The organism is Devosia chinhatensis, from assembly GCF_000969445.1.
GTDB classification, from domain to species: domain Bacteria; phylum Pseudomonadota; class Alphaproteobacteria; order Rhizobiales; family Devosiaceae; genus Devosia; species Devosia chinhatensis.
The window spans coordinates 56,097-283,515 of record NZ_JZEY01000054.1 but is presented as its reverse complement, the minus strand read 5'-3'; the positions used below and the strand labels follow the sequence as shown (position 1 = coordinate 283,515).

General features: G+C 63.4%; 205 protein-coding genes, 3 tRNA genes, 1 pseudogene and 1 riboswitch (2 of these 210 only partly in view). Of the genes and pseudogenes, 98 read left to right on the top strand and 111 right to left on the bottom strand.

Annotation, left to right across the window (positions count from 1 at the left end; all coding sequences use genetic code 11):
* The 9 genes from VE26_RS01520 to coxB form a co-directional block, all read right to left on the bottom strand.
* A protein-coding gene (locus VE26_RS01520) for a M16 family metallopeptidase (protein ID WP_046103468.1) crosses the window boundary here: on the bottom strand, positions 1-1,157 show its 5' portion. The gene continues 106 nt to the left of window position 1, outside the view; the window shows 1,157 of its 1,263 coding nt (coding positions 1-1,157); its start codon is at positions 1,155-1,157; its stop codon lies off the left edge, out of view.
* Between the two features lie 50 nt (positions 1,158-1,207).
* A complete protein-coding gene (gene thrC / locus VE26_RS01515) occupies positions 1,208-2,599 on the bottom strand; it encodes a threonine synthase (protein WP_046103467.1) in 1,392 nt (463 codons plus the stop codon).
* A gap of 103 nt (positions 2,600-2,702) precedes the next feature.
* Positions 2,703-3,494: an SURF1 family protein gene (locus tag VE26_RS01510; protein ID WP_046103466.1), complete on the bottom strand. Its 792-nt coding sequence runs from the start codon at positions 3,492-3,494 to the stop codon at positions 2,703-2,705.
* 167 nt (positions 3,495-3,661) lie between these two features.
* The gene (locus VE26_RS01505) at positions 3,662-4,498 is read right to left on the bottom strand and encodes a cytochrome c oxidase subunit 3 (protein ID WP_046103465.1); all 837 of its coding nucleotides are present in this window, start codon (positions 4,496-4,498) and stop codon (positions 3,662-3,664) included.
* Between the two features lie 2 nt (positions 4,499-4,500).
* Positions 4,501-5,067, bottom strand: coding sequence for a cytochrome c oxidase assembly protein (locus VE26_RS01500; RefSeq protein WP_046103464.1), 567 nt, complete (start codon positions 5,065-5,067; stop codon positions 4,501-4,503).
* Positions 5,067-5,252, bottom strand: a complete 186-nt coding sequence (locus tag VE26_RS01495) for a hypothetical protein (protein ID WP_046103463.1) — start codon at positions 5,250-5,252, stop codon at positions 5,067-5,069. Before VE26_RS01495 ends, VE26_RS01500 begins: the two co-directional genes overlap by 1 nt.
* A gap of 1 nt (position 5,253) precedes the next feature.
* The gene (locus VE26_RS01490; protein ID WP_425283807.1) at positions 5,254-6,183 is read right to left on the bottom strand and encodes a heme o synthase; all 930 of its coding nucleotides are present in this window, start codon (positions 6,181-6,183) and stop codon (positions 5,254-5,256) included.
* 64 nt (positions 6,184-6,247) lie between these two features.
* Complete coding sequence (gene ctaD / locus VE26_RS01485; protein WP_046103462.1) at positions 6,248-7,936, bottom strand: cytochrome c oxidase subunit I; 1,689 nt, start codon at positions 7,934-7,936, stop codon at positions 6,248-6,250.
* A gap of 24 nt (positions 7,937-7,960) precedes the next feature.
* Entirely contained in the window at positions 7,961-8,887 is a 927-nt protein-coding gene (gene coxB, locus VE26_RS01480; RefSeq protein ID WP_052715591.1) for a cytochrome c oxidase subunit II, read from the bottom strand.
* 326 nt (positions 8,888-9,213) lie between these two features.
* Here coxB and VE26_RS01475 point away from each other — a divergent pair, with 326 nt between their 5' ends.
* Together VE26_RS01475 and VE26_RS01470 are read left to right on the top strand one after the other, a co-directional pair.
* A complete protein-coding gene (locus VE26_RS01475; protein WP_084619844.1) occupies positions 9,214-9,756 on the top strand; it encodes an invasion associated locus B family protein in 543 nt (180 codons plus the stop codon).
* A 7-nt stretch (positions 9,757-9,763) separates the two neighbouring features.
* Positions 9,764-10,018 (top strand): PilZ domain-containing protein, encoded by a 255-nt coding sequence (locus tag VE26_RS01470; RefSeq protein WP_046104888.1) that lies wholly within the window; start codon positions 9,764-9,766, stop codon positions 10,016-10,018.
* A 119-nt stretch (positions 10,019-10,137) separates the two neighbouring features.
* Here the strand turns inward: VE26_RS01470 and VE26_RS01465 are convergent, their stop codons facing one another.
* The gene (locus VE26_RS01465; RefSeq protein ID WP_152658670.1) at positions 10,138-10,653 is read right to left on the bottom strand and encodes a DUF6101 family protein; all 516 of its coding nucleotides are present in this window, start codon (positions 10,651-10,653) and stop codon (positions 10,138-10,140) included.
* Positions 10,654-10,914: 261 nt separating this feature from the next.
* On the opposite strand from VE26_RS01465, the gene VE26_RS01460 reads away from it, so the two are divergent.
* Both VE26_RS01460 and VE26_RS01455 read left to right on the top strand, forming a co-directional pair.
* Positions 10,915-11,760, top strand: coding sequence for a 3'(2'),5'-bisphosphate nucleotidase CysQ (locus VE26_RS01460; RefSeq protein WP_046103460.1), 846 nt, complete (start codon positions 10,915-10,917; stop codon positions 11,758-11,760).
* 14 nt (positions 11,761-11,774) lie between these two features.
* A complete protein-coding gene (locus VE26_RS01455; protein WP_046103459.1) occupies positions 11,775-12,014 on the top strand; it encodes a DUF4170 domain-containing protein in 240 nt (79 codons plus the stop codon).
* Here VE26_RS01455 and VE26_RS01450 read toward each other — a convergent pair whose 3' ends face one another.
* The 4 genes from VE26_RS01450 to VE26_RS01435 are packed head-to-tail and all read right to left on the bottom strand — an operon-like array spanning position 12,015 to position 15,980.
* On the bottom strand, positions 12,015-13,160 hold the full coding sequence (locus VE26_RS01450) for a glycosyltransferase family protein (protein ID WP_046103458.1): 1,146 nt from the start codon (positions 13,158-13,160) through the stop codon (positions 12,015-12,017).
* A 2-nt stretch (positions 13,161-13,162) separates the two neighbouring features.
* The gene (locus VE26_RS01445; RefSeq protein ID WP_046103457.1) at positions 13,163-13,384 is read right to left on the bottom strand and encodes a DUF2093 domain-containing protein; all 222 of its coding nucleotides are present in this window, start codon (positions 13,382-13,384) and stop codon (positions 13,163-13,165) included.
* A 49-nt stretch (positions 13,385-13,433) separates the two neighbouring features.
* Positions 13,434-15,047: an exodeoxyribonuclease VII large subunit gene (xseA, locus tag VE26_RS01440; RefSeq protein WP_046103456.1), complete on the bottom strand. Its 1,614-nt coding sequence runs from the start codon at positions 15,045-15,047 to the stop codon at positions 13,434-13,436.
* 45 nt (positions 15,048-15,092) lie between these two features.
* Positions 15,093-15,980, bottom strand: a complete 888-nt coding sequence (locus VE26_RS01435; protein WP_046103455.1) for a LysR family transcriptional regulator — start codon at positions 15,978-15,980, stop codon at positions 15,093-15,095.
* Between the two features lie 149 nt (positions 15,981-16,129).
* Here VE26_RS01435 and VE26_RS01430 point away from each other — a divergent pair, with 149 nt between their 5' ends.
* A complete protein-coding gene (locus VE26_RS01430; RefSeq protein WP_046103454.1) occupies positions 16,130-16,393 on the top strand; it encodes a YjiS-like domain-containing protein in 264 nt (87 codons plus the stop codon).
* A 147-nt stretch (positions 16,394-16,540) separates the two neighbouring features.
* Here the strand turns inward: VE26_RS01430 and ubiA are convergent, their stop codons facing one another.
* On the bottom strand, positions 16,541-17,467 hold the full coding sequence (gene ubiA / locus VE26_RS01425) for a 4-hydroxybenzoate octaprenyltransferase (protein WP_046103453.1): 927 nt from the start codon (positions 17,465-17,467) through the stop codon (positions 16,541-16,543).
* Positions 17,468-17,614: 147 nt separating this feature from the next.
* Between ubiA and VE26_RS01420 the strand changes: the two genes are divergently transcribed.
* The 6 genes from VE26_RS01420 (at position 17,615) to VE26_RS01395 (ending at position 25,160) form a co-directional block, all read left to right on the top strand.
* Positions 17,615-18,379 carry a 16S rRNA (uracil(1498)-N(3))-methyltransferase gene (locus VE26_RS01420; protein WP_342018391.1) on the top strand — a complete coding sequence of 255 codons (765 nt, stop codon included), beginning with the start codon at positions 17,615-17,617 and terminating at the stop codon, positions 18,377-18,379.
* Positions 18,380-18,451: 72 nt separating this feature from the next.
* The gene (locus VE26_RS01415; protein ID WP_046103452.1) at positions 18,452-19,822 is read left to right on the top strand and encodes a glutamate--cysteine ligase; all 1,371 of its coding nucleotides are present in this window, start codon (positions 18,452-18,454) and stop codon (positions 19,820-19,822) included.
* Between the two features lie 66 nt (positions 19,823-19,888).
* Positions 19,889-21,163 carry a phosphoribosylamine--glycine ligase gene (gene purD / locus VE26_RS01410; protein ID WP_046103451.1) on the top strand — a complete coding sequence of 425 codons (1,275 nt, stop codon included), beginning with the start codon at positions 19,889-19,891 and terminating at the stop codon, positions 21,161-21,163.
* Between the two features lie 145 nt (positions 21,164-21,308).
* Complete coding sequence (locus tag VE26_RS01405; protein ID WP_160297777.1) at positions 21,309-22,187, top strand: patatin-like phospholipase family protein; 879 nt, start codon at positions 21,309-21,311, stop codon at positions 22,185-22,187.
* A 59-nt stretch (positions 22,188-22,246) separates the two neighbouring features.
* Positions 22,247-24,094 (top strand): DNA helicase RecQ, encoded by a 1,848-nt coding sequence (gene recQ / locus VE26_RS01400; RefSeq protein WP_046103450.1) that lies wholly within the window; start codon positions 22,247-22,249, stop codon positions 24,092-24,094.
* Positions 24,095-24,098: 4 nt separating this feature from the next.
* Positions 24,099-25,160, top strand: a complete 1,062-nt coding sequence (locus VE26_RS01395) for an acetyltransferase domain-containing protein (RefSeq protein WP_052715588.1) — start codon at positions 24,099-24,101, stop codon at positions 25,158-25,160.
* A 193-nt stretch (positions 25,161-25,353) separates the two neighbouring features.
* Here the strand turns inward: VE26_RS01395 and VE26_RS01390 are convergent, their stop codons facing one another.
* The 3 genes from VE26_RS01390 to VE26_RS01380 all read right to left on the bottom strand — a co-directional run bounded on the left by VE26_RS01390 (position 25,354) and on the right by VE26_RS01380 (position 29,746).
* On the bottom strand, positions 25,354-27,252 hold the full coding sequence (locus tag VE26_RS01390) for an ABC transporter ATP-binding protein (RefSeq protein WP_046103449.1): 1,899 nt from the start codon (positions 27,250-27,252) through the stop codon (positions 25,354-25,356).
* A complete protein-coding gene (locus VE26_RS01385; protein ID WP_084620266.1) occupies positions 27,249-29,003 on the bottom strand; it encodes an ABC transporter ATP-binding protein in 1,755 nt (584 codons plus the stop codon). The genes VE26_RS01390 and VE26_RS01385 overlap by 4 nt, the downstream gene beginning before the upstream one ends.
* A gap of 248 nt (positions 29,004-29,251) precedes the next feature.
* Positions 29,252-29,746: a hypothetical protein gene (locus tag VE26_RS01380; protein WP_152658668.1), complete on the bottom strand. Its 495-nt coding sequence runs from the start codon at positions 29,744-29,746 to the stop codon at positions 29,252-29,254.
* Positions 29,747-29,879: 133 nt separating this feature from the next.
* Here VE26_RS01380 and VE26_RS01375 point away from each other — a divergent pair, with 133 nt between their 5' ends.
* Together VE26_RS01375 and VE26_RS01370 are read left to right on the top strand one after the other, a co-directional pair.
* Positions 29,880-30,617, top strand: a complete 738-nt coding sequence (locus VE26_RS01375; protein WP_046103446.1) for a TSUP family transporter — start codon at positions 29,880-29,882, stop codon at positions 30,615-30,617.
* A 78-nt stretch (positions 30,618-30,695) separates the two neighbouring features.
* Complete coding sequence (locus tag VE26_RS01370; protein ID WP_200897201.1) at positions 30,696-31,607, top strand: LysR family transcriptional regulator; 912 nt, start codon at positions 30,696-30,698, stop codon at positions 31,605-31,607.
* Here VE26_RS01370 and VE26_RS01365 read toward each other — a convergent pair.
* From VE26_RS01365 to VE26_RS01340, 6 genes are all read right to left on the bottom strand, one after another.
* Positions 31,589-33,325, bottom strand: coding sequence for a diguanylate cyclase domain-containing protein (locus VE26_RS01365; protein ID WP_160297776.1), 1,737 nt, complete (start codon positions 33,323-33,325; stop codon positions 31,589-31,591). The genes VE26_RS01370 and VE26_RS01365 overlap by 19 nt on opposite strands.
* Before the next feature lie 91 nt (positions 33,326-33,416).
* The gene (locus VE26_RS01360) at positions 33,417-34,247 is read right to left on the bottom strand and encodes a sugar phosphate isomerase/epimerase family protein (RefSeq protein WP_046103445.1); all 831 of its coding nucleotides are present in this window, start codon (positions 34,245-34,247) and stop codon (positions 33,417-33,419) included.
* 56 nt (positions 34,248-34,303) lie between these two features.
* On the bottom strand, positions 34,304-35,134 hold the full coding sequence (locus tag VE26_RS01355) for an amidohydrolase family protein (protein ID WP_046103444.1): 831 nt from the start codon (positions 35,132-35,134) through the stop codon (positions 34,304-34,306).
* Positions 35,135-35,176: 42 nt separating this feature from the next.
* On the bottom strand, positions 35,177-36,241 hold the full coding sequence (locus tag VE26_RS01350; protein WP_046103443.1) for a D-TA family PLP-dependent enzyme: 1,065 nt from the start codon (positions 36,239-36,241) through the stop codon (positions 35,177-35,179).
* Positions 36,238-37,020 carry an SDR family oxidoreductase gene (locus tag VE26_RS01345; protein ID WP_046103442.1) on the bottom strand — a complete coding sequence of 261 codons (783 nt, stop codon included), beginning with the start codon at positions 37,018-37,020 and terminating at the stop codon, positions 36,238-36,240. The genes VE26_RS01350 and VE26_RS01345 overlap by 4 nt, the downstream gene beginning before the upstream one ends.
* 49 nt (positions 37,021-37,069) lie before the next feature.
* A complete protein-coding gene (locus tag VE26_RS01340) occupies positions 37,070-37,453 on the bottom strand; it encodes a RidA family protein (RefSeq protein ID WP_046103441.1) in 384 nt (127 codons plus the stop codon).
* A gap of 167 nt (positions 37,454-37,620) precedes the next feature.
* Between VE26_RS01340 and VE26_RS01335 the strand changes: the two genes are divergently transcribed.
* Positions 37,621-39,078 carry a M81 family metallopeptidase gene (locus VE26_RS01335; protein WP_046103440.1) on the top strand — a complete coding sequence of 486 codons (1,458 nt, stop codon included), beginning with the start codon at positions 37,621-37,623 and terminating at the stop codon, positions 39,076-39,078.
* A 4-nt stretch (positions 39,079-39,082) separates the two neighbouring features.
* Here the strand turns inward: VE26_RS01335 and VE26_RS01330 are convergent, their stop codons facing one another.
* The 5 genes from VE26_RS01330 to VE26_RS01310 all read right to left on the bottom strand — a co-directional run bounded on the left by VE26_RS01330 (position 39,083) and on the right by VE26_RS01310 (position 43,040).
* Positions 39,083-40,054 (bottom strand): NAD(P)-dependent alcohol dehydrogenase, encoded by a 972-nt coding sequence (locus VE26_RS01330; RefSeq protein WP_046103439.1) that lies wholly within the window; start codon positions 40,052-40,054, stop codon positions 39,083-39,085.
* A gap of 21 nt (positions 40,055-40,075) precedes the next feature.
* Positions 40,076-40,309, bottom strand: coding sequence for a helix-turn-helix transcriptional regulator (locus VE26_RS01325; protein ID WP_046103438.1), 234 nt, complete (start codon positions 40,307-40,309; stop codon positions 40,076-40,078).
* Positions 40,309-40,773 carry a hypothetical protein gene (locus tag VE26_RS01320; RefSeq protein ID WP_046103437.1) on the bottom strand — a complete coding sequence of 155 codons (465 nt, stop codon included), beginning with the start codon at positions 40,771-40,773 and terminating at the stop codon, positions 40,309-40,311. Before VE26_RS01320 ends, VE26_RS01325 begins: the two co-directional genes overlap by 1 nt.
* Positions 40,774-40,881: 108 nt before the next feature.
* Positions 40,882-41,334, bottom strand: coding sequence for a nucleoside deaminase (locus tag VE26_RS01315; RefSeq protein WP_046103436.1), 453 nt, complete (start codon positions 41,332-41,334; stop codon positions 40,882-40,884).
* Positions 41,331-43,040, bottom strand: coding sequence for an alpha/beta hydrolase (locus tag VE26_RS01310; RefSeq protein ID WP_084619838.1), 1,710 nt, complete (start codon positions 43,038-43,040; stop codon positions 41,331-41,333). The genes VE26_RS01315 and VE26_RS01310 overlap by 4 nt, the downstream gene beginning before the upstream one ends.
* 158 nt (positions 43,041-43,198) lie before the next feature.
* Here VE26_RS01310 and mutL point away from each other — a divergent pair, with 158 nt between their 5' ends.
* Positions 43,199-45,010: a DNA mismatch repair endonuclease MutL gene (gene mutL, locus VE26_RS01305; RefSeq protein WP_046103435.1), complete on the top strand. Its 1,812-nt coding sequence runs from the start codon at positions 43,199-43,201 to the stop codon at positions 45,008-45,010.
* Positions 45,007-46,542, top strand: a complete 1,536-nt coding sequence (locus VE26_RS01300) for a VOC family protein (RefSeq protein WP_046103434.1) — start codon at positions 45,007-45,009, stop codon at positions 46,540-46,542. Before mutL ends, VE26_RS01300 begins: the two co-directional genes overlap by 4 nt.
* On the opposite strand, the gene VE26_RS01295 is transcribed toward VE26_RS01300, so the two are convergent.
* Positions 46,539-47,612 carry a citrate synthase/methylcitrate synthase gene (locus VE26_RS01295; RefSeq protein WP_046103433.1) on the bottom strand — a complete coding sequence of 358 codons (1,074 nt, stop codon included), beginning with the start codon at positions 47,610-47,612 and terminating at the stop codon, positions 46,539-46,541. The two genes, VE26_RS01300 and VE26_RS01295, sit on opposite strands and share 4 nt — an antisense overlap.
* Positions 47,613-47,696: 84 nt before the next feature.
* Here VE26_RS01295 and VE26_RS01290 point away from each other — a divergent pair, with 84 nt between their 5' ends.
* Positions 47,697-48,818, top strand: coding sequence for a citrate synthase (locus tag VE26_RS01290; RefSeq protein ID WP_046103432.1), 1,122 nt, complete (start codon positions 47,697-47,699; stop codon positions 48,816-48,818).
* Here the strand turns inward: VE26_RS01290 and edd are convergent.
* The 4 genes from edd to VE26_RS01270 form a co-directional block, all read right to left on the bottom strand.
* On the bottom strand, positions 48,811-50,625 hold the full coding sequence (gene edd, locus VE26_RS01285; RefSeq protein ID WP_046103431.1) for a phosphogluconate dehydratase: 1,815 nt from the start codon (positions 50,623-50,625) through the stop codon (positions 48,811-48,813). The two genes, VE26_RS01290 and edd, sit on opposite strands and share 8 nt — an antisense overlap.
* 124 nt (positions 50,626-50,749) lie before the next feature.
* Positions 50,750-51,463 (bottom strand): 6-phosphogluconolactonase, encoded by a 714-nt coding sequence (gene pgl / locus VE26_RS01280; RefSeq protein WP_046103430.1) that lies wholly within the window; start codon positions 51,461-51,463, stop codon positions 50,750-50,752.
* On the bottom strand, positions 51,447-52,928 hold the full coding sequence (gene zwf, locus VE26_RS01275; RefSeq protein WP_046103429.1) for a glucose-6-phosphate dehydrogenase: 1,482 nt from the start codon (positions 52,926-52,928) through the stop codon (positions 51,447-51,449). The genes pgl and zwf overlap by 17 nt, the downstream gene beginning before the upstream one ends.
* 12 nt (positions 52,929-52,940) lie before the next feature.
* The gene (locus tag VE26_RS01270) at positions 52,941-53,876 is read right to left on the bottom strand and encodes a glucosamine kinase nucleotide-binding domain-containing protein (protein ID WP_160297775.1); all 936 of its coding nucleotides are present in this window, start codon (positions 53,874-53,876) and stop codon (positions 52,941-52,943) included.
* 264 nt (positions 53,877-54,140) lie between these two features.
* On the opposite strand from VE26_RS01270, the gene cobU reads away from it, so the two are divergent.
* Complete coding sequence (gene cobU, locus VE26_RS01265) at positions 54,141-54,677, top strand: bifunctional adenosylcobinamide kinase/adenosylcobinamide-phosphate guanylyltransferase (protein ID WP_046103427.1); 537 nt, start codon at positions 54,141-54,143, stop codon at positions 54,675-54,677.
* Here cobU and cbiB read toward each other — a convergent pair.
* Genes cbiB through cobA form a run of 4 tightly spaced genes read right to left on the bottom strand, consistent with a single transcriptional unit; the run spans position 54,670 to position 59,194 of the window.
* Complete coding sequence (cbiB, locus tag VE26_RS01260) at positions 54,670-55,632, bottom strand: adenosylcobinamide-phosphate synthase CbiB (RefSeq protein ID WP_046103426.1); 963 nt, start codon at positions 55,630-55,632, stop codon at positions 54,670-54,672. The genes cobU and cbiB overlap by 8 nt on opposite strands.
* A gap of 3 nt (positions 55,633-55,635) precedes the next feature.
* Complete coding sequence (locus tag VE26_RS01255) at positions 55,636-57,093, bottom strand: cobyric acid synthase (protein ID WP_152658667.1); 1,458 nt, start codon at positions 57,091-57,093, stop codon at positions 55,636-55,638.
* A 6-nt stretch (positions 57,094-57,099) separates the two neighbouring features.
* Complete coding sequence (locus tag VE26_RS01250; protein ID WP_046103425.1) at positions 57,100-58,395, bottom strand: cobyrinic acid a,c-diamide synthase CobB; 1,296 nt, start codon at positions 58,393-58,395, stop codon at positions 57,100-57,102.
* Entirely contained in the window at positions 58,382-59,194 is an 813-nt protein-coding gene (gene cobA / locus VE26_RS01245; protein WP_052715584.1) for a uroporphyrinogen-III C-methyltransferase, read from the bottom strand. Before cobA ends, VE26_RS01250 begins: the two co-directional genes overlap by 14 nt.
* Positions 59,195-59,238: 44 nt before the next feature.
* On the opposite strand from cobA, the gene VE26_RS01240 reads away from it, so the two are divergent.
* Positions 59,239-59,970 carry a cobalt-precorrin-6A reductase gene (locus VE26_RS01240; protein WP_046103424.1) on the top strand — a complete coding sequence of 244 codons (732 nt, stop codon included), beginning with the start codon at positions 59,239-59,241 and terminating at the stop codon, positions 59,968-59,970.
* Here the strand turns inward: VE26_RS01240 and VE26_RS16935 are convergent.
* Positions 59,901-60,383 (bottom strand): cobalamin biosynthesis protein, encoded by a 483-nt coding sequence (locus tag VE26_RS16935; protein WP_084619836.1) that lies wholly within the window; start codon positions 60,381-60,383, stop codon positions 59,901-59,903. The genes VE26_RS01240 and VE26_RS16935 overlap by 70 nt on opposite strands.
* A gap of 280 nt (positions 60,384-60,663) precedes the next feature.
* Here VE26_RS16935 and VE26_RS01235 point away from each other — a divergent pair, with 280 nt between their 5' ends.
* Positions 60,664-61,560 (top strand): cation diffusion facilitator family transporter, encoded by an 897-nt coding sequence (locus VE26_RS01235; protein WP_046103423.1) that lies wholly within the window; start codon positions 60,664-60,666, stop codon positions 61,558-61,560.
* Positions 61,561-61,600: 40 nt separating this feature from the next.
* Complete coding sequence (locus VE26_RS01230) at positions 61,601-62,071, top strand: hypothetical protein (protein WP_210165399.1); 471 nt, start codon at positions 61,601-61,603, stop codon at positions 62,069-62,071.
* Here the strand turns inward: VE26_RS01230 and cobO are convergent.
* The 4 genes from cobO to VE26_RS01210 form a co-directional block, all read right to left on the bottom strand.
* Positions 62,068-62,709, bottom strand: a complete 642-nt coding sequence (cobO, locus tag VE26_RS01225) for a cob(I)yrinic acid a,c-diamide adenosyltransferase (protein ID WP_046103421.1) — start codon at positions 62,707-62,709, stop codon at positions 62,068-62,070. The genes VE26_RS01230 and cobO overlap by 4 nt on opposite strands.
* Positions 62,706-66,548, bottom strand: coding sequence for a cobaltochelatase subunit CobN (gene cobN, locus VE26_RS01220; protein WP_046103420.1), 3,843 nt, complete (start codon positions 66,546-66,548; stop codon positions 62,706-62,708). Before cobN ends, cobO begins: the two co-directional genes overlap by 4 nt.
* 102 nt (positions 66,549-66,650) lie before the next feature.
* A complete protein-coding gene (cobW, locus tag VE26_RS01215) occupies positions 66,651-67,709 on the bottom strand; it encodes a cobalamin biosynthesis protein CobW (protein ID WP_046103419.1) in 1,059 nt (352 codons plus the stop codon).
* Between the two features lie 109 nt (positions 67,710-67,818).
* A riboswitch (cobalamin riboswitch) is annotated at positions 67,819-68,036 on the bottom strand.
* 20 nt (positions 68,037-68,056) lie between these two features.
* Positions 68,057-68,701 (bottom strand): hypothetical protein, encoded by a 645-nt coding sequence (locus tag VE26_RS01210; protein WP_152658666.1) that lies wholly within the window; start codon positions 68,699-68,701, stop codon positions 68,057-68,059.
* Between the two features lie 139 nt (positions 68,702-68,840).
* Between VE26_RS01210 and VE26_RS01205 the strand changes: the two genes are divergently transcribed.
* On the top strand, positions 68,841-69,092 hold the full coding sequence (locus VE26_RS01205) for a DUF2164 domain-containing protein (protein ID WP_046103418.1): 252 nt from the start codon (positions 68,841-68,843) through the stop codon (positions 69,090-69,092).
* 81 nt (positions 69,093-69,173) lie between these two features.
* Positions 69,174-69,530 carry a DMT family protein gene (locus VE26_RS01200; protein ID WP_046103417.1) on the top strand — a complete coding sequence of 119 codons (357 nt, stop codon included), beginning with the start codon at positions 69,174-69,176 and terminating at the stop codon, positions 69,528-69,530.
* Positions 69,531-69,560: 30 nt separating this feature from the next.
* On the opposite strand, the gene VE26_RS01195 is transcribed toward VE26_RS01200, so the two are convergent.
* On the bottom strand, positions 69,561-70,568 hold the full coding sequence (locus VE26_RS01195; RefSeq protein WP_046103416.1) for a zinc ABC transporter substrate-binding protein: 1,008 nt from the start codon (positions 70,566-70,568) through the stop codon (positions 69,561-69,563).
* Between the two features lie 298 nt (positions 70,569-70,866).
* Between VE26_RS01195 and znuC the strand changes: the two are divergent.
* The 3 genes and pseudogenes from znuC to VE26_RS01180 form a co-directional block, all read left to right on the top strand.
* Positions 70,867-71,664, top strand: a pseudogene (gene znuC, locus VE26_RS01190) (zinc ABC transporter ATP-binding protein ZnuC); the annotation flags it as partial.
* A gap of 41 nt (positions 71,665-71,705) precedes the next feature.
* The gene (locus VE26_RS01185) at positions 71,706-72,524 is read left to right on the top strand and encodes a metal ABC transporter permease (protein WP_046103415.1); all 819 of its coding nucleotides are present in this window, start codon (positions 71,706-71,708) and stop codon (positions 72,522-72,524) included.
* Entirely contained in the window at positions 72,514-72,927 is a 414-nt protein-coding gene (locus VE26_RS01180) for a Fur family transcriptional regulator (protein WP_046103414.1), read from the top strand. Before VE26_RS01185 ends, VE26_RS01180 begins: the two co-directional genes overlap by 11 nt.
* Here VE26_RS01180 and VE26_RS01175 read toward each other — a convergent pair whose 3' ends face one another.
* The 8 genes from VE26_RS01175 to VE26_RS17705 form a co-directional block, all read right to left on the bottom strand.
* On the bottom strand, positions 72,928-73,305 hold the full coding sequence (locus VE26_RS01175; RefSeq protein WP_046103413.1) for a GFA family protein: 378 nt from the start codon (positions 73,303-73,305) through the stop codon (positions 72,928-72,930).
* 46 nt (positions 73,306-73,351) lie between these two features.
* On the bottom strand, positions 73,352-73,909 hold the full coding sequence (gene rsmD, locus VE26_RS01170) for a 16S rRNA (guanine(966)-N(2))-methyltransferase RsmD (RefSeq protein ID WP_046103412.1): 558 nt from the start codon (positions 73,907-73,909) through the stop codon (positions 73,352-73,354).
* Positions 73,910-74,015: 106 nt separating this feature from the next.
* Positions 74,016-75,740, bottom strand: coding sequence for a pseudouridine synthase (locus VE26_RS01165; protein WP_046103411.1), 1,725 nt, complete (start codon positions 75,738-75,740; stop codon positions 74,016-74,018).
* Positions 75,741-75,861: 121 nt separating this feature from the next.
* Positions 75,862-76,560: a hypothetical protein gene (locus VE26_RS01160; RefSeq protein WP_046103410.1), complete on the bottom strand. Its 699-nt coding sequence runs from the start codon at positions 76,558-76,560 to the stop codon at positions 75,862-75,864.
* An 81-nt stretch (positions 76,561-76,641) separates the two neighbouring features.
* Positions 76,642-77,214, bottom strand: a complete 573-nt coding sequence (lspA, locus tag VE26_RS01155) for a signal peptidase II (RefSeq protein ID WP_052715581.1) — start codon at positions 77,212-77,214, stop codon at positions 76,642-76,644.
* Positions 77,215-77,277: 63 nt separating this feature from the next.
* Positions 77,278-80,292: an isoleucine--tRNA ligase gene (gene ileS, locus VE26_RS01150; protein WP_046103409.1), complete on the bottom strand. Its 3,015-nt coding sequence runs from the start codon at positions 80,290-80,292 to the stop codon at positions 77,278-77,280.
* A 79-nt stretch (positions 80,293-80,371) separates the two neighbouring features.
* Complete coding sequence (locus tag VE26_RS01145) at positions 80,372-81,562, bottom strand: glycosyltransferase (protein WP_046103408.1); 1,191 nt, start codon at positions 81,560-81,562, stop codon at positions 80,372-80,374.
* Positions 81,552-81,953 (bottom strand): hypothetical protein, encoded by a 402-nt coding sequence (locus VE26_RS17705; protein WP_046103407.1) that lies wholly within the window; start codon positions 81,951-81,953, stop codon positions 81,552-81,554. The genes VE26_RS01145 and VE26_RS17705 overlap by 11 nt, the downstream gene beginning before the upstream one ends.
* A 184-nt stretch (positions 81,954-82,137) precedes the next feature.
* Here VE26_RS17705 and VE26_RS01135 point away from each other — a divergent pair, with 184 nt between their 5' ends.
* A complete protein-coding gene (locus tag VE26_RS01135) occupies positions 82,138-83,205 on the top strand; it encodes a helix-turn-helix transcriptional regulator (RefSeq protein ID WP_046103406.1) in 1,068 nt (355 codons plus the stop codon).
* A 6-nt stretch (positions 83,206-83,211) separates the two neighbouring features.
* On the opposite strand, the gene VE26_RS01130 is transcribed toward VE26_RS01135, so the two are convergent.
* Both VE26_RS01130 and VE26_RS01125 read right to left on the bottom strand, forming a co-directional pair.
* Positions 83,212-84,183: a bifunctional riboflavin kinase/FAD synthetase gene (locus VE26_RS01130; protein WP_046103405.1), complete on the bottom strand. Its 972-nt coding sequence runs from the start codon at positions 84,181-84,183 to the stop codon at positions 83,212-83,214.
* Between the two features lie 6 nt (positions 84,184-84,189).
* The gene (locus VE26_RS01125) at positions 84,190-85,056 is read right to left on the bottom strand and encodes a TIGR01459 family HAD-type hydrolase (RefSeq protein ID WP_046103404.1); all 867 of its coding nucleotides are present in this window, start codon (positions 85,054-85,056) and stop codon (positions 84,190-84,192) included.
* A 213-nt stretch (positions 85,057-85,269) separates the two neighbouring features.
* On the opposite strand from VE26_RS01125, the gene VE26_RS16930 reads away from it, so the two are divergent.
* A complete protein-coding gene (locus VE26_RS16930) occupies positions 85,270-87,717 on the top strand; it encodes a methyl-accepting chemotaxis protein (protein ID WP_052715580.1) in 2,448 nt (815 codons plus the stop codon).
* Positions 87,718-87,747: 30 nt separating this feature from the next.
* On the opposite strand, the gene VE26_RS01115 is transcribed toward VE26_RS16930, so the two are convergent.
* Complete coding sequence (locus VE26_RS01115; protein WP_160297774.1) at positions 87,748-88,986, bottom strand: EAL domain-containing protein; 1,239 nt, start codon at positions 88,984-88,986, stop codon at positions 87,748-87,750.
* 306 nt (positions 88,987-89,292) lie between these two features.
* On the opposite strand from VE26_RS01115, the gene VE26_RS01110 reads away from it, so the two are divergent.
* Both VE26_RS01110 and VE26_RS01105 read left to right on the top strand, forming a co-directional pair.
* Complete coding sequence (locus tag VE26_RS01110) at positions 89,293-90,693, top strand: sigma-54-dependent transcriptional regulator (RefSeq protein WP_244465600.1); 1,401 nt, start codon at positions 89,293-89,295, stop codon at positions 90,691-90,693.
* 64 nt (positions 90,694-90,757) lie between these two features.
* On the top strand, positions 90,758-91,294 hold the full coding sequence (locus tag VE26_RS01105; protein WP_046103402.1) for a dihydrofolate reductase family protein: 537 nt from the start codon (positions 90,758-90,760) through the stop codon (positions 91,292-91,294).
* On the opposite strand, the gene VE26_RS01100 is transcribed toward VE26_RS01105, so the two are convergent.
* The gene (locus VE26_RS01100) at positions 91,291-92,262 is read right to left on the bottom strand and encodes a DMT family transporter (RefSeq protein WP_425283846.1); all 972 of its coding nucleotides are present in this window, start codon (positions 92,260-92,262) and stop codon (positions 91,291-91,293) included. The genes VE26_RS01105 and VE26_RS01100 overlap by 4 nt on opposite strands.
* A gap of 20 nt (positions 92,263-92,282) precedes the next feature.
* Positions 92,283-92,477, bottom strand: a complete 195-nt coding sequence (locus VE26_RS18450) for a hypothetical protein (RefSeq protein ID WP_046103400.1) — start codon at positions 92,475-92,477, stop codon at positions 92,283-92,285.
* Between the two features lie 183 nt (positions 92,478-92,660).
* Between VE26_RS18450 and VE26_RS01090 the strand changes: the two genes are divergently transcribed.
* Positions 92,661-93,062, top strand: a complete 402-nt coding sequence (locus tag VE26_RS01090; protein WP_046104874.1) for a DUF4260 domain-containing protein — start codon at positions 92,661-92,663, stop codon at positions 93,060-93,062.
* 33 nt (positions 93,063-93,095) lie between these two features.
* Here VE26_RS01090 and VE26_RS16925 read toward each other — a convergent pair whose 3' ends face one another.
* Positions 93,096-93,452, bottom strand: a complete 357-nt coding sequence (locus VE26_RS16925; RefSeq protein WP_052715578.1) for a DUF427 domain-containing protein — start codon at positions 93,450-93,452, stop codon at positions 93,096-93,098.
* A 183-nt stretch (positions 93,453-93,635) separates the two neighbouring features.
* Between VE26_RS16925 and VE26_RS01080 the strand changes: the two genes are divergently transcribed.
* From VE26_RS01080 to VE26_RS01070, 3 genes are all read left to right on the top strand, one after another.
* Positions 93,636-93,926, top strand: a complete 291-nt coding sequence (locus tag VE26_RS01080; RefSeq protein WP_046103399.1) for a co-chaperone GroES — start codon at positions 93,636-93,638, stop codon at positions 93,924-93,926.
* Between the two features lie 57 nt (positions 93,927-93,983).
* Complete coding sequence (gene groL / locus VE26_RS01075) at positions 93,984-95,624, top strand: chaperonin GroEL (protein ID WP_046103398.1); 1,641 nt, start codon at positions 93,984-93,986, stop codon at positions 95,622-95,624.
* A 142-nt stretch (positions 95,625-95,766) separates the two neighbouring features.
* Positions 95,767-96,003, top strand: a complete 237-nt coding sequence (locus tag VE26_RS01070) for a BrnA antitoxin family protein (protein ID WP_046103397.1) — start codon at positions 95,767-95,769, stop codon at positions 96,001-96,003.
* Positions 96,004-96,018: 15 nt separating this feature from the next.
* On the opposite strand, the gene VE26_RS01065 is transcribed toward VE26_RS01070, so the two are convergent.
* Positions 96,019-96,768, bottom strand: a complete 750-nt coding sequence (locus tag VE26_RS01065) for a TSUP family transporter (protein WP_046103396.1) — start codon at positions 96,766-96,768, stop codon at positions 96,019-96,021.
* 72 nt (positions 96,769-96,840) lie between these two features.
* On the opposite strand from VE26_RS01065, the gene VE26_RS01060 reads away from it, so the two are divergent.
* Both VE26_RS01060 and VE26_RS01055 read left to right on the top strand, forming a co-directional pair.
* Positions 96,841-97,794: a glycosyltransferase gene (locus VE26_RS01060; RefSeq protein WP_046103395.1), complete on the top strand. Its 954-nt coding sequence runs from the start codon at positions 96,841-96,843 to the stop codon at positions 97,792-97,794.
* Complete coding sequence (locus VE26_RS01055) at positions 97,791-98,183, top strand: GtrA family protein (RefSeq protein WP_046103394.1); 393 nt, start codon at positions 97,791-97,793, stop codon at positions 98,181-98,183. Before VE26_RS01060 ends, VE26_RS01055 begins: the two co-directional genes overlap by 4 nt.
* Before the next feature lie 58 nt (positions 98,184-98,241).
* On the opposite strand, the gene VE26_RS17985 is transcribed toward VE26_RS01055, so the two are convergent.
* The 5 genes from VE26_RS17985 to VE26_RS01035 form a co-directional block, all read right to left on the bottom strand.
* A complete protein-coding gene (locus VE26_RS17985; RefSeq protein ID WP_160297773.1) occupies positions 98,242-98,385 on the bottom strand; it encodes a hypothetical protein in 144 nt (47 codons plus the stop codon).
* Positions 98,378-99,070: an ATP phosphoribosyltransferase gene (hisG, locus tag VE26_RS01050; RefSeq protein ID WP_046103393.1), complete on the bottom strand. Its 693-nt coding sequence runs from the start codon at positions 99,068-99,070 to the stop codon at positions 98,378-98,380. Before hisG ends, VE26_RS17985 begins: the two co-directional genes overlap by 8 nt.
* On the bottom strand, positions 99,067-100,131 hold the full coding sequence (locus tag VE26_RS01045) for an ATP phosphoribosyltransferase regulatory subunit (protein WP_052715577.1): 1,065 nt from the start codon (positions 100,129-100,131) through the stop codon (positions 99,067-99,069). The genes hisG and VE26_RS01045 overlap by 4 nt, the downstream gene beginning before the upstream one ends.
* Before the next feature lie 79 nt (positions 100,132-100,210).
* On the bottom strand, positions 100,211-101,707 hold the full coding sequence (hisS, locus tag VE26_RS01040) for a histidine--tRNA ligase (protein ID WP_046103392.1): 1,497 nt from the start codon (positions 101,705-101,707) through the stop codon (positions 100,211-100,213).
* Between the two features lie 112 nt (positions 101,708-101,819).
* Positions 101,820-102,083, bottom strand: coding sequence for a hypothetical protein (locus VE26_RS01035; RefSeq protein ID WP_152658665.1), 264 nt, complete (start codon positions 102,081-102,083; stop codon positions 101,820-101,822).
* A gap of 453 nt (positions 102,084-102,536) precedes the next feature.
* Between VE26_RS01035 and VE26_RS01030 the strand changes: the two genes are divergently transcribed.
* Positions 102,537-103,163, top strand: coding sequence for a L,D-transpeptidase (locus VE26_RS01030; protein ID WP_046103390.1), 627 nt, complete (start codon positions 102,537-102,539; stop codon positions 103,161-103,163).
* Between the two features lie 29 nt (positions 103,164-103,192).
* Entirely contained in the window at positions 103,193-105,244 is a 2,052-nt protein-coding gene (locus VE26_RS01025) for a TadE/TadG family type IV pilus assembly protein (RefSeq protein ID WP_084619824.1), read from the top strand.
* 12 nt (positions 105,245-105,256) lie between these two features.
* Here the strand turns inward: VE26_RS01025 and VE26_RS01020 are convergent.
* A tRNA-His gene (locus VE26_RS01020) sits at positions 105,257-105,333 on the bottom strand.
* 292 nt (positions 105,334-105,625) lie between these two features.
* Between VE26_RS01020 and VE26_RS01015 the strand changes: the two genes are divergently transcribed.
* The 7 genes from VE26_RS01015 (at position 105,626) to VE26_RS00985 (ending at position 116,183) form a co-directional block, all read left to right on the top strand.
* Positions 105,626-108,250 (top strand): sensor histidine kinase, encoded by a 2,625-nt coding sequence (locus tag VE26_RS01015; protein ID WP_046103388.1) that lies wholly within the window; start codon positions 105,626-105,628, stop codon positions 108,248-108,250.
* Positions 108,251-108,423: 173 nt separating this feature from the next.
* Positions 108,424-109,470 (top strand): extracellular solute-binding protein, encoded by a 1,047-nt coding sequence (locus VE26_RS01010; protein WP_046104871.1) that lies wholly within the window; start codon positions 108,424-108,426, stop codon positions 109,468-109,470.
* A gap of 136 nt (positions 109,471-109,606) precedes the next feature.
* Positions 109,607-111,235 (top strand): ABC transporter permease, encoded by a 1,629-nt coding sequence (locus VE26_RS01005; RefSeq protein ID WP_046103387.1) that lies wholly within the window; start codon positions 109,607-109,609, stop codon positions 111,233-111,235.
* 79 nt (positions 111,236-111,314) lie between these two features.
* Complete coding sequence (locus VE26_RS01000) at positions 111,315-112,793, top strand: ABC transporter substrate-binding protein (protein ID WP_046104870.1); 1,479 nt, start codon at positions 111,315-111,317, stop codon at positions 112,791-112,793.
* 63 nt (positions 112,794-112,856) lie between these two features.
* Complete coding sequence (locus tag VE26_RS00995) at positions 112,857-113,807, top strand: ABC transporter permease (protein ID WP_046103386.1); 951 nt, start codon at positions 112,857-112,859, stop codon at positions 113,805-113,807.
* On the top strand, positions 113,804-114,652 hold the full coding sequence (locus VE26_RS00990; protein ID WP_046103385.1) for an ABC transporter permease: 849 nt from the start codon (positions 113,804-113,806) through the stop codon (positions 114,650-114,652). Before VE26_RS00995 ends, VE26_RS00990 begins: the two co-directional genes overlap by 4 nt.
* Positions 114,639-116,183 carry a dipeptide ABC transporter ATP-binding protein gene (locus VE26_RS00985; protein WP_046103384.1) on the top strand — a complete coding sequence of 515 codons (1,545 nt, stop codon included), beginning with the start codon at positions 114,639-114,641 and terminating at the stop codon, positions 116,181-116,183. Before VE26_RS00990 ends, VE26_RS00985 begins: the two co-directional genes overlap by 14 nt.
* Here VE26_RS00985 and VE26_RS00980 read toward each other — a convergent pair.
* The 4 genes from VE26_RS00980 to VE26_RS00965 form a co-directional block, all read right to left on the bottom strand.
* Positions 116,180-116,938, bottom strand: coding sequence for a TlyA family RNA methyltransferase (locus VE26_RS00980; RefSeq protein WP_244465599.1), 759 nt, complete (start codon positions 116,936-116,938; stop codon positions 116,180-116,182). The genes VE26_RS00985 and VE26_RS00980 overlap by 4 nt on opposite strands.
* Positions 116,935-117,531, bottom strand: a complete 597-nt coding sequence (locus VE26_RS00975; protein WP_046103383.1) for an SCO family protein — start codon at positions 117,529-117,531, stop codon at positions 116,935-116,937. Before VE26_RS00975 ends, VE26_RS00980 begins: the two co-directional genes overlap by 4 nt.
* A gap of 184 nt (positions 117,532-117,715) precedes the next feature.
* Positions 117,716-117,961 carry an exodeoxyribonuclease VII small subunit gene (locus tag VE26_RS00970; RefSeq protein WP_046103382.1) on the bottom strand — a complete coding sequence of 82 codons (246 nt, stop codon included), beginning with the start codon at positions 117,959-117,961 and terminating at the stop codon, positions 117,716-117,718.
* A 28-nt stretch (positions 117,962-117,989) separates the two neighbouring features.
* Positions 117,990-118,916, bottom strand: a complete 927-nt coding sequence (locus VE26_RS00965) for a histone deacetylase family protein (protein ID WP_046103381.1) — start codon at positions 118,914-118,916, stop codon at positions 117,990-117,992.
* Positions 118,917-118,977: 61 nt separating this feature from the next.
* Between VE26_RS00965 and VE26_RS00960 the strand changes: the two genes are divergently transcribed.
* Positions 118,978-119,931: an L-threonylcarbamoyladenylate synthase gene (locus VE26_RS00960; protein WP_046103380.1), complete on the top strand. Its 954-nt coding sequence runs from the start codon at positions 118,978-118,980 to the stop codon at positions 119,929-119,931.
* On the opposite strand, the gene VE26_RS00955 is transcribed toward VE26_RS00960, so the two are convergent.
* Positions 119,928-120,884 carry a DnaJ C-terminal domain-containing protein gene (locus tag VE26_RS00955; RefSeq protein WP_046103379.1) on the bottom strand — a complete coding sequence of 319 codons (957 nt, stop codon included), beginning with the start codon at positions 120,882-120,884 and terminating at the stop codon, positions 119,928-119,930. The two genes, VE26_RS00960 and VE26_RS00955, sit on opposite strands and share 4 nt — an antisense overlap.
* Before the next feature lie 110 nt (positions 120,885-120,994).
* Between VE26_RS00955 and pdxH the strand changes: the two genes are divergently transcribed.
* Positions 120,995-121,627, top strand: coding sequence for a pyridoxamine 5'-phosphate oxidase (pdxH, locus tag VE26_RS00950; RefSeq protein ID WP_046103378.1), 633 nt, complete (start codon positions 120,995-120,997; stop codon positions 121,625-121,627).
* Positions 121,628-121,752: 125 nt separating this feature from the next.
* Positions 121,753-122,577, top strand: coding sequence for a DUF1499 domain-containing protein (locus VE26_RS00945; protein ID WP_046103377.1), 825 nt, complete (start codon positions 121,753-121,755; stop codon positions 122,575-122,577).
* Positions 122,578-122,584: 7 nt separating this feature from the next.
* Here the strand turns inward: VE26_RS00945 and glpK are convergent, their stop codons facing one another.
* Positions 122,585-124,081, bottom strand: coding sequence for a glycerol kinase GlpK (glpK, locus tag VE26_RS00940; protein WP_046103376.1), 1,497 nt, complete (start codon positions 124,079-124,081; stop codon positions 122,585-122,587).
* 57 nt (positions 124,082-124,138) lie between these two features.
* Positions 124,139-125,659: a glycerol-3-phosphate dehydrogenase gene (glpD, locus tag VE26_RS00935; RefSeq protein WP_152658664.1), complete on the bottom strand. Its 1,521-nt coding sequence runs from the start codon at positions 125,657-125,659 to the stop codon at positions 124,139-124,141.
* 86 nt (positions 125,660-125,745) lie between these two features.
* Between glpD and VE26_RS00930 the strand changes: the two genes are divergently transcribed.
* The gene (locus tag VE26_RS00930; protein WP_084619822.1) at positions 125,746-126,717 is read left to right on the top strand and encodes an AEC family transporter; all 972 of its coding nucleotides are present in this window, start codon (positions 125,746-125,748) and stop codon (positions 126,715-126,717) included.
* Positions 126,718-126,757: 40 nt separating this feature from the next.
* Here VE26_RS00930 and VE26_RS16920 read toward each other — a convergent pair whose 3' ends face one another.
* The 4 genes from VE26_RS16920 to VE26_RS00910 all read right to left on the bottom strand — a co-directional run bounded on the left by VE26_RS16920 (position 126,758) and on the right by VE26_RS00910 (position 131,954).
* On the bottom strand, positions 126,758-127,564 hold the full coding sequence (locus VE26_RS16920) for a transglutaminase family protein (RefSeq protein WP_052715576.1): 807 nt from the start codon (positions 127,562-127,564) through the stop codon (positions 126,758-126,760).
* A 1-nt stretch (position 127,565) separates the two neighbouring features.
* Positions 127,566-128,510, bottom strand: a complete 945-nt coding sequence (locus VE26_RS00920) for an alpha-E domain-containing protein (protein ID WP_046103373.1) — start codon at positions 128,508-128,510, stop codon at positions 127,566-127,568.
* A 2-nt stretch (positions 128,511-128,512) separates the two neighbouring features.
* Positions 128,513-129,937 (bottom strand): circularly permuted type 2 ATP-grasp protein, encoded by a 1,425-nt coding sequence (locus VE26_RS00915; protein WP_046103372.1) that lies wholly within the window; start codon positions 129,935-129,937, stop codon positions 128,513-128,515.
* Between the two features lie 184 nt (positions 129,938-130,121).
* Entirely contained in the window at positions 130,122-131,954 is a 1,833-nt protein-coding gene (locus VE26_RS00910) for a sigma-54-dependent Fis family transcriptional regulator (RefSeq protein WP_152658663.1), read from the bottom strand.
* 206 nt (positions 131,955-132,160) lie between these two features.
* Between VE26_RS00910 and adh the strand changes: the two genes are divergently transcribed.
* The 4 genes from adh to VE26_RS00890 all read left to right on the top strand — a co-directional run bounded on the left by adh (position 132,161) and on the right by VE26_RS00890 (position 137,067).
* The gene (gene adh / locus VE26_RS00905; protein WP_046103370.1) at positions 132,161-133,681 is read left to right on the top strand and encodes an aldehyde dehydrogenase; all 1,521 of its coding nucleotides are present in this window, start codon (positions 132,161-132,163) and stop codon (positions 133,679-133,681) included.
* A 137-nt stretch (positions 133,682-133,818) separates the two neighbouring features.
* On the top strand, positions 133,819-134,199 hold the full coding sequence (locus VE26_RS00900; protein WP_046103369.1) for a DUF779 domain-containing protein: 381 nt from the start codon (positions 133,819-133,821) through the stop codon (positions 134,197-134,199).
* Positions 134,200-134,299: 100 nt separating this feature from the next.
* On the top strand, positions 134,300-135,229 hold the full coding sequence (locus VE26_RS00895; RefSeq protein ID WP_046103368.1) for a 2-hydroxyacid dehydrogenase: 930 nt from the start codon (positions 134,300-134,302) through the stop codon (positions 135,227-135,229).
* A gap of 143 nt (positions 135,230-135,372) precedes the next feature.
* Positions 135,373-137,067, top strand: coding sequence for an alpha-glucosidase family protein (locus tag VE26_RS00890; protein WP_084619820.1), 1,695 nt, complete (start codon positions 135,373-135,375; stop codon positions 137,065-137,067).
* Here the strand turns inward: VE26_RS00890 and VE26_RS00885 are convergent.
* Genes VE26_RS00885 through VE26_RS00870 form a run of 4 tightly spaced genes read right to left on the bottom strand, consistent with a single transcriptional unit; the run spans position 137,064 to position 140,161 of the window.
* A complete protein-coding gene (locus VE26_RS00885) occupies positions 137,064-137,366 on the bottom strand; it encodes a hypothetical protein (protein WP_046103367.1) in 303 nt (100 codons plus the stop codon). The two genes, VE26_RS00890 and VE26_RS00885, sit on opposite strands and share 4 nt — an antisense overlap.
* Positions 137,367-137,391: 25 nt before the next feature.
* The gene (locus VE26_RS00880) at positions 137,392-138,471 is read right to left on the bottom strand and encodes an AbrB family transcriptional regulator (RefSeq protein WP_046103366.1); all 1,080 of its coding nucleotides are present in this window, start codon (positions 138,469-138,471) and stop codon (positions 137,392-137,394) included.
* 33 nt (positions 138,472-138,504) lie between these two features.
* Positions 138,505-138,978 (bottom strand): AAC(3)-I family aminoglycoside N-acetyltransferase, encoded by a 474-nt coding sequence (locus VE26_RS00875; RefSeq protein ID WP_046103365.1) that lies wholly within the window; start codon positions 138,976-138,978, stop codon positions 138,505-138,507.
* Between the two features lie 13 nt (positions 138,979-138,991).
* Positions 138,992-140,161 (bottom strand): M20 aminoacylase family protein, encoded by a 1,170-nt coding sequence (locus VE26_RS00870; RefSeq protein ID WP_046103364.1) that lies wholly within the window; start codon positions 140,159-140,161, stop codon positions 138,992-138,994.
* A 254-nt stretch (positions 140,162-140,415) separates the two neighbouring features.
* Here VE26_RS00870 and VE26_RS00865 point away from each other — a divergent pair, with 254 nt between their 5' ends.
* The 6 genes from VE26_RS00865 to VE26_RS00840 all read left to right on the top strand — a co-directional run bounded on the left by VE26_RS00865 (position 140,416) and on the right by VE26_RS00840 (position 146,678).
* Positions 140,416-141,174, top strand: coding sequence for an electron transfer flavoprotein subunit beta/FixA family protein (locus VE26_RS00865; RefSeq protein WP_046103363.1), 759 nt, complete (start codon positions 140,416-140,418; stop codon positions 141,172-141,174).
* Positions 141,174-142,100, top strand: coding sequence for an electron transfer flavoprotein subunit alpha/FixB family protein (locus VE26_RS00860; RefSeq protein ID WP_046103362.1), 927 nt, complete (start codon positions 141,174-141,176; stop codon positions 142,098-142,100). The genes VE26_RS00865 and VE26_RS00860 overlap by 1 nt, the downstream gene beginning before the upstream one ends.
* Positions 142,101-142,175: 75 nt before the next feature.
* Positions 142,176-143,360 (top strand): amino acid aminotransferase, encoded by a 1,185-nt coding sequence (locus VE26_RS00855; protein ID WP_046103361.1) that lies wholly within the window; start codon positions 142,176-142,178, stop codon positions 143,358-143,360.
* Between the two features lie 79 nt (positions 143,361-143,439).
* Positions 143,440-144,093: a fructose-6-phosphate aldolase gene (fsa, locus tag VE26_RS00850; protein WP_046103360.1), complete on the top strand. Its 654-nt coding sequence runs from the start codon at positions 143,440-143,442 to the stop codon at positions 144,091-144,093.
* A gap of 102 nt (positions 144,094-144,195) precedes the next feature.
* On the top strand, positions 144,196-145,254 hold the full coding sequence (locus VE26_RS00845; protein WP_046103359.1) for an Mrp/NBP35 family ATP-binding protein: 1,059 nt from the start codon (positions 144,196-144,198) through the stop codon (positions 145,252-145,254).
* Between the two features lie 110 nt (positions 145,255-145,364).
* Positions 145,365-146,678, top strand: a complete 1,314-nt coding sequence (locus VE26_RS00840) for a GH1 family beta-glucosidase (RefSeq protein WP_046103358.1) — start codon at positions 145,365-145,367, stop codon at positions 146,676-146,678.
* Positions 146,679-146,698: 20 nt separating this feature from the next.
* Here VE26_RS00840 and VE26_RS16915 read toward each other — a convergent pair whose 3' ends face one another.
* The 3 genes from VE26_RS16915 to uxaC all read right to left on the bottom strand — a co-directional run bounded on the left by VE26_RS16915 (position 146,699) and on the right by uxaC (position 149,602).
* Positions 146,699-147,202: a CAP domain-containing protein gene (locus VE26_RS16915; RefSeq protein ID WP_052715575.1), complete on the bottom strand. Its 504-nt coding sequence runs from the start codon at positions 147,200-147,202 to the stop codon at positions 146,699-146,701.
* 19 nt (positions 147,203-147,221) lie between these two features.
* Positions 147,222-148,031, bottom strand: a complete 810-nt coding sequence (locus tag VE26_RS00830) for an aminoglycoside phosphotransferase family protein (protein WP_160297772.1) — start codon at positions 148,029-148,031, stop codon at positions 147,222-147,224.
* Positions 148,032-148,183: 152 nt separating this feature from the next.
* Positions 148,184-149,602, bottom strand: a complete 1,419-nt coding sequence (gene uxaC / locus VE26_RS00825; RefSeq protein ID WP_046103357.1) for a glucuronate isomerase — start codon at positions 149,600-149,602, stop codon at positions 148,184-148,186.
* Positions 149,603-149,824: 222 nt separating this feature from the next.
* On the opposite strand from uxaC, the gene VE26_RS17980 reads away from it, so the two are divergent.
* Positions 149,825-149,989, top strand: coding sequence for a hypothetical protein (locus VE26_RS17980; protein ID WP_160297771.1), 165 nt, complete (start codon positions 149,825-149,827; stop codon positions 149,987-149,989).
* Positions 149,990-150,211: 222 nt separating this feature from the next.
* Here VE26_RS17980 and VE26_RS00820 read toward each other — a convergent pair whose 3' ends face one another.
* Entirely contained in the window at positions 150,212-150,889 is a 678-nt protein-coding gene (locus tag VE26_RS00820; RefSeq protein WP_046103356.1) for a hypothetical protein, read from the bottom strand.
* Positions 150,890-150,971: 82 nt separating this feature from the next.
* On the opposite strand from VE26_RS00820, the gene VE26_RS00815 reads away from it, so the two are divergent.
* Complete coding sequence (locus tag VE26_RS00815) at positions 150,972-151,559, top strand: hypothetical protein (RefSeq protein ID WP_046103355.1); 588 nt, start codon at positions 150,972-150,974, stop codon at positions 151,557-151,559.
* 30 nt (positions 151,560-151,589) lie between these two features.
* Positions 151,590-152,057 (top strand): hypothetical protein, encoded by a 468-nt coding sequence (locus VE26_RS00810; protein ID WP_152658662.1) that lies wholly within the window; start codon positions 151,590-151,592, stop codon positions 152,055-152,057.
* Here VE26_RS00810 and VE26_RS00805 read toward each other — a convergent pair.
* Positions 152,054-153,643: a hypothetical protein gene (locus tag VE26_RS00805; RefSeq protein ID WP_052715573.1), complete on the bottom strand. Its 1,590-nt coding sequence runs from the start codon at positions 153,641-153,643 to the stop codon at positions 152,054-152,056. The genes VE26_RS00810 and VE26_RS00805 overlap by 4 nt on opposite strands.
* A 58-nt stretch (positions 153,644-153,701) precedes the next feature.
* Entirely contained in the window at positions 153,702-154,820 is a 1,119-nt protein-coding gene (locus VE26_RS00800; protein WP_046103353.1) for a hypothetical protein, read from the bottom strand.
* A 149-nt stretch (positions 154,821-154,969) separates the two neighbouring features.
* Between VE26_RS00800 and VE26_RS00795 the strand changes: the two genes are divergently transcribed.
* Genes VE26_RS00795 through VE26_RS00780 form a run of 4 tightly spaced genes read left to right on the top strand, consistent with a single transcriptional unit; the run spans position 154,970 to position 157,348 of the window.
* Positions 154,970-155,494, top strand: a complete 525-nt coding sequence (locus VE26_RS00795; protein ID WP_152658661.1) for a hypothetical protein — start codon at positions 154,970-154,972, stop codon at positions 155,492-155,494.
* Positions 155,495-155,543: 49 nt separating this feature from the next.
* Positions 155,544-155,843 carry a hypothetical protein gene (locus tag VE26_RS00790; RefSeq protein ID WP_152658660.1) on the top strand — a complete coding sequence of 100 codons (300 nt, stop codon included), beginning with the start codon at positions 155,544-155,546 and terminating at the stop codon, positions 155,841-155,843.
* Positions 155,844-155,858: 15 nt separating this feature from the next.
* Entirely contained in the window at positions 155,859-156,617 is a 759-nt protein-coding gene (locus tag VE26_RS00785) for an RNA polymerase sigma factor (RefSeq protein WP_244465598.1), read from the top strand.
* Positions 156,614-157,348, top strand: a complete 735-nt coding sequence (locus tag VE26_RS00780) for a hypothetical protein (RefSeq protein ID WP_046103349.1) — start codon at positions 156,614-156,616, stop codon at positions 157,346-157,348. The genes VE26_RS00785 and VE26_RS00780 overlap by 4 nt, the downstream gene beginning before the upstream one ends.
* Positions 157,349-157,374: 26 nt before the next feature.
* Here VE26_RS00780 and VE26_RS00775 read toward each other — a convergent pair whose 3' ends face one another.
* A complete protein-coding gene (locus VE26_RS00775; RefSeq protein WP_046103348.1) occupies positions 157,375-157,848 on the bottom strand; it encodes an antitoxin YezG family protein in 474 nt (157 codons plus the stop codon).
* Between the two features lie 319 nt (positions 157,849-158,167).
* Between VE26_RS00775 and VE26_RS00765 the strand changes: the two genes are divergently transcribed.
* The gene (locus VE26_RS00765) at positions 158,168-158,491 is read left to right on the top strand and encodes a hypothetical protein (protein ID WP_152658658.1); all 324 of its coding nucleotides are present in this window, start codon (positions 158,168-158,170) and stop codon (positions 158,489-158,491) included.
* Positions 158,492-158,599: 108 nt separating this feature from the next.
* Here VE26_RS00765 and VE26_RS00760 read toward each other — a convergent pair.
* The 8 genes from VE26_RS00760 to murA all read right to left on the bottom strand — a co-directional run bounded on the left by VE26_RS00760 (position 158,600) and on the right by murA (position 164,220).
* A tRNA-Phe gene (locus VE26_RS00760) sits at positions 158,600-158,675 on the bottom strand.
* A gap of 137 nt (positions 158,676-158,812) precedes the next feature.
* On the bottom strand, positions 158,813-158,986 hold the full coding sequence (gene yacG / locus VE26_RS00755; RefSeq protein WP_046103345.1) for a DNA gyrase inhibitor YacG: 174 nt from the start codon (positions 158,984-158,986) through the stop codon (positions 158,813-158,815).
* On the bottom strand, positions 158,986-159,624 hold the full coding sequence (locus VE26_RS00750) for a Maf-like protein (protein ID WP_046103344.1): 639 nt from the start codon (positions 159,622-159,624) through the stop codon (positions 158,986-158,988). The genes yacG and VE26_RS00750 overlap by 1 nt, the downstream gene beginning before the upstream one ends.
* Before the next feature lie 105 nt (positions 159,625-159,729).
* Positions 159,730-159,948, bottom strand: coding sequence for a translation initiation factor IF-1 (gene infA / locus VE26_RS00745; protein WP_046103343.1), 219 nt, complete (start codon positions 159,946-159,948; stop codon positions 159,730-159,732).
* A gap of 76 nt (positions 159,949-160,024) precedes the next feature.
* Complete coding sequence (locus tag VE26_RS17975) at positions 160,025-160,984, bottom strand: UPF0262 family protein (RefSeq protein ID WP_160297770.1); 960 nt, start codon at positions 160,982-160,984, stop codon at positions 160,025-160,027.
* A gap of 8 nt (positions 160,985-160,992) precedes the next feature.
* Positions 160,993-162,285 (bottom strand): histidinol dehydrogenase, encoded by a 1,293-nt coding sequence (gene hisD / locus VE26_RS00735; RefSeq protein WP_046103342.1) that lies wholly within the window; start codon positions 162,283-162,285, stop codon positions 160,993-160,995.
* 9 nt (positions 162,286-162,294) lie between these two features.
* The gene (locus tag VE26_RS00730; protein WP_046103341.1) at positions 162,295-162,726 is read right to left on the bottom strand and encodes a DUF2948 family protein; all 432 of its coding nucleotides are present in this window, start codon (positions 162,724-162,726) and stop codon (positions 162,295-162,297) included.
* A 201-nt stretch (positions 162,727-162,927) separates the two neighbouring features.
* Positions 162,928-164,220 (bottom strand): UDP-N-acetylglucosamine 1-carboxyvinyltransferase, encoded by a 1,293-nt coding sequence (gene murA / locus VE26_RS00725; protein ID WP_046103340.1) that lies wholly within the window; start codon positions 164,218-164,220, stop codon positions 162,928-162,930.
* Positions 164,221-164,662: 442 nt separating this feature from the next.
* Here murA and VE26_RS00720 point away from each other — a divergent pair.
* From VE26_RS00720 to VE26_RS00710, 3 genes are all read left to right on the top strand, one after another.
* Positions 164,663-164,737: transfer RNA gene (locus VE26_RS00720), tRNA-Thr, on the top strand.
* A gap of 197 nt (positions 164,738-164,934) precedes the next feature.
* Positions 164,935-165,918, top strand: a complete 984-nt coding sequence (locus tag VE26_RS00715) for a serine hydrolase domain-containing protein (protein ID WP_046103339.1) — start codon at positions 164,935-164,937, stop codon at positions 165,916-165,918.
* The gene (locus tag VE26_RS00710; protein ID WP_046103338.1) at positions 165,919-167,034 is read left to right on the top strand and encodes an anhydro-N-acetylmuramic acid kinase; all 1,116 of its coding nucleotides are present in this window, start codon (positions 165,919-165,921) and stop codon (positions 167,032-167,034) included.
* A 157-nt stretch (positions 167,035-167,191) separates the two neighbouring features.
* Here the strand turns inward: VE26_RS00710 and VE26_RS00705 are convergent, their stop codons facing one another.
* The 8 genes from VE26_RS00705 to murQ form a co-directional block, all read right to left on the bottom strand.
* A complete protein-coding gene (locus VE26_RS00705; RefSeq protein ID WP_046103337.1) occupies positions 167,192-168,097 on the bottom strand; it encodes an ABC transporter ATP-binding protein in 906 nt (301 codons plus the stop codon).
* Positions 168,094-168,912, bottom strand: a complete 819-nt coding sequence (locus VE26_RS00700; RefSeq protein WP_046103336.1) for an ABC transporter ATP-binding protein — start codon at positions 168,910-168,912, stop codon at positions 168,094-168,096. The genes VE26_RS00705 and VE26_RS00700 overlap by 4 nt, the downstream gene beginning before the upstream one ends.
* Positions 168,909-169,796 (bottom strand): ABC transporter permease, encoded by an 888-nt coding sequence (locus tag VE26_RS00695; protein ID WP_046103335.1) that lies wholly within the window; start codon positions 169,794-169,796, stop codon positions 168,909-168,911. The genes VE26_RS00700 and VE26_RS00695 overlap by 4 nt, the downstream gene beginning before the upstream one ends.
* A 3-nt stretch (positions 169,797-169,799) precedes the next feature.
* Positions 169,800-170,777, bottom strand: coding sequence for an ABC transporter permease (locus VE26_RS00690; RefSeq protein ID WP_046103334.1), 978 nt, complete (start codon positions 170,775-170,777; stop codon positions 169,800-169,802).
* Positions 170,778-170,885: 108 nt separating this feature from the next.
* On the bottom strand, positions 170,886-172,550 hold the full coding sequence (locus tag VE26_RS00685) for an ABC transporter substrate-binding protein (RefSeq protein WP_046103333.1): 1,665 nt from the start codon (positions 172,548-172,550) through the stop codon (positions 170,886-170,888).
* Positions 172,551-172,581: 31 nt separating this feature from the next.
* Positions 172,582-173,604, bottom strand: a complete 1,023-nt coding sequence (locus VE26_RS00680) for a glycoside hydrolase family 3 N-terminal domain-containing protein (protein ID WP_046103332.1) — start codon at positions 173,602-173,604, stop codon at positions 172,582-172,584.
* On the bottom strand, positions 173,601-174,092 hold the full coding sequence (locus VE26_RS00675) for a GNAT family N-acetyltransferase (RefSeq protein ID WP_046103331.1): 492 nt from the start codon (positions 174,090-174,092) through the stop codon (positions 173,601-173,603). Before VE26_RS00675 ends, VE26_RS00680 begins: the two co-directional genes overlap by 4 nt.
* A gap of 9 nt (positions 174,093-174,101) precedes the next feature.
* The gene (gene murQ, locus VE26_RS00670; protein ID WP_046103330.1) at positions 174,102-175,034 is read right to left on the bottom strand and encodes an N-acetylmuramic acid 6-phosphate etherase; all 933 of its coding nucleotides are present in this window, start codon (positions 175,032-175,034) and stop codon (positions 174,102-174,104) included.
* A 196-nt stretch (positions 175,035-175,230) separates the two neighbouring features.
* On the opposite strand from murQ, the gene VE26_RS00665 reads away from it, so the two are divergent.
* From VE26_RS00665 to VE26_RS00625, 9 genes are all read left to right on the top strand, one after another.
* On the top strand, positions 175,231-176,082 hold the full coding sequence (locus VE26_RS00665) for a MurR/RpiR family transcriptional regulator (RefSeq protein ID WP_046104862.1): 852 nt from the start codon (positions 175,231-175,233) through the stop codon (positions 176,080-176,082).
* A gap of 174 nt (positions 176,083-176,256) precedes the next feature.
* Positions 176,257-177,321, top strand: a complete 1,065-nt coding sequence (locus VE26_RS00660; RefSeq protein WP_046103329.1) for an ABC transporter ATP-binding protein — start codon at positions 176,257-176,259, stop codon at positions 177,319-177,321.
* A gap of 47 nt (positions 177,322-177,368) precedes the next feature.
* Positions 177,369-178,610: an extracellular solute-binding protein gene (locus VE26_RS00655; RefSeq protein ID WP_046103328.1), complete on the top strand. Its 1,242-nt coding sequence runs from the start codon at positions 177,369-177,371 to the stop codon at positions 178,608-178,610.
* Between the two features lie 184 nt (positions 178,611-178,794).
* Complete coding sequence (locus VE26_RS00650; RefSeq protein ID WP_046103327.1) at positions 178,795-179,715, top strand: carbohydrate ABC transporter permease; 921 nt, start codon at positions 178,795-178,797, stop codon at positions 179,713-179,715.
* Complete coding sequence (locus tag VE26_RS00645; protein ID WP_046103326.1) at positions 179,712-180,578, top strand: carbohydrate ABC transporter permease; 867 nt, start codon at positions 179,712-179,714, stop codon at positions 180,576-180,578. Before VE26_RS00650 ends, VE26_RS00645 begins: the two co-directional genes overlap by 4 nt.
* Positions 180,578-181,243 carry an N-acetylmannosamine-6-phosphate 2-epimerase gene (locus VE26_RS00640; RefSeq protein WP_046103325.1) on the top strand — a complete coding sequence of 222 codons (666 nt, stop codon included), beginning with the start codon at positions 180,578-180,580 and terminating at the stop codon, positions 181,241-181,243. Before VE26_RS00645 ends, VE26_RS00640 begins: the two co-directional genes overlap by 1 nt.
* Positions 181,240-182,178 carry an N-acetylglucosamine kinase gene (locus VE26_RS00635; protein ID WP_046103324.1) on the top strand — a complete coding sequence of 313 codons (939 nt, stop codon included), beginning with the start codon at positions 181,240-181,242 and terminating at the stop codon, positions 182,176-182,178. The genes VE26_RS00640 and VE26_RS00635 overlap by 4 nt, the downstream gene beginning before the upstream one ends.
* Positions 182,179-182,572: 394 nt before the next feature.
* Positions 182,573-183,529: a tetratricopeptide repeat protein gene (locus tag VE26_RS00630; protein ID WP_046103323.1), complete on the top strand. Its 957-nt coding sequence runs from the start codon at positions 182,573-182,575 to the stop codon at positions 183,527-183,529.
* Between the two features lie 220 nt (positions 183,530-183,749).
* Complete coding sequence (locus VE26_RS00625) at positions 183,750-184,637, top strand: helix-turn-helix domain-containing protein (protein ID WP_052715572.1); 888 nt, start codon at positions 183,750-183,752, stop codon at positions 184,635-184,637.
* Positions 184,638-184,688: 51 nt separating this feature from the next.
* Here the strand turns inward: VE26_RS00625 and VE26_RS17970 are convergent, their stop codons facing one another.
* From VE26_RS17970 to VE26_RS17960, 3 genes are read right to left on the bottom strand one after another with little or no spacing between them, the layout of a single operon-like run.
* Positions 184,689-184,826 carry a hypothetical protein gene (locus tag VE26_RS17970; protein ID WP_160297769.1) on the bottom strand — a complete coding sequence of 46 codons (138 nt, stop codon included), beginning with the start codon at positions 184,824-184,826 and terminating at the stop codon, positions 184,689-184,691.
* A gap of 24 nt (positions 184,827-184,850) precedes the next feature.
* Complete coding sequence (locus VE26_RS17965) at positions 184,851-184,994, bottom strand: hypothetical protein (protein ID WP_160297768.1); 144 nt, start codon at positions 184,992-184,994, stop codon at positions 184,851-184,853.
* A 10-nt stretch (positions 184,995-185,004) separates the two neighbouring features.
* A complete protein-coding gene (locus tag VE26_RS17960; protein ID WP_160297767.1) occupies positions 185,005-185,160 on the bottom strand; it encodes a hypothetical protein in 156 nt (51 codons plus the stop codon).
* Between the two features lie 251 nt (positions 185,161-185,411).
* On the opposite strand from VE26_RS17960, the gene VE26_RS00620 reads away from it, so the two are divergent.
* The 19 genes from VE26_RS00620 (at position 185,412) to VE26_RS00535 (ending at position 211,343) form a co-directional block, all read left to right on the top strand.
* Complete coding sequence (locus VE26_RS00620; RefSeq protein WP_160297766.1) at positions 185,412-186,809, top strand: porin family protein; 1,398 nt, start codon at positions 185,412-185,414, stop codon at positions 186,807-186,809.
* 7 nt (positions 186,810-186,816) lie between these two features.
* A complete protein-coding gene (locus VE26_RS00615) occupies positions 186,817-188,460 on the top strand; it encodes a FecR family protein (RefSeq protein ID WP_046103321.1) in 1,644 nt (547 codons plus the stop codon).
* Positions 188,461-188,512: 52 nt separating this feature from the next.
* Positions 188,513-190,675, top strand: coding sequence for a CHASE2 domain-containing protein (locus VE26_RS00610; protein WP_160297765.1), 2,163 nt, complete (start codon positions 188,513-188,515; stop codon positions 190,673-190,675).
* 11 nt (positions 190,676-190,686) lie between these two features.
* Positions 190,687-190,941, top strand: a complete 255-nt coding sequence (locus VE26_RS00605) for a hypothetical protein (RefSeq protein ID WP_046103320.1) — start codon at positions 190,687-190,689, stop codon at positions 190,939-190,941.
* Positions 190,938-193,109 carry an NHLP family bacteriocin export ABC transporter peptidase/permease/ATPase subunit gene (locus VE26_RS00600; protein ID WP_046103319.1) on the top strand — a complete coding sequence of 724 codons (2,172 nt, stop codon included), beginning with the start codon at positions 190,938-190,940 and terminating at the stop codon, positions 193,107-193,109. The genes VE26_RS00605 and VE26_RS00600 overlap by 4 nt, the downstream gene beginning before the upstream one ends.
* Positions 193,106-195,136: an ATP-binding cassette domain-containing protein gene (locus VE26_RS00595; RefSeq protein ID WP_052715570.1), complete on the top strand. Its 2,031-nt coding sequence runs from the start codon at positions 193,106-193,108 to the stop codon at positions 195,134-195,136. Before VE26_RS00600 ends, VE26_RS00595 begins: the two co-directional genes overlap by 4 nt.
* An 11-nt stretch (positions 195,137-195,147) precedes the next feature.
* Complete coding sequence (locus VE26_RS00590) at positions 195,148-195,690, top strand: cyclic nucleotide-binding domain-containing protein (protein WP_046103318.1); 543 nt, start codon at positions 195,148-195,150, stop codon at positions 195,688-195,690.
* Positions 195,687-196,034 carry a DUF3307 domain-containing protein gene (locus tag VE26_RS00585; protein ID WP_046103317.1) on the top strand — a complete coding sequence of 116 codons (348 nt, stop codon included), beginning with the start codon at positions 195,687-195,689 and terminating at the stop codon, positions 196,032-196,034. The genes VE26_RS00590 and VE26_RS00585 overlap by 4 nt, the downstream gene beginning before the upstream one ends.
* 9 nt (positions 196,035-196,043) lie before the next feature.
* Entirely contained in the window at positions 196,044-199,094 is a 3,051-nt protein-coding gene (locus VE26_RS16910; RefSeq protein ID WP_052715569.1) for a cyclic nucleotide-binding domain-containing protein, read from the top strand.
* A gap of 336 nt (positions 199,095-199,430) precedes the next feature.
* Positions 199,431-199,544, top strand: a complete 114-nt coding sequence (locus VE26_RS18965; RefSeq protein WP_152658656.1) for a potassium-transporting ATPase subunit F — start codon at positions 199,431-199,433, stop codon at positions 199,542-199,544.
* A gap of 13 nt (positions 199,545-199,557) precedes the next feature.
* A complete protein-coding gene (gene kdpA / locus VE26_RS00575) occupies positions 199,558-201,267 on the top strand; it encodes a potassium-transporting ATPase subunit KdpA (protein ID WP_046103316.1) in 1,710 nt (569 codons plus the stop codon).
* A 13-nt stretch (positions 201,268-201,280) separates the two neighbouring features.
* On the top strand, positions 201,281-203,332 hold the full coding sequence (gene kdpB, locus VE26_RS00570; RefSeq protein ID WP_046103315.1) for a potassium-transporting ATPase subunit KdpB: 2,052 nt from the start codon (positions 201,281-201,283) through the stop codon (positions 203,330-203,332).
* Positions 203,333-203,341: 9 nt separating this feature from the next.
* Entirely contained in the window at positions 203,342-203,902 is a 561-nt protein-coding gene (gene kdpC, locus VE26_RS00565) for a potassium-transporting ATPase subunit KdpC (protein WP_046103314.1), read from the top strand.
* Between the two features lies 1 nt (position 203,903).
* A complete protein-coding gene (locus VE26_RS00560) occupies positions 203,904-206,564 on the top strand; it encodes a sensor histidine kinase (protein WP_046103313.1) in 2,661 nt (886 codons plus the stop codon).
* Positions 206,561-207,238 (top strand): response regulator, encoded by a 678-nt coding sequence (locus tag VE26_RS00555; protein ID WP_046103312.1) that lies wholly within the window; start codon positions 206,561-206,563, stop codon positions 207,236-207,238. Before VE26_RS00560 ends, VE26_RS00555 begins: the two co-directional genes overlap by 4 nt.
* Positions 207,239-207,514: 276 nt before the next feature.
* The gene (osmF, locus tag VE26_RS00550) at positions 207,515-208,426 is read left to right on the top strand and encodes a glycine betaine ABC transporter substrate-binding protein OsmF (protein WP_046103311.1); all 912 of its coding nucleotides are present in this window, start codon (positions 207,515-207,517) and stop codon (positions 208,424-208,426) included.
* Positions 208,427-208,492: 66 nt separating this feature from the next.
* Positions 208,493-209,680, top strand: a complete 1,188-nt coding sequence (locus tag VE26_RS00545) for an ABC transporter permease (protein ID WP_046103310.1) — start codon at positions 208,493-208,495, stop codon at positions 209,678-209,680.
* Complete coding sequence (locus VE26_RS00540) at positions 209,677-210,609, top strand: ABC transporter ATP-binding protein (RefSeq protein ID WP_046103309.1); 933 nt, start codon at positions 209,677-209,679, stop codon at positions 210,607-210,609. Before VE26_RS00545 ends, VE26_RS00540 begins: the two co-directional genes overlap by 4 nt.
* Positions 210,606-211,343 (top strand): ABC transporter permease, encoded by a 738-nt coding sequence (locus VE26_RS00535; protein WP_046103308.1) that lies wholly within the window; start codon positions 210,606-210,608, stop codon positions 211,341-211,343. Before VE26_RS00540 ends, VE26_RS00535 begins: the two co-directional genes overlap by 4 nt.
* 7 nt (positions 211,344-211,350) lie before the next feature.
* Here VE26_RS00535 and VE26_RS00530 read toward each other — a convergent pair whose 3' ends face one another.
* The 5 genes from VE26_RS00530 to VE26_RS00510 form a co-directional block, all read right to left on the bottom strand.
* A complete protein-coding gene (locus tag VE26_RS00530) occupies positions 211,351-212,766 on the bottom strand; it encodes a dihydrolipoyl dehydrogenase (RefSeq protein ID WP_200897199.1) in 1,416 nt (471 codons plus the stop codon).
* Positions 212,767-212,985: 219 nt separating this feature from the next.
* Entirely contained in the window at positions 212,986-215,103 is a 2,118-nt protein-coding gene (locus tag VE26_RS00525) for a site-2 protease family protein (RefSeq protein WP_152658655.1), read from the bottom strand.
* A complete protein-coding gene (locus VE26_RS00520; protein WP_046103306.1) occupies positions 215,091-216,920 on the bottom strand; it encodes an efflux RND transporter periplasmic adaptor subunit in 1,830 nt (609 codons plus the stop codon). The genes VE26_RS00525 and VE26_RS00520 overlap by 13 nt, the downstream gene beginning before the upstream one ends.
* 5 nt (positions 216,921-216,925) lie before the next feature.
* Positions 216,926-217,234: a DUF3467 domain-containing protein gene (locus tag VE26_RS00515; protein WP_046103305.1), complete on the bottom strand. Its 309-nt coding sequence runs from the start codon at positions 217,232-217,234 to the stop codon at positions 216,926-216,928.
* 60 nt (positions 217,235-217,294) lie between these two features.
* Positions 217,295-227,419, bottom strand: partial view of a beta strand repeat-containing protein gene (locus VE26_RS00510; RefSeq protein ID WP_046103304.1) — the 3' portion only. The gene runs 1,575 nt beyond the window's last position; the window shows 10,125 of its 11,700 coding nt (coding positions 1,576-11,700); the start codon falls outside the window, past its right edge; it ends in the stop codon at positions 217,295-217,297.

The window sequence follows — 227,419 nt, the reverse complement described above, 5'->3', positions numbered from 1 at the left end:
TCGCGCACCCGCTGGGCGGTGATGCGGTTGATGCGCTCGACCGTCTCGGCCATGGGGATGGGCCGTCCCCAGAGGATTTGCTGGCGCGCCAATTGCCCGGCCCGTGCCGAGGGGCTTTCGAGCGACATAAGCAGGCCCGCGCGAATCTGGTTGCGCACCCGCACCACTTCCTCGTCGGTAATGGTCTCGGTGGCCCGGCGCAATTCATCCAACACAACCGGAACAAGCTCGGAAACCTCGTCCTCGCCCGTTGCCGCAGCGACGCCAAAGACACCGCTATCGGCAAACGCCCAATGGAAGGCATAGACCGAGTAGCACAGACCGCGCTTTTCGCGCACTTCCTGGAACAGGCGCGAACTCATCCCCCCGCCTAGGATGGATGCCAGGACCTGCGCGGCGTAAAATCCGTCCGAATTATAGGCACGACCTTCGAAACCAAGCACGATATGGGCCTGCTCGTGATCGGAGATCAACCGCTCCTGGCCGCCCTGATATTCGGCTCGCTGCGGTGCCGGCGCGCCATTTGGCGCCAGATCGGCGAAGCGCTGCCGGGCCACTTCGACCAGCCCCTCATGGTCGACATTGCCAGCCGCTGCAATAACCATGTGGTCGCCCACGTAATTGCGGCGCATGTACTTGCGCACCATGTCGGGATTAAAGGCGCGCACTGAATCCACAGTACCCAGGATTGTCCGGCCGATCGGCTGGGTGGGATAGGCGGCCTGCTGGAAGAGGTCGAAGACATGGTCGTCAGGATTGTCCCGCGCCGCGCCGATCTCCTGGACAATGACCTGCTGCTCGCGCGCCAGCTCATCTTCTTCGAATGTCGAATTCTGCAGGATGTCGGCTAGGATGTCTGCGGCCAGCACGACGTCGTCCTTGAGCACCCGGGCAAAGTAACCAGTATGCTCGATGGAGGTGGCAGCGTTCAGATCGCCCCCGACATTCTCGATGGCTTCGGCAATCTGCAGCGACGACCGGCTGTCGGTGCCCTTGAACGCCATATGTTCGAGCAGATGGGAGATACCGTGTTCAGCCTTGCGCTCCGAGCGGGCACCAGCCTTGACCCAGACGCCCAGTGACGCGCTTTCGAGGTGCGGCATGTCATCGGTGAGCACCACCATGCCATTGTCCAGGGTCGTCGATCTTACGCTCACACTCTTCCTCCCGAACCTGCGCCCCCAGGGAAGCGCGGCTCCTGTTTCGTTCAGGCGCGGCTGCGAGCCACGATGAAATCTTCGATGGCCTGCTGGTCGTTATCCAATATTGTCAGGCGCTCGGGCCGTTCGTAAAGGTCGGACAGCCAGGCGGGCAGCGCGGGCGAGATACCGGAGGCCTCGGCGACGGCCCCGGGGAATTTTGCGGGATGCGCCGTGGCCAGCGTAATCATGGGCACGCCCTGCTGCTGTTCCTGGCGCGCCACACCCACACCCACAGCACTATGCGGGTCGAGCAAATAGCCGCTCTCGAGGTGGGTCTCGGCGATCACACGGGCTGTCGCTGCCTCGTCGGTGGTTCCGGCTGAAAAATCGCGGCGGATAGTGGCGATGGCGGGTTGGGGCAGGTCAAAGCCGCGGGACTGCTTAAGTGCGGCCATCATTCGTGACACCGCGCCGGCATCACGGCCAACGCTCTCGAACAGCAGGCGCTCAAAGTTGGACGAGATCTGGATGTCCATGGACGGGCTCATCGTCGGAGCCACGCCTGCCATTTCATAACGACCGGTGTCGATCGTCCGCCGCAGGATGTCGTTGGCATTGGTGGCGATGACCAACTTATCGATGGGCAGCCCCATCTGGCGAGCGCAATAGCCAGCGAAGATATCGCCGAAATTGCCTGTCGGTACCGTGAAGCTCGCGGCTCGGTAGGGCGCGCCCAGGGATACGGCCGCAGTAAAATAGTAGACGATCTGCGCGACGATCCGACCCCAATTGATCGAATTGACACCGGACAGGCGCACACGATCGCGGAAGGCATGATGATTGAACATCGCCTTCACGGCGTCCTGGCAATCGTCGAATGTGCCCTCAAGCGCAATATTGTGGACATTTTGGTCCAGCACGGTCGTCATCTGCCGGCGCTGCACCTCGGAGGTCCGCCCGCGGGGATGAAGGATGAAGATGTCGGTCGTATCCCGTCCGCGAAAGGCTTCGATTGCCGCTGAGCCGGTATCGCCGGACGTGGCGCCCACAATGGTCGCCCTGAGGCCGCGTTCTGCCAGGATATGGTCCATGATCCGGCTGAGGAACTGCATGGCCACGTCCTTGAAGGCGAGCGTGGGTCCGTGAAACAGCTCCAGCACGAAATGGCCGGGCTCCAGCTCAACTAGCGGGGCCACCGACGGATGACGGAAGGTAGCGTAGGCTGCGTCGACGATCTGCTTGAGCGTTTTGGGAGAAATGTCATCGCCGACAAAGCGCGAGATCACGGCATAGGCGACCTCGGCATAAGGCTTTCCGCCGAAGGAGGCGATCTCGTCCTTGTCGATCTGCGGCCAGCTGGCCGGAACGTAGAGACCGCCATCGGTGGCAAGGCCAGCAAGAACTGCGTCAGAGAAGCCGAGCACAGGCGCCTGGCCGCGCGTGGAAACAAACTGCATCGGGGGGAGAGGCCCTTCTAGAATAAGTGCAACCTATTCAAACCGGACGCCAGCCGCAAGGTTTTGCGCCCGCCCGCAACGGTGGCAGACAACAGAGCCCCCTCTAGTCACCCAAACTGGTGTCCCGACCAGTGGCGGGCGCAGCGTGGCGACGCTGCCACAACCAGAAGCCCAGCATCACCACTGCGATGATAGCAAAGCCATACCAGGTCAGGGCGTAGCCGAAGTGACTGTTTGGGAAACTGACAACGGTCTCGCCGCCCTGCGGAAGATCACCCTCGGTGCCGGCCAACAGGTCCACATAGAAAGGTGCTATCGGAGCAAGGCCGGGATCGGTCATCGCGGCCATCCGCTCGGGATTGCGGACCCATTCGATGCGCGCGGACATATTAGGCTCGGGCACCATGAAACCTGGAACCTCGCCGGGCCGCAGCAGGCCGACGACCGTGACGCTGCCCGGATCGTCGCCGTGCAGATCACCATGCACAGCCGCCTCCTGATATTGCTCGGGCACAAAACCGCGATTGACGAAGACCGTGCCGCCATCGTCCAGCACAAACGGGGTCATCACCCAGTATCCCGGACCGGAAAAGCGACCTCGGGCATTGGACAGGCTTGTGAAGACGGTCAGTGTCTGGGTGTAGCGAAAGCTCCCGGTCAGGGTGACGGGCTGGAAATTCCAGTCGTCGAAATCAAAGTTGGCCCATTGGATGCTGTCCGGGCCCTCGACGGGGTCAGCATCCAGCCGAGCATCGACTGCAGCGATCAATGCTTCCTTCTCGCCCAGCCGCTCCATCTGCCAGGTGCCAAGGAAAACGCAGGTGGCCGACAGGATCAGCATGACCGCGGCGAACAACCAGTCGGTCCAGCGCAAACGTGTTTTCGCGGGGCTCATGACCGTCCCTCAGGCGTGTCATCGCGATACCGCAGATTGATAGGAATACCGCCGCGGCGCGGCTTACGCATAGGGCGCAGCGCTGTAAAGTTGGGCTGGATCATCATTTACTCCAATGAAAAAGGGCGCAGCCATGCCGCGCCCTCGGATCAATTGGCTTGGTGCCGTTAGTGACTCAGCGCCACGCCCCAGGCGCCCCAGACATAGATCGTGGCAAACAGGAAGAGCCATACCACGTCAACGAAGTGCCAGTACCAGGCAGCGAATTCGAAGCCCAGGTGGCGCTGCGGAGTGAAGTCACCGCGTTCGGCACGGATCAGGCAGACGGCCAAGAATATGGTGCCGACCAGAACGTGGAAGCCATGCAGGCCCGTCGCCATCACGAAGGTCGAACCATACATGTTGCCGGTGAACGAGAAGCCGGCATGGGTGTATTCGAGATATTGCACGACGCTGAACAGGGCGCCAAGGGCGACGGTGAGGGCAAGGCCCCAGCGCAAACCCTGCCGGTCATTTTCCAGCAGCGCATGATGCGCCCAAGTGACTGTGGTACCGGAGGTCAGAAGGATTAGGGTGTTGAACAGCGGCAGGTGGAAAGGATCGAAGACCTCAACGCCGAGTGGGGGCCAATGGCCGCCGGTCGCTGCAACACGAGAATATTGTTCGATGTCGTCAAAGCGGAAGAAGCCGTCGAAATAGGCCCAGAAAAACGCTGCGAACAACATCACTTCCGAAGCGATGAACAGCATCATGCCGTAGCGATGGTGCATCTGCACCACGGGCGTATGGTCCACGCCATTGTTGGCCTCCCGGACGACATCCGCCCACCAGGCATACATGGTGTAGAGAACACCGGCCAGGCCGATGAAGAACACGAACGGCGTCCAGTCGTGCATCCAGGCAATGATGCCGATCATCAGCACGAAGACGGCGACGGACATGACGAACGGCCAGGGGCTCGGTTCGACCATGTGATAGTCATGGTTCTTTTCTAAGGCGGCCATGTTCAGCTTCCCTCACTGTCTGAAGCGTAGAAGGTATAGGAGAGTGTGATCTCTCTGATCGTTGCAAGCTCGTGGTTTTCGTCGAGGTCAGGGTCGACGAAGAACACGATGGGCATTTCCACCGTCTCACCGGGCTGGAGCGTTTGCTCGGTGAAGCAGAAACATTCGATCTTGTTGAAGTAGACGCCGGCCTTTTCGGGCACGACATTGAAGATTGCCTGCCCGGTAATGGGGCGGTCGGACGTATTGGTCGCGATGTAGTTGACCGTATCCACTGTGCCGATGCGGTCAGTGATGGGCGCGGCGGCCTTGACGGTCCAGGGCAGTGCGTTCTCGACATTTACGTCGAAGCGCACTTTCATCTCGCGGGCAATGACGCCTTTGGGGTTTTCGCTGGCAACCTGCGTGGTGCCGCCGAAGCCGGTGACCTGGCAGAACAGCTGGTAAAGCGGCACGGACGCGAAGGCGAGGCCGATCATGCCGACAGCCAAGCCACCCAACGTCAGGGCGACGCGCTTGTTGCGGCGAGCCGCGTTCTCGGGCTGAAGCGAAAGTGCGGCGTCTGCCATCACAGCGCCCGCTCGAACAGTGCCGGCCCCATCTTGACGATGGTCAGCACATAGAAAGTCAACGCAAAGAGCGCGAGCGCCGCAGCCAAGGCTAGCGAGCGCCGACGGCGCTGCCGGCGGAAAGCCGCATCCTGTTCGGGGGTCAATTCATTGGGCGCCAGATGGGCGCCGGTCTGGGTGGCCATGTCAGATCACTCCCAGCCTGAGGGCAAGATGATCGATGAGCAGTGCCAGGAACAGCACGAAAAGGTAGCTCAGCGAATAGGTGAAAAGGGCGCGGGCGTGACGCTTCATGGTCACGGTTTCAACGGCGCGAAGAAGGCGGAAAGCCAATGCGACAAAGATCAGCCCGGTAACGAGCGCAACGGCGCCATAGAGCCAGCCCGAAAATCCCAAGGCAAGCGGAAGGACGCTCGATGCGGCCAGAACAAGCGAATAGGCGAAAATCTGCCGCTTGGTGGAGGCTTCGCCGGCAACATTGGGCATCATGGGAATGCCAGCGGCGCCGTAATCGCCCTGTTTGTAGAGAGCCAAGGCCCAGAAATGGGGCGGAGTCCAAAGGAAGATAATGAGAAAGAGTGCGAAGCTTTCCCAGCTCAAAGTGCCGGTTACGGCCGCCCAACCGACCATGGGCGGGAAAGCGCCGGCGGCACCGCCAATGACAATGTTCTGCGGTGTCGAGCGCTTGAGCCACATCGTATAGACGACGGCATAGAAGAAAATGGTGAAGGCGAGAAAAGCGCCGGCTACCCAATTGGTCGCCAGTCCAAGCAGGGTGACCGAGAAAACCGAGAGGATAAGGCCAAAGGCCAGGGCCTCGCCGCGGGTCATGCGCCCGGCAGGAATGGGCCGGTTCTGCGTGCGGCTCATGACCTGATCGATATCGGCGTCATACCACATATTGAGTGCGCCGGAGGCCCCTGCCCCGATGGCGATGCAAAGGATGGCGATGAAACCAATCACCGGATTGATCGCGGCGGGCGCCACCAGCATGCCGACGAAGGCGGTAAAGACGACAAGCGACATGACGCGCGGCTTGAGCAGCGCGAGGTAATCCTCCACGCGCGCCCCGCCCGTCATGGCGGCGATGTCTGCCCTGTCGTCGATATAAGCCAATGCACTGTCCTTGGTGAAGCGAACCGCGCCGTGCGGCGCGATCCGCGGGGTTTGCGAGAAGCGCTTAGTGCGCGTCGCGGGAGTCGATCTTGGGCAGCGTCGAGAACTGGTGGAACGGCGGAGGCGAGCTCAGCGTCCATTCCAGCGTCGTTGCACCATCGCCCCACGGATTGTCACCGGCGAGACGCTTCTTCCGGACGGCTTCCCAGGTCGCGTAGAAGAAGATCACCATGGCCACGAAGGTGATGTAATAGCCGATCGAGGAGACACGGTTCCACAGCGCGAAGGCGTCGGGATAGTCCACGTAGCGGCGCGGCATACCCGCGAGGCCGAGGAAGTGCTGCGGGAAGAAGATCAGGTTCACACCGACGAACATTACCCAGAAGTGCAGCTTGCCCAGGAACTCGTTGTACATGTAGCCGAACATCTTGGGGAACCAGTAGTACCAGCCCGCAAAGATCGAGAACACGGCACCCAGGGAAAGCACATAGTGGAAGTGTGCCACCACGTAATAGGTGTCATGGAGGGCACGGTCGGCACCCGCATTGGCCAGCACCACGCCCGTCACACCACCCACGGTGAACAGGAAGATAAAGCCGATGGCCCAGAGCATGGGAATGCGGAAGCTGATCGAGCCGCCCCACATCGTGGCGATCCAGGAGAAGATCTTCACGCCCGTCGGCACCGCGATGACCATGGTGGCGGCCACGAAATAGCGCTGCACGTCGAGGCTGAGGCCCGTGGTGTACATGTGGTGCGCCCACACGACGAAGCCGACGAAGCCGATGGCAACCATGGCATAGGCCATGGCCATGTAGCCAAAGACCGGCTTGCGCGAGAAGGTGGCGACGATGTGCGAGATGATGCCGAAGCCCGGCAGGATCATGATGTACACTTCGGGGTGACCGAAGAACCAGAACAGATGCTGGTAGAGGACAGGATCACCGCCGCCCTCAGGGGCGAAGAAGGTCGTACCGAAATTGCGGTCCGTGAGCATCATGGTGATTGCGCCGGCCAGAACAGGCAGGGCCAGCAACAGCAGGAAGGCGGTCACGAGCACCGACCAGGCAAAGAGCGGCATCTTGTGCAGCGTCATGCCCGGAGCGCGCATGTTCAAAATGGTGGTGATGAGGTTGATGGCACCCAGGATCGAGCTTACGCCGGCAACGTGCAGCGAGAAGATCACGAAATCGGTCGCAGGGCCGGGATGACCGACTGTCGACAGCGGGGGATAGGCCGTCCAACCGCCACCAAAGCCCAGCGCGCCCGAAGGGCCCTCGAAGAACATGGACATGATGGTCAGCAACAGAGCCGGCGGCAGCAGCCAGAAAGCAATGTTGTTGATGCGCGGGAAGGCCGTGTCGGGCGCGCCAATCATCAGAGGTGCGAAATAATTGGCAAAGCCACCCATGGTCGCCGGCATCACGGTGAAAAACACCATGATCAGGGCGTGCGCGGACACAAAGACGTTGAACATGTGCTTGCCGGCATCAAGCGCGGCATCGCCTTCCAGACCGTAGGACATGGCGGCCAGACCGTGGAAAATCTGGATGCCCGGCTCCTGCAGTTCGAGACGCATGAGGCCCGAGAGTAACCCGCCGATGACACCGGCGACGATGGAGAACACGAGATACATGATCCCGATGTCCTTGTGATTGGTCGAGAAGACCCAGCGACGCCAGCCGGTCGGCTCGTGGTGAGCGTGTCCGGCATGCCCGGTCGCATGGGCTTCGAGGTGCGCAGTATTTGCCATTGTCTTGTTCCTCTTACCCTTGTCTTACAGCGCCGGAAGCACGGCGGCGGCCGTCGCGTAATCGCGGCTTTCTTCGAATGCCGCGATGAAGGCCTCGTATTCTTCGACAGTCACGACGCGCACGCCGATCGGCATGAAGGCGTGATCCTTGCCGCAGAGTTCGGAGCACTGCCCATAATACATGCCGGTTTCACGCGCATTGAACCAGGTTTCGTTCAGGCGGCCGGGAACGGCGTCGACCTTGATGCCAAAGGACGGCACGGCGAAGGCATGAATCACACCCGAGGGGCTGGCAGTGATCTGCATGCGAACAGTTGTGTTCACCGGAACGATCAGCTCGTTGTTGACGGCCAAGAGGCGCGGCTGGCCTGGCTTGAGTTCGGCAATTTCAGCTTCGGAGAGCATGTTGGAGTCAAAGGCTACGCCCTGATCCACATATTCGTAGTTCCAGTACCATTGCTCACCGGAGGCCTTGACCGTCACGGTCGGCGCCGGAACATCTACCTCACCCATGGAGAAGACGTTGGCACCCAGGTACTTGCGCTCACCATCGGGCATCGTCATCTGATCGGACAGAACGCCGAAGGACGGGATGGCGATCACTACGAGAACCAGGATCGGCACCACCGTCCAGATAACTTCGATGAGCGTATTGTGCGTGAAGCGCGCCGGGACCGGATTGGCCTTGGCGTTGAAGCGCACCATGATGATGACCAGAAGGGCCAGCACGAACAGCACGATAAGAGAAATCGTCCACATCAGGATCCCGTCGTGGAAGGCCACGATCGAATCCATGATCGGCGTCACCGATTCCTGAAGATGGAACTGGCCAGGCTCGGGATGACCCCGGCCCACCGCACCGATTTCCTGGGCGGTCGCGATAGCCGGCGACAGTGCCAGCGCGGCCGCCGCAACGGCGCCCATCTTTCTAAAGAACTGCCCGGTCACCATATACCCCCTATCGACATGTTCTGGCGGCGTGCACCGAGCGAGAAATGGGGCTTTTTGCGGCATAGCTAACGCCGCCCCGACTCAACTTCGGAGCGCAATACTCAGCGGTGAGCTAAATCACATTGCATGGGCCGAGTCTATTGCGCCCTTGGGCTCTTCCGCTGCGGCAAATTGCAGCCAGACGCCATTCGACCGCCTCAACTGTGCCGCACTTTATACCCAGAAGAGGCCGGAAATCCGGGGTTTGGTTGACAGGGTCCGCCTGCTGCTGAAAAGAATCGCACCCCAAGCGAACCGTGACGATTCGGCAGGAGAGTGAAAGCGTGATGATCTGGGCAAAGCGAATTGGCGTGCTTGGCGCACTGGGCCTGGGCCTGCTGACGACTGCTCTCGGCGTGTTGCCGGTATCGGCGCAGGGCACGATTCGCGGGGAATATGGGGACTGGCAGATGAGCTGCGACACCCCGCCTGGCGCGAGCTTCGAGCAATGCGCCATCATCCAGAACGTGCAGGCCGAGGATCAGCCCAATGTGGGACTTTCGGTCATCATGCTGCGAACGGCCGACCGGCAGGCGCGTCTTTTGCGCATTCTGGCACCGCTTGGCGTGCTGCTGGTTCGTGACGGCCCGGATGGCAGCTTGATCCCAGGACTTGGCCTGACGGTAGATGAGACGGATCTCGGCTGGGTGCCGTTCGTGCGTTGCCTGCCCAATGGCTGCATCGCTGAAGTCGTTATGGACGATTCCCTGGTGGAAACGCTCTCGACGGGCGAAACCGCCTTTTTCATCGTCTTCAAGACGCCCGAGGAAGGCATCGGCATTCCCGTATCGCTGAATGGCTTCGCCGACGGCCTGGCCGCGCTGCCCTGAGACCAAGATGAGCGAAGACAGCCGGACAGAGCAGCGTCGTCGCACCCTCAAAGGCGGCAAGATCGTCTTCAATGACGGGTTTTCCACCTTCGACTGTACCATTCGCAATCTATCGGAAGGCGGCGCGAAGCTATTGGTCGCGAGCCCTGTGGGCATTCCGAAGCGATTTCGTCTGGCACTCGATGATGGGCGCAGCTTCGATTGTGAAACGGCCTGGCTTGGGGACGGTGAAATCGGCGTCAAGTTTGTGACGAGCGACTGAGCCGTTCTCCGCGCCGCGCCACGCACGTGGCCCCTGCACTCCCATACCTACTTCAAAAGACGAAAGGGCCAACCGCACCACCGGTTGACCCTTTTCGCCTTGCTTTGGAGGCAAGTAAACTAGTGTGTTTCCACGTGACCGGGCTTGCGACGGTTGAGGAAACGCGGACGACGTGCGGCTTCGGCAGCCAGCTTGCGGCGCGGGGTGGACTGGCCGAGCATGACGCCGTCGACCTGCTGGCTATAGGGCATGTAGGCACCGTCGCCAGCCTTGATGAACAGCGGCAGACGAAGCTTTTTGCCCCAGTTCTGCCATTCTGCGACGACGTTGTGATTGCCCTCTTCTTCGAAGACCTTGTAGTTGAGCTCGGCGTCGGAATGGACGAGTTCGATCGAGCTGGTCAAAATCCCTTCCTCCGAGATGGCGGTCGCCACGGCGACGCCGATGAACTCGGTCACCGGGACCTTGATCTTGACAGCCATGCCGCTCTGCTCGAGCTGCTTACGCACCGTCACGGTCTTTACCGGGTCCTTTGGACCATTGTCGTTTGCAGCCACGAACCGCTTGTCGGCAAGGGCCGGGCGGCCAAAAGCCAGTATGACCGACGATCCTTCCATCGCAACGCCATGAACCATTTGAGTGCCTTCCTGTAACTTCGAGAGCTTTTTTCGCCCTTCGTTTGTGAGGCCAATCTAGCGCGTCCCCTTACCTGCCTCCTTAATCGGTTCGGTTAAGTTTATGTTGTTTTCCGAGAGGGTTAGCAGGGTATTGCACCGAGTCAGACCCGGTTAACCGCGTGGATTGGCGCTCCGTTTACCCTGCCTTTCCCACCCGGCAAGGCGCCTTGCCGCACCTACCCTTGTCCAATTGCCAGCCGAGGCATAAAAGGCCCCACCATGCCGGCCTTTGCCCCACCCTATGCTGACGACCTCGAATTGCTGCGCGCCACCGCGGTCGCCGCAGGTCTCATCGCGTCCAGCTACTTTCGTCGGGACGTAAAATCCTGGACCAAGGAAAACGCCTCTCCTGTCAGCGAGGCCGATATCATCGTCGACCGGTTCCTTGCGGGAAATCTGCTGCAGGCCAGGCCCGAATATGGATGGCTGAGCGAGGAAACCGCTGACAATCCGAGCCGCCTGGATTGCGATCGCGTCTTTGTCGTCGACCCGATCGATGGCACCCGCGCCTTTCTGCGCGGTGAGGATTACTGGACGGTCTCGCTGGCCGTCGTCGAACATGGCGTGCCGGTGGCCGGCGTCGTCTATGCCCCTGCGCGAGACGAGATGTACGATGCCTGCAAGGGGGGCGGCGCTCGTTTTAATGGACAGCCCCTGGTACGCACGCGGCGCGCGGGGGCATTACCGCTTGTGCCAGCACCCGGCGCCGTACATCAGGAAATGCAGGCGGCTGGGCTCGATTATGAGCGCGGTCCGGCCTATCCTTCCCTTGCCTATCGTCTGGTCCAGGTTGCCACAGGCAGGCTCGACGCCGCCGTGGCGCGGCGCGGCGCACAGGACTGGGACATTGCAGGAGCCGCGATCATTCTGAGCGAATGTGGGCTGGACCTCGCCGATGTGTGCGTGGGGTTCCCACAATTCAACAGACGTGATGTGCGTCACGGGGCGCTTGCGGCCCTCAGCGACATGAGCCTAAAACCCATCGTTCATGCTGCTTTGCTCAAGGTTTACGGGTGTCCACCCGAGGCCGAGATGCAGACCACATCCCAGACTTCTCAACCCTGAACCGGATTTGACCCATGGCTGAAAAGACCGAAAAGCAATTGCTGCACCTGGTGATCGGCGGCGAACTCTCGAGCCTTGAAGGCGTTACCTTCACCGATCTCGACAAGGTGGACATCGTTGGTATCTACCCCAATTACGCCACCGCCTATTCGGCCTGGAAGCAGAAGGCGCAAATGACAGTGGACAGCGCGCAGACGCGCTACTTCATCGTCCATCTGCATCGCCTGCTCGAGCCCGAAACCAGCGCCGCCTGATCAAAGACCCAGAGCCGCGAGCATGTGATCGATGGCCCCCGGCCCGCTGATCCGCTCGCGGCCAATGGTGCCGAGGCGCTGTCGCTCGGCGTCATCCGCCAGCAAGCGCGCCAGGGCGTTGCTGATCCCTTGTGCATCCGTCTCGACGACCGTACGCGCTTGTCCGAACAATTGCTGCTCATCCTCGAAACGGGAGCGCCGGTCTCTGGCGTGCCTGAATGTGATGACCGGACGGCCCAGGCCCAGTGCCTGCACCGTAGCCGTTCCCGCCTGGCTCATAACCAGATCGGATGCTTCGAGCAGATTGCCCATGGCCCTGCCCCGCGCCATGTGAATGTGGATGGTCCCATCAGTCAGCATGCCAAGGTCATCAGACTCCGCGCTTAGCGTCGAGGTGCGCGACAATCCAGCCGCCTTGGCCAATTCATCGACATTCACGCTCCCTGCAATGGCAACGAAAATGTCAGGCTGCAAAGCGTCCGGCAGCAGTCGCAGCCCGGCCACCTGAAGAGCAAAACTTTCGGCCGTCAGGGCCCTGCTGCCCGGCAGCAGGGTCACCGCCAGAGGACGGGCACGGCGGGCCTGCGTGTCATAATGACCGTAAGGAACGGTATCCATCATGAGATTGCCCGCGCTTCGGGCATCGACGCCATCCGCACGCAGTGGGGCTGCCAGCGATTCTGCCCGGCAGAAGACCAAGTCGCAGGCTCTTGCGATCACCAGTCGCTCAAGCCTTGAGTATAATCGGGCCGCGCCGGTCTTATAAACATCGAGGTAGACAAGGCCCCGATGCCCGGTCGCCATGCAGGCAAGGACGCCGGTGACGTCGCCGACGACGATCACCCTATCGTATCGATCCTTGGCGGAACGGAGGAATTTGAGTGCCGGCGGCACCGTCATCAGACCACCATTGACGATATCGCGACGGACCGACCCTTTGACGTTTCGCCAGCCTTCGGATGCCAAAGTGGCCCGTGGCCCCACGATCGGGCATACGCCATTATAGGCCTTGCCACTGCCGATCATCGGATAGGCTTCGACGGCGACACCTGGCGGAAGCCGCATGACGAATTGCGCGGCAATGGCATCCTCGCCGTGCCCATTCGAGATGATGAGGAAGCGTTGACGTGTCGCTGCCTCGGTCATCCCTATTGTCCCCGGCCGAAACGTTCGAAGGCCATATGCGCCGCCTCCGCATTGGCATAGGGCTCCTGGCGATCGACGCTCCAATAGAACAATTCGTCTAGTGGAATAGGCTTGGAGGTCATGGCGCATCGCACAAACGTGCCGGGCTTGAGCACGACATAGTCACCATCAAGGTAGCGCAGCGTCGCCTCCGCCGGTGCAAATCCCTTGTCGAAAATATTCATGCCCGAGCTCCTTGGCCGTCATCCGCCATATAGCGGACGTGCGCCTGCGTCAAAAGAGGCTTTCCTGCGTCCCACCGCCAGACGGCGACTTGGGCGGCTTGCGCCGTGGCGGCGCGCCAGCCACGTTCGCTGTAACCTCGCCTTGCGCGAAGGTAATCTGAAGACTGTCTCCGGGCATCAATCGGGATGCGTCGGTCACCACCTCTCCGCGCTCGTCCTGCACGATGGCGTAGCCACGGGCCAGCACGTTTCGATAGCCGAGGGTTTCGATGAGTTTGCCCAGCTGTTCGATCTGCCCCCGCCGCTGGGACATGGCATGCCGTGCGGATGCGGCCAGACGAGCGGCGAGGGGCACGAGGAGGCCGCCGGCGTGGCGCAGTTCGGCCCGGAGTGGCTGGGCGCTGAGCCGCGGTGAAAGCCGTGCCAAAATCGTCTGCTTCCGTTCCATCGACGTGGTGGCGGCCAAGGGCAATTGCCGCAGAATAGGATCGAACTTGAGCCGGCTGCGATCCACGGTCTTGTTGAGACCGGCAATGGCGTGGCGGTCGAGATTGGCCAGTCGCTCCCGCAATTCAGCGTGTCGCTGCCGCACCAGACGCGGTTGCAACTTGGCTTCCAGTCCCGAATATCCCAGCCGCCGTCCCTGCACGAAGTGGCGCAAGGCTCCTGTCAGCCGGCTTGCCGTCATGTCGAGGGTCTGGCGTTGCGTTGCCGCCAGATCGGCCGGGCGCGGCAGGCCTGCGGCTGCAGCCCGCAAGCGGTCTCGCAAGCTCGCCAGGGTTCGCCGCGCCGCTTGTCGCTGACGCATGCCCTGGTCCTCGACATAGGCAATCAGCTCGGCCCGCACCGGAACGGCGGCTTCTGCCGCAGCCGTGGGTGTGGGGGCGCGCATGTCGGATGCATAGTCTACAAGGGTCGTGTCGGTCTCATGCCCCACGGCGGAAATGACGGGAATGGCGGAACCTGCAACGGCCCGCACAACGCTTTCCTCGTTGAAGCCCCAGAGGTCCTCGATGGACCCGCCGCCGCGCGCCACGATGATGAGGTCCGGGCGCGGGATCGCGCCCCCTGGCAAAAGTGCGTTGAACCCATCGATAGCGTTGACCACTTCAGGCGCGCAGGTTTCACCCTGCACACGCACCGGCCAGACGAGTACATGACTGGGGAAGCGATCCTCGAGCCGGTGCAGGATGTCCCTGATGACGGCGCCGGTTGGTGAGGTTACCACGCCGATGACGCGCGGCAGGTAGGGTAATGCCCGCTTGCGTTCGCGAGCAAAGAGACCCTCTGCCAAAAGCTTCTTGCGCCGCTCCTCGAGCAGGGCCATCAGGGCGCCGGCCCCCGCAGGCTCGATATTTTCGATGACGATCTGGTACTTAGACGACCGCGGAAAGGTGGTCAGCCGACCGGTGGCGATAACCTCGAGCCCCTCTTCGGGCTTGAAGGCGAGCCGCGCGTAACTGCCTTTCCATACGACCGCGTCGATGGAGGCGCTGTCGTCCTTGAGCGTGAAATAGGCGTGACCGGACGAGTGCTGTCCACGAAAGCCGGAAATTTCTCCGCGGACGCGAACATGGCCGAACTCGTCCTCAACAGTGCGTTTGACCGCCTGTGCGATCTCGGACACGGTGAATTCTGCGGCGTTGGTGAGTACCTGGGACATGTGCCTCTGGTGCGCCAAAAGGGCTGCGCCGGTCAAGCGGCGCGCTTATTCAGCAGCCTCGACCTGCACGACCGGCTCAAGATTTCCCATGGACTGCACGATGTGATTGGCGAGGGCATCATAGATGCCGCCATAGGCGTGACTGGCGCGCATCAGGGCGATCTGGGCGTCGGCCAGCCGTGGCAAGCCATGATCTTCCCCGATTACCCGCATACCCGGTTGCAGAGCACTCTCCGGTAGGAACCCGATGGCCAGATCGGAAAGCACAGCCGAGGAAATGGCTGTGGCATTTGAGGATGTGTAGGCCACCCGATAGTCCTTGTTCGTGCGCTCCAGGGCCTCCATGGCATCCTTGCGCCAGATGCAGCATTGCGGCCCGCACGCGATAGCAAGGGGTTCGGAGGCCAAAGCTCGCCCACCGTGACTGGCGACCCAGAACATTTTCTCCGTGCGGAACAGTTCACCGAAATTCTGGTCCGTCCCCTGCGTGAAGACGATCAGGTCATAACGGCCGACCTTCATGCCTTCGAGCAATTGCTCGGAGGCCATGCAGGACACGTCCACCGCGATCTTGGGATGGGTGCGCTGGAAACTGGACAGGATGACGGGCAGCAGGCGCACCGCATAATCGTCCGGCACGCCGAAGCGGATCGAGCCCGCGAGGTCACCATCGTTGAAATGATCGAGAATTTCCGCATTAGTGCGCAACATCTTGCGTGCGCGCTCGTAAAGAACTTCTCCGTGATGCGTGAGGGTGACACTGCGCCCATCACGCGTGAAAAGGGTATGCCCCAGCCGTTCCTCGAGCCGCTTGATCTGCATGGAGACTGCGGACTGCGTTTTGTTCACACGCCGGGCGGCTTCGGTGAAGCTGCCGCAATCGGCTATGGCGCAAAAGCTCTGGAGCTGGTCCAGGTCAAGCGGTGCGGTCATGGCAATCCATCACCCAAATTGATCCTCAAGATGAAATCTATTTGTTGGACGAATGGAAGTCCAGCACGTTAATTCATCAGCATCGGTGCTGCCTTTGCGCCGCACCATGTCGGCTTCCCTTCCGGCAGAACCCATTTTGGAGAAAAGAAATGGCTCTCTCGCTGCCCGGCGAGCGGTCAGTTGCGGCTGGCTCGCAGGTTCGTCCTGTACGCGGTATTTTTGCCTGGATTGCCAAGGCGAAAGCTAAGCGCGCCCGCCGCACGGCCCTTAGGAGCCTGCTCGAACTGGACCATGCGCGCCTCAAGGATCTCGGTATCAGTCATGCCGATATCGCCGAGGCCATGGCGGCCCGCAACGGGCGGACGCCCGGCATGGTGCTCAACGCGGCCCGTGCCCGCAGCGCCCGGTCCTGAGATTTGAATCAGCGGTTGTTCGTGGCAGCCGCTCCAAGCGTTGGTTCGAACACGATGAGTGCTCGTGCCATCTCCCGGGCCGGTTTTGCCGCCGGCCCAGTTTCCTGACGACTTGCCGGGCCATGCTATGCGTGTGCCCGGCTTTTTTCACCAAACCCAGTCTGCGAGGAATGCCAGTGTCAGCGCCACGCCGACATAATGATTGTTCTTGAAACGGATCAGCGGGTTCTCAGCGTCGTCGGCGTCAAGCGTCCAGAGCTGCCAGCTCATCAAAGCGGCAGGCACCAGTGAAAGGACCGCGAAAATCCACCCGCCTCCGACCAGAATCACCGCGACGTTCCAGAGCAAGAAGGCTCCGGCATAAAGCACGGCGACCGCCGGGCGAACATGGCTGCCGAAGAGACGGGCTGTCGATTTGACTCCCACCAAGGCATCATCCTCGACGTCTTGCAAAGCGTAGATCGTGTCGTAGCCGATCACCCAGAGGATCGTACCGGCATAAAGCGCGATCGGCGCCCAAGAGAGCCCACCGGTCTGGCTCGACCATCCCACCAGTGCGCCGAACGAGAAGGCCAGGCCGAGGAAGAACTGCGGCCACCAGGTGATCCGCTTCATGAATGGATAAATGGCCACGAGCCCAAGTGAGGCGACACCGGCCCAGACCGTGAAGCGATTGAACTGGAAAAGTATGGCGGATGCCACAAGTGCCTGTGCGATCAGAAAATAGAGCGCATCCCGGGCCGAAACCTGCCCAGAGGGGATCGGCCGGGACCGGGTGCGGGCCACCTGCATGTCAATGTCGCGGTCGACGATGTCGTTGAAAGTGCATCCTGCACCGCGCATGAGCACAGCACCGAAGAACATGAGGATGACCGCCCACCAGCCGAAGCCGGCCTGCGGCTGCGCTATCGCTGCAAGGCCGACGCCCCAGGCGCAGGGCCAGAACAGCAACCAGAAGCCGATCGGCCGGTCCCAGCGTGCCAGTCGGCCATAGGGTTTGACGCGATCGGGCGCATATCGATCAAGCCAATTGTCCTTCTGGGCATCGGCGACGGAGCCTGTTGGGGGTGTCATTGGCGCACCTCGATGCTGGGGTGGTCGACCTCGACAAGCGGCCGGGTCGAAAGAGGTCGAAGAGAAATCCCGTGCAGGTCTACTGTGTTCGAAAGGATTAGAGTAGACCCTCATCGCACATCTAGTGAACCAGGAGGGTGCGGCTCGGTGCCGCTTGCCATCATGCCCCGCAGCCACGCCCAACTTCCACGCCTTTTCGTCGCTGCCGATCTTGCGGACAGCGTCGACCTGACGCTGGACAAGGATCAGTCGCTCTACCTTGCCGCCGTGCTCCGCAAGACGATCGGCGACGAGGTCATTCTGTTCAATGGACGGGACGGGGCCTGGCTCTGCCGCCTCTCGCGTGATTCGAAAAAGTCGGTCGTGCTGAGCGTCGTCGAGCGGATCGCGCCGCAAACCCGTGCGACCGATTTCTGGTATGGTTTTGCACCGCTTAAAAGTGAACGGCTAGACTATGTCGTTCAGAAAGCGGTGGAGATGGGGGCAGGCATTATCCAGCCCGTTTACACCCAATACACCCAGGTCAACCGGCTGAAGCCGGAGCGTCTGCGCGCCAATGCGATAGAAGCCGCCGAGCAGTGCGAAGTGCTCAGCGTGCCCCAGATTGCGGAGGACATCTCGCTGGATCGCCTGATCGATGGTTGGGCGGCCGAGCATGGGGACCGTGTCCTCGTTTTCGCCGACGAAAGCGCACCCTCCGCGACCCCCGTCCAGACGCTCGGTGAACTGGCCGGCAGGCGCATTGGCCTGCTCGTTGGACCCGAGGGCGGATTTTCCGAGACGGAGCGTCAGAAACTCGGAGCACTCCCATACGTTATCCCCATCAGTCTCGGGCCGCGCATCCTGCGGGCCGATACGGCAGCAGTGGCCGCAATGGCCATTATTCAAGCGACCATCGGCGATTGGCGATAAAACGCGATTGCTTTCCGCCTTGCGCTCGCTATTTTCGCGCCTCACTTTAGTCGCCTCAACCAAGAGGACTCCATGGCCGGCGCCGACACTCCTTCGCCCCTCATCGAATCTCGGGCAGACCTGATCGAGGCGATGGAACGCGGGGCCAAGCCTGCCGACCAATGGCGCATTGGCACGGAGCACGAAAAGCATGTGTTCCATACCGACCCTCTTCGTCCTGTAGCCTATGAAGGCGACCAGGGCATTCGCGCCCTGCTCGACGGCATAGGAAGGGAAACCGGCTGGAAACCGTTCTATGACGGCGACAACCCTATTGGCCTGCGCAACGACGCAGTGGCTGGCGGTATCTCGCTTGAGCCGGGTGGTCAGTTCGAGCTTTCCGGCGCGCCCATGGCCGACATTCATGGCACGGCCGATGAACTTGCCGAGCATATGCGGGTTGCGCGCAAGGTAGCAGCACCACTTGATATTCACTTTCTCGGCTTGGGCGTTACACCGCTCTGGTCTGTTGCGCAGATCGAGGCGATGCCCAAATCGCGCTATGCAATCATGACCGATTACATGGGCCGCGTGGGTACTTTGGGTACGTCGATGATGTATCGCTCGGCGACGGTGCAGGCCAATCTCGACTTTTCGAGCGAGGCGGACATGGTCCGCAAACTCCGCGTCTCCGTTGCCCTGCAGCCCGTTGCCACGGCGCTTTTTGCCAATTCACCCTTCGTCGACGGGCGTGAGGCGGGTTATCTCAGTTTCCGCAGTCATATCTGGCTTAATACCGACGACGCGCGCACCGGCATGCTGCCCTTCGCGTTCGAGGACGGATTCGGCTTTGAACGCTACGCCGACTATGCCTTGGACGTGCCGATGTATTTCGTCATTCGTGGCGGCCAGTACGTCAATGTCGCGGGTGAGAGCTTCCGCGATTTCCTCGAGGGTCGCCTGCCGCAATTGCCCGGGGAGAAGCCCACAATCAAGGATTGGGAAGACCACCTCTCGACCATCTTCCCTGAAGTCCGGCTCAAGCAATTCCTCGAAATGCGCGGCGCCGACATGGGCGACGAGGCCCATGTGGTCGCGCTGTCGGCCTTCTGGACCGGCCTGCTCTATGACGATATCTCGCTCGAAGCCGCCTGGGAGCTGGTAAAGAACTGGTCTGAGGAAGACCGCGACTATCTCCGGCGCGAGGTGCCACGCAGGGGACTTGCAACACCGTTCGACCGGTCCAGTCTCTTTGATGTCGCCGCGCAAGCGGTGGGTATTGCCGAGGCCGGGCTTGTTCGCCGCAATCGTCTCGACGCCAAGGGTCGAGACGAAACCATCCACCTCGCGCCTCTTGAGGAAACTATCCGCTCCGGGAAATCGCCCGCTGAACGCTGGCTGGCCAAGTTCAAGGGTGAATGGAATGGTGACCTGACCCGGATTTTCAAAGAAGCCGAGCTCTAGCCTTTCCGGCTTGCCTCTGCCGCCGCTCTCGTGCATCACGCGCACAGACAGCGACGGAGGCAGAAAATGCGCGTGATGGTCATCGGTTCTGGCGGGCGTGAACATGCCCTGGCCTGGAAGATCGCACAGTCGCCAATGGTCAGCGCCTTGTTCGTTGCGCCCGGAAACGGCGGTACGGGCACAATGGCCAGCAATGTTCAGGTCGACATCACCGACCATGAGGCGGTGATCGCTGCCGCCCAAGAGAACGCTATCGACTTCGTGGTCGTCGGGCCCGATGCCCAGGTTGTCGCCGGCCTTGGCGACGATCTGCGCGCGGCAGGGTTCGTCACATTCTGCCCCAGCAAGGCTGCAGGGCAGCTGGAAGGCTCAAAGAGCTTCACCAAGGCCCTCTGCGACGAGTTCGACATTCCCACGGCCGGCTATGCCCGTTTCGAGGACGAGGCCTCCGCCCTTGCCTATCTCTATACCCAGGGCGCCCCGATCGTGATCAAGGCCGACGGGCTCGCGGCCGGCAAGGGCGTTACCGTAGCCATGACCGCCGAAGAGGCAGAAGAGGCGATCATCGATTGTTTCTCGGGCGCTTTCGGAGCATCCGGGGCAGCCGTTGTCATCGAGGATTTCATGGAAGGCGAAGAGGTCAGCCTTTTCGTGCTGACCGACGGCAAGGATATCCTGCCGCTGACCACCGCGCAGGATCACAAACGGGCTTTCGATGGTGACACCGGTCCCAATACAGGCGGCATGGGGGCCTATTCCCCGGCGCCGGTGATGTCGCACGCGGTTTATGAAGACGTCATGGCTCGCATCATCGAGCCCACCGTGCGGGGTATGGCCGAGCGAGGCACGCCTTATGCCGGCGTCCTCTATGCGGGATTGATGCTCACGGCAGATGGTCCCAAGCTGGTCGAATATAATGCGCGCTTCGGCGACCCCGAGACGCAGGTAATGATGATGCGCATGCAGAGCGATATCGTGCCATTGCTGCATGCCGTGGCCATGGGCGCCCTTGCCGGCCATGATGTGGAATGGCTGGACGCCTATGCGCTGACAGTCATCATGGCGACGAAAGGTTACCCGGACGATTACGGCAAGGGCAGCGTGATCCGGGGCGTCGACGGGCTGGACAGCGAAGCACTAACGATCTTTCACGCCGGAACGAAGCGCGATGGTGAACGTTTGCTTGCCAATGGTGGGCGCGTCCTGAACATCACCGCGCTCGGGGCATCGGTCGAAGAGGCGCAAAATCGTGCTTACGCAGGCGTTGACGCGATTGATTGGCCGGAAGGCTTTTGCCGCCGGGACATCGGTTGGCGCGAGATTGCCCGCCAGCGCAGCTGAACCATTCCTCAATCTTGGTGAGTTAGGCTCCACCCTCAGAACCGTCTTCGACGCGGCGCCGCCGCAACGCCCACTGACGCCCCTGCAGAGGCGCGGCATGGCCTTGGCGGACAAGCTGCGCATGAGAGGTGCGGAGCGTGGACAGGTGAACACGAACAGTGGACCCAGGATCGGCGTGGCGTTGGGTGGAGGTTCCGCCCGCGGCCTGACCCATATTCCCTATATCGAAGCGATGGACGAGCTTGGCCTCAAGCCACACAGCATATCCGGCACGTCCATCGGCGCACTGATCGGCGCAGGCTGGGCCGCGGGCATGACGGGCAAGGAGCTGCGCGAGCACAGTTTCGAAGTGCTGGGCACGTTGCGGATCATCGCGGGCAAGCTGTGGGCGACCCAGGTTCGCGGATTGGGCGGCTTGCTCAAGAACGGCATTTCCATGCAGCTCGACGCCGCCAGCATCGTGGATGCATTCACCCCTCCGTCCTTTCCAAAGGAATTCAAGGATCTCAAAATCCCGCTGCATGTCGTGGCCACCGATTTTCAGTCCTGGCACCAGGTGGTGTTCAATTCGGGCTTGTTGCGGCCGGCAATTGCAGGCTCCATAGCCATACCCAGCCTTTTCAAGCCGGTGGTCTACAACAATCACGTTCTGGTCGACGGAGGCGTGGTCAATCCACTGCCGCTTGATCAGGCCGATATCGACACCGACTTCCTCATTGGCATCGATGTCGTGGGCGATCCCTCGATTGCCCTGGCGCGGACCGAGCACAAGGCCCTCGATATCTGGTTTGGCTCGGCCCAGATCATGATGCACTCGCTGACCGCTCACATGATGGCCGCCTATCCTCCCGATATCTATATCCGCCCTCACGTCGCCAATTTTGGCGCCATGGAGTTCTGGCGCGTACGCGAGATCGTCACCCATGCCGAGGCCGAGAAGGATCGCTTCAAGCGGATCCTGACCAGTAAGGTCGAGGATTACATCCAGGGCAAGGTCGAGCCGGTTTCCACCACCAGAACGTGAATGGGCAAAGCAGCCGCTTGCCGGTTGCCACACCTGACGCCCCGTGATTCAAGAGAGGCGTGGAAGCTCTTGAGTCTTACGATCTGTTCTCCCCTCTCCGGCATTCGCGTCCGGAGCCGCTCGACGTCTTGCGCGACATCTTCGGGCATCGCGCCTTTCGTGGGCAGCAGGCCGATGTCATCGACCATGTCACCGAGGGCGGGGACGCGGTGGTCTTGTTTCCTACCGGTGCAGGCAAGTCGATGTGCTACCAGATCCCCGCCATTTGCAGGCCGGGGGTGGGTATCGTGGTCTCGCCGCTCATCGCCCTGATGCGAGACCAGGTAGAGGCCCTCAAACAAGCCGGTGTTGCGGCGGCCGCGCTCAATTCTTCGCTGAGCCCCCAGGAAGCGGCCGACGTCCGGCGGCAGCTGCGGCAGGGCGAACTCGACCTGCTCTACGTCGCGCCGGAGCGCGTGGCGACTCCCGGTTTTGCCAATATGCTGAGCGGCTGCGACATCTCGCTTTTCGCAATCGACGAGGCGCATTGCGTGAGCCAATGGGGCCATGATTTCCGGCCGGAATATCGCGAACTCATTCATCTGGTTGAACTTTTTCCCGGCGTACCGCGGATTGCGCTGACCGCGACGGCGGACCCGACGACGCGCGAGGACATCATCGAGCGGCTGGGGCTCGAACAGGCGCGGGTCTTCACCACCTCGTTCGACCGTCCCAATATTTCCTATTCCATCGTGGAGCGGGACAAGGCGCGGGATCAGCTGCTGGACTTCCTGGGCACCCACAAGGGCGAGAGCGGCATCGTCTATTGCCTCAGCCGCGCCAAGGTCGAGGACATTGCCGAGTGGCTGAATGGCAAGGGAATCAAGGCCTTACCCTATCATGCGGGCATGAGCGCACAATTGCGCAGCGCCAATCAGGACGCTTTCCTCAAGGAGGAAGGGTTGTGCCTGGTCGCGACCGTCGCCTTTGGGATGGGGATCGACAAGCCGGACGTGCGCTATGTGGCGCACATGGATTTGCCAGCATCCATAGAGGCTTACTACCAGGAAACCGGGCGCGCAGGGCGCGATGGGCAACCCTCGGATGCCTGGATGAGCTATGGCATGGCCGACGTGGTCCAACGCCGCCGGATGATCGACGAAGGCAATGCGCCCGACGAGGTCAAGCGGCTGGAACACAGCAAACTCAATGCCTTACTGGGTGTGTGCGAGACTGCGTCGTGCCGGCGACAGGCGATCCTGAGCCATTTCGGCGAGGTCTATCCGCAGCCTTGCGGCAATTGCGATACGTGCCGGTCGCCGGTCGAGAGCTGGGACGGCACCGAGGCGGCGATCAAGGCGCTGGCGGCGATTTACCGAACCGGCCAGCGGTTCGGCGCGGCGCATGTGATCGACGTGCTACTGGGCAAACAAACCGAGAAAGTTCAACGGTTTGGCCACGAGCACCAGAAGGTTTTCGGACAAGGCCAGGAGCTCGACGCCAAGACCTGGCAGTCGGTCTTGCGGCAGTTGACAGCCATGGGGCTGATCCTTGTCGACCATGCCAATCACGGTGCGCTGATGTTAGCCGCGAATGCACATTCGGTGTTCAAACGTGAGCAGACTGTTACCCTCAGGAAAGACAGACCCAAGAAAGCGATAGAAATTCGTCGCTCTCTGGCGAAATCCATCGATGTCCCCGATCACGCCCGCCCGCTTTTCGATGCACTGCGCGAGGAACGGCTGCGGATCGCCAAGTCGCAGGGGGTGCCGCCCTATGTCATTTTCCATGATGCGACGCTCAAGGCGATGGCACTGGCGCAGCCGACCCATCCCCATGACATGCTGAACCTGCCCGGCGTCGGACAGGGCAAGCTCGACCGTTATGGCGCGGACTTTCTGGCGGTGGTCGCCAATTTCAAGGGATGAAGCGATGAGCGGATCGAAGGCCCCCTCACCCGGCCTTCGGCCGACCTCAGCCCCGCAGGAAGACGCGCTGCTGCGCGGCGGCAAACGTCCGCGCCTTCCCATCATCGACATTGCCCGCGGCGTCGCCATCGTGGCCATGGTGATCTACCATCTGAGCTGGGACCTGTCGTTCTATGGCTTTATGCCGGTCGATGTCGGCTACGATCCGGGCTGGGTCTTTTTTGCCCGCTCGATCCTGTTCTCGTTCATGTTCCTCGTCGGTGTCGGCCTGGTGCTGGGGCATGGGGATGGCGTGCGCTGGACGAGCTTCTGGCGACGGACCCTTTTCGTGGCGGGGGGCGCGCTGCTCATCACGCTGGGAACGTGGATCATGTTCCCCGAAAGCTTTGTGTATTTCGGGGTGCTGCATGCCATCGCGCTGTTCAGCATCCTGGCCCTGCCTTTCCTTTTCACGCCGATCTGGCTGACGGCGCTGGCGGGCGTGGCCATTGTTGCCCTGCATTTCCTGTTCCACGATCCGCTGTTCAACGCCGTGGCCCTCTCCTGGATCGGTTTCTGGGAGGTGCCGCCCCTGACCAATGATCTGGTGCCGGTCTTTCCCTGGCTGGGCGTCGTGCTGGGCGGCATCGTGGTCGCGCGGCTGGTGCGGGGGTCGACAGCAGAGGCGCGGCTGGCATCGGTGCAGCCGCGCAATCGGCTGTCGCGGGTGCTGGGCTGGATGGGGCGGTGGAGCCTCGTCATCTATCTGGTGCATCAGCCATTGCTGCTGGCGGTGATCGCCCCACTGGCCATGGCGACCGGTGCGCAGACCGCCGGCCGGGAAATCGAATTTCTCAATTCCTGCCAGACCAGTTGCGAGGCGACCGGAACGACGGCGGCGATGTGCGCCACCTATTGCCAGTGCGGGCTCGAGGGCATCAATCGAGACGAATTGTGGGACGCGGTCTATTCGGGCGTCATCTCGCCCCAGGAACAGACCCAGCTCGATGCGAATAATCGGCAATGTTCGGTGCTGATCTATCCGGAGCTGGAGACGGAACCAGATGCGGCAGGACAGGGGCAATAGCCTGAACGGCAGCACCCCTCCCCGGCCTTCCCCTCAAGGGGAGGGTCAGCAGGAGCCACAAGACCTGGCTCCGGTCGAAAGACCTTTCCCCCTCACGACTGCTTTGCCAGTCCGCTTCGCTGCCGGCGTCGCGACCCTCTCCGCAAAAGGGGGTGAGGGTCGCGATCGAGACGCGGCATCGGGGCCTTGACCCTCAGGTGCTGGCCGCCTTGGCGTTGGCTTGTGCGACCAGATCGTCGGGGATGTCGTCGAAGCTGGCATAGTTCATGTTGTAGAGGCGCGAATAGAGGCTGCCGAGCTCCATGAGCTGGTCGTGATTGCCTTCCTCGATTTTCTCGCCATTCTGCAGCACGATGATGCGATCGGCGCCCCGGATGGTGGCGAGGCGATGGGCGATGACCATGCCGGTGCGCCCTTCCAGCAGCACTTCGAGCGCCTTCTGGATCTGCCGCTCGGTGTAGCTGTCGATATTTGCGGTGGCTTCGTCGAGCACGAGGATCCGGGCATCGGCCACAAGAGCGCGGGCAAAGCTGAGGAGCTGGCGCTGGCCAAGCGACAGATTGGAGCCGCGCTGTTCGAGCACGGTGTCATACCCCTTTTCGAACCGGGAGATGAAGTCATGCGCGCCCACGGCCCGGGCGGCAGCGATCACGTCCTCGCGCGTGGCGCTGGCCTTGTTGTAGCGGATATTGTCGAAAATGGTGCCGGTGAAGAGGAAGGGCTCCTGCAGCACCATGGCCACCTGCTCGCCCAGACTTTCCTGGGTGACGTTGCGCACATCATGGCCACCGACCAGAACGGCCCCCTTCTGGACCTCGTAGAAGCGATGCACCAGCGCCATGGCGCTGGTCTTGCCCGAGCCAGTCGGACCGACCAGAGCGACGGTTTCCCCGGGATTGACGCGGAACGAGACGTTCTTGAGCACGGGGCGCTTGGGATCGTAGCCGAACACCACGTCGTTGAAGGCGACCGAGCCGTCCATGTCGCTGGTCAGCTCCACGGCGCCGGGCTTGTCTTCGATCACTACGGGCAGGTCGAGAACCTCGGTGATGCGGCGGCCCGAAGTCATGGCACGCTGCATGATCGAATATTGCATGGTGAGCGAGCGGATGGGGTCGAAGAAGCGCTGGATATAGAACAGGAAAGCGACGATGACGCCGACCTGCAGCGTGCCGTTAAGCACCATGGCGCCGCCCACAACCACGACCGTGGCCATGGAGATACCGGTGAGGCTGTCGACGATGGGCACCATGACCTGGGCATATTTTGACCCGGTCAGCTGGGTGCGCAGGTTCTGATAGGCCTTATCGTCATAGAGGTCGAAATTGACCTTCTGACGGTCGAGGTTCTGCACAGTGCGCACGCCATTGATACCCTCGGCCATGGCGCCGTTGGTCAGCGAATTGGTTTCGTGCGCCGCCCAGAAGGCGCGCTTGGCCCGGGGCAGCCAGAAGATGCGCACAATAAAGAGCACGGGCATGGTCGCCATGGTCAAAAGACCCAGGAAGGGATCGAGGGTGAGCAGGACGGCGACGATGCCGAACAGCAGCACGATGTCACCGACCGAAATGACCGATGTTTCGAGAAATTCCTGCATGGAATTGACGTCGCCCTGAAGGCGGCTCATGAGGCGCCCTACCTCGGTCTTGTCCATGTAGGACAGCGAAACGCGCTGCAATTGGGCGAACATGGCGCGACGCATGTCGAACAGCACATTTTCGGCCACCTGCCCCACCTGGGTCTCCTGCACCCAGGAGGCGGCAAAGTTGAGCAGGATCGCAACAGCAAAGGCGATCACGGCGCCGGAGAGACTTTCCAGATTGCCGCCAGCGACCATGCCGGTGTCGATGGCATTGCCGATGATGAGCGGAATGGCAAGCTGGGTGCCGGTAAAGACCAGCACGGCCAAGACCGAAACGTAGATCTTGAGCCGATAGGGATGCACATAGGCCCAGATGCGGCGAACCGTCTGCGGGTCATAGGCCTTGCCAAAGACTTCTTCCTCGATGGTGTGACTGCCCACCGAGGCGCGTGGGGGGCGCTGGCCGGGAAAGGTCGCGGTTTCGCGCTCGTCGTCGTCCATGGCGCTCATTGGGCGGCCTCCAAATCGTCACCGGGCCGGGTCTGCAGATCGTAGAGCGCACGGTAGCGGCCGTTCTGCTCCAGCAATTGGGCATGGGTGCCGCGCTCGACGACGCGGCCATCCTCGAGGAAGAGGATGAGATCGGCATGCATGAGCGAGGAAAGCCGGTGGGCAATGATCATGGTCACCCGATCCTTGGCGTAGCGGCGGATGGCCGAGCGGATGCGGTGTTCGGTGCCCGCATCGATGGCGGCAGTGGAATCGTCGAAGATCATCACGGCGGGCTTGAGCACCAGCGAGCGGGCAATGGCAAGCCGCTGCCGCTGGCCACCGGACAGCGACACGCCGCGCTCGCCGACCACCGTATTGTAGTCCGCTGGAAGGCCCATGATGTAATTGTGCAATTGCGCGCTTTCGGCGGCGCGCTCAATCTTGCGATCCTTGGCCCAGGGATCGCCATAGGCGATGTTGTTCTCGATGGTGGTGGTGAACAGGAAGCTGTCCTGCTGCACCACGGCGACCTGCCGACGCAGGCTTTGCAGGCTGACCTCGCGCACATCCTGGCCATCGATGGTGATGCGGCCCGTGCTCGCCTCATAAAAACGGGGAATGAGATGGGCCATGGTGGACTTGCCCGAACCGGGAGCACCGACCACGCCAATGGTCTGGCCCATGCGGGCTTCGAAACTGACGCCGTTGAGCGTCGGATGGGAGGCCCCGGGATAGGTGAAATGCACATCCTCAAACCGGAGCGTGCCTTCGGTGACCTTGAGCGGGACGGCGCCGGGCAGGTCCTCGATTTCCACCGGCGCATCGAGAAAGCCATAGAAGCGATCGCCGCAGGTGGACGCCCGGGCAAAGGAATTGACCATGAGCCCGAGCTGGCGCACCGGCATCTGCAGGATGGTCATGAAGGTGAGGAAGGAGGCCAGGGTGCCCACGCTCAACTCACCGGCAATGACCTTGTTGCCGCCCACCCAGAGCACGAGGCCCATGGCCGCAAAGAACGAGAAGGTCATCATCGAGGTGTTGTTGACACGCACGCGCACACGCTCATGCGCCAGTTCCAGGGCCGACCGGGACGCCTCGTCGAACTTGGACAGCTCGAACTTCTGGCCGGAAAAGGCGCGGACGACACGAATGCCGCCAAGGTTCTCCTCCATGACGCGGGTCAGCACCGAGAGGCGCTGCTGAAGGATGAGCCAGGTCTTGCGCAGAGTGAGCTGGGCCGAGGAGGACCGCCAGGCCACGAAGGGCACGAAGCTCAGCGCGAGAAAGGCCAGAAGCACATCGGTGGTGAACAGCATCCAGGCGCCGACCCCGATCAGCACCGAGAGCAGCACCACGCGGATGAGGCCAGTGGCAAAGAACATGCGCAGGCCATCGAGATCGAGCAGGCCAAGGGTGATGAGATCGCCCGAATGCACGCGGTCATGATAGGAATAGGAGAGCCGCTGGACCTTGTCGTAAAAGGCCAGGCGCAGCTCGTAGCCGACATGGTGGCCGACGCTTTCGGAATAGTAATTCTGCAAAAGCGTGAAGATGCCGCGCGCCACCGAGACGGTGAGCAAAGTCAGCGCCGTCCAGAAAAGCGCCTGCTGCGCGCCTTCGGCGGCGGTGCTCAGCACGTTATGCGCCTCGTCCACGGCCTGACCGAGCAGGCGCGGGATCATCAATTGCAGCGTTGCCGCCGCCATGGTGGCGCCGATGGCAATGGCGGCCTGCCAGTAATGGCGCAGCGAAAAGACGCTGATCCGCATGAGGGGGGACTGGCCCTTGCCCGAATGGGCGGCGGCCACATGGTCCCGAGCATCGCCGCGCGAACGGTCGCGGCCAGCCTTGAGGGTGATCAAGGAAGCAATCCAGACATAAAAATGGGGGCCCGAAGGGGAAGCAGGAAGGCCGACGACCAGCGATCGGGCAAATCAAACTCGCCCGACTATAAAAGGCGCATTGGCTCTGCCATTCAAGATGCAATCTGCGCAAAAAACGCAACAAGCGGCCCGGTTCAGCGCGGCAGGCGCGCCTTGACCGCCGCATAGACGCCGTCGTCCTGGCCGCGGCCCTTGCGGCATTGCTTGGTGCCGACATCCACCCTGGCGAGGCGCTGTTGCACCGCTTCGGGCAGGCTGAGGCGGGCCCCATCGTCGACGACGGACAGCGGATCGATGTGCAGATTGGCGTGATAGGCGGCGAGGTTGGCGCCGGCGGCATCGAGGAACAGCACGGTGACGCAGACCCAGTCATCGTCCTTGCGGTCATTATTGGTCAGCCGCAAAGCGAGATCGATGCCCCGGATATCGGGAGCATAGGTGACGTCGACCCATTGATTGCGTTTCCAGTCCCATTTGCCGTGATGGGTGAGGCAGGCCTGCCCGTCCACCTCAAGGCACTTGCCATAGGGCTGGCCGCGCCAGTCATAGCCGTTCCAGTCGGTCCGGCCATCGGCGGCGACGGGGCTGACGAAGCAGAGCAGAAGCAAGGCGGCGCGGGCGAATCGCAATTGGTGCATCCTCAAGGCGATGAGAGGGCAAGCATGAATCGGAGCGTCGACGCGGGCAAGAGGCATGACCCCATGCCAAAGGGGTGATGGCGAGCGACGTTCCGAAGGCGCATCAGAAGGCGAGGAGAAGACCATGCTTATCGTCGTCATCATCGCGCTTTCGGTTTTCGTCACCTCGACGCTCTCGGGCGTGTTCGGCATGGCGGGCGGCCTCATTCTTCTGGCGGTACTCCTGGCGCTGATGCCGGTGGCGACGGCGATTGCCGTGCAGGGGGCGATCCAGATCGTGGCCAATGGCTCGCGCGCCTGGTTCAGCCGGGAACATATCGACTGGCCGATCCTGGGCACGATCTGCACCGGGCTGGTCGCAGCGGCCATCGTGCTGTTCATCCTGCGCTATAAGCCGGACCTGGCAAGCGTGTGCATCGCCATCGGGCTGATGCCGATCCTGGTCTGGATTCCCAAGGACTGGCTGGCGCTCGATGCCAGCAAGCCGTTGCACGGTTTCCTGTGCGGGTTGTTGGGTGGCGGGCTGAACCTGGCGGTGGGCGTTTCGGGGCCGACGGTGGATGTGTTCTTCATCCGCACGATGATGGACCGACGCCGGGTGATCGCCACCAAGGCGGCGACGCAGGTGGTCTCCCATGCCGCCAAGGTGGTGTTCTATGGCGGGCTTGCCGATGCGGTGGTGAGCAGCGACTGGATCTTCGTGCTGGTGGCAGCGCCCTTCGCGATTGCGGGGACAAATCTGGGCTACCATATCCTGCAGAGAATGAGCGATGCCGGCTTCCGGCACTGGACACGCTGGGTGGTCACGGCCATCGGCGCGTTCTACCTGGTGCGCGGCGTGACGCTTGTGGCGGGCGGATGAGCTGTGGGTAGATCGCGCAAGGCGAAATCCGGTTCCCACTTTCCGGCGCAATCGATTATGGTGCCGCCGGGAGACGACATGGCATCATTCGACAGCGTAACCGCACGCCTCATCTTACTTCTGGCAGAGACAGGCTCCATCGGCCGGGCCGCAGAGCGCGAGGGCATCGCCTCCTCCGCCGTCAGCCGGCGTGTTTCCGACCTCGAGGCGCGGCTGGGCGTGGTCCTGTTCGACCGCTCGGCCCATGGGGTGAAGCTGACCAAGGCCGGCGAGGCCTATGCCGAAGGGTGCCGCACGGTGCTGCGGTCAATCGCCGATCTCGACGCCATCATGGCCGACTTTGGCGCGGGCCATCGCGGCAGCCTGCGCCTGGCCTGCACCAGTTCGGCGCTGACCGGGCGGTTGCCGGAGCTGCTAGCCAAGTTCGCTGCCAAATATCCGGGGATCGAGATCGCCATCGGCGAGATGGGGGCAGCCAAGGCGCTTCTGGCGCTGGACGAGGGCCAGGCCGATATCGCCATCGTCTCGGACAATTATGATTTCTCCCGCTTCGACATCAAGCCGTTCGAAGACGAGCGCGTGTGGGTGCTGGTGCCGCCCGACCACGCGCTGGCCAGCCAGATCGAGCCGCGCAAGGCCCTGAAGTTCGAAGCGGTTTTCGGTCACGCCATCGTGGGCATCCATCATGCCGGATCGCTTGACAGGCTGCTTGGAGAAGCGGCGGGCAAGGCCGGCAAGGCATTGACGGAAGCCTTGCGGGTCGAGAGTTTTCCGGCACTGGTGCGGATGGTGGAAGCCGGGTTCGGGATCGGGTTCCTGCGCTCGACCAGCCTGCACCTGCTGGCGGGCACGGACCTGGTCTGCGCGCCCCTGGCGGAGCCCTGGGCGATGCGGCAATTGCTGGTGGCGCGGCGCAAATCCAGCCCGCTCTCGGCCGCGATGAAGAGCTTTCTGGCCCTTGCGAGCGAGACTTATCTGCCCTCGACCTGAGCGGCGGGATTGAGCATATCGGCAAAAGCCATGGCCCGACCGCGCCCTGCGCCCTTGGCGGCGTAGCAGGCGGCATCGGCCTCGGCCATGAAGCCCAGCGGCGATGCCGGCTGCTGGCTGATCAGGGCCAGTCCGGCGCTGGCGCCGATGCGGTAGTGCTTGCCGGCCCAGGCGAAGTCGAGGGCGGCGATGGCGCGCACGATCTTTTCGGCCACGAGCTTGCCGGCGGGAGCCGGGCAGCCATCGAGAATGATTGCAAATTCGTCGCCGCCAATGCGCGCCACAGCGTCATGCGCCCGGCAGGATTCGCGGATGGTCTGCGCCACCTGCTTGAGCAGCGCATCGCCCGCGGCATGACCGGCCGTGTCGTTGACGGGCTTGAAATGATCAAGATCCACGTAGATCAGGCTGGACAGGCGGCCCGTGTCGCGGCTGGCGGCGATGGTTGTGTCCAGCGTGTCCTCGAAATAGGCGCGATTGCCCAGGCCGGTCAGGGGATCGTGGCTGGCATTGTGCGCCAGCTGACGCTGCAAGGCCCGGCTATGGGTGACATCCTGAAAGACAAGGACCGCGCCGACAATCCGGCCATTGTCGGCAAGGACCGGAGCGGCGGTGCAGCGAATGTCGCGCCTTATGCCGTCGCGACCGAACAGGACGGCATCGTCTTCCACGCGGACCGGCCTGCCCTCTTCGAAACAGGCCTTGACCGGACAATCAAGCAGGACCGCCCCAGCGTCGCTGAAGAGGCGGAACACGTCTTCGACCTTGCGGCCCTGCGCCGCCGTGGCGGAGAGACCGGTGAGATGCTCGGCCGCCTCGTTCATGAAATCGACATTGCCCTGAGCGTCCGTCGAGATCATGCCGTCGGCAATGGATTCGAGCGTTACCCGAAGGCGCTCCTTTTCGGCAGCAAGGGCCTGCTCGATGGTCTTGAGATGGGTGATGTCCGTATCGGTGCCCACGGCGCGCACGACGTTGCCCTCGGCATCCCATTCGATCGGCTTGCCGCGGCTCAAGATCCAGATATAGCGACCATCGCGGGTGCGCTCGCGGTATTGAAGCGTGTCGTGACCGTCCTCGCCCTGCCCCTGTTTCTTGGAAATCAGGGCAATCCTGTCGCGATCCTCGGGATGGATGCGATCGAGCCACTGGGCATCGTGATCGGCGCCGACATCCTCGTCGTCCCCGATGCCGCGCAGGGCGCGCCACATGCGGGAATAGAACATGCGATCCCGCCGCAGGTCATAGTCCCAGACACCCTGGCGGGCGCTTTCCAGCGCCGAGTTCCAGCGGGCCTCGGAATAGGCCAGGGCTTCCTCGGCCTTCTTCTGCAATTCGATATTGGTGAGCTGAAGGATAAGCACATCATCCTGCCCGCCTTCGCCCGACAGGGTCGTTGCGACTGCCATGACCCAGAGGGGGCTGTGGTCGGCATGGCGCAGCCGGCATTCGCTGCGCCAGGAGCGGATTTCGCCGCGGAGAAGCTGGTCGAGGTGCAAGTGCACATCCAGCCGATCCAGGTCGTGAACCAGATCGAGAACGGCAAAGGGGGTTTCACCGGCCGGAACATAGCCGACCATTTCGGCAAAGGCCCGATTGGCATAGAGTACATTGCCATCGCGGCCGACCAGCACCATGCCCAGGGGCGTGGCATCAAGCAGGCGCGCGCTCATTCCCCCGCCATGCAGCGGGGGAAGTGCCGGTCTCCTGAAGCTCATGGCCGGACGTCTCGCTCCCATGCGCGCAACACTGGCATGGCGCGATTAATAATCGGCTTAGACGACTCGGAAAATCGCTTCTTCAATCGGTTCAGCCGATCCGGGAGAGAATGAAATCCCGCTCTTCGGCAAGGCCCGACCATTCGCTCGGCTCGGGTGCGTCGAAGATCAGCGTGTAGGGTCCGGTATAACCGGCTTCTTCGGCCGCCGCGATGCAGAGGCCGTAATCGGCTTCATCGAGCCGGCCATCGATGAAGCCTGCCTTGGCATGGCACAAAGAGGCGCGGGGGAAGATCGACTCGAGGCCGGCATATTTGTCCGGACCGGTCCAATTGCCGAAATCAGCGAGGAGTCCCACCTCTCCGTCGAGCTGATCGAGCAGGACATGGACGGCCTCGGGGGTGGAGAGCAGATCGAACCAGTTTTCGGTGACGAGGCGAACGTTCGAGCCGGCATTGGCCGCCAGAAGCTGGCGGAAGGCGCGTACGGAACGCTCAAGCGCCTCGGTGGAGGTGGATTGCTTGCCCGCGATGATGCGCGCGTTTTCTGCGCCCAATTCATTGGCGACTTCGAGCCAGCCCGCGATCCAGCGCGTATCGCGCTCGCCCACCAGCGGGTCGGTGATATCGCCGGCATCGATGAGCAGGGTCTGCAGGGTGACGCCGGACACCTTCAGCTGATTGCGCAATTCGCCCAGATAGATCGGATCGCGGCTGCGCAGATGGAAGGACACGATCTCGAGCCGCTCATAGCCGTGATTGGCCAGGACCGACGGCAGGCCAAGCAGGGATTCCTCGCCTTCCCCATAGGTATCCTCGCCGTCGCTGACGGCATCGGTCGAGAGGTCGTGCGGATAGGTGGCGCCCAGCAGGCGATGCAGGGACCAGGTGGAAACGGCGATGCGGCTCTTCGGATCGGCCATGGCATTCTCCTCTTTAACGCAGGATTTCATGCTCCCTGCACAGGAGCAAGCCGAACCTAAACCCGGTAGACCCGCTTGGCGTTGCGGTGGAACAGTGCGGCCTTTTCGTCTTCGCTCGCGGCCGAAACGATGCTGCGGGACGCCCCGACCCAATCGGTGAGCGTGCCCCCGGTCAGCGTGGCCACGGGATGATCGGAGCCCCAAAGAACACGGTCCCAGCCGAAGCTTTCGATGACATACTCGACATAGGGGCGCAGCGTCTGCGCGCTCCAGCCGGGATGGCAATGATTGACGAGACCCGAAACCTTGGCGACGATATTGGGACAGGTCGCAATGTCGGCCAGCGCACCCCGCGAGGGATCGAGCCCCTGCCCGGCAATATCGGGATTGCCGCAATGATCGAGCACGAAGGTCAAGTCCGGGACGAGGCGCGCGAGCCGGGTGCCGAGATGGAGCTGGTCGGCGCGCAGGCAGAGATCGAAGGGCAGGCCCAGCGGCACGAGACGCTTCAGGTTTTCGGTGAAGATCGGCGCGAGGCTCAGCCCGTCGTCCACTTCATGCAGAATGCGGCGAAAGCCCCTTACCCGCCCCTGCCCCGCCGCCAGGATAGCGTCAATGCGCGCGGGAAAATCGGCCTGTTCCGGACGGCAGGCGGCTATGGCGCCGATAATGCCGGGAAGAGCGACGACCAATTCAGTTTCGGCCTCGATGTCACCGGGGCTGACATCAACCTCCATGTGCAAGGCGGCCTCTATACCCAGCGGCGTCGCCTCGGCCCAGTAATCCTCGACCGTCCAGGGGCGCCGCAAGGGATGGCCCGGGCCGATCCAGGGATAGGAGAGCCTGTCCGGATAGATCAGGTGCAGATGGGTGTCGACGATGCGCATGCGGGGACCCTCACCCAGAAAATGGTAAGGGCTGGCGGCCGATCAGTCCACCCGGCCCCGTGCCGCGACCTGCAGCGTTTCGAGCACGCTGTCAGCGCGCACCAGGTGCACCTGGTCAAAAAGGTTGGTCACCGGGCAGCAATGATTGGGAACGATGCGCACAAGGTCACCGATCTGCGGTTTTTCCGGACAATCGGAGACGTCGATGGTTCCGTGTTCCTCGCTGAGCCCAACGATCCTGGCATCGGGGTATTCGAGGACATAGCCGTGTCCGACCAGACCCAGGAGATCGCTGGTGAGCGCTTTTGACCCGGCATCGATAATGGCGCGATGTTCCGTCGGGCGGGAGACCACGGTGGCGAGGACCGTGAGCGCGCAATCGTCGAATGTGGCGGCGCCGGCGGCGACCTGGGAGCGATCCATGTAGATATAGGTGCCGGGGCGGTATTCGGTGGCGATGCCGGAGGCGTCCTGCATGTGCCAGATATCGGGCGTGCCGCCCGTGGTGATGGCCGGCACGGGAATGTTTTCGGCGTCGAACAGCGCCTTGGCCTCGGCGAGCCAGTGATTGGCGGCGGCATATTTTCCGGCGGCCGGATAGGTCATGAGCCCCGCAAAGGCGAGGCCCGGCGCGGCAATGATGGTTCGGGCCAGATCCAAAGCCGCCTCGGGCGATTGCACGCCGCAGCGGCCCATGCCGGTGTCGCATTCGACGAAAACGCCCAGCGGACGGGACGGATCGGTGAAGGTTGCAGCGAGGCCCTCGACGCAGGCCAGGCTGTCGGCGACGACGCGAATGGTGACGCGATCATGCAGGGCCTTGAGACGCCCAAGCTTGGCGGCACCGATGATGTTAAAGGTGAGGAGAAGATCATCAAGGCCGGCATCGGCCATGACCTCGGCCTCGCCCAGCTTCTGCACGGTGATGCCCATGGCACCCAGCGCCACCTGCCGCCGTGCAAAAAACGGCAGCTTGTGGGTCTTGATATGGGGGCGCAATTGCAATCCGGCCTTGTCCGCCGCCTGCTGGGCACGCTGGAGATTGACCTGGGCAATGTCGAGGTCGATCAAAACGGCTGGGGTCTGGAGATCGGCGATCCTGCTCATTTTGCCCTCAACACGTCATCGACGAAGCGCAGATTGCCGGCGGTGAGGCCGGCATCGACGGGAATGGTCACGCCGGTGACGCCCGAGGCGGCGTCGGAGGCAAGGAAAAGGGCGGCATTGGAAACCTCGCCTGGGCTGACGAGGCGGCCGAGCGGGTAATGGGGCAGCACCTTGTCGAGCAGGCCGGGATCGGCGGCGAGGCGATGATCCCAGGCCGGGGTGCGCACCGAGCCGGGCGCCACGACATTGGCGCGCACGCCCTGGGCACCCCGCTCGACCGCGATGGCCTTGGCATAGGCGACGAGCCCGGCCTTGGCGGCGGAATAGGCCGGATTGCCCAGATGTTGCAGCGCATTGACCGAGGATATGAAAACGACATTGCCCGAGCCGCGCTCGGCCATGGCGGTGACGATGGGATCGACCAGCGCAAAGGCCCCATTGAGGTTTATGGCCATCTCGCTGGCCCAGACATCGTCATCGAGCTGCCCCAGATGCTCGGCACGGGTGAAGCCGGCGTTGGCTATGACCGCATCGGGCGCGCCATGGGCGGCAATGTCGGCAGCAATGGCGGCGCGGGTGGCCCCGGCATCGGACTGATCGAAGAGAATTTTGCGGGCCAGCGGCAGGGCATCGAGCGGGTCGGCCGTACGATCAGCACCCACGACCAGGGCTCCTGCGGCGCGGAAGGTCTCGACCAGCACGCGACCGATACCGCCGCCGGCGCCGGAAATCAAAACCGTCTTGCCGTCGAGACGGAAGGGGGATTCATGCTGCGTCATGAGGAAAGACAACTCCGCCTGGGGTCTTGGAACGATCTATGCCGGAACCTTACGGGCCCTTATAGGCGACGCAGTCAATCTCGACCTTGCAATCGACCATCATGTGGCTCTGGACGCAGGCGCGGGCCGGCGGATGCTCGCCGAAATAGGACTTATAGACCGCGTTGAAGCTCCAGAAATCGCGCGGATCGTCCAGCCAGACGCCGCAGCGCACCACATGTTCGAGGCCGTAGCCGGCTTCCTCGAGAATGGCGATGACATTCTGGATGGTGAGGTGGGTCTGCTCGATGATGCCGGTGCCGACGATCTCGCCATCCTTCATCGCGACCTGCCCGGACACATGCAGCCAGCCGCCGGCCTCGACGGCGCGCGCGAAAGGCAGGTTCTGGCCACCGGCTCCGGATTTATCGGCACCATAGCGCTTGATCGGCATGCTTTTTCCTCGATCTTTGAAACTGAGTTTCTTCTGATAGCGGTTTTGAGGCGACAAATCGAGGTTTGTTGCACCGAAGCGCTCAAAAATGTAAATTTCTTACGTGATTGAGCAACGCGCTTGCTATAGCCTTGGTGCAGCCAGCTCTCTCATCCCGGACACCGGAATTGCGCCTGTTCACCGCCGCCCTCGCCACCGAAACGAACACGTTCTCTCCCATCGCCATCGACAAGCGCGCCTTCGAGGCGTCGCTCTATGCGCGGCCGGGAGAGCATCCGGCGACGCCGACGCTGTGCACGGCGCCGATCACTGTGGGGCGCGAGGTCTGCGCCCGCGAGGGCTGGACGCTGATCGAGGGATCGGCGAGCTGGGCCGACCCGGCGGGGCTGGTGGCACGGGCAACCTATGAGGACCTGCGCGACGAAATCCTGGAGCAATTGCAGGCAGCGCTGCCGGTCGATGGCGTGGTGCTCGGATTGCATGGCGCCATGGTGGCGCAGGGCTATGACGATCCCGAGGGGGATCTTCTGACCCGTATCCGCGCCATGGTGGGGCCCGACGTCCTGGTCTGCGCCGAGCTCGATCCGCATAGTCACCTGACGGCAAAGCGCGCCGAGGCGGCCGATTTCTTCGTCTATTTCAAGGAATTCCCGCATACCGATTTCGTCGACCGGGCGCGCGATCTCTGGTCGATTGCCGTGCGCACGCTCAAGGGCGAGATCCGGCCGGTAATGAGCGTGTTCGATTGCCGCATGATCGACGTCTTTCCTACGTCCAAGCAGCCGATGCGCGGGTTTGTCGACAGGATCATGGCCCTCGAACAATCCCAGCCGGGGCTGCTTTCGCTCTCGGTGGTGCATGGCTTCATGGCTGGCGACGTGCCGGAAATGGGCACCAAGCTGGTTGCCGTGACGGACAACCAGCCAGCCCTTGGATCAAGCCTTGTCGAAACACTGGGGCGCGAACTCTTTGCCATGCGCGGCACGTTCATGGTGCGGCAGGTGGATGAGGTTGCGGCCGTGGACGCGGCGCTGGCCGCCCCGAAGGGACCGGTGGTGATCGCCGATGTCTGGGACAATCCCGGTGGGGGTACGGCAGGCGACGCAACGATCATCCTCGACGAGCTGATCCGCCGCGGCGCGCGCAATGTGGCGGTGGGCACGATCTGGGACCCGATTGCGGTGCAGATCTGTTTTGCGGCCGGGGAAGGCGCCGAGATCATGCTGCGGTTCGGCGCCAAGTCGGCGCCCTATACCGGCATGCCGATCGATCGGCGGGTGCGCGTACAGGCGCTCAAGCGCGATGCTGAAATGAAGTTCGGAGAGAGCCTCGCCCCGTTTGGTGACGCCGCCTGGGTGACGTTTGACGGCATCGACGTGATCCTCAATTCCACCCGCGCGCAGAGCTTTGATCCAAGCCTCTTTTCGGTCATGGGGATCGAGCCGACTACGCGGAACATCCTTCTGATCAAATCGACCAATCACTTCTACGATTCGTTTTCCCGGATCGCCTCCGAGATTGTCTATTGCTCGGCGGGCAAGCCCTATCCGAACCAGCCGGCCGAAACCGATTACCGCAAGGCCAGACGCGACATCTGGCCCATGGTGGAAAATCCCTGGGGGTGATCGCCTATTCCCCGACCGAGACGACGACACTGCCCCGCTTGCGGCCCGTTTCAACATAGGCGTGGGCGGCGGGAAGTTCCGACCAGTCGAAGACCTTGTCGATATGAGGCCGGTAATGGCCTGCGGCGGCGAGGCGCCCCAGTTCAACGACGTCCTCGGCCCGCTCGGCGGCGGGACCGGCAATCATGCGGCGGCCCTCCCTGCCCTTGCTTAGGGAGCCGAGCATTTCCTTGAGCGCCCCGGCAATGGCAAGGTAACGGCCCTCAGGCCGCAACAGGTTTTGCGCATCGATAAAGGTCATCGCGCCGACGGCATCGGCAACGATGTCGAAGCGATCAGGGAGGCTGGCGATGTCGGTCGAGCGATAATCGATGACCCGGTCGGCGCCATGGCGGAGGACGAGTTCGGCATTGGCGGCGCTGGTGGAGGCAGTGACCCGCGCGCCCCTGTGTCTGGCCAGCTGGACGAGAGCAAGGCCCACTGCGCCCGACGCCCCGAGCACAAGGATGTCGTCGCCGGGTTTCAGGCCTGCCTGACGCAGATAATGCAGCGCGGTGGTGCCGCCGAAGCAGAGGGAGGAGGCCTGATGAAAATCGAGGCCGGCGGGCAGTAACGCGACGGGACCGTTTTCCGCAATGGCGGCATATTGGGCGTGGGCGCGCATAATGAGACCGGAAAAGGCATAGACGGCGTCGCCGTTCTGGAAACGCGTTACGCCCGCCCCTATGCTTTCGACCACGCCGGCATATTCGGTGCCCAATATGGGCTGGCGCGGGCCGTTCCAGCCCAAAGCCAGACGACCCATGAGCTTGGTGCCAGCAGGAAAATCGCAGCCCCGCACCCTGACATCGCCGGAATTGACCGTGGTGGCGAGAATGCGGACCAGGATCTGATCGGGCTTTATCGCCGGGATCGGCGCCTGTGCGAGGCGCAGGACTTCAGGTCCGCCATAATGGCGGGCAAACCAGGCTTGCATGATGGACTCCCCTTTGAACGCTCAGCGTTCCTGCATGGTGCCGGCCTTCCACTGGAAGACCTCTCCGATCTCGACGCCGAAGGTTTCGGCGATGCGGAAGGCGGCTTCGAGGGACGGCGAATATTTGTTCTGCTCGATCGCGGCGACGGTCTGGCGGGTCATGCCGATGCGGTCGGCCAGCTCCTGCTGGGTCATCTCGCCATGGTCGAACCGCAGCCGACGGATGGTGTTGGTGATCGGGGGCGGCGGCGGCATCAGGCGAGCCTGCGATATTGGATGATGGTCAGGATTTCGCGCAAGACTGCGGCCGAGGCAGTGACGAAGAGCAGGAGATTGATGAGCAGAATTGCCGTGGCGCCCGCCGGATCGCCGGCAAAATCAGCCCGAGCAATGTCGGTAATTGCCTTGCTCATCAGCACGACACCCACAAGGGCCAGTTCGAGCACGATGAGGCCGACGCGATTGGAGCGCGCCTCGATCTGGCGCTCCATTTCGTCAGGGGGCGGATCGAACTTCTCGCCGCGGAGATAGGCGCCGATCATGGCACCCGGCAGCATGATGAGCATGGCGACGCCGAAGCATTTGAGGAAGCGCCAGAACAGTTCGTCGCCATCCAGCATCCGCAGCGCGAAATCGCTCCAGACGCTGGCGAAATAGTAGCCGAAGATCACGAGCGAGGTGACGACGGAAATCCAGGCCACCCGTTCACGCATGGTCATGAGGCACCTCGTGCAAAGTATTCTGCACTTGATATCCGTCATTTTTGACATTGAGTCAAATATTTTTAACATCATGTTAGATGCCCCTGCCCTGTGGCGGGCGGGCCTTTACCGCAGGGACTTGAAGAACGCCACGAGCAGTGCCTGGGCGCGCGCGGACGAGAGCCCGCCGATCACTTCCGGTCGATGGTGGCAACTGGGCTGGTCGAAGAGGCGCACACCGTTCTCAACCGCACCGGCCTTGATGTCCTCGGCGGCAAAATACACCCGGCGCAGGCGGGTATGGGCAATGGCCCCGGCGCACATGGCGCAGGGCTCGAGCGTCACATAGAGATCGCAGCCATCGAGCCGGCCGGTGCCGCGCGCGGCCAAGGCGCTGCGGATCGCCAGCATTTCGGCATGGGCAGTCGGGTCGCCCATGGCCTGCATGCGGTTTCGCTCCGCAGCAAGGACGCGGCCGTTTTCGACGATCACCGCGCCGATGGGCGCTTCGCCATGGGCCGCCGCTTCCTCGGCGAGGCGCAGCGCGAGGTCCATGGGTTTTTCGATTGGGTCAGTCATTGTGGCAACGCAGAATAGGCATCGGGATCGATCGCCGCCTTGAGCGCATCGCGCTGGGCGCGGGTCCATCCCGGCGGCTGGGTTACCTCGTACCAGGCATCGATATAGTCGCGCGGCGAATAGACGTGTCCATAGCCCACCGGTGCGGTTTGCGACAGGGCCGTGTCGAGCGCCAATTGCAGGAACGTGACCATCGGATACCAATTGAGCGCCGGAGAGACATCGGGGCCGCGCGGCTCGTCGAACCATTCTGGTCGCTGCCAGTCCGCATCGAAAGAAAAGAACACGATGGGATCGCTGGCATATTGCAGGAAAACGATGCGCATGGGCCCCCAGGGCACAGCGTCCCAGCCGATGCCGCCGGACTGGTTCATGAAGCGGATGGCGGAGGAATTGCCGAAGCGGGGCAACCAATAGGGCGTGCCGGGCTGGCGGCTTTCGGTGACGCGGCCCCAGATGCTGCTGGAGAAGGGCGGGCCCACCCAGAGCGCGCCATCGAAGGGATCGCCCAGGACGTCGTAGACGGTGGTCGAATTCTGCGATGCCATGGCTCCCAGGCTGAGGCCATGCAGATAAAGACGCGGACGCTGGTCGCGCGGCAGCGCCGTCCAATAGCCATAGACCAGATCGAACAGGGCCTGAGCGGTTTCGGCGCCATAACTGGGCTCCACCAGAAGCGAGAGCGCGCTGGTGAGATAGGAATATTGCACCGCGACGCTGGCGACGTCGCCGGCATGGAGATATTCGAGCGTGTCGATGCCGGCCCGATCCACCCAGCCGGTACCGACGGGCATGATCAGCACCAGCACGGAGCGCTCGAAAGCGCCCACGCGCAGCAATTCGTCGAGCGCCAATTGGGCCCGCTCTTCCACGCTGGGCGCCGAGCGCAGGCCCACATAGGTGCGCAGCGGCTCGATGGCGGGGCGCCCGGTGACGCGCGTGATATCGGCAGCGCCGGGGCCGGACTGGATATAGATGCGCGAATCCTTGCCGATCGTCTCCCAGTCAATCAGCGACTGGGCGCTGCCGGTCTTCCAGGCTTCCTGTGGGGCCGCGTCGTCGGTGGAGACCAAGGCATCGAGCCGCTCGTAGAAATTGTCGGCGGCGCGCAGGGCGCTGCGCCAGAAGAGGTTATTGACAAGGGCACCGACGACGATGGCCACCAGAAGCGTGGCAAGGACCAGGGCCGCCCGGCGCGGCAGATGCGGCGCCAGCCACGACCAGACCAGCCGCACGAGCAGCACGAGAAGCCAGCCCATGACCATCAGAGCCGAGGCGATGGGGATGGCGACGGCGGCGATCACGAGTGGCTGGGAGCGATCCACCGGCGGCAGCTGCATGACCTGGCGCACCGAATTCTGCCAGGTATTGGCATAGGACAGCGCCAGGACCACCAGCGCCAGCCCGACCAGGGCCACGAGCATGCCCAGCGCACGCGTCACCCGCCCAGGCGGCACCTTGAGTCCGAGAAAACCCCAGAGCCAATGGCCCAGGTTGCCGAAGCCATAGCCCACGGCAAAGCAGCAGCCCGAAAGGACGCCCTGGACGATCTCCGTGCGGGGAAGCAGCGAGGGGGTGAGCGAGAGGGCAAAGAAGATCGAGCCGACCAACAGGCCCGGCATGGAGAAACGCTGCGCCATCGCATCCCAGAAGGCATCGATGCGCCTGGTCAGTATCGGCTGCCGGGACAGGGGTGGTACAGTCATTGCGCTAGGTGACCCCGACCAGCGGCGCTGGTCAATCACTTAACGCATCCGTCCGTGCGCCCGGCTGCAGCAGGAGGGCCCTGGGCTGGGCACAATCGGGGAAAGCGGGTCGGAAAGCGCAAAGCCCTGCCCTATATTGGCGGGACAGGAGAATCGCCTTGCCCATCCGTCAATTGCCCGAAGACCTGATCAACCGCATTGCCGCCGGCGAAGTGGTCGAGCGGCCGGCCAGCGTGGTCAAGGAACTGGTCGAAAATTCCATCGATGCGGGGGCAAGACGCATCGTCATCACGACTGCCAATGGCGGCATGGACCTGATCCGCATCAGCGACGATGGCCATGGCATGGATCGAAACGATCTGCTGCTGAGCGTGGAGCGGCACGCCACTTCGAAACTCTCCGCCGACGATCTCGATGACATCAGGACGCTGGGGTTCCGGGGCGAGGCGCTGGCCTCGATCGGCTCGGTGGCGCGGCTTTCGGTGGCCTCGCGCACGCAGGAGGCCGAAAGCGGCCTCGTGCTGGTGGTGGACAATGGCCGGCGCAGCGGGCCAATGCCGCAGGCGATGAACCGCGGCACGGTCATCGAGGTGAAGGATATTTTCGCGCAGGTGCCGGCGCGCCGCAAATTCCTCAAGGGCGTGCGGGCCGAGAGCAGCGCCATTACCGATGTGATCAAGCGGCTGGCCATGGCCAATCCTGATATCCACTTCGTGCTGGAGGGGAGCGATCGCAGCACCTCCAACTGGCCGGCAGTGACGGGCGAAGGCGCGCTGGCGGCACGGCTGGGCCAGGTGATGGGCGCCGATTTCGTTGAGAATGCCGCGGTGCTGGCCAATGCGCGCCATGGCGTGGTGGTGGCCGGGATGGCGGGCCTGCCGACCTATACGCGGGCCAATTCGCTCAGCCAGTTCTATTTCGTCAATGGCCGGTCGGTGCGCGACAAGGTGCTGGTGGGTGCGGTGCGCGCCGCCTATGCCGATTATGTGTTCCGCGACCGCTTTCCGGTCGTGGCGCTCTATATCGCCATCGACCCGGCGGCAGTGGACGTCAACGTGCACCCGGCCAAGGCCGAGTTGCGATTCCAGGACCAGGGTGCGGTGCGCAGCGCCGTGATCCGGGCCATCGGCATGGCGCTGGCGGCGGCGGGCTTCAAGGCCTCGACCAGCGTCGCCGACGATATCCTAGGCGCCTTTACCGCGCCTGACATGGCGCCTGCCTTGCCCAGCGGCGGCGAGACTTCCCCAGTGCTGGAGCGGCCAATATCCACGGGCTGGGGCATGGAGCGCGCGCCGCTTCATCTCAACCGGGCGCCTGGGCAACTTTCGGGGTTTACCGAGCCTAGCGGGCGTGTCGAGGCGGTCGAGAGCGTGACGGAGCTGGTGGATTATCCGCTGGGCACGGCGCGGGCGCAGATGTTCGACAATTACATCATTGCCCAGAACGATGCCGGGCTGTTGCTGGTGGACCAGCATGCGGCCCATGAACGGCTGGTCTATGAGCGGTTCAAGGCGCAGATGGCGTCGGGGCCGGTGGCCAGCCAGGCCCAGCTTATTCCGGTGATCGTCGAATTGCCGGAAGAAGATTGCGGGCGACTGGAAGAGGCGGCGCCGGAACTGGAGGCTTTCGGGCTCTATCTCGACCGTTTCGGGCCGCGCGCCATCGCCGTGCGGGAAACGCCGGCTATCCTGGGCAATACCGATATTTCCGGCCTCGTGCGCGACCTGGCCGATGGATTGGCGGAATGGGACAGCGCGGCCGCGCTGACGGACCGGATGGAGGCGATTATCGCACGAATGGCCTGTCACGGGTCTGTACGGTCGGGGCGGCGGTTGCGCGTCGACGAGATGAACGCCCTGCTCCGCGACATGGAAGCGACACCGCATTCGGGCCAGTGCATCCATGGCCGCCCCACCTATGTGGAACTGAAAAAGGGTGACATCGAGCGCCTGTTCGGGAGAAGCCGATGACCTCCGGCATCCATCACGTCACGCTCATTACCGGCGATGTGCAGGCCAATGTGGATTTCTATGTCGGCTTTCTGGGCCTGCGGCTGGTCAAGCGCACCGGTGGCTATGAGGATGCGCGGCAGTTGCACCTGTTCTATGGCGATCATGACGCCAGCCCGGGATCGCTGCTGACATTTCTCGTGTGGCAGGGCGGATCGTCGGGCGGCGTGGGTGCCGGGCAGATAAGCGAAGTGGCGCTTGCGGTAGCGCCGGGCTCGATCGGCTTCTGGATCGAGCGGGCCTTGCGCCTGGGGGTGAGGAGCGACGGCACGGGGCAGGAATTCGGCGAGACCGTGCTCCGGCTGCGCGACCCCGACGGGATCGTGATCAAACTGGTGAGCGCGGACCTGCCTGCCCTCGACATGCCGGACGGCGATGTTCCGGCCGGACACAGGGTCAGGCGTATCCGCGGGGTTACCCTGCTGACAGAGGTGCAGGAGGAGAGCGTCGATTTTCTGACGCGATCCTTCGGGTTTCGCGCCGAGCGCCGCGAAGGACCAATCCAGCGGCTGGTATCGGACACAGGCGACGTGCTCGATGTGCGGGATGCGGCTGGGTTCTGGCCGGGAGCACCCGGGACGGGTACGGCAGACCATGTGGCCCTGCGGGCAGCGGATGCGGCAGAAGTAGAAGCGGTGGCGGCGGACCTGCGCCGGCGCAATTCGAGCCTTACCAATGTGCATGACCGCAATTATTTCACCTCCCTCTATGTGCGCGAGCCAGGAGGCGTGCTGATCGAAATGGCCAGCGATGGGCCGGGCTTTACCTTGGACGAACCGCTGGAAACGCTGGGCACGACATTGTTCATGCCGCCGGAGACGCCGGACCCGGAAGCCATGAAGGTGATGCTGCCCCAGTTCGCACTGCCGGGCGAAGAACGCGTGGTTTATCGAGACCTCATCTACAAGCATCGGTTCTTTACGCCGGCGGCGCCTGATGGGACGACGCTGGTACTGCTGCATGGCACGGGCGGGGACGAGACCGACCTGATGCCGCTGGCGCATGAGGCGGCGCCTGATGCAACGCTGCTGGGCCTGCGCGGCCGCAGCACCGAGGACGGCACGCGGCGCTGGTTCCGCGCGCTGGGACCGATGATCTTCGACCAGAAGGACGTGCGGTTCGAATCCGGGGCGCTCGAGGCATTTTTCGAGGAGGCGCGTGGCGCCTATGGGCTCGACCCGGAGCGGATGATCGCCCTGGGCTATTCCAATGGTGCGAACCTGCTCGGCGCGGCCATGATACTGCATCCGGGCATGGTGCGGCGGGCCGTGCTGCTGCGACCGGTCATGGTGCTGGATGAGGTGCCGGCGACCGATCTTAGCGGCATCACGGTTTTGATCGTCCTCGGCGAGACCGATGCCTTCCGCCCGCAGGGCGAAAGGCTGGCCGAGGTGCTGGGCCGGGCCGGCGCGGCTGTAACGCTGCGCGTGCTGGCCGGGGGCCATGCGCTGGGTGCAGCGGATGGGCCGACCCTTGCCGATTGGCTCGGCTAGGCGGCCTTTGGACCGACATAGAGCGATTGCGGACGGATCAGGCGGCCCTTGTCGACCTGCTCATGGGCATGGGCGATCCAGCCGCCGACCCGGCCGGCGGCGAAGACGCCGGTAAATGCCTCGCGCGGGAAGCCGAGCGCCTCGAGCAGAAGCGCGGTGAAGAATTCCACGTTGGTTTCGAGCCGCCGATCCGGCTTGGCGCGGTGCAGGAGGGAGAGAGCCTCCCGCTCGACCGCTTCGGCAAGAGCGAGGCGGTCGGCATTCATGCCGCCGGCTGCACCCAGGCGGTGCAAGGCAGCCTTGAGCGCATCGGCGCGCGGGTCGCGAACGCGATAGATGCGGTGGCCGAAGCCCATGAGCCGGTCACCGCGCGCCAGTGCAGTGGAGAGCCAAACCTGGGCCAGGTCGGGCTGGCCCACTGCGTCGAGCATATCCAGCACCGGCCCGGGTGCGCCGCCATGGAGCGGGCCCTTGAGCGCACCCAACGCCGCCAGCACGGCCGAGGTGTAGCCGGCGCGGGTGGAGGCGACTACGCGAGCGGCAAAAGTCGAGGCATTGAGGCCATGATCGGAAACCGTCACCAGATAGGTGTCGAGGGCGCTGATGGATGCCGGGCTGGGCGTGGCGCCGGTGAGCATGGCCAGCATGTCTGCGGCGTGGGAGAGACCAGATTGCGGCGCCACAGCGTCAAGCCCGGCCTTGCGGCGGATGAGGGCGGGCACGAACACGGCAGGGGCTGCGGTCAGAAGCAAGGCGACGGCGCTGTCCTCGCCATCGGGCAGCCGCGCCATCAACGCTCTCAGCCCTTCGGTGACGGAGAGGTCGAGGAGGGCGTCATCGAGGTAGGCGAGTTCGGCAAAGGCCCGGCCACGAGCCTGGCTCAGCTTTTGGCCGATAGCGCCCTCGTCGCCACGGCACAGATCGGCAAAGAGCAGCGCCAGAACGCCTTCATAGGCGGTTCGGCCCGCCAGCGCGTCGAGGCGGTGCCCGCAGATCACCAAGCGACCATTGATGCCATCGACTTCGGACAGGGCGGTTTCGGCGGCAATGACGTCATCGAGGCCGGACATGTTGCGTCTCCTAGTTGTTTGACCCTAGATTGGCCCGATCAAGATTGACGTCAATCTTGATGCAATTGATCAATGTGAGGGCAGATGAGCTGGATCAGTGCAGCGGCGGCGCTGGCGCTTCTGGGGACCAAGCCGCAGACGCTCTACGCCAATGTGAGCCGGGGACGGATAGCAGCCAAACCGGATCCCGCCGATCCGCGGCGGCGGCTCTATCGCGAGGAGGATGTGGCGCGGCTGGCCGCCCGCCAGCGCGGTCGACGGCCCGCCAGGCTGGTGGCGGCCGAGAGCATTTCCTGGGGTGAGCCGGTACTGGAAACGGCCATTTCCAGCATTGCCGACGGGCGCCTGCTCTATCGGGGCCAGGATGCCATTGAATTGGCAGGGCATGCGACGCTGGGTGCGGTGGCGCGACTGCTCTGGTCAGCGCCGGGTGAAATCGATTTTGCCGGGCGGGCTCGGGCCCTGGTGCCAGGCATGGCCGCCGCCTATCGCGCCATTGCCGAACTCGCAGCAACCGACCTGCCCGCTGCCGGGCGCAACCGCGCGGTGCTTCTGGGCGATGCGGCGCGGTCCGTGTCCTACCTCGCAAGCGCGCTGGCCGCTCCGGGATCGGCGCCGGTCCATGAGCGCCTGGCCCGGCTTTGGGGAAGGCCGGACGCCGCCGACCCGATCCGCCGGGCTCTGGTGCTGCTTGCCGAACACGAGCTCAATGCCTCAACCTTTGCCGCGCGGGTAACGGCATCGACAGGGGCGCCTTTATCAGCGGCCATCCTGGCCGGGCTGGCGGCCTTGTCCGGACCGCTACACGGCAATGCCAGCCAGAGCATGGCCGGCCTCGTCCAAAGCGCGACGACGACAGGGGCGCGGCAAGCGGTAAGCGTCCATCTGCGCCAGGCGGGCTCCCTGCCCTGCTTCGGCCACCGACTCTATCGGGACGGCGACGTGCGGGCGGCTGCATTGCTGGGCAGCTTTGCGATGCCCGCGCTCTTCGCGCAGCTGGCCGCCGAGGGAGAGGAGGCGAGCGGCGAAAAACCCAATATCGACTTCGCACTGACCGCCATGAGCGCGGCGTTCGATCTGCCGAACGACGCGCCGCTCCAGCTCTTTGCGCTGGCGCGCAGCGTCGGCTGGATCGCCCATGCGCTGGAGCAGATTGAAACGGGCGCGCTGATCAGGCCGCGCGCCCGCTATGTCGGGATCAGTTGAAGACGCTGGCGCCCCGGTCGGCGACACCCACCAGATTGCGGAAACCGGCGAAGAGCTCGCGGCCCATGCCGAAATGCTGGCTGCGCAGATCTTCGGTGGCGGGGGTGCGGGAGAAAAATTCCTTCTCGTCGCCCAGGAAGGTCAGCGTGCCCTCATTGGCGTCGAGCCGGATCATGTCGCCGTCGCGGATTTTGGAGATCGGGCCGCCATCGACCGCCTCGGGGGTCATGTGGATAGCGGCAGGCACCTTGCCCGAAGCGCCGGACATGCGGCCATCGGTGAGCAGCGCGACCTTGAGGCCCCGCGCCTGAAGGACGCTGAGCGGCGGGGTCAGGTTATGCAATTCGGGCATGCCGAGGGCCTTGGGGCCGGCGAAACGGACGACGGCGATCATGTCGGTATTGAGTTCGCCAGCCTTGAACGCGGCCTGAAGACCTTCCTGGCTGTGGAACACCCGGGCCGGCGCCTCGATGACGCGATGCTCGGGCTTGACCGCGGACACCTTGATGACCGAGCGGCCGAGATTGCCGGCAAGGAGCTTGAGGCCACCGCTTTCCTGGAACGGTTCGCGGGCGCTGGTGAGCACCTTGGGCAGCGCGCTTTCAGCGGGCGCCGGCTCGAAGGCCAGCTGGTTTTCGACCAGCTTGGCCTCGACCGAATAATTGGATAGGCCCGAACCCCAGACAGTCTTGACGTCCTCGTGAAGGTGGCCGCTTTCGAGCAGTTCCTTGATGAGAAAGCCCATGCCGCCGGCGGCGTGGAAATGGTTCACGTCGGCGACGCCGTTGGGATAGACGCGCGCAAGAAGCGGCGTAGCGTCGGACAGATCGCTCATGTCGTCCCAGGTGATCTGCAGGCCCGCTGCGGCGGCCATGGCGATCAGATGCATGGTGTGGTTGGTGGAGCCGCCGGTGGCATGCAGGCCCACAAGGCCATTGACGAAGGCCTTCTCATCGAGGATGTGGCCGATGGGCGTATAATTATTGCCTTCCTTGGTCAACGACAGGGCGCGGCGTGTCGCCTCGCGGGTCAGGGCATCGCGCAGGGGCGTGCCCGGATTGACGAAGCTGGCGCCCGGCAGATGCAGGCCCATGATCTCCATGAGCATCTGGTTGGAATTGGCGGTGCCGTAGAAAGTACAGGTGCCCGGGGAGTGGTAGGATTTGCTCTCGGCCTCGAGCAGTTCGGCGCGTCCAACCTTGCCTTCGGCATAGAGCTGGCGAATCTTGGACTTTTCATCATTGGGCAGGCCCGAGGGCATGGGGCCGGCGGGGACGAAGACGGCCGGCAGGTGGCCGAAGGCCAGGGCGCCGATGACGAGGCCCGGGACGATCTTGTCGCAGATACCCAGATAAACGGCCGCGTCGAACATGTTGTGGCTCAGCGCAATGGCGGTCGACATGGCGATGACGTCGCGGGAAAACAGCGACAGGTCCATGCCCGGCTGGCCCTGGGTGACGCCGTCGCACATGGCGGGCACGCCGCCGGCGACCTGGGCCGTGGCGCCGATCTCGCGGGCGGCTTCCTTGATGATATCGGGATAGAATTGATAGGGCTGATGGGCGCTCAGCATATCGTTATAGGAGGTGACGATGCCCAGGTTGAGCGCCTTGTTGCCGGCCAGGGCGGCCTTTTCGGACGGGCTGCAGGCGGCAAAGCCATGGGCGAGGTTGCCGCAGGAGAGCGCCCCGCGATAAACGCCCTGCTCCTTGGCGGCATCAAGGCGGTTGAGGTAGTCGCGCCTCGTATCGCGGCTGCGCGCGGCGATGCGATCGGTCACGTCCTGGATGGCCTGGCGGACAGTCATGTTCTCGGCTCCATAGCTCGCAAGGGCGCGCCAAAGGGGAGCCGCTGGCGCGGATTATCCTTGCATAAACAACTGGTCGTTCCTTAGCGGCCAGGGCGGTCGATTGGGGACCGCCCCAGGAGCGTCAGGGACACCAGTAAACTGAAATCGGCGCGCCGGAGCGCAGCACGGCCCGGATCGGCATGTCTTCGACCGCGCCTTCGCCCAGGGCCGCATCGAGCACGGTGGCCTTTTCGTCGCCCTCGATGTGGAGGTAGAGGCCATCGGTTTCAAGCAGGCGCGGCAAGGTGAAGGTGATGCGCGGCTCGCCGGCGCCGGGAGCGCGAATGGCGAGCGTCGGGCCCTCGGCGCTCAGCGCTTCATCCAGCGTGTCGCCGCCGGGAAAGAACGAGGCCGTGTGACCGTCATTGCCCATGCCGAGAATGACCGCAGCAAAAGGCCTGGGCAGATCGGCCATCAACGCATTGGTCTTGGCGACCTGTGCCGCGTCGGGCTCGGTGCCACCCGAATAGAGCGGAAAGAAGCGCGCCGTGGCTGCCGGGCCCTGCAACATTTTTTCGTTGACCAAAAGCGCGTTGGAGCGGTCGCTGGTTTCGTCGACCCAGCGCTCGTCCACGAGGGTGACGACCACCTTTTCCCAGTCGATGTCGCGCGTCTTGCCCAGCGCCTGGAAGAACTTGCCCGGCGTCGAGCCGCCGCTGACCGCTATGGACGCCGAGCCGCGCTCGGCAATGGCCGCGCGGATGCGATCGGCCACGGACTCGGCCAGTTCCCTGGCAAGGGTCGACTTGTCGGCAAAGCTGCGGCGGTCAATGGTCACGTCAGTTCGTTCCTTCATACCAGGTGCGGCCATCGCGCTCGATCAGCGCCACGGCACCGCTGGGGCCCCAGGTGCCGGCCGTGTAGGTCTGCGGCGGCTCGGTCGCACGGTCCCAGGCCTGGCGGATCGGGTCAACCCACATCCAGGCCGCTTCCAGCTCGTCGCGGCGCATGAACAGGGTCTGGCTGCCACGAATGACGTCCATCAACAGGCGCTCATAGGCTTCGGGCGTGCGCTCGCTGAAGGTTTCGGCAAAGGAGAGATTGAGCGGCACTTCGCGCAGGCGCATGCCGCCTGGACCGGGGTCCTTGATCATCATCATGAGCTTGACGCCCTCGTCGGGCTGCAGGCGGATGATGAGCTTGTTGGGCTTGGGCGCGCCTTCGGCGTGATCGAAGATCGAGTGCGGGATCGGCTTGAACTGGATGCAGATTTCCGAGACGCGCTCGGCCATGCGCTTGCCGGTGCGCAGGTAGAACGGCACGCCGGCCCAGCGCCAATTATCGATATGGGCCTTGAGCGCCACGAAGGTTTCGGTGCGGCTGCCCTTCTTTTCCTCGGGCAGTTCGTCCTGGTAGGAGGCCACCGAAGCGGTTTCGGACTTCACGCCGCGATATTGACCGCGCACGGTTTCTTTGGCGACTTCGCCGTTGACGATAGGTCGCAGGGCGCGCAACACCTTGAGCTTTTCGTCGCGCAGGGCATTGGCGTCGTCGCTGGCGGGGGGCTCCATGGCCACAAGGCAGAGCAGCTGCAGCATATGGTTCTGGATCATGTCGCGCAGGGCGCCACTCTCGTCGTAATAGCCGCGCGTGCCCGCGCCGACGCTTTCGGCCACGGTCAATTGCACGTGGTCGATATGGGCCGAATTCCAGACCGGCTCGAAGAGTGTATTGGCAAAGCGCAGGGCCAAAAGGTTCTGCACCGTCTCTTTGCCGAGATAGTGATCGATACGATAGACCTGATCTTCCTTGAAGATCTTGGCGACGCCGTCATTGATCTCCTGGCTCGAGGCCAGATCGTGGCCGAGCGGCTTCTCGATGACGACGCGCGCATCGCGGCGATAGAGCTTCTTGGCGTGCAGATATTCGGCGATGGGCTCGAACAGATCCGGGGCGACCGCGAGATAGAAGGCGCGCACCACCTTGGGATCGTTGCGCAGCGCCTTGCCCAGGTCACCCGATTCCTCGGGCTTGCTGGCGTCGACCGGCACATAGGTGCAGATGGAGACGAATTTGTCGATCGCCTCGGCGTCCTGGTAATCCTTCTCGACGAATTGCTCGAGTGCGTCGCGGACCAGCTTCTGAAACTCGGCCGGGCTGAGCTTGGTACGCGAGGCGCCGATGATCCGGCTCTGGTCGTCGAACTGCCCATCGAGAAACCGGTGATAGAGCGCCGGCACCAGCTTGCGCTTGGTCAGGTCGCCGGTGGCGCCGAAGACCACATAGTCGAAAGGCTGGACGGGGATGATGCGGCTGGACACGTGCGTAGTCCTTTAGTTCGAGGCGAAGTTCTGCCGTGCGAGAATGACCGCACCGTGCAGGGGTTCGTATTTGGGCAGAGCAACGAAATCGCCATAGCGCTTTTGCAGCTCGGGGAAAAGGCGCTGACCCAGACCGCCGACAATGGCCATGACCCCGGCGCCGTGGCCCTTGAACCAGTTCACATAGGTGTCGATGGAGCCCATCTGGATGGCCAGCATCTTGTCGGCCACCGGATCGCCCTTGTCCATGTATTCGAACAGGATGTGCATCAGCTTGCCGTATTCGCCCGGGGCGCGGCCGATCAGCGCCTGGTCCTCGGCGCCTTCATTGCCGGTAAGGCTCAGCCCCAGATCGGTGGTGAACGACCAGGTCATGGCGGCCTGGTTGTCGCCACCGAGCGCGGCGATCACCGCCCGGGTGAGCGGGGACGCCTCGACCAGGCCATCCTCGGCCTCCACGGCGTAGCGGGCCAGCTCGCGGCCCAGAATGGCGCCGCTCATCTGGTCGCCGATATGGAAGCCCCAGCCACCTGCCTGATGGCGCTTGCCATCGACGATGGACATGGCGGCCGAACCGGTACCGATGATGACCACCCCGCCCTCTTGCCCACCCAGGGCGCCGGCATGGGCGATGTCGATATCGTCGTAGACCTTGACCCCGGCAAAGGGCCAGGGCCGCGCGGCAAAGGCGTCTCGCGCCGAATCCATGCGGCCGCCCGCCATGCCGAAACAGGCATAGGTATTGGCGGTCTCGGCATAGTCGATGCCGGCAGCCTTGAAGACGTCCCGGGTTCCGTCGCTGATGGCCTTGAAGGCAGGCTCCCCATTGTCGATCTGGAGATTGGAGCGGCCGTTCTTCACCTCCGCCAGTGTTTCCAGATTCTCATTGGCGAGGCGCACGCGGCAATTGGTACCGCCACCATCGACGCCAAGGTAATATCGGGGCACGAACGGCATCTCCATCGATCATGGGAACAGCGCCGAAGACATTACCCGGCGCAGGTCCAGATTAGGGGGTCAATTCGGCGCGGACCATAATGCGAAAGATGCTAAGACGAAAGTATCATATGGCAGAAATCGTTCGGTTCGTCTGCGTTTCGAAGACGGCTCGAGTGCCAATTGGAGTTGCGAGGAACGGCTTGCAGCGGCATGCCATTGCAGCCAGGGTGGACGGACAAAGGCCGGCGCGGCGGCCGGAATGAGGTTTGACCGATGACACGACATTGTCTGGTATTAGGCGGCGCCCGGTCTGGCAAGACAGCTTTTGCCGAGCGCCTGGCGCTGCATTCGGGTGCAAGGCCGGCTTATCTGGCGACAGCCAGCGTGCTCGACGGAGAAATGCAGGACCGGGTGAGCAGCCACCAGGCCGCGCGCGGGGCGCGCTTCACGACGGTCGAAGAGCCCAAGGACCTGTCCCGGGCGCTCGTGCGAATCGGGGCGAACCATGATGTGATCCTCGTCGATTGCCTGACGCTCTGGATCACCAACCTGCTGATGGACAATGACGACGTTTCGACCGCCGTGGGGGAGTTGTGCGCGACGCTGCTCGAATTCCGCCAGGCCAAGGTGATCCTGGTGTCCAATGAAGTGGGGCTGGGTATCGTGCCGGACAATGCCATGGCCCGAACCTTCCGGGACCTTGCCGGCGCCACGCACCAGCGGCTGGGCGAAATTTGCGAGGACGTCTATTTCGTCGCCGCCGGATTGCCGCTGACGATGAAGGGCGAGAGCCCGGCCTCGCTCACCTGAACAGCAAAATGATGCCGATCGCCACGCTGAGGCCAAGGAGTACGTCGAGCGTACGGCGATAGAGCAACAGAGCCAGGAGGATGTCGCTGGGGCCCAGTGATGACTTCCCGGAACCAAAAGCGGGCAGATCGATGATCTCCCCGTCATAGCTGCGCGGCCCGCCGAGGGTGAAGTTCAGCGCCCCGGCAAAAGCGGCCTCGGGCCAGCCGGCATTGGGGCTGTCATGTTTTACTGCATCGCGACGTGCCGTGGCCCAGGCGGCAGACGGGCTGGCGCCGGGCACGAAGAAGCAGGCCAGCGTGACGAGAAGCGCGCTGAGGCGTGCGGGAATCCAGTTGAGCACGTCGTCGAGCCGGGCCGCTGCCCAGCCATAGTGCAGATAGCGCTCGTTGCGATGACCGATCATGGAGTCTGCGGTGTTGACGGCCTTGTAGAGCGCGATGCCCGGCAGGCCGAACAGAACGAGGAAAAACCACGGCGCCACAACGCCATCCGACGTGCTCTCGGCCAGCGTTTCGACGGCAGCGCGGGCCACGCCGGCTTCGTCGAGGCGCTCGGGATCGCGGCCCACAATATGGCTCACCGCCTCACGACCGGCCGAAAGGGAAGCGCGCAGGGCTTCCGACACGGCGCTGACGGCGCGGCCCAGCTCCTTCTGGGCGAGCAAGGTCGTGGCCAACAGCATCTCCACCAGCCAGCCGAGCGGCAACCAGGACAGAATGGTGGAGATGCCGACAGTGACGATCAGCACAGCCAGGAGCAGGAGGCCGAGCGCCACGAGTCCTGCAAGCTTGCGCTGCTCGTTGCTCCGGGCGGGCGTGTTGAGACATGTTTCAAGCCAGGAAATCAGCCAGCCGAACCACATTACGGGATGCCCGACGGTCTCGATCAGGTGCTGCGGATAGCCGAAGCGGCGCTCAACGGCGAGGGCAAGGGGCGCGAGCAGCGACGTCATGGACTAGACCTTCATGGGCGCGGCGAGCGCCAGGAGCATGTCGATATCGAGATGAGCCTCGAGGTGGGCGGCAAGATCATCGAGCGCAGCCTCCACGCCCGCTTCATAAGCGAGATCGGGGCTGGAGGCCTCCCCAAGAAAAGCGCGGCGGAAGCCATCGGCGGCAAAGAGGCCATGGAGATAGGTGCCCATGACCCGACCGTCGGGACTGACAGCCCCCTCATCATCCTCGTCGATACGCGCAAAGGGACGCGCCCGGTCCGCGCCGTCACTGACGCCCATATGCATGTGGTAGCCGTCCACGGACTGACCCGTGGCGACATGAAGGGCGCGCTCGGTGCGCAATTGTTTCCTCGCCTCAAGCACCGTGTCGATCGCCAAGAGGCCTAGGCCGTCGCTGGTCCCTGGCGCGCCCTCGATACCGTCGGGATCGGCAATGGTGCGGCCCAGCATCTGGTAGCCGCCGCAAATGCCGAGGATGAGACCGCCGGCGCGATGATGGGCAAGGATATCGATATCCCACCCATTGGCGCGCAAGGCCGCCAGATCGGCCCGCGTCGCCTTGGAGCCGGGCAATAGGACCAGATCGGCATCGCGCGGCAGGGCCTCGCCCGGCTGAACCAGGGTCAGCGTTACACCGGGCTCGGCGCGCAGCGGGTCGAGGTCATCGAAATTGGCGATGCGCGGCAGGCGCGGCACGACCACATGAAAAGCCCCCTGCCCGCCCGAATAGTGGTCGAGCGCCAGCGCATCCTCGGCCGGCAATTTTGCGGCATCGGCGAAATGGGGCACCGGACCGAGACAGGGCCGACCGGTCCGCTCGGCGAGAAAGCGCCTGCCGGCGTCGAACAGGGCCGGATCGCCGAAGAATTTGTTGATGAGGCTGGCCCGGACCAGGGCGGCGTCCTCGGGGTCGATGACCGCCATTGTGCCCACGATTGAAGCGATGACGCCGCCGCGATGGATGTCACCCACGAGAATGACGGGGATTGCCGCGGCGCGGGCGAAGCCGAAATTGGCAATGTCGCCGCCGCGCAGATTGACCTCGGAGGCGCTTCCGGCGCCCTCGACCAGCACGATATCTGCGGTCGCGGCCAGTTCGCCGAAGGCATCCATCACTTCGGGCAGAAGCTGGGCCCGGTCCGCCCAATATTGGCGCGCCGAGAGGCTGGCGCGCCGCTGCCCGCGCACCACGACCTGGGAGCCGGTCTCGCCCTCTGGCTTGAGCAGGACCGGGTTCATGGCAGTGATCGGGGCACGGCGGGCGGCGCGGGCCTGGAGCGCCTGGGCGCGCCCGATCTCGCCGCCATCGGCGGTGACGGCGGCATTGTTGCTCATGTTCTGCGGCTTGAACGGCGCCACCGACAGGCCGCGATTGCTGAGCGCACGGCAGAGCCCCGCCACGATCAGCGACTTGCCCACATCCGAGCCGGTGCCCATGAACATCAAGGTCTTGGTCATGGCTTCTTATGCCGCAGCGATGACATGGGCGTAAGAGCCCATGACGCGACCCAAAAGCGCGCCCATGGGCATCTGTCTGATGCCTTCGGCATCGAGCGCCTCGAAGAGGGGCGGCAGACCGCTCTGGCGGGCCGAAGAATAGTGGAATTCATGGCCGTTGAGCCCGGGCGACCAGGGCAAGGGGCTGTCATGCACCAGCCGCCGATAGCCCAGGACACGTTTGGGCCGGTCGATGCGCGTGACCGTCGGCAGGAGGCCCGCCATGGCGTGGCTTGCGCCGGTCTTGTCGACCAGCGCCTCGCACAGGGCCATGAAGCCCCCGCATTCGCCATAGATCAGGGCCTGCCGATCGCGGGCGGCGTGAAGGCCCTGGCGAAAGCGCGCGGCATTGGCCAAAGCCGGCCCATGCAGTTCCGGATAACCGCCCGGCAGGAACACGGCATCGGCATCGGACGAGGGCGCCTCATCGGCCAGGGGCGAGAAGAAGCTCAGCTGCGCACCGGCGCCGCGCCAGCCTTCAAGCAGATGCGAGTAGAGAAAGGCGAAGGCGGCGTCCTTGGCGATGGCGATATGCTGGCCCAAGGGCGGCAGCACAGACCGGGTTTCGACCGTGCCGGCCAGCGGAAGGGCGAGGGCATCGAGCGCGTCGAGATCGATAAAGTCGGCCATGGTCTGGGCGGCGATATCGAGGAAAGCATCGAAGCCCGCCATCTCGCCGGGCAGAACCAGGCCCAGATGGCGCTCGGGGATAACGAGGTCGGTACGTCGCGGTATGGCGCCAAGAAGCCTGATGCCGGTGCCGGAGACGGCCGTTGCGAGCATACGCTCGTGCCGCGCCGACGCCACGCGGTTGAGCACGATTCCAGCAATGCGCACGCCCTTCCGCCACTGGGCAAAGCCGGCGATCAGCGGCGCCACCGACTGGCTCTGGCGATCGGCATCGACGACGAGAATGACCGGAAGGCCAAGTGTTTCGGCCAGGTCCGCGGTCGATCCGGCGCCGTCTGCCGCGGCATCGTAGAGGCCCATGACGCCCTCGATGAGCAGAAGATCGGCGCCGGTGGCCTGCTGATGGGCCAAGGCGGCGATCTGGGCGGGCTTCATGGCCCAGGGGTCGAGGTTGATGGCATCGCGACCGGCGGCGTATCCGTGGAACACCGGATCGATATAATCCGGACCGGTCTTGGCCGGCGCCACGGTCCGGCCGGCGCGCCGGAGGGCGGCCAGGAGGCCCAGCGTCAGCAATGTCTTGCCCGACCCCGAACGCGGTGCGGCGATGACAAAGCCCCTAGCCGAAGACATGGCGACGGACCTCCTCGACATACCAGTCCAGATTGTGCCGATGGCGCGCCACGGCGCCCAGCACCACGATGGCCGGGGTGGGCAGATCGACAAGGCGTGGCGCCTCGACCAGCGTGGTCTCGATGACGGTCTGGCTGGGGCGCGCGGCATGGGCAACGATCGTCACCGCCTCGTCCGGTTCGCGACCGGCATCAAGCAGGCGCCGGGCGATCAGCGGCAAGTGCTTGACGGCCATGAACATGACAATCACCGGGGCAGCGCGGGCAATGGCCGGCCAATCCACGGCGCTGGGCACGGTCCCGGTTTCGTCGTGGCCGGTGAGGAAGAGCACGGCGTGATTTGTGTCTCGATGGGTGACCGGCAGGCCGGCATAGGCAAGCCCACCAAGGCCTGAGGAAATTCCCGGCACGATGCGGAAGGCAATGCCCGATCGCGCCAATTCGCCCGCTTCCTCGCCGCCCCGGCCGAACATGAACGGATCCCCGCCCTTGAGGCGCAGGACGCGCTTGCCCTGTCGCGCCAGTTCGATCAATTGAATGGTGATGTCGGCCTGTTTGGGCGACGGCCTGCCACCGCGCTTGCCGGCATGAATGCGCTCGACATGGGCGGGCGCCAGGGCCAGTATCTCAGGCGAGACCAGCGCGTCATGCACGATAACGTCGGCCTGGCCAAGGGCGTGAAAGGCCAGCAGCGTCAACAATCCCGGGCCACCGGGACCGGCGCCGACCAGCCAGACGGAGCCGGGTGCGAAGACCGGAAAATCGGCCTGCGCCAATTGCACCAGATGCGGGCCGATCACGACCGGCCTCCGGGCTTGGCCGCAATAAGAAAGATGATGGACCCATGAAAATCCTGATCCTGGGCGGCACGCAGGAAGCCCGGCAGCTGGCCAACCGGCTGGTCGCGCAAGGCCATGCGGTTATCACCGCGCTTGCCGGACGGACGCAGCACCCGATCCTGCCCCAAGGCGAAGTGCGTATCGGCGGCTTTGGCGGGTTGGGCGGCCTCTGTGCCTATCTCGGTGAGGAGGGCATTGAGCGGCTGGTGGATGCGACCCACCCCTATGCCGGGAATATTTCGGCCAATGCAGTAGCGGCGGCGCGCGCCACGGGCGTGCGGCTGGTGCGCTACATGCGCCGGCCCTGGCAGCCGCAGCCCGGGCAGATCTGGCTGGACGCGGGCTCGGTGCAGGCGGCGGCCGAGACCCTGCCGGCGGGCGCCAGCGTGTTGCTGACCACGGGTCATACGGGGCTCGAGACTTTCCTGGCGCGGCAGGATTGCCACTTCGTCATCCGCGTGATCGAGGCGCCGGATTTGCCGATCCCGGCCCATGCCACGCTCATCCAGTCCCGCCCGCCCTATGATCTTGGCCAGGAGCTGGCACTGATGCGCGATCATGGCATCACCCATATGGTAAGCAAGAATTCGGGCGGCACACAGACCGCGGCAAAGCTGGAAGCCGCCGCGCAATCGGGCGTCGTCGTGATCATGATCGCCCGTCCTCCTTACAGCCCGGCCATCGAAGCCGAAAGCGTGGAGGCGGCTCTGGCCGCGCTGGACATCGCAAGGGTGTAGGACGGATCGCAACGCGAGAGCGCGCAGGTGGCAGTCGCGCAGCGTCGCTTTTCCAGCAGCAGCGGACCGAACGCCAGCGCCGATGCCTCGGCGACCGACGCTAATCCGGTATGGCGAAGGACCTGGGCGGAGGGGTGGGGAACCGTTTCGGCCAGGTCTTCGTCGGCAAGTGCCAAGAGAGGCACGCCGAGCGTTCGGGCTGCGGCGACAAGGGCCGGATGTTCCCGTCGGCGATGGACAGTGACGAGCTGAGCCACATGATCGGGCGACAGGCCGCATTCGGAGAGGCACTGTTCAATCAGGGCAAGGACGTCGTCGGTGGTGGCGGTGTCGCGCGCGCCCAAGCCCACGACAATACCGCGGTCAGATACGCTTGGCCGGATCGGCCCGCTGCCAATGGAATCGTCTCTCATTGTTCGCCTCGATCATAACGAGGCAGGTTCGCTCAAAACCGGCTCAGCCCCGGAATTGGTCCCGCATTGGGTCGACCGCACCGAGCTCTGTTTCAGTTCCGTCATGGGAACGCTGCGCTAGAAAACGGTTCTAGGCGGGACAAAGCGCGTGGTCAATCAATGGCTTGAGCCCAAAGGCGCGCAACATCGGAATGCTTCTGAAAATCGTTTGCAAATACAAGGACTTGCCGCACAAGAAAGGCTCCGCTATGGCACGATCTCACCGACGCGGGAGCCCTATATGGCCATCACCAACAAGACCCTGGCCATCGCCAGTGCGAGCCTGCTCGTGGGTCTGGTCGTGCTCGGCCTCAAGCTTGTGGCCTGGTGGATGACCGGTTCGGTGGCGCTCTATTCGGACGCGCTCGAATCGACCGTCAACGTGGTCACCGCCATCGTGGCGCTGATCGCGGTGCGCCTGGCGCAACGCCCGGCGGACGCGGCCCTGCCCTATGGCTATCACAAGGCTGAGTACTTCTCCGCCGTCATGGTGGGGGTGATGATCATCGTCGCCGCCATGCTTATCCTGCGCGAAGCAGTCTATGGCTTCCTTGAGCCGGAACTGCCCGAGGCGCCGCTGCAGGGCCTGGCGATCAGCGCCTTTGCCACCATTATCAACGTGGTCTGGGCCCAGGTGCTCATCCGCCACGGCCGCAAGGCGCGCTCGCCGGCCATGGAGGCCGATGGCAAGCATCTGATGACTGACGTCATTTCGACGGTCGGCGTGCTGGCGGGGCTGGTCCTCGTCTATCTGACCGGGATCGCCCAGCTCGATGCGGTGCTGGCAGGGTTGGTGGCGCTCAACATTCTCTGGTCCGGCTGGGGCGTCATCCGCGAAAGCGTCGGCGGGCTTATGGACGTCGCCGTGCCCCAGGATATCCAGAAGGTCATCCGCGAGGTCATCGCCATCAATGCCGAGGGGGCCATCGAGGCGCATGATATCCGCACTCGCCAGGCGGGGCGGCTGACCTTCATCGACTTCCATCTGGTGGTGCCGGGCGCCATGAGCGTGGACAATGCCCACGAGATCTGCGACCGCATCGAGGCCAAGCTGCGCGAAGCGGTCAAGGATGTGCAGATCACCATCCATGTCGAGCCCGAACAGAAGGCCAAGCATTCCGGCATCGTGGTTTTGTGAAGCGATTGCCAAAGTGCCGGCGCGCAGGCAGGCTATGACCATGAAACGCCTGACGCTGCTTTTCTGCCTGCTGCTCTGCACCCCGGCACTCGCCCAGTTCTGGGGGCATTATGCCAATGCGCGCTTTGGTTACGAAATCGATGTGCCGCCCGATTTCGAGGGCAATGGCGAAAGCGACAATGGCGACGGACAAGTGTTCTCTAACCTCGCCGGTGAGCAAGGCCTCCAGGTCTGGGGTGGCGAATTGTCAGAGACTTTGGGGGAAGAGGCAGCGACCGCGATCGACCAGTTGACCCGAGACCGCTGGGTGCTGTCCGCCCAGGTCTCAAGCCCCCGCTGGGCGCAGTTCTCGGCCCAGCGCGACCATCGGATCGTGCAGCAACGCATGATCCTGCTCTGCGACGGCGCCAGCTTTGCCGCCTTTAGGCTGGAACACAACATTGCTGATCTTGGCCGGCTGGACAGCGTGCTATCGGGGCTTGAGCGCTCGTTCCAGGCGCAGGCCTGCTAGAACTCGATGCCCTTCTGGGCTTTCACGCCAGCGCGGAAATGATGCTTGATCTCGGTCATTTCGGTGACGAGATCGGCGATCTCGATCAGCTCGTCCTTGGCATTGCGGCCGGTGACGATGACGTGTTTGTTCTCGGGCTTGCTGCTGAGGAATGCGACCACCTCGGCTATGGGCAGATAATCGTAGCGCAGGCAGATGTTGAGCTCGTCGAGCAGCACCATGTCGTATTCGGGATTAAGGATCAGTGCCTTGGCCTGCTCCCACGCCTTGGCAGCGGCGGCCAGATCGCGCTGGCGATCGGCCACATCCCAGGTGAAGCCTTCGCCCATGGCGTTGATCGTGACCTGGCCGGGAAACTTGTCGAGCACGGTGCGTTCGCCGGTGTTCCAGACGCCCTTGACGAACTGGACGACGCCGACGCGCATACCGTTGCCCAGAGCGCGGAAGACCATGCCGAAAGCGGCGGTCGACTTGCCCTTGCCCTTGCCGGTATGAACGATGAGCAGGCCCTTCTCCTCGGTCTTGGTTGAGAGGATCTTGTCGCGCGCCGCCTTCTTTTTCTTCATCTTTTCAGCGTGATAGGCGTCGCGCTCGGCTTCGCTCATCAGGTCGATCTTCTTGGCCGGCTTGTCGGTCATGGCGTTTCCTCGAGATAGGCGTAGGCGGAATTGGAGCGGGGAGACCAGAACCCACGGCGCCGCGCGTCGTTGAACCGGGCAATCAGCTCGTCATAGCCGAAAGAATTGGCGCCCCTAAGCCATTCCCGTACGGAATCATCCTCGACGAAAGCCTCGAAGGCGAGGTCGAAATGGTGGGTGCGCACCGCGCCGGTCGTGGCGGCGAAGGCGAACATGAAATCGACTGTGGCGATGATCTCGAAGGCACCGCGATAGCCGTGGCGCTGCATGCCGGCTATCCATTTCGGATTGACCACGCGAGAGCGCATGACATGGCTGATCTCTTCCTCCAGGGAGCGGATCCTGGGTGTATCGGGGCGGGAGTGATCGTTGTGGTAGGCGGAGGGCTTCTGACCGGACAGGGTTTCGGCGGCCACCGAGAGGCCGCCTTCGAACTGGTAATAATTGTCGCTGTCGAGCAGGTCGTGCTCGCGATTGTCCTGATTGTGGATGATGGCCTCGACGCCGCCCAGCCGGGTGCGGAACCGGTCGGGCATTGGCAGGCCGGCAGAGGCCGCGCCATAGGCATACTGGCCCCAGCGCAGGATCTGGTCGGCGAGATCGGCCTTGCCAGTCCAGGCGCCGCTGTCGATCAGCTGCCCCAGGCCCGCCCCATAGGTGCCGGGCCGCGAACCGAAAATGCGAGCTCCGGCTTCGAGCGCGGCCTCGTCCTGGCTCCGGCCCGCGGCCATCAGACCCAGGGCCTCGGCCCGCATGCGGGCGGCGATGGGATTGTCGTCCTCGGGTTCGTCGAGGGCGCCGATGGCGCGGGCGGCCCGGTCGAACAGGGCGATCTGGGCCGGGAAGGCATCGCGGAAAAAGCCGGAAATCCTGAGAGTAACGTCGACGCGGGGGCGACCGAGCCGGGCCAGGGGAATGATCTCGTAGCCGGACACACGCAGCGAGCCCGGGTCCCAGACGGGGCGGGCGCCGATCAGCGCCATGGCCTGGGCAATGTCGTCGCCGCCGGTGCGCATATTGGCCGTGCCCCAGACGGACAAAGCGGCACTGCGCAGGTGATGACCATGATCCTGCAGGTGCCGCAGAACCAGGCTTTCCGCCGATTTGCGGCCCAGCTCCCAGGCACTCGGCGTGGGAACGGCGCGAGCATCGACGGAATAGAAATTGCGTCCCGTGGGGAGGACATCGAGCCGCCCGCGCGACGGCGCGCCCGAGGGACCGGGCGCGATGAAGCGGCCATCCAGACCATCGAGAAAGGCCGCCATTTCAGCGGGCCCGGAGGCGGCAAGACGCGGTTCGATCAGGGTTTTTACCGTCTGGAGAACTGCGGCGGTCGTGGGCCATTCCGGCGGGCAGAGGCGCGTGCCGTCCACCAGCTCGGCGGCAATGGCTTCGAGGTTGGCCACAAGGTCGCCAATGCGCGAATTGGTTGGCAGACTGTTAACGTTGAGACTGACCAAAGGGGCGAAAACGTCAGGCCCGTGCCACGGATCGGCTAATTTGGCCGAGAGGGGATCAAAACCGAGCCTCAGATCATCGGCCAAGGCGCGGATCAGCGAGTTATCCCCGGGGGCATCGCCGCGTGGCACTCTGGCCAGTGCGACGGCAAGGTCCCGCGCCATCCCTCCCTCTGGCGAAGACCCAAAGACATGCAGCCCGTCGCGTATCTGGGCTTCCTTGAGATCGCAGAGGAAGTTGTCGATCTTGATCAGGGCTTCGGTCTCGTCCTCGGGCAGGCCGATGTCCTGATCGAGGCGGCTGTCGCGGGTAAAGTCGAGAATGCGGCGCTTGAGATCGGCAAGGCGACGGCGATCCATGCCCGAGGCCGCATAATATTCGTCGAGCAGGGCCTCGAGGTCCTTGAGCGGGCCATAAGTATCGGCGCGGGTGAGAGGGGGAACGAGATGGTCGATGATGACGGCGCCGGTGCGGCGCTTGGCCTGCGTGCCCTCGCCCGGATCGTTGACGATGAAGGGATAGAGATGGGGCAATTGCCCCCAGAGCGCGTCCGGATAGCAATCGGCGTCGAGCGCTGCGGACTTGCCGGGCAGCCATTCGAGCGTGCCATGCTTGCCGTTGTGCACGAGGGCATGGGCGGCAAAGTCGTGCCGCAGCCAGAGATAGGCGGCGATATAGGCGTGGGGCGGGACCAGCGCCGGATCGTGGTAGCTGAGCGTATCGTCGATCTGCCAGCCGCGCGCAGGCTGGAGCATGAGAATGACATTGCCGAAGCGGTGGGCGGGAAGATGAAATTGGCCGTCGCGGATGAAGGGATCGGCGGCGGGATCGCCCCAGCGCGCAGTGATTGCAGCGCGTGTTTCTTCGGGCAGCGTTGCGAGAAGTTCGCGATAGCGGGCGAGCGGAAGAATGGCCGCCGCAGTGCCGCGCCGGGGTGCGGCATTGGTCGGGCCGGCGGTGAGGAGGGCGATGAGATCGGGGGAGGAGCGGGGATAGTCAGCAGGAGCCGATGCGCCGAGCGTGTACCCTGCCCGCTCCAGTTCCATCAGCATCCTCACCGTGCTTTCGGGAGCGTCGTAGCCGACGCCGTTGGCGAGCCGACCGTCGCGGATGGGGTAATTGGCGAGGACGATGGCGATGCGCCTTTCGGCGCGGGGGGTGGACCGCAAGCGGGCCCAGTTGGCGGCGAGATCGACGGCCCGCCGGATGCCATCGGCCTCGGGCGCATAGGCCGAGAGCGGGCATTGCGTGCGTTCATGCCAGACGGCGTCGGCCTTGTGGCCGACAAGCAGGCCCGCAAGACGACCATCGACCTCGGGCATGACTAGGTACATGGCCATGTCCTTGCTCGAAAGTCCCTGCGGGTCGGCCAGCCATTGCGCCCGCGACCGTCCCGACTGGATCAGCTGGATGACGGGCGCATCGCTGCCCGAAAAGGGATTGCGACCGGCAGCCAGTTCGCCAATTCCGAGGGCGAAGGCGGTGAGATTGAAGATGGCCGATGGTGGGAAGGCGGCAAGCGTTTCCTGGACGAAGCCAATGCAGGCAGGGTCCTTGAGCGACGATACGACGACCGGCACCGGGGCGAGGCCACGGGCCTCAAGTTCGCTCACCAGCGCTTCAAGCGTGGCGGTCCCGGCGCCTTCGAGTGCGGCGCGGTAGAAGAGGATCGGAATATGGGGGCGCGACGGCGCCACATTTTCGCTCAGACCAAGGCCCCCCTCGCCCGGCCCCGAACGCAGAGGTGACGAAAGGGCACAGAGGCCGTCGGCGTCGGTCATGCCGGTCCTGGGGTGCCAGAGGCCAAAGCGGGGAAAGGCACGGGGCTCCAGTGCGCCCAAGATGCCCCCCTCACCCGGCTGCGATGCAGCCGACCTCTTCCCCAGAGGGAGAGGTGAAGGCGCTGCCAGCGCGGCGAAGGCTGCAAGGATCGCATCGACGTTGTCGGGGCCGCCGGCGATGAAGAGCTGGTGGAGGCGCGCCCAGTCATCCGCGTGGATGGTGGAGCGGTCGCGCAGGATCGGGTCGGGATTGGCGTCGCCGGGGATCAGCACCAGGGGAATGGCGCGATTGGCACAGAGGGCAGTCAGCTCATCGACACCATATTGGAAATAGGAGATCCCCCCGATGAGGCGCAGGACGACGAGGCGCGCCTTGGAGACGGTCTGCTCCAGCCACATGTCGACCGACAGGTTGTTGGAGAGGCGCAGGATATTGGCGAGACGCAGGCCATCCTGTCCTGCCCGGTCGGCAGCGGCAGCCAGCATGGCCAGCTCGCTGTCGGCGGAGGAGGCGAAGACATAATCGCCCGGCGTCTGGGCCAGATCGATGGCCTCGCCCTCCTGCTGGATGGCGCCGGCCTGGGCGGAGAGCAGGTGCATCAGATCTGGTTTCTCCAACAGGACGCGTCCCCACCCAGCCTCCCCGGGAAGCCGGGGCAAGGGTTGAGGTGGGGGCGCTGCATGCGAACCATGCGCAGGGTCCTAGGCCGGGACAGGTTCGGCGCGGCGGAGGCTGGCGGTGATCGCATCCCGGTCGAGCGGGCTTTCCCCGATCACGACGAGATTGGTCTCGCGCGTTTCGCCCGGCTTCCAGGGGCGGTCGAAATAGGCGGTGACGCGCGGACCGACGGCCTGGATGGCGAGGCGGGCCGCAGCGCCGGGAATGGCGGCGAACCCCTTGAGGCGCAGGATGTCATGGGACTTTATCGCCGTTTCGATGGTGGCGAGCAGGTGTTCCTTGCCCTCGACCGCGGCCAGATTGAGCGAGAAGCTGTCGAAATCGTCGTGTTCGTGGGTCTCGCCGCCATGTTCGAGCTCGTGATGGCTGGGGCGGTTGTCGATGTCGCCTTCCGATTCCATGCCCATGCCCAGAAGGGCGGTGACATCGACGTGGCCATTGGCGGCGCGGACAATGCCGACGCCGGGGCGCAGTTCGGCGCGGATATTCTGCTCGACCTTTTCGAGCAGGGCCGGATCGACGAGGTCGGTCTTGTTGATGATGACCATGTCGGCGGCGGAGAGCTGGTCCTCGAAAAGCTCGCCCAGCGGGGTTTCGTGGTCGAGCATCTCGTCCTGGCGGCGCTGGGCATCGACGGCGGCTTCATCGGAGGCGAAACGACCCTCGGCCAAAGCTGCGGCATCGGCTACGGTGACGACGCCATCGATAGTGACCTGGGCCTTGATCTCGGGCCAGTTGAAGGCGCGGATCAGCGGCTGGGGCAAGGCAAGACCCGACGTTTCGATGACGATGTGATCGAACTTTTCGGGGCGGGCGAGGAGCGCCTGCATGGTGGGAATGAACTCATCGGCCACGGTGCAGCAGATACAGCCATTGGAGAGCTCGACCATGTCCTCCTCGCGGCAGGTTTCGTCGCCGCAACCGGCGAGAATATCCTTGTCGACACCAAGATCGCCGAATTCGTTGATGATGAGCGCGATGCGCTTGCCCTTGGGGGCATGGGCCAGCATGTGACGCACGAGGGTGGTCTTGCCGGCGCCCAGAAAGCCGGTGATGACGGTGGTGGGGATCTTGGTGGTCATGCGCGCTCGCCTCTACAATCCTTGGGGCAAAACGGACGCGCGCGCAGGGCAGCCGAAGCGCTGCCAGCACTGCCCGCCGTCCGCCCGACAGCCGTGAACAGGTGGGGCATGGTGCCCCGATGTGCCGGCAGGTCTCCTGGCTCGCGGCGAATGCAGCGCTCTCACCTTCCCGCGCTCTCAAAGGATGCGCAGTGGCTTTCGAGAGCGCCCGCCGCTTACAGTTGCGGGGGCAGCCACGGTCTTGGTCCCTGATGGGTACGCCGCACCGTGTTCCCTTTTGATCCCGTTGCGCCTGGCGCGCGGGGAACCGTCACATGAAGAGCTTTACGCCCTCGATGGCCGTGGGGTCAATATTGGGGCTGCGGCAGATCCTCGGGCCAGGGATAGCCGATGGTCAGCACTTGGACCCGGGTATCGAGCGTTGCGAGCAGCGGATCGGCGCTGGGCACCTGCACCTCGCCGGCTACGGGCGTCACGTCAATGTCCTGGGGGTAATCCTCGGCGGGGGCGAAGCGGATGGAGAGATAGCAGCCCCCTTCCAGCACGCCCGCCAGGGCTCCGTCATCGATGATCGCATAGCCGCCATAATCCCACCAGAAGCCGCCCACGGCGAACGGCTGGCCATTGAGAGCCTCGACTTCGGCCACGCTCATGCCGATGCGCACGCCCTGTGGGCCGGCCTGGCTGGGAGAGAGCTCGACATAATTGAGCCGGGCGAGGTTCTGCTCGTCGAACCAGCCGAATTCCATGCGACGATCGGGATCGTCGGGAAAGATGGTGGTGGCCAGCAATTCGGTGCCCTCGGGGCCCGGCACGATGCCGGTGACCACATTGTCGTCGCCAAACGTATCGCGCAGGAGGCTCTCGCTACTATCGGGGCCGAAGATCCCCGCACATTGCACCGGCTCGACGGGCGCATCCCCGGCCAGGGCCGGCGCGGCGACAAGGGCAAGGCTCAGCATGGCAAGCGACAGGCGGGCACGCATGGTCATTTCCTCCTCGGGCAGGCGCATAATGTCGCAAGCCGGAGCGCCCCGCAATCGGCGACTCGGGGTATGAACGGGCCCGCACGCTTTCGTCGCCGGCGCGATCGCGCTTCGGTCTCCGCCGTTCCGCAAGAGGATTGTCACCATGAAGCCCATCACGTTCGATCGCGACGAAACCAAGGCCATCGTTGCCGACATCCAGGACTATTTCCGCGAGGAACTGGACAGCACGATCGGCGCCATTCCGGCGGAAATGCTGATGGCGTTCTTTGCCGAAAAGATGGGCAATTATTTCTACAATGCCGGGCTGCACGACGCGCAGGCGCTGGTGCGCAAGAAGATGGATGGGGTCAGCGACGACATCTTCTCGCTCGAGCGACCCACAAAGGGGCGCTGAGGCGAAAATCCCGCTTCCGCTGGCTTGGCGGAATGATAAAAGAGCCGGCCGGCAGGGCCGGTTCTTTCATCCGGTGCTGCCATGGGCTTCAATTTCGCCACTCTCGCCCCGATCGGGCTGCTGATCGCGTCCAATCTTTTCATGACCTTCGCCTGGTACGGGCACCTCAAGTTTCCCAGCGCGGCGCTGTGGGTGGTGGTGCTGATCAGCTGGGCCATCGCCTTTTTCGAATATTGGCTGGCCGTGCCCGCCAACCGCATCGGCTATGGCGTCTATTCGGGGGCCGAGCTCAAGACCATCCAGGAGGTCATTTCCCTCTCGGTCTTCGTCTTGTTCGCGGTGTTCTACCTGGGCGAGAAGCTGACCTGGAACCACGGTATCGGCTTTGCGCTGATTGCCCTTGGCGCCTTCTTCATCTTCAAGGGCCCGTTGAAATAGGGGCACGCCTGGCGCGCCCCCGTTGCGGGATCAGCCCAGGCAGTCCAGCAGGCCGCTGGCAAGGCCGCGCAGGAGTTCGGGATAAAGATTCGGCCCCTCGGTGAGGGCCGCGCCTTCAGGATCGAGCACGCCGGCACTGGCCTCGGTGCCCTCGACGATGGTGCGGACGATGGCCGGCTCGAAATTGGGCTCTGCGAAAACGCAGGTGGCGCCCAGCTCGCTGACCCTCGCCCGCAACTGGTCGATGCGGGCGGCGCCGGGCATCGCCTCAGGCGAGACCGTGACGGTACCGGCGACCTCGAGGCCGAAGCGGGCTTCGAAATATTGATAGGCGTCGTGGAAGACAATGAAGGGCTTGCCGGCGATGGGGGCAAGGGTGTCGCCCAGCTCGGCGGTGAGCGCGTCGAGCCGGACCTGCTCGGCTTCGGCATTGGCCTGGTAGGTGGCCGCGTTTTCCGGATCGGCCGCGGACAGCGTTGCAGCGATCTGGGTGACCATGAGCTTGGCATTTTCCGGGTCGAGCCAGAAATGCATGTCCCCTTCGCCGTGATCGTGGCCGGCATGATCGTCGTGGTCGTGATCGTGCGCATGATCGTGATCGTGGTCAAGGTCATGGTCGTTATCGTGGTCATGGTCATGGTCGTGATCATGGGCGTCTTCGCCATGGGAATGGGCTTCGAAGGCGCCGCCTTCGCGGACGGGCAGCAGCGTAATGCCCGGCGCCTCGGCCAGTTCGACCACCTCTGCCCCGCCGGACAGCGTATCGAGCGCATCAGCGAGGAACAATTCCATGCCATGGCCGGTCCAGAAGACGATGTCGGCGCTTTCGAGGGCGGCGGCATCGGAGGGACGGAGGGAATAATTGTGCGGCGAGGCCGACCCCCGCACGATAAGATCGGGCACTGCCACATCGCCCATCACCGCAGACACCAGAGAATGGACCGGCTTGGTCGACGCGACGACTGCCGGGGCGGCGAAAGCGGTGCCGGTCAGCAGCAAGGCGGCAAAAGCGGCGAGGGGAAGGGTGAATTTCTGCATCGTCTGGCCTCTTGGCAAAGGGAGGATCGGAAGCGATATGTTATGTTATTACGCTTGCGGCGGTGTTATGCTATAACGTATTGAACGGCGTCAAGCGGGGTTGTGGAAAATCGGCCAGGGCTCGCAGCGTTCGATCTTTCGGGAACGATCAGGCTGACCTGACAGGCTTCCCAAGGCTGGCGCCTGCCGAAACGTTGTTTCAACAGCCATTGCTGCCGTCGCGGGCATGACATTGCGGATCTAAAAGGCGTGCGGCTTCGAACGGCCGCCGTGCCGAGTGAGAATAGTGACGATCGAGATGTACGATCAAAGATATCGGGAAAACCTGATTACCCTTTCGCAGGCCGGGGTGCGCCGGGGCGGCCGTGTGCTGGTGGAGGGGGTGGACCTGACCATTGCGCGGGGCGAGATCGTGACGCTGATCGGCCCCAATGGCTCGGGCAAGTCGACTACCGCCAAGATGGTGACGGGCGTATTGAAGCCGAGCATGGGGAAAGTGGCGCGCAAAGCGGGGCTCACGATCGGCTATGTGCCGCAGAAGCTCTCCATCGACTGGACTCTGCCGCTGACGGTCGAGCGACTGATGACCCTGACGGGCGAACACGCCGCCAGCGCGATCGAGGCGTCGCTGTCGGCGGTGGGGGCGTCGCGGCTGCGCAAGGCGGCGGTGCAGGAATTGTCGGGCGGGGAATTCCAGCGCGTGCTGTTTGCCCGCGCCATGATCCGCAAGCCGGACCTGCTGGTGCTGGACGAGCCGGTGCAAGGGGTCGACTTTTCCGGCGAAGTGGCGCTCTACGAACTGATCCGGCAGATCCGCGACGAGACGCAGGCAGGCGTATTGATGATCAGCCACGACCTGCATGTGGTGATGGCCGAAACCGATACGGTGCTCTGCCTCAATGGTCATGTCTGCTGCCGAGGCACGCCCAACGCGGTCAAGACGAGCCCCGAGTACCTGGCCCTGTTCGGCGCCCGCGCCGCTCAGACGCTGGCGATCTATGAGCATCATCACGACCACGAGCATCACGAGGATGGCTGCGTCGTGGGCGATGAGCACCATCATGGACATGAGCCTGCGGGGCATCATCATGGGCATTGAGATTTCGGCGGCCCGCGTCTCTGACAGAGAGATGAAAAATGTTCGGTGACTTCTTTTCCCGCGCTCTTATTGCCGGCGTGGGCCTTGCGGCCGTGACCGGACCGCTGGGCTGTTTCGTGGTCTGGCGGCGCATGGCCTATTTCGGGGACACGATGGCGCATTCGGCGCTGCTGGGCGTGGCGCTGTCGATCCTGTTGTCGGTCAACATGACGCTGGGCGTCTTTGCCGTGGCTGCCATGGTGGCGGGTGCCCTGTTGCTGCTGCAACGGCAGAACACGCTTTCTACCGATGCGCTGCTGGGCATTCTCAGCCATTCGAGCCTTGCCGTGGGCCTCGTCATCGTGGGGTTCCTCACCCAGGTGCGGATCGACCTCATGGGCTTTCTGTTTGGGGATATCCTGGCGGTGTCGGTGGAGGATATCGCCATCATCTATGGCGGCGGCATCGCCATTCTCGCCATTTTATGGCTCAACTGGCGGCCCCTGCTGGCGGCGACGGTGAGCCCGGAACTGGCGGAAGCCGAAGGCTTGCGACCCGAGGTCAGCCGGATCATCCTCATGCTGCTGATGGCCTCGGTCATCGCCATCGCCATGAAGCTGGTGGGTGTGCTGCTGATCACCTCGCTCCTCATCATCCCCGCCGCCACGGCACGCCGGCTGAGCGGCACGCCGGAAATGATGGCCTGGGTGGCGGCGCTCCTGGGCGGGGTATCGGTGGTGGGCGGCTTGTTTGGGTCGCGCACCTGGGATACCGCTTCGGGACCATCCATCGTTGTCATGGCACTGGCAATTTTCCTTGTATCGCTGGCCGTGCCCACCGCGCGGCTGTTTGGCAGGAGAGAACACAATGGCGCATGAACATGCCAAGCCGGCAGACCTGACACGCAACCAGGAACTGGTGCTCGGCGCGCTCAACCACGCCCCTGCCCCGCTGTCGGCCTATGACATTCTCGACCGGCTGCGCGGCGACGGGTTACGCGCACCGCTGCAGGTCTATCGCGCGCTGGAGAAACTGGTGGAGCGGGGCCTCGCCCACCGTCTGGAATCGCTCAATGCCTTTGTGGCCTGCGCCGACAGCCATTGTCATCGCAAGGGTCTGATCGCCTTCGCCATCTGCGAGATTTGCGGCAAGGTGGACGAATTTGCCGACGCAGTGATCGAGGAGCGCCTCGGCGGCTGGGCGCAGCAGACCGGTTTCAAGGTCGAGCGCACGACCATGGAAATCCGCGGCAAATGCGCGGCCTGCCTAGCCGCAGCCTGATCACGGATCGGCTGGAAACATCGGCGTGCCTGCCAGGATGGGCAGCCAGCGTTCGCGCCGCTTGGCCCAGCCCTCCACGAGGGGCCTGATGTCGCTGGGCGCGTCGTCGAGCGTACCGAGATGGATCTCGACCTTTTCATCACCCTTGTTGAACAGGTGTGAGCCGCATTGCGGGCAAAAGGAACGCCCGGCATAGCTGCGCACCTCGCCGGTGGTGGAAAACTGGTACAGGTGCCAATCGGCATAATGGAGGAAGGCCGAGCCGGTCACCTTGCGGCAATCGGCGCAATGGCAGAGGCCGGCGGTCAGGGGCTCGCCGCGCAGATGGTATCGCACGGCGCCGCACAGGCAGCCCCCGCTTCGTGTGGTCTCGGCCATGATGTTCTCCTCGGTGGGAGGACAACTCGGAGCCGAAACAAAAGGTTCAGCCGGAAAAGACCAGAAAGCGCACGGCAGCCGCGCCATAGATGCGCGTATCCTCGAGGGTGAAGCGGGCGGGGATTTCCACCTCGGCACTGGCCGCTTCTTCCCAGACGATGGTGGCGTCCGGCGCCAGCCAGCCATTGGCCGCAAGCTCGACCAGGGCCTTCTCGCCCAGACCCTGATTATAGGGGGGGTCGAGGAAGACGAGGTCGAACTGCCCGAAAGTGCCGGGCGTGCCAAGCGCGGTGGCATCGCGGCGCAGGAGCTTGGTGATTCCGGCCACGCCAAAGGCCTGGACGTGATCGCGGATCAGGCCACGCGCCTCGGCGCCGGTATCGACGAAGGTGACATGGGCGGCGCCGCGCGAGAGGGCTTCGAGGCCGAGGGCCCCAGTGCCGGCAAAGAGGTCGAGAACGCGCTTGCCCTCCAGCACCGGACCCAAGCGAGAGCCCAGGATGTTGAACATGGACTCGCGGGCGCGGTCGGAGGTGGGGCGAATGCTGTCATCGGAGGGTGAGGACAGCGTCTTGCCGCGATATTTGCCGGCGACGATGCGCATGTTTGTCTATTCCGCCGGGCTATCCCCGCGATGGCGGGATGCCCTTTTTTGCTGATGGACCGAAAACGGGGACCCCCGCTTGCGCGGGGGTGACGGCTTGGCGGACCTAGCCGCGCGGCTTGCGCGGACCGCTGGGGCGACCGGCGGGAGGACGCGGGCCGGACGAGGGACGGCCACCCATGGGCCGGGCGCCGCCGGGCTTGCCAGCGAACGGCTTGCCGCCGCCAGGACGGCCATTCTGCGGCCGATCCCCGAAAGACTTGCCTACCGGGCGACCCTGAGGGCGGTCACCGAAAGACTTGCCGGCGGGACGGCCCTGCGGACGGTCACCGAAAGGCTTGCCGGCAGGACGGCCCTGGGGACGGTCGCCAAAAGACTTGCCGGCAGGACGGCCCTGGGGACGGTCGCCAAAAGACTTGCCGGCGGGACGGCCCTGCGGACGGTCACCGAACGGACGGTCGGGGCGCGGGCCGCGGCTGGGCTTGTCGCCGAAGGCGCGCTGCGGACGATCACCGTAATCGCGCTTGGGACGATCCTCGAAGCTGCGTTCGGGACGCGGGCCGCGGGCGGGACGATCGCCGACATTGCCGCGGGCCGGCTTGTCGCCGAAATCGCGCTTGGGACGGTCGTTGAAGCCGCCCCGCGCCGGGCGATCCCCAAAATTGCCACGAGCCGGACGGTCATCGTCGCGGCGTGGCGGGCGGTCGCCAAAATCGCGCCGTGGCTTGTCGCCAAAGGACTTATTGCCGAAAGACTTGCCGCCTTCGGGGCGATCGCCACGCGGGGCGGGCTTGCCGAAAGAGCGCGCAGGCTGGTCGTCGCGGTCCGGGCGCTTGCGGTCGGCGCCCTTGGGCGTATAGGCCTCGGGCGCGCGGCCATCATCGTCGAAATGGACACGGCGCGGGCGACCGGTGGGACGCTCCTCGGCACGGCTGCTGAAACCGGATTTGCCGGCGCGGGCCGCTTCGCGCGACGGATTGGGACGGGCATGATCGCGGTCGCGCGGGGAGCGGACGCGATAGTTTTCTTCGCGCTGCGGCTCGAAATCGGGCATTTCGCTTTCGAAATCAACGCCGGCAGACTCGGCCAGCTTCTTGCCGAGCTGGTCGCGCAGCATGCGGGCCTTGACCATTTCGACGCCGCCTTCGGCCAGTTCGCCGAGCTGGAAGGGACCGTAGGACACGCGGATCAGCCGGTTGACCTCGAGGCCGAGCGAGCCCAGCACATTCTTGACTTCGCGGTTCTTGCCTTCGCGCAGGCCGAGCACGATCCAGACATTGGAGCCCTGCTCGCGCTCGAGCGTCGCGGTGATGGGACCATATTGGATACCGTCGACGGTAATGCCCTGCTTGAGCGCATCGAGCTGGACCTGGGTCACCGAGCCATAGGCGCGGACGCGATAGCGGCGCAGCCAGCCGGTGGAGGGCAGCTCGAGCACGCGCTTGAGGCCACCGTCATTGGTGAGCAGCAGGAGGCCTTCGGTATTGATGTCGAGACGGCCCACGGTGAGGACGCGCGGCAGGCCCATGCGGTCGAGCGCTTCGAAGATGGTGGGGCGGCCTTCGGGGTCCTTCTCGGTGACCACGAGCCCTGCGGGCTTGTGATAGAGCCAGATACGGGTGCCCTGGCGGGCCGCCAGCGGCAGGCCATCGACCTCGATCTTGTCGCGGCTGGTGACGTTGAAGGCGGGAGTGACCACCTTCTTGCCATTGACCGAGACGCGGCCATCGGCAATCCAGCCTTCGGCGTCGCGGCGCGAGCAGAGGCCGGCGCGGGCAATGACCTTGGCCAGGCGATCGGCGGATTCGGGTTGTTTGGGAGCGTCGCTCATCGGCGGACTTTCTACATGCGGGACCCAAAAGCTGTCCGAGGGTTCGGCAGCGGGCGGCGCGGGAAATGGAAAGGCGGCCGGATGAACCGGCCGCCGGAATTCGGTTGGAGGCGCGACGACCTCAGAGCTTGGTGTCGCGATCCGTCAGACGGGCACCGGGCGTTGCCGTGGTGGCGCTGCCGCTCGGACCCGAACTCTGGAGGGCGCGGCGCACTTCGGCCGGGCAGCGATCATCGCGCAGCGACACGAGATCGCCATTGCTGGCGCGGCAGACCAGCTGCGCATCGCCCACGCGGGTGAAATATTCGGCCGGCGGCAGGTAGAGCGGGCGGCTGGCATTGCCGGTGACCTGCATGTTGGAGGCACGCATGCGGGCGGTCATCTGGTTGATCTCGGCCTCGGTCAGCGGACGGCCGGAGAGCGAGCGCAAATCGACAACGCGGGCATTGCGCAGGTTTTCGATGTCGGCCGCGCTCAGATTGGCGGTATCGAGCTGGACGCGGGAGCTGTCGACCGGCAATTGCGCGGATGCGGCCTGGGTGGTGGGAGTGGGCAAAGCGGCCTGGTTGCGCGGCAGCACCAGGGGCGCGCGGGCGGCAGTCAGGTCTTCCTTGGGTTCCTCGCCGGGGATGAGGCCGACGCCGCGGGCGGTGGTGTTGAGCACTTCGCGCTCGAAGGTGCGGAAATCGCCCATGGCATTGGTGCCTTCGACCGTGGTGCAGGCACCCAGCGCCAGGACGGCCAAGAGGCCGAGTGCCGCAAGGGCGGCGCGATAAGCAGTCGAAAGAGCAGTCGTGTGCCCGGTCAATCCATTACGCATGCAACATCCCTTCGATTTCGGCGGCTTCTATAGCGCATTCGTAGCGCTAAGGCCAGATTCTGGCAGCAAGGTGATCGCCGGTCAGGCCGGCCTGGTACTTTTGGGGCGGCCGAGGCCCAAAAGATCGGCAAGGAGCAGGATCACGCCGAACGTTATCGCCACGTCGGCGAGATTGAAAATGTAGAACGACCAGGTGCCCCAGTGGAAGTGGAAGAAGTCGGCAACGGCGCCATAGAGCAGGCGATCGAGGGCGTTGGACAGCGCCCCGCCGATGCACAGGGCAAGGCCGAGCCGGATCAGCATGACATCGGCGCGCCACCACCAGATGGCCAGAGCGATGATGGCGATGCCCATGATGATGCCCAGCACCCACACCGGCAGGCCATCGAGCAGTCCATAGGAAATGCCCGTGTTCCAGACGAGGACATAGTCGAAAAATGACGTGACGGGAATGATCTCGCCGCCGCGCCAGCCGGTCATGCTCACGGGCACGTAGCCGAAGGGGACCTGGACGCAGAGCGCCTGGCCGAGGGCGTAGCATTCGGCGGCGATGTGAAAGCCCTTCTGCGCGCGGTCGATGCCGAAGGCGAAGATGGCCGCCATCAGCGAGACGAGGATGGTGGGATTGCGCAGGGAATGGGAATTCAGTGTCACCGACAGCTCCGTTGTCGCCCGCCTCCCCCATAAAGGGGAGGGTTGGAGAGGCAATCCCTCAGTTTACAGGCCCGCGGCCGCACGCTCGCGCAGGGCCTGGGCGTCGCGCGGGGAGACATCGGGATATTCCGGGTCGGAGCCGACTTCGGGCAGCACCCTCCAGGAGCGGGCGCAGCGCTGGCCTTGGGCCAAAGCGGGGACCACCGACACGCCGGGCACGTCTTCGAGGCGGAAGCCTTCGGAGGGGCCCTCGTTCTGATGCAGCTCGACGGCCGAGGTGATGGCGATTTCCGCCAGATCCTGTCCTTCGAGCGCCACGATATAGCGCGGGTCGGCGACAAACACCTTGGGTGCGGCTTCGAGCGAGGAGCCGATGCGCTTTTCACGGCGTTCGATTTCGAGCGCACCGGTGACGACGCGGCGTACGGCGCGGATCAGCTGCCACTTGCTCGCCAGATCGGTATCGATCCAGTCGGCCGGGATCTCCGGGAAGAGGCGCAGATGCACCGATTCCTCATCGCCCGGATGCCGCTCCAGCCAGCACTCTTCCATGGTGAAGACCAGGATCGGGGCGAGCCAGGCGGTGATGGCGTTGAACAGGTGATCGAGCACGGTCAGGGCCGAGCGGCGCTTGATGGAGCTGATCGGATCGCAATAGAGCGTGTCCTTGCGGATATCGAAGTAGAAGGCCGACAGCTCGATGTTCATGAAATTGCTGAGCAGGGTGACGACCTTGCGATAGTCGTATTCCTTGTAGGCGGCGCGCACGCCCTGGTCGAGCTGGGCCAGGCGATGCAGCATCAGCCGCTCAAGCTCGGGCATGTCACTGGGGTCGACGACGTCCTCGGCCTTGAAGTGCGCCAGGTTGCCCAGGAGCCAGCGAAGGGTGTTGCGCAGCTTGCGGTAGCTGTCGACGGTGGTCTGGATGATTTCCTTGCCCAGGCGCAGATCTTCCGAATAGTCGGAGGACGCGACCCAGAGGCGCAGGATATCGGCGCCGAACTGCTTGATGATGTCCTGCGGGGCAACGGTGTTGCCCAGCGACTTGCTCATTTTCTTGCCCTCGCCATCCATGGTGAAGCCATGGGTAAGGACGCTGTCATAGGGCGCGTGGCCGTTGGTGGCGCAGCTTTCGAGCAGCGAGGAATGGAACCAGCCGCGATGCTGGTCCGAGCCCTCGAGATACATCGAGGCCGGGAATTTGAGATGCGGCCATTTCTGCTTGTTGCGCAGCACGAAGGAATGGGTCGAGCCAGAGTCGAACCAAACGTCGAGGACGTCGCGGATCATCTCGTAGTCATCGGCCTTGTAGTCCGAGCCGAGATAACGCTGGGCGGCACCGTCCTTGTACCAGGCGTCGGCGCCCTCTTCCTCGAAGGACTGGGCGATGCGGTGATTGACCGCCTCGTCGCGAAGGATCTCGCCGGTTTGCTTGTGCACGAAGACGGTGATCGGCACGCCCCAGGCGCGCTGGCGGCTGAGCACCCAATCGGGACGATCGGCGATCATGGCGCGCAGGCGGTTCTGACCCGTCGCGGGGTAGAACTTGGTGGCGTCGATGGCCTTGAGCGCCCGATGGCGCAGGGTGTCGCCGGCAGCACCGTCAATGTCCTTGTCCATATATACGAACCATTGCGGCGTGTTGCGGAAGATCACCGGCTTCTTGGAGCGCCAGGAATGGGGATATTGGTGCTTGACGCGGCCACGGGCGATGATGTTGCCGTGCTCGGCCAGCGCTGTGATGACGCGCTGGTTGGCGTCGCCCTTCTTGCCATTGTCGTCGATGACGCGCGCGCCCTCGAGGCCCGGGGCGTCCTTGGTGTAGAAGCCATCATCGCCCACGACATAGGGGATGGCGGGATCGATGCCGCGATCCTGCAACAGGCGGGTGGAGTCCATCCAGATGCCGAAGTCGTCGAGACCATGGCCCGGCGCGGTGTGGACGAAGCCCGTACCAGCGTCGTCGGTGACGTGTTCGCCGTCGAGCAGGGGCACGTCGAACGTGTAGCCGCCGGCGAGGCCGCGGAGGGGGTGAGCGGCGGTGATAGCGCTAAGCTCTTCAGCAGAGACGGTGGCGCGCTTTTCAAAGCCGGTCACCTTGGCCTTGGCGAAAACCTCACCGACTAACTTATCGGCAATGATTAGCTTGTCGCCAATCTTGGCCCAATTTTCGGCAGGGGCGTCAGTGACTTCATAGAGGCCGTAGGCAATGCGGCTAGAAAACGAGATCGCGCGATTTGCCGGGATGGTCCATGGCGTCGTGGTCCATATGACCACCGATGCGCCAATTAGCCGGGACGCTCTAGCTTGCAGATCGGCAATTTCGGTCGCCGCTGTGCTCTCTCGCCTATAATGATCGGTAAGGCGAACAACAGCGGTCATATCGACCTTCGAAACCGGGAACTTCACCCAGATCGTATCGCTCTCATAGTCCGCATATTCGATCTCGGCCTCGGCCAGCGCCGTGCGCTCGACGACGGACCACATGACGGGCTTAGAGCCGCGGTAGAGCTGCCCGGACATCGAGACCTTCATCAGCTCGCGGGCGATCTGGGCTTCGGCGTCGAAGCTCATGGTCAGGTAAGGATTGTCCCATTCGCCGAGCACGCCCAGGCGCTTGAATTCCTCGCGCTGGATATCGACCCATTGCTCGGCAAAGGTGCGGCATTCCTGGCGGAATTCCACCACCGGAACCTCGTTCTTGTCCTTGCCCTTGGCGCGGTACTGCTCTTCGATCTTCCATTCGATGGGCAGGCCGTGACAATCCCAGCCGGGGATATAGGCGGCGTTGTGGCCGAGCATCTGCATCGACCGGGAGACCATGTCCTTCAGCGTCTTGTTGAGCGCGTGGCCGATATGGATATTGCCATTGGCGTATGGGGGGCCGTCATGCAGCGTGAAGAGCGGGCGATCCTTGGCCTGCTCGCGCTGACGCTCGTAAATGTCCATGTCTTCCCAACGCTGCAGCCAGATGGGCTCGCGGGCCGGCAGGCCAGCGCGCATGGGAAATTCGGTTTCCGGCAGGAAGAGCGTGGCCGAATAGTCTTTTTCGGTCGCGCCGGGAGCGGTGTCATTCATGGATCGGCAATCGGTGTTTGGAAGAAGTGCGCGCCTTTTAGCAAGGGCAGGCGTTTGGGGCAAAGGGTGATTTGACCCGTCAGTCCAGCAGCGGCAGCAGGCGCGCCCGCACCAGCGCAGAGATATCGCCGAAAAGCTCGGACGCCAGCGCGCCTGAAAGTGCATAGGCCCGGTCGGCGCGCGTCGTGTCCTTATAGGCCGCGTGCACAGCCTGGCGAATGGCCTCGCCGTCGCGCTCGTGGCGCTCGAAAAGGCTCACCGTACCCAGCTCCTGCGCCCTTCTTGCATGATAGAGGTGCTCGAGATGCTGGGGGAAAGCGACCTGCGGCAGGCCCATGCCCAGGGCCATGCAGAGGCTGCCATGCTGGCCGGCATGCACCATGATGCGGCTGCGCGACGCGATCTGCTCGACCGGAACCGGGCGCGTTTCCAGCATGATGCCGGACGATTGCAGGCGGGCGGCAAGGTCCGGGTCGATATTGGGCATGAAAAGGCGCGTGGGCAGGTCGAGGCCCGCCAGGACATCCATCAAGACAGGATCGTCGCGCTCGCGGGTGGAGAAATAGACGAAGACTTCATCGCCGCGTTCGCGCCGGCGCGGCAGTTTTTCGTTGAGCGGGGGCAGCACCGGCTGGCAACGCCAAGGGGCATAGGGGTCAAGCGCGGCAATGGTGCGGGGCATCAACGTCACCCCGGCATAAATATCGGAGAAAACCGCGATGGGCTCCCGGCCGAAATGGGCCAGGGCGGCGTTGACCGCCGCGACCAGCTCGGTCTCGTCATAGATGCGCCTGGCATGCTCGGGCAGGAGCGTGGGGAAGCGCTCCATGCCCGGCGGCGGGGTGGAATAGCCGGTGCCCACGGCAGCCATGGGAATGCCGGCAATGCGCGCGGCAAGCATGGCAATGGGCGAGAAATCGCCCACCATCAGCCGGCTCTGGCGGGCCTTGAGCGCGGCCAGCCACCACTCGATCTGGCCGATCAGCCGTTGCGGGGAGGCAAAGCCAAGGTCGCCCAGGAAATCGGCCCAGCTGGCCGTGCCCGGATTGCCCGAGGCCCGGCGGCGCCGATCATCGAAGCCCAGATAGGCACTGGGGAAGACACGTTCGCAAAGCGGGGCGATCTCGCCGGCATAATCCATCCGGCAGAGCGCCGCGTCGAAGACGAAGCCATCGCCGAGCGCTTCGGCGATGGTCTTGAGCGTCACGATGTGGCCGCGACCGGCGCCCCCTTCCCAGGCAAGAAGGACGCGCACGGGGTCAGGTGGCATTGTCGGGATAGCCGCAGACCGGGCCGCAATTGGTCTGCTGGATGTCGCAATCGGGCGGTGGCGGCGGATCGACCACAGGAGGGGTCACGACCGGAGGGGGGGCCACGGGGGGCGTCACCACCGGCGGCGGCGCCGGCGGTGGCATGAGAGGCAGGGGCGGCCCGCCGCGCATTTCCACGATGGAATCGAGCCGTTGCGGCGGAAAGACCGGATTGCATTCTTCGACATGCTGGTCCGGATCGGACAGCAGGAGGCCGAAGCAATGGAGTGTGTAGCTCACTCCCTCGGCCACCCTGTCGAAAGCCCGGGCGGGCGTCTGGGCAATTCCGGCGAGCAGGATCAGTGACAGCGCGGCAAGGCGACCGCGCCGCCTGGACCGAAACATGGTCATGGCAGCATTCCTCTGTTTTCCCTGGAAGGTCCATTCCGTCTTGCAGCCGGAGCGGCCCGCCCCTGAGGCGGGACCCGGCATGCCGCGAGGACCGTTGACGCGGCCACCTTAGGAGCCGCATCATCAGGGGCGCATCGAACAGATGTCCGATGCCCCAGGCGCGAGGGCGGGCCAGACTGGCAGAATGGAACTTTCGCTCGAATTGCGGGATCATCTGCATGGCGTGCTGACAGACCCGGCCGAATGGCCGCGCCTGCTGATGCGGCTTGCCGATCTGCTGGGCGCAGAAGAGGCGACCTTCGGGGGTGGATCGCAATGGGAGGTGCCGCGCATTTTCGCGCCGCGCACCGATCCGGGCTATGTGGGGGTCTACATGCAGACCTATCACCAGCAGAATGCCTTCATGCAATCGATGATGCAGCGGAGCCTGGGGCGCGTGGTGCCGGCCCATGCCCTGCCCGAATTCGCGGCCCTGCAACATTCCGATTTCTACAATCTGTGGTGCGCGCCGCAGCATTTCACCCAGATGTTCGGCTTTTCGCTCGCCGCCTCCGATGGCTGGTGGGGGATCATGACGGTCAACCTGACCGATGTGCCCAGCCAGGAGCAGATGGCCCGGCTCGGCGCTCTCATCCCGCAGGTGCAGCGGGCGGTGGAGATGCATCTGCTGCTCGAGCAATTGCGCTCGGCCCAGACATCGACGCTTTCGGTGCTGAACCTGTCCGGCAATGGCGGGCTGCTGCTGGACCGGCATGGGCGCGTGCTGGAAATGAACGCCATTGCCGAGGCCATGCTGCAGGCCGGGCAGTTGCGGCTGCGCGAGGGCAGGCTACGCGGGCCCGATGCCGACAGCGACGGGGCGCTGAGCCGGCTGGTGGCGCAATGCCTTTCCGAGCCGGACCGGGCCGGCGCCAAGGCGCAGATCGGAATCGGACCGCTGATCGTGCAATGCGCACCTTTCGCCGGCAGCCTGATCTTTCCCGCGCCACAGCGGCCGGCGGCGATCGTGATCATGACCGACCCGCACCAGAAGATGCGCCAGCGGCTCGCGGACCTGCAGCGCAGCTATGGCCTGACGCAGGCGGAGGCGGAGCTGGCGCAGGCCGTGGTGGAAGCAGGCAGCCGCAAGATCGCGGCCGAGCGGCGGGGCGTGACCGATGCGACGGCGCGGGCGCAGTTGTCGAGCATATTCGACAAGACCGGCGTGCGCCGGCAGACCGACCTCGTGCGCCTGCTCATGGGCGGCAGCTGAGCCGGGTCAGCCGAAAAACCCAAGCTTTGCGTCGAGGTCGCTGAGCGGCTCTGCCTCGGCAAGCAGGGTGCGGGCCTTCCGGCTGTCGCGGTCCATGGCGGTGATCAGCTCGTCCAGGCCGGAAAAGACCTCCTGGCCGCGGATGTGGCCGACGAGCGCCACCTCGAGGCTCTGGCCGTAGATGTCCTCGTCGAAATCGAACAGATGGGTTTCGAAGGGCGGGCGCTGATTGTCGAACATGGGCTTGCCATAGGCGGCGACGCCATCGAGCAGCCTTGTGCCCAGGCGGGCGCGGACGGCGTAGACGCCCTGGGCGAGCTGGAAGCCGGTGGGCGTCATCGTATTGGCGGTGGGATAGCCGAGGTCGCGGCCGCGCTGGTCGCCCTTGACCACGCAGCCTTCGAAGAACCAGTGATAGCCCAGTAGCCGGTTGGCGGCGGTGACGGCGCCCTCGGAGAGCGCGGCGCGAATGCGCGAGGACGAAATCGGTTCGTCGCCCTCGTCCATCAGGTCGAGGGTTTCCACCGCGAAGCCCAGCCGTTCGCCCTCACCGCGCAGGAAGAGCGGCGTTCCCCGGCGCTGCCGGCCGAAATGGAAATCGGCACCGGTGATGACGCCTTTGACGGCCATCTGCCGGACCAGAATGGTCTCGACGAAATCCTCGGCCTCGGTCTGCGAAAAGGCATGGTCGAAAGGCAGGATGACGATACCGTGAAGGCCCAGTGCCTCCGCCAGGCGCGCCTTGGCATCGCCCTGGGTGAGCCGGAACATGAACGGGGCCGGCGCGAAGACATCGCGCGGATGGGGCTCGAAGGTGAGCATGACGGCAGGAACATCGGCTGCCCGCGCCCGCTGCAGGAGCGCCGCGACAATGGTCTGGTGCCCCCGATGCAGGCCGTCGAAATTGCCGATGGCGACATAGGCGCCCCGCAGGTGGTCCGGCAGGGCGGCAAGGCTGGAAAGACGCGTGAACTGCAATTGCCGTTACCAGGCCAGGCGCGGCAGATAGCCGGCGGTACGGGCGCGGCTGGGCGCGATGAGGTCGGCAATGGCCTGCGGATCGGGCTTGCCGAAGGCGTCGAGTTCGGCGGCGTGGATCGAGCCGGTGATGAACAGGAGATCGATGCCGAACTGGGCAGCGCCGGTGGCATCGGTGCGCACGCTGTCGCCGATGGCCAGCACGCGGGACTTGCCGAGCCCCTTGCCGGCGGCCTCCTCGGCCAGGCGATAGGCTTCCTCGTAGATCGGCTGGTATGGCTTGCCGGCCATGTGGACCATGCCGCCCATGGCCGCGTAGAGATCGCCCAGAGCGCCGCCGCAATAGATGATCTGGTCGCCATGTTCGACCACACGGTCGGGATTGGCGCAGATCATGGGCAATTTGCGCGAGAGCCAGAAGCGGGCGCGCTCGCGGTACATTTCGGGCGTGTCGTCATCGGTATCGAGATCGGTGACGACCACGACCTCGGCATCCTCGGCACCGGTCCTGCGCACATCGAGCCCGTCATAGAGCGCATCGTCCTCGGTGGCCGGGCCGACATGATGGATGGCGCGTCCGCTGTAGCGCGCGATCATGGCCCGGGTGGCGTCGCCCGAGGAGACGATGGCGTCATAGGCGTCGCGCGGCACGCCCAGCCGGTCGAGCATGGCGACGATTGGTCCGGACGGACGCGGGGCATTGGTGATCAGCACCACCCTGCCCCCATGCTGGCGGAAGCTGCGCAGCGCCTCGACCGCCTCGGGGAATGCCGACACACCGTTATGAATGACGCCCCAGACATCGCTCAGCACCGCATCGTAGCGTCCCGAGAGGTCGGACAGACCGGAAATGGTGGGCAGGGGCGAGGTCATGGCAAGCTTTCGGCGATGGGCGAGGACACATGCCTATGTGGCAGTTTGCGGCGCAGGATCAAGCAAAAAGCGTTTTGGCGGCGCCCCGCAATGACCCGGCAGAACTTCCTTAACCCCTGATTTTCTATGGTGACGCCCTGCCATGACCGCGCGAGGAGGACGCGCGGACGGGCCTGTTCAAGGCTTGATGCCGCCAAAGTGGGGTTCCTCGAGATGTCCAAGCAAATCAAACTCGCGCTCAAGCTGCCGGCCATGGTGATCGGCATAGCCGTGCTCACCGGCGTCAGCCTGGGGATCGCCGCCTATATCAGCTCCGACGCCGTCGTGACGGAGCAGGCCGAGGCCCGGCTCGCCGCCGGCTCGGACAATGCCAATGCGGCGCTCGCAGCCTATCTGGGCGAAGTTTCGGAAGACCTGACCCTGTTTGCCGGGCGCAAGGATGTGTCGGGGGCGCTGATGGCGTTTGCCGGCGCCTATCGGTCGCTGACCGCGCAGGGCGAACCCGCCGAGCTGCTGCAGGAAGCCTACGTCACCAACAATCCCCATCCGTCGGGCGAGCGCCAGCTGCTGGAAAGCTCCAATACCCTGCTGGTCTATGATCTCAACCACCGGGCCCATCATTCCGAATTCCGGGCCTTGCTGGAAACGCGGGGCTATTCGGACGTCTTCCTGTTCGATACCGACGGCAACAACGTCTATTCGGTGCTCAAGGAAGCCGATTTCGGCACGCGCTTCGCCGAGGGTACCGGCGCCTGGGCTGACAGCGACCTGGGCCGGGTGGTGCGCGCCGCCATGACGGCGGAAGCCGGCCAGGTGTTTCTCAGCGATTTCGCCCCCTACGGCCCGAGCAATGGCGCAGCCGCCAGCTTCATCGCGGCCCCGGTCATCAACCAGGGCATGCTGTCGGGCGTCCTTGCCTATCAGATGCCCATCGGCCGGATCAGCGAGCTGCTGGCGCGCACGAAGGGCCTGGGCGAAAGCGGCGAAGTTTATCTCGTGGGCCAGGACGGGCTCGTGCGCAACGATTCTCCCAGGACAGAACTGGACGACGCACTCAGTGTGCAGCTGACCGGTCCGGTCGTGTCCGAGGCGCTCGAGGGCGGCACGGCTCTGGGCCCGATCAGCTTCAACGGCACCGGCTATATCGCGGCCGCAAATCCGCTGTCCTTCGGCGGCTCTGACTGGGCCGTGGTGGCGCTGGAGCAGGCCGACGAAATCCTGGCGCCCTCGGCAGCGCTGCGCAATACGATGGTGGTCATCGGCGTGTTGCTGCTGGCCCTGGCGACGCTGGCCAGCGTGCTGATCGCCCGGACCATAACGCGCCCGGTGGACCGGTTGACCCGCGCCATGGGCAATATCGCCGCCAACAATCTCGATACCGAAGTGCCGGGCCTGGGGCGTGTGGACGAACTGGGCGAGATGGCCGACGCCGTCGAGGTCTTCCGCCAGAACGGCATGCGCATCGCCGAACTGCGCGAGGCCGAGGACAGCATGAACGCCGAGCGCGCGGCGCAGGTGCAGATGGTCGAAGCGCTGCAACGCGACATCGACCGGGTAGTCGGGGCCGCCATCGACGGCGACTTTTCCCATCGCGCGGCGACGGATCTTTCCGATCCCGAATTGCGGCGCCTGGCCGAGAACGTCAATGGCCTGCTCGCCAATGTCGAGCGCGGCATCGGGGAGACCGGCGCGGTGCTCGCCGCCCTCGCCCAGGCCGATCTCAGCCTGCGCGTCACCGGGGAATACAAGGGCGCCTTCGACCGGCTCAAGACCGACACCAATGGCGTGGCCGAGCAATTGGGAGCCATTGTCAGCCGGCTGCGCCAGACCTCGGGCGCGCTGAAGACGGCAACCGGCGAAATCCTGGCCGGCGCCAACGATCTGTCCGAACGCACGACACGCCAGGCGGCGACCATCGAGGAGACCTCGGCCGCCATGGAGCAGCTGCGCACCATCGTGGCGGAGAACGCCGATCACGCCGCCGATGCCAGCGCCAAGGCGCGCGCCATGTCTGCCGAGGCCGAGGCCAGCGGCACGGTGATGATGCAGGCCAATGCCGCCATGGAGCGGATTACCGCGTCCTCGGGCAAGATCTCCAACATTATCGGGCTGATCGACGATATCGCCTTCCAGACCAACCTCCTGGCGCTCAATGCGTCGGTGGAGGCGGCGCGGGCGGGCGATGCCGGCAAGGGCTTTGCCGTGGTGGCGGTGGAAGTGCGCCGCCTCGCCCAGAGCGCGGCCAGCGCCTCGGCCGACGTCAAGGCGCTGATCGAGCAGAGCGCGAACGAAGTCAGCGGCGGCTCGCGCCTGGTCGCCGATGCGGCCGAAAAGCTCACGACGGTTCAGCAGGGCATCGGCGCCAATGCCGCCCTGCTCGAGAGCATGGCTCGGGCCAGCCGCGAGCAGGCCTCTTCCATCGAGGAGGTCAATGTCGCCGTGCGCCAGCTCGACGAGATGACCCAGCACAATGCGGCCCTGGTCGAGGAAACCAATGCCGCCATCGAGCAGACCGAGGCGCAGGCGGGCGAACTGGACAGGGTCATCGGCACCTTCACGCTGGCCGATGCGCAAGCGGGCCCGCGCGAGACCGAGGAAACCGGGGCGCGCGGATTGTTCGGATCGCTGGCGCGCAAGGTTGCGGGCATGGGCCGGCGCTGACGCGCCAACGGGCGCCGGGAAAGGCTGAGGCTAGACCCGGCGCAATTGCGGGCTGACGGTGCGGCCGGCGTCGAGCGACAGATCCTGCCGGATTTGTCCCGGCGCGGCCAGGTGATCGCCCTGGACCAGTACGATGCCATTGTCGAGCAGCTCGACGATCTGCCGTTCGCTGGAAATGCCGGTGGCGATCAGCGTCATTTCGTAGCGGTTCAGGTAATTGCCAATGTCGGAGAGGTGGAAGTCGGTAAAGGCGTCCGGCGTCTCGATCAATGCCGCCGCCTCGACGCGGAGCGAGCGCATGCCCATGGCCGCCATTTCGGCGACATCGACGCGCAGCGAGGTGGTGCCGGCCAGCGAGAAGCCCGCGCCCTTGCGCGCGATCTGCTCGACCAGAGCCCGCTCATGATTGGTCATGGACTGCCACTCAGTTTCCTCGACGAGGAAGGTGAGGCCTTCGAGTATGGCGCGATTGGCGTCCAGGGTGACGAGAACCTGCTCGGACGCATTGCCATCGCCCAGCGTGGCGCGGGACAGCGGCACATGCAGCGCCACCTGGGCGCCGCCCGTGCGGGCGCGGCGAGCAACCGCTATCGCCTCGATCAGCGCCGACCCTTCGATGTGGCGCAGCGCGTCGTAGCCGCCGCGACGGGGCATGAAATCGGGCGGATCGGCCAGATCGCCATCCCCGAGCACGAGACGGGGCACTAGATCATATCCCGCCACCCGGCGCTGGGGGAGCTTGAGGATGGGCTGGATATGGCACACCAGCCGATCGTCGGTGAGCGCCTGGCGCAGCGTTTCGAGCGGAATGACGGGCTCGCGCGCGTGCTGCGGGGCCCGCTTCGGCATCGGGGCGACAATGGTTCTTCCGGGGGCGTCGGACCAGCTGGGCGCCTTGCGATCCTTGGCCACCTTGTCCTCGATTTCGGCGACGGCCTCGGCCACCTGGCGGATCACCGTACCCAGCACCGAAATATCGGCCTCGACCGTCTCGAGGCGCTGGCCGGGATTGGTATCGGCAATGGCGTTGATGCGCTGGCCGAGCACCGCACCGGCCTGGGCATCGGTCGCGAGCAGACGCGAAAGATCCTCGATGGCCCGCTCCAGGCGGTTTTCGGCGCGGATACGCAGGCGCCGCTCCATGATCATCACACAGACAAAGGCGAAGACAATGGCCGCCAGGGCCGCATTGGCCGGCGTGAAGGTCAGCGCAAAATAGGCCAGGGCGCCGATCGCGACGGCGGAGAGCCCGATGAATGAATAAACCACTGCCTGCACTGGCGGACCTGCAACCCCTTCCATGGCGCCGGGGGATTCGGCACTTTGTCTTAGCATCCTGTCAGGGGCCGAAAAAGCGCCGTGGCGACACTCTCCCCGGCCAAATTGGAACGCCCTGCCCGGATGGTTGTCCCGATCCGAGACGGGAAACATGCCCCGGCAGCACAATCGGGCGACGCGGCGCGAACGGAATATTTACCCTAATCGACAACACTCGGGTAACGACAAGAACGGCCCGGATGCGGGCACGACCGGGGCAAACGCGGCATGACCATGACGAGCGGAGGCGAAAACGCCTTGAGTGGCCAACTCCTGCTGATCGACAATGACAGCACCTGCGCCGCGGCCCTGGGCTCGGCGCTGAGCGAGGCCCTGCTCGTCACCCCCCAGGTGTGCCTTGCCGAAACCGGCCGCATGGCCGCAGAACGGCTGCGCAACGGACGTTATGACATCATCATCGCCGACCTGGGCAGCCTGGCCGACCTGGCGCCCAGCATCGAGGACGCCATGGGGCGGCTGGTGCGGCTGGCCGAGGGCGCGCTGGTGCTGGCCATTGCCGATAGCGGCTCGGTGAGTGCTGCCCTGGGCGCGATGCGCGCGGGCGCTCATGATTATCTGGCCAAGCCGGTCAGCGGCGCGGCACTGGCCGGGCGGATCGGCGAGCTGGCGCAACGCCATGGCCGTCCGCGCTCGCTGGGCGTCGAAACCGGTCCCGAGCCGGTCATGGCCGATTTTGCCGGCTTCGTGGGCGCATCGAGCGCCATGCAGTTTCTCTATGAACAGATCGGGCGCGTCTCGACCTCGTCGGCACCGGTCTTCATTACCGGGGAAAGCGGCACCGGCAAGGATGTGTGTGCCGAGGCGCTGCACGAGAAGGGTCCGCGCCAGAACAAGAGGTTCGTCGCCATCAACTGCGCCGCCATTCCGCGCGACCTGATGGAAAGCGAATTGTTCGGCGTGGTGCGCGGGGCCTTTACCGGCGCACATGACGACCGCAAGGGTGCGGCGGAGCTCGCCGATGGGGGCACGCTGTTCCTCGACGAAATCGGGGAAATGGACCTGTCGCTGCAATCGAAGCTTCTGCGGTTCCTTCAGACCGGCATGCTGAGCCGCGTCGGCGAGACGGCGGCGCGCAAGGTGGATGTGCGGGTGATCTGCGCCACCAATCGCAACCCGATGCAGCTGATCGCCGAGCGGAAATTCCGCGAGGACCTGTTCTATCGCCTGCACGTCCTGCCCATTCACCTGCCGCCGCTGCGCCAGCGGCCCAGCGACATCCTGGTGCTGTCGCGCCATTTCCTGGCCCGCTATGCCCGCGAGGAGCACAAGAGCTTTACCGGCTTCAGCGCCGAGGCAGCGCAATTGCTGACCGCCGCGGACTGGCCAGGCAATGTGCGGCAGTTGCAGAACCTGATCCGCCGCATGGTGGTGATGTTCGATGGCGGGGAGATTTCCGCGCCGATGCTGAGTGCCGCCGATATCGAATCGCAACCCCTCGCGCCCGTTGCCGTCGAGGCGCCACGCGCTGAAACGCGGCGCACCGTGCTGCCGATGTGGCAGCAGGAACAGCGCATCATCGAGGATGCCATCGCCGTATTCGGGGGCAATATCTCGCTGGCCGCTGCGGCGCTCGAAATCAGCCCCTCCACCATCTATCGCAAACGGCAGAACTGGGCCGACATGGCGGCGACGGGCTAGGCTGCTGCCAGAGAGTGTCATCAATCCGGTTCAGGTCTGGCCCCGTTCATGAGCGGAGATTTCGATGACCACCGGCCACGTCTTTATCGGCACCAGCCTCGACGGTTTCATAGCGCGCAGCAATAACGACATTGCCTGGCTGACCGACTATCCAACCCCCGGCGAGGATCACGGATTTACCGCGCATATGGATCGCGTCGATGGCGTGGTGATGGGTCGCGGCACCTATGATGCCGTCAAGACTATGCGGCCATGGTTATACGACAAGCCAGTGGTGGTCCTTAGTCGATCATTGACGCAGAACCAGATTGCCCCAGACATTGCCAGCAAGGTCGAAGTCATCAATGCCACGCCGCAGGAAGCGATGGGCTTGTTCGCGAAGCGCGGCTGGCAGCGTGTTTATGTCGACGGCGGCACTGTGATCCAGTCGTTCCTCAAGGCGGGACTGATCGACGATCTGGTCATCAGCCGCCTTCCAGTCCTTATCGGTGAGGGCATTTCCTTATTCGGCCCGCTCGCCGAAGATGTCCAACTTGACCATTTCGAGACGAAAACCTTTCCCTCTGGACTGGTGCAGTCCACCTATCGGGTTAAACGCTAGGGCGTATTGGCTTCCTTGGCGCGGGTGCGCTCGAGACCGAGCCAGCGCTCGCGCAGGATGACGGCGATGCCCGAGCCCACGATGATGACGCTGCCCATGAGCATGGCGAGCGTCGGGACGTCGGCGAAGATGACGAAGCCGATGACGATGGTGAGCAGCAGCGAGACATATTCGAACGGCGCGATGACCGACATGTCGGCATAGCGATAGCACGAGGTCAGCAACAGCTGCCCGATGCCGCCGAAGAAACCCGCGCCGATCAGGAGCGCCGCCTGCTCTGGGGTGGGCCAGACCCAGCCGAAGGGCAGCGTGAGGAGGCTCAGCACCGACGCGCTGATGAAGAAATAGGTGACGATGGCCTCGGTGCGCTCAGTCTGGACGAGGGTGCGCACCTGCAGCATGGCGAAGGCGGAAAGGCAGGCGGCGGCCAAAGCGGCCAAAGCGCCGATCGTGCTGCCGTCAAGGCTGGCCGCATCGCCGGAGAACACGGTGAGGCGGGGCCAGAGAATAATGACGACACCCACAAGGCCAACGATCACCGTGGTCCAGCGGAAGATGTAGACCCGCTCGCGCAGAAGCAGCGCGGAGAGAATGACGATGATGAGCGGGGAGGCATAGCCGATGGCCGTGGCCTCGGGCAGCGGCAGCCGGGTGAGGGCAAAAAAGCCCAGGCTCATCGAGGCGACACCAACGAGGCCGCGAATGATATGGCCCACCGGACGCCTGGTGGCGAAAGCGGTCGCCAGGCTGCCCTTGAAGGCGAGCCAGGCGAGAACCGGGAGCAGCGCAAAGAAGGAGCGAAAGAACACCATCTGTCCCGAGGGGATGGTGAGCGTCGCCTTGAGCATCGTGGCCATGACCACAAAGCAGCAGACCGAGGCGACCTTGAGGGCAATACCCCGCAGCGGGCCCCCGGTCCTGCTCGACGGCAGCTTGGCGTCGATCTCGGCGGCAGGCTTAGTCACTATGATCCTATCCGGACCGGCGCTTACTCGCCGGACGCCGCTTCCAGCTTTTCCTTGGCGATGCGGGCGGTGGCGAAAGCCTTGTGCTCTTCGCCCACGGCGCTTCCGGACTTGAGGACGGCACCGGCGGCGTCCTGCACTTCCCAGTGCCAGTTGGTGTTGGGACCGACGCCGCCTTTGCGACGCAGCTTGATCTGAAGGGAGGATTGTTCGCTCATGGGATGCCTTATGGCTTAGTCTTGAGGACGGGGGAAGAGGGTGAATGCATTTGCCGGTCTATGCCTATGGAGGGCAACGCGACCGCCTTCCATACGAAAATGAATATCGAACCGCCGAATATCGCCAATTCTGAATGGCGCGAGGGCGCGCTACATTGGCGCCATCCAAAGCCGAGACGAGACATGCAGACCAAAATCGAGATCAAAGCCGCGACAGGGTCCGTCCGCTCGCTGCTGCGGGCCGAAGGCCTGGCTCTGTTCATCGCGGCCACACTCCTCTACTTGATGACAGGCGGCGTCTGGTGGATCTTTGCGCTCCTGATCTTTGCCCCCGACCTGTCGTTTCTCGGCTATGCCGGCGGCAACAGGGTGGGCGCGGCGATCTACAACGCAGCGCATAGCTATATCGTGCCGGTCGCACTGGGTCTGGCAGGCGTGCTGCTGGAAAACCAGCTTCTCCAGCATCTGGCGCTGATCCATCTCGCCCATATCGGGCTCGACCGCGCACTGGGCTACGGGCTCAAATATGCCAGCGGGTTCAAGGACACCCATCTCGGTGAACTGGCACGCCGCCGCATCCCCTGACGCGCGACAATCTGAGCGAGCCGGGCCTGACGCTCAAACCTGGCTCACATCGATCCTGATGCGGTCGCCGCCAAAGGTCAGCAGATCGCGGATGGGCTCGAAAACGCCTTCGGCATAGGGGTAATACCAGGCCTCGTCGACGCCATCGGCGGTGAGGGTCTTGATGGTGTAGAAATGAGCCGCACCCGGCCCGTCATCGGTTCGGGTCGTGTCCGAGGCCTCGAGAATTTGCGGATGCACGTCTTCGAGCGGCACGAAGACCATGGGCGGATGCCCCTGTCGCTCCATGCTCAGAGCGCGAATGGAGCTGGCGATTTCGGCGTCGTCGAAATAGATGTGGACCCGGCCGTCCACTTTGACGATGCGTGCCTCAAGTTCCCTGCGATCCATACCGATACCTCGTCCTTCTGGTGCTTTTGTTCCCAACCTAACGCATGAGAAAAAACTTCGGTTCACGCGCCTTGACTCTTCGCAGGCCCGCTCCCTATATCCGCACAGCCTTTGGCACTCACCAATCGGGAGTGCTAACAGGTCCTGATTTCTGCATTAGAAATGATGCCAAGAGGAGCAATCATGGGCTTTCGTCCCCTGCATGACCGCGTGGTCGTCCGTCGCGTCGACAGTGAAGAAAAGACCAAGGGCGGGATCATCATCCCCGACACCGCCAAGGAAAAGCCCTCCGAGGGTGTGATCGTTTCCGTGGGCCCCGGCGCCCGCGACGAAAACGGCAAGATCAATGCGCTGGACGTCAAGGCCGGCGATCGCGTGCTCTTCGGCAAGTGGAGCGGCACCGAGGTCAAGCTGAACGGCGAAGACCTGATCATCATGAAGGAAAGCGACATCATGGGCGTGATCGAGGCCTGATCGGCTTCCGCACCTTCGTCGTCCCCTCAACCAGATAGACAATTCAAGGAGCCATAAATGGCCGCCAAGGAAGTCAAGTTCTCGACCGATGCCCGCGAAAAGATGCTGCGCGGCGTCAATATCCTCGCCAATGCGGTGAAGGTCACCCTCGGCCCCAAGGGTCGCAACGTCGTTATCGAAAAGTCGTTCGGCGCTCCGCGCATCACCAAGGACGGCGTGTCGGTTGCCAAGGAAATCGAACTGGAAGACAAGTTCGAGAACCTGGGCGCACAGCTGCTGCGTTCGGTCGCCTCCAAGACCAACGACGTTGCCGGTGACGGCACCACCACCGCGACCGTTCTCGGTCAGGCCATTGTCGTCGAAGGCGTCAAGGCCGTCGCCGCCGGCTTCAACCCGATGGACCTCAAGCGCGGTATCGACCTGGCCGTTGCCGACGTGATCGAGAGCCTCAAGGGCTCGGCCAAGAAGATCACCTCGTCGTCGGAAGTCTCGCAGGTCGGCACCATTTCGGCCAATGGCGAGACCGCCATCGGTGAAATGATCGCCGAAGCCATGCAGAAGGTCGGCAACGAGGGTGTGATCACCGTCGAGGAAGCCAAGACCGCCGAGACCGAACTCGACGTCGTCGAAGGCATGCAGTTCGACCGCGGGTACCTCTCGCCCTACTTCGTGACCAATGCCGAAAAGATGACGGCAACGCTCGAAGACCCCTATATCCTGCTGCACGAAAAGAAGCTCTCGAACCTGCAGGCCATCCTGCCGATCCTTGAAGCTGTCGTTCAGTCGCAGCGCCCGCTGCTGATCATCGCCGAAGACGTCGATGGCGAAGCCCTGCCGACCCTGGTCGTCAACCGCCTGCGCGCCGGCCTCAAGGTCGCTGCCGTCAAGGCTCCGGGCTTCGGTGATCGCCGAAAGGCCATGCTCGAAGACATCGCCGTCCTCACCGGCGGCCAGGTGATCTCCGAAGATCTCGGCATCAAGCTCGAGAACGTGACCCTCGACATGCTCGGCACTGCCAAGCGCGTTGAAATCACCAAGGAAAACACCACGATCGTCGACGGTGCCGGCACGGCGGACGAGATCCAGGCCCGCGTCGGCCAGATCAAGGCCCAGATCGAGGAGACCACCTCGGACTACGACCGCGAAAAGCTGCAGGAACGTCTGGCCAAGCTGGCCGGTGGCGTTGCCGTGATCCGCGTCGGCGGCTCCACCGAAGTGGAAGTCAAGGAACGCAAGGACCGCGTCGATGACGCGCTCAACGCAACCCGCGCTGCCGTCGAAGAAGGCATCGTTCCGGGCGGTGGCGTTGCCCTGCTCCGCGCTTCGGCCAATATCAAGGCCAAGGGCGCCAATGCCGACCAGGAAGCCGGTATCGCGATCGTGCGTCGCGCCCTGCAGTCCCCGGTCCGCACCATTGCCAACAATGCCGGCGCCGAAGGCTCGGTCGTTGTCGACAAGATCCTCGAGAACCCGGCTCCCTCGTTCGGCTACAATGCCGCCACGGGTGAATATGGCGACCTGGTCGCCACCGGTGTGATCGATCCGGTCAAGGTGGTTCGCACCGCCCTGGAAGACGCCGCTTCGGTTGCATCGCTGCTGATCACCACCGAGGCTACCATCGTCGAGGCCCCCAAGGCCGAAGCTCCGGCAATGCCGGGCGGCGGCGGCATGGGCGGCATGGGCGGCATGGATTTCTAATCCACGCCCAGCTGACTAGGCTTCAAGGGTCGTTTCTTCCCAGTCACGATCTTTGTGGAAAGGCTCCGGTGGCAACACCGGGGCCTTTTTTTTGTAGGATTGGCTCGACCGTCAGCAGATCGGGTCAACCAGCGAGGAACCAATGCGAACGACACGACGCGGCAGCGCCTATGACCAGGCAGAGGCGGCCTTCAAGAGCGCGACCACCAAGCCGGTCGCAGCAGCGCCGGCCAAGCCCGCCAGCCCGCCCGAGGGCAAGGAACTGGTATCGCTGCGGCTGGACCGGGCGGTGCTGGAGCATTTTCAGGAAGACGGCCCGGGCTGGCAGGACCGGATCAACGCGGCCCTGCGGACAGCGGCGGGACTGGAAAGCGAATAGAGCCGGGCCTGCGGCTCAGGGGAAGAACAACAGCTTGAGCGCCATGGCGATCGAGACGACGACCACGAGCGGCCGGATGATCTTGACGCCATAGCGGATGCCGGTGCGGGCGCCGATATAGGCGCCGATGATCTGCCCGATGGCCATGACGATGGCAACCGGCCAGACGACGTGGCCGCCTGGAATGAAGATCACCAGGGCTGCCAGATTTGACGTGAAGTTCAGCGCCTTGGTGCTGCCGGTGGCGCGGGTGACGCCCAGACCGAACAGGACCACGAAACCAACGGTGAAGAAGGCGCCGGTGCCCGGACCGAAGATGCCGTCATAAAAGCCGATGGCAAAGCCCATGAGGGGGACGAAGAGCCGGAACGGCAGCCGTGCGGCCTTGTCGGCGTCCGAAAGCCGGGGCGCGAACAGGAAATAGAGCGCGATGGCGATGAGCGCGATGGGCACGGCGACATTGAGCAGCGAAACGTCGACCCGGCTGACCGTGAAGGCGCCAAGGGCCGACCCGGCAAAGGTCAGCGCGATGGCCGGTATCAGGTCCCGCAACGCGACGAAGCCGCGTCGCCAATAGGTCAGCACCGCCATGCCGGTGCCGACCATGGACTGCATCTTGTTGGTGGCTAGGGCCGCGACGGGGGGCAGCCCGGCCGAGAGCAAAGCCGGCACGGTGATCATGCCACCGCCGCCGGCAATGGCATCGACGAAGCCGGCCAGCATGCCGACCGCCATCAGGGCGAGGAGAACGAGGGGATCGAGCATGGCAGGGGACGCCGTTCTGGTGTGACTGGTCGTGTTCGGCTAAGAATCGCTGACGTCCAGGAGAAATGCCGCGTGACAAAGCTTTACAGGGGCAACCATGTAGCCGTCATTCTTCCGTGCTTCAACGAGGTTGCGGTGATCGCGCAGGTGATCGCCGATTTTCGCGCCGCCCTGCCGGAAGCCAGCATCCATGTGTTCGACAATGCCTCCACGGACGGCACGGCCGAGGCGGCGCAGGCGGCGGGCGCGATTGTCCGGCATGTGCCCCAGCGCGGCAAGGGAAACGTGGTGCGGCGCCAGTTTGCCGATGTCGACGCCGATGTCTATGTGATGGCGGACGGGGACGGCACTTATGATGCCGGGCAGAGCCGGGCGCTGGTGGACCTGCTGCTCGATGGCGGGCTCGACATGGTGGTGGGCACGCGCCAGAGCAGCGGCGAAGGCGGCGAATTCAGGCGCGGCCACCTGCTCGGCAATCGCCTGCTGACCGGGACGGTCGCCAATTTCTTCGGGCGCGGCTTTACCGACATGCTCTCGGGCTATCGCGTGCTGTCGCGACGCTTCGTCAAATCCTTCCCGGCCCTCTCGAAGGGCTTCGAGATCGAAACCGAGCTGACCATCCATGCCCTCGAATTGCGCGCCCCCTATGGGGAGATCCCGACGCTTTACGGCAGCCGCGTCGAGGGCTCGTCCAGCAAGCTCAGCACCATCCGCGACGGGTTCGTGATCGCCCAGATGATCGTGCGGCTGTTTGCGCGCGAGCGGCCGCGCCAGGTTTACCTCACGCTGGGCCTGATCTTTGCCGTGGCGTCGGCGCTGCTGGCGATCCCGGTTTTGCTGGACTATCTCGAAACCGGGCAGGTCGCCCGGTTTCCCACCGCGATCCTTTCGGGCCTGGGCATCCTGGCCGGACTGATCCTGGGTGCGACGGCCATGATCCTCGACAGCGTCGTCACCGGCCGTCGCGAGGTCAAGCGCCTGCGCTATCTCGAAATCCCCGCGCCGCGGGCCGGGGAGAGGACATGATCGGGCTCGTGCTGCGCTTTGGCCTGGCCGGCGCAATCGGGTTTGGTGTTGATGCAGGCACGCTCCTGGTCGCGGCGCCCCTGCTCGGACCGGTCTGGGGGCGGCTGGTTTCCTTTGCGGCAGCGGTGCTGACGACATGGGCGATCAATCGCAATCTCGCCTTTGCCGACAGGCCGAGAACGACCGGGAAAGGCCTGGAATTGCTGCGCTATTTCGGCGCCATGTTGCCCGGCGCCGCAGTCAACTGGCTTGCCTACGGCATCGTTCTGGCCTTGCTGGCGGAAACAACGATGGTGCTCGTGCTGGCGGTGGCGGCAGGAAGCCTTGCGGGCATGGCGACAAATCTTGTCGCGGCAGACCGGCTGGTGTTTCGCCGGCGCGAGCTTTAGCGTTTACACCATCCCGCTCAAGGACGGGCGCGTGGCGATCAGGGTCGTCATGAGGCCTTTAGGGCGTGTCCGCCCGGTCGGACGGGCCAGCTGTGTCGGCGGGTGTACCCTGTTCGCCCGGAGCCCGCAGGCCGGCATAGAGGATGCCGCAGGCGCCCACAAGGATGGCGACGCCGACCAGCGCGATCTCGAGTTCACTCATGCAGCCGCTCCAAAAGCGCATCACGCAAGGCGATCCTGTCATCGGACCAGACGGCGGTGCGCGACACGATCAAATTGGCTTCGCTTCTCAGCATCACGCCATCTTCCAGCACCCGCAGGCCATTGGCGGCAAGGGTCGAGCCGGTGGAGGTGATATCCACCACGATATCGGCGACACCCGAAGCCGGCGCGGCCTCGGTGGCGCCAAGGCTTTCGACGATGCGATATTCGGCGATACCGGCGCGAGCGAAATGCTGGCGGGTGATGGTGATGTATTTGGTGGCGATGCGCATCCAGCGGCCATGGCGGGAGCGGAAGTCGGATGCAACGTCGGCCAGATCGTGCATCTGAGTGACGTCGATCCAGGCATCGGGCACGGCGACCACCACATCGGCACCGCCAAAGCCCAGATTGCGGGCGAAATCGACAGAAGCCGGCCCCGCCTCGCTGGTCTCATGGATCAGGTCGCGCCCGGTCACGCCCAGTTCGATATTGCCGCGAATGAGTTCGCGGGCGATCTCGGAGGCGGGATAGAAGCGCACGGTGATCTCGGGCAGGCCTTCGATGGCACCGAGATAGGAGCGCGCGCCGCCCGGGCGGGTGATGGTGAGGCCACGGTCGGCAAACCAGTCGCGGGTCTGTTCCTCAAGGCGCCCCTTGGAGGGCACGGCCAGGGTCAGCGTCATTGGTCGGTCTCCGCTTGCAGCCGGTCGACCCAGAGGGCGCAGCCAGAGGCGGCAATGGGCGCCTTGGCCCCCAGCCGTTCCAGCAGCCGGTCATATTGGCCGCCCGAGGCGAGGATGGCGCCGCCCTGCCCGCGCATCTCGAAGACGATGCCGGTATAATAATCGAGCCGGGGCGAGAAGCTGGCATCAAAGCTGATCCGCGCTTCCCCGAGGCTTTCGAGATGGCGGCGAATGGTGCGGATCGGCGCGCCCAGGAACAGGCAGTGACGCTCGCCCAGGGCCTCGATCTGGCGGAGTGCCGAGAGCGCGTCTCCGCGAATAGAGAGATAGTCGCGCAGCAGGGCGAGCGTTGCTGCCGGCACATGGGCGGCATCGAGCGCCTGCTGCTCGAGGAAGCGGTCGGCAATTTCGGCGGGGCTGCGGCCATCCGAGAGGCTGAGACCAGCGGACACCATGCGGGCCGTGACGTCTTCGACGAGGTCATCGCGTGCGGGCTGCTCGCTGCGGGTGGTCTCCGGTGCCCGCTCGAGCCGGCTCAGGAGGCGGTCCATGGCTTCGGGATGGCCGAAGCGGTGGCGGATGCGGCTGCGCCAGGCATCGGGCATGTCGGCCTGGGCCAGGAGCGCCTCGAACAGACCGACACCGCCCAGATGCACCTGCGGGACAATGCCGTAGATGGACAGGGCTGCACGCGCAAAGGTCAGCACCTGATCGAGCGCGATATCGCCATCGGGCTGGGCCAGAAGCTCGATGCCCGCCTGGTCGAATTCTGCGGGACCGGTTTCGCGCTGACGAAAGATCGGCCCGAGATAGGAAAACGCCGCCGGCTCGCCCGCGCCCTGGGCGATATAATCGGTGACGATGGGCAGGGTGAAATCAGGGCGCAGGCAATATTCTGCCCCGGTGACGTCGCTGGTGAGCAAAAGACGCCGGCCGAATTCCTCGCCGGCGAGGTCGAAATAGGGATCGGCTGCGAGCAGCAGGGGCGGCGTGGCGCGGCACCCGCCCTGGGCTTCCACCAGCGCTTCGAGCTGAGCGCGGCGATAGGCGGCATTGGTCATGGGGCGCTCCTCTTCACTTCTCCCTGGGAGGAGAGGTCGACCTCTCTGGTGCAGAGGGCGGCTGTTGCCAAACCCTGCATCATTGCTCGCTCAACAGCTTCTGGATCGCACTCACCAGCTCTTCGCGCCTGATCTCGAACTGGCCGGGACGGGCGGCTTTCCATGCGGCATTGTCGGTTATGGCTTCGGCCGCCTGCTTGCCGGCGATCAGGTCCTTGATCTGCAGGATGCCCTGCTCGCGCTCCTGGCTGCCTTCGATGACAACGATGGGCGAATTGCGCTTGTCGGCATAGGCGACCTGCTTGCCGAAATTCTTGGTATTGCCCAGGAACATTTCAGCGCGGATGCCGGCATTGCGCAGTTCGGACACCATGGCCTGGTAGCGGGCGGTCTGGTCCTTGTCCATGACGAGGACGACGACCGGGCCGGCGGGCTCGGCGGCCCCGAGATTGCCGGTGAGCTTGAGCGCATTGGCAAGGCGCGAGACGCCGATGGAAAAGCCGGTGGCCGGAACGGGCTCGCGGCGGAAGCGGGAGACGAGACCGTCATAACGACCGCCGCCACCGACCGAGCCGAACACCACGTCCTGGCCCTTCTCGTTCTGTACCTTGAAGGTCAGTTCGATCTCGAAGACCGGGCCGGTATAATATTCGAGACCGCGCACGACCGAGGGGTCGAGGATGACGCGGCCACCAAAGCCGGCAGCGCTGACAAGGCCAAAGATCGAGGCCAGTTCCTGCACGCCGGCAAGGCCGGTTTCGGAGCCGCCGATCAGGCCGGCCAGTGTGTTGATGGTGGCGACGACATGCGCATTGCTGCCTTTTTCGACGCCTTGGGCGGGGTTGCCGCTATCGACATAGGCCAGAATGGGCTCGATCTGGTCGTCTGAAAGTCCGGCGCCCTTGGTGAAGTCGCCGCTTTCGTCCTTGCGACCGGCGCCGAGCAGGAGCCGCACGCCTTCGGGACCGAACTTGTCGAGCTTGTCGATGGCGCGGAGGACGGTGAGTTTTTGCTCGTCGGAGGTGATTCCGGCCGTCGCCAGCACACCGTCGAGCACTTTGCGGTTGTTGACGCGGACGACATACTGGCCCGCGAGCCCCAGCGCATCCATGACATCGGCCATCATCATGCACATTTCGGCGTCGGCCTCGGGGCCGGCAGCGCCGACCGTATCGGCGTCGAATTGCATGAACTGCCGGAAGCGGCCCGGCCCTGGCTTTTCGTTGCGGAAGACATAGCCCTGCCGATAGGAGCGGTAAGGCTTGGGCAGGGTTTCGAAATTCTCGGCGAAGAAACGGGCGAGCGGCGCGGTCAGGTCATAGCGCAGGCTCATCCATTGTTCGTCGTCGTCCTGCAGGGAGAAGACGCCGGCATTGGGCCGGTCGGTATCGGGCAGGAACTTGCCCAGCGTCTCGGTATATTCAAACAGCGGGGTTTCGACCGGGTCGAACCCATAGCGCTCGTATACCGTCCTGATCTTGTCGATCATGGCGCCGACAGCGGCAATCTCGCCGGGCGTACGGTCTTCAAAGCCGCGCGGCAGGCGCGGGGTGATCAGCTTGAGCTTTTCGGACATGTGCAAACCTAGCGGGAAGTCGGGCCGTTCCTAGCCCATAGGGTTTTCGGAGACAACAGAAGTTCGCGGCGTGTGAGAAGGCGGCCGGGAGGGTCCCGGCCGCCATGAACGTTCATTGCCGTCTCCGCGGCCGGATGTCGGGCACCGCCGGCTGGGCCGGCAGCGAATACCAGATCAGCGGTTCATCTGCGGCCGGCAGGCCGACATCTTCCCGCAGGTAAGCGGGTACGGCCGAGTAATGGCGGGGCGATTGCGCCCACCAGGCGCGCAAAGCCTCGCGGAGAACGGAGACGATGCCCCGGTGCCGAACGGCATCGGCAATGGAGAATTCGAGACGCAAGACGACACTGCGCCCTTCGAGTGCATTCGAAGACATATCGATTTCCGGCGACATGACATCGCCGGCCTCTGTTTTTAAGGAATTGAAAAGCGGAATCCGGGCGTGAAACGGGCCGGTGTCAGCTGATCAGGTTTGGAGGTTGGGTGTTCGCCGGGCCTGGAAAGGCCGGATGGACGTCAGGGTCGAATTAGGCTCGACCGAGATGATGCCAGGTTGGACCCGAGCGGCGGAACGATACATTTTTCATGAAACGCCTCCCTCGGCTGGCTGTGCGAACGACTTCGGGATAGCTCACGGTCTCGTGAGGCGCAAGCATGAATGTGTCAACCTGTCGCAGATACCGCCAGGTGTTGCAACACAGCAACGCACCCTTCCTGGGGCTTACCAATCATTTACCCTGTTGCTAGGGACACCGTTAACCACGCGGCTTGACCTCTCCTTGGTGCTTGGTCGGCACAATGGCCCGGCACTTTTTGGGGAAAGCTGGCCATGATCGTTGCATCCTTGCGCAATTGCCTCGCCGCATCGGCGGTTCTCGCCACATTGCTGGCCGCCCTTCCGGCGCAGGCAGACACGTTTCGTCCAGGCTGGCGCTTCTCGCCGCCGCCGGGCATTACCCTGACCACGGGAAAGCCGAACCATGCACTGGCGCTGCAGGGCAATGCCTACGTCTCGCCGATCTATCTGCGCCAGGTGGTCCCCTTCCCTACCCATGAACGCGCCGGCACGATCATCATCGATAGCCAGTCGCATTTTCTCTATCTCGTGCTGGGGAACAACCATGCCATGCGCTACGGCATCGGGGTGGCCCGCAGCGGCTTTGAGTGGAGCGGTTCGCACCGGGTGACGCGCAAGGCCGAATGGCCAAGCTGGACCCCGCCGGCCGAAATGCGCAAGCGCCAGCCGGGCCTGCCGGTTCGCATGGAAGGCGGCCCTGCCAATCCCCTGGGTGCGCGGGCGCTCTACCTGGGCTCCACGCTCTACCGCATCCACGGCACCAACGAGCCATGGTCGATCGGGCAGAACGTTTCCTCGGGCTGCATCCGCATGACCAATGAAGACGTGATCGATCTCTATGCGCGGGTCGAGATCAACGCCAAGGTAGTGGTGCGCTAAGGCGCGCCGGCTAGGACAGGGACGCAGCAATGTCGGGACTTGTGCGGCTGATCGGTCGCTTCGGGCGGGATGAAAGCGGCGTGTTCGCCGTGGTGTTCGGCGTCATGGCCATCGTGCTCGTGGCGCTGAGCGGCGCCGTGGTCGATTACGTGACGCTGGAACAGACCCGGTCACGGGCCCAGACTGCGCTCGACGCGGCCGCGCTGGCCCTGCAGCCGGAAATCTTCGAGCCCGGATACAACGAGGAAGCGGTCCGCCTCAAGGCCGAGGCAATCATGATCGAGCGGATCGGCGATCAGCGCGTCAGCGCCCGGATCGAGGACGTGGAAACCGTGCTCGAGGACGGCTCGCTCTACTTCCGCGCGCGCATCACCATGCCCACCATCTTCGTGTCGCTGGTCGGGGTGAATTCGCTGGCCGCCCAGGTGGAAGCCGAGGCCACCCGCAAGAAGCTCGAACTCGAAGTGGTCATGGTCCTCGACAATTCGGGGTCGATGAAGGACGAGAGCCGCATGACCCGCCTCGTCGAGGCGGCCCGCTGCGCCACCTATATCCTGATGTACGAGACGGTGGTGCCGGCACCGGGCAACAGCAATACCTGCATTCCCGAAACCGGCGCCGCGCTGGTCGAGAATGTGCGCATCGGCATCGTGCCCTTCACCATGTTCGTCAATGTGGGTCCCGACAATGCCAACAAGGCATGGATGGACCGCACCGGCGCCTCCTCGATCCATTTCGACAATTTCGACAATGACGACGACGAGGACCGGCTTGTGCTCACCTCGGGTGCGCACACGTTCCCGACCCGTCAGGCGCTGTTCGCCGCGACCGGCGAGGCCTGGCGCGGCTGCGTGGTCGCACGGCCACATGTCAAGTCCGGCACCGAAGCCAGCCAATATCTCGACACCGACGACACCAAGCCCACGACGGGCGACACCCTCTTTGTGCCGATGTTCTCGCCGGACATGGCCTACGGCACCGGCAGCAACAATTATATCAACGGCAATGCCATCATAAACAGCAGCTATGCCGGCAACGAAATCTACGATGCCCCCCCGGTCTGCGACCGGCCGGCCCAGGGCGCCACGCGCTGCGACATCGAGGAAGTCCGCACGCGCTGGGGCAGCAATTACGCCTGGGGCAGCCCGAGCCTGAACCGTGGCACCGTGCATACCAATTCGCCGATCAACTTCGTCAGCAGCAGCCTTTACCCCAACGCTTTCTATGGCAATCTGCCGCCCAGCTGCGCCTGCCGCAATCCCACCTATACGACCAATTGGAGCGGGACGAACACCCGGGAAACCCGGCTTGGCTATTGCAACAGCTTTGTGCCGCTCGGACTGTCGGTTCGGGAGCGCCAGGAACGGACATGCAAGTATTATGGGGCCATTGGCTCGACGACCTTCTCCACCGGCCCCAATGCCGATTGCACGCGGACCCCGATCCTGCCGCTGACCGACAATCCGGCCACGGTGATCAACACGATCAACGCGATGACGGCCGAGGGCGGCACCAATATCCATGAAGGCGCAGCTTGGGGCTTCCGCGTGCTTTCACCCGGCGAACCCTTCCCCGAGGGCAACGAATATGGGGAAGCGACCAGCAAGGTGCTCATCATCATGACCGATGGCGAGAACACCGATTACAACCTGTCCAACCATTGCAACGCCACGATGCGCAATCTCAACGGCAAGTGCTACAACAGCGCCTATGGCTTTCCGTACAATTCGATGAACAGCAAGGCCAGCTCGACCAGCGGCGGCGTGGTGGAGCGGCTCGGCCGGCTGAACAATCCGTCGGAAACCGGCGCGGTGGGCGTCAGCAATGCCAGCCTGGTGGCGGAAATGAACACGCGTACCGCCCAGACCTGCGCCAATGCCAAGGCTGCCGGCATCACGGTCTATACAATCGGCCTTGCCACGGACAAGGTGAGCCAGAGCACGCCGGCCGTGGTGCAGGCCATGTTGACCAATTGCGCCTCGACGCCGGACCGTGCCCGCTTCCCAAGCCAGTCGAGCGAGCTCAAGGCCACGTTCGAAGCCATTGCCAATGACCTGTCCGCGCTGCGGCTGGCCCGATGATAGGGGGGAAGGTGGTACCGCCTCCCCGGATTGAACGGGGGACCTCTAGATCCACAATCTAGCGCTCTAACCAACTGAGCTAAGGCGGCAGGGCCATTATGGAAGCGGCGCGAAGCGGCTTCCGAAAGCGGGCGGAACATAGGTCGAGATGAACGCCATGACAAGCACCGATTTTATCCTGTGGACAGCCGATGAAAACAGCCCCGCGTAACATTGTGTTGGCGGAACCGGACTTAACCATGCCGAGCAAAGCGGCGCTCACGTGCGGGTGTGACACTGGATTCGCCGAACCCCGCACGATATTGAAGAACACTTAAAGAACCCCGGACTTCTGTACCATTCTGGAACAATGCATCGGGCTCGACGCAAAACAGGCACTTGATGACTGAGCCCTGGACGACATTGCCGCATGCCGATCTCGTGTTGCGACACGCAGATGACGCACGCCCGGCCTGGCTTTGGTCCGCCGACGGCCAGCGCCTGATCTGGAGCAATGCGGTCTCCGGCCTGTTCATGGCCCGCCTCAAGAAGCACGGCCTCAAGCGCATCGCGCCGGCCCAGCCGATCAAGGGCCAGGTGGCCCGGATCATCCGGCTGGGCGCGCCGGGCCGCTCCAGCCTTGCCCGTATCCAGTTCCTGGCGGGCGAACAGCCGGTTTCGGCCACCTGCACCACCACGCCGCTTTCCTGGGAAAACGGCGAGGTCGCGCTGCTGATCGTGGCGGTCGATCCCGTCGATGCCGCTATTCTGGCTGCCGCGGCGCCGCAACCTCAGGAGGCTGCGCCTACGCCTCTGCCGCAGGATGAACCTCTCCCCGAGACGCCGGCTCAAGACGAGCATGCCTATCAGCGGGAATTGCAGAGCTGGCAGGACGCCGATGGCGAGGCGGTCTATGAGAGTGCACCGGCAGAAACCGCAGCACCCTCGACCGCGCAGGATGAGCCCGAAGCCTGGACTGCGGCGCTTGAGGATGACAGCCTTCCGCCCGCACCCCAAGGCGAAAGCGATAGGCCCGAGCCGGAGCCCGACGTCGCCGAGCAGCCCGTCGCAGATATCCCAGTTGAGGACGCGCCGGCCCCGGCCGGCCGGCTGAGCGCGCTGGTCGCCCGGCTCGCGGCGGACGATGCGCTTTATACCCCGCTCAGCGAAGCGGACGACCATCCCCCGCAGATGCCGGAAGCCCCGCAAGCCGAGCCGGTGGCCGAAAGCGAGGACGACGATGTCGATGGCCGTGAGCTGGCGCGGCTCTACCGGGTGACCGGTCGTGGCTTTTCGGCCGGCCCGGTCGAGGCGCCGATGGTCGATGACAGCGTCGGAGACAGCCTGGACCCATCGACTGACGCCGAAACGGGCGCCATAGCCGACGCCCCCCCAAACCCGACCGAGCCAGCAACGCCCGAAGAGACAGCGTCGGAGCCAGAGCCACAAGCTGACCCGGACGTGGTCGAGCGCGTCTCGCGCTATAATTTCGATGAATTGTCGCGCATCCTCACCGACAGGGTCGGCGATCGCGGCCTGCAGGCGGTCGAACCCGCTCCCGCAAATGCGGAGGTGGCCGCAATTCCTGCAGGATCTGGCGCGCTCATCAATCTGGGTGGGGAAACGCTGGTGCTCAACCGGCTGCCGCTGGGCATCCTGGTATTCCGCGACCAGCAGATCCTCTTTGCCAACCGGGCAATTACCGAAATGATCGGCTACGATTCCGCCGAGGGCCTTCGCGCGGCCGGCCTCGCCGCCGTGTTTCCGGCCATGGGCGATAACGGGCAGGAAGCCGGCCCGGTCAATCACCTCGTCCAGCGCGACGGCACGCTGGTGCCGGTGACGGCGCGTCTGCAATCCATTTCCTGGCAGGGCCGCCCGGCCCTGATGCTGTCGGCCAGCACCACCGAGGTGCGGACCGGGCACGAAGATGCCGTGCGCGCCTTTGCGCAGAATTTTGCCGATCTGCGCGGCGATGGATTTTTCGAAACCAACCGTAGCGGCGCCATCAGCACGGCCAGCGCCACGGCCATCTCGCTGATGGGCGGAGGCAAGCCGATGATCGGCAAACCGCTTTCGACGCTGGTGGGCGAGGACGATAGCCTGGCGCTGAAGGCCTTTCTCGACCGGCCGGCCCGCTTTGCCGAAACCGCGCGGCCGAGCCTGCCGCTGCGCTCCGTAGACGGACGCTCCGACATTCTGCTGTTCGCATTGGGACAGGCCGGGATCGTCAGTGGCTATTTCGGTTTCGTGCATCCGCGCGAAATAGCGCCGCCGGCCCGTATCAATGGGCCGGGCGAGGCAGACCCGGCCTTGCTGGGCCGGATCAGCCGCGGCGTGCGCCGCCCGCTCAGCACCATTATCGGCTTTTCGGACCTCATCCAGTCCAGGGCCTACGGGGCGCTGGGCAATGAGCGCTACGAGGGCTATGCGCAGGACATTTCCCACGCAGGCCGCGAGATCGCCGCGCTGGTCGATGAACTTGACGATTATGCCCGCCTGCGCGACGGACGCTACCTGCCGCAACGAGCGAGCCTCGATCTCACGGACCTGCTCGAAAACTGCGTATTGCGCATTCGTGACCAGGCCAATGCCGGTCGCGTCATCGTGCGCAACGCCATTTCCGAGGCCCTGCCACGCGTCACCGCCGACCGTGCCTCGCTGGCGCAGGCCGTATTGAACCTTCTGGCCAGCGCCATCGACCAGACGCCGATGGGCGGCACGGTCATCATCTCGGCCCAGCGGCTCGACGACGGCGCCATTGCCATCCATGTGCGCGACAGCTCGGCCCATGCCGTCGACATGGCGGAGCGGTTCGTGGTGTTTCGCGATGGAGTGGACCGCGATGGCAAGATGCTCGCGCCGATCCGGTCCAGCGTGGGCCTGGCCCTGACCCGCGCGCTGCTGGCGGTGAACGCGGTGTCGCTATCGGTGGATCCCGCGGGCGCGGAAGGCCTGCTGTTTTCCCTCAAGATCCCTGCCGATCTCGTGGACGAGCGACAAGAGCGGCAGCCGGACCAGGGATAACCAGATTTTTTTAGTCAGCTAATAGGCTGAAAATACACAACTATCCCGCCGAAACTTCGAACCGTTCTAACCTATAAGCATTTGTTTTCATTGGGTTTATTGACTTTCTGCGGCGCCGGCGGCATTAAGCAGCCGTCACACGGGCCTTGACCCCGATGCAGCAGGAGAACGAGATGACCAAGACCGCGCGCATGTTCAGCGCCCTTCTGGCCACCACCATTCTGTGCGGCGTTGCCGCACCCGCCTTTGCCCAGAGCGGCGAAGTCAACATCTACAGCTATCGCGAGCAGAGCCTGCTTCAGCCGCTGCTCGACCGGTTCACCGCCGAAACCGGCATCACAGCCAATGTGCTCTATGCCGGCGATGGCCTGCTCGACCGCGTCGAAGCCGAAGGCGAGCTCTCGCCGGCCGACGTCGTTCTCACCGTGGATATCGGCAACTTGGTCAGCGCCGAGGAAAAGGGCCTGACGCAGACGATCACCGCCCCCGAACTGGACGAGCGCGTGCCCGCCGCCTTCCGCGACGATGACGACAACTGGACTGCCCTGTCGCTGCGCAGCCGTGTCTTCTATGTGTCCAAGGACCGGGTCGACGCCACCGCGCTGACCTATGAAGACCTTGCATCGGACGAGTGGAAGGGCCGCATCTGCACCCGCACCGGCACCCATGCCTACAATATCGGCCTCATCGCCCATTACATCGCCGTCAATGGCGAGGAAAAGGCCCGCGAATGGCTTGCGGCCGTGCGCGATAACCTGGCCTTCCCGCCCAATGGCAATGATCGCCAGCAGGTCAAGTCGATCCTTGAAGGCTCGTGCGACCTGGCCATCGTCAACACCTATTACATGGGTGCGATGCTCAACAACGATGCTGAGCCGGAGCAGAAGGACTGGGCCAATGCCGCCCGCATCATCTATCCCGATGCCGAAGGCGCCGGTACCCAGGTGAACGTGGCCGGCGGCTTCATCGCCAAGCACGCACCCAATGTCGAGAACGCCAATGCGCTGATCGGCTTCCTGCTGTCCGACGAAGCCCAGTCGATCTATGCCGACACCAATTACGAATTCCCGGTGGTCCCCGGCGCGCCGATCAATGACCTCGTCGCCAGCTGGGGCGAGCTCAAGGCATCGGACGTGCCGCTGACCGAGGTTGCCGCCAACCGCGCCCTTGCGGCCCAGCTGGTGGACGAGCTCAAGTTCGACGAGGGCGCACAGAACTGATCGTGCCCCGGGGCTCCTTCTCCCGCCTTGCCGGTGAGCTGGGGCAATGGGGCCGGTAAATGAGGAGGCCTGATCCAGGCTTTCGAACCGGACTGGAGATTTCGGCATAACAGTCGAAGCCACACAGAAGCGATTTGTGCGGACCGGCGGGGCATTTGCCCTGCCGGTCCTGCCGCTTGTTCTGGTGCTGGTGGTGGGCGTGCCGATCATCTGGCTGGCCATGGCGGCTCTTGGCGCGCTGGGCACGGGCAGCAACGGCTTGGCGGCGACGATGCTGCCCACGGCTCTGCGCGAAACCGGAACGCTCATGGTGCTGGTGGGCGCACTGACCGGCGCGACGGGGCTGACGGCGGCCTGGCTGGTCACCCATTACGAATTCCCGCTGCGCCGCGTCTTCGACTGGGCGCTGGTGCTGCCGCTGGCCGTGCCCACCTATCTGGCTGCCTATGCCTATGTCGAATTTCTCGACTTTACCGGTCCGATCCAGTCCCTGATCCGCGATATCACCGGGGCGACGACCATCCGGGATTACTGGTTTCCCAATATCAAGAGCCAATGGGGGGCGGTGCTGGTGCTCTCCGCCGTGCTCTATCCCTATACCTATGTCGCCTGCCGCGCCTTTTTCCTGATGCAGTCGACCTCGCTCAGCATCGCGGCGCGGACACTGGGCGCCAACGGCGCCCGCACCTTTTTTGCCGTGGTGCTGCCCGTGGCCCGGCCGGCTTTGGTCGTCGGCATGACATTGGCGATGATGGAAGTGGTCAACGATCTGGGCGCGGTGCAATATTTCGGCATCAATTCCATCACCGCCATCATCTATTCCACCTGGATCAACCGCTCCGATTTCGGCGGGGCTGCCCAATTGGCCGTCACGGTGGTGCTGGTCATCGGCCTTCTGATCATCGCCGAGCAACGCGCCCGGAGAAACCGCACCTATAGCGCCCAGCGCGACAGCCGCATTCCTCCGGCCCGGGAAATCCTGGTCGGCGGCCGGCGATGGCTGGCCCTGAACTTCTGCCTTCTTCTATTCCTCCTCGGCTTCGGCATCCCGGCTGGAGAACTGCTCTATCTCTCGGTGCGGCTGCATCACCCGGAGACGCTGGACCTGATGCTCAATGCGCTCGGCCCCACCATCATCCTGGCGAGCGTCGGGGCCATCGTGACTGTCGCCCTGGGCCTTGTCGCCGCACGCCAGAGCGAGAAGCCGGGCGCCACGTCCGGGCTGATCCGGCTGGCCACTCTGGGCTATGCCATTCCCGGCACCGTGCTCGCCCTGGGCCTGTTGCAACCGCTGGGACAGACCGACCTCTGGTTCAACCGCATGACCATGGCGCTGTTCGACTGGCGGCCGGGGCTTATCCTTTCGGGCTCGATGGCGGCGCTGATCTATGTCTATGCCATCCGCTTCCTGGCGGTCAGCCATTCGACGCTCGACGCGGCCATGAAGAAACGCGGCCGTTCGATGCTGGACGCCAGCCGCGCCCTGGGCAGCGGCCGCCTGCGTACGCTGATGCGCATCGACCTGCCGACCCTCTCTCCCGCCATCCTTTCGGCCGGAATGCTGGTCTTTGTCGAGATCGTCAAGGAATTGCCCGCGACCCTGCTGCTGCGGCCGCTGGGCGTCGAAACGCTGGCAACGCTGATCTATTCGCGCGCCAATGTGGGCCTCTTCGCCCAGGCGGCGCTGCCGGCGCTGTGTATCGTGCTGGTGGGCACGATCCCGGTCATTCTTGCTTCCTGGGCCGGCGATCGGCGAAAAGTTTGACGTCCGGGACGGGTACGCGTGAAACGCGTTTTGTCCTATGCTGGGGCGCAACGGCATGCCCCTGCCCCGAGGAGACATCATGAAGACGACCACGTCCCTGGCCCTAGCCGCGACAGCAATGCTGCTGGCAAGCGGCGCCGCTTTTGCGCAATCGACCGAAATCCGCATCGGCGTGGCGCTTGAGCCGCCGGTCCTGGACCCGACGGCCAATGCGGCCGAAGCGGTGGACGTGGTGGTGTACCAGAACGTCTTCGAGGGCCTGACGCGCATCGACCAGACCGGAGCGGTGCAGCCGGGCCTCGCCGAGAGCTGGACCATCAGCGAGGATGGGCTGACCTTCACATTTTCGCTGCATGACGGGGTGACCTTCCATGACGGCACGACCTTCGATGCCGAGGACGTCAAGTTCACCTTCGACCGGATTCTCGCCGAGGACAGCCTCAATGCGCAAAAGGCGCTCTACGAGCCTATCGAGACCATCGCGGTCATCGATCCGCTGACCGTCGCCTTCACGCTGTCGCGTCCCGATGGCCTCTTCCTCTTCAATCTGGGACGTGGCGATGCGGTGATCGTCGCGCCCGAGAGCGCCGAGAACAATGCCAGCGAGCCGATCGGCACGGGGCCCTTCGCCTTCGTGCAATGGGATCGGGGCAGCCGGGTGATCTTGGATCGCTACGAGCCCTATTGGGGGGAGGCTCCGGCCCTGACCAAGGCGAGCTACCTCTTCATCTCCGATACCGCGACACTGACCAATGCGCTTCTCGCTGGCGATGTGGACGGCACCAATAATTTTGCCGCCGAGGCGCTTCCGGTCTTCGAGGGCAATCCGCAATTTAAGGTCCTGGTCGGCTCCACCGAGGGCGAAACGATCCTGGGCACCAACAATGCCAAGGCCCCGTTCAGCGATCTGCGGGTGCGCCAGGCCATGGCCCATGCGCTCAACCGGCAGGAGATCATCGACGGGGCGACCTATGGCTATGGCGTGCCGATCGGCAGCCATTTCGCGCCGCACCATCCCTATTATCTCGACCTGACCGAGACCTATCCCTACGACCCGGAAGCGGCCAGGGCGCTGCTGGCGGAAGCCGGCTATCCGGACGGCTTTTCGGCGACCGTGAAGCTGCCGCCCGTGGCCTATGCGCGTCTTTCCGGCCAGATCATCGCCAGTCAGTTCGCCGAGGTCGGCATAAGCCTCGAACTGGTCAATGTCGAATGGGCGCAATGGCTCGAAGACGTGCTGGCCAACAAGGATTTCGACCTTACCATCATCAGCCATGTCGAGCCGTTCGACATTGGCATCTATGCCGATCCCAACTACTATTTCGGCTACGACAATCCTGACGTTCAGGCCCTCAACGAGACGCTCAATGCCACGACCGACGAGGCCGAACGCCTGCGCATCGCTCAGGAGCTGCAGACCATCCTCGCCGAGGATGCCGTCAATGGGTATCTGTTCGAGCTGGCCCAGACGGGCGTCTGGAATGCCAAGCTTGCCGGCATGTGGCAGAATGCGCCGATCGAAGGCGTGGTGCTGCGCGACATCCACTGGGTGGAGTGAGCGGGTCCAGTACCCTCCTGCCGCAACCCTCCCCCTGAAGCCGGGGGAGGGAGTCGTTCTCAAATGATCCCCCAGCTTCTTCGCCGCTTCCTGACCTTTGCCGTGACACTGTTCCTTGCGGCGCTGGTCATTTTCGTGCTGCTCGATCTCTTGCCCGGCGATCCCGCGCGCTTCATCCTGGGCATCAATGCCAGCGAGGCCAACGTTGCCGCCCTGCGCCTGCAAATGGGTCTGGACGCGCCGGCCCCCGAGCGATTCTTCAACTGGATTGCCGGCATGGCGCGGGGTGATTTCGGCGTTTCGGTCACCCAGCGGGTTCCCATCGCGGGGCTGATCGCCGAGCGCATGGCCGTCACCCTGCCCCTCACGGCCATGGCCATGATCCTGTCCATGGCCATCGGCATGCCGCTGGGCATTTTCGCCGCAATGCAGCGTGGCAAGCCGGCCGATACCGGCATCATGGTGCTGGCGCAAAGCGGCATCGCCATCCCCAATTTCTGGTTCGGCATGCTGCTGACGCTGGTCTTTGCCGTGGGCCTGCGCTGGTTGCCCACGGGCGGCTTTACGCCCTGGCACGAAAATCCGCTTGCCGCCCTGCGCGGCATGATCCTCCCGAGCCTCGCCCTCGCCCTGCCTCAGGCCTCGATCCTGGCCCGCGTCATGCGCACCGCTCTGGTCGACATCCTCGGCCAGGATTTCATCCGCACCGCCCGGGCCAAGGGCCTCACCCGGTCGCAGGCGGTGTGGCGGCATGGCTTGCGCAATGCCATGCTGCCGGTGCTGACCATTCTGGGCCTGCAATTCGCGTTTCTCATCGCCGGCACCATCATCGTCGAAAATGTCTTCTACCTGCCCGGCCTAGGCCGGCTGATCTTCACTGCGGTGTCCGAACGCGACCTTGTGCTCGTGCGCAGCGCCACCATCATCCTCGTGCTGGTCGTTACTGCAACCATGGTGCTGACCGATCTGCTCTATGCCGTGGTCGATCCGCGTGTGCGCAGGCAAGCACCATGAACCTGCGCCGGTTTCTCCGCCATCCCAGCCTGGTCATCGGCCTCGGCGCAGCGCTACTATTTGCATTTATCGGCCTGCTCTCGCTCGTCTGGACGCCCTACCCCATCGAGCAGATTTCGATCGCGCGGCGTTTTCTTGGCCCCTCGCCCGCGCATTGGCTGGGCACCGACCATCTGGGGCGCGACATGACCTCGCTGGTGATGAGCGGCACGCTGACCAGCTTTCTCGTTGCGGCCTCGGCGCTGGTCATCGGCATGGGGATCGGCGTGCCGATGGGCCTTGCGGCAGCGGCCTGGGGCGGAGCTGTGGAATGGCTGGTCCTGCGCATTTCGGACGTCACCTTCGCCTTTCCCTCGGTGGTCATCGCCATCCTGATCGCCACCCTGGCCGGACCGGGCGAAATCAACGCCATCCTTGCCATCGGGATTTTCAACATTCCTGTCTTTGCACGGGTGGCGCGGGGCGGGGCGCTGGCCATCGCCAGCCAGGATTATGTCGCGGCGGGACGTCTTGCCGGCCTGGGGAACACCGCTATCGCCGCGCGGCACCTGCTCCCCAATATCTCCAGCCTCGTCATCGTTCAGGCCACCATCCAGCTGTCACTGGGCATTCTCTCGGAAGCCGGGCTTTCCTATATCGGCCTCGGCACGCAGGCTCCCGCCACCAGCCTTGGCCTCATGCTGCGCGATTCCCAGAGCCTTTTTCTCATTCATCCCTGGCTCGGCATCGTTCCGGGGCTCACCATCGTCGTCATCGTCATCGCGCTCAACCTGGCCGGTGACGGGCTGCGCGATGCCATGGACCCGCGCCTGCGCCGGGAGGGGCTCCGCCATGGCACTGGTTGAGATCGATGGGCTCAGCATCAGGTTCGAGGCGCACGACGTCGTTTCAGACCTGTCGCTGCGAATCGAAAAGGGCGACCGCTTCGGGTTGATCGGGGAGAGCGGTTCGGGCAAGTCGCTGACGGCCCTGGCGCTGGCAGGGCTCCTGCCGGATGACGCCAGCAGCACCGGCACGATCCGGTTCGCCGGCACGCCCCTGCCGGCGGACGACAAGGCGATGGCGGCGCTGCGGGGCCGGCATTTCGGCATGGTGTTCCAGGAACCGATGACGGCGCTGAACCCATTGATGCGCATCGGCGACCAGATTACCGAAGCCGCCGATATTGCAGAGAGCAAGGCCGATCTCGGCGCGCTGCTGGCAGAAGTGGGCCTTTCGCCCGAACATGGCGCGCGCTTTCCCCACCAATTGTCCGGCGGACAGCGGCAGAGGGCGATGATCGCCATGGCGCTGGCCAGCGCACCCGACCTGATGATTGCCGACGAGCCGACCTCGGCGCTCGACGCGATCACCCAGCGCATGGTGCTCGACCTGATCGCCGACATCTGCACCCGGCGGGGCATGACATTACTGTTCATCAGTCATGACATGCGCGCGGTGGCGGCGCTCTGTACCCATATTGGGGTGATGCGCGCCGGCAGGCTGGTGGAAGCCGGCCCCGCTTCCGCACTCCTCATGGCGCCGCAGACCGACTATGCCCGCAGTCTCGTCGCCGCCAGCCGCCTCGATCGACGCCGCGTGCCCAGAAAGGAGGGCCCGCCGCTCCTGGTGCTCGATCGGGTCAGTCGCGACTACCGGCAGGGCGGTTTCCTGCCGTGGCGTCAGTCCAGCCTGCGGGCGGTCAATGGCGTCAGTCTCACCTTGGCCCAGGGGGAAAGCGTGGCGCTGGTGGGCCCATCGGGGTGCGGGAAATCCACCCTGGCGCGCCTGATCGTCGGCCTCGACAGCGTCAGCGACGGCGCGATGGATTTCGATGGCCATGCCTACAGGGGACGCGACCTGCCGCCTCGCCTGCGGGCCGGGATCTCGCTGGTGTTCCAGGACCCGTTCAGCAGCTTCGATCCGCGCATGACCATCGGGCAGTCCCTCGCCGAGCCCCTGCATCTTGTGGGAGCGCTGACCCCGTCAGAGCGCCGGGCGCGCCTCGAAGAGGCAATTACCGCAGTGGGGCTCGAACCGGCCATGCTGTCGCGCTATCCGCATGCCTTTTCGGGCGGGCAGCGCCAACGTCTTGCCATTGCCCGCGCCATGGTAACCCGGCCGCGCCTGGTGGTGCTGGACGAACCGGTCTCGGCGCTCGATGTGTCGGTCCGCGGCGATATCCTGACGCTGCTGGCGCGCCTCCAGGCCGAGCATGGCCTCACCTTCCTGATCATCAGCCATGATCTCGACATGGTCGCCGCCATGGCCGACCGGGTGCTGGTGATGGACGCCGGCGAGATCGTGGAGGAAGGCACGCCCGATGCCCTTTTCGCTGCGCCGCAGCATAAGCTGACCCAAGCGCTGCTGGCGGCACGGCTGCCCGATATCGCCTAGGTCCCGACCTCGGAGGCAAGGGCCGAACGCTGGAACACCAGCGCCGTTTCAACATTCCCATCGCCGCCGGCAATCGGCGAGACGACCTTGGCTCGCAGGGCAAACCCTGTGCCTTCCACGAAGCTGACGACCGCCGCCAGTGCCCGGGCGCTCGCGTCCCGGTCGGTAACGATGCCGCCTTTGCCGATAAAGTCGCGGCCCACCTCGAATTGCGGCTTGAAGAGGATGACGGCCTCGGCCCGTTCGTGACACAGGGCAAGGGGAGCCGAGAGAACCTTGGTGACCGAAACGAAGCTCACATCGGAAACCAGCAGGTCGACCGGTTCGGCGATGCTGTCGCGGTCCAGGTCCCGGGCATTGTGGCCCTCGAGGCTGACCACGCGCGGATCGGCGCGCAGATCGGCATGCAATTGGTCATGCCCCACATCGACGGCATAGACCTTGGCCGCGCCGCGTTCGAGCAGGACCTGGGTGAAGCCGCCCGTCGAGGCGCCAATATCGAGGCAGACCTTTCCGGCGGGGTCCACTGCCCCGGCATCGAGCCCGGCAATCAGCTTGAGCGCGGCGCGCGACACATAGCCCGAGGCGGGATCGTCGACCACGAGCGCATCCTGGGCACCAACCATCTGGTTGGGCTTTTTGGCCAGCTCGCCATTGACGCGCACGGTGCCGCGCAGGATGGCGTCCCGGGCGCGGGCGCGGCTGGGCATGAGGCCGCGCTGCTCCAGCATCAGGTCGAGCCGGATGCGGCTCACCCCTTGACCAGCCGCTCGATCTTGGCGAGCGCGGTATCGCTGGCCTCTTCATAGGCAATGGTGCCCTGGAACGTCCCGTCCTCGTTGATGAGGAAGGTCAGCGCGGTGTGATTGACCAGATAGAAGTCGCTGTCGACATCGCCGCTTTTTTCGGAAAACACACCGAAAGCGGCCTTGGCGGCATCGGTCTGGGCCTGGTCACCCACGAGGCCGATGATCGTGGGATCGAAACCCTCGACATAGGCCTTGACCATTTCGGGGGTGTCACGCTCGGGGTCCACGGTCACGAAGATGATGCGCAGGTCATCTTCGTCAAGGCCCAGCTGGGCGCGCCAGGCCGTGGTTTCGGCCAGTGTCGTCGGGCAGACGTCCGGGCAGAAGGTGAAGCCGAAAAAGATCAGGCTCGGGGTGCCCCGCAGGTCGTTCTGGGTAAAGGTGCCGCCCTTGGTGGAGGCCAGGGCGAAATTCTGCCCGGTCACCCCAAGCGGGCGCTGGGGCGGCTGGAACATGTAGAGCGCGGTAGCGCCGATGGCTGCCACGGCCACGAGGACCCAAAGCACGATCCGGAAATTGCGCAATGCCTTGTTGGTCATGGTGTGACGGCCTTCATGTTTGCTCCTCCTCCTCCATATCGGCCGTCCTGACCCGGCTTGCGGGGCAATGGCGGACGCTGCGAGAGGGATCACGGGAACAAGCCCGGTGATGAGGATGATCCAAGAACTGGTGTCTGATGCACCGGCTCGGCGAGACAGGCAACAGGCAGATTGCCGCGCCGGCTCAGTTGGCGTCGAGCGGCTCGGTGCCAACGGCCTTGCCTTCGCGGCTCAGCGTGATTTTCTCTATGCGGGCTTCCGCGGTCTTGAGCAGGGTTTCGCAATGCGCCTTGAGCGCCTCGCCGCGCTCATAGATGGCGATCGACTCGGCCAGCGGTGCGCGGCCGCTTTCGAGCTTCTGCACGATCTGCTCGAGCTGTTCCAGCGCCGCCTCGAAGCTCAGCGATTTCACGTCGTCATTATCGGCCATTGCTTGCTCCGCGCGGTTGAGGCTCGTCCTATCCCTTGAGCAGCGTGGTCACGTGATGCGCGACGCCGCCCGAAAGGCCCTTGAGGTCATAGCCACCTTCGAGCAGGGAAACAATGCGGTTGCCGCAGCGCCGACCCGCTATGTCCATCAGCTTGCCCGTCACCCAGGCGAAGTCCTCGTCTTCCCATTCGAGGCCCGCCAGCGGATCGAGGCGATGGGCGTCGAAGCCGGCCGAGATCAGCATCAGGTCAGGGGCAAAATTGTCCAGCGCCGGCAGGATGCGGTCGAGATAGGCCTCGCGCATGGCCTCGCGTCCAGACCCGTCGCGAAGCGGGGCGTTGACGATATTGCCCAGCCCTGTCTCGTCGGGGTGACCGGTGCCGGGAAAGAGCGGCATCTGGTGGCTCGAGGCATAAAAGACGCTGGCATCGTCCTTGAAGATATCCTGCGTACCATTGCCGTGATGCACGTCGAAATCGACGATCGCGACGCGGTCGGCGCCATATTTGCGCTGCGCTTCTCGCGCGGTGACGGCCACGGTATTGATGAGGCAAAAGCCCATGGGCCTGGCGATTTCGGCATGGTGGCCGGGCGGGCGGATGGCGCAGAAGGCATTGTCGGCCTCCCCCAGGAGCACGGCGTCGAGCGCGGCCAGCGCCCCGCCCAGGCCCGTCGCCACAACGTCGAGCGACTTGCCGGAAATGAATGTATCGCTGTCGATCTGGGCCATGCCCTCGGCAGGGCGGATGTGGCGCATCTGCGGCAGATAATGCGCATCGTGCACCAGTTCGGCCAGCAGGATATCCCCATAGGGTGCCTCGCGCCGCAAGAGGCCATCGAATTGTGAGGTGGCCAGGACATCATCCACCGCCCGGATGCGGTCGGCGCGCTCGGGGTGACCGGGCGGGGTCAGGTGGTCGGCAAAATTGGGCTGGCTGACCAGAAGCGTCGTCAAAGGGGCTCTCCGCGTTCCCGACCGTCTTGACGCGGCTCGGACCTGTTGTCAAACACCGCTCATGACCCCTTCGTTGCAAACGGAAATCGAGGATGCCGCCGCCCGGCTGAAGGCGGGCGAGCTCGTGGCCTTCCCCACCGAGACCGTTTATGGGCTGGGTGCGGATGCGACCAATGTCGATGCGGTGCTTTCGATCTACCAGACCAAGGGCCGGCCGCGCTTCAATCCGCTCATCATCCATTGCGCCGATCTCGCCATGGCCGAACGCTATGGCCAGTTTTCCCCTCTCGCGCGACAGCTGGCCGAAATCTTCTGGCCCGGCCCGCTCAGCATCGTGGTGCCCTTGCGGCCCGGCCATGGCCTGGCGGACGTCGCCACGGCCGGTCTCGACAGCGTGGCGCTGCGCGTGCCGGACCATGCCGTGGCTCTCGAGCTGCTGCGCGCCGCCGGTCGCCCATTGGCGGCGCCTTCGGCCAATCCTTCGGGCAGGCTGTCGCCCACCAGCGCGGCGCAGGTGCGTCTGGGCTTCGGCGATGCCGTGCCGGTACTCGATGGCGGTCCCTGCCAGTCGGGCGTCGAATCCACCATCCTGGCGGTGGATGGGGACAGGTTGATCCAACTGCGTGCGGGCGCCCTGGCGCGTGCGGACATCGAGGCGGCGACGGGGCGAAGCGTCGAGCAGGTGCGGGACGGCGCAGCGATTTCGGCGCCGGGCATGCTGCTCAGCCATTACGCGCCCAATGCCCGCATGCGCCTCGACACGCGCCCCGAGCCGGGCGAGGCCTATCTCGCCTTCGGGCCCGCGCCGGCCTTTGCCGGAACCATGCGCAATCTCTCCGAGCAGGGCGACCTGCGCGAAGCGGCGCGCAACCTCTTTGCCATGCTGCACGAGCTCGATGCCTCCGGCGCAGGCACGATCGCCGTGGCCCCGATCCCCGAAACGGGGCTGGGGGAAGCGATCAACGACCGCCTCCGGCGCGCCGCGGCACCGCGTGGCGAGGCCTCTTCGCCCTAGTCCCTGACCTTGTACGGCTTCTGGTCGCGCATGAAGCGGGCCAGGGCTTCGAGGTCGGCATCGCCACCGGGCGGCAAGACGACGCGGATATTCACGTAGAGATCGCCCTCGCCGTATAGCCCCTTGCCCTTGAGGCGGAGCGCCTTGGACGTATCGACGCCGGGCGGCAGGTTGAGCTCCACCGAGCCGTCGAGCGTCGGCACCCGCACCTTGGCCCCGAGCACGGCCTCATAGAGCGTTACCGGCACATCGGTGCGCACGTCCTGCCCGTCCCGGCGGAAGGTTTTCGATTTCTCGAATTTCACCGTGACCAGCGCATCGCCCGGCTCGCCCATCGGACTTTGCGAGCCCTGACCCTTGAGCCGGATCTGCTGGCCTTCCTCGACCTTTTCGGGCAGCTTGACGTTGAGCACCTTGCCGTTGGGCATGCGCACGGGCACCGACGCGGCCTTGTGCGCATCCTCGAGGGAGATGGCGATATTGACGACCACGTCGTCGCCCTTGCCCATGCGCGCGCCGGCTCCGGCCCCGGCCGCTCCGGCTCCGCCAAACGGGTCCCATTGCGCCCCGCCGGCACCCTGGCGCGCGCCACCGCGCGGCTGGCCGCCAAAGCCGCTCATGAATTCCTTGAGGATGTCCTCGGCGGAAAAGCCGCCGCCCGCGCCAGCGCCCGGCCTCGCCCCGCGCGCTCCGCCTCCGAAGCCGCCATTGCCGAAGCCGGCAAAGCGCGGATTGCCGTCGGCGTCGATTTCGCCGCGGTCAAACTGGGTCCGCTTGTCCTTGTCGTTGAGCAGGTCATAGGCATGGGTCGCCTCGGCAAATTTGCCGTGGGCCGAGGGGTCGTCGGGGTTCTGGTCGGGGTGATATTTCTTGGCCAGCTTGCGATAGGCGGACTTGATGTCCTTCTCGCTTGCGGACCGCGACACCCCGAGTACGGTGTAAGGATCGCGCATTTGGGTCCAATCTTTGTGTTGAGGCATTGTCCGCCTCGTGATCTGGGTCCTATATGGCCACGCCCCATGGGCTTGTCCAGTTTCGAGGCTGGGCAAAATGAGGGAAATTCATGATGCTGCAGACCCTGACCGAGCGCCTTTTCGATGATAGCGACCGCACCGACCTCGATCCCTTCGCCGTGTTCGAGGAATGGTTCGCCCTTGCCCAGGAAAGCGAGCCCAACGATCCCCACGCCATGGCGCTGGCGACGGCCGATGCGGATGGCCTGCCCGACGTGCGCATGGTGCTGCTCAATCGGCGCAACGCGCGCGGCTTCTGCTTCTTCACCAATTTCGAGAGCGCCAAGGGGCGCCAATTGCTCGCCAATCCCCAGGCGGCCATGGTCATGCACTGGAAGAGCCTGCGCCGCCAGGTGCGCATGCGCGGGCCGGTGGAAGAGGTAACGCCGGAAGAGGCCGACGCCTATTTTGCTTCTCGCGCCCGCGGCAGCCGCATCGCCTCGGCCACCTCGAGGCAGTCGCGCCCCCTGCCCAGCCGGCAGCAGATGATGGACGAGGTAACAACGCTCACCGCCATGGTGGGTGATGGCGACATGCAGCGGCCCGCGCATTGGTCGGGCTTTCGCATCCTGCCCACCAGCATCGAATTCTGGAAAGACGGCGAATTCCGCCTCCATGACCGGGTGCGGTTCTCGCGTCCGAATATCGAGACCCCCTGGTCAAGCCAACGGCTTTATCCCTGATCGCATACAGAAGGTTTTACACCGGTCCGAACCTTGTGGAGATGACCGCGTTGTCATCATCGCGCGTTCAAACAATTCAAAGACCTTTGGCTTAAATTGGTCACGCAAACGGGAATAGTGCGTCCTTGCGGATCAAGATCAGAACATCGAAGGCGGCCATCTGGGCCCGGCGACTGGGCAGCATCGCGGTGCCGCTCCTTGTCCTGCCGGTGCTGATGCATCGCGAGCGCTATATCGACAGTGGCCTCTTCCTGGTGCTCATCGTCTTTGCCGCTGCGGTGGCAGCGCTCGCGGTGCTTCTGGCGCTTCTCGCGCTTGTGCGCCTGTGGTTCAGCGGCGACCAGGGCTGGGGCCGGGCCATCGGTGGGCTGGTGCTGGGGCTTTTCTGCCTGGCGCCCTTTGGCTGGTATGGTGCGCTGGCCCTGCGCTATCCGGCGATAACCGATATTGCCACCGCCCCGCGCAGCGAGCTGCCCCTGCTGTTCGAGCCGGACACTGCGGCCATGGCCGCGCCGCGCGTCGCGACGGCGGCCGAACAGCAGAACGTTTTCCCCAATGCCGAAACCCGCACCTATCCCCTGGACGTCGTTCAGCTCTTCGGCCTCGTCAATCGCCTGGCCGAGGCCAATGACTGGGACATGCGCCTGCGCAGCGAACCGGCTGACGTGACCGCAGAAGGCCGGATCAATGCCCGCATCGTCACCTGGACCGGCTGGCCGGAGGAAGTGGTGCTGCGGGTCCGACCGGCCGGCGCTGGCGGCCAGGTGGACATGCGCTCGGCTTCGATCGGCGCCCCGCTCGACTTCGGCAGCAATGGCACCCGTATCAGCGGCTTCCTCGTGGCGCTCGACGCCGAGGTGACCGCCTTCATGCGGGATAATCCCACAATCACAGCCGCGCCGGCTGACGACGACGCCGTGCCGGACGTAGAGACCGGTAACGGCGACTAGGGCCCGGCTAGCTTGGCGCGCTCAGCGTGCGGCGCACCGCCTCGTCCCAGCCTCTGACCTTGGCCTTGCGGGTCTTGTCGTCCATTTGCGGCTCGAAGCGCTGGTCGCAGGCCCAGCTTCGCGCAAATTCGTCCATTCCCGGCCAGACGCCGGCCTTCATGCCCGCCAGCCAGGCCGCGCCCAGGGCGGTGGTTTCCAGGATTGTCGGGCGATCGACCGGCGCGTCGAGCACGTCGGCGAGAAACTGCATGGTCCAGTCGGAAGCCACCATGCCGCCATCGACCCGCAGCACCGTGTCCTTGCCGCCGCCCTTCCAGTCCTTGCGCATGGCTTCGAGAAGGTCGCGCGTCTGGTAGCAGACCGCTTCGAGCGCCGCGCGGGCAATCTCGGCAGGCCCCGAATTGCGGGTGAGGCCATAGATGGCGCCGCGCGCATCGGCATCCCACCAGGGCGCGCCCAGCCCAACGAAGGCGGGCACCATATAGACATGCTGGGTCGGGTCGGCCGATTGCGCCAGGGGCCCGGTTTCGCTGGCATTCTTGACCAGTTTCAGCCCGTCCCGAATCCATTGCACGGCCGCGCCGGCAATGAAGATCGAGCCCTCGAGCGCATAAATGGTCTCGCCGTCCAGCCGATAGGCGATAGTGGTAAGAAGGCGGTTTTTCGACCGCACCATGTCGGCGCCGGTATTGAGCAGGGCAAAGCAGCCGGTGCCATAGGTGGATTTCAGCATGCCCGGCGCAAAGCAGGCCTGCCCGATCGTGGCCGCATGCTGGTCGCCGGCGACACCCAGAATGGGAATTTCGGCGCCGAACAGAGCCGCGTCGGTGACGCCGAAATCATCGGCGCAATCCTTGACCTCGGGCAGGATGTCCATGGGCACGTCGAGCAGCGCGCACAGCTTGGCGTCCCACTTGTTCTTGCCGATATCGAAGAGCAGCGTGCGGCCCGCATTGGTGGCGTCGGTGACATGCATCCTGCCACCGGTCAGCCGCCAGATAAGGAAGCTGTCGACCGTGCCGAAGGCGAGTTCGCCCTTGTCGGCGCGCTGGCGGGCGCCCTTGACGTTGTCGAGCAGCCATTTGACCTTGGTGCCGGAGAAATAGGGATCGAGCAGCAGGCCGGTTTTTTTGCTCACCAGCGCTTCATGCCCGTCCTTCTTGAGCCGGGCGCAGAGAGGCGCCGTGCGCCGATCCTGCCAGACAATGGCATTGTGAATCGGCTTGCCGGTTTCCCGATCCCAGACCAATACGGTTTCGCGCTGGTTGGTGATGCCGATGGCCGCGATGTTTCCGGCCGCGATTTTGGCCTCCTTGATCGCCGTCTGCACCGACCAGACGACGCTCTCCCAGATTTCCTCCGGGTCGTGCTCGACCCAGCCGTCCTCGGGAAAGATCTGGGGAAATTCCTTCTGGCCGACGCCCGCAATCCTGCGTTCGGCATCAAAGACAATGGCCCGGCTCGACGTCGTGCCCTGATCGATGGCCAGAATGAATTTGCTCATTGGTTTCCTCCGGAACTCTGCGGTTCCTCGATCTGCAATTTTGTCGTCTGGCCGGGCTTAGGTCCGCGAACCGAGATAGGTCTCCAGCCGGGCCACATCCTCAGCCCCGATGCGCAGGCCCAGTTTTGTGCGCCGCCACAGAATATCTTGTGCCGTCCGCGCCCATTCCTGCGCAACCAGATAATCGACCTCGGCAGCGTAAAGATCGGCGCCGAAATGGATGCCGAGGTCCTCGTCGCTCACGCGCTCCCCCAGAATGGCCCGCGCCCGCGTACCGTAGAGGCGCATCAGCCGGCGCAAAAGCCCGGCAGGCATCCCGGGATAGGCCATGCCGAGCCGGCGCAGTTCGGCCTCGAAGCTCTTCACGCCGAAATCACCGCCCGGCAGGGTGCCCTGCTTGGTCCAGGCATCGCCTTTCTTGCCGAGCACCTCTTCGATTTTCTCGAGCACCGATTCGGCCAGGCGCCGCGACGTGGTCAGCTTGCCCCCGAACACGTTGATGACGGCGCCCGTCTCGGGGGTGCCATCGAGCTTGAGGACATAGTCGCGCGTTGCCTCCTGGGCGGCGCTGGCGCCGTCGTCAAAGAGCGGGCGCACACCCGAATAGGTCCAGACGATTTCGTCGCGGGTCAACGCTTGGGCGAAATATTCGCTGGCCGCCGAGAGGAGATAATCGGTTTCCTCCTCGGTGATCTGCACGTTCCGGGGATCGCCGTGATAATCGCGGTCAGTGGTGCCGATCAGGGTGAAGTCGGTCTCATAGGGGATGGCGAAGAAGATGCGCCCGTCGCTGTTCTGGAAGAAATAGCATCGGTCATGCTCATAGAGCTTCTTCACGACGATATGGCTGCCCTGGACCAGCCGCACATTATGCGCGCCATTCTTGCCCATGACGCCATTGATCACCTCGTCGACCCAGGGACCGCCCGCATTGATCAGCATGCGCGCGCGCAGGGTCTGCCGGCCATCCTCGCCATCGAGATCGATGGTCCAGCCGCCCTCCTCCCGCCGGGCCGAGGTGACCTTGGTGCGCACGTGGACCTGGGCGCCCCGATCCGCCGCGTCACGCGTATTGAGGACAACGAAGCGGGCGTCGTCGACCCAGCAATCGGAATATTCGAAGGCAAGCTTGTAGCCGGGCTTGAGCGGCCGGCCGGCCTCGTCCTTGGTCAGGTCGAGCGTCTTGGTGGGGGGCAAGAGGCGCCGCCCGCCCATGTAGTCGTACATGGCCAGACCGGCGCGCAGGATGGCGGCGGGCCGCAGTCCCTTGTGATGCGGCAGCACGAAACGCAATGGCCAGATGATGTGGGGTGCCGCAGCCCAGAGCACTTCGCGCTCGGCCAGCGCCTCATGCACCAGGCGAAATTCGTAATGCTCGAGATAACGCAGACCGCCATGGATCAGCTTGGTGGCCGCCGAGCTCGTGCCGGACGCCAGGTCGTTCATTTCCGCAAGGCCTACCGAATAGCCCCGGCCCACGGCATCGCGCGCCACGCTCGCGCCATTGATGCCGCCACCGATCACGAAAATATCCAGCATGTCGTCGCCTCGATCCGTCATGTTTCGTTTGTAACGCATTTGGTTTCGTTTTGTAACGTCAATATTTTCGCTCTACACTACCATACAAGACTGCCATTGACCCGGCCGGATGAGGGGCGTAGGGCATGGCTACCCCTTCCAGGGCCAAGGTTTTCCGGCCAATGCTCGATATTCTTGCCGTCATCGCACCGATCTTCGCACTTATGGCGTTCGGCTATGGCGCCGTACGTTTGCGGATGTTTCCGGCCGAGGGGATCAAGGCCCTGATCGCCTTCGTCAACAATTTCGCCACGCCGTGCCTGCTGTTTTATTCCATCAGCACCAGCGATTTCCGGTCGGCCTTCAACCTGGGCATTATCGGGCCCTTCTATATCGGCGCGGCCGCCTGCTTCTTTCTCGGCATCTTCATCGCCCGCAAGGTCTTCGACAACCGGCCGGGCGAAAGCGTCTCGGTGGGGTTTTCAGGCACCTTCACCAATACCGTTCTCGTCGGCCTGCCGATCATGAGCCGCGCCTACGGCGAGGGCGCCCTGCCGGTCACGCTCTCGATCATCGGCCTGCATGGCGCGATCCTGCTCACCCTGGGCATGGTCACCATGGAGCTGATCCGCCGGGATGGAAAATCCCTGGGCCGGACGCTGGTCGTCGCCGTGCGCCGCGTGGTCTCCAATCCCCTGATCTGGGGCATTGCCGCGGGCATATTGGGATCGCTGGTCAACCTGCAGCTGGTCGAGCCCGCCGAGGCATTCTTCGTGATGATGAGCCAGGCCGTCGTGCCCGCCGCCCTGTTCGGGATCGGCGGGGCGCTCAACGAGTTCAAGCTCAGCGAAAACTGGAAGCAGGCCCTGGTCGCCTCGCTGATCAAGCTCATCGTGCATCCGGCCATCGCCTATGTGCTGATGATCTGGGTGCTGCACGTGCCCATGGAGATCGCCCGCTACGGTATCCTGCTCTCGGCCATGCCGGCGGGGGTCAATATCTATGTCTTTGCCACCTATTACGAGCGCGGCGTCAGCGTGGCGGCCAACACCATCCTCATCGCTACCATCCTGTCGGCGCTGACCATTTCGGGCTGGCTGCTGATCTTGAGCCTTTAGTCCTGAACACTGTCAGGCCGGGCCTTTGAGGCCCAGGACTTTAGCCGAGAGTCACCTGCGCCTCTTGCACCATGTCGCCGACCGGGGAGGTGCGCAGCGGTACGGCCGTTTCAGCGTCGAGGCCGACGGCCAGGCGCACATAATGCTCGGTCGGGCAGATCTGCAGGCGCGGATCGAAGCCGATCCAGCCGAGCCTGTCGTCATAGGCCTCGGCCCAGGCATGCAGCCCGCCCTGACGCTCCGCGCTGGGTGCCAGATAGCCGGTGACAAAGCGCGCCGGAATATCGAGCGCCCGGGCCCCGCCGATGAAAAGGTGCGCATAGTCGGGTGGCGGCGGCAAGTCGACCGCCTCGCCCTGGCGCTGCACCTGCGCGCCGTCGGCGCTCATCTGCGATTGCACGCCGTCTTCGGCTGGCTCGGGCAAGCCCAAGGTTTCCCCCACCCGGGCCATCAAGCCATGCAGGATGTCGAGCCGCGTGTCCTTGCCAGTGCGGAACTTGCCATAGAGCGTTACCGGCGCCCGGGTCAGTGCGGTAACGCGGCGATAAAGCGTCGGCACCGGCTCGCCCGCCGGCTTGCCCAGCACGCCATTGGTATCGGTGGTGGTGACGACGCCATGAGCGCGAATCGCGATCTCGCCCTCGGGCCGGGACTGGTTGACCAGGTGCACAAGGTTGCCGAAGGCGTCGGCAAAGCGGCCGGCATTGTCGACCCCCTCGACCTCCACGCTCCAGTCCTCCACGTTCTGCGTGGGGCCGGAGCCGGGCGTCAGCAGCAGGTGAAAAAGAGCCTGGGCCGGTTGATACGGCAGGGAAAGTTTCAGCGAGTGGTCTATCTCGATGCGCATGTCAGTAGAAATTGTAGCTTTCCGATAGCGCGTCCGTCACCCTGTTGTTGCGGGCGACGAATTCGGTGAGAAATTCGTGCAGGCCATTGCTGAAGATGGTTTCCATGTCCGTCCCCTCCACCATGGACAACAGGCTCTCCGCCGCCTCGTGGCAGCATTCCTTGCGCCCGTAGAGCTTGGCCAGATTGTCCAGGTTCTGCTGCACGAAATTGGCGCAATAGACCAGGGAGCGGGGCATTTCCTGCCGCATGATGAGAAAATCGGCGATGTTATGGGCCTTGTAGCGGTCATGATAGACATGCCGGTACGCTCGGTGCGCCGAGGCGGCCCGCAGGATCAGCGTCCATTGCTGGATGTCGATTTCCCCGCCCACGAGGCTCGAGCGCGGCAACAGCACGTAATATTTCATGTCGAGGATGCGCGCGGTATTGTCCGCCCGCTCCACGAAATTGCCGGCCTGGAGAAAGGCAAAGCCATCGTCGCGCAGGATCGTGCCGAGCAGGGCGCCGCGGAATTCGTGGCTGCGCTGCTTGACCCATTGCAGCAGGCCCAAAAGCTTTGCGCCCCGCACGTCGCGCGGTTTGATCTGGGAAAATTCCAGCCACGCCCCGTTCATGCTTTCCCACATGTCGGTGGTGATCGCCGTGCGCACGGCGCGGGCATTGGTGCGCGCCGCCTGCAGGCATGAATAGACCGAGCTGGGATTGTCGGGGTCGAACATCATGTAGCGCGCGACGGTGTCGACATCGGCCACGTCGTGCTTGAGCGCAAAGGCTTCGTCGACCTCGGCGGCCTGCATCATGGAGACCAGGTGCTCGCTGGCCCCACCCTCGCGACGGCTGGTCAGGCTCATGCGATAGCCCACTTCGAGCAGGCGGGCCATGTTCTCGGCCCGCTCCACATAACGGCTGAGCCAGAACAGGTTGGCTGCGGTGCGTCCGAGCATTCTCAATCTTCCAGCACCCACGTATCTTTCGTGCCGCCGCCCTGGGAGGAATTCACCACCAGCGAACCCTTCTTCAGCGCCACCCGGGTCAGCCCGCCAGGGGTGATCCGCACCTCGTCGCCCACCAGCACATAGGGGCGCAGGTCCACGTGGCGCGGGGCCACGTCGCCATTGATATGGGTGGGGCAGGTCGAGAGGTTGAGCGTGGGCTGGACGATGTAATTGTCGGGCCGCGCCTCGATCTTCTTGCGGAATTCGGCATGCATGGCCTTGCTCGAGGTCGGCCCCACCATCATGCCGTAGCCGCCCGAGCCGTGCACTTCCTTGACCACGAGGTCAGCTATGTTTTCGAGCACCCAGGCGCGCTGGTTCTCGTCGGTGCAATTATAGGTCGGCACGTTCTGCAGGAGCGCCTTTTCGCCCAGGTAGAATTCGATGATCTCTGGAACGTATGTATAGACCGCCTTGTCGTCGGCAATGCCGGTGCCGGGCGCATTGACCAGGGTCACGTTGCCGGCGCGATAGGCGTCGAACAGGCCCGGCACGCCCAGCATGGAATCCGGACGGAAGGTCAGCGGATCGAGATAATCGTCGTCGATCCGGCGGTAGATCACGTCGACGCGCTCCGGCCCGGTCGTGGTCCGCATATAGACCTTGCCGCCATCGACGAACAGGTCATTGCCCTCGCAGAGTTGCGCGCCCATCTGGTCGGCGAGGAACGAATGCTCGAAATAGGCCGAGTTGAAGATGCCCGGCGTCAGCACCGCGATATTGGGGGTATTGCCCTTGAAATTGGCGGGCGCCACGCTTTCGAGCGTCCGCCGCAGGTTTTCGGGATAGGTCTCGACCGGGGCGACCTTGGATTTCTGGAACAGGTCCGGGGCGAGCATCATCATCGCCTCTCGGTCTTCGAGCATATAGGAGACGCCCGAAGGGGTGCGCAGATTGTCCTCGAGCACATAGAATTCGTCCGGCCCGACCCGCACGATGTCGACCCCGATAATATGGGCATAGACGCCGCGCGCGGGGTCGAGGCCCATCATCTGCGGGCAGAAGGCCTCGTTATTGAGGATCAACTTTTCGGGGACGCGCCCGGCCTTGAGGATTTCCTGGCGGTGATAGATGTCGTGCAGGAAGGCGTTGAGTGCCTTGACGCGCTGCTCGATGCCCTTGGACAGGCGGCGCCATTCATTGGCGGCGATGATGCGTGGAATGACGTCGAAGGGGATGACCTTTTCGGTCCCCTCTTCCGAGCCGTAGACGGCGAAGGTGATGCCGAGCTTGCGGAAGATCGCCTCGGCGTCGGCCTGCATGAGCGCCAGGGCCTTGTCGGGCTGTTCACCCAGCCATTCGCTCAGCGCCCGGTAAGGCTCGCGGACGGATCCGTCCGGGTTATACATTTCGTCAAACGGCGTCTGCTCGCCCATTCTGCTCCGCGAATACGTTACGGCTGTCCCATCGCCCGTCCATTGCTACACGTTTGACAGCCGACGTCCAGACGCTCAAATCCGGCTCTTGCCGCTTTTTCGTGCAGCCCTGCCTTGCGCGGGCGGCGGTTAAGATGCTCTCATGCGCGCGCCTGATTTCGTTTGCCATCAGAGGGCAAGCCCCTTAGTGCGCCTTTCCCGCCCAGACCAGCCGCCGATAGAGCGTTGATCGATCAACGCACAGCTCCCTTGCCGCGGCCGACAGATTGCCGCGATTGCGCTCGACGGCCTGGCGCATCGCCTCTTCGGTGATTGTGCCCAGCGCACCGTCCGCCATTGGCCTCGGCGGCGGAAACCGGACCGGCTGGATATGGCTGGGCAGGTCGGCGAGGCTCACCTTCTGCCCGGGTCCGGCCAGGGCCGCCATGGCCGCCAGCGCATTGGCCATCTCGCGCAAATTGCCGGGCCAGTCATAGGCCGCAAGTCGTTCCATCACCGCTTCGCCCAAGGGGCCGTGAGCGGTGGAGAAAGGCTGCCAGAGCGTCTCCAGCACCGCCCGTTTGTCCGGCAGGTCGGCGACCGAGGGCAGGCCGATGGTGAAGGGGGCGATGCGGAAATAGAGATCGGCCCTGAACGTGCCGGCCTCGACCATGGCCTTGAGGTCACGATTGGTGGCGCAGATGGCCACGAAATCTGCCCGGCGCGCCGCGCCGCCGCCCAGCGGCGAGACCTGCTTGTCCTGCAGGACCCGCAAAAGCCGAGATTGCAGCAGGAGCGGCATGTCGCCGATTTCGTCGAGAAACAGAATGCCGCCCTCGGCCTGTTGCACCAGCCCCTTGGCCCCGCCCTTGCGGGCGCCGGTAAAGGCGCCCGGCTCATAGCCGAACAATTCGGCCTCAATCAGGCTTTCCGGCAGCGCAGCGCAATTGACCGCCACGAAGGGCTTGCCCTGCCGCTGGGACAGCCCGGCCAGGTGGCGAGCAAAGACCTCTTTGCCCGAGCCGGTCTGGCCGGTCACCAGAACCGGGATCTCCGCATTGATCAGCCGCACCGCCTTGTCGCACTGCGTCCGCACGTCGTCGGTGAGGAACAGGCTCTGGTCCTCCCCCACGAGCCGCACGGAATGAAGGCGACCTTCGGCCCGCTCCTCGGGCCGGCTGATGGCGGCGGTAAAGACATCTCCGCCCCGCCCTCGCAGCACGGGATCGAGACGCTCGAACAGGTCCTGCCGCCGCGTCTTGCGGAACGCGATGCGGTCCATGCCCAGAAGGCTCAGGGCCCGCCGATTGCCGGCGACCAGATTGTCGCCGTCGAAGACCAGCACGCCCTCCCGCGAGGTCCCCAGCAGTTCGGCATGGCGATGAAAGCGCACGACGGTGCGGTCTTCGAAACCGCGCGCAAAAAACCGGTGCTCGATCTGTTCGACCGCCAGCCGGACCAGGCCCAGCGCATGTGTGTGCTCGGCATTGGCATGACCCGACATGTCGAGAACGCCTGCCAGCTTTCCGAAAGGATCGAAGATGGGCGAGGCAGCGCAATGGAGGATACCATGGGGCTCGAAGAAGTGTTCGCCCCCATGCACGGCAATGGCCCGCCGTTCGGCCATGGCTGTGCCGATCGCATTGGTGCCCGTGGACTTTTCCGCCCAGACCACGCCCGGTTGCAGCGCCACCCGCGCCGCCTCGCCGGCAAATTCGGCGCTGCCCACCACGTCGAGCACGATACCCTGCGCATCCGTGAGGATGACCACGCTGTCGGTGTTTTTCGCTTCGGCCCGCAGCGTCACCAGTTCGGGCCGGCTGATCAGCCGCAGCGCTTCGTTCTGCTGCTGGATCTGACGCAGCTCGCCCGCGGTCATCGGCTCGGCGGTGACGCTGTCGCCGGCATCCAGCCCCTGTTCGGCGCATCGTTGCCAGCTGCGCAGGATCGGCGCCGGCACCAGCCCGTCGGGCAAACTGTGCCCCGAGAAGAATTTTGCGCGAGCCTTGGCCAGCGCCAGGTCAGACGACAGGTTCATTCTCATCCTCCCGCCCGATCGTGGCAGTTTGCAACAGATGTTGCGCCCGCCATCGTCATCGGGTGTGGCAAAGTGTTGCGCGCCGTATTGCGTTCTGTAAAGCAAAACCCGCTTCACGAAGATTTGCCTTTTGCTTTCAAGGCCTTGGCCAGACCGGCACGGCTCTTGCTCCTGTGCTGTGCAGTCAAGCACCAAGGGAGGAAGTCTTGAACAAGCCGGAATTTTTGGGCCAGCGCGCCAAGTCTCCGTTCAAAGCCAAGTATGGCAATTACATCGGTGGACAATGGGTCGATGCCAGCGATGGCGAAACCTTCGACAATACCTCTCCGGTCACCGGTCAGGTCATCTGCCAGATCGCGCGCGGCAAGGCCGCCGATATTGAGAAAGCCCTTGATGCCGCTCACAAGGCGGCACCGGCCTGGGGCCGGACCTCACCGGCCGAGCGCGCCCACATGCTCAACAAGATTGCCGACCGCATCGAGGACAATCTCGATCTGATCGCGCTCGCCGAAACCTGGGATAACGGCAAGCCGATCCGCGAGACCACGGCGGCCGACATTCCGCTCGCCATCGACCACTTCCGCTACTTTGCCGGCGCCATCCGGGCGCAGGAAGGGGGTATTTCCGAGATCGACCACGATACGATCGCCTATCATTTCCATGAGCCCCTGGGCGTCGTGGGTCAGATCATCCCGTGGAATTTCCCCATCCTGATGGCAACCTGGAAGCTTGCTCCGGCGCTCGCCGCCGGCAATGCCGTGGTGCTCAAGCCCGCCGAGCAGACCCCGGCCTCGATCCTGCTGCTTATGGAATTGATCGAAGACCTGATCCCGCCCGGCGTGGTCAATATCGTCAACGGCTTCGGGCTCGAGGCCGGCAAGCCTCTGGCCAGCTCCAACCGCATCGCCAAGATCGCCTTTACCGGCGAGACCACGACAGGCCGGCTGATCATGCAATATGCCAGCCAGAACCTGATCCCGGTAACGCTGGAACTGGGCGGAAAGTCGCCGAACATCTTCTTCAAGGACGTGCTCGACGAAGACGACGACTTCTTCGACAAGGCGCTCGAAGGCTTCACCATGTTCGCCCTCAACCAGGGCGAGGTCTGCACCTGTCCCAGCCGCGCCCTGGTTCAGGAATCGGTCTATGACCGTTTCATGGAACGGGCCATCAAGCGCGTCGAGGCCATCAAGCAGGGCTCCCCGCTCGATCCATCGACCATGATCGGGGCACAGGCCTCCTCCGAACAGCTCGAAAAGATCCTCTCCTATCTCGACATCGGCAAGCAGGAGGGCGCCAAGGTCCTGACCGGGGGCGAGCGCAACACGTTCGAGGGCGATCTGGCAGGCGGCTATTACGTTAAGCCGACGGTCTTTGCCGGCCACAACAAGATGCGCATCTTCCAGGAGGAAATCTTTGGGCCGGTGGTGTCGGTCACCACCTTCAAGGACGAGGACGAGGCCCTCGCCATCGCCAATGACACGCTCTATGGCCTGGGCGCCGGCGTCTGGACCCGCAATGGCAATCGCGCCTATCGCTTCGGCCGTGGCATCCAGGCCGGCCGTGTCTGGACCAATTGCTACCACGCCTACCCGGCCCATGCGGCCTTCGGTGGCTACAAGCAATCCGGCATCGGCCGGGAGAACCACAGGATGATGCTCGATCATTACCAGCAGACCAAGAACATGCTGGTCAGCTACAGCCCCAAGAAACTCGGTTTCTTCTGACCTCGTCCTCGCCAGAAGCGGCTCCCGGGTCCATCCCGGGGGCGCGATATCGTTCCGGCGGGCGGCGTGCCATCAACCCCCACTCTCCCCGGCCACCGGCCGCCGGATCGATCCTTTTCCTGCAAGCGGAGCTCCCGATGTCCGATCCCGTTCCCCGCGTCGTTGCCACCCCCCAGGCCGAAGGGCTGATCGCGGAAATCGTCGCCCGTCACGGCCCCATCCTGTTCCACCAGTCCGGCGGCTGCTGCGACGGCTCCTCGCCCATGTGCTATCCGCAGGGCGATTTCATCATTGGCGACAGGGACGTGAAAATGGGCGAAATTGGCGGCTATCCGTTCTATATGTCGCCCAGCCAGTTCGAATATTGGCAGCATACCCAGCTGATCATTGATGCCATTCCCGGGCGGGGCGGCATGTTCAGCCTCGATAACGGCACCGAGCGGCGCTTCCTCACCCGCTCGCGCGTCTTCACCGACGACGAGCACGAAAACCGCGCTGCGGTCAGCATCGGCGCCTGAGCGGGCGGTTTTCCGCAGGGCGGAACGCAATTGGCTCCGCCCGACCTTGGCCCGACGGCCCGCGCCCTTTACTCTCCCGCACAAAGGGAGACCCCATTTCATGACTATCGAGATCTTGCAGACCAGCCCCCTCCTCGCATCCTGCGAACAGGCGCTGGCCGCCCGCTACAGCGTCCACAAGCTGCACGAGATGGACGACAAGGCCGCCTGGCTTGCCGAAAACGGCGGCCGCATCCGCGCCCATGCCGGCGCCGGCGTCCAGGCCGATCTCATGGATGCGCTGCCCAATCTCGAAATCATCGCCAGCTTCGGGGTCGGCTATGACAGCATCGACATTGCCGGGGCCAAGGCCCGCAATATCCGCGTCACCAATACCCCCGACGTGCTCAACGATGCGGTGGCCGAGCTGACGCTGGGCCTCATGATCGCGCTGGCCCGTCGCCTGCCCCAATCGGACCAGTTCGTTCGCCAGGGCAAATGGCCCAATGCCAATTTCGGGCTCTTTTCCGAACTGACCGGCAAGACCGTGGGCATTCTGGGCCTGGGCCGAATCGGCAAGGAAATCGCCACGCGCCTGCAGGCCATGAAGATGCGCATCGTCTATCATGGCCGCAGCGAACAGCCCAACATGCCCTATATCTATTACGACAGCCTCGAGGACATGGCCCGCGACAGCGACTGGCTCGTGGTGATCGCGCCGGGCGGCAAGGGCACCGAGGGCATTGTCAGCCGCAAGGTGCTCGAAGCCTTGGGGCCAAAGGGGCACATCGTCAATGTCGCCCGCGGCACGCTGATCGACGAGAAGGCCATGCTGGACCTCCTGCAATCGGGTGGCCTCGGCGGCGCCGCGCTCGACGTCTTCGTGGACGAGCCGTCCGTGCCCGAGGCGTTTTTCGCGCTCGACAATGTCGTGCTCTCGCCCCACCAGGGCAGCGCCACCCACCAGACCCGCGACGCCATGGGCGCGCTGCTCGTCGCCAATCTCGACCGCCATTTCGCCGGTGAGCCGCTGATCAGCGCCGTCGTCTAGTCCTCCACAAAGGGGGATGTGCGTCGGCCCAGCAGCCCTGCACCTCCCCCACGCGCTGCATGAGGGGCTCCCGCTCTTGCCCATTAACAGCGTTGGCGGAACCGGATAGCTTGCGCCCCGAAAAGCCCTCAAGGAGCAAATCGATGACCGAATGGTGGCGCGGCGGAGTGATCTATCAGGTCTATCCGCGCTCGTTTCAGGACAGCAATGGCGACGGCATCGGCGATCTGCCGGGCATTATCGACCGGCTCGACCACATTGCCAGCCTGGGCGTGGATTGCATCTGGCTTTCGCCGATCAACCAGTCGCCCCAGGCGGACATGGGCTATGACGTCTCCGACTATATGGCGGTCGACCCCCTGTTCGGATCGCTGCAGGATTTCGACCTCCTGATCGAGAAGGCACATGCTCTCGGCCTCAAGGTGATCATGGACCAGGTGGTCAGCCACACCTCGTCCCAGCATCCCTGGTTCCTCGAATCGGCGCTCAACCGCTCCAATAGCCGCGCCGACTGGTATGTCTGGGCCGATGCCAATGCCGATGGCACCCCGCCCAACAATTGGCTGTCGGTGTTCGGCGGCTCGGCCTGGGAATGGCATACGGCGCGCAAGCAATATTACCTGCACAATTTCCTCACCAGCCAGCCCGACCTCAACTTCCACAATCCGGCCGTGCAGGACGCGGTGCTCGAAGCCATGCGCTTCTGGCTCGATCGGGGCCTCGATGGCTTCCGGCTCGATACGGTCAATTACTATTTCCACGACGCCAAGCTGCGGTCCAATCCGCCGCTGGCCGCGCTCGAGGGCAAGCCGGCCACCAATCCCTACGACATGCAGAGCCACCTCTATTCCAAAAGCCAGCCGGAAAACCTGGGCTGGTTGCGCAAGGTGCGCGCCATGCTCGACGATTATCCCGGCGCCACCACGGTGGGGGAAGTGGGCGACGACGAGCGCGGGCTCGAATTGATGAAGCAATACACGTCCGGCAATGACTTGCTGCACATGTGCTATTCCTTCGATTTCCTCGGCCCCAAATTTTCCGCGGCTCATTTCCGCTCCAAGGTCGAAGCCTTCTTTTCGGGCGGGGAAACCGGCTGGCCGTGCTGGAGTTTTTCCAACCACGACGTGATCCGCCACATGACCCGCTGGGCGCCGCACAGCGTCTCGCCCGCCGATCTGTCGCGACAGGCCATCGCCCTGATGCTGACGCTCAAGGGTTCGGCCGGCCTCTATCAGGGCGAGGAGCTGGGCCTGCCCGAGGCCGACATTCTCTATGAGGAACTGACCGATCCACGCGGCATCCGCTTCTGGCCCGAGGACAAGGGCCGCGACGGCTGCCGCACGCCCATGCCCTGGCAGCAGAACCTGCCCCATGCCGGGTTCACTCATGGCCGGCCCTGGCTGCCCATAAAGCACGCCGCCACCGCGCTCAGCGTCGATGTGCAGGACGCCAATCCCGCCTCGACGCTCAATTTCTACCGGCGGATCCTGGCCTGGCGGAAAAGCCATCCCGGCCTCAAGACCGGCGACATCGCCTTCTTCGATTGCGACGAGCCGGTGCTGGCCTTCGTCCGTACCGATGGTAACAAGGACCTCGTCTGCGTCTTCAATCTCTCGGCGCAGAAACTCAGCGTCACGCTGTCGGGCGTCGAGCTGGTGCTCGAACCGGTCAGCCACAATGCCGATCTGCATGATGGTCGTCTGTCGCTCGGCCCCAATGGCTATGCCATCCTGCCCGCTCCCGCCGGGGAAGGCTCGGTGCGGTTCCTGGCGTCGGCCGACGATGCAGTGATCCGTCGCGACGACGGCACGATGCCCGGCCGATCCGGCCCGATCTAGGGGTCGACGCGCTCGAAGCTCTCGGGGTGGAAATATTGCATTTCCTCCCCGCCCTCGGGCTTGCGCACGAAGGCGCGAATACAGCCGCCCCACATTTCGGCGCGGGTCGCGTCGATGCCCATCTGGCGCAATTGCATGAGATTGAAGCGGTTCCGCTCTTCTTCGGTGGCCTCCGCGCCGATGGAGATGCCGAAGGAAATCTGTACGCCCGGGCGATGAGCATAACAGGCGGCCGAGGCCTGGGCAGCGGCGGTGGACAACAAGGCGATGGTCAGCGCTGAGGCGATGCGGGACAGCATGGGCGAACTCCGTGTTGCTGGCAGCTCATGAAACGCGATTGCGGCTTTCCTGCGCCCGCCGTTCCTGCCAGCGCACCAGCATGACCACGAAGGGAATGGCAACGCTGAGCATGAGCAGGCGGATGACGTGGTGCGCGGCGATGAAGGCGGTGTCGTAGCCCAGCGCGATGCCCAGCGCTCCCATGCCTTCGAGCGCGCCGGGCGACAGACCCAGCCAGAGCTGGCCGAACGGCATGTCCACCAGCTGCGCGACGCCCAGGGTCACGATGGTGACGATGGCCACCGTCATGGCGGTGGCGATGAGCCCGCCCTTGGCCGCCGCGAGGAATTCGGTCTTGGTGATGCCCTGGAATCGCGAGCCGATCAAAGCGCCGGTCAGGATGAAGGTCAGAACCACCAGCGGAATGGGCATGGCCTCGCTATAGAGCCCGCCCAGCTTGGCGAGGATGGCGGCCGCCATGGCGCCCAGCACCATGCCGGCGGGAACCCGGAGCCAGATGAAGACCAGGCCCATGGCCACGCAGCCCAGCGCCAGCAGCACCAGTTGCAGCGGCGAGAGGAAGGCCGCGGCCTGTGGTGGCGCAAAATGGTCGATGGGCAGAAAGACCGCGCCGATGGGCACGGCGATGGTCAGCATCAGGATGCGGATGACCTGGATGATGACGATCTGGCGCGGATTGCCGACCCCGGTCGCCGCGATGCCCATGACAAAGGAAAGATGGCCGGGAAAGGAACTGAGATAGGCCGTGCCCGGATCGAGCTTGAAGACCTTGGTCAGCATCCAGCCAGTGGCGGCCACGATGATGACCAGCTCGAGCGCCAGCGCCGCCAGAGAAATCGGCCAGCTGGCCAGAAGCGAAAGGCTGTCGGGGGCAACGCTCGCGCCCATCGACATGCCGATCAGCACGAAGATCACGTCGCGCAGCCGGTCGGGCATGCTGACCGGCATGCCCAGCATGGCGGCAATCGTCACCGCCAGCGCGCCGCCCATGAGCCAGCCGGCGGGAAGACCGATCAGATGCGCCGCTCCGCCACCAATGGCAGAGACGGCCAGGGTCAGGATGGTAGCGGCAAGGGGATGCCCGAAGGCGGCAGGAAGGGACATGACGTCCCTTCCTATGCGCTCGGGCGCAAAGGCTCAATCACTCCTTTGCGCCATCCGCACCGGAATATCAAAATGCATCACATCCTCGCGGGCGCCCAGCTTGGTGTAAAGCGCCACAGCCGGGTCATCGCCATAATCCGCCTGCACATAGACCACCCAGGCGCCCCGCTCGGCCGCGAGACTGCAAAGCCGCTCGATCAGCGCCGTGGCGATGCCCTGTCGGCGATGGCTCTCCGCGACGGCCAGATCATAAATATAGACTTCCGAGCGCTCGCTTTCGAACTTGGGCAATTCATAGGCGACCAGAGCGCCAACCACGCTGTCCGCCTTGGTCGCCGCCAGCGCGAAGACATGGTCCTTGCCAAGCAGATCGGCCGCATAGGTGTCGCTCGGCGGATTGGCGCCCCAGGTCTGCGCGTCCTCAAAGGCTGTGCCGAACAGCGCATTCATGCCGCGAAAATCAATCAGATCGGCAGGACCCAGCCGCTTCACCTGCCAGATGGCCAATCGGGCCTCCCTTTCACGCTGCCGGCAGCGCCTTTTCCACCAGGCGAACCCAGTAGCTGACGCCGACGGCAATGGCCTCGTCGTTGAAATCATAGGTATCGGTATGCAGCTCGGTCGAGTCGCCGTTGCCGAGGAAGATGTAGGCGCCCGGCCGCTCGTTGAGCATGAAGGAGAAATCCTCGCCGCCCATGGATGGTGCGGTATCGGCATCGACGCGCTCGGCGCCGACGATCTCTGCGGCCACGCTGGCGGCAAAGGCGGTCTGGTCGGGCGCATTGACCGTCACCGGATAACCCCGCGCATAGCGGATCGAGGCCCGGGCCCCGAAGCTCGAGGCGAACTGAGGTACGAATTCGCCGAGCTTGGCCTCGATGAAGTCCTGCACAGCGCTGTCCAGCGTGCGCACGGTCCCTGTGATCTTTGCGGTCCGGGAGATCACGTTGTCCGCTTCGCCCGCCTCGATCATGGTCACCGAGAGCACGGCGCTTTCCAGCGGGTCGAGGTTGCGCGACACGATGGTCTGCAGCGCCGTGACCAGCTGGGCTGAAACGATGATCGGATCGATAGTCTGCTGCGGGCGCGCGGCATGGCCGCCCAGGCCCTCGATGTCGATATAGAAGCGGTCCGTCGCGGCCATGATCCCGCCCGTCCGGATCCCGAACGTGCCGATCGGCATGCCCGGCCAATTGTGCAGCCCATAGACCTCGTCGATGCTGACCTTGTCGAAGAGGCCATCCTCGATCATCACCTTGCCGCCGCCGCCGCCTTCTTCGGCCGGCTGGAAGATCAGCGCCACGCGGCCATCGAAATTGCGGGTTTCAGCCAGGTATTTCGCCGCGCCCAGCAGCATGGAGGTGTGGCCGTCATGGCCACAGGCATGCATCTTGCCCGCAATGGTTGAGGCATAGGCGACGTTCGATTTTTCCGTCATCGGCAAGGCGTCCATATCGGCGCGCAGACCGATGGTTCGCCCGCTCGCCGTGCTGCGACCATTGATGATGGCCACGACGCCCGTGCGTCCCAGCCCGGTGATGATCTCGTCGCAACCGAATTCGCGCAGCTTCTCCACCACGATACCGGCCGTACGGTGCACATCGAACAGCACCTCGGGATGGGCATGAAAATCGCGCCTCCAGGCGGCGATTTCAGGCTGGAATTCGGCGACACGATTGAGAACGGGCATAGGCAAACCAAAACAGCGGAGAGAGAGGGACAGTGTCTCTGTCCCACGCGGTGGCGTCAACTGCACTGGCCGCGTGCCAGTGTTCCGACAGCTCTCAGGGCTGGGTCCGAGCCCAGGATGGCAATGCTCGTGCGGGCACCACTTTCCAACATTTGTGCGCAGACCGAACCGATATTCCCCATCCATGCCTTGCCCCTTGGTGCCCTTTTTGCGAAGGGAAGCCCTGTTCCCCGGACCTGCCCGGAAGGTTGGCTATGAAAATCCTCGTCGCCGTGAAGCGCGTGGTCGATCACAATGTTCGCATTCGGGTCCGTCCCGATGGGAAAGGCGTCGAGACCACTGGTGTCCGCATGTCCATGAACCCGTTCTGCAAGCATGCCGTGGAAGCCGCGGTTCAGCTTGCCGAGAAGGGGCAGGCGAGCGAAATCGTCGTCGCCTCCATCGGGCCAAAGGCCAGTACCGACGTCATCCTGACCGCTCTGGCCATGGGTGCCCATCGCGGCATCTTGGTAGAAACCGATGCCAGCCTCGAAACCCTTGCCATCGCCAAGCTCCTGGCCAAGGTCATCGAGGAGGAACAGCCCGAGCTCGTTCTTCTGGGCAAGCAGGCCGTCGACGATGACAGCAATCATGTCGGGCAGATGCTCGCCGCGCTGACGGAGCGGCCGCAGGCCACCTTTGCCTCGGAGATCACGCTCGAAGGTGATCGCCTCAGCGTCACCCGAGAGGTCGATTACGGGCGCGAAACCATCGCTCTGTCCCTGCCTGCCATCGTCACCGCGGACCTGCGCCTCAATACCCCGCGCAATGCCGCCCTGCCCATGGTTATGAAGGCGCGCTCCAAGCCGCTCGCCGTTCGTCCGGCGAGCGAATTGGCTGTCGATCTGGCTCCGCGCCTTATCGTCGAAAAGATTTCCCCGCCATCCGAGCGCGTGGCAGGCTCGACCATTGGTTCGGTCGACGCGCTCGCCGCCCTCATCGCCGCTGATGTCAAAGCGATGGAGGCCCTGTGATGAGCGTTCTGCTTCTCGCCGACGTCGATAACGGCGTGCTGTCGCCCGCTACCGCGCGCATCGTCAGCGCTGCAGCCCAGCTTGGTCCCGTCGATCTTTTCGTGCCCGGTCCCCCTGCCGCAGCGGAAGCGGCTGCGTCATTGGCCGGTGTGCGAAAGGTGATGGTCAACGCTAACAGTCTGCTAGCGGATTCGCTGGTGGCGACACTGTCGGGGTTAGCCGAAGGCTACACATATCTGGTCTCGAGCGCATCGAGCCAGGGCAAGGACGTCATGCCGCGCCTTGCCGCCAGCCTCGACATCCAGCCGGTCACCGATATCATCGCCATCGAGGGAGAAAATCGTTTCACCCGGCCCATTTACGCCGGAAACGCCCTTGAAACGGTTTCCGATCCACAGGCGCGTCACGTGCTGACCTTCCGCGCCTCCGCCTTCCGCCCGGCCGCCGCTGCGGGTCCGGCTCCGATCGAAGCCCTTGAAAATACAATCCAATCCGTCGTGGCATTCATTGCCGGGCACCGTACCGAGAGCGATATTCCCGACCTCTCCACCGCCCAGATCGTGGTCGGCGGCGGTGTGTCGGTCGGATCGGCCGAAGGTTTCCAACTGATTGAAAAGCTTGGCAAAACCCTCGGCGCAGCCATCGGCGCCACCCGCGCGGCGGTCGATGCCGGCTATGCCCCCAATGACTGGCAGGTGGGCCAGACCGGCAAGATCATCGCCCCCGACCTCTATATCGCGGTCGGCATTTCCGGCGCCCTCCAGCATCTGGCCGGCATACAGGGCGCAAAGAAAATCATCGCCATCAATTCCGATCCCGAAGCGCCGATCGTCAAGATCGCCGATGTCGTGCTGATTGGTGATCTCTTTGAAATCGTTCCGAAATTGACGGCAGAACTGGAAAAGCTCGATCTCGACCGAGCCTGATCCGCCGCGCAGTTTCAATTGCAAAAATCCCTCAGCCGCCTATAAAGGCGGCGCCTTCCCACCGGACCTCCGCCCATGTTCGAAACCCTTACCCAGGCCCCAGGCGACAAGATTTTGGCGCTCATGGGCGAGTATGCTGCCGACCAGCGTTCCGCAAAGATCGACCTCGGTGTCGGCGTCTACAAGGACGAGAAGGGCGTGACCCCGGTCATGACCTCGGTTCGCAAGGCCGAAGAACGCATTCTTTCGAACGAGAAAACAAAGACTTACCTCGGGATTGCCGGCAACAAGGGCTATGGCAATGCCGTCCTCGACCTTGTGCTTGCCGATAGCGTCGATCGCGCCCGCGTCCGCATCGCCCAGGCGCCCGGCGGCACAGGCTCGCTGTGGGTTTTGATGCAGCTGATCAACCGCGCTCGCCCCGGTGCCAATGTCCATGTGTCGGATCCGACCTGGGCCAATCACAATCCGATCGCGATCAATTCGGGCCTCAAGGTCGTCACCTATCCCTATTTCGATCCGGAAACCCGTGGCGTCAAATTTGAGCAAATGCTTGATGCGCTTGATCAATTGAGCGCCGACGATGTCGTCCTGCTCCATGGTTGCTGCCACAATCCCACTGGCGCCAATCTCACCGATGCGCAATGGGACCAGGTGGCCGAAAGCCTCGCGCGCACCGGCGCCCTGCCGTTTATCGACCTGGCCTATCTTGGTTTTGGCGATGGCATCGAGGCCGATGCCTATGGCACGCGCAAAATTCTATCCTCGGTCCCCGAAGCTCTGATAGCCTTCTCCGGATCGAAGAATTTCGGTCTCTACCGCGAACGTGTCGGTGCTGCCATTCTCGTGGCGCGCAATGCCGAACAGGCCGATGTCACCAATTCGCAATTGCTCAACATCATCCGGGGCGCCTATTCGCAGCCGCCTGATCATGGCGCGGAGATCATCCGCACCATTCTCGAGGACGCGGCCCTGCGCGCCGAATGGGAAGCCGAGCTTTCCGCCATGCGTAACCGCATGATTTCATTGCGAAAAAAACTTGCGGATGCCATTCGCGAACGATCGAACTCGTCTGACTTCGATTTCGTGGCCGATCACCGCGGCATGTTTTCGCTGCTGGGGCTCAGCACTGATGCGGTCGAGCATCTTAAAGCCGCAAACGGGGTCTATATGACCGGGGATAGCCGCATTAATGTCGCCGGAATTCCCGAGGATCGCGTCGGCGACCTCGCAGAGGCCTTTCTGGCAGCCACCCGCTGAGCCAGCGCTTGCGGCAGCACGCCGCCATGCTACATCTTGGCCCAGCCGGCCAATCGGGACGATTATTTAGGAGGGAACGATGAAGTTCTTCGTCGATACTGCAGACACCGCCGCCATCCGCGAGCTCAACGAAGCCGGGCTCATCAATGGCGTGACCACCAATCCGTCGCTGATCGCCAAGTCGGGCCGTGACTTCAAGGAAGTCATCAAGGAAATCTGCGGGATCACGCCCGATCCGGTCTCGGCCGAAGTCGCCAGCCTCGAATATGACGGCATGGTCGCCGAGGGCGAGCACCTGGCCAAGATCGCGTCCAACGTGGTCATCAAGCTGCCCCTGACGCTGAATGGCCTCAAGGCCACCAAGTACTTCAAGGACAAGGGCATTCCGACAAACGTCACGCTCTGCTTCTCGGCCAATCAGGCGCTTCTCGCCGCCAAGGCCGGCGCCACCTATATCTCGCCCTTTATCGGCCGCCTCGACGACATCAATCTCGATGGCATGGAGCTGATCGAGAACATTCGCCAGATCTACGACAATTACCAGTTCGAGACCCAGATCCTGGCCGCTTCGATCCGCACGCCCAACCACGTGACCCAGGCTGCCCTGGCCGGAGCGGACGTCGCGACCATTCCACCCGACGTGATCAAGAAGCTTGCCAGCCATCCGCTGACCGACAAGGGCATCGAGGGTTTCGTCAAGGATTGGGCCGGAACAGGCCAGTCGATCCTCTAAGCAAGTTACAGACATCTCGAGGTTTCTCGCCTCATCTCGAAACCATCCCGGACCTCGCCCTTCGACACATTCGGGGTGGGGTCTTCTTCTTTTGGGGTTTCCATGGCCGATACCGATCTCTCCGCACAGATCAAAGCCGCGCTCGCCGAGGTCGAAATTCCCGGCGGCGGCGATCTTGCAGGCTATGGGGGCCTGTCCGAAATCATCGTGACGCCCGGCGCCATCGCCTTTGCCATCGCCGTGGCGAGCGGCATGGAAGCTGCGTTCGGACCCGCTCGCGAGCAAGCGCAGTCGATCGCCCAGCGTCTTGGCGGCAGCCGCAAGGTCATGGTGTCGATCACGGCCGAGAAGTCCAACAGTCCTAAATTCGGCCATGGATCCGCAGTGCCAGCGGGCAAGACCAGGGTCAATGGCGTCAAACGGATCATTGCCGTCGGCTCGGGCAAGGGCGGTGTCGGCAAATCGACGACAGCGGTGAACATCGCGCTGGCGCTCGCTGCCGAAGGCCTTGCGGTGGGCATCCTCGATGCAGACCTTTACGGTCCCTCGATCCCCAAGCTCCTGGGGATCGAAGGAAAGCCCGCTGTGCGCGATGACGGCATCTTCACCCCGCACGACGCCTTCGGGCTCAAGGCCATGTCCATCGGCTCAATGCTGATTCCGGGGCAGGCCGTGGTCTGGCGCGGCCCCATGGCGACGTCGGGATTGCGGCAATTGCTGCGTGAAACCGATTGGGGCGCGCTTGACGTGCTGATCATCGACCTGCCGCCAGGAACGGGCGATATTCACATCGCGCTTTTCCAGCAGACGATTGTGGACGGGGTCGTCATCGTCTCAACCCCGCAGGATCTGGCGCTGATCGATGCGCAAAAGGCCATCGACATGCTGCGCCGGATGCGTGTCCCCGTCCTCGGCCTCGTTGAAAACATGAGCTATTTCATCGCACCCGATACCGGCATTCGCTACGACATCTTCGGCACGGGCGGGGCCGAACAGGCGGCGGCGCGGCTCGACATGCCGTTTTTGGGCGCCATTCCGCTCGTCATGTCCATTCGCGCGGAATCCGACGCCGGCACCCCGCCCGTCGCCGCGCGACCAGAGGGTCCGGAAGCCCTGGCCTACAGGGCCATCGCTCGAACGCTCGTCACCCGCGTGCCCTGACGAACTGACGTACGTACGCCATTTAAATCGATTGCTGAAATCGATTGCATAAGGTCCATTTCCGGTGCTAACCGCCTCCGTGAGCCTGAGACAGGCCATAAGGAGGGGACATGTTTTCCATCGAGCGGCGGGATTTCGGTCCCGATTTTACTTTCGGCGTCGCCACTGCAGCGTACCAGATCGAGGGTGGTCAGGGTCATGGCCGCGGCCAGTCGATCTGGGACACGTTCTCGGCTACCCCTGGCAATGTGCGTAATGGTGATACCGGGCGTGAGGCCTGCAATCATTACGACCTCTGGCCGCAGGACCTTGATCTGATCCGCGACGGCGGGTTCGATGCTTATAGGTTTTCCTTCGCCTGGCCGCGCCTGATCCCGGAGGGGACAGGGGCCGTCAACCAGCAGGGCGTCGACTTCTACGACCGGCTGATCGATGGCATGCTCGAACGCGGCATCAAGCCCTATGCCACGCTCTACCATTGGGACCTGCCCTCCACCCTGCAGGATCGGGGCGGCTGGATGAACCGCGACATTGCCAGCTGGTTTGCCGATTATGCCAGTCTCGTCGCGCAGAAATTCAGCGATCGCCTGGCCGCAACCGCGACGATCAACGAGCCCTGGTGCGTGGCGTTCCTCAGTCATTTCCTGGGCGTTCATGCGCCCGGATACCGGGACTTGCGGGCTGCCGCGCGCGCCATGCATCACGTGCTCTTCGCGCATGGTACGGCCATCGATGCCCTGCGCGCAGAAGGCACGAAGAACCTCGGTATCGTGCTGAACCTAGAGAAATCCGAACCGGCCAGTGACAGTGAAGCAGACCAAAAGGCTTGCGATTTCGGCGATGCCCTCTTCAATCGCTGGTATCTGGGGGGCGTGCTGAAGGGACATTATCCCGAAGTGATGACCCAGTGGCTCGAGCCATATCTGCCCGCGAACTATCAGCACGATATGGACGTGGTCTCCCGTCCGCTCGACTGGCTGGGCATAAACTACTATACCCGCGGCCTCTACAAGGCTTCGAGCCAGCCCGGACGACCCGCCGAGCAGGTCAAGGGGCCTCTGGAAAAGACCGATATCGGCTGGGAAATCTATCCGCAGGGCCTGTCGGACCTGCTGGTTCGGGTGTCCAAAGATTATACCAAGATCCCACTCTACGTGACCGAAAACGGCATGGCCGAGGTCGAAGGCGAGGATGATCCGCGCCGCGTGAAGTATTACGAAGACCACCTCAAGGCCGTGGCAAGTGCACGAGCAGCGGGTGCCGACGTGCGGGGCTATTTCGCGTGGTCACTGCTCGACAATTACGAATGGGCGGAAGGCTATAACAAGCGCTTCGGCCTGGTCCATGTCGACTACGAGACACAAAAGCGCAGCCCCAAGGCAAGCTATCGCGCCTTCCAGGGCATGCTGCATAATAGCCGATGAAGGCTCTCAGTCTGGCGCGTTCAGGCGCGCCAGGCTTCGAAAGGGCCGCCGGCGATCATGGCCCAATAGAGCTTGCCTGAGCCGGTGCGGGCAAAGGCCAGTCCAAATTCAACGAAGCGCGGCGAGAGCAGCGTATTGCGGTGCCCTTGGGAGCCGAGCCAGCCGGTGATTGTCTCGGGCAGGGTCTTGTAGCCCTTGGCAAGGTTTTCACCCACAGCCAGGCCATAACCGGCCTCGGTTACCCGTTCGCGCAGGGTGACGCCCAGATCATGGCTCAGCGTATCCCGGCGAGCCATGAGACGCGCCTGCGACCGCGCTGCGGTTTCGAGAGCCGGGCTATAGGACCAGGCTGCGGCACCATTGGCCCGGCGTACATCATTGATGGCCGCCATGATCTGATCGCGGGTCAGATCCTCCGGACGGCTGGACGCCTTGGCCGGGAGCACGGGCATAGTGGACGAACAGGCCGACAGAACGGAGACGGCGCCAAGGGCGAGGACGGCGCGGCGGGAATAATCGAGCATGACTGGGTTCCGCTGGCGATCAAGCCTGGTCGTAGGCACTGAGCAAATGCGGTAATACCGCAAGATCGGTAGTTATGGAATCGCCTGACTGCAGGTTCCAGCAGGCGCTGAGACCCGAATTGGCGGCGGCAAAACCCAGAATGCGCTTGCGGTTAAGGCCGAGGCGAGCCGCGAACAGATCGGCCATAGCGGTGATGCGGCGCGGGTCGGCAGCGAGCTTGGTGGATCCGGCTGGGTTGCGGAACGCATTGGCGACCTCGTAATGCGGATCCCCGATCAGCCCTTTGGGGTCGATCGCCAACCAGCCTCTGTCGGAAGAGACGATGTTGTCGTGGTGCAGATCGCCGTGCAGGGGAATGTCGGGCATCGGCTTGTCGAAAAGCTTGAGCGCGATGCCAGAGGCACGGGCATAAAGATCGCGGGCGGTATGCGGCCAAAGGCGCATATCGGTCCTGAACAGGGCTTCGAAGCGCTGGCGAAGGGGCAAAAGGCCCTCGGGCACGTCGGGACGCGGCCTATGGAGATTGGCAACCACGCCCGCCAGCGCCTGGGTGGCTTCCTCGTCGCGACCATTGCGCGCCGGCTCGCCTAGCGTGGGCCCGCCCAGCCATTCCATGAAGATCGTATCGCCATAGGTATCGAAGACCGTGGCCGCGCCTTCGCCCGAATAATATTGCAGGAGCGAAGTGCCCCTGCCCTCCTCCTCCGAGACGGGAGGCTTGAGAATTTTCAGCGCCCCGAAATTGCGTCCATTCTGCTCCACCTTGTAGATCCAGCTGCGCGGCGTTTCGGCGACGGGCGTGGACTTGGTCAGAGACCAGCGGATCATGGCGCGGCTCAAGGCCGTTTCGACAGGAGACTGATTCATCATTGCGCCATTAGAGCAGAACCGGGGAAAGGATTCGACCGGTGGCGCGCAAAGGTGATGGAAATACGGCGAAGTCCTTCCGGAGCGACTTGAAAGACTTCGCCTTACTGGGCTTACGGCAGCCGGTAGGCATCCTTGGCCGCCTGATAGCTGAGATGAATGGCGATCTCTTCGGCGGATGAACGGCTCAACCGATTTTCGCCCACCCAACGCCCGAGGAAACCGCAGACTTCCCGACGCCAGACATCGTGGCGGGCGGGAATGGACAAAAGGGCACGCGTGTCGTCGTTGAACCCGGCCAGGTTGTAGAAGCCGGCGGTTTCGACCACCTGATCCAGATAGCGGCGGATGCCTTGCGGGCTGTCGTGGAACCACCAGGGCGGACCGATCATCAGGCTGGGCCAGTAGCCGGCCATAGGCGCCAGTTCGCGGGCATAGGTGGTTTCGTCGAGCACGAACATGATGAGGCGTAGATTGGGCTCGTTGCCGCAGCGCGACAGCAATGCCTTGAGCCCGCCTACATAATCGGTGGGCCCGGGTATATCGGCCCCAAGGTCGGGACCGCGCTCCGAGAACAGCAGCGGATCGGTATTGCGGCGAGAGCCGGCATGGATCTGCATGACCATGCCATCCTCCACCGAGAGCAATGCCATTTCAGTCAGCATCTGCGCACGGAAGAGTTCGGCATCTGCCGCGTCGTGCCGGCCGGAAAGAATTTTGTCCAGCAGCGCCTGTTTTTCGACAAGAGGGAGATCGGCAGTATTGGCTGTCGGCACGCCATGATCGGTCGCCACGGCACCGAAGCGACGGAAATAATCGCGCCGCTTGCGATGAGCGTTGATGAGCCCATCCCATCTGGTGACGTCCTCGCCGGTCAGCGCACCAAATTTATGCAGGTTTTCGACGATAGCGGGCCGGCTGGGATCGGTGACATCATCGGGTCGATAGGTTGTCCGGACGCGGCCGATATAGCCGTCGGAATCCATTTTCTGGTGATGGGCGAGCGGATCGAGCGCGAACTCGGTCGTGGCGATGACCTCGACGTCGAACCGATCGAGAATGGCGCGGGGAAGAAGGTCGGGCGCAGCCAGGCGAGCATCGATGGCATCGTAAATGGTATCGGCGGTCTTACCGGATAATTCTTCGGTGATGCCAAACACCGCATGAAGCGAATGGTCGACCCAAGTCTTGGACGGCGTACCGGCGAAAAGATAGTAGTTCTCGGCATACAGGCGCCATGCGGCGCGGCCATCGGCTTCCACAGGCTTGCCATCCTTGCGCGGAATGCCCAGCGCATCATAGGAAAGTCCGCGGCTCCTGAGCATGCGCAACACATAATGGTCCGGCGTCAGAAAGAGCGCGGTGGGGGAGGCAAACCGCCCGTTTTCAGCGAACCAGGCTGGATCGGTGTGTCCGTGCGGACTGACGATGGGCAGGTCCCGTACCGCTGGATAGAGATCACGCGCAAGCGACCGGCACGGCTCCGAGGCGGGGAAAAGACGGTCTGGGTGCAGATGGGAAGGCTGTGTCATGGCCACTTTGTGCCATGTTCGCCAAAGCCTTTCAACAACTTCCATACAAGATCATTTTTAGCGGCATTTGAAATTAATTAACTCCATTTCGAGGTCGGAGTTCGCGCAGAGCCCAGCCCGGCTTATCGTCGTTGCGAACGGGTGAGAAACAGCCCTGGTTAAGGCGGCTGCCCACGATTGCACACCGGCGAACATGCCGGACGCTTTTCTGTGGAGGCGGCCATGGCCCATATTGATCTCGATGACAGCAGCACTCTTGAAACCGCACGCCTCCTGGCGCGGCGCAGCGCCCATGCCCATCATGCCCGCCTGATGCTGGCGGCAGCGGGCTTGGCAACACTGGGTATCGTCTCAGTGGCGGGAACCTTGCTGATCACGGTTTTCTGACCAGAACAGCCCTGCCCTTGAATGACCGCATAGGCGGCCTATCTAAAGTCGCGAGGACGGAGGCATTTCCCCCAACTGCCCGTCCCTAGCGCGATAGAGGCCGACGCTGCGGCGCTGTCCCCTCCCTCGGCAGCCGCTGCGCGCCATCGACGCTCAAGCCCGGATCCCGGTCCCTCCCCGGCATCCGGGCTTTTTCTTTTTTCGATCGGTTGACCAGGGCCGTCACCCCGCGATTTGTCTCCAAAGTCGGCGAGCCCTCTGAACCAGCAGCACCAAGGACAGCAGAGCCGCGGCAAGGCATCCATAGCCGAGTAAAGTGCTACGGCGCTTTTGCTCCGTCTTGGCGGCATAGGCCTCTTCAGGGTCGAGGAGAATTCGATCATCCTGAACGACGCCGTACGCTTCGAGCACCGGATAGACATTGGGCCACCGTCGGTGCCTTTCGGCCTGCTCCTGCAGGCTCGAAGCCAGGTAGAGATCGAAAACCACGGGTGGGATGATAGAAATTGCGGCGGCAGCGCCGGAAAACCGGAAGGCAAGACCGGGCCAGTCTTCCGATGTTGCAAAGCGCACAGGCACACTGGTCCTCAATTGCGGGCCGGATGGACCGGCAGGCTCCAGAGTGTGTCGGACCGCGTCGATCCTGATGCGCTCTAGGACCAAGGTTTGAGGCGCGGGCGGTATCGAGACATTGTCGGCCTGTGAAAAGGCGATGCCCGCCATGACCAAGAACACGATGAGCGCCAGCGTCGCCGGCCAGAGCGGGCGCAGGGTTTCAAGACTAAGACGATCGCCATCCATGCCGCCCACAAATAGCTTTTCGTCGCCCCTGTCGAGCCCTTGCCAAGAGGTGACGTGGTCGATCTTGTTGAAGCATGAGGCGCTGGACCGATGTGGCAAACAAAAAAGCGTCCGGACCAAGGTCGTGACCTCGGGCAGCGTCCTATGATCAGAAGGTGCTGAGGCAACAAGAGGATTGTCCATGTTTCGCGAACCCCTGGCCACCGTTGTGGCGCTGACCGTATTGTCGTTGGCTCCAGCTGGTGCCCAGGAAGTCACCGACTATCTGGGCGTGCCGGGCCCGATCTCGATCGGCGGGAACGATTACGTGCTGTCGTGGTCGTCCAATCCCCAACCGGGCTATTTCAAGCAGGAATACATTCCAGCGGGGGCCGATGCGCAAGCTTACGAGACCATGGTGCTCGTCGAGTTCCTGGCGTCGGACCTGCCGATGGCCGAAGTGATTTCGGCACAGACCGACATGATCAACCAGCGCAAGGCGACGGACCCAATCGCGAATATGGCGATGTTCAGCAATCCCGAACGGGGCGAAATCGTTCTCGATTTCCTCTTGTCGGACAAGGACGATGCCGGCGAGTACATCATCGAATGGAACGGCTATCGCTATGGGCAGGCGCAGTTCGAGGGCGAAGATGGCGTCTTGCTATTTGGTCTCAGCGACCGCGCCTATGGGAACGACGATGCCGAAACCTTCCTGCGCGGCCTCGGCGACTTCAAGACCCAGCGCATTCTGGCGCTCACCACGGCCGAAATGCCGGAGGTCGAATAGGGTGCGCCTCACTCACGAAAGGTACTGGAAATGATTTCTAGATGTCGGACCATTGCAGCACTGGCCTTGCTGGCCCTCGGCGCCGCTCCTGCTCAGGCCGAGTGGGAAGGCACGGCTTGGGGCATGTCCCCCCAGGAGACCCTCGCGGTGCTCGATACCGCTCGCAGCCATAAGCCTGCTCAGAGTGAAACATTCGAATATGACGGCGCCAGCTACATGCCAATGGTCAAGATGCCCTATACGGTAGACGGCATTACCGGGGAAGCCGCTCTACTGTTCGACGGCAGCGATAGCCTGCAATTTGTTACCTTCAGTCCCGAAGACATCGGGCAGTGCGACGCCCTCACCGAGGCACTGAAAGCGCAATACGGCACCGGCGATGAAAGCGGCTTCGGCGCTACGGCTATCTATAACTGGGCGGATGGCGACACCATTATCCGGCTGACCAACTCCCCTTCGATCGGCATCTGCGCCCTCTCATATGGAGCAGCCGGCTAGTCATCGAGCCAATAGGCCTGGCCATCGATGAGGATCGTGTCGGGAAGGTCGCCACCCGCTGCTTCCGGCACGGCTAGGAAATGGCGCTCTGTCTCGCCCTCGACCTCGAGGACCAGGGCAAAATCCTCGACGCGATAGCGAGCCTCGGTCTCCGGCGCATCCGGGCCGTTGACGATGATGTAGCTGGTTCCCACATTGCCGGCCACGAAGCCGCCACGCGAATAGACAAGGGTATTGTCTGCGGAGAAGGCGTAGCGCTTGTCCTGGCGAGTGCCGCCCATGCCGACCTGGAGGTAATAATAGGTGCCTGACAATGCGGGTCGCGGGAAACCGACGAGACGCTGTGCGCCTTCGACGAGGATGTCGACACCCATCTGCCAGCCGCCGGTCGCGGTCAGGCGAACCGCATTGCCGTCCTCATGCCAGGTGAACCATCGGCCCGGCTCCCGCAGACGGGAGCGTTCGACGTCGAGATCCGTGAATGGAAAACTCCATTCATGCCGATAGGCGCTGCCGTCCCGCAGCAGCACGTAAATGTCCTCGCGTCGATCGACATAGCCATTTCCGAAGCCGTCGAGGCGGTTGCTGAACTCCGCGTCATAAAGGACCCGGTCGACATCGCTCATGGCGATACCGGCACCAGGCCCTGCATAGGCTTCGTCGAATTCGAGCGGGCGGATCATGAGGCCGGCATTGTCCGCCTCTGACACCATGGGGCGGCCGGTTTCTTCGAGCGTAAACACACTGCAGCGATCCAGACGCACGATCCCGCCCTCGGTCCCGTCGGTCAGGCTACGCGGCGTGCCGACGACCACCATATCCTGACCGATCGAAGCTTCCATGCGCGCTTCGTGCCCCTCCTCACTGAACGAACTGCACTGCAAGGCAAAAGAGGATTGCAGGTCGCCGCGCCACTCGCGCAATTCTTTGGCGCTCGTGATCCGGCCGAAGACGATCTGCACGCCATCGGCCTCGAGCCAAGCCTCTGCATGTTCTTCGCGCGCTGCTCTCAATCCCCGCATCTCCCGTGCACCCTGCTTGCTGCCAATCTCGGCCATTTTCGCCTCAAGGCGGCCGGAGAGAACGGCAAGTGTGAGTATCTCGGTATCCTCAAGGGTCTTGGTTGCCGGTATGATCTCGGGGCTGGCGGGGATGTCTATGCCCAGTGTGCGAGTAAGCGACATCAGACGCCGCACGCTGGACCTGACGTCGAACTGGTCATCCCCGAGCAATTCGGCAAATGCCGCGCATTGTTCCGGACGGGCATCGAGATCGCGCGCGATCTGTCGAGCGAGACTGGCTCTTTGCGGCCCGAACTGTGCTTCAAGCTCCGGGAATTGCCCGAGCATGCCAGCCATAACCCGCTGGTAATCTGCGAAGTCGTTATCGTGCTGCCACGCTGCAAGGATATCCCGGCGGTGCGCCACATTGTCCGGGTCACGATCCGTACATTCGGCACGATAAAGGTCGGCCGCTTCGAAGGCGCCAACGCTCTTTCCGATATGCAGGCGTAGGTCCTCGACATCGTCGCCCAAGGCAACCGATGGCAGCAAGACAATGGAAGCGATCGCGATCCAGCGCATCATGGCATGCCTCATGGCTTGAGGGAGGCGGTGGCCACGCCGGCGCGGCCACCGCACAGGCTCAGCTTTTGCCGATATTGAGCACCCCGGCCTGTTGGCGGAAGTATGTGTCTAGCACGGCTCTGTAGGCGGGATTCTGCACCTGGCCCTCGCCCTCGACGAACACGCTGAAGCTTGCTGCGCAGAGGCCGTCTACGCCTTCGACGCGGTCTACCATCGTCTCGCCCTGCGCTTCTTCTCCGGTCATCGTGCTCCAGCGCTCGGACAGAGTGTCGACGGCTTGCTGCGCCAGATCGCAATCCGGATAGGCCAGCGCGATGGCCACGCCCTGCCGATCATCATCGAGGTCTGCGACGATGCCTCCGAGATATGGGGGTATGCCGGACCCCAGTTCTGCAATTTGTGCTTCGAACTGTCTGCGGGTTTCCTCGATATTCCCCTGTGGCGACAAGAATGCGGCCGGATCGAGACCCGCCATGCCGAACAACGGTGAAATGACGACGGCCTGTGCCACCACGCCGTCGCCGATAACGTGATCGAGACCCGCCAGAGCAGTCTGCATGATCGCACTTTCTCCGAGGCTGGGTTGCGCGCTTGCCGCCAGGGCGGCAGCCTGAGGGGTCTGCGCTTGAACGACATTGGTGCCGCTGGCGGCGGCGAACTGCGCAGCGCCCACACTTGTGCGCCAGGGGTCCTCGGGATCGCGCAGGCTCGGGTCGAAGCGGCGTGGCTCGCCGTTCCCGACGACACCGGTAGGCCCGGCTTCGGCAAAGCCCGACGCCTTCAAGGTGTCGACCAGGTCCGAGGCAGCTGCCGCATCGACAAGCCCCCAATGGGTCTGACTGTCCGGCGCACGCCCATAGCCGATAAAGTAGAGCAGCGAATCGATCCGCGTGCCGGCCTTCGCCTCCCATTCGTTCGGCTCTGCCATCGAGAGACTTTGCAGGGCAATGATATCGGCTCCCGACAGAACCCTTTGGAACGGGCCTGCATCGCCTTCATCGCTGACAAGGTTCGCAAGAGTGGCGACATCGACGAAATAGGCAATGTCGCCATGCGACTGAGCAAAAACTGTCGCGGGCACATGGTTCAGGCCATCGCGCAGCGTGTCAGTGGCTTGAGCGAGGACGGGTGCTGAAGCGGTCAACAACAGACCGAGGCTTATGACGCTGCGGCGCATGCGTTTCTCCTGAGTGTTTGTCTGATGGTTTGACGCCATGACCGGCGCCGACCTTGGTCAACGCGGTATATTTCTTTGCGTCCTTGACGAAGCGACCAAGGTCGGCAGCCTCCGAAGCGTCCTATCAGCACTCAATGAAGGACCAAGCCATGAAACGATTGTTGCTTTCCGTGTTCCTGGTCACCAGCATGGCCGTTGCCGTTCCCGCGCAAGATGCCGAGCGTTTCGGAAACCTGACCACCGATCAGATAGAGGCGCAGGCGGACAGCCTGCACCCTGCTGCGCTTTATGTCCTCGCCGCGCGCCTCTTGGCTGCCGGTGAAGGACAGGAAGCAGCCAACTGGATGTATGCCGGCCAGTTGCGCTACCGCTTCCTTATCACAGTGGGCGGCGAAGAAGGCCGGGACGAGTCCATTCTCTTCAGTGCGCTGACCGAGCAGGTCGGCCGGCCCGTGAATGAATATATAGCCGGCGATGTCGACGAGTGGCTGGCCGCGATGCGCTGGGCGCTGGATTGGGATGACGCCAATCCCAACAGCATCACCTCCAAGACCGAGCATGCCGCCGCCTTGACGGAGGTCCGGGACGGGCTCGAACGGCTGATTGAGACTGTCGAAGCCGAACGAGACATCATTCCCCAGCAACGTGAGGCCAATGGCCTCGAAAACAGGTGAAGCAATGACCATGCGCCAAGCTTTTTCAGCCTGCCTGTTTGTGTTGCTCTTGACCGGACCTACCGTCGCCGATGCCGATCCAGGATCGCGCCAGCTTCGCGTGGGGCAGACCAATATCTTTTGCGTGCAGGCGCCCTGCCCCTGGCGCGGTATCGCGCCGGCAGAAGGCGACCGGTCGACCCCGTCCGCCTTGCTATGGAGCGATCAGAACTTGCCGGCGGTAAAGGCCAGCAATGCCGATGCACGACGCATCTCGGAGGCCTGGCACGCTGACAGATGCCTGCTTGTGGATGGCCAGATGATTGGCGCCACATTGGTGGTCGACGCCATTCTTGGAGCTTGCCCCTGATGTCACGATCTGGCCGTGCCGTTTTTGCTTGCACACAAAATCCGGCGTCCCGTCCATCGGTCAGGACGGGCGAAGCATGCCGATCCGCCCCTCATGATTGAGGCGACGATTCCCCATCCGCCGCTCAAATCCTTCCGGCGACACGAAAAACGCTCACTTTGGACACAACCTTTTGGTCTCTCCGGCATTGATGCCAAGGGCAATTGGGGAGTTGTTGGCAGGGTGCGATTTGTTGACGGTAACACTTCCGGAGCGTCGGATGCGACCGACCAACTCATCAGGAGGGTCAAGGCAGGCGATCCTGCGGCCTTCGAGAGGCTGATTGCCGAGCATTATCGCTTCATCTACAAGACCGCCTTCCGCTGGCTTGGCCACCGGAGCGACGCTGAGGATGTGACCCAATCGGTCTGCATGCGTCTGGCCGATGCGATGGTCCATTTCGACGGGCGCTCTAAGTTTACCAGCTGGCTCTATAGCGTGACGCTCAATGCCGTTCGTGATCTGCAACGCAGCCAGAAGCGGCAGAGCCGACGGATCGACGCCGTGTCGGCGGTTGTGCGGGAAGAGATCGCGCCTGATCAGGAAGACCAACTGCGTGTCAACGATATCTGGCGTATCGTGCGACAATTGCCCGAAAAGCAGCGTGACGCGGTGCTGCTGGTCTTCGGCGAACAACTTTCTCAAGCGGAAGCAGCAGCCATCATGGGATGCAAGGAAGTGACCGTGTCCTGGCACATCCACAATGCGCGAAAGTCGCTCAAGGACTTGCTATGAGCCAGGATCGCGACCCCTTCGAACGGCTGCACCAGGTGACCGGTCCAGAGCCCGATCCGGTCATCATGAACGCCGTTATTGCCCAAAGCCGTGATGCCTTTATTCGCAACGCCGCGAGGCGAAAGACCAAGACCAGTCCGGTTCTGGGCTGGCTTAGCCAGTCTGGGAGATGGCTGGTGCCTGCCGGTGCTGGTGCGGTGGCGCTGGTCGCCGCACTTGTCGTTGCCCCCGGGCTGATCAACACCTCTCCCGAGGCCCCTGCCGACGCCTCGCAGGTGGCCGACGCACCCAGCGTGACATCCCCGACGGTGTCGCGCAGTCCAGAGCGGTCTGAAAGCGCTGACGGTACCATACGCATGGGCGTTCAGCCAGGACCTGGGCAAGCACCCACAACGGCAGCGCCGGTCATAGTATCGGTTTTCGAGGGCGAAGGGGTGCGTATCGGCATGCGCATGGCGCCGACGCTTACAGAATTTTACCTTGCCGATGCCCCTGGCGAGCCAATCATCGACAGCCAGGTCGTGCTGACGGGAGAAGAGCTGGAGTTACTGGAGGCGGCCCGATTGACGGACATGGATCTCATCGCCCTGCGGATGCGGGTCGACGAAACGCGGTTCTGGCGAGTCTATAGCCCGCTCGTGGGCGCGTATGCCAGGGACCCGGACCTGTCAGAAATCGTATCTGACGCCACGGACCGGGCAGAAGTCGAGCGCCGTCTTCTGGCCGAATAAGAGCCCTCGCGAGCTGGAACCCTCGCTTACGTTCTCGCGGCGTGATAGCGACCGAGAAGACCTTGCAACGGGCTATGGAGAAGGTCGCCATTAAGCCTGGGGGGCGGCCCATAGCCGAACGAGAACTCATAGTGACCGCTGCGCTCCACGGTGAGATCGAGCACCGTCCAGGGCTCCGCACCATCGTCCGCCATGGCATCGCGCAAGGCCAGCAAGGCCTCCTTGCTTTCTCGACTAAGACGGAAACCCAGGCTTTCCAGCTCTGCTCCCGGCAAATGCGCGAGCACCACAGCCTGACTGCTGCTGCGGCGACCCTCTTCAATCAGGACTTCGTGGTTCAACGCCAGGTAGACCCATTCGCGGCCCTCCCAGCTGCCCTCGTGGAGATCGGTGACATCATTGGCAAGCCGGCGCACAATTTCGGCCTGAAGGGCAGGCAGATTTGGACCGGACCGGCGTTTTTCGAAGCGGGAGAAAAGGCGTTTGAACATCTGGCTCATTGCTCCTTGGGACTTTGGCCGAAGACTTGAAGGGCTGCGCCCCAACGCTGCTGGGCCTCGACATCGTGTTGGTTGTGCTCGTCGCATGTGCCTATAAGACGCCGATGGTCCCTTGGACCTTGGTGCACGGCCACCCTTTCCTGATTGGCGACTGGGTTGCATTCAATGCGTCAGGCTGCAAAACGCTATTTGCGCCGACCAATGTTTGCGGATCGGCAGACGTCTCATTGCAGGAGAGGCAAATCCGCCTCACGTTTTTAGCCGCCCAATCGGTTGTGTCGGAACCCGGCGCGACGGAAAGCAGGAGAGGATCGAGCGGATGTGGCGTGGTATCGTCATCCATGGAGTGCCCCTGATCGTCGCCATTGGCGCTGCCCTGGTGCTATTGCCCTGGATCATGGGCGCATCTGCCATAGACGGAGAGGCAGGGTCCAGGGGCTACACAGTGGGGGTCCTGGCGCTGTTTCTCTATCCGGCGGCCTATCAGGTGCTGATTGTCGCCTGGTTGATCTGCCGATGGCAACGCTGGTCGCTTGGCCGCATCTTTGCACAACTGGTCTGGGTGAGCCTGCTGCTCTTTGCCGCCGCCATGACCTATTCCCTGGTCCAGCTTCAAGCCTATTTGCAGTCCACCGCGCTCTAGGGACAATCCGGCAAGCCGGCCCCGGTCACACAGGACAGCGTCGGCGCGTCCGGCGGGCACACATCTTGCTCGTTGCGGGCAAGGCATTCATGTATCGGGATGAAGTGGTGGTGCCCAGAGCCGGAATCGAACCAGCGACACGCGGATTTTCAATCCGCTGCTCTACCAACTGAGCTATCTGGGCATCAGGCCGATGCAGCTATTGCCGCGAGCCACGCGCCTTATAGGGGAACGATTTTTCCCGCGCAAGCGCGAAAACGTCCTGTGGACAATCCCGCTGCATGCCGCCTGCATCCTGCGGATTTGGTCGAAGGAAGGCGGCTAGTCCTCGTCTTGCTCGACAGGCGGCTCGTCGTCGCGTGCCGGAATGGCGTAGGAGCCGCTCAACCAGCGATTGAGGTCCACATCGGCGCATCGCTTCGAGCAAAACGGCCTAAGCCCCTCGGCAGCGGGCTTGCCGCAAATGGGGCATTTCTTCTCGGCAATATCGGCCATCACACGCCCGACAGACTGGATTGGTTCAACCAGTTGAAATGGATGGGGTACCCCTCCCCCGCCAGGAGCTGCGCCGTTTCATGCAAAGGCAGCCCGACCACGCCGGAATAGGACCCGACGAGCTTGACCACGAAAGCACCGGCTATACCCTGGATGGCATAACCTCCGGCCTTGCCCCGCCATTCGGCGCTGGCGAGATAGGCCTCCATGTCCTTTGCGGAAAGACGCTTGAAGCGAATGCGGGTTTCAACCAGTCGATGCCGCCGGGAGCCCGATGGGGTGATCAGCGTCATGCCGGTATAGACACGGTGCGCCCGGCCGGACAGCAGGTGGAGACACTCGCTGGCCTCTTCCATGGTCTCGGCCTTTGGCAGAACCCGACGCCCGACCGCCACGACCGTATCGGCCGCCAAAACCAGGGCGTTGTCACCAAACCCGGCCAGTCGCGCCTTATGCTGGGCGGTAATGGCCTTGAGATCGGCGAGGCGCTGCGCCAGCTTGCGCGGCAATTCGCCCTTTTCAGGGGTCTCGTCGACATGCGCGGGCACCAGATGCTCGGGCTCGATGCCGATCTGGTTCAGCAGCGCGAGGCGGCGCGGCGAGGCAGAGGCCAGAATCAGGTCGGAACGGCCGGCCATACTGTAATCGAGCTCCGTTGACAGGCTGGGCCCTTCGCATGGCTCAGGGCACTCGGTGCTCGAAACGATCCGCCGGATCGTTTCCGCCACCGAGGTGGTCGCAACTTACTTGAAGCGATAAGTGATACGACCCTTGGTGAGGTCATAAGGGGTCATCTCGCACAGGACCTTATCGCCAGCCAGAACCCGAATACGGTTCTTGCGCATGCGCCCGGCCGTGTGGGCAATGATTTCATGATCGTTTTCGAGCTTCACGCGAAACGTCGCGTTGGGAAGCAATTCGGTGACCACGCCCGGAAATTCGAGCACTTCTTCCTTGGCCATACTTTCTCCTGAGAAGGCCCCCATGCGCCATTGGTGGCTGGCCGGGGCCGCAAAATCGGGCGGAACCTACTTCAATTCAAAGGTTTTGTGAACCACCGGAAACGAGAGGCTCCAATCGCTCGCGCACACGCCGCCGCAAACTGTCCCGCAGGGCACGGTAAGCGTCGAGCACGAGGTCTCGGCTGCCCTCCACCAGCGAGGGGTCTTCAACTCGCCATTGCTCGATAGTGCCCGCTTCAAGGCCCTTGCGGCGAACCGCATCTGGCGCGTCGTCGGAAAGCGTGATGACGAGATCGAAATGGTTGGCGACAAGCTCATCCAGGATATGGGGCGTGTGCACGCTCATATCAATGCCGACCTCCTCCATGACCTGGTGCACGAAAGCATCGGCCTTGCCGCCGTTGACACCCACGGAGCGGGTGATGATCCGGCCGGGAAAGGCCTGGCGTGCCAAGGCAGCGGCGATGGGTGAGCGCACCGAGTTCATCGAACAGACGAACAGCACCGTCGGCAATTGGCTGGTGGCCTCATCGATGCGGCTCGCATAGGGCTGCACGGCACAGATCAGGGTGAAGAGCCGCCGGGCGGTGTTGAGATCGATGATCAGCTTGTTGGTCAGGCGCGTCCGCAGCAGTTCAGCCGCTTCGTTGTGCATGCCGCGCCGCGCCATGTCGACGGTCTCGATCTGGAACGGCTGCGCCGATTTTATCGCCTCGTAATAGGCCTCGCGAATGCGGAAATAATCCCGGATCAAGCGGCGGAATGGGGTCAGCGACAGATAATGCGCCGCGATAGGCTGGAACGTTTCGGGATTGCGAACATCGAGCAGGATGTAATTGCCCACGATCGACATATGCAATGCATAGGGCCCTTCCGCCTTGACGCGGGCAGGCCGGAAGCTGTTGTCCTCGAGCAGATCGTAAACGGCGATACGCCATTCGTGCACCTCGTCAGGATTGATCGAAGTGATGGTGTTGGGGTCGAGCGTCACCGTGGTCAGCCTGTTCGTGCTGGCGGCCACCTGCTCTGTGCCCATGGAAATGCTCAAGAGTTCAACCGGATCGAGATGGAGCGTCCGTGCCCATCGAGGTCCTCGACCCCGGCTATGGTCACGGCAGCGCTGGACAGCGCCGAGAGCGCGGATGGTGTGCAACCCAGAAGCGAGGTGCGCTTCATGAAATCGAGCACGCCAAGACCAGAGGCGAAGCGGGCCGAACGCGCCGTCGGCAACACATGGTTGGAGCCGCCGACATAGTCGCCGATGGCTTCCGGGGTGTGGTGCCCAAGAAAGATCGCCCCGGCATGGCGGATCGCCGGCACCAGGGCATCCGGATCATCGAGCGCCAGTTCGACATGTTCGGACGCGATACGATTGGCCAGTTCGGCGGCCTGCTCAAGCGAGGCCACTTCGATAATGGCGCCGAACGTGTCCCAACCCTCACGGGCCAAGGCCTGCTTTGGCAGGAGCGCCAGCTGCCGGTCGACTTCAGCCTCCACGGCGTCAGCCAGTCGGGCGTCGGTGGTGACCAGAATGGATTGCGCCCCGGCGCCATGCTCGGCCTGCGCGATGAGATCGGCAGCAACCCATGCCGGGTTAGCCGACGCATCGGCAATGACCAGGACTTCGGACGGGCCGGCAATCATGTCGATGCCCACCTGGCCGAATACCTGGCGCTTTGCTGTGGCCACATAGGCATTACCGGGTCCCACGACCTTATCGACGCGGCGGATGGTCTTGGTGCCATAGGCCAGGGCCGCGACGGCCTGGGCGCCGCCGATGCGATAGATCTCGGTCACCCCGGCGATTTCGGCGGCGGCCAGAATGGCGGGATTGATCTCACCATTGGGCGTCGGCACCACCATGGCGATGCGCGAAACGCCTGCCACCCGCGCCGGAACGGCATTCATCAGAACCGAGGATGGGTATGAGGCAAGGCCGCCGGGGACGTAGATGCCGACCGCATCCACCGCCGTCCAGCGGCTGCCCAGGGTCACCCCCAGCGCGTCGGTATAAACTTGATCCTGGGGTTTTTGCTTTTCGTGATGCGACTTGATGCGGTCATGGGCGGTCTGCAGGGCCTCGCGCACCTCATTGGGCACTGTTGCGGCAGCCTTTGCGATCTCCTCAGCGCCGAAGGCCAGACCATCCGCCGCGACCCCAGCGCGATCGAACTTGTTGGTCAACTCAACCAGCGCATCGTCGCCGCGACGCCGCACGTCGGCGATGATTGCAGTGACGGCATCATTGACGTCCTGGCTCGATTCACGCTTGCCGCCGAGCAGGTCGGAGAAGCGATCTTCGAAGTCGGACTGGGCGCTGTGGAGGCGAAGGGGCATGGACGTCTTTCAGTCGAGAGCGTGGGCGGGCTTGGCAGAGGCGGCCCAGGCCGCCCCAAGATCGGCAAGGCGCGCTTCAAGATAGTCGACACTCAGGCGCACCGTGCCGCCGCCGGCAAAGCGGAGTTCCACGATGCCCGAGGGTGCGCTGGTGGGCTGGAACTGGATCGCCAGCAGTTCGAGCACACCTTCGGGGGCAGCCGGATCGAAACCGGCATAGGCCGCGTGGGTCACGCCGTCGAAATGCAGCGCCGCGCGCTTTCGCAGACCCTTTGCGCGTTTTTGATCGCTGGTCCAGTCGAACCTGTTCATGAGCAGGGCGAAGCGCCGGTCACCTCGGGCATAGCCCATGTCGGAAACCCGGATGACAGCGTCCTGAACATGGGCGGAGACGACTTCGAGATCTTCATTATCAAGCGCAATAAGCTTGAGATCGGTCATGGTCAGGGGCCCTGTTGATGCGGTGCAGCCTATCTGGTCACGGCCCGTTCGATCTACAAGGTTTTGCCGTGGCAGGGCAATATGAGGGCATCATCCACGCCCTTCATATTGCCGGTGGCCGGCCTCGCCCTGCGGGCTTGGCTCTGCAGCCCTCACAGGCTGAAATCGGTCCATTGGAGCAATCGTGCCGGTGGGCGCCTGTCAGCCTGCGACGCGCTCGATTTCGGCGCCGCAGCGGCTGAGCTTGTCTTCCAGCCGCTCGAAGCCACGGTCGAGGTGATAAATCCGGTTGACTACGGTCTCGCCTTTCGCCGCAAGACCGGCAATCACCAGCGAAACCGAGGCGCGCAAATCGGTGGCCATGACCTGAGCCCCCTTGAGCTGCGGCTTGCCGGCAATTGTCGCAATCTGCCCATTAACCGAGATATCAGCACCGAACCGCGCCAGTTCGGCCACATGCATGTAGCGATTTTCGAAGATGGTTTCGCGAATCTGGCTGGTTCCATTGCTCATGGTCATGAGGGCCATGAATTGTGCCTGTAGATCAGTGGGGAAGCCGGGGAACGGATCGGTTTCCATATCCACCGCCTGAATACCATTGCCATTGCGATGCACCCGCAGGCCATTGGCTTCGGGCGTCAGTTCGACACCGGTCTGGGCCAGAATGTCCAACGCAGCCTGCAGATGATCGGGCCGTGCGCCCTTGAGCAGCACATTGCCACCGGTCATGGCTGCCGCCATAGCGAAGGTGCCGGTCTCGATCCGATCGGGAATGACCTCGACGGTCGCGCCGTGGAGCTTTTCCACGCCCTCGACAATCAGGGTGCGCGTGCCGATCCCGGAAATTTTCGCGCCCATGGCGACGAGGCATTCCGCAACATTGGTGATCTCGGGTTCCTGTGCGGCATTTTCGATGGTGGTCGTGCCCTTGGCCAGGCATGCCGCCATCAGGATCGTGTGAGTTGCCCCCACCGACACTTTTGGAAAGCTGACCGTAGCGCCCACCAGGCCACCCTTGGGAGCGCGCGCGACCACGTAGCCGTCATCGATGTCGATTTCGGCGCCCAGCGCCTTGAGGCCGTAGAGAAAAAGATCGACCGGCCGCGTACCGATTGCACAGCCACCCGGCAGTGAAACGCGCGCCTCATGGCAGCGGGCCAGCAGCGGTCCGATGACCCAGAAGCTGGCGCGCATCTTCGAAACGAGATCATAGGGCGCGGTGGTGTCGACGATGTCGGCGGCATGAAAAGTCATGCGCTGACCCACGCCTTCGTCTTCTCCGCGCCGCCGACCATGCACGGCAATATCGACGCCGTGATTCTCGAGAATGCGCTCGAGCTGCTTGACGTCGGCCAGGCGCGGCACGTTGTGCAGCACCAGCGGCTCGTCGGACAGCAGCGAGGCGATCATCAGCGGCAAGGCGGCGTTCTTGGCGCCGGAAATGGCGATCTCGCCATTGAGTTCATTGCCGCCGACCAAACGAATACGATCCATAAGAAGTCCTCAAAAGGGGCTCTTGGCCCATCTACCTTGGGGGAGGTAGGCGAGGTCTTCGTTGCCACGTAGGCCAGACCAGCCGCACTCTAAGTAAGGGTGACTGCGATATTTCGCCCGAAAATGGTTTACGCTTTCTTGTGCGTGTCCGTTTCGGGGGCAACAGGGGCAGGTTCAGACAGGCGACCCAGATCGCGAGCGCGCGTCTGATTCTTCCGCCTTTTCAGGTTTTCCCGCAACTTTGCGGCCAATCTTTGCTCGCGCAGAGCCGCTTGTTCGGGTTTACCCATCTGTCATTGGCCTATCGATTGCGTCGCTGCGGTTGATAGGCTGTTTTTAGCCTTGCGTCGAGGGAGGCGCTATGGCAAAGGAGCCCCCGTCGCCGCGCCGAACACTCGGACCGAGCGACGCCACACCCGGATTCGCCCACGCGCATCCCGATGCTGCCGTAGCTCAGTGGTAGAGCACTCCCTTGGTAAGGGAGAGGCCGACAGTTCAATCCTGTCCGGCAGCACCAGTTTTCCTACACATTAATGGCTGTCCGATTACCGCGCTTCCTGTGGCATCTGGTTTTCCGCCTCTTGCGACAAAAAGGTGGATTGAGCGGGTTTATGGGCGTGCGTGCTTGTCGTGCGCGGACGCAGGCCGCACAGTGGGATCGCTGCTCTTCTCCTTCAACGTCGGCATAGTTAAGTGTTGAGTCTTGAGTCCAAAATGCACCGTGCTTTCGAGCCGGTGGCGCGTGCTGTTGCACAGGGGAGTATTCCCGGTGCTGTTCTAGGTCTGGTCGATGCTGCGGGCGCGCGGGTGACCGAGGCGATCGGAAAAGCCCAGATCACGCCAATTGAGCGGGACGTTTCCACGGATACGTGGTTCGATCTCGCTTCGCTGTCGAAAGTGCTGTTTACGACGCCGCGCATCTTGCAGTTGGCCGCTGAAGGAGTGATCGATCTCGATGCGCCGCTGGTTAGCGCCATTCCAGATCTTGCCCAGTACAATATGGACAATTGGCAACGGAAAATCACGTTTCGCCAATGCCTTGGACACCAGACGCCATTTCCGGGCGTCTTTCCGCTCTATACTTATGGCACCGACCCGAACCAGCTCCGTCACTTCGTTTTGCAACATGCCTGGCAAGCGGGACCGGCGGTTTATTCGGATATCAATTTCATCCTGCTTGGCATTGCGATTGAGCGGCTGACGGGGCGTACTATTCGTGACATCGCGCCAGGTCACGGCTTCGCATGGTCGGCAGACCCCGCTCAGGCTGCGGCGACCGAACATGATCCGTGGCGCGGGCGTGTGCTGATAGGCGAAGTCCACGATGAGAACTGTTCGGCGCTGCAGGGAGCTGGGCATGCCGGACTTTTTGGCACCGTGTCCTCGGTGCTCGATTTTGCACAGGACATGCTGAGCTCAAGTTCTGAGTCTGTGCGGCTGATGCGGACGCCGCTCTCCGCGCGGCGAACACATGGATGGGAGCGGCCTTATGAGGGCTGGTCCGGAGGTGAATACTGTTCGGCGGAAACCATCGGCCATACCGGATTTACCGGCACGGGGCTGTGGATCGACTTTGAAAATGGTCAGGCGTGGACGCTTCTGACCAATCGGGTGCATCCCACAAGGCATTTCGACAGCGGTATCTTCGTGCTGCGCCGCGCTGTGGGCGACGCCATCAACCAGTCCAGGACCCTCTAGATGACCGAAATTTGGACAATCGGGCTGATGACCGGCACGGTGCTCGACGGCAATATCGACATTGCCATGCTCAAGACCGATGGCGAGACCATTTCAGCATTCGGCCCCTATGTGCTTGCGCCCTATGCAGACGATGTGCGGCGGCTATTGGAGCAGGCGCTGAATGAAGCGCGGAGCTGGAATTTCGATGGGCCGGAGCCGGCGATCTTTGCCGAGGCCGAAGCGGCGCTGACGCGGGCGCAATCGGAAGCGGTGCGGAAGTTCGTGGCCGATTCGGGCATGACGATGCGCGACATCGGCGTCGTTGGTTTCCATGGCCAATCGGTGCTGCATCGGGCGCCGACCAAGGATCGGTTCGGCGATACGCGGCAATTGGGCAACGGCCAGTTGATGCATGAGATGCTGGGCGTGAAAGTCGCCTACGATTTCCGCACCGCCGATATCCGTGCCGGTGGGCAGGGGGCGCCGCTGGCGCCGATCTACCATCAGGCGCTGCTGCGTCGCCTCGGCGCCAAGGGTGATATCGCCGTGCTTAATCTGGGTGGGGTGGCCAATATCACCTGGTGGGACGGTGCGGGGCGGATCGAGGGTTTCGATACCGGGCCGGCCAATGCGCCGATCAACGATTTCGTCAAGGCGCAGGGCTATGGCGAGATGGACCGCGATGGGCTCCTGGCTTTCAAGGGCAAGGTCGACGAAGCGCGATTGGCCAGGCTACTGGAGCACCCTTACCTCACCGCGCCATGGCCAAAATCGCTGGATCGGTTCGGCTTTCTGGCCAGCATGGCCGATGGGCTGAACCCTGAAGATGGGGCGGCGACGCTGACGGCCTTTACGGCTGGGGCGGTGGGCAAGGCGCTGGACCTGTTGCCGCAGCGGCCGAGCAAGCTGATCGTTTGTGGCGGCGGACGGCGCAATCCGGCGCTGATGCATATGCTGGAGCAGCGTGCCGGTGTCGAAGCGGTCAATTCCGATGCGGTCGGCTGGCGCGGCGATGCGGTCGAAGCGGAATGCTTCGGGTTTCTGGCAGCGCGGGTGCTGCGGGGATTGCCGATCAGTTTTCCGAGCACGACCGGTGCGCCAGAGCCGATGACGGGTGGGCGGATTGCGGGGTGAGTGCTAACCCGGCAACACGACTACGCTCATAAATTAAGGTCCGAGACGCATCCCGGCGCAGGCCGGGATCCATCTCTAAAACTCAGCATGGGCCCCGGCTTTCGCGGGGGCAAAATTCGAGTTTGATCGTGGGTTCCTCGCCGGAACCTGACGTTTCTCATGCCGGCATTGGGCGGATGAAGTGGTTTTCGCCCACCTGCAGGGTTTCTGGCTGCGGCAGGGCTGCGTTTCTGCGGATGGTCTCGATCTGGTCGAGTTCGCTGCCGGGCGGCGTGTCGGCAAAGCGGCGGTCGGGGTCGGGGACCGCGGCGAGGAGCAGACGCGTGTAAGGGTGCTGGGGATTGCCGAGCACGCTTTCCATGGCGCCCCATTCTACCACCTGCCCCGCATACATGACCATGATGTCTTCGGCGACGAAGCGGGCCGTGGCGATGTCATGTGTGATGTAAAGCAGCGCCAGGCCCAGTTCGCGCTTCATGTCGTTGAGCAGATTTAGGATGCCGAGGCGGACCGACACGTCGAGCATGGAGGTCGGCTCGTCGGCGACGATCACCTGCGGATTGACCGCCAGGGCGCGGGCAATGGAGATGCGCTGGCGCTGGCCGCCCGAGAGCTCATGGGGGAATTTGGCGAGGAGCTGATCGGGATCGAGCTTGACGCGTTCCAGCAATTCGCGGGCGCTGGCCAGGCGTTCGGCGCCGGAGAGCTGCTTCTGGTGCAGCTTCAGCGGGCGATCGAGGTGATAGCGAATGGTGTGGGTGGGGTTGAGCGAGGCAAACGGGTCCTGAAAGACCATTTGCACGGCTGAGCGATAGGCCTTGATTGCCTTGGCGTCGCCCTTGCCCAGTGCTTCGTTGCGGAACAGCAACTGGCCGGAATCGGGGTGATATTCGCGCATGATGAGGCGCGCCACCGTGGTCTTGCCCGAGCCGGACTCGCCCACCAGTGCCAGCGTGCGGCCAGGGGTGAGGCTCAGGGAGACATTGCGGGCGGCATAGACCTGGCTTGCCCCTTCCCCGAAGATTTTCGAGACAGTGTCGAGCTGGAGAATGGGCTGGCTCATGAACTTGCCTCCGGCTTGATCTGCTCGCCATGCAGGCGCGGCATCGAGGCCCAAAGGCGCTTGGTATACGGATGCTGCGGGCTCTTGTAGATCGTCGCCGCGTCGTTGACCTCGACCAGTTCGCCCTGCAGCATGATGCCAATGCGGTCGGAAACCTGCACCATCAGGCCCAGATCGTGGGTGATGAACAGGACGGAAAACCCAAGACGTTTGCGCAAAACGTCGATGCGCTGGAGAATTTCGCGCTGCACCACCACATCGAGCGCCGTGGTGGGCTCATCCATGATCAGCAGTTTTGGATTGAGCGCCAGGCAGATGGCGATGACGATGCGCTGGCGCATGCCGCCCGAGCATTGATGCGGATAGGACTTGAGGCGATCGGGCGAGATATCGACCAGCTTGAGGAGTTCGGCAGCGCGGGCGCGTGCCTCCTCTCGACTGATCTTGGTATGGGCGCGCAGCACATCGTAGAACTGGTCCTCAATGGTGAGGACGGGATTGAGTGAGTTCATGGCGCTCTGGAACACCATGGCCACTTCGCGCCAGCGGAAGCTGCGCAATTCGGCAGTATCCAGATCGAGCACGTCGCGGCCGCCGACGATGATCTCGCTGCCGGTGCGGATCAGAGCCGGCGGGCGGTGGAGGCGGCTGACCGCGAAAGCGATGGTGCTCTTGCCGCAACCGGACTCGCCGGCAAGACCAAAGAATTCGCCGGGCGCGATATCGAAGCTGACATCTTTGACGGCATGGAAATTCTTCTCAGCGCCGACATAGTCGATGTTGAGATTGCGGATGGAGAGGACGGGCGCGCTCATAGCTTGCCCTCCCCGACCAACACCATTCTGGTCCATTTCTTCAACATGCCGCCGGTGCGCAGGCGCGGATTGGCCACTTCGTCGATGGCGAAGTTGAGGAGCGCCAGGCTGAGACCCAGAAGCGCGAGAGCAAAGCAGGGCGAGAGCAGATCCCACCAGGCGCCGACCGAGAGGGCTGAGGCATTTTGCGCATTGAACAGCATGATGCCCCAGGACACCGAGTTGGGATCGCCCAAGCCGAGGAAACCGAGCGTGGCTTCGGCGATAACGGCGAAGATGACGCTGCCGATGAAGTTGATGCCGACGATGGAGAACAGGTTCGGGAAAATCTCGAAGACCATGATGCGCCAGCTCGGCTCGCCCAGCATTTCGGCGCTTTTGACGTAGTCGCGCTGGCGGATGGAAAGCGTTTCGGCACGGGTGACGCGCACACCCCAGGCCCATGAGGTGCAGCCCAGGATGATGGCAATGACCAGGGGACTAGCCTGACCGATAAAGGCGGCAAGCACCAGAAGCAGCGGCAGATTGGGAACAACCAGCACCATATTGGTGAAGAAGTTGATGACCTCATCGACCCAGCCACCTTTGTAGCCGGCGAGGATGCCCAGAATGGTGCCGACGATGGTGATCAGGAGGCCTGCGCCGAAGCCAACGGCCAGCGAGACACGAGCGCCGTGAATAAGGCGCGTGAACACATCGTGGCCCAGCCGCGTCGTGCCCAGCCAATGATCCCAGGACGGGGCCTGGTGCGGGCGACCGACACGGCGGGTGGGACTGTATTCGCTGAGGAACGGCGCGAAGACGGCGATGAGGATGATCAGCACCAGAAGTGTAAGACCAACCAGCGCCTTCTTGTTGCTGAGAAGCTGTTTGAACAGGGGCATGACTTACGCCTTCTTGAGGCGTGGATCGAGCAGGACATAGCTCAGATCGACGACGAAATTGGACACGAGCATGGCGGCGGTCATGATCAGGAGCTGCCCCTGGATGACCGGATAATCGCGGGCAAGGATGGCCTGGTAGAGCGTGTTGCCGAGGCCGGGATAATTGAACACGACCTCAACGATCAGCGAGCCGCCGAGCACGGTGCCGATAGCGATGGCAAGGCTCGATACAGTGGGCAGAAGCGCGTTGCGAGCAGCATACCAGAGCATGACCTGATCGTCGGCAAGGCCCTTGGCCCGGCCCATGACGATGTAGTCCTCACCCAGAAGATTGATCATATTGTTGCGCATGGTGACGGCGAAGCCACCGGTCTGGACGATGACCAGCGTCAGCATGGGCAGCGTGCCGTGGTAGAGCACGGAGGAAATATAGGTCCAGTTCCAGGCCGGATCGAGCAGCGGATTGGCCGCATAGCCATTGGGGAACCAGCGCAGCGTATAGCCGAAGACGAAGAGCAGGATCAGCGACACGACGATGGCCGGCACCGAACTCGAAAAAATCGCGATCAGCGAGACGATGGAGTCAAAGAGCTTGCCGCGGCGCCAGGCAGCCATGACGCCAAGCGTCGTGCCCAAAGTGAAGCTGATGATGGTGGCGATGCCGACAAGGCCCAGCGTCCAGACCAGAGCTCGGCCCAGAAGTTCGGTCACAGGAAGCGGGAAATACTTGATCGAGCGGCCGAGATCGCCAGTGAAGACGCTTTTTATGTAGGCGAAATACTGCTCGTGCAGCGGCGCATCGATGAAGCCGAACGTGAGCTTGAGGGCATTGAGATTTTCAAGGCTGAGCTCCGAGCCGGCGCTGGCGAACATGATCTGGATCGGATCGCCCGGCATGAGGCGCGGCAGGAAGAAATTGACCGTGGCCGCAGCCATGAAGGCAGCAAGATAGAAAGCGAGACGGCGCAAAAGGAAGGCCATGTTTTTGTTCTCTCCCTGTTGCTGGGAATGGGCACGAACGGCGCCACATGCCCGATCTGATAGGAAGGAAGCGGGAGCGCAAGGGTACGCTCCCGCCTCGATCAGCCCTTACTGGGCAACTGGCTCGAGATCGAGCAGCTGCAGCAGGCGGGCCGGGTTGGCGTTGGAAACGACGGGCGAGAACTTGGGGTCCTCGGCATCGGCCCAGCCGGTGAAGCGGCTGGTGTTGTATTCGTAGAAGGACGGGCTGTTGTAGAGCGGGATGATCGGCATGTTTTCGCCGATGATCATCTGCAGGCGATCCATGGCCGCCTTCTGCTCTGCCGGGTCCTTGGTCTGGGTGTACTGGCCCAAGAGCTCCATCACTTCAGCATTTTCCCAATGCGGGGCGGTGAAGCGGCTCTTGCCGAAATCGTCCGGGTTGAACGAGCGGATATAGGGGAAGTACGGGTCGGCCGCCGATGCGAGCGCATTGAGGGTCATCGAGTATTCGCCCGAGATCAGCGAGGAGGTCCAGACCGCCGCTTCAGGGGTCGACATGGAGACATTGATGCCGGCTTCGACCATGGTTTCCATCGCGATCTGCACGGCATCGATCCAGTCGGTCCAGCCATTGGGGACCATGAAGTCGATCTTGATCGGGGTGCCATCGGGATTGTCGCGGAAACCGTCGCCATCGGCGTCGACATAGCCGGCTTCATCGAGCAGGGCCATGCCGGCTTCGAGATCGAACTGGCCATACTGGCCGTACTCGGTGGCAACTTCGGGGTTGGCGAAGGCGCTGTAAAGCTCGCCCAGTGAAGCCGGATCGTCATTGACCAGCGGATAGCCGTAGCCTGCAATATCGACGATGGTCTGGCGGTCGACGATCATGGAGATGGCGCGACGGAAATTGACGTCGGTGAAGGCCTTGCGGTTGTTTTCATCCGGCGTGATCTGGCTGACCTGGATCGACACAAGGCTCGAGGGGGTGAACCAGTATTTATGGTGCTCCGGGTCCCTGGCAACAAAGGTGTTGTCGATGTCGGGGATAAAGCTCGTTGCCCAATCCAGAGTGCCATCGGCAAGCGCGGCGAGCACCTGCGGATTGTCCGCAAGCTGGGGCATGCGCAGGCAATCGACTGAGAGATTTGCCGCGTCCCAGTAATTGGGATTGCGGCACTGCTCATAGACCTGGGGCGTGAAGCGGGTGATCTCGGTCATCGGGCCGGAGCCGACCGGGTTTTCATTGGCGAAAGTCACCGGATCTTCGATTTCGGCCCAGACATGCTCGGGCACGATCGGCATGCCGACAATGGTGTTGGCAATCAGCGAATTGGGTTCGAGGAGATTGAACTTGACCGTGCGGTCATCGACCTTTTCCACCGAAGCGAGCTGGGCGGAGACGGAGATGAAGTCGAGCGCCGGGAACTTCTGGATATAGTCGTAGGTGAAGATCACGTCGTCTGCGGTCAGCGGCTCGCCATCGGACCACTTTAGACCGTCACGCAGGGTGAAGGTGATCGACATCAGATCGTCGGCCAACTCGTAGCTTTCGGCCAGGCGAAAATGGGGCGTGTTGCCCTGGAGGCGGTTGAATACGACCAGCGGCTCATACATGAAATCGAGCGTTGTATAACGTGCCGAGGTTTGGCCGAAAGGGTTGAAATTGCGCACGAATGTGGTGGTCTGCTCGGAGGCGAGGGTGAGCACATTGCCCTCCTGCGCCTGCGCCGGCAGGGCGGACAGCAAAGCCGTCGCCGACATTGCCGCGATGAGTGAAATTTTGAGCATCAAGTTCTCTCCTTGTCTGACGGCCACGCCTTTAGGCGAAGCCATTCTCCCTTAGAATCTGTTCGGCTTCGGCATGCAGGGCCTGCACATCGACTCGTTTGGCGCCGAGCCGGCTTTGCGCGCGGGCAATGCGGGCGAGGCTTTCCGCGCTCAGCGGATTGGCCGCTTTCGCTGCGGCCTCGCTGGCAGCCAGATCGCCCTGGCTGTGGAGCGCAATGTCATAACCGGCATCCAGCGCTGCACGGACGCGCTCGGGCCAGGTCCCCTTGAGCGCTTCCATGGTGAGGCAATCGGTGGTCAGCACGCCGTCATAGCCCAGCTTTTCGCGGATCATGCTGCAGACAGCCGGCGAAACCGAGGCGGGACGATCGGGGTCGATCCGGGTAAAGATGAGATGGGCCACCATAGCCCAGGGCGCATCGCGCAAGGCGACGAAGGGCCGGAAGTCGGTGCCTTCCATATCCTCGAGAGAGGCATCGACGATGGGGCAATCGAAATGGGGATCGACCTGCACGCGGCCATAACCGGGAATGTGCTTGATGATGGGCATGGAGCCCACTTCGAGCATGGCATCCACGACGACACGACCCAGTGCGGTGACCAGTTCGGGATCATCGCCGAACGCGCGCTGGCCGATGACGTCGTGGGTATCGGTCCGGGCTAGGTCGACAACCGGCGTCGTGCCACTGCCAATGCCGAGTTCGGCCATCATCGTGCCCATGGCGAGAGTGGAGAGGCGCAGGGCCTTCTTGCCCAGCTCCAAGTCCTTGCGCGCCAAGGCGCCAAAGGTGCCGAGCGGGCGATAGAGCGGCCAATTGCCATTGTCGAGCCGCTGAACCCGGCCGCCTTCCTGGTCGATATAGACCGGCGCGTCGTCGCGGCCGACGGCGTCCTTGAACTGATGGACAAGCCGTTTGATCTGCTCGGGATTGTCGAGATTGCGCTTGAACAGGAAGAGGCCGAACGGATTGGCCTCGCGGAAAAAGGCGATCTCGGAGGCGGATAGTTCCAGACCCGGCATGCCGACGAAGAGAGCGAGTGGTGTAGACGTCATGATGGATTTTCCGTAGCGGGCTTAAGGCGCAACAGGCCCTGATAGATGTCTTCCTTGTCGCCGGGGATGGGCATGGCACCCGCCGCATCGGCGTAAAAATCGACCGGACCAGCCGAGCCGATGATGGCGTAGGCGTAGCCTTGTGCCTTCATGGCCATCAGCGTGTGATAGAACAGGGCGAGACCGATGCGCTTGCCGCGCTGGTCTTCGGCGACGCCGGTGGGACCAAAAAATCCGCGCGCCGTGGCGTCGTAGCAAGCAAAGCCGACGAGCTGGCCGTCGATGGTGGCGACAAGGCAGCCAGGGGGCTGGTGCGCCATCGCGGCGGTGACTTCGCTGACCCAGTATTCGCTGAAATGGGTGCGGACCCAATCCTTGACGATGTGCTGTTCGGGTGGCAGGGCGACGCGAATGCGCGCTTCGCAGGTCTGAACGCGCTCCCGCAGGGTATCCAATTTGCGGCTGTACAAATTGACAAGCAGATCCATGGCCAATCCTCAGCCTGCCGCGCGCGGCTGCTGGCCGGCGGCGCGGCGCAGGAAGCCATCGGCATTGGCAAGGGCGGATTGGGCAGTGTCGGCATCCATGCCGGTCAGCGCCATTAGGATGGCGAGCTTGACGTTGTTGCGGCTGGCTTCGAGATAGCGCTCGGCCTCTTCTGGGGCGCAATCGGTGACTTCCACCAGAATGCGAATGGCTCGGGCAGCAAGCTTTTCATTACTCACCGACACATCGACCATGAGATTTTCGTAGGACTTGCCGATGCGGATCATGCTGGCCGTGGTCAGCATGTTGAGCACGAGCTTCTGAGCCGTGCCGGATTTGAGCCGGGTGGAGCCGGTCAAGGCCTCGGGGCCGACAACCGGGGAAATGGCGATATCGGCCATGCGGGCAATCGCTGAGCCGGGATTGCAGGACAGCGCTGCGGTGGTCGCGCCGACACTGCGGGCATAGTCGAGCCCGCCAATGACATAGGGTGTGCGCCCGCTGACGGCGATGCCCACCACCACGTCCTTGCTGGTGAGGCCAACCTTTTCGAGGTCGCTGCGGCCTTCGGATGGATCGTCCTCGGCGCCCTCGATCGGATGGCGCAGGGCGTGATCACCACCTGCAATCAGGCCAACGACCATGCCTTCGGGCACGCCAAATGTGGGCGGGCATTCCGAAGCGTCGAGCACGCCGAGCCGGCCGCTGGTCCCTGCCCCCATATAGATCAGCCTGCCACCGGCCTTGAAGGCGTCGACGATGCGCTCAACCGCCATGCCAATTTCGGGCAGAACCTTCTCGACCGCGCCAGCCACCAGCGCGTCCTGCGCATTCATGGCGGCAAGAATCTGCGGGGTCGACATCAGGTCGATCTGCATGGTGTCCGGGTTGCGGGCCTCGGAAACGAGCTGCCCGAGTTCCGCGATCAGGGTGCTTTTTGCCATGATGCCTTCGCTCGTTGTCTGGCCGGATGCTATGAGCGAATATTCCTAGTGTCAACGCAATCTGGAATATTGTATTCCATTGTGGATTGTTCTGGCAGGCGGTCGACGCATCGCGGCAGCGGGAGCCGAGGAGAAGCCTGTTGTCATCAGGGGGGCATTGGCACTAGTGCGAATGGCCGCAGTACCGGAAGCAAGCATGTCCATTCTGAAAGTCCTCAGTGCCAAGCTCGATTCCATGACGGTCGCCGACCGGCAAATCGCTCAATTCATCATCGACCATCCCGATGAAATGCTGACGCTGTCCTCGGCGGCTTTGGCCGAAGCGACCGGACGCAGCCAATCCAGCGTCGTCAAGTTCAGCCAGAAAATGGGCTATGGCGGCTACCAGCAGCTCAAGCTGGCGGTGAACAAGGCCAAGGCGCTCGAATGGCACACGCCGGGCGGGGTGATCCACGGCACAATCGACAGCAGCGACAGCTATGTAACGATCCTGCAGAAGTTGATCGGCAGCAAGCTGCTGTCCATGCGCGAGACGTTGGCCGCCAATAACGAGCAGGCCATCGATGCAGTCGTCGAAGCGCTGGTTTCGGCGCGAAAGGTGCAGCTGGCGGGCGTTGGCGCTTCGTCGCTCGTGGCCAAGGACTTCTCCTACAAGCTGCTTAAACTCGGGCGCGTCGTGCTGATCGACAGCGACACCCATATTCAGGTGTCCAATGCCTCCGGGCTCAACGAGAAGGATGTGCTGCTGGCCCTGTCCCATTCGGGCCGCAGCATCGAAACTTTGCGCATTGCCGAGATCGCCAAGCAGCGCGGGGCGACAGTCATTTCCATGACGGGCCTGCATCCCAACCCGCTGCTTGATCTGTCGGACCTGCATCTGTTCACGGTGACCGACGAGGAGCGTGTGCGCTCCTCCGCCATCACTTCGCGCGATGCGCAATTGATGCTGATGGACATGTTGTTCATTCTGCTGATCCGCCGCCAAGCCGATGCGCACGACTATATCCACAACAGCGAAAGCGCCGTCACCGTGCTCAAGGCACGCTGACCGCTGCGCCTGACATTGCCCGCTCCTGAGGCAATGGTAGCATTTGCCCGCCATGTAATCATCTATTCTTGACAGAAACTTTTTTTGGAATTTAGTATTCCACAGTCGGGCCGCCATGAGGGGTGCGGTTCTGACCCTGTACCTGCTCGCCGAGCGGGACTGACGGAGGGTGATTTGGCTCAGCTTTCGCTTCGCGGCATCAAGAAGCAGTTCAAGAACACGGCGGTGCTGCACGGGATCGATCTCGAGATCGGGGACCGCGAACTCGTGGTGTTCGTCGGCCCTTCTGGCTGTGGCAAGTCCACCCTCTTGCGTCTCATTGCCGGGCTCGACCCGATTTCGGGCGGCGAGTTCGTGCTCAATGGCAAGCTGATGAATGACGTGCCGCCCAGCCGGCGCGGCATTGCCATGGTATTCCAGTCCTATGCGCTTTACCCGCATATGGATGTCTATGAAAACATGGCTTTCGGCGCACGCCTGATGGGGCTCGACAAGGCCGAGGTCGAGAGCCGCATCGCCGAAGCCTCGCGCATGTTGCGGCTCGATGAGCTGCTCAAGCGCAAGCCGCGCGAATTGTCCGGTGGACAGCGCCAGCGCGTGGCGATCGGGCGGGCGTTGGTGCGCAAGCCAGCCGTGTTCCTGCTCGATGAGCCGCTGTCTAATCTCGACGCCGCCTTACGCTCGGACGTGCGCCTCGAGATTGCAAAGCTGCACCGCGATATCGGCGGCACGATGATTTATGTGACCCACGATCAGGTCGAAGCGATGACGCTGGCCGACAAGATCGTGGTGATGAATACCGGGCGGATCGAACAGGTCGGCTCGCCGCGCGAACTCTATGAAAAGCCGGCCAATACCTTTGTCGCGACCTTTATCGGCTCGCCGCGCATGACGCTGGTGAATGTGACACGCCAGGGTAATCGGCTGAGCGTTGTCGACGGCGGATCACTGGTCATCGACAGACTGCCGGATGGCGACAGCTTCAAGCTCGGCCTTCGCCCTGATGCGGTGAATCTTCATCGGGGCAGCGAGGTCGCAGGGCTGCATGCTCAGGTCGTTTACACCGAATATCTGGGCGACAACGCCTATGTCTATGTGCGGTTGAATGACGGCACATTGCTGGCGGCCCGCACGGGACCGAACGAGGTCTACCCGCCCGACGCGGCGGTGCGCGTAACGCTCAATCCGGACGCGGCGCATTTCTTTTCCGCCGAGGATGGCCGGCGGCTGACCCCATAGGGGTGAGCACAGACATACCAATGTTGTTTCAAGGAGAGGGAACACAAATGAAGTCCAATCTGATCCGTATCGGCGCTGGCCTCGCCGCCATCATAGTGGCGGCTCCCGCGCTGGCGCAGGACTTGACCTTCTGGAGCTGGCGTCAGGAAGACCGCGCCGCCTACGAGCAGTTCATCGACACGTTCGAGGCCGCAAATCCAGGCATTACCGTCAAGTTCGAGACCTTTGAGGCCGCCAACTACAACACGATCCTGTCCACCGCCCTCGCCGGCGGTACCGGGCCGGACGTGATGATGGTGCGTGCCTATGGCGGGCTCGAAAACGTGGCTGCAGCCGGCTATCTCGAGCCCCTCTCGACGGAGAGCGTTCCGGCACTCGCCGACTTTGCTGCCCCTGCCCTGGCAGCGGAAAGCATGCGTTCGGACGGCGTCGTCTACGCCGTGCCCTTTGCCAGCCAGACCCAGCTCGTCATCTATAACAAGGCTCTCTTCGACGCCAATGGCCTCGAAGAGCCCCAAACATGGGCCGAACTCGAAGCCCTTAGCCAGACGCTCAAGGATGCCGGCGTGATCCCCTTCGCCAATGGCACGGCAACGGCCTGGCAGAACGAGACTGTGACCTTCGGGCTTGGCTCGAGCTTGATGGGCAAGGATTTCTATGATGGTTTGATGAGCGGCGACGCAGATTTCACCGACACCCGGTTCACCACCGCCCTGGCCGAAGTGAACGAGCTGGCGCAGAATTACTTCCCCGATGGCTTCATCGGTCTCGACTATCCGTCTGCCCAGCAGCTCTTTTCGGCCGGCATGGCCGGCATGTTCGTGGGCGGCTCCTATGAGCTGGCGACTTTCAAGGCACAGAATCCCGATATCGAACTCGGCGTCTTTGCGGCACCTGCCATCGAGGCGGACAATGAAAAGCTCGTCGCGCTCTATTTCGACGGCGGTTATGCGGCCAATGCGGCAGGCGCTAACAAGGAAGCCTCGATCCTGTTCCTCAACTATCTGGCCAGCCCCGAATTCGGCCAGGCCTTTGCCGACACGCTGAGCAATATCTCGACCATTCCCGGCGTCTCGTTCAACGACCCCCTCCTGGCCGAGGTCAACGACCTTAACCAGAGCTCGATCCCCTATCTGATGCTGGCCCATTTCCGCTTCGGCGAGCCGTCCGGCTCGGTGCTGATCCAGGGCGAAATGCAGAAGCTGTTTGCCGGCGAAACCACGCCGGAAGCGATCGGGGAAGCACTGACCACCGGTCTCGCAGCCTGGTACGAACCATTCCAGCAGTAAGCCCATACTGTCGCCCTTGGTGCCCGCGCCCGGCGCGCGGTCACCGCAAGCCCTGTTCACCGCGAGGTCATTTCCGCGCAGGCGGAACCCCGTAGCAGAATCCGAAGCCCCCGCTTTCGCGGGGATGACGCGGTGGAATTCAGGACATCAGGTTGAGACCAGGCGCAAACCAAGCGAGTCCAACATGCCCCAACTCCGGATGACAGGCCGCGGCCTCTGGATCACCATGCTGATCGTGCCGCCACTGGCCTTTGTGGCGCTGTTCATCGTCTATCCGATCCTGTCTGCGTTCGCTTATGCCTTCTTCGACTGGCAGGGATTGCGGCGCCTCGACTTCGTGGGTCTGCAGAATTTTCACACCGTGTTGTTTGTCGAGCCCTATCGCAGCTGGACGCTCAACGCGTTCAAGAACAATGTCATCGTCTTTTTCGCGTTGATGGTGCTGCAAAACGGACTTGGTTTTCTGCTCGCCTATGCGCTCTGGCGCGAACTGCCCGGCGCGCGCTTCCACCGCATTGCGGTATTTCTGCCGGTGGTTCTCTCCACCATCATCGTCGCCTATCTTTTCAAGCTGTTTTACCACCCGCTCTTCGGCGTGGTGAATATCTCGCTCAAATCCATCGGCCTTGGATGGCTGGCGCAGCCCTGGCTGGGGCAAAGCGGTACCGCGCTGTGGAGCATCATCATCGCGCAGGCCTGGCATATGGTTGGTTTCCCGACGCTGGTGTTTCTGGCCGGCATGCAGCGCATTCCCGGCGAAATCCTCGACGCCGTGCGCATGGAAACCGAAAGCGAGTGGGTCAAGATCACCAAGATTGTCTGGCCTCTGGTCGCGCCCAGCGCCACCATAGTCTTCACGCTCTTGTTCGTGGGCGCATTCAACTGGTTCGAGCTGCCCTATATCATGGGCGGGCTTGATGGCTCGCCCTTCGGCTCGACCGACGTGCTGGGCCTTTATTTCTACCGCACGGCCTTTGGCAACGTGTCGGCCGGGCAGCAGAATTTCGGCCTCGGCTCGGCGCTGGCGGTCATCATCTTCCTCTTCATCGCGGTGGTTGCCGGCGTGATCACGACGCGTTTGCGCGCCCGGGAGATCCAGCTATGAGTGCGGCAGCGGACAACGCCTATTATGAGCGCAAGGGCATTCTGGGGGCGCTGGGACGCGATGGCCTGTTGCAGATCATCCTCATCGCCAACACGATCATCATGCTGGCGCCGATCATCATCATGGTGTTCTCCGCCTTCAAAACCACGCCGCAGATATTCCAATCGCCTTTCTCGATCCCCGATTTTTCCAATGTCGGGAACTTCGTGAAAATCTGGACCGAGACTAATTTCCTGCGCTACCTGCTTAATTCCTTTGTGGTTACCGGAGCCTCGATGGTCCTGATCCTGACGTTGGGCACCATGGCAGCCTATGCGATCGGGCGCTACTCATTCACCGGTTCGGGCTTTATCCTGATGTTCTTCCTGGCCGGGCTGACGCTGCCGCTCAAGCTTGCCATCATTCCGCTCTTCATGCTGATGCGGGACCTTTCGATCCTCAACAATCAGCTCAGCCTCATCTTCGTCTACACGGCCATGGGCCTGCCGACGACGGTGTTCATCATGACCGGTTTCATCCGTTCGCTGCCCAACGAGCTGGAAGACGCCGCCCGCATGGATGGGGCAAGCGAAGCGCGGATCATGTGGTCCATCATGCTGCCGTTGGTCAGGCCAGCCATGGTGATTGCCGGTATCCAGAACGTGGTGCCGATCTGGAACGACTTCTTTTTCCCGCTGGTCTTCATCCAGAACGATAATCTGAAAACCCTGCCGCAGGGGCTAACCACGTTCATGGGCGAATATACGACCGATTGGGGCGTGCTGTTCTCGGGGCTAACGCTGTCGGCGGCGCCCATCATCATCATTTATATTCTGCTCTCCAAGCAGTTCATTGCCGGCATGACGTCCGGCGCGGTGAAGTAATGAAACTGGAAAAAGGCCTTATCGTCTCATGCCAGGCGCGGGCGGATAACCCTCTGCATGGGCCGCAATTTATGGGTGCCATGGCGCTTGCGGCGCGCGATGGCGGGGCGGTCGCGATCCGCGCCAATGGGCCCGACGACATCGCAGCGGTCAAAGCCGCAGGCCTGCCGGTGATCGGTATCCACAAGGTGTTTTCGGACACATTTCCGGTCTATATCACCCCCGATTTCGCGGCGGCCGAGACCATCGTGACGGCAGGGGCGGAGATCGTAGCGCTCGACTGCACGCCCCGTCCGCGTGCGGGTGAGGCGTCGGACGTACTGATCCGGCGCATTCGTGCAGAACTAGGTGCCGAAGTCTTCGCCGATATCTCGACACTCGATGAAGGACTGGCAGCGGCAGAGAGTGGCGCGACCTATGTGGCAACGACGCTTTCCGGCTATACCGAGGCGACGCAGCCAAAGCCTGATATGCCGGACCTCAAACTGATCGAGGCGCTCGCGAGCCGCTTGTCGGTTCCGGTGATTGCCGAGGGGCGGTACAATTCGCCGGACCTCGTGCGGCAGGCGTTCGAGGCCGGCGCTTATGCCGTTGTCGTTGGAACCATGATTACCAATCCGCGCGAAATCACCCGAAAATTCGTTTCTGGCGGTGTGCCTGCATGATGCGTGATGTGCATCTGGGCTTTGATATCGGTGGCACGGCCAGCCGCTGGGTTGCCTGCAACGCTTCTGGCGCCGTACTGGCGCGTGGCAAGGTCGCCGGAGCGACCGGCCATATCTTCAATCACGCAGAGCGCCAGCGGCTCTCTAGCGCATTCGGTGCCATTGCTAAGGCGCTTTCGGCCGAACTGCTGCAAGTCGTCACTGTATTCGGCGGCATGACCGGCTACGGCGAAGCGGTAGAAGTCGAGGTCAAGGCACTGATTTGCGAAGCTCTGTCGACAAAGCCCGAGCAGATCAGGCTGATCGACGACATTGTGCTGGCCTATCTTGCCAATTTCGCGCCTGGTGAGGGGCATCTGATCTCCGCCGGCACCGGCTCAATTGGCGTGCATGTCGCCGCTGATGGCATAGTTACGCGCGTTGGCGGGCGCGGCATTCTCATCGACGATGCCGGATCGGGCAGCTGGATTGCCCTTGAGGCGCTCGATCTGATTTACCGCGCCCATGATCGCAACGGAAATTTCGACGCATTGAAGCCTTTGGCGACCGCTATGTTCAAAGCCGTAGGCGGGGACTCCTGGAGCGATGTGCGACAGTTCGTTTATGCGGGTGACCGCGGACGGATCGGGACCCTTAGCGTCGCTGTGGCCCAAGCCGCTTCGGCGGGTGACGCGACAGCCCTGGACATACTGCATAGAGCGGGAACCGAACTGGCCGCGCTCGGATCGGCACTCTTGAGCCGCTGCGGCAACGCGCCTGTGGGACTCGTGGGTGGTGTGTTCGATCTCCACCCCGCAATCTTGGAGCAGGCACGACGCAGCCTGCCGGGGACTGTTATCGTGACCAACAAGGGCGATGCCGCCCTCTCGGCGGCGCAATTGCATGCCAATTCTGCTTGGCAGCATGTCTTTGCCACAGGTTTGAAAGTCCCCTGACAATGACGGGGTGTGCGTTCAGCTTGATCGCAAAGCGCGCCAACTGGTGAATGGTGCCGATTGCGAAAGGTCGACTTGCCTGTGCTTGCCGAGGAAAGCAGACGCTCATATTCGGCCTGCATAGGCCAAAGCGGGTGTCGTTGCTGGATGGACCGCCTGAAATCTAGAGACCAAGCGAATATTACTCACGCCTCTCTCCCGCCCAGGAATTAGAGTCGTTTCGAATTGACTCTGGGACGTGATCACAAGTCTGCAACCAGTTTCCGAGACGCGTCTGCTAACTGCTTTTGCCGATGGGCGATATCAGTTGGCAGATATAAGCGCGTTTCAAAGGCGAGGGCATGACATGGCGAAACGGACGAACCTTCTTGGGATCGGGCTTGCGACAATCTGTATGGTTTGCTGTGCATCGTCCCCTGGCCTCGCCGCGGCACAGGACGATTGTGCTGCGCTGGCAGCCAATCCCGATGAGGAGGGCTTTGAGAGCATCGGCAAGGACCAGATGGATGTGGACATCGATGCTGCCGTCATCGCCTGTTCTGCAGCAATAAAGCTAGACCCTGACGACATGCTCTCCCGCGCCCGGCTCGCGCGGGCCCATTATATCGGCCAGAATTATGAGGCCATGTATCCCCATATCGAACTCGCGGCTGAAGCGGGCAACGCCATGGCCCAGCAATTGCTGGGTGACTCGCTTGTGGATGGCAAGGGCATCGAAAAGGATTTCGAGCGCTCCTTTGCACTGCTCCAAGCATCGGCAGCGCAGGACTATGCTCCGGGTCTCTACAGTCTGGGCCTTAGCTATCGCGCCGGCGAAGGCATCGAGAAGGACGATGCCATGGCGGCTGAACTCTTTGCCCGGGCCGCCGCCAAGGATCACCGCTTTGCGCTGGCCGATCTGGGCATGATGAAGCTCAATGCCGATGGCATCGAGCGCGACGTGCACGGTGGCATAGAATTGCTCGAACGGGCCGCCGCGTTGCGCGACAGTTATGCCATGCTGCAACTGGGCTATCTCTATGCCGACAGCGATCTCGTACCCCAAGATGGCCCGCTAGCGCTTGACTATTTCCTGGCAGCGGAGGCCGCGGGTGAAGCCAGTGCCACCGCCGCGGCCGCCTATTTCTATCTGGGCGAATATGAGGGCGTGGCAGCTGACTTCGCCGAGGCAGAAGCAATGGCGCGCAGGGCCGCCGATACTGAGGATGGCGGCGGTCATTTTGTCCTCGGCTACATGGCCGAGAATGGCCTGGGCCTGTCAAGCGACCTGAATGCGGCGCGCATTCACTATGCGAAAGGCGCCGAACTTGGTGATGACCGTTCGGTGGAGGCTCTTGCAAGGCTGCAATAGATCCGTGCGCGGGGACAGCGCCGCCAGGCCTCTTTCCCCGCCCGTTTGACGACCCACGACGACTTTACTGGCTGGCGCACCCATGTTGCTGTAAAGGGGAAATCGAGTTGGCATAAGCACTTGGCAAAAGGGGGCGCAAGAGCTGAGCGCGAATCTTCTTGTTCCAAACAGCGAACTGATTTCTTCGGATGCCTCGACCTGGAGTCACCGGGTGGGGGTCATGTTCGAGACCCGCTTTCCCGATGAGCAGGCCTTCTCGATAGCGCTGCGCAATGCTCATCTCGGTCGCATGATTGTCAGCGAGATGCGGACCAGCCCGTTCCTGTTCGGCCGCAGCAAGGCCAAGCTGCGCTCGGACATGCTGGATCACTTCATGCTGCGGGTCGATATGAGTGACAGCGGCTCAACGCTCAATCTGGTCGATTTCGGCCAGACGCTCGACTTCGCGCCGATCGCTTCGCACAATATCTGTATTATCCTGCCGCGCGATACCGTCGCCGAAGCCGTGGGCGGCGCCGAATATCTGCATGACCTGACGCTGTCCGGCCCTGGCATCGATCTGCTCAAGGGGTTCATCATCCTGCTCAACCAGCAGGCGCCGAACCTCTTGCGCGAACAGGCCGACGGGACCACCAAGGCCTTGATCGACCTCATGGCGGCGACCCTGTCGAGCACAGCCAAGGGGCAGGAAAGAGGACGGGATGCCGTGGCCATGGCCGTGACGCAACGGGCACGCCATTATGTCAACGCCCATCTGGGAGACCCAGACCTGTCGCCTGGCAAGATCGCCCGGGCGCTCGGCCTGTCCCGGTCTGCCCTATACAGGCTGTTCGAGCCCTTGGGGGGTGTCGCTGCCTTTGTGCAGGAGCGGCGTCTGGAGCGGGCCTTTCGCCTGCTCAGCGACGCGCAGGAACTGCGCCTGGTGTCAACCATCGCCCATGGGCTTGGTTTTGCCAGCGAGTCCCATTTTGCCCGCGCTTTCCGCCAGCGCTTCGGCTACACGCCCAGCGATGTTCGGGCAAGCGCGCGGGAAAGCCTGCTGCACGCCGCCAGTATCCAGCATCCCTTCTCCGACAGGCCATTTGCATCCTGGCTGAATGGACTATGAGGGTGCGGGCATACTGGGTCGGCCTTGCGACCGACCCACATTTTGCATGTGTCACATCGGCGATGCAGGGCGCGTCCGGCGGCCGCCGGAAACCTCGTCAAGCGTCTCGTCGCGGATTTCGTCAGAGCGGGTGGTTTCCGCCGGCTTGTCCTGCGGCTTGTCGGACTTCTGTGTATCGGGCTTGCTCATGCTCTTCCTCTCAGTTTTGATCTGTCAGCTCATGCGGGGGCCACGGCGTGCAATGCCGCCAACCACCCTGTCGAGTTTCTCGTCTGCAATCTCTGCCTCGGCGGGGACATCGGGCGCATTGTGCGGCTTCTCGTCCGAGACCGGCTTCTGTTCTGTCTTTGCAGTCATAATGCCCCCCTTAGAACAGGCGGGTATTGCGCCGCGCCGGAGCGCCCACGCGACCGCCCGCAACCTTGTCCAGCGCGGAATCGGCGATGCTGTCCTTGGTCGTGCTGGCAGCATCCTGCGTTGCAACATCGTCGCTTTTGGCCGATGTCTGCTTCTGGTCCGTCATTCTACGTCCTCCTGCTTGAGACGATGGCAAGCATAAGCGCACCCCGCCCGGTGCTCTATCTCCGGGCCAAGCCAATCCGTCCCAAACTCTTGCGCATTCGTCCCAAGCGCGGCGCCGGCCATCGCCAGCGTCAGTCGAAATGGGCATTGTGCAACGCAATTTCAGACTGTGCGCCGGGCAATTTACGATGCTGGATCACCGAGACCCGGCTCGGCCAAAAATATGTATGTTGGACGGATTTCGGGGGATGTATGTCCGTTTTTAGTATGCGTTTCGGCAATTCTATGAGGCTCGTCACGGCGGCTCTCGGTCTTCTGGCCGCTTCGTCCGTCATCAACCTGGCAAGCGCGCAACCCTTGCCCCGCTACAATGTTGCAGCCTCCGTGCCGCCCGCGCAGATGGAAGCGCTGGAGACCGAGCGCCGTGCCATGCTGGCCCGCATACTCGCCAACCCTGCCGACCTCGATGCCAATTTTGCCTATGCCATGCTCTCGGCGCGCCTGGGCGATCTGGAGGCGGCCATCGCCACGTTCGAGCGCATGCACATCTATGCGCCCGATGTGCCGCGGCTGCGGCTTGAACTTGGCAGCCTCTATGCGCGGCTGGGCGCCCACGAAACCGCGCGCCAGCACTTCCTTGCCGTAAAGGCCCGGCCTGATACGCCGGCAGAAGTGCGGGCCAATATCGACATGGCGCTGGCAAATCTGGGAAGCGCTTCCGCTGGCCCGCGCCTTTCCGGGCAGGTGACCCTGGGCGCACTCTATAGCAGCAATGCCAATTCGGGTCCGAACGAGCGCTTCGTCACGCTCAACGGGTTTCAGGCACGCCTTGATGATGTGGCCATCGGCACTGCGGATGCGAGCGGCGGCATTTCGGGCGGGGTGCAGCTTTCCCAACCGCTCGGCAATGAGGGTGACCGTATCGAGGCCAGCCTGTCGGGGCGCCTGGACAGCTTTGCCAACCGCAATGACGTTTCCGCCGGTGCCATCGATCTGCGCGTCGGTGCGCTCATGCGGCTCGACCGGTTCGGCCTCGATAACGCCAGCGCGTCCCTCAGTGGCCTTGCCGGCACCAGCTGGCTCGGTGGCGAGCCTAATCTCAATCAGATCGGATTGTCTGCATCGCTGGATATTCCGCTCTCGCCAGCGACCCTGATCTCGGCCAATTATACATTGCGCTATGAGGATTATCTCGTCTCGGTGGTGCGGCCGCGCGCGGATTTGCGCGATGGATTGCGCCATCGCGCCAGTCTTGCTGTTTATCATTCGCTCTCGAGCGACTGGCAGGTCATGGCCGGCATCAATCTTACGCGCAAGGATGCTGTCGCCGCCTCACAGGCCTACTGGGAGCCCGGCGTCCAGGCAGGCCTTTCGCATCGGTTTACCCCGGAAGGGACTACCGAGGACCCCTGGACCTTCACCCTTGCCACCGCCGCCAGCCTGCGCAACAGCGATGGGCCGGACCCCATGGTCAACGCTGCCGAGGCCCAGAAGGGCGTCGAACTCTCGGTGCAGGCCACCCAATCCATCCCGCTAAGGGACCAGCTGTCCCTGCAGCTTTCGGCAGGCTACCGCCACGTCTTTTCGAACTACGACACGCGCACGCATGGTGCGGCATCCGTGGGTGCGTCACTGTCCTATTCCTTCTGAGGCCGAAATGCTGTCGCTTCGCTTTGTCCCATTTTTCGTCGTTTCCTCCATCCTGCTGGCGCCACTTCCAGTGCTCGCACAACCCGTCGGCACCACGGCCGCCGTCGTGCCCGATGCCTTCGCGCTGGGCATCACCGCAACGCCGCGGGTCATCGAGATCGGCGACCCGATCATTTCCAGCCAGAGGATCGAAACCAACGAGAACGGCCTCGTTCAGATATTGCTTGCCGACGGCAGCAGTTTCACCGTCGGGCCCAATTCCAGTCTCGTCATCGATTCCTTCGTCTACGATCCGCAGACCGACACGGCGAGTCTCGCCGCCACCGCTTCGCGCGGTTTCCTGCGTTTCATCGGCGGAGCCGCATCCAAGAGCGAGGCCGGCGCCACCATCACGACGCCCGTCGGCACGGCAGGCATTCGCGGCGCCATCGTGGACATATCCGCATCCGGGCAGAATGGACTGCCGCCCGGTTTTTCGCTCGTCTTCGGCAGCGTTCTTTCGGTGCTGACGGCCGATGGCGCACAGCAGACCACGACCCAGCCCGGTCAGACCATTTTCGTGTCTGCCGGCACGCCAAGCGTCGTCCCGACGCCACCGCAATTGTCGGCGCAATTCTCCAATATTCTGACCAATGTGGTGCCGCCGGGCCAATCGCCCGTCAACAGCGCCCAGATCGGGCAGTTGATCCAGTCCCTGCCGCCGGCTCAGCCCGGCGTTCCGGGCATGGGCGGGGATGCCGGCAGCAGCAATTTCGCTGCGCTCAATCAGATGATCACCACGGCCATCCAGCAGGCGCAAGTCACCGAAAGCCTGCAGCTCGGCACGATCGTTAACGCTGGCTTTGAAACACCTAATAGCGGCGGCGACGATGGCGAAAACGTCGGCGAGCCAGAGCCATCCGACCCTCCAATTCAATATCAGGCGTCCGGTTTCGGCGTCGGCACGGGGCCGTTCTCACCGGTGCTGAGCCAGGTGGCCGTCAGCTACGATGCCACCGCCATGACGGCCGAGGGGCGTTTTGTCGATGGGTTCTCTCCCGAGGAGGAGCTTTTCGTCTTCGGGCCCGACGAAGCAACCATTGCCCCCGATGGATCGCTCTCCGCCGCCAATGATCAGGGCAGCATGCAGACATCGAGCCAATTGCTCTGCACCCAATGCAATTTCATGGCGTGGGGCACCTGGAGCACCACGGACGCGGCACCTCAGACAATCGAGAACGGGCATTGGGTGCTCGGCGACCAGACCACGGCCCAGCAGATCGAAGGGTTGACGGGAACGGCAATGTACTCGGGCAATGCGGTCGGCTATGCCACGGGCAGCAGCGGGTCCGGATTGGCCGACGGCATATTTGACGCCGGCATGAATTTCGGCTCCGGAACCGGGTGGATCGAGTTCGACAATTTTGGCAACGATCTTGCCGGGCGCCGGGATTTCGGCGTCCAGACCGAGCTCGACGAGACAGGCCGAACGTTTGTCAGCACCGATTTTATCGACCCCACCGAATCAAGTCCGGTTTTTGGGGAACTGCAGGGCGGATTTGCAAATGATGCTTCGGATATCGCAAAGGGCATAATGGGCGGGTTCTCGGTGAATGCGCCAATGGAAGGCTGGTCCGGCACGGGCGTTTTCGCCGGCACAAGACAGAACTGACGTGGCCGAGAAGCGGTATTTTGGCCGAGAGCGCTCCGGCAGGCGCGGCCTTATGGTCGCTGCCGCCGGCTTTGCGACGCTCGCCGTGGTCCTTGGCCTGGCGCTCGCCCTCGGCGAGCAGCGTCAGCGCTTCGGATACCTCATCTTCGACGCCTTCCACCGGCTGCATCCGCGTGACGCCACCGACCCCAGCGTCGCCGTCATCGATATCGACGAGGCCTCGATTGCCCGGATCGGTCAATGGCCCTGGCCGCGCACAATAATGGCCGATCTTGTCACCGAGCTTGACACACTCGGCGTTGCAGCGATCGCTTTCGATATCGTCTTTTCCGAGCCGGACCGCACCTCGCTGGGTCGTGTGCTCGAGAACCTGGGGCCGGAAGCTGCCGCACTCGACGTCGCCGGACTGCCGCTCGACAATGACAGCGTTCTGGCCGGTGCCATAGCTGGGGCGCCGGTGGTCATGGGCATGGCGATCACTTCGGAGAACAATGCGCAGCTGCCCCTCCCCAAGGGCGGCTTCAGCTTTGGGGGCAGCAATCCGGTCGACTATCTACCGGCCTATTCGGGCGGCGTCACCAATCTTGAAATTCTCGACGACAGCGCTCCGGGCCTGGGCGTTTTTTCGTTCCCTCCGTCCTCGGACAATATCATCCGCTCCATGCCGCTGGTGCTGTCTGCGCAAGGCCGGCTCTATTCCGGTCTCAGCATCGAGGCCCTGCGCGTCGCCCAAGGCGCGGGCTCCTTTGCGCTGCGCTCATCCGATGCCAGTGGCGAGGGTGGTGGAGGCGGCGCAATGACGGCCCTGCGCGTGGGCCTGCTGGATGCACCGGTAGGGCCTGCAGGTGAGTTCTGGGTGCATTATTCGGGCCTGCCCAATATGCCGGTCATCGCCGCCGCCGATGTGCTGGCGGGGACGGACCGGGACAGCTTGGCGGCTTCTTTGGCCGGACGAATTGCCTTGGTCGGCACCAGCGCAGTGGGCCTGCGCGATATCGTGGCGACCCCGGTTGATGCGGCCACGCCCGGCGTCAAGGTCCATGCCGAAATCATCGACCAGATCGTCAGTCAGTCGTTCCTGACGCGGCCGGACTGGGCTCCAGGTCTGGAAATCGCGCTGGCCGTCGCGTCCGGGCTGGCTCTGGTGGCATTGGTGAGCCTCGGCGGCCCAATCCTCTCGAGTTTTGGCCTTGCCGGCCTGTCTCTCGCGGCCATGGCGGGATCATGGTGGGCCTTTACGAGCCAGGGCCTCCTTATCGATCCGCTGCTGCCGCTACTCTGCATGCTCGCTGTGTTCGGCCTCACCGCGCCGCTGGTGATTGCCCTTGCCAATAACGACAAGCTCTTCGTGCGCAATGCCTTTGGCCGCTATCTCTCGCCCACCCTGGTCGAGCGCCTGTCTGAAGACCCCGCTTCACTCAGGCTCGGCGGGGAAATGCGCGAACTCACCGTGCTGTTTTCCGATATTCGCGGTTTTACCGGCCTGTCCGAAACGCTCGAACCCACCGCGCTGACGACGCTGCTCAACCAGTTCCTCACACCGATGACCGACGTGCTGCTCGCGCGCGACGCGACGATCGACAAATATATCGGCGATGCCATCATGGCCTTCTGGAACGCCCCGCTCGATATTGCCGATCATCCGCGCAAGGCTTGCCTTGCCGCGCTCGACATGCTCGAAGCGGTCGAACAGCTCAATGCCCAGACCGGCCGCACCCTGCGCGTCGGCATCGGCCTCCATACGGGCTGGGCCTGTGTTGGTAATCTGGGGTCCGAGCAACGTTTTTCCTATTCGGCCATTGGCGACGCCATCAACCTGGCCTCGCGCGTCGAGGGCCTGACCAAGCAATATGGTGTGTCCATCGCGGTCACCAGCGAGACGCGTCAAGCCGCAGGCAACCTGGCCTTCCTCGAAATCGATGCTGTGCGCGTCTTTGGGCGGTCCAGCCCCGTGACCCTCCATGCCCTGATCGGCGATGCCAATGTCGCAGACGGGGCGGGCTTTGCCGAACTTGCGGTCTGGCATGGCCGCCTGCTCGATGCCTATAGAAGCGCCGACTTCAGTGGCGCAAGGACCTTGCTCGACGGCCCGCGTCCGTCCCTGGCCGCACAGCTTGCTCCGGTTTACGCGCTTTATGCCGATCGCATGGATGCCTTCATCGCCGATCCGCCCGAAGCGGGCTGGGACGCTGTCCATGTCGCGCAATCCAAGTGAAAGGAGCAGGTATGAGCGAAAAGGACGGATTGTATCGCCAGCAGGCGCTTGACCGCCTGACCTCGCCAGAACAGCTCGATGACGCCGTCGTCACTATCGGTTCGGGCGCAGTACTGACGCTTTTAGGCTTGACCCTCATCACGGCGGGTCTCGTCATCTGGGGCTTTTTCGGCACGGTCACGGTTTCGGCTGATGGTGCCGAAACCGCTGCCGAGCGACGCGCGCCCGTCACCCTGTTGTTTCCAGAGCTTGGAGGCCAGCGGTGAGCCTTGCTGCGCCCGCTACGCTACAGCATGCGCCCGGTGAATTGCGACGGCGCGCAGTGCCCTCGGTCCTCCAGATCGAGCAGACCGAATGCGGCGCTGCCAGCCTTGCCATGATCCTCGCCCATCATGGCCGCTGGATCACGCTGGAGGAAATGCGCGAGCGCACAGGCGTGTCACGCGATGGCACCAAGGCTTCCAATCTGCTCAAGGCGGCTCGATCCTATGGCCTCTCCGCCAAGGGTTTCCGCAAGGAAGCCGATCGTCTCGCCGAGGTGCCCTGGCCGGCCATCCTGCACTGGAATTTCAACCATTTCGTCGTGCTTGAAGGCATCGTGAACGGCAAGGTCTATACCAACGACCCGGCCATTGGCCGCCGCACATTGTCCTTTGCCGAATTGTCCGAAGCCTTTACCGGCGTGGTCCTGGCCTTCGAGAAAGGCCCCGATTTTCAACGCTCCAGGCGGCCTGCATCGTCCATCGAATTGATCCGCGAGCGGCTGCGGGGGTCCCGTCTGGGGCTTGTCCTCGTGGTCCTGGCGACCCTGTTGCTGATCGTGCCGGGGCTTGCCCTTCCAGCCTTTTCCCGCATCTTTATCGACGAGATCGTGGTGGCGGGGCGGCAGGACTGGTTCGCGCCTTTCGCGCTTGCGCTCGCCTTCGTCGCCGCCCTCCAGGGCCTGTTGACGGCCTTTCAGCAGACCATGTTGGTGCGGCTCGAAACGCGGCTCGCCATCGCTCCTGCCGCAGACATGGTGCGCCGCCTTCTCTCGCTCCCGGCATCCTTTTTCCTGCAGCGGCATCCCGGCGAGATCGTCAATCGGGTCGAGGCAAACGAGCGGGTGGCGCAACTTCTTTCCGGTGCGCTGGCAACCAATATGTTCAACCTCCTGACCGTGCTGGCCTATGCTGCCTTGATGCTGGTGGTCGATCCGGTTCTGGCCATCGCGGCGTTCCTGGCTCAGGCCCTGCTCGTGCTTCTGGTGCGCTGGTCGGCCGAGCGCCAGGTCGATGCCGCCCGCCGGCTCAGCACCGAAATGGGCCGGCTCGTCTCGGCGACGCTGAGCGCCGTACAGGGCATCGAGACCGTGCGTGCGACCAATCGGGAGCACCATGTGTTCCGGCGCTGGGCCGGGCATCAGGCCCGGCTCCTGTCCATCCGCACAGCGCTGGCTCGCACCGATGTGATCGTCTCGGTACTGCCCGCACTTCTGGCCGTGCTGACCAATATCATGGTGCTGGGGCTGGGCAGCGCCCGGGTCATGGCGGGCGAGCTGACGCTGGGCGGGCTCCTGGCGTTTCAGGCCCTCACTTTGAGCTTTACCGCCCCGCTCTTTGGCCTTGTTGCCCTCGTCGGCGACATCCAGGCCATCAGGGCCGATCTGGCACGGATCGGCGATGTGCTGCGGGCCAAGCCACTGGTTGTCGGGGCGCAGCGGCAGCAGGTCGAAAATGCGCTGCTGGAGGTTTCGGGCCTGAGTTTTGGCTATAATCCGCTCGATCCGCCGCTTCTGGACAATATCAGTCTGTCGGTCATGCCGGGCAGGCGGGTCGCCATTGTCGGCGGATCAGGTAGCGGCAAGAGCACGCTGGGGCGCGTCATAGCCGGGCTGCATGCGCCTTGGGCCGGGCGGGTGACGATGGCAGGGCACGATCTCACGGCGTTCGAGCCGCGCCAGCGCGCCGAACTGATCGGCTATGTGGACCAGGATGTCTATTTGTTTGAAGGCAGCATCCGCACCAATCTCAGCCTCTGGAACCCCGAATTGGACGATGCGGTCCTGCTTGCGGCCCTCGATGATGCCGGCATGGCGCACGATATGGCGGCGCGGCGTGGAGGCCTCGATGCCATCGTCACCGAGGGCGGCGGCAATTTCTCCGGCGGGCAGCGGCAACGGCTCGAACTGGCGCGCGCTCTGGTCAGCAGCCCCAGCCTCTTGATCCTTGACGAAGCCACATCCGCGCTTGACCCGTTGGCGGAGGCCCATGTCAATGCCCGGCTCAAGGCGCGGGGCATGGCCTGCCTCATCATCGCCCATCGCCTCTCCAGCATCCGCGATTGCGACGAGATCATCGTCATGAAGGCCGGACGCATCGTCGAGCGCGGCACCCATGAAGCCTTGATGCAGGCAAAAGGCGAATACCATGCTCTGGTGGACGAAGAAGCATGAGCGATCCGCATCTCGCCGCCATTGCGGTCGTCCTCAAGGCCATGGGCCACACCTTGCCAGAAACCACGCGGCACCCCAACGGCGCATCGCCTCTGACGGCGCTGGGATTGCCCCACCGGCCGGTCGTGCTGGCCGCCGACTGGTTTACCAGGCCCGGCTGGCCCATGCTCGGCGCGCTGCAGGATGGTACGCCGGTTGCTCTGCTTCCTCGCGGCCGGCGCTGGACCCTGCGCCTTGGCGAGAAAGTGCAGAGGGTCGATGCTGCGCTCGCTGCGACCATCTCGCGCGACGCGGTGCAGCTCTATCCGCGCCTGCCCGATTCCGTGCTCGATTTTTCTGGTCTTTTCCGCTTCGCCGTCAGGGGCGGCGGCAAGGATATCGGATCGGTTCTGGCCATGGCCGCCCTGGGTGCGGCGGTCATTTCGGCCGTTCCCCTCGCCATGGCTCATACGCTCACCGACATCGTGCCCTTGGGCGATTATTCTGCGCTCGGCGTGATCGTCCTGGTGCTGGTCATGCTCGCGCTCGCTGGTGCAGCCTTCGATGCAGTCAGGGCCCTTGCCGTGGCGCGGCTCGAGACCCGGCTCGATATCGTGTTGCAATCCGCCATGATGAGCCGGCTCTTGCGCCTGCCCCTCGGTTATTTCCGCAACCATACGGCATGGTCCATAACCGGGCAGGCCCTGCGCTTTCAGGACATCAGGCAGATCGTCTCGACCCACCTCGTGACTGCGACACTGGCCATCTCCGCCATCGCCTCAAGTCTTTTCGTGCTGGTCACGCTGTCGCCATCCCTGGCTTTGGTGGCCGCCCTGCCAATTGGTTTGATCGCGCTGGTCTCGGGCATACTGACCTTCAGCCAGCTCACCCACGAACGCAGCCAGCTTGTTGCGGCGACGCGTCTTGAAAGCTTTTCGCTGCAGATGATCCTGGGGATCAACAAGATCCGCCAGGCCGCCGCCGGCCCGGCCGCCATGGAGCAATGGATGCTCCGGGGCCGCCCCTATCGCAGCGCCTTTCACGGCGCACGGCGTTTCGCCGCCCATCAGGCCATCCATCAGTCCTGGATGGTCTGGATCGGCCTCGCCGTCGTCTTCGGCGCCATGGCTCTCTTGCCGCCCACAGGGCTGGCAGTGGGAGTATTGGTGGCCTTTATCACCAGCTTCCTGCAACTGGCAGCGGCCATTGATGCACTCGTGCTGTCCGGCACCCAATTGCTGACCATAGGCCCCTTGCTGGAGCGGTCCCGTCCACTGATCTCGACGCCGCCTGAACCGCGCGAAACGGGCGCCGATCCCGGCGTGATCAGTGGCGCTGCCAGCCTGCGATCCGTGCGCTTTCGCTATGACGCTGACGGGCCCGATGTGCTGAAGGGCGTTGATCTTGATATCAGTGCGGGCGAGTTCGTCGCGCTGGTCGGCCGCTCCGGAAGCGGCAAGTCGACCATTCAGCGCCTCCTCGCCGGCTCCGACCTGCCGATCTCGGGCACGGTCAGTTTCGACGGCAAGCCCACCACGGGCATGGATCTCTCCAGCCTGCGCCGGCAGGTGGGCATCGTGCTCCAGAACGGCATGGTCCATGCCGGATCGCTCTATGAAAATCTGGCAGGTGCCACGGGCGCCAGCATATCCGACGCATGGGACGTCGCCCGCATGGTTGGGTTGGTGGCAGATATCGAAAACATGCCCATGGGCATGCACACTGTGGTGGCAGACGGCGGCGGCATGTTGTCCGGTGGGCAGCGGCAGCGCATTCTCATTGCCCAGGCCCTGATGCACCGCCCCAGGCTTCTGCTGCTCGATGAAGCCACCAGCGCCCTCGACAACCGCAGCCAGGCCCAGGTGGTGGATACACTGGCGCGGCTAAAGGTGACTCGCGTCGTCATCGCTCATCGTCTCAGCACCATCAGGGACGCCGATCGCATCGTGGTTCTGGATGGTGGTCTGGTGGTGGAAACCGGCCGCTTCGACGATCTCATGGCCCAAAACGGGCATTTTGCGGCGCTGGCCCGCGATCAGCATCTTTGAAAAGGACGGATATGCGCAAGGTTCTCTATATCCTCAGCCAGCTCAACGACGATGATGTCGACTGGCTGGCCAATGCCGGCCGGACCTGGACGGCGGCCGTCGACGAGCCGCTTATTCACGAAGGCAAGCCGGTGGCAGACCTTTTCTTCGTTCTGGCGGGAGAAGCCAGCGTGTCGGTATCGGGCATGGGCGAACTGGTGCGCCTCGGACGTGGCGAGATCGCGGGCGAGATGAGCTTCGTCGATTCCGCGCCGCCTTCGGCCACGGTCACCGCTCTTGCTGGCAGTTCCATCCTCGCCGTGGACAAGCGGGCGGTGCAGGCACGTCTGGCCGAGGATACCGGCTTTGCCGCGCGTTTTTATCGTGCGCTCGCCATTTTCCTGGCCGACCGCCTGCGCTCGACCACCTCGCGCATGAAATCGGCGGACGGCCTGGCAACGGCATCCATCGTCGAGGATGAACTGGATGAGGATTTGCTCGATCAGGTGTCGCTGGCCGGTATAAGGTTTGAACACCTGCTCAACACGCTGTCCTCGGCGCGGAGCGAGAGATGACGACCGGCCTGCCTTTTCTCGATCTCTTCGCCCTCATGGTCTTTGCCCATGCTCTGGGGGATTATCCCTTGCAGGGGGAATTCCTGTCGCGCGCCAAGAACCGCGCCAACCCTGTTCCGGGTGTGCCATGGTATCAGGCGCTGGCGGCGCATTCGATCATTCAGGGCGGGCTTGTCGGCTTGATCACCGGCAGCCTTTGGCTCGGCCTGGCCGAAACTGTCGTCCACGCCCTCATCGATGACGCCAAATGTACCGGCAAGCTGACCTTCAATCAGGATCAGGCGCTACATATCGCCTGCAAGCTTGCCTGGATTGCCATCCTGATTTTTCTCGCCGGCTTCTAGGACTTGCCTTTGCCCGCTATATCCAGTCCGGCCACGCTCCGCCTGCCACTCTTCATTGCCCTCGCGGCCCTGGTCATGGGATTGCCGCGCACTCTGGTGCAGACGGCGGGAGCAGGCTTGTTCCTGGCGCATTTCCCGGCGCAATGGATCGCCTGGATCTATCTCGCGACGGCGCTGGTTTGCCCCCTTGTCGCCACTGTTTTCCTGCGGCTCGAAAGCCGGCTGCCGCTTGTGCCCATGCTGATCGGCGTGCAGGCCGCGAGCGCCCTCGTTTCGGTTGCACTGAGCCTTTTCTATCGTCTCGAACCGCAGACCGTCGCGGCCCTGACGTTTCTCTGGGCCCAGATCGAGAACATGACCTCCAGCCTGGTCTTCTGGGGTCTGGCCAACCAGTATTTCGCCATAGCCCAGGCCCGCCGCGAATTCGCCCGCATCGGCGCAGGCGAGCAGTTGGGCGCGCTCGGCGTCGGCCTTGCCATCCCGCTGGCTCTCGTCCTCTTGCAGCCGTCCGACCTGTTGCTGGTTTCGGCAGCCAGCAACCTTATGGCCGGGGCGCTCATCATCGTCATCCTGCGGCGTCTGGCGCCTGCGGCGGGCCTTCCCGCCACTCCAGACCTGCCGCTGCGGCCCCAGACGTTCAACCGGCGGGTCAAGGCCTTCATTGCAGCCATCTTCGCTGCGACCCTGTGCTCCAACCTCGCTTTTTTCCTCATCGACAACAGCTTCTATATCGAAACGCAGGTCCACTTTGCCGATGGGGTAGCCGCGACCGGCTTCATCGGCATGGCGCTCGCCAGCGCCGCCGGTGTCTCGCTGGTGCTGTCGAACACGCTGGCGCCCGTGATCATGTCACGGTTCGGCGTGGCCGCCGTCATTCCCCTCTTGCCCGGTGCGCTTCTGGTACTCACCTTGGCCGTTCTGCTCGCTCACTCGGGCATGGCTGGGGGCATGACCTGGGTCTTCGGCCTCGTCGTGGCCATGAAAGTGCTCGATGAAAGCCTGCGGCTCTGCCTCTATCGCCCCGCGTCACAGGCGCTGTTCCAGCCGCTGCCGGCCTCGGCTCGCTTCCGCGCCCAGACATTGAGCGAAGGGTTCGTCGAACCCTCGGGCATTGCCCTGGCCGCCTGTCTGCTGCTGCTGGCGGGCCTGCTGCCCGATATCGGCGCGGCGGACATTGCCATCGTTCTCGCGCCGGTCCTGGCCATCTGGTGGATTGCCGGGCTCATCGTCGGCCGGCGCTATCGTACCGCGCTCGAACTGGCCGTCACCGGCCGCCAGACGCTTGATCCGGCGGCACCGGTCTTTGCCAGTCCGCAGGCTATTGCGCTTCTGGTCGAGCGTGCCCGTAGTCTCGACCCTGCCGAAGCCGCCCCCCTGCTGCCCATCATCCGCAGCCGTGACGTCCAGGCTTACCGCACCGTGCTGCCCGATTTGTTGGGGCGCAGCCACGATCTTGATAAAGTCATCCTGTCCCATCCGCAGGATTTCGCCGGAGCTGGGCTCGCCCCGCAGCTGGCGGCGCTTCTGCCCTGGGCAGAGGCGGGTCTCCGCCCCATGCTGCTCGCGGCGTTGTCGGCCGCCGCCGATCCGGTTGCTCTTGCCGCCATAACGACTTTTGAGCCCCAAAGCAGGGCCGAGCATCTGGCACGCGCGAGGGCTCTCATCGCCATGGGCGGAGCAGAGGGTGGGGCTGCTACGCGCGCTTTCCTTCAAGATCTTGAGGATCCGCATCCGCAGATCCGCTGCGATGCCCTTCAAGTGCTCGCAGACAGTCGTGATCAAGAGGTCGTCGAGGCCATCGCCTTGCGCCTTGGCGATCCCGACGCCACAACGCGCCATCTGGCCTATAGAATAGCAGCTGGCCATGGAGCTCCCATTTTGCTCGACGGTCTCACGGAAAGGCTGTCAGATCCCGCATGCCCATCCCAGGACTTGCCGCCTCTGCTGTCGGCTGTGGGCAGCTTCGGCGCGCCGGGTCTCGACGTTCTCCAAGGCGCGACTGCCGGGGGCGACCCTGCCATGCAGCGCCTCTGCGTCACGGCGCTGGCCCGCATCGATGATCCTGCCGCGCAAACCTGCCTCATCGGTCTTGCGCTTAAGGCGGACCCGGCGGTGGCTCTCTCCGCCATGTCCAAGATATGGGGCCGCGCCTTGCTCCTCCCTCGGCGCCTGGCGCACGCCCGCGCCGAAATCCTCATAGATCAGGCAGTACACCTGGCGCGCGCCATTGCCGTTTTGAATCCGGATGATGACATTGGGTTGGCCATCGCAGCCTTGCGGCACGAGGCCCGCCAGCGCCTCGATCTGGCCCTCGCGCTGGTCATGATCTGCGATCCGCATCTGGTGGGCAGGCGGCCCGCCTTTGCCAGCGTCATGCGGTTCGGCTCAGGCGACCCGGGCTATGCCGACGAGCATTTCGAGCTCGCCCTGCCGCCGCGATTGCGCCCGGCTGCGCTGCTGGCCCTTGGCGGCGCGGAGAATATGGGCGACAGCCGCCGTCTTGCCGCGCTGGCATCTGCGGTCCCGGACGAGCTCGGCCAATGCGTGGCCTGGCTGCAGGCCGGACCAATTCCTTTATCGGCCTGGTCGCGGCTTTGCCTCGCCAACCTTGCCCCACCGGGCAGCAAAATCAGGGGGACGCAGTCCTTGGATGTCTTGGAAAAGGTGATGATCCTGAAATCCGTCGATCTCTTCGCCGGTATCGAGGACGTCTATCTCGCTGAATTCGCGCCCGTCGTCGAAGAGCTCTTCCTCGACCCTGGCCAGGCATTGATCGCTGCCGGCAGCATGGGCACCACTCTCTACATCGTGGTCAATGGCAGTCTCGGCGTGGAGCGCAAAGGCGTCGAAATTGCGCGCCTTGGCCGGTTCGACGTCGCAGGCGAGCTTGCCGCCTTCGACCCCCAGCCCAGATCCGCCGACGTCGTGGCGCGCGAGGCCAGCCACATACTCGCGCTGTCCCAGGCGCACCTCGAAACGCTCATCGCTTCGCATATGGATATCGCGACGAGCATCATTCAAACACTCTCCCGCCGCCTTCGGAAAGCCCTGGGGGGTTAGCGCCAAAGCTCCAGACGTCACTCGAAGCGGCCGATGATGAGAGGATTTCACTGTGCACGCTCATCCGAACGCAAGAGATACAGTGCCAGCTTATGAGGAAGCGTGCCGCTGGACTTGGCATCCAACAGCGCTTGTCTCGCAGCTCAACAAGCCTTGGTTGATTGTGCCAAGCCGCGTCACCCAATCTTTATGAAATTCTTATGCCGGACAGCCCCATTCCGAATGGAAAGCTGATGGGCTGAGCGCGCATTGCAATGCTCCTGATTGGAGACACTGCCATGCTTGATCTTTTGTTCATCCTCCTGGGCGCCGGCATGCTTGCTGCCCTTGCAGCCTATGCCTTCGCCCTCGACCGTCTGTGAGGGCGCCATGCTGCTCATCGCTTTTGTCGTCGCGCTTGCGATCGCAGTCTTCCTCATCGTGACGCTGATGCGTCCCGAGCAGTTCTGAGCGGAGACTTCTCATGACCATTTTCGGATGGCTGCAAATTGGCTTGGTGCTGATTGCAGTCCTGCTGCTCGTCAAGCCGCTTGGGCTCTATATGGCGCGCGTATTTTCAGGCGATCGCACCTGGCTTTCACCTGTGCTGGCTCCCATCGAGACCGGACTTTATCGCATTGCCGGCATTCGGGCGGACAAGGAGCAGGGCTGGCTGGGTTATGCTCTGGCGGTTCTGGCCTTCAGCCTGGCCGGCTTCCTGGCGCTTTATGGCATGCTGCGCCTGCAGCACCTGCTGCCGCTCAACCCGCAGGGTTTTGCGGGTCTGCCACCTGACCTCGCCTTTAATACGGCGGTGAGTTTCGTCACCAATACCAACTGGCAGAATTATGGTGGCGAGAGCACCATGAGCCATTTCAGCCAGATGGCCGGCCTGACGGTACAGAACTTCCTCTCCGCCGCCACCGGCATGGCCGTCGCCATCGCCGTCAGCCGCGCCTTGGTGCGCTCCAAGGTGTCCGAGCTGGGCAATTTCTGGGTCGATATGACGCGCGCCACGCTCTATGTCCTGCTGCCGCTGTCTCTTGTGGTCACGCTTGCTTTCATTGCCATGGGCCTGCCGCAAAGCCTGGATGCCAGCTTTGTCGCCACCACCCTGGAGGGCGCGCAGCAGACCATCGCCACCGGGCCGGTCGCCAGCCAGGAGGCGATCAAGCAGCTCGGCACCAATGGCGGCGGCTTCTTCAATGTCAACGCTGCCCATCCGTTCGAGAATCCGAGCGCTTTCTCCAACTATCTCAACATCATCGCGATGCTCTCCGTCTCGCTGGCTTTGGTCTACGCCTTCGGCCAGATGGTGGGCAGTCGCCGCCAGGGCTGGGCGCTGATCGCGGTCACGATTGTCTTGCTGACCACAGGGATCGGCTTGGTGTACTGGGCCGAAACGGGAGGCAATCCGGTTCTGCATGCGGTCGGCGTGGATGCGCTGCAGGGCAATATGGAGGGCAAGGAGGTGCGCTTCGGTCAGGCCATGAGCGCGCTCTACGGCACCGTCACCACCGGCCTATCCAATGGCGGCGTCAACGCCATGCATTCCTCGCTCACCCCTTTGGGTGGCCTTGTACCGATGTTCCTGATCCAGTTGGGCGAGGTTCTGCCGGGCGGCGTCGGGTCAGGCCTTTACGGCATGATCGTATTTGCCATTCTCGCCGTCTTCGTGGCCGGGCTCATGGTCGGGCGCACGCCGGAATTTTTGGGCAAGAAGATCGAGGCGCGCGAGATGAAGCTAGCCATGCTGGCCGTGCTCATCCTGCCGCTCGCCATCCTGGGCTTCACAGCGGTCTCTGCCGTCGCCGAATTCGGTGTCGGTTCGATCACCACGCCCGGCCCGCATGGGCTTAGTGAAATCCTCTACGCCTTCAGCTCGGCCGCCGGCAATAACGGCTCAGCCTTTGGGGGGCTCACCGGCAACACGCCCTGGTACAACACCACTCTGGCGCTGGCCATGTTGCTGGGGCGTTTCGCCTATATCGTGCCGGTGCTGGCCATTGCCGGCTCGCTGGCAGCCAAGCCCCGGGCAGAAGCGTCCTCGGGCACTTTCCCCACCGACCGGCCGCTCTTTGTCGGCCTCCTGATCGGCATCATCCTCATCATGGGCGGGCTGCAATTCTTCCCGGCCCTGGCTCTCGGGCCCATCGCCGAGCATTTCGCCATGCTTGCCGGGCAGAGCTTTTAAGGACCCTCCTCACATGTCCAATGCTTCCATATCAATCTTCAGCCCGGCTATTCTGGTCCCGGCGCTCAAGGATGCGGTCATCAAGCTCGATCCGCGCCAGCTCATCCGCAATCCGGTGATCTTCGTTACCGAGATCGTCGCTGTCCTCGTCACAGCCATGTCGGTGCAGGAGCTGATCGGGGGCGGTGAAACGCTTTCCTTCTCTGTCCAGATCGCGCTCTGGCTGTGGTTCACCGTGCTTTTCGCCACCTTTGCCGAGGCCGTGGCCGAGGGTCGTGGCAAGGCGCAGGCCGAAAGCCTGCGCCGCTCCAAGACTGACCTTATTGCCAAAAAGCTGCTGTTCCCGGACCGCCCGGGCGATCATTCCAGTGAAGTCGTGGCGGCGACGACCCTTAAAGTCGGCGACATCGTGATCGTCGAAACCAATGACATCGTACCGGGCGATGGTGAGATCATCGAAGGTGTGGCCTCGGTCAATGAAAGCGCGATAACCGGCGAATCGGCACCCGTCGTTCGCGAAGCGGGCGGCGACCGTTCGGCCGTGACCGGCGGCACGCAGGTGATTTCCGACTGGCTCAAGGTGCGGATCACCACGCGGCCGGGCGAAAGCTTTGTCGATCGCATGATCGGACTGATCGAAGGCGCGCAGCGGCAGAAGACTCCCAACGAGATCGCGCTGTCGATCCTGCTTTCGGGCCTGACGCTGATCTTCCTTATAGCAGTGGTCACGCTTTACGGACTGGCGCTCTATTCGGGCACCGATCTCTCCGTGGCAGTCCTGGCGGCTTTGCTGGTAACGCTGATCCCAACCACTATCGGCGGCCTGCTCTCGTCTATCGGCATTGCCGGCATGGACCGGCTGATCCGCTTTAACGTCATCGCCACCTCCGGTCGGGCCGTGGAAGCGGCGGGCGATGTCGATACGCTCCTGCTCGACAAGACCGGCACCATCACCTTTGGCAATCGCATGGCCTCCGAGTTCCTGCCTGTGGCCGGTGTCAGTGAGCGCGATCTTGCCGAGGCGGTCCTGCTGGCCAGTCTTGCCGACGAAACGGCCGAGGGGCGCTCCATCGTCGCCCTGGCTCGCGACGAGTATCGCGTCGTTGAACCAACCCAGGCAGGCGTGGCAAGGACGTTCATCCCGTTCTCGGCCCAGACGCGCCTTTCGGGTGTCGATGTGGAAGGGCGTCGGATCCGCAAGGGCGCGGTCGATGCTGTCCTGCGGTTCGTCGGTCTCGACCGGACCCAAGCGGGCGCGGAGTTCAACAAGGCTGTCGAGGTCATTGCCCGCTCCGGCGGCACGCCGCTGGCCGTGGGGGAAGCCGACCGGCTGCTCGGGGTCGTCCATCTCAAGGACGTCGTCAAGCCCGGCATCAAGGAGCGCTTTGCCGCCCTGCGCGCCATGGGCATCCGCACGGTGATGATCACCGGCGACAATCCCGTTACCGCCGCTGCCATAGCGTCCGAGGCCGGTGTCGATGATTTCCTGGCAGAAGCCACCCCGGAACAGAAGCTCGATTACATCCGCCAGGAGCAGACCGGCGGCCGCCTCGTCGCCATGTGCGGCGATGGCACCAATGACGCGCCGGCGCTGGCCCAGGCCGATGTGGGCGTTGCCATGCAATCAGGCACCCAGGCGGCGCGCGAGGCCGGCAATATGGTGGATCTCGACAGCAGCCCCACCAAGCTCATCGAGATCGTCGAGATCGGCAAGCAGATCCTGATGACCCGCGGCGCACTGACGACCTTCTCCATCGCCAATGACGTTGCCAAATACTTCGCCATCATCCCGGCACTGTTCGTCGCAACCTATCCGGGTCTTGGCACCCTGAACGTCATGGGTCTCAGTTCGCCGCAATCGGCCATTCTTTCGGCCGTGATCTTCAACGCGCTGATCATCGTGGCACTGATCCCCCTTGCCCTGCGGGGCGTGAAATACCGTCCGGTGGGTGCCGCCGCGCTGCTTTCGCGCAATCTGTTGATCTACGGGCTTGGCGGCCTGGTCACGCCGTTTATCGGCATCAAGGCGGTCGACATGGCCATAACCGCAATCGGCATCATCTAGGAGGCAGACATGCTCAGCCAGATCCGCCCAGCCATCGTCATGACCCTGGCCTTCACCCTGCTGACCGGCGTTGCCTATCCACTGACCATGACCGGCATCGGTCAGTCGCTCTTTCCCTACCAGGCCAATGGCAGCCGCATCGAACGCGATGGAAACGTCATCGGCTCGAATCTCATCGGCCAGAATTTCACCGACCCCGGCTATTTCTGGTCGCGACCATCCGCAACCGGCACCGATCCCTATAACGCCTCGGCATCGAGCGGCTCCAACTATGGCGCCACCGACAGGCGGCTGGTGGACCGCGTTGCCGCCGCAGTCGATGGCAGGAGCACAGTGCCGGCAGATGCCGTCACCACGTCCGGCTCAGGCCTCGACCCGCATATATCGCCGGAAAATGCCCGCAGCCAGATGGATCGCATCGCCACGGCCCGCGGCGTGGACCGTGCAGCGATTGCCAGGCTTGTCAGCGACATGACGGAAGCACCGGCGCTGGGTATATTCGGGGAATACCGTGTCAATGTCCTCGCGCTCAATCTGGCGCTCGATGGCTTGACGCAAGTGGCGAGGTAAAATGGACCGCCTTGACGATGAGAGACGGCCTGATCCTGCCGCCCTCCTCCAGCTTGCCGCGCGCGAGAGGCGCGGCAAGCTGACGATTTTTCTGGGCATGGCGCCTGGGGTCGGCAAGACCTATGCCATGCTCGAACGCGCCAACGCCTTGGCCGCCAATGGAACAGACGTCGTCGTCGGCCTGGCTGAAACTCATGGTCGAAACGAAACCGCAGTCCTCGCCGAAGGCCTTGAGACTTTACCTCGGGTCGAGGGCGCACGACCCTATGGCGAATTCGATCTGGACGCCGCGCTGCTGCGCCGTCCGCAATTGCTCATTGTCGATGAGCTGGCCCACACCAATTCGCCCTCTGCGCGCCATCCCAAGCGCTACCAGGACATCGCCGAACTGATCGATGCAGGCATCGACGTCTGGACAGCACTCAATATCCAGCATGTGGAGAGCCTCTCGGAGCTGGTTGGGCACATTACCGGCATTCCTGTTCGGGAAACTGTGCCCGATGTGGTGCTCAAAAAGGCCGATGAAGTCGTTCTGGTCGATCTGCCGCCGGCGGAACTGATCGAGCGCCTCAAGGCAGGCAAGGTCTACCTGCCCGACAATGCCGAGCGAGCCCTGGATGGGTTTTTCAAGCCCGCGACCCTCACCGCCCTGCGCGAGCTCAGTCTGCGCCGCGCCGCCGACCGGGTCGATGACCAGATGGTCGATTTTCTGCGCCAGGGCGCCATAGAGGGCCCCTGGGCCACTGGCGAGCGCCTGCTGGTCTGCGTCGGCTACGACGACATGTCCGAACGCCTGATCCGAGACGCCAGCCGGCTAGCCTCGGGCCTCAACGCTCGCTGGACAGTTTTGTCCCTGAGCCATCCGCACCGCCTTGCACCCCACCAGGAGGCGATCGACAGGCTTGAGGCGACGCTGCGCCAGGCCGAGCGCTTCGGCGCAGAAATCCGCCGGGAAACAGCCTCGGATTATGTAAAGGCGATCCTTCGCCTGGCCCGCCGCGGGAACTTTACCCAGATCGTCATCGGTCAGAACAGGAAGAATGCATTCTGGCGCCGGTCGCTGCCGGATGCCCTGCTGCGTCAAGCCGGCGAAATCGGCGTACATGTCGTGTCCGGACAGGGTGCACGCGCGCCGGTTCGGGCGGTCCGCAGGCGAACCTTGCCGGAATGGACGCTGACCTTGGGATTGCCCGTGCTCGCCGTCAGCGCGACTACGCTTTTGGGCCTTGGTCTTTCGGCGATCATTGCCCTGCAGAACCTGTCCATGATGTACCTGGCGGCAGTGCTGTTGTCGGCCATGCTGGCCGGTCGTTTCTCAGCGCTGTTAGCATCTCTCCTCTCCTTCCTCGCATACAACTTCTTCTTCATCGACCCGACGGGACGCCTGACAATTGCCCAGCCCGAAGAGGTCTTGTCCCTTGCCATCTTCGTGGCGGTCGCGCTGGTTTCGGGCCAGCTGGCCGCACGACTGCGCCTCAGCATGGATCGTACCAGCCAGCGGGCCCGGCAGGCGCAGGCGCTGCTCGACTTCGCCCGCAAGATGTCGGCTGCTTTCGGACAGGACCAGGTGCTCGACACCATGGCCAGCCACCTGCACGGCGCCCTGGGGCGTCCGGCGGTGGTGCTGGCAAGCGACGACGGCGGCGAACTCACCCTCATGACGGCCTGGCCACCAGACCAGAACCTAAATGATGCGGCCATGACCGCCGCCCGCTGGGCTTTGGAAAAACGCGAAGCCGCCGGCTTCCTCACCGGAACCTTGCCGCAAGTGTCCTATCTGTTCCTGCCGGTTCAATCCGGGCAACGTGTCCTGGGGGTGGTCGGGCTCGGCATGCGCCATGAAGACGGGCCCGTGTCTGACGCGGAACAGCGGACCATCAACGCCCTGCTCGAACAATCCGCCATTGCACTCGACCGGGCGCGCTTGACGCAGGATAGCACGCGGGCGTCGGTAACGCGCGAAAGTGCCAAGGTGCAATCTGCGCTGCTGTCCTCGCTCTCCCATGATCTGCGCACGCCACTGGCCAGCATTACCGGCGCCGTCACCAGCCTGCGCGAACTCGGAGATCGCATGCCGGCGGCAGCGCGGGCGGACCTGCTTGCCTCGATCGAGGAGGAAGCGGGCCGTCTCAACCGCTTCGTCACCAATCTCTTTGAAATGACCCGGATAGAAGCCGGCATCGTGCGGGCCAAACGCGATCCGTTGGATGTGGCTATGGTTATCAAGGCGGCCGTCAATCGGGCGCTGCGTCTGCATCCGCACTTGCAGGTCGATGTCAGCGTCGCCGACCGAATGCCCCTTGCGACGGGCGATCAGGTCATGCTCGAGCAGGTGCTTTTTAACCTCCTCGACAACGCGCGCAAATATGCTGGTGATGCGCCTGTGACCATCTATGCGCGCCGCGAAGGAAGCGATGTGTCGATTGCGGTGACCGATCAGGGCAAGGGTATTCCGGAAGGCGATCTCGAGCGCATCTTCGAAAAATTCTATCGCCGCGCCGAGGGCGATGGGCGCCAGGCAGGCACAGGTCTGGGCCTTGCGATCGCCCGCGGTCTGGTGGCCGCGATGGGTGGAACGATCAAGGCCGAGAGCCCGGCTCTGCGCCGCCGAGGCACGCGTTTCATCATCAGGTTGCCACGCGCCGGGGAGGAGTCTGCATGAAGCCGCGAATTCTTGTCGTCGATGACGAACCGCAGATTCAGCGCTTCCTGCGACCAGCCCTTGAGGCCTCCGACTTCGCGGTCGAGACTGCCGAAACGGCAGCGATGGCCAAACGTCTTGCCGCGACACGGGCTCCGGCGCTGATCGTGCTCGATCTCGGCTTGCCCGATGGCGACGGAAAGGAAGTCATCGAGACCGTTCGCGCCTTCTCGAAAGTGCCCATCATCGTCTTGTCGGCGCGTGACCAGGAGATCGAGAAAATCGCAGCACTGGATGCGGGCGCCGATGACTATATCGAAAAGCCCTTCGGCATTGGCGAATTGCTGGCCCGCATCCGCGTCGCCTTGCGCCATGCCGAGCCGGACGCGCCCCTCGCCGGACCACAGAGCTTTGGCACTATCGTTCTCGACCGCGACAGACGAATGGTGACACGGGGCACTGAAGCGATCCACCTTACCCCCAAGGAATATGATCTTCTTGTGCTTCTCGCGGACAATGCCGGCCGCGTCGTGACCCACGCCACAGCCCTGCAACGGCTGTGGGGTCCGGCGCATAAGGACGATGCACAATATCTGCGAGTTCTAATCGGGCAATTGCGCTCCAAGATCGACACTGATGCCTCTAGCCTGATCATAAATGAGGCCGGCGTGGGCTATCGATTGTCTAACCTCTAGCTGAGCGAGGCAGGCGTTTCTTGGTCATCGCGCCTTATGCAGCTGCGTCAGATTAGCAAACATTCCCTCGTCGCAGGCAGCGCCCTTGGTACTCGCATGCCGCCGTTCACTTCCCTCGGCCTGACTCCACCACGGTGACCATTACGGGCGACGTCTGTCGCCGTTTCGCTCACCCAAATTTGCCGCGGGGCACGGGAACTCGAACGCAGTCTAGGCGTTTTCGATGAAGTTAAGCCTTTCCACGTCTTGGGCCGGCACCAATCCTAGGGATATTCAATGCGTCAGATCAAAGCTCTCACGGGTGCGCTCGTTGCGTTCGCCTTCCTCTCCTCTACGGCGTTCGCGCAGGTGGTTGTATCCTCCAAGATCGACACCGAAGGCGGCGTACTGGGCAATGTCATCAAGCAGGTGCTCGAAGCCAACGACATCGCTGTGGAGGATCGTATCCAGCTGGGCGCGACGCCGATCATGCGCGAGGCCATCACAGCCGGCGAAATCGACATCTATCCCGAATATACCGGCAATGGTGCATTCTTCTTCGATCTGGCAGATGAACCGATCTGGAACGATGCCGCGCAGGCCTATGCCGAAGTGGCGCGCCTCGACCTTGAAGCCAACAACATCGTGTGGCTCACGCCCTCACCGGCGAACAATACCTGGGCCGTGGCCGTGCGCGGCGATGTGGCGGAAGCCAATAACCTCTCCACCTTCACCGAATTCGGCGCTTACGTGGCCGATGGCGGCGAGATCAAGCTCGCTGCGTCCTCGGAATTCGTCAATTCTGCCGCCGCGCTTCCAAAATTCCAGGAAGTCTATGGCTTCACGCTTAGCCCCGACCAGTTGGTCGTGCTCTCGGGTGGCGACACTGCGGCCACCATTGCCGCTGCCGCCCAGCAGACCAATGGGGTCAACGCCGCCATGGTCTACGGCACGGATGGCGGCATCGCCCCCTCCGGTCTCGTGGTGCTTGAAGATGACCAGGGTGTGCAACCCGTCTACCAGCCCGCGCCGATCATCCGCGCAGAAGTTCTGGAACAATATCCCCAGATCGAAGAACTGCTGACGCCGGTCTTCGAAGCCCTGACGCTGGAAGTCCTGCAGGAGCTGAACGGTCGCGTCCAGGTGGGCGGAGAGCCGGCCGCTGCCGTAGCTACCGATTTCCTGACCCAAAACGGCTTTCTGAGCTAAGCCTTATTTTCGAAGGCAGACCGGGCCGCGAGACCATTCGCGGCCCGATGTCGAATTGGGGCCGGGATGACGCTTGCAGACACTGCGCATGAGGCCGAAAAAGGCGGGTTGCGGATAGACCCGCTGGGTATTGTCGTGGCTGTCGTCGCCCTGTTCGGGCTGGCCACACCCTTTGCCGTCTATAAGGCCAATCGTATCGTTCCCGGCGACGGGCTCTGGCTTTGGCAGGTTTTGCCACCGGCAGAGACAGTGCTGGGCGTGGCCGTCATATTGGGTGCCATTGGTTTTGCGGTCATCAGGATCGATGCGCGTTGGAAACTTGCAGTATCGAGCCTTGGTCTGGCAGCGATGGCGTTGCTGATCGGCCGTGCTGCAGACGGCCTCATGACCCCTGACAACAGCTATGCTCGGACGGCGTTCGGTACAGGGTTCTGGCTTATCACCTTTTCCCTTGCGCTGATGCTGACCGATGCGCTTTCGCGCTTGCGTCTACGCGCCCTCGGCCGCATCGGGCTTCTCATCGTGGCCGTGCTGCTGCTCTATGCTCTTCTGGCCAGTGGGGTTTGGAACAATCTGTCCATTCTCAAGGAATACGACAGCCGAGCCCCGGCTTTCTGGCAGGAGGCGCGTATCCACCTGCTGCTGGCCTTCGGCTCGGTGGCAATTGCGGTAATCATCGGGGTGCCGGTGGGCGTCCTCTGCTACAAGATCGAAGCCCTCAGAGCCAGTGTGCTCAATGGTCTCAATGTAATCCAGACCATTCCGTCCATTGCCCTTTTCGGCATGCTGATCGCTCCGCTGGGATGGCTCGCTGCGAATGTGCCAGGCGCGAGCGCCGCAGGCATTTCCGGCATTGGTGTGGCTCCGGCAATGGTCGCGCTTGTTGCCTATGCACTGCTGCCGATCGTGGCCAATACCTTGGTGGGGCTCACCGGGCTGCCGCAAGCCAGCGTCGAAGCGGCGCGCGGCATGGGCATGACCTGGCGCCAGCGGCTTTTCAGCGTCGAACTGCCGCTCGCTTTCCCCGTGATGCTGACCGGAGTGCGGATCGTACTGGTGCAGAATATCGGTCTGGCGACGATCGCGGCGCTGATCGGCGGCGGCGGGTTCGGTGTCTTCGTTTTCCAGGGTATCGGGCAGACGGCCATAGACCTAGTGCTGCTTGGCGCCGTGCCGACCGTCGTCATGGCATTTGCCGCAGCGGTACTGCTCGACAGCCTCATCGAAGTGGTTTCCGGACGGAGGCAGGCATGATCGAAATCGACAACGTCGTCAAAACCTATCGCGACGCCCGGGCCTGCGATGGCGTCAGCCTGATGATCGACCCCCGCACGATCTGCGCCCTGGTCGGCACTTCGGGATCGGGCAAGACGACGCTCCTGCGCATGATCAACCGTCTGGTACAGCCCACGAGTGGACATATCCGCATCGATGGCAGAGACGTGATGAGCGTGCCCGCCTACGAACTGCGCCGGCAGATGGGCTATGTGATCCAGGGGCATGGCCTGTTTCCCCATTGGACGATTGCGCAGAATGTGGGCACCGTTCCCAGCCTGCTCGGCTGGGATCGTGCCCGGATCGACAAGCGTATCGATGACTTGCTGGATCTGTTTCAGCTCGATCCCGCCACCTATCGCCATCGCATGCCGCATCAATTGTCTGGCGGGCAAAGGCAGCGCGTCGGTGTGGCGCGGGCGCTGGCGGCCAAACCCAATATCCTGCTCATGGACGAGCCTTTCGGAGCGCTGGACCCGGTCACGCGCGGCAAGGCGCAGGAAGACCTGCGCGCCATCCAGAAGAAATTCGGCACGACCATCGTTTTGGTCACCCATGACATGGACGAGGCGATCCATCTGGGTGACCGGATCGCGGTGATGGACAAGGGGCACCTGCTCCAGCATGCCAGCCCGGCCGAGATCATCGCCAATCCCGCGACAGATTTCGTGCGCGAACTTGTGGGCACCACGGACCGCGCCTTCCGACTTCTATCGCTGGCCCCCTTGGGCGACCACCTCGAACAGGGCAAGGCAGAGGGCGAGCCGCTCGATGCCGGCATGACATTGCGCACGGCCTATTCGGAACTGCTCTGGTCAGGCCGAAAGGCGGCGCCGGTCAGCCGCGATGGCCTGCCAGTGGGCATTGTCACCCTCGACGGTCTCGGCAAGCTGGCGGCCAGGCCGTGAGCCGTACGGGTCTGCTCATTCGCCTCGCGGCACTCGTCCTGCTGGCGTGGCTGCTCCTGCGCCCTACCGATTTTGCAGGCTTTTTTGCGCTGTTCACTCGAAGCGGACAGCCCGCCATCTATAATCAGGGGAGCCTTCTCAGCATCACGATCAGCCATCTGCTGATCGTCTTTGGAGCGATCACTGCCTCCGCAGTGTTGGCCATAGGCCTCGCCGTCCTCGTCACCCGCCGTTTTGGCGCCGATTTCCTGCCGGTTTCGCGTGCCATCGCCAATATCGGCCAGACTTTCCCACCGGTTGCGGTGCTGGCGCTTTGCGTGCCGCTGCTGGGCTTCGGCACGACACCGACGCTGGTCGCGCTGTTTCTCTATGGATTGCTGCCGATCTTCGAGAACGCGCTGACGGGACTGACCAATGTGCCGCCCGCCGTGCGTGAAGCGGCCAAGGGCATGGGACTGACGCCTTGGCAGCGTTTGCTCAAGGTCGAATTGCCATTGTCCCTGCCCCTTATCCTGGCAGGGCTGCGCCTTTCCACCACCATTGCCCTTTCCACTGCCACGATCGGCTCCACTGTCGCGGCCCGTACGCTGGGGGAAGTGATTATTGCCGGCCTCCAGGCAGGCAATACAGCCTTCGTGGTCCAGGGTGGGTTGATCGTCGGTGGCCTGGCAGTCCTCATTCATGACGGTTTTGCGGCACTGGAGCGCTGGCAATTGCGGCGGATCGGTCGCTGACGCCCGCTCATCCCCCGGGGGCGGACGTGCGATCGTAATCGCCCGAAGACGGCACGCGGCTGCAGATTTCGCGCAGGGCCGGCTTCAATCCCTCTTCGAGAGTAGGATGATAAAAAGGGTGCGACAGCATCTGGCTAGCTGTGAGACCGGCAGAGATCGCCGCAACGAAAAGGTGCGCCATATGCTCGGCGCCCGGACAGAAAAGAATGGCGCCCAGAAGCCGGCCATCGGAAGGATCAGCGACGATCTGAACCTCCCCTATGGCTTCTCCGTCTACCTTGGCCCGGCCCTGGTCGCCATAGGAGGCACGGGCAATGATATGGTCGTTGGACGGCTCCTCACCGATCCTGGCCAGAACGGGCTGGCTGAAGACCATTGAGAAGGGGATCATGCGCTGGGTCGGCGTGACCTTGGGAAAGGTCGCCGCATTGCGCCCGGCAATGCTGCCCTCGGCGGAGGCCTCGTGCAGGATCGGACGATCCGCTGCGGCATCGCCGGCCAGAAAGATCGGCGCGGTTCCGCATTGCATCGTCTGCTGATCGTAAAGCGGTGTGCCTTTGTCGTCGCAGGCAATACCGGCCTTCTCGAGATCAAGGCCATCGAATTGCGGTGGGCGACCGGTAGCCACGAGCAGGATATCGACACTTTCCGACGCGGAATGTCCCTTACCTTCATAGGTGACCACGATCTGATCGTTGTTCCGATGGGCTCGCGAGGTCACGCCAAGGCAAAGCATCATGTCCTCGCTCAACGTGTCCTGGATCATGGCCTGCAAGTGCGGATCATCCACGCCGCCCAATGTTTCGGAATCGTCGAACAGGGAGACCTTGACCCCCAGCCGCGCGAAGGCCTGCGCCAGTTCAAGTCCTATGGGCCCAGCGCCGATGACTGCCATCGATTTCGGCAAGTCGGGCAGCTCGAAAATGGTCTCGTGGGTGAAGCACAGATCGCCAAGGCCGGAGAAGGCTTCCGGGATTTTGGGTGTGCCGCCAGTGGCAACGACGATGGCCTTGGCCTTGATGGTCCGACCATCGTCGAGCGCCAGTTCGCCGGGTGCCGTGAACCGCGCCCGAGCCTTTATCAAGGTGCCTTCGGGAAAGTCCTCGAAGGATTTGCGGGTTGAGGCGGCGAAGCGGTCGCGTTCATCGCGCACGCGCTGCATGACCGCTTTGCCGTCGATGGAGACATCCGACACCCTGACGCCAAAAAGCGCGCCGCGGCGCGCGTGGTCTGCGGCCTTGGAGGCAGCGATCAGCAGCTTCGAGGGCATGCACCCGACATTGGCGCACATCGTGCCTGCAAACTTGTCGTCGATCAGCAGCACTTTGGCGCCTTCGCGCAGGGCGCGCCTAGCCGCGCCAAGGCCGGCAGTGCCGGCGCCGATCACGGCAACATCGCAGGAAAGGTCAAAGATTTGGGCCACGTTCGGTCGCTTTCGATAAAGTCGGGGGCGATCCGATGGGCTCGCAAAAGGCACAAATGTCAGACGCGGGTGGCGGTTCCATCCGACCCAGCATCGCGCAGCCGCGCCATCGATGGTCCGATCTGGCCGCCGGCACAGGCCTTACCATTTGAGCCGCGTGCGTCCGCATCGATCCAGCGAACCGACTGCCCTGCCCTATGTCCCGCCTATGCGGTGACGCTAGAGCGGTTCCTCCACATAGCGCGACATGGAAATCTTGGTCAGCCAGATGGTCATGGCGCGCCAGGCCTGCTCAGCCAGCGACGCGCGACCCAGGTCGAAGCGTACGGAGACAGGCTGGCCGTAGGTGAGGCCGGCCGAGCTGGTCTGCAGATCAAGGATAAAGCGGCCGGTCATTTCCGGCGCCTGCCCCTGGCCGCGCGACACCTGCAGGGGATAGCTGCGCAGCATCTGCGCCTCCATGACACCGCCATGCGCATCCATCGTGCGCAGCGCAACGCCGGCAAGTCGCGACCGCACCAGATCGGCGTCCTCCTGCACAAGCGAGGTGACAACGATGCGTTCATCGCCTGGCGGGGTGATGAGGCCGATCTCGTCCCCTTCCCGCAGGAAGTCCCCCAGGCGCAGACCCTCGGCAGGCGTGAAGAGACCAGGCTGGGTGGCGACGGTGTCGAGCCGATTGCGATTGGCCTGTTGCTGGGCCAATTCCTGGCTCAGGAAGCCGATCTCTACCGCAAGTTCCGCCGCCTGGGCGAGATTGGTGACCAGGAGGATGTCGTGCCGCAATTGCTGGGCGCGCAACGAGGCCGACCGCGATGCCAGCTCGGCATCAAGGATCGCGTCGTTCAGTCGCGCAAGCGGCGCACCGGCGGCGACGTCGCTGCGCCGCACCAAATCGACCAGAAAGCCGTTGCCACCGGCCCTGACGACACTTTCGGGCGGCACCTGGACGCGACCATCACTCAGGATGGCGTAAGGCAGAGGGATAGCCAGGAACAGGCCGGCAATGATGATGGGAATGCCCGCCCGGATCGCAAGTTGGCCGGCCTGTCCCTTCCTGCCGGGGCCAGAGGGGGCAAAGACGGAGCGCATCACCTTGCTCATCGGCAGCACCACCATGGTTATGGCGCCCCAGAGTGCGAGAACGACGCCGAAGATGAAGAAACGCGGGAATATGCCGACCAGCACGACCACGACGATGAAACATTTGTAGAGAAAGGATGCGACGCCATAGAGGACAAACAGCGCACTGTGCCAACGGCCTTTTTCCGGCCAGGCCCGGGCATCACCCAGAAACAGCCGGCGGGAGAGCACGTTGATCACCGCCTGCGCGCGTGTCCCCAGATTGTCGATGCCGACCAGGTCGCACAGGATGTAATAGGCATCGTAGCGCAGGAGCGGATTGGCATTGAAGACAATGGTCGTGATTGTGGACATGACCACGATGTTGAAGGCCATGAGCCGAACCAGCGGTTCGGTGGCGACCACCCAGACGACAAGGGCCAATACGGCGATGACAAATTCGAACATCATCCCGGCGGCCGCCACCAGAATGCGCTGCCGACGCTGGGGAAAGAACGCGCTGTCCGAGCAATCCACGAAGGGAATGGGGATGAAGACCAGAAGCGAAATGCCGAAATCGCGCACCTGGCCCCCCCAGCGCTTGCAAGCCAGGGCGTGACCCAGCTCGTGCAGCAGCTTGACCAGGGGGAAGAGCAGCAATGTCCAAACCAGACTGGCCGGGGCGAGGGCATGCTCGCGCCCATAGGCAAAGAGTTCGTCCCAATTGCCAATGGCCAACCAGGCGCCGAAGCCGACGACGCCAGCCCATAGTGCGGCGCCCCAGGGGCTGAAGCAGAGACGCGCCAGCCAGGCCAGGCGCTCGATCATGGGATCGGGCACGAAAAGCGAAAAACGCGCAAAGAGCGGGTTTTTGAGCGTGCGTATGATGACGCCGGGAAGCTTTCGCGGGGCGACGCCTGCATGGTCGGGCGAGAGCGGGCGGATGAGGTCCTGCCGCTCTGCGCCTTCGAGGCAGGCGAGCACGAGCCGCGCCGCTTCGCCCTGATCGCCTGCGTGGCGCGTTTCCCCCTCGATCAACTGTGCCACCGAGCGGGTGCCGTCGCATTGCGCCAGAATGCGCGCCGCGACGGGGCCGAGCTCCATGGTGCGACCGCTCAGAGGATCGTGCGCACGGTATACATGGTCCCGACCGCGATGGACCGACCCCAGGCGGATATTGGGAACTAGGCGCGGTCGGTGGCGCAGGATGGCCTGACGCCGCTCATCGTCCCCGGACCTGCCGGGCACGGCGGCATTCAGGGTCAGGGTATCCATCGCCACCATTGCACCTGCGCCCAGAACACCATGTCGCGCACCAGGACCCAGCCGCGCATGGCCTGGCCGGTTTCAATCTGGGCGACACCCTGCATGCCGGCGCGGAACGCCTCGTGCCCCGCCTCGATGCGGGCCAGCGCCACAAAGCCGGGCTCGCCGCCCTCACCCGCCGCCCGCAGCGAGATGCGCTCGATGACTATGGGGAAATCGTCGAATGGCAGCGCCGTCAACTTGAGTGAACCGGACTGGTCGATCGCGGTCTGGGTGATGTCTTTTTGCGGAATATCGATGGCGACCTGATAGCCGTCGAGCGGCGCCAACTGGAACATCGGTTCGCCGTGGCGCAATGCCGTTCCAACGCGTTCGGCCATGTCGCCGGACACGATGATGGCGTCGGCTTCGGCGACAAGGCGTGACTGGTCGAGCAGAAGCGCGATGAGTGCGCGCTCAGCCGCCATGGCTTCGATTTCAGCATCACCGACCTGCACCATGGCCGTATTGAACCCGGCCATGGCGGCCATGCGGCGGCTCTGCGCCTGGTTGATCTGCGCGTCGATGCGCGAAAGGCGCAAGCTAAGTTCGCGCGTGTCGAGCTCGGCAAGAAGCTGACCAGCCTCAACCCTCTCGCCCGCACGGACATGAACTTGGCTCAAAAAACCGTCCCGCGGTGCGACGAGTGCGCGCTGGTCGACGGAGCGCAGGCTGGCCTGGCCGGTGACATGGAGCGGCGCGGGCAGCAGCAGCCACACCACCAGCATGACACTGGCCAAGGCGGCCCAAAGACGCCAGCCGCGCGGGTCGGTCCAAGCCGGCAAGTTGTCACGCCAACGCCGCTCGTTCGCCCCCCTACCCGCATCCAGTAATACCGCCAAGCGGCCCAGTCCCGGCGCAAGACCGATCCACTGCTCGTCGAGATTGGCCGGCACCTTGTCCCATAGCCCCAGCCAGACAAAATGGCCGCCCTGCCTGCGGGGCAGTTTCAGTGTTGCGGCCCGCGCCACGCCGTCTTCGGACTGAACGGCCACCAGATCGACGCCGTGGCCCGAACCGGGCACAGCCGCTTTGGGCGCCCATGAAAGGAGAAGGGTTTCTTGAGCACGCGTCGCAGCGTGAAGAGCGGCAAGACGGGTTTGTCCGGCGCGACTGCCCCTGGGCAGCGGATCCTGGGCGCGGGCACTGCGCAAAACATGCGTTTTGCCGCGGCGAATAGTGGCCAGCACCGCCTGGTCAGGAGAGAGAGCGCGCTCGAGGTGCGCAAATAGCGCCTGTGCGAACTCGGCCTCATCGCGAATGGAAAGGAGGTCGAGAAGGTCCGCGTCGGACAGGTCATGCTGCCCGATCTCGGCACCCGAAGAGGCCTGCCCAGCGACCTTTGGCATGAGCAGGCTCGACAAATGCTCACACATGGTCCGGAAGGGGTGGGCCAGGCGGCTCGCTTCGACCAGCTTGCGCTCGATCAGAGCGACGCAGACGCGGTCGAGGCCTGCGAGCGGCATGGCCAAAGCGGTCATGGCGCCGGATGCGTCCTGTAGGCTGGCCATCTTGAACTGGCCTTCAGCCAAAGCATCCCGCGCCAGGGTGGCGGCGCTGACGGCGATGGATTCGCTCCTGCGCGTCAGGACCAGCGGAAACGCGCTCTGGGCGTTGCCACCGAAGAGGCCCGCCCAGACGAAAGCCGGTTCGCTGCGCTGCAGACCAGCAAACCAGCTCAGGAAGGGATGCGCTGCATCGGCAGCATCCTGCGCCACCCAAGTCTCGCCCGCTTTGGGCCCGGCGCCCGGGGACACCGGCTCGGATGGCACAGGATCGATGGACATGATCGTTAGAGCTTGACCTCGCCAAAGCGCTGCTCATAGGCCTTGACGGTCTGGTTGAGGATCATCAGCAGGCGCTTGGCAGCGAACGGGCTCAGCACCATGCGGTTGGACAATTCCACTTCGACCGGCTGACCGCCCTCGACGCCGCGCCAGTTCTGGTGCGTGCCGAACAGGAAGAAGAACTCCTCGCGCGTCGCGGTCACGGTCGCGATATTGGAATATTGGCTGACAATATCCTTGTCGTTCCAGGTGATGCTCACCGGCTGGCGGTTTTCGTCGGTGGTGGTGGCGCTCAGACCCTCGATAGTGGTCATGTCAGTCTCCAAACTTAATTGCCCATCCAGGGCAGCATAAATGTGATTGTGAGCGGCAAATTACGCGCCGCCCGTCGGGGCTACAGAGCTATCCTCCTGCACGGCGCCCTCGTCGGACGCTGCGCCTTGCTGGTCGATCTGTTCGATGAGCAAATCGATATAACGCTCCAGCATTTCGAGGACGCGGGTTGGTACGTTCTGGCCATAGCGGTCCGCCAGCATGGCCAGCACCGCCTCCCGAATCGCCTGTTCGAGATCATCAACGGAAATGGCGCCCTGTCGATAGATATCGATCAGGCCCAGCATGTCCTGGTCGAGCAGGATTTCGCGCATGACGACGTCCACCTGCAGCACCAGCGGGGCATCGGTCCGCGAAATTTCGCTTTCGGGATCGAAGGCATAGACGTCCGCATCGGGCCGTGTCGGCGCCAGGAACGTGGAGGCGAGCGGCATCAATGCGCTCGGCTCGATTTCGCTGGGACGCATCAGCACGCCGGCCGAGGCCCGCAGCTGGTTGCTGGAGATCAGTTCCTTGGTCTCGAGACCGAGATAGTTGAACTTAATGACCTTGCCATTGTGGATAAGGATGCTGCCCGAGGTGCCCATCATGAAGTCCTCTATTGTATTGCCATAGAGGAAGTCGCCGGCGCCGGGCGTTCCGAAGTTGAAGAAGCCCGAAATGATGATGTCGAGGCCCGGCCCGCCGTCGATGATGTCGTCGCCGCCATCGAACGGGAAGCGGGTTTCGAGCAATTCCCAGCCATTGTGGTAATTGATGTAGATCGCCGCATCGCCGGCGATCAGGTCCTGTCCCGTACCGCCATTGATGATGTCGTTGCCATCGCCGCCGATGATGATATCGCGCCCTGGCCCGCCATTCAGACGATCATGACCAAAGGCCCAGTTCTCGTTCGATTCTGCCGACATCAGACGGTCGAAGGCTGCGACACCCGGTTGGCTGGAGGCGGAGATGAAGGCAAAGACACCCCAGTCGCCGAACAGCAGGTCGTTGGCGTTTCCGCCCTCGATCGTGTCGTTGCCGCGCCCACCGATGGAAATCGAATTGCCGTCGGCCGTCATTCCTGATCCGAAGGTCGGATCGTAGTTGGAATAGATGAGATCATCACCGAAGCTCTCGATGGCATCGAGGACGATCGTGTGCAGGTCGAAGCGACCGCGCCAGGTGAAGCTGGCATAATCGCCCACCATCACATTGGCATCGCCGCCACCGGAGATGCGGTCATTGCCCCAGCCGCCGATCACGATGTCATTGCCCTCGCCGCCGGCGATGAGGTCATGGCCGCCATGGTCCGGGGACTGCGTGGTGAGGCTGGAATTGACGAAGTCGACGATCGCCCAGTCACCGACCAGGATGTCGTTGCCGGCACCGCCATCGATGCGATCATCGTCCTGCCCGCCCATGACGACGTCGTCGCCTGCGCCGGTGTCGATGATGTCCTTTCCACCCAGGATCGTGGCCAGTCCCTGCGCATAAAGGCGCTCGATGCGATCGTTGTTGACGCCGTAGCGCACCTGACCATTGTCACCGATGACCAGGTTGCCGCCGTCTCCAAGGGTTATGGTGTCATCGCCCAGGCCTCCGACGACCACATTGCGGCCATTGCCCAGCCGGATCGTGTCATTACCGCCCTGGTCGAAGGCGATGGACTGGCCCTGGCGCGTACCGCCCAAGCCGACATTGTCGATCTCGCCACTGTCGCCAAAGACCCAATGGTCGCCATTGCCGCCTTCGATCACGTCCGAGCCGAAGCCGCCGAAGATAAAGCTGAGGCCGCCACCGCCATAGATGGTGTCGTCGCCACCGCGATCGGTGGACAGCGACGCCAGGGCCATGGCCTCATAGCGCAGCGTACGGCCGGTTTCGTTGGCCGCCAGCGAATGCATGCCGGCAATGGCAGCCGTTACGCGTCCGAAGTCACCAAAGGCGATGAGGCGCCCGGCCTCGTCGATGCCCGCCGCGCCGCCGGCGATGATGTCGCTGCCACCGCCGCCAAAGACGATATCGTCGCCCCGCCCGGCGATGATCTCGTCGTTCCAGGTGTCGTCGCCGCTGATCGGTTCGTTGGCAACGACCTCGATATCGGCCTGGCCGGTTGCAGCATTCTTGTAGAGAAGGACATTGCCCAGGTCGCCCAGGATGATGTCGAGCCCGGTGCCGGTGGAAATGCGATCTGCTCCGCCACCGCCAAAGACGATGTTGTTGCCGTTGCCGCCGGCAATGACGTCATTGCCAAACAGGGTAGCACTGTTGCCTGTCTGGCCAGCAAGCGGATTGTTCAACGCATTGTGGTCGGTGCTCAGCGTCACGCCCTGCCGGCCGGTATGGTTCAGCATATAGGTGCCGGTGTCGCCGAAGATGATGTCGTCGCCATCGCCGGACGAGATCGTGTCGTTACCGGCGCCGCCGAAGATCACGTCATTGCCCGCGCCGGTCTGGATGACGTCGTCATCGCCGGCGTCGAACACGGTGGTCATGATGCTGGGGGCACGCAGGGCGCCCTGCAGGTCGCCGTAATCGGCGAAGATGTAATTGCCCTGCACGGCGCTTGTGGATGGCGCGCCATAAAGGTGACCGGTGGAGATGAAATCACCATAGGTCTGACGGGAGCCGCCGGCCACGATGATGGACGTGTTGATGCCCGAATAGATGGTATCGGCGTCGTCCTCACTGCCTTTGAGCGAAACGAGGCGCGTCACCCCTTCGAAGAGATTGGTCGACGTCAGTTCCGCATGGTCGCCGATCAGCACGTTGCGGCCATTGCCGCCCGAGATCAGGTCCTGACCGCCGCCACCGATGACCACGTCGGCCAGGGCTCCGCCCTGGATAATGTCGTTCCCCTGCTCGCTCGCGTCGATGAACAGCGATTTGGCCGACAGAATGGTGGCCGTGCCCGAAAGCGAAATCTCTGCGAAATCACCGATCAGCACGTTGGAGCCACCGACGCCTTCCAGCCAGTCCTCGCCTCCACCACCGATCAGGATGTTGTTGCCATTGCTGCCATAGAGGCGGTCATTGCCGTCGGCACCCAGCACCGAAGTGATGGTGAAGACGCCTATGGGATTAAAGCCCGGGGCGCGGTCGATGATGGTTCCATTGGCAGTAGCAATGGCAATGTCGCCGCCGGCCAGAATGTCGCTGCCGGTGCCGGAAAGCAGGACGTCGTCGCCGTCGCCACCGATGAGCACGTTACGCCCACCGCCATTGCCCACGAGGATGTCGTCGCCGCCATTGCCCTCGATCCAGTCATTGCCGTCATCGAGCAGCAGGGTGCGGACGAGTTCCGCAAAGGCCGCCCGCTCGCTCACCGAAAGATGGGGGAGGGCAGCGGCATATTCGGCGCTGGTGGTGGTCGCGTCATAGCGGCCCCAGCCCATGATCGTGTCGTTGCCTTCGCTGCCGATGATCAGGTCTGCGCCGGCGCCGCCTTCGATCCAGTTATTGCCACTGCCCCGGACCTCGATGCGATCGTCGCCCGCACCGCCGAAGATGATGTTGTTGCCGCCCTCGCTCGTGATGATGTCATTGCCGCGACCGGCGAAGATGATGTCGTTGCCCGTGCCGGTGCGGATGACACTGTTTCCGGCATCCGCCCGGGTCTGGCTGTCGGCGGTATAGGTCAGCATGGCACGGTCGATCTTCTGACGCACCTCGGCCATGTTGGGCGTACCGCCCTGGTATTTGGCCTGTACCCATTCCGCCAGTTCGACACGCTCGCCGCGGTCTCCGACGATGTCTAGAGCCGTCGCGACGACGATCATGTTGGCCGTGGACCCGCTCATGTCGATGGTGGCGCCGCCACGAGAAAGGATCAGCAGATCCTGGTTGGATGTGGTGGGCACCCGGTCCCGCACGGCCGCATTGCTGGTGGGCGCGGTACTGGTGGGCATGGCCTGGGCGTTCAGTGACGTTGCCGGCGCATTGGGGGCCAGACCGCCACCAAAGAAGGCGCCGAAGCCCATCAGGCCAAAGGCCGAGAAGTTCATCATGCTGCCGACGCCGCCATAAAGGACCTGGTCGTTGCCCGCACCGGTGGAGATGATACCGGAAGAATTGCCCACGATGATGGTGTCATCGCCGTCACCGGTGACGATCTGGAAGGCAATGGAGGACGAGAGCCCCGAAACGTCGATGACGTTGTTGCCCTGCCCGGCATAGATCAGCACCGTGCTGCCGCCGACGAGGCCGGCATCGCGGCCATTGATGTAGACGCGGTTGCCGTTGAACTCGATGACGTCATTGCCGTCCACGGCATTGCCGCCGACCTGCTTGCCGGCGGTCGCGCCCATGTTGAGCGTGGTGACGCCGCCGCTCGTATCCATGAAATTGGGATTGGCGGTAAAATCGCGTCCGAAACTGGTTGAGAAGTCGATGATGTTCCAGTTCCAGCTGCCGCCGACAGAGAAGAAGAACAGGTCGAGCTTGAAATAGACGTTGAAGTCCAGGCCAAGCTTGATCTCGCCTTCGAAGAGATCCAGCACACTGTACTTATCGATGACCCAGATCAGCTCGCCGAAGCGAAGCTTGCCGTCGTCATTGGGGTCGTTCATCGAGATTTCGAGCGAGAAATAGCCGCTAAGGCCGAGGCCCGCCTTGATGATCCCCAGGTTGATGCCGATACCGACATTGAAGCTGGCGTCGAGTTCGAGAAGCGGCCGGTTGGCGTCCAGATACATGCCGTCGAGAATGTCGAGCGCGTTGCCGTTACCCAGGAACTGGGCAATGCCATAGAGGTCGTAGCCCACGGTGAGGCCGGCGCCGGCGTGCACATAGAAGCTGGCGGTGAAGCCGCCGAAAAGCACGTCGATGACCTTGCCGGGCAGGAAGCTCACTGCCGATTTCACCGCCGCCGCGAGGTCGATGTTCAGAGTGAAATCGAGCAGGGTGATGTCGATCTCGAACAGCTCGACATCGGCCAGATTACCGGTGATGAGGTTCAGGACGTTCGATACGTCGTTGAAGATCAGCAGGTTGAAGCCGATGCCCGGCTTGTTGTTGGTGATTGCGCCGCTCATTTCAAGCGAGCTGGACTGGGTGGCACCCGAGCCGGGGCGCAGGTTGGCCATCGCCTTGGAGCTGCTGGTGTCGACCACGCCCGTGGCCGAAGCCGGTGACAACAGCGAGAACGAGCCGAAATAGACGGTGGCTTCGGGTCCGAGACTCTCGATGAAATTGATGACGCTGGTGACCGTATCGACGGCCTCGAAGATGAACAGGGCTGCCGGGTTCACATAGCGAACCGCCTGATAGATCAGCTCATAGATCGTGAAGTCGCCGATACCGGTCGTCTTCATGAACTGGACCATGGCGGCGATGGGCGAGATATATTCGTTGATCTGGAGGAGAACGGGCATGACGTTCTCGGCCAGGAAGTCGCCGGCATAGAGCCCGACATCCTGGAATTCGAGCCGCTGCATTTCCAGCTCGCCGCCGATCTCGTAGCGGGCATCGAACACGAAGTCCGCCAGGGCGCTCGGCAGTTCGTTGATCGGGTTGCCGGTGACCGGATTGACCACGCTGGTGGTCAGGTGCATGTCGACATGCACCTCGAACACGCCGGAAATCGACACCATCCGCGTCCCCTCGCCCGAGGCGGATTTGGCGGTGCTCAATTCGTTGAGGCGGACGATCTTCTCGTAGCCATTGTCGCGGCCATAGGTCGACACTTCATCGTCAAACAGCGCGCGATCCAGCGTCTTGCCCAGGGATGTAAAGAGATCGATCTCGATCCTGCCGCCGATCACGGCGCCGCGAATATCGCCGCCGAAGCCATGTCCCTGGATCTGGTTGGCGGTCAGCGCCATGCCGACAAGACCGAGCGAGGCGGACGCCGTGAAGTCGTCGGACGTCTTGACCAGCGCCTGGATGACGATTTCGGCGTTGTCCGTATCGTTGAGGAAGAAGAAGCCGTTCTTGTCGATACCGAAGGCAATGTTGATGTCGGCGACGATCTCGAACATCAGCGCCGAATTCTGCCCCACATCGAGATGGAGGCCGGGGATGCCCAGGTTGAAGCCGACATCGAGGGCGGCCTGGAAAATGGTGAAGCCATCGAGGAATATCTCGGCGACGATGGACGGATTGTCCATGTCTTCGGTGAGCACGGCGCGGATGACGTCCTGCTCGATCCCGAACAGCGACTTGAGCGCGCCGTTCACCACCCGCTCGATGAGGTCGATGGTGGTGGGCATGGTCCCGTCGGGATTGGGCGTGTTCGCCGCTTCCTGAATGGGGTTGAGGATGGCATAGGCGATGTCGTTGAACACCGTCAGGCCCTGCGTCATGGCATCGCCGACGATCGGCAGGTTCATGGCGCGGATCACCGAGCGCAGCGTCTTGTCGAGCGAGCTCAGGATCATGTCGAGCCCGTTGGTCAACAGGATCGGGTCGTTGATGATGGCCCAGGGATTGAGGTTCTCCAGCATTTCGGAGAACGAGGGCAAAACGATATCGACCGTCAGGAAGTCGCCGACCGAAAGGTCGGGATCGGCAATGGCAACCAGCGCTCCGGTGGCGTTGGCAAAGCTGCCATTGGCCACGAACAGGTCGCCGGAAATGGCGATGCGGGCGTCGTCGACAGCTTGTAGCAGACCCAGGCTGTCCTCAAGCGGCAGCACGATTTCGAGTGCTGCCTTGGCATCGAAAGTGAAGAGATCGGAAAGGCCAACCGGCGCCGTGCCGGTGAACATGTCACCGATGGCGCCGAAATAGACGCGGCCATCATCGGCATCGCCGTAGGAGAGATAGGAGTCCGCCCCGTCGTTGATCCCGAAACGCACATAGGCGTCGCCGCCCGCGCCATCGCCGATCAGCACGCGGCCATCGACCACCGCGACGGAAAGCGGGCCGAGCGCCAGCTTCATATTGAGCCCGTCGGTCACCCCGGCGATGAAATCGAAGGCAATGCCCGTCCCGCCCAGCTGGACGCCGTTGACCACGATGTCGCGGGTCACAATGAAAGCGCTGACGCCATTGTCGTCGAGCCGCGCCTCGAGCGCCTTGCCCTGCACTTCCATCGTGCCGGTGGCCACCGAACCGGCGGCGGCCTCAAAGCCCAGGGCACGCGCCAGGTTGGACCCACCAAGATCCGACACGCTGATGGTTGAGGTCTGCCCGGTGAGCGACCCCGTCAGGGTGAGATCGATCTGGTCCTTGCCAATGGTCTGGGCGAAATTGGTCGCCGACAAGGTCAGGGCGTTGTTGGCATCGATGCCAAACGAGAGGAGCTTGTCGAGCTTGATATTGGACGGCAGGCCCAGTCCAAGATCGGCGCGCGAGACCAGCTTGGATGCCAGGGCGGCTTGCAGGGCAGCGACGAGTCCTGCGGCATCGCGGCCGGCCTGCGCGGCGACGGCGATTTCGATTGGGTTGGAACCGTTGATGATGACGCCGAACTTGTAGGCTGCGGCAGCATCGACCGAGTCCAGCACGGCGCCTGTGAAGGTGCCCGCGTCGCCATTCACATCCGCCTCGACGGCGATTACCGTTCCAAACAGAGTACTGGCGCCGGCAAAATCGACTGGCGTTACGACGACGTCGACAAAGCCGATACTCTCGATGACGAGGCCCGCCATGCCGAAATCGGCGAGGGCACGGTTATTGGCATCGATCATCAGGCGAACCGGGTTGCCGTTGGCATCCTTGCCGACGATCTCGATACCGATCTGGTTGGCCTGGCCGGCGCTGGCAAGGCCGGCATGGATCAGGGCAACGGCTTCGCCAACGGTGCTGGCGCTGTCGAGCTCGACCTTGACGTCGATATATTGCGGGGCTCCGGCGCCGGTGCGGACCAGCGAGATCAGCATGTCGCGACCATTATGGCCGGAATTGGCGGTGTTGTAGCTCAGCTGGGAAATACCGCTCATGGCGGCAAGAGCCGTGGCGGTGGTGACGGCCCCGACATTGGTCCCCATGACGCTGGAAAGATCGACACCGAAGGTCAGGTCGAACCCGAGCGAGGCGTCGAGCACGATGCGGCCGTCGCCGGTCACATTGCCCAGCGAGGACGCCACGGACAGAAGATTGGCGATGGCGCTGTCCGAGCCCACCATGTCACCCAGCAATTCGGCAAGATCGAGCTGGAAATCGTAATTGAGTGGCGCGTCGAGGAAGCTGAGACCCAGGGACACGTAGAAGACGCTGTTGGTGCCGTCCCAGACCAGCTTGAGATCATTGCTGCCCAGTCCGAATGCCGAGGCCAGCGAGGCCGAAATCTCGGAAAGGCCGCCATTGGGATTGTTCTTGAAGGCCTGCAACTCGCCGGCGAGATCCTTGGCGAAGTTCATCGCATCGAGCAGGCTGATGCCCAGGACCGGGATGTCGGCGCCCAGAAATGCCAGATCGCCCGCAAGGCCATTGAGCAGCTGATCGACGAGGATCAGGGAATTGTAGAGCGTGTCGACAAAATCGTTCGTACCAAGGCCCGCTATCAGGCCCACGACCGGGCTGTCGATATCGAGCCGCCAGTCCGTCGGCTTGAACACATCGTGCAGTGACGCCGTGAGGCTACGCACGGCATCATTCTCGATGCCGATATTGACCCCGGAAATGCCGACACGGATGGCATTGAGTTCGATCAGCGCGAAAGCGTCCCCATTGCCGGTGTCTACCGTGCCGACAAGGTCGAACGTGCCGATCAGGCTGGCAATGCCGGCAGCGCTGTTGGACTGCGCCATCAGGTTGGCGAAGGTCACGCGGTTCGAATAATCGCCTTCAGCGTCCTGGCCGATCAGGCCGGCGATCAAACGGCCGCCCACCGCGATCTGGTTGACGCCATCGCCGCCCAGTTCGACCTCGACGATGCCGAGGCGACCCTTGCCGGTAATGTCCTCTGCCAGAGCGGACACTTCGGCAGCGAAGCTGACATTTTCGAGGAAGATGAAGTCGGAGACCTTGGCGTCCGCATTGCCCATGGCGCCATAGAGACCCTTAAGGTCGGCGCCGATGGCAAAGCCCAGCGAGAACTTGGCGGCCAGTGCGAAGGCAGCCTGAACGTCGAGCTCGGCCAGCGGGCCCAGATTGGCCGCAAGGGCCGCCTCGAAGGCGGTTTCGACCGCAAAGGCGATATTGGGCAGGCGCAGGATCACTTCACCCGACTGGATATCGATGTCGAGTGCAGCGCCGGGAACGACGGCGCCCAGTTCCTGATTGATATAGGCCTGAAGGACTTCGACGCTGGTGGCCACGGACGCCTTGGCGCCTGCAATGGCGAAGCTGAAGGCGGTTTCGGTAACGCTCGTGCCAGTCTTGGCATAGGCGCTGGCCGCCGCTGCATCGTCCACCGCAAAGTCGATGCCACCCGCGCCGCTCAGGCTCGCGCTCATGGTGATGCCGGCGGCATTGAAGAAGGCGTTGAGCTGGTCGACGAGCCCCGCAGCCGTCCATGCCCCGCCCTCGGGCGACAGGGTCAGCGTCTTGTAGGACACGACCTCCTGGCTGCCATCGGCATAGGTGACGGTGCGCTCGAGATCGAGGTTGAACTGGAACAGCGCCATCCATCCGGTATCGATCAGCCCGGTCAGGCTGGTGCCGGACAGCGGCGTTCCGCTGCGCGCGGTGTCGTTTGCCGCAGCAACACCGAGCAAAGCCAGGGTCGAGGCTGCGCCGCCAAGGCTGAAGCCTGTCAGCCCGGCACCGCGCATCTCGATATCACCCCTGACTTCGGCGATGGACAGGAAGGCCGAGAGTTTCTTGCCGGCCCCAAGTTCAGAAGCATCGATAGCAGCGATCGCCGCCTTGAGCGCATTGGCGTAGTCGCGGACGCTGGCAAAGCCATTTTCCGGGACATTGACCGAGATTGTATACGTATGGCTGAGCGAACCGGCGACCGCGTTGAGTGTGAAGGCCAGAGCCTCGCCGCCCTTTTCAGCAAAGACGCGGCCCGTATCCGCGTCGGCAACGATGCCTTCGATCATCAGCCGGCCATTGACCGCCGTGTCGGTGCCCGCGGTCAGGCCAAGCGCGCCGATATCGACTTCCATCGGCTTGAGCAACAGGCTGGCAATGGTCTGATACACATTGCTCAGGGCCGAGAGGTTGAAGCCGTCGAGCAGGGGAAAATCGACGTTGAAGATATCGGCGTCGAAAAGCACGTCGAGACCCGAGGCCGCGCTGGCCAGCGCGTTCATCAACGCCGAGCCGTCAAGACGGGTCATGCCCAGGACAGT

What these genes read in the sequence shown, in the direction of transcription:
- VE26_RS01470 (WP_046104888.1), top strand. Translation starts at nt 9,764, where the DNA reads ATGAGCGAAGACAGCCGGACAGAGCAGCGTCGTCGCACCCTCAAAGGC.
- VE26_RS00655 (WP_046103328.1), top strand. Translation starts at nt 177,369, where the DNA reads ATGAAGTCCAATCTGATCCGTATCGGCGCTGGCCTCGCCGCCATCATA.
- VE26_RS00830 (WP_160297772.1), bottom strand. Translation starts at nt 148,031, where the DNA reads ATGATCCGCTGGTCTCTGACCAAGTCCACGCCCGTCGCCGAAACGCCG.
- VE26_RS00855 (WP_046103361.1), top strand. Translation starts at nt 142,176, where the DNA reads ATGTTCGAAACCCTTACCCAGGCCCCAGGCGACAAGATTTTGGCGCTC.
- cobO (WP_046103421.1), bottom strand. Translation starts at nt 62,709, where the DNA reads ATGACCGACAAGCCGGCCAAGAAGATCGACCTGATGAGCGAAGCCGAG.
- VE26_RS00985 (WP_046103384.1), top strand. Translation starts at nt 114,639, where the DNA reads ATGGCACTGGTTGAGATCGATGGGCTCAGCATCAGGTTCGAGGCGCAC.
- VE26_RS00620 (WP_160297766.1), top strand. Translation starts at nt 185,412, where the DNA reads ATGTCCGTTTTTAGTATGCGTTTCGGCAATTCTATGAGGCTCGTCACG.
- VE26_RS00595 (WP_052715570.1), top strand. Translation starts at nt 193,106, where the DNA reads ATGAGCGATCCGCATCTCGCCGCCATTGCGGTCGTCCTCAAGGCCATG.
- murA (WP_046103340.1), bottom strand. Translation starts at nt 164,220, where the DNA reads ATGGATCGTATTCGTTTGGTCGGCGGCAATGAACTCAATGGCGAGATC.
- VE26_RS00705 (WP_046103337.1), bottom strand. Translation starts at nt 168,097, where the DNA reads ATGAGCCAGCCCATTCTCCAGCTCGACACTGTCTCGAAAATCTTCGGG.
- VE26_RS01200 (WP_046103417.1), top strand. Translation starts at nt 69,174, where the DNA reads ATGGGCTTCAATTTCGCCACTCTCGCCCCGATCGGGCTGCTGATCGCG.
- VE26_RS16930 (WP_052715580.1), top strand. Translation starts at nt 85,270, where the DNA reads ATGTCCAAGCAAATCAAACTCGCGCTCAAGCTGCCGGCCATGGTGATC.
- VE26_RS00970 (WP_046103382.1), bottom strand. Translation starts at nt 117,961, where the DNA reads ATGGCCGATAATGACGACGTGAAATCGCTGAGCTTCGAGGCGGCGCTG.
- VE26_RS00900 (WP_046103369.1), top strand. Translation starts at nt 133,819, where the DNA reads ATGTCCGATCCCGTTCCCCGCGTCGTTGCCACCCCCCAGGCCGAAGGG.
- VE26_RS01385 (WP_084620266.1), bottom strand. Translation starts at nt 29,003, where the DNA reads ATGCGGATCAGCGTCTTTTCGCTGCGCCATTACTGGCAGGCCGCCATT.
- VE26_RS00990 (WP_046103385.1), top strand. Translation starts at nt 113,804, where the DNA reads ATGAACCTGCGCCGGTTTCTCCGCCATCCCAGCCTGGTCATCGGCCTC.
- xseA (WP_046103456.1), bottom strand. Translation starts at nt 15,047, where the DNA reads ATGTCCCAGGTACTCACCAACGCCGCAGAATTCACCGTGTCCGAGATC.
- VE26_RS00645 (WP_046103326.1), top strand. Translation starts at nt 179,712, where the DNA reads ATGAGTGCGGCAGCGGACAACGCCTATTATGAGCGCAAGGGCATTCTG.
- VE26_RS00930 (WP_084619822.1), top strand. Translation starts at nt 125,746, where the DNA reads ATGGCTACCCCTTCCAGGGCCAAGGTTTTCCGGCCAATGCTCGATATT.
- VE26_RS01235 (WP_046103423.1), top strand. Translation starts at nt 60,664, where the DNA reads ATGGCCATCACCAACAAGACCCTGGCCATCGCCAGTGCGAGCCTGCTC.
- VE26_RS01045 (WP_052715577.1), bottom strand. Translation starts at nt 100,131, where the DNA reads ATGACCAATGCCGCCTATCGCCGCGCTCAGCTCGAAGCGCTGGTGGAA.
- VE26_RS00715 (WP_046103339.1), top strand. Translation starts at nt 164,935, where the DNA reads ATGCACCGTGCTTTCGAGCCGGTGGCGCGTGCTGTTGCACAGGGGAGT.
- VE26_RS01430 (WP_046103454.1), top strand. Translation starts at nt 16,130, where the DNA reads ATGGCTCTCTCGCTGCCCGGCGAGCGGTCAGTTGCGGCTGGCTCGCAG.
- VE26_RS00815 (WP_046103355.1), top strand. Translation starts at nt 150,972, where the DNA reads ATGTTTCGCGAACCCCTGGCCACCGTTGTGGCGCTGACCGTATTGTCG.
- VE26_RS00860 (WP_046103362.1), top strand. Translation starts at nt 141,174, where the DNA reads ATGAGCGTTCTGCTTCTCGCCGACGTCGATAACGGCGTGCTGTCGCCC.
- VE26_RS01295 (WP_046103433.1), bottom strand. Translation starts at nt 47,612, where the DNA reads ATGTCCGGCCTCGATGACGTCATTGCCGCCGAAACCGCCCTGTCCGAA.
- cobW (WP_046103419.1), bottom strand. Translation starts at nt 67,709, where the DNA reads ATGACCACCAAGATCCCCACCACCGTCATCACCGGCTTTCTGGGCGCC.
- VE26_RS00685 (WP_046103333.1), bottom strand. Translation starts at nt 172,550, where the DNA reads ATGCTCAAAATTTCACTCATCGCGGCAATGTCGGCGACGGCTTTGCTG.
- VE26_RS00680 (WP_046103332.1), bottom strand. Translation starts at nt 173,604, where the DNA reads ATGACGTCTACACCACTCGCTCTCTTCGTCGGCATGCCGGGTCTGGAA.
- VE26_RS00915 (WP_046103372.1), bottom strand. Translation starts at nt 129,937, where the DNA reads ATGGGCGAGCAGACGCCGTTTGACGAAATGTATAACCCGGACGGATCC.
- VE26_RS00700 (WP_046103336.1), bottom strand. Translation starts at nt 168,912, where the DNA reads ATGAGCGCGCCCGTCCTCTCCATCCGCAATCTCAACATCGACTATGTC.
- VE26_RS01300 (WP_046103434.1), top strand. Translation starts at nt 45,007, where the DNA reads ATGACCTCCGGCATCCATCACGTCACGCTCATTACCGGCGATGTGCAG.
- VE26_RS00765 (WP_152658658.1), top strand. Translation starts at nt 158,168, where the DNA reads ATGTGGCGTGGTATCGTCATCCATGGAGTGCCCCTGATCGTCGCCATT.
- VE26_RS01370 (WP_200897201.1), top strand. Translation starts at nt 30,696, where the DNA reads ATGGCATCATTCGACAGCGTAACCGCACGCCTCATCTTACTTCTGGCA.
- VE26_RS01320 (WP_046103437.1), bottom strand. Translation starts at nt 40,773, where the DNA reads ATGACCATGCGTGAACGGGTGGCCTGGATTTCCGTCGTCACCTCGCTC.
- VE26_RS00775 (WP_046103348.1), bottom strand. Translation starts at nt 157,848, where the DNA reads ATGAGCCAGATGTTCAAACGCCTTTTCTCCCGCTTCGAAAAACGCCGG.
- VE26_RS01445 (WP_046103457.1), bottom strand. Translation starts at nt 13,384, where the DNA reads ATGAATATTTTCGACAAGGGATTTGCACCGGCGGAGGCGACGCTGCGC.
- rsmD (WP_046103412.1), bottom strand. Translation starts at nt 73,909, where the DNA reads ATGCGCATCGTCGCCGGCAAATATCGCGGCAAGACGCTGTCCTCACCC.
- cbiB (WP_046103426.1), bottom strand. Translation starts at nt 55,632, where the DNA reads ATGACGTCGCTGCTCGCGCCCCTTGCCCTCGCCGTTGAGCGCCGCTTC.
- VE26_RS00625 (WP_052715572.1), top strand. Translation starts at nt 183,750, where the DNA reads ATGTTCGAGACCCGCTTTCCCGATGAGCAGGCCTTCTCGATAGCGCTG.
- VE26_RS01360 (WP_046103445.1), bottom strand. Translation starts at nt 34,247, where the DNA reads ATGGCCGATCCGAAGAGCCGCATCGCCGTTTCCACCTGGTCCCTGCAT.
- cobN (WP_046103420.1), bottom strand. Translation starts at nt 66,548, where the DNA reads ATGCACCTGCTCTCCGCCCAGGCCGGCGCCATCCAGCAGGAGGGCGAG.
- VE26_RS01355 (WP_046103444.1), bottom strand. Translation starts at nt 35,134, where the DNA reads ATGCGCATCGTCGACACCCATCTGCACCTGATCTATCCGGACAGGCTC.
- VE26_RS00805 (WP_052715573.1), bottom strand. Translation starts at nt 153,643, where the DNA reads ATGATGCGCTGGATCGCGATCGCTTCCATTGTCTTGCTGCCATCGGTT.
- VE26_RS01510 (WP_046103466.1), bottom strand. Translation starts at nt 3,494, where the DNA reads ATGAGCCCCGCGAAAACACGTTTGCGCTGGACCGACTGGTTGTTCGCC.
- VE26_RS00955 (WP_046103379.1), bottom strand. Translation starts at nt 120,884, where the DNA reads ATGCGCGATCCTTACACCGTACTCGGGGTGTCGCGGTCCGCAAGCGAG.
- VE26_RS00560 (WP_046103313.1), top strand. Translation starts at nt 203,904, where the DNA reads ATGGACCGCCTTGACGATGAGAGACGGCCTGATCCTGCCGCCCTCCTC.
- VE26_RS00780 (WP_046103349.1), top strand. Translation starts at nt 156,614, where the DNA reads ATGAGCCAGGATCGCGACCCCTTCGAACGGCTGCACCAGGTGACCGGT.
- yacG (WP_046103345.1), bottom strand. Translation starts at nt 158,986, where the DNA reads ATGGCCGATATTGCCGAGAAGAAATGCCCCATTTGCGGCAAGCCCGCT.
- VE26_RS00630 (WP_046103323.1), top strand. Translation starts at nt 182,573, where the DNA reads ATGGTTTGCTGTGCATCGTCCCCTGGCCTCGCCGCGGCACAGGACGAT.
- VE26_RS00650 (WP_046103327.1), top strand. Translation starts at nt 178,795, where the DNA reads ATGCCCCAACTCCGGATGACAGGCCGCGGCCTCTGGATCACCATGCTG.
- VE26_RS01010 (WP_046104871.1), top strand. Translation starts at nt 108,424, where the DNA reads ATGACCAAGACCGCGCGCATGTTCAGCGCCCTTCTGGCCACCACCATT.
- VE26_RS00695 (WP_046103335.1), bottom strand. Translation starts at nt 169,796, where the DNA reads ATGCCCCTGTTCAAACAGCTTCTCAGCAACAAGAAGGCGCTGGTTGGT.
- VE26_RS17705 (WP_046103407.1), bottom strand. Translation starts at nt 81,953, where the DNA reads ATGACCATGTTTCGGTCCAGGCGGCGCGGTCGCCTTGCCGCGCTGTCA.
- VE26_RS00975 (WP_046103383.1), bottom strand. Translation starts at nt 117,531, where the DNA reads ATGACCAACAAGGCATTGCGCAATTTCCGGATCGTGCTTTGGGTCCTC.
- ileS (WP_046103409.1), bottom strand. Translation starts at nt 80,292, where the DNA reads ATGAATGACACCGCTCCCGGCGCGACCGAAAAAGACTATTCGGCCACG.
- VE26_RS00585 (WP_046103317.1), top strand. Translation starts at nt 195,687, where the DNA reads ATGACGACCGGCCTGCCTTTTCTCGATCTCTTCGCCCTCATGGTCTTT.
- purD (WP_046103451.1), top strand. Translation starts at nt 19,889, where the DNA reads ATGCGCGTGATGGTCATCGGTTCTGGCGGGCGTGAACATGCCCTGGCC.
- groL (WP_046103398.1), top strand. Translation starts at nt 93,984, where the DNA reads ATGGCCGCCAAGGAAGTCAAGTTCTCGACCGATGCCCGCGAAAAGATG.
- VE26_RS01345 (WP_046103442.1), bottom strand. Translation starts at nt 37,020, where the DNA reads ATGACGCAGCATGAATCCCCCTTCCGTCTCGACGGCAAGACGGTTTTG.
- VE26_RS00675 (WP_046103331.1), bottom strand. Translation starts at nt 174,092, where the DNA reads ATGGATCTGCTTGTCAATTTGTACAGCCGCAAATTGGATACCCTGCGG.
- VE26_RS00605 (WP_046103320.1), top strand. Translation starts at nt 190,687, where the DNA reads ATGAGCGAAAAGGACGGATTGTATCGCCAGCAGGCGCTTGACCGCCTG.
- VE26_RS01475 (WP_084619844.1), top strand. Translation starts at nt 9,214, where the DNA reads ATGATCTGGGCAAAGCGAATTGGCGTGCTTGGCGCACTGGGCCTGGGC.
- VE26_RS00890 (WP_084619820.1), top strand. Translation starts at nt 135,373, where the DNA reads ATGACCGAATGGTGGCGCGGCGGAGTGATCTATCAGGTCTATCCGCGC.
- VE26_RS01450 (WP_046103458.1), bottom strand. Translation starts at nt 13,160, where the DNA reads ATGACCGAGGCAGCGACACGTCAACGCTTCCTCATCATCTCGAATGGG.
- VE26_RS01000 (WP_046104870.1), top strand. Translation starts at nt 111,315, where the DNA reads ATGAAGACGACCACGTCCCTGGCCCTAGCCGCGACAGCAATGCTGCTG.
- VE26_RS01070 (WP_046103397.1), top strand. Translation starts at nt 95,767, where the DNA reads ATGCGAACGACACGACGCGGCAGCGCCTATGACCAGGCAGAGGCGGCC.
- VE26_RS01255 (WP_152658667.1), bottom strand. Translation starts at nt 57,093, where the DNA reads ATGACCAAGACCTTGATGTTCATGGGCACCGGCTCGGATGTGGGCAAG.
- infA (WP_046103343.1), bottom strand. Translation starts at nt 159,948, where the DNA reads ATGGCCAAGGAAGAAGTGCTCGAATTTCCGGGCGTGGTCACCGAATTG.
- glpK (WP_046103376.1), bottom strand. Translation starts at nt 124,081, where the DNA reads ATGAGCAAATTCATTCTGGCCATCGATCAGGGCACGACGTCGAGCCGG.
- VE26_RS01460 (WP_046103460.1), top strand. Translation starts at nt 10,915, where the DNA reads ATGCCGGCCTTTGCCCCACCCTATGCTGACGACCTCGAATTGCTGCGC.
- hisS (WP_046103392.1), bottom strand. Translation starts at nt 101,707, where the DNA reads ATGTCCGAAAAGCTCAAGCTGATCACCCCGCGCCTGCCGCGCGGCTTT.
- coxB (WP_052715591.1), bottom strand. Translation starts at nt 8,887, where the DNA reads ATGGTGACCGGGCAGTTCTTTAGAAAGATGGGCGCCGTTGCGGCGGCC.
- VE26_RS01175 (WP_046103413.1), bottom strand. Translation starts at nt 73,305, where the DNA reads ATGGCCGAGACCACACGAAGCGGGGGCTGCCTGTGCGGCGCCGTGCGA.
- VE26_RS00750 (WP_046103344.1), bottom strand. Translation starts at nt 159,624, where the DNA reads ATGGCCGGCCGTTCCGACCTGATTCTGGCCTCTGCCTCGCCGCGCCGC.
- VE26_RS01030 (WP_046103390.1), top strand. Translation starts at nt 102,537, where the DNA reads ATGATCGTTGCATCCTTGCGCAATTGCCTCGCCGCATCGGCGGTTCTC.
- VE26_RS00615 (WP_046103321.1), top strand. Translation starts at nt 186,817, where the DNA reads ATGCTGTCGCTTCGCTTTGTCCCATTTTTCGTCGTTTCCTCCATCCTG.
- VE26_RS00610 (WP_160297765.1), top strand. Translation starts at nt 188,513, where the DNA reads ATGGTCGCTGCCGCCGGCTTTGCGACGCTCGCCGTGGTCCTTGGCCTG.
- VE26_RS00880 (WP_046103366.1), bottom strand. Translation starts at nt 138,471, where the DNA reads ATGTCCCTTCCTGCCGCCTTCGGGCATCCCCTTGCCGCTACCATCCTG.
- VE26_RS01290 (WP_046103432.1), top strand. Translation starts at nt 47,697, where the DNA reads ATGAGCTGGATCAGTGCAGCGGCGGCGCTGGCGCTTCTGGGGACCAAG.
- VE26_RS01015 (WP_046103388.1), top strand. Translation starts at nt 105,626, where the DNA reads ATGACTGAGCCCTGGACGACATTGCCGCATGCCGATCTCGTGTTGCGA.
- VE26_RS01145 (WP_046103408.1), bottom strand. Translation starts at nt 81,562, where the DNA reads ATGCCACCTGACCCCGTGCGCGTCCTTCTTGCCTGGGAAGGGGGCGCC.
- VE26_RS00865 (WP_046103363.1), top strand. Translation starts at nt 140,416, where the DNA reads ATGAAAATCCTCGTCGCCGTGAAGCGCGTGGTCGATCACAATGTTCGC.
- VE26_RS17980 (WP_160297771.1), top strand. Translation starts at nt 149,825, where the DNA reads ATGGCCCATATTGATCTCGATGACAGCAGCACTCTTGAAACCGCACGC.
- VE26_RS01195 (WP_046103416.1), bottom strand. Translation starts at nt 70,568, where the DNA reads ATGCAGAAATTCACCCTTCCCCTCGCCGCTTTTGCCGCCTTGCTGCTG.
- VE26_RS18450 (WP_046103400.1), bottom strand. Translation starts at nt 92,477, where the DNA reads ATGAGCGAACAATCCTCCCTTCAGATCAAGCTGCGTCGCAAAGGCGGC.
- VE26_RS01250 (WP_046103425.1), bottom strand. Translation starts at nt 58,395, where the DNA reads ATGTCTTCGGCTAGGGGCTTTGTCATCGCCGCACCGCGTTCGGGGTCG.
- VE26_RS01315 (WP_046103436.1), bottom strand. Translation starts at nt 41,334, where the DNA reads ATGACTGACCCAATCGAAAAACCCATGGACCTCGCGCTGCGCCTCGCC.
- VE26_RS17960 (WP_160297767.1), bottom strand. Translation starts at nt 185,160, where the DNA reads ATGACGGACCAGAAGCAGACATCGGCCAAAAGCGACGATGTTGCAACG.
- VE26_RS01035 (WP_152658665.1), bottom strand. Translation starts at nt 102,083, where the DNA reads ATGTCTTCGAATGCACTCGAAGGGCGCAGTGTCGTCTTGCGTCTCGAA.
- VE26_RS00840 (WP_046103358.1), top strand. Translation starts at nt 145,365, where the DNA reads ATGTTTTCCATCGAGCGGCGGGATTTCGGTCCCGATTTTACTTTCGGC.
- VE26_RS01375 (WP_046103446.1), top strand. Translation starts at nt 29,880, where the DNA reads ATGCTTATCGTCGTCATCATCGCGCTTTCGGTTTTCGTCACCTCGACG.
- VE26_RS00845 (WP_046103359.1), top strand. Translation starts at nt 144,196, where the DNA reads ATGGCCGATACCGATCTCTCCGCACAGATCAAAGCCGCGCTCGCCGAG.
- VE26_RS00995 (WP_046103386.1), top strand. Translation starts at nt 112,857, where the DNA reads ATGATCCCCCAGCTTCTTCGCCGCTTCCTGACCTTTGCCGTGACACTG.
- VE26_RS01055 (WP_046103394.1), top strand. Translation starts at nt 97,791, where the DNA reads ATGATCGGGCTCGTGCTGCGCTTTGGCCTGGCCGGCGCAATCGGGTTT.
- kdpC (WP_046103314.1), top strand. Translation starts at nt 203,342, where the DNA reads ATGCTCAGCCAGATCCGCCCAGCCATCGTCATGACCCTGGCCTTCACC.
- VE26_RS01210 (WP_152658666.1), bottom strand. Translation starts at nt 68,701, where the DNA reads ATGACCATGCGTGCCCGCCTGTCGCTTGCCATGCTGAGCCTTGCCCTT.
- VE26_RS01025 (WP_084619824.1), top strand. Translation starts at nt 103,193, where the DNA reads ATGTCGGGACTTGTGCGGCTGATCGGTCGCTTCGGGCGGGATGAAAGC.
- VE26_RS00555 (WP_046103312.1), top strand. Translation starts at nt 206,561, where the DNA reads ATGAAGCCGCGAATTCTTGTCGTCGATGACGAACCGCAGATTCAGCGC.
- VE26_RS01465 (WP_152658670.1), bottom strand. Translation starts at nt 10,653, where the DNA reads ATGGTTCATGGCGTTGCGATGGAAGGATCGTCGGTCATACTGGCTTTT.
- VE26_RS00590 (WP_046103318.1), top strand. Translation starts at nt 195,148, where the DNA reads ATGCGCAAGGTTCTCTATATCCTCAGCCAGCTCAACGACGATGATGTC.
- VE26_RS00810 (WP_152658662.1), top strand. Translation starts at nt 151,590, where the DNA reads ATGATTTCTAGATGTCGGACCATTGCAGCACTGGCCTTGCTGGCCCTC.
- VE26_RS01230 (WP_210165399.1), top strand. Translation starts at nt 61,601, where the DNA reads ATGAAACGCCTGACGCTGCTTTTCTGCCTGCTGCTCTGCACCCCGGCA.
- VE26_RS01165 (WP_046103411.1), bottom strand. Translation starts at nt 75,740, where the DNA reads ATGAGCGACGCTCCCAAACAACCCGAATCCGCCGATCGCCTGGCCAAG.
- VE26_RS01135 (WP_046103406.1), top strand. Translation starts at nt 82,138, where the DNA reads ATGGAACTTTCGCTCGAATTGCGGGATCATCTGCATGGCGTGCTGACA.
- VE26_RS01325 (WP_046103438.1), bottom strand. Translation starts at nt 40,309, where the DNA reads ATGCCGCCGCCGCCCCCGATCACCAACACCATCCGTCGGCTGCGGTTC.
- VE26_RS18965 (WP_152658656.1), top strand. Translation starts at nt 199,431, where the DNA reads ATGCCTTCGCCCTCGACCGTCTGTGAGGGCGCCATGCTGCTCATCGCT.
- VE26_RS17970 (WP_160297769.1), bottom strand. Translation starts at nt 184,826, where the DNA reads ATGAGCAAGCCCGATACACAGAAGTCCGACAAGCCGCAGGACAAGCCG.
- VE26_RS00960 (WP_046103380.1), top strand. Translation starts at nt 118,978, where the DNA reads ATGACCCCTTCGTTGCAAACGGAAATCGAGGATGCCGCCGCCCGGCTG.
- VE26_RS01105 (WP_046103402.1), top strand. Translation starts at nt 90,758, where the DNA reads ATGACCACCGGCCACGTCTTTATCGGCACCAGCCTCGACGGTTTCATA.
- cobU (WP_046103427.1), top strand. Translation starts at nt 54,141, where the DNA reads ATGACACGACATTGTCTGGTATTAGGCGGCGCCCGGTCTGGCAAGACA.
- VE26_RS16935 (WP_084619836.1), bottom strand. Translation starts at nt 60,383, where the DNA reads ATGAGAGACGATTCCATTGGCAGCGGGCCGATCCGGCCAAGCGTATCT.
- VE26_RS00690 (WP_046103334.1), bottom strand. Translation starts at nt 170,777, where the DNA reads ATGGCCTTCCTTTTGCGCCGTCTCGCTTTCTATCTTGCTGCCTTCATG.
- pdxH (WP_046103378.1), top strand. Translation starts at nt 120,995, where the DNA reads ATGATGCTGCAGACCCTGACCGAGCGCCTTTTCGATGATAGCGACCGC.
- murQ (WP_046103330.1), bottom strand. Translation starts at nt 175,034, where the DNA reads ATGGCAAAAAGCACCCTGATCGCGGAACTCGGGCAGCTCGTTTCCGAG.
- VE26_RS16920 (WP_052715576.1), bottom strand. Translation starts at nt 127,564, where the DNA reads ATGCGCATCGAGATAGACCACTCGCTGAAACTTTCCCTGCCGTATCAA.
- VE26_RS00920 (WP_046103373.1), bottom strand. Translation starts at nt 128,510, where the DNA reads ATGCTCGGACGCACCGCAGCCAACCTGTTCTGGCTCAGCCGTTATGTG.
- VE26_RS00525 (WP_152658655.1), bottom strand. Translation starts at nt 215,103, where the DNA reads ATGGATACCCTGACCCTGAATGCCGCCGTGCCCGGCAGGTCCGGGGAC.
- VE26_RS00795 (WP_152658661.1), top strand. Translation starts at nt 154,970, where the DNA reads ATGAAACGATTGTTGCTTTCCGTGTTCCTGGTCACCAGCATGGCCGTT.
- VE26_RS01205 (WP_046103418.1), top strand. Translation starts at nt 68,841, where the DNA reads ATGAAGCCCATCACGTTCGATCGCGACGAAACCAAGGCCATCGTTGCC.
- VE26_RS01495 (WP_046103463.1), bottom strand. Translation starts at nt 5,252, where the DNA reads ATGGCCACCCAGACCGGCGCCCATCTGGCGCCCAATGAATTGACCCCC.
- VE26_RS00895 (WP_046103368.1), top strand. Translation starts at nt 134,300, where the DNA reads ATGACTATCGAGATCTTGCAGACCAGCCCCCTCCTCGCATCCTGCGAA.
- VE26_RS17985 (WP_160297773.1), bottom strand. Translation starts at nt 98,385, where the DNA reads ATGAGTGAACTCGAGATCGCGCTGGTCGGCGTCGCCATCCTTGTGGGC.
- VE26_RS00540 (WP_046103309.1), top strand. Translation starts at nt 209,677, where the DNA reads ATGATCGAAATCGACAACGTCGTCAAAACCTATCGCGACGCCCGGGCC.
- VE26_RS16915 (WP_052715575.1), bottom strand. Translation starts at nt 147,202, where the DNA reads ATGCTCGATTATTCCCGCCGCGCCGTCCTCGCCCTTGGCGCCGTCTCC.
- VE26_RS01185 (WP_046103415.1), top strand. Translation starts at nt 71,706, where the DNA reads ATGTTCGGTGACTTCTTTTCCCGCGCTCTTATTGCCGGCGTGGGCCTT.
- VE26_RS01455 (WP_046103459.1), top strand. Translation starts at nt 11,775, where the DNA reads ATGGCTGAAAAGACCGAAAAGCAATTGCTGCACCTGGTGATCGGCGGC.
- VE26_RS17975 (WP_160297770.1), bottom strand. Translation starts at nt 160,984, where the DNA reads ATGGGCACAGAGCAGGTGGCCGCCAGCACGAACAGGCTGACCACGGTG.
- VE26_RS01240 (WP_046103424.1), top strand. Translation starts at nt 59,239, where the DNA reads ATGAAAATCCTGATCCTGGGCGGCACGCAGGAAGCCCGGCAGCTGGCC.
- VE26_RS00710 (WP_046103338.1), top strand. Translation starts at nt 165,919, where the DNA reads ATGACCGAAATTTGGACAATCGGGCTGATGACCGGCACGGTGCTCGAC.
- edd (WP_046103431.1), bottom strand. Translation starts at nt 50,625, where the DNA reads ATGACTGTCCGCCAGGCCATCCAGGACGTGACCGATCGCATCGCCGCG.
- VE26_RS17965 (WP_160297768.1), bottom strand. Translation starts at nt 184,994, where the DNA reads ATGACTGCAAAGACAGAACAGAAGCCGGTCTCGGACGAGAAGCCGCAC.
- VE26_RS01435 (WP_046103455.1), bottom strand. Translation starts at nt 15,980, where the DNA reads ATGACCGCACCGCTTGACCTGGACCAGCTCCAGAGCTTTTGCGCCATA.
- VE26_RS00800 (WP_046103353.1), bottom strand. Translation starts at nt 154,820, where the DNA reads ATGCGCCGCAGCGTCATAAGCCTCGGTCTGTTGTTGACCGCTTCAGCA.
- VE26_RS01310 (WP_084619838.1), bottom strand. Translation starts at nt 43,040, where the DNA reads ATGACTGTACCACCCCTGTCCCGGCAGCCGATACTGACCAGGCGCATC.
- VE26_RS00640 (WP_046103325.1), top strand. Translation starts at nt 180,578, where the DNA reads ATGAAACTGGAAAAAGGCCTTATCGTCTCATGCCAGGCGCGGGCGGAT.
- VE26_RS00515 (WP_046103305.1), bottom strand. Translation starts at nt 217,234, where the DNA reads ATGACCACTATCGAGGGTCTGAGCGCCACCACCACCGACGAAAACCGC.
- hisG (WP_046103393.1), bottom strand. Translation starts at nt 99,070, where the DNA reads ATGACGCTGACCCTGGCCGTGCCCTCCAAGGGGCGCCTTGAGGAACAG.
- fsa (WP_046103360.1), top strand. Translation starts at nt 143,440, where the DNA reads ATGAAGTTCTTCGTCGATACTGCAGACACCGCCGCCATCCGCGAGCTC.
- VE26_RS01090 (WP_046104874.1), top strand. Translation starts at nt 92,661, where the DNA reads ATGCAGACCAAAATCGAGATCAAAGCCGCGACAGGGTCCGTCCGCTCG.
- VE26_RS01505 (WP_046103465.1), bottom strand. Translation starts at nt 4,498, where the DNA reads ATGGCCGCCTTAGAAAAGAACCATGACTATCACATGGTCGAACCGAGC.
- glpD (WP_152658664.1), bottom strand. Translation starts at nt 125,659, where the DNA reads ATGCGTTACAAACGAAACATGACGGATCGAGGCGACGACATGCTGGAT.
- kdpB (WP_046103315.1), top strand. Translation starts at nt 201,281, where the DNA reads ATGTCCAATGCTTCCATATCAATCTTCAGCCCGGCTATTCTGGTCCCG.
- VE26_RS01330 (WP_046103439.1), bottom strand. Translation starts at nt 40,054, where the DNA reads ATGCAAGCCTGGTTTGCCCGCCATTATGGCGGACCTGAAGTCCTGCGC.
- thrC (WP_046103467.1), bottom strand. Translation starts at nt 2,599, where the DNA reads ATGCAGTTTGTTTCCACGCGCGGCCAGGCGCCTGTGCTCGGCTTCTCT.
- VE26_RS00870 (WP_046103364.1), bottom strand. Translation starts at nt 140,161, where the DNA reads ATGCCCGTTCTCAATCGTGTCGCCGAATTCCAGCCTGAAATCGCCGCC.
- VE26_RS16925 (WP_052715578.1), bottom strand. Translation starts at nt 93,452, where the DNA reads ATGGATCGCAGGGAACTTGAGGCACGCATCGTCAAAGTGGACGGCCGG.
- hisD (WP_046103342.1), bottom strand. Translation starts at nt 162,285, where the DNA reads ATGCCCCTTCGCCTCCACAGCGCCCAGTCCGACTTCGAAGATCGCTTC.
- VE26_RS01125 (WP_046103404.1), bottom strand. Translation starts at nt 85,056, where the DNA reads ATGACCTCGCCCCTGCCCACCATTTCCGGTCTGTCCGACCTCTCGGGA.
- VE26_RS01080 (WP_046103399.1), top strand. Translation starts at nt 93,636, where the DNA reads ATGGGCTTTCGTCCCCTGCATGACCGCGTGGTCGTCCGTCGCGTCGAC.
- VE26_RS01500 (WP_046103464.1), bottom strand. Translation starts at nt 5,067, where the DNA reads ATGGCAGACGCCGCACTTTCGCTTCAGCCCGAGAACGCGGCTCGCCGC.
- VE26_RS00730 (WP_046103341.1), bottom strand. Translation starts at nt 162,726, where the DNA reads ATGACCGATCTCAAGCTTATTGCGCTTGATAATGAAGATCTCGAAGTC.
- VE26_RS01065 (WP_046103396.1), bottom strand. Translation starts at nt 96,768, where the DNA reads ATGCTCGATCCCCTCGTTCTCCTCGCCCTGATGGCGGTCGGCATGCTG.
- uxaC (WP_046103357.1), bottom strand. Translation starts at nt 149,602, where the DNA reads ATGACACAGCCTTCCCATCTGCACCCAGACCGTCTTTTCCCCGCCTCG.
- ubiA (WP_046103453.1), bottom strand. Translation starts at nt 17,467, where the DNA reads ATGACACCCCCAACAGGCTCCGTCGCCGATGCCCAGAAGGACAATTGG.
- VE26_RS00910 (WP_152658663.1), bottom strand. Translation starts at nt 131,954, where the DNA reads ATGAACCTGTCGTCTGACCTGGCGCTGGCCAAGGCTCGCGCAAAATTC.
- pgl (WP_046103430.1), bottom strand. Translation starts at nt 51,463, where the DNA reads ATGAAGGAACGAACTGACGTGACCATTGACCGCCGCAGCTTTGCCGAC.
- VE26_RS01340 (WP_046103441.1), bottom strand. Translation starts at nt 37,453, where the DNA reads ATGCCGATCAAGCGCTATGGTGCCGATAAATCCGGAGCCGGTGGCCAG.
- VE26_RS00885 (WP_046103367.1), bottom strand. Translation starts at nt 137,366, where the DNA reads ATGCTGTCCCGCATCGCCTCAGCGCTGACCATCGCCTTGTTGTCCACC.
- VE26_RS01415 (WP_046103452.1), top strand. Translation starts at nt 18,452, where the DNA reads ATGGCCGGCGCCGACACTCCTTCGCCCCTCATCGAATCTCGGGCAGAC.
- VE26_RS00520 (WP_046103306.1), bottom strand. Translation starts at nt 216,920, where the DNA reads ATGTCCATCGATCCTGTGCCATCCGAGCCGGTGTCCCCGGGCGCCGGG.
- VE26_RS01160 (WP_046103410.1), bottom strand. Translation starts at nt 76,560, where the DNA reads ATGCGTAATGGATTGACCGGGCACACGACTGCTCTTTCGACTGCTTAT.
- ctaD (WP_046103462.1), bottom strand. Translation starts at nt 7,936, where the DNA reads ATGGCAAATACTGCGCACCTCGAAGCCCATGCGACCGGGCATGCCGGA.
- kdpA (WP_046103316.1), top strand. Translation starts at nt 199,558, where the DNA reads ATGACCATTTTCGGATGGCTGCAAATTGGCTTGGTGCTGATTGCAGTC.
- VE26_RS00545 (WP_046103310.1), top strand. Translation starts at nt 208,493, where the DNA reads ATGACGCTTGCAGACACTGCGCATGAGGCCGAAAAAGGCGGGTTGCGG.
- VE26_RS01395 (WP_052715588.1), top strand. Translation starts at nt 24,099, where the DNA reads ATGAGCGGATCGAAGGCCCCCTCACCCGGCCTTCGGCCGACCTCAGCC.
- VE26_RS00665 (WP_046104862.1), top strand. Translation starts at nt 175,231, where the DNA reads ATGTCCATTCTGAAAGTCCTCAGTGCCAAGCTCGATTCCATGACGGTC.
- VE26_RS01390 (WP_046103449.1), bottom strand. Translation starts at nt 27,252, where the DNA reads ATGAGCGCCATGGACGACGACGAGCGCGAAACCGCGACCTTTCCCGGC.
- VE26_RS01180 (WP_046103414.1), top strand. Translation starts at nt 72,514, where the DNA reads ATGGCGCATGAACATGCCAAGCCGGCAGACCTGACACGCAACCAGGAA.
- VE26_RS01365 (WP_160297776.1), bottom strand. Translation starts at nt 33,325, where the DNA reads ATGAGCTTCAGGAGACCGGCACTTCCCCCGCTGCATGGCGGGGGAATG.
- VE26_RS00635 (WP_046103324.1), top strand. Translation starts at nt 181,240, where the DNA reads ATGATGCGTGATGTGCATCTGGGCTTTGATATCGGTGGCACGGCCAGC.
- osmF (WP_046103311.1), top strand. Translation starts at nt 207,515, where the DNA reads ATGCGTCAGATCAAAGCTCTCACGGGTGCGCTCGTTGCGTTCGCCTTC.
- VE26_RS01350 (WP_046103443.1), bottom strand. Translation starts at nt 36,241, where the DNA reads ATGAGCAGGATCGCCGATCTCCAGACCCCAGCCGTTTTGATCGACCTC.